210 protein-coding genes and 1 pseudogene (2 of these 211 running past the window's edge) are annotated in these 227,216 nt (G+C 71.9%); 132 read left to right on the top strand and 79 right to left on the bottom strand.

The annotated features are described in order from the left end of the window. Both ACQUQD_RS05440 and ACQUQD_RS05435 read left to right on the top strand, forming a co-directional pair. Positions 1-742 carry the end of a S8 family peptidase gene (locus ACQUQD_RS05440; RefSeq protein WP_428950785.1) on the top strand. It extends 2,600 nt beyond the left edge of the window, so 742 of the gene's 3,342 nt are visible here — the last part of the coding sequence; its start codon lies beyond the left edge, outside the window; it ends in the stop codon at positions 740-742. A 165-nt stretch (positions 743-907) separates the two neighbouring features. Then, positions 908-1,708, top strand: a complete 801-nt coding sequence (locus ACQUQD_RS05435) for an SDR family NAD(P)-dependent oxidoreductase (RefSeq protein ID WP_428950784.1) — start codon at positions 908-910, stop codon at positions 1,706-1,708. A gap of 37 nt (positions 1,709-1,745) precedes the next feature. Here the strand turns inward: ACQUQD_RS05435 and ACQUQD_RS05430 are convergent, their stop codons facing one another. Both ACQUQD_RS05430 and ACQUQD_RS05425 read right to left on the bottom strand, forming a co-directional pair. Next, a complete protein-coding gene (locus tag ACQUQD_RS05430) occupies positions 1,746-2,345 on the bottom strand; it encodes a TetR/AcrR family transcriptional regulator (protein ID WP_428950783.1) in 600 nt (199 codons plus the stop codon). 487 nt (positions 2,346-2,832) lie between these two features. Then, the gene (locus tag ACQUQD_RS05425; RefSeq protein WP_428950782.1) at positions 2,833-3,375 is read right to left on the bottom strand and encodes a hypothetical protein; all 543 of its coding nucleotides are present in this window, start codon (positions 3,373-3,375) and stop codon (positions 2,833-2,835) included. 223 nt (positions 3,376-3,598) lie between these two features. On the opposite strand from ACQUQD_RS05425, the gene ACQUQD_RS05420 reads away from it, so the two are divergent. Further along, positions 3,599-3,823, top strand: coding sequence for a hypothetical protein (locus tag ACQUQD_RS05420; protein ID WP_428950781.1), 225 nt, complete (start codon positions 3,599-3,601; stop codon positions 3,821-3,823). 383 nt (positions 3,824-4,206) lie between these two features. Here ACQUQD_RS05420 and ACQUQD_RS05415 read toward each other — a convergent pair whose 3' ends face one another. Continuing rightward, positions 4,207-5,103, bottom strand: a complete 897-nt coding sequence (locus ACQUQD_RS05415) for a ScbA/BarX family gamma-butyrolactone biosynthesis protein (RefSeq protein WP_428950780.1) — start codon at positions 5,101-5,103, stop codon at positions 4,207-4,209. A gap of 211 nt (positions 5,104-5,314) precedes the next feature. On the opposite strand from ACQUQD_RS05415, the gene ACQUQD_RS05410 reads away from it, so the two are divergent. Next, positions 5,315-5,941, top strand: a complete 627-nt coding sequence (locus tag ACQUQD_RS05410; RefSeq protein WP_428950779.1) for a ScbR family autoregulator-binding transcription factor — start codon at positions 5,315-5,317, stop codon at positions 5,939-5,941. Then, positions 5,938-6,921: an NAD-dependent epimerase/dehydratase family protein gene (locus ACQUQD_RS05405; RefSeq protein ID WP_428950778.1), complete on the top strand. Its 984-nt coding sequence runs from the start codon at positions 5,938-5,940 to the stop codon at positions 6,919-6,921. The genes ACQUQD_RS05410 and ACQUQD_RS05405 overlap by 4 nt, the downstream gene beginning before the upstream one ends. Here ACQUQD_RS05405 and ACQUQD_RS05400 read toward each other — a convergent pair. After that, the gene (locus tag ACQUQD_RS05400) at positions 6,894-7,520 is read right to left on the bottom strand and encodes a TetR family transcriptional regulator (protein ID WP_428950777.1); all 627 of its coding nucleotides are present in this window, start codon (positions 7,518-7,520) and stop codon (positions 6,894-6,896) included. The two genes, ACQUQD_RS05405 and ACQUQD_RS05400, sit on opposite strands and share 28 nt — an antisense overlap. A gap of 414 nt (positions 7,521-7,934) precedes the next feature. Between ACQUQD_RS05400 and ACQUQD_RS05395 the strand changes: the two genes are divergently transcribed. Further along, complete coding sequence (locus tag ACQUQD_RS05395; protein ID WP_428950776.1) at positions 7,935-9,134, top strand: IS701 family transposase; 1,200 nt, start codon at positions 7,935-7,937, stop codon at positions 9,132-9,134. Positions 9,135-9,453: 319 nt separating this feature from the next. Here the strand turns inward: ACQUQD_RS05395 and ACQUQD_RS05390 are convergent, their stop codons facing one another. Together ACQUQD_RS05390 and ACQUQD_RS05385 are read right to left on the bottom strand one after the other, a co-directional pair. Continuing rightward, positions 9,454-9,846: a PPOX class F420-dependent oxidoreductase gene (locus ACQUQD_RS05390; RefSeq protein ID WP_428950775.1), complete on the bottom strand. Its 393-nt coding sequence runs from the start codon at positions 9,844-9,846 to the stop codon at positions 9,454-9,456. Between the two features lie 173 nt (positions 9,847-10,019). Continuing rightward, positions 10,020-11,492, bottom strand: coding sequence for an FAD-dependent monooxygenase (locus ACQUQD_RS05385; protein WP_428950774.1), 1,473 nt, complete (start codon positions 11,490-11,492; stop codon positions 10,020-10,022). A gap of 257 nt (positions 11,493-11,749) precedes the next feature. Between ACQUQD_RS05385 and ACQUQD_RS05380 the strand changes: the two genes are divergently transcribed. Beyond that, positions 11,750-12,682: a UbiA family prenyltransferase gene (locus ACQUQD_RS05380; protein ID WP_428950773.1), complete on the top strand. Its 933-nt coding sequence runs from the start codon at positions 11,750-11,752 to the stop codon at positions 12,680-12,682. Positions 12,683-12,786: 104 nt separating this feature from the next. Here ACQUQD_RS05380 and ACQUQD_RS05375 read toward each other — a convergent pair whose 3' ends face one another. After that, positions 12,787-13,497 (bottom strand): response regulator transcription factor, encoded by a 711-nt coding sequence (locus tag ACQUQD_RS05375; RefSeq protein ID WP_428950772.1) that lies wholly within the window; start codon positions 13,495-13,497, stop codon positions 12,787-12,789. A 473-nt stretch (positions 13,498-13,970) separates the two neighbouring features. On the opposite strand from ACQUQD_RS05375, the gene ACQUQD_RS05370 reads away from it, so the two are divergent. The 23 genes from ACQUQD_RS05370 to ACQUQD_RS05260 all read left to right on the top strand — a co-directional run bounded on the left by ACQUQD_RS05370 (position 13,971) and on the right by ACQUQD_RS05260 (position 32,962). Beyond that, positions 13,971-15,179, top strand: a complete 1,209-nt coding sequence (locus ACQUQD_RS05370) for a serine hydrolase domain-containing protein (RefSeq protein WP_428950771.1) — start codon at positions 13,971-13,973, stop codon at positions 15,177-15,179. 18 nt (positions 15,180-15,197) lie between these two features. Continuing rightward, positions 15,198-15,635: an acyl-CoA thioesterase gene (locus tag ACQUQD_RS05365; RefSeq protein WP_428950770.1), complete on the top strand. Its 438-nt coding sequence runs from the start codon at positions 15,198-15,200 to the stop codon at positions 15,633-15,635. Positions 15,636-15,733: 98 nt separating this feature from the next. Further along, positions 15,734-17,113, top strand: coding sequence for an MFS transporter (locus tag ACQUQD_RS05360; protein ID WP_428950769.1), 1,380 nt, complete (start codon positions 15,734-15,736; stop codon positions 17,111-17,113). 51 nt (positions 17,114-17,164) lie between these two features. After that, positions 17,165-18,205: a 3-oxoacyl-[acyl-carrier-protein] synthase III C-terminal domain-containing protein gene (locus ACQUQD_RS05355; protein ID WP_428950768.1), complete on the top strand. Its 1,041-nt coding sequence runs from the start codon at positions 17,165-17,167 to the stop codon at positions 18,203-18,205. 100 nt (positions 18,206-18,305) lie between these two features. Continuing rightward, a complete protein-coding gene (locus ACQUQD_RS05350; RefSeq protein ID WP_428950767.1) occupies positions 18,306-18,587 on the top strand; it encodes an acyl carrier protein in 282 nt (93 codons plus the stop codon). Then, positions 18,584-19,846 (top strand): beta-ketoacyl-[acyl-carrier-protein] synthase family protein, encoded by a 1,263-nt coding sequence (locus ACQUQD_RS05345; RefSeq protein ID WP_428950766.1) that lies wholly within the window; start codon positions 18,584-18,586, stop codon positions 19,844-19,846. The genes ACQUQD_RS05350 and ACQUQD_RS05345 overlap by 4 nt, the downstream gene beginning before the upstream one ends. Then, positions 19,843-20,943, top strand: coding sequence for a beta-ketoacyl synthase N-terminal-like domain-containing protein (locus ACQUQD_RS05340; protein WP_428950765.1), 1,101 nt, complete (start codon positions 19,843-19,845; stop codon positions 20,941-20,943). The genes ACQUQD_RS05345 and ACQUQD_RS05340 overlap by 4 nt, the downstream gene beginning before the upstream one ends. Next, positions 20,940-21,893, top strand: a complete 954-nt coding sequence (locus tag ACQUQD_RS05335) for an AfsA-related hotdog domain-containing protein (RefSeq protein ID WP_428950764.1) — start codon at positions 20,940-20,942, stop codon at positions 21,891-21,893. Before ACQUQD_RS05340 ends, ACQUQD_RS05335 begins: the two co-directional genes overlap by 4 nt. After that, entirely contained in the window at positions 21,890-22,555 is a 666-nt protein-coding gene (locus ACQUQD_RS05330) for an HAD-IA family hydrolase (RefSeq protein ID WP_428950763.1), read from the top strand. Before ACQUQD_RS05335 ends, ACQUQD_RS05330 begins: the two co-directional genes overlap by 4 nt. Beyond that, positions 22,552-23,262 (top strand): SDR family NAD(P)-dependent oxidoreductase, encoded by a 711-nt coding sequence (locus tag ACQUQD_RS05325; RefSeq protein ID WP_428950762.1) that lies wholly within the window; start codon positions 22,552-22,554, stop codon positions 23,260-23,262. The genes ACQUQD_RS05330 and ACQUQD_RS05325 overlap by 4 nt, the downstream gene beginning before the upstream one ends. A gap of 1 nt (position 23,263) precedes the next feature. Beyond that, entirely contained in the window at positions 23,264-23,668 is a 405-nt protein-coding gene (locus ACQUQD_RS05320) for a 3-hydroxyacyl-ACP dehydratase FabZ family protein (RefSeq protein WP_428950761.1), read from the top strand. After that, on the top strand, positions 23,665-24,150 hold the full coding sequence (locus tag ACQUQD_RS05315; RefSeq protein WP_428950760.1) for a 3-hydroxyacyl-ACP dehydratase FabZ family protein: 486 nt from the start codon (positions 23,665-23,667) through the stop codon (positions 24,148-24,150). Before ACQUQD_RS05320 ends, ACQUQD_RS05315 begins: the two co-directional genes overlap by 4 nt. Before the next feature lies 1 nt (position 24,151). Beyond that, positions 24,152-25,156: an ACP S-malonyltransferase gene (locus ACQUQD_RS05310; protein WP_428950758.1), complete on the top strand. Its 1,005-nt coding sequence runs from the start codon at positions 24,152-24,154 to the stop codon at positions 25,154-25,156. A 20-nt stretch (positions 25,157-25,176) separates the two neighbouring features. Next, positions 25,177-26,721 (top strand): acyl-CoA carboxylase subunit beta, encoded by a 1,545-nt coding sequence (locus ACQUQD_RS05305; protein ID WP_428950757.1) that lies wholly within the window; start codon positions 25,177-25,179, stop codon positions 26,719-26,721. A 16-nt stretch (positions 26,722-26,737) separates the two neighbouring features. Beyond that, complete coding sequence (locus tag ACQUQD_RS05300; protein WP_428950756.1) at positions 26,738-26,971, top strand: acyl-CoA carboxylase epsilon subunit; 234 nt, start codon at positions 26,738-26,740, stop codon at positions 26,969-26,971. A gap of 262 nt (positions 26,972-27,233) precedes the next feature. Next, positions 27,234-29,006, top strand: a complete 1,773-nt coding sequence (locus tag ACQUQD_RS05295; RefSeq protein WP_428957459.1) for an acetyl/propionyl/methylcrotonyl-CoA carboxylase subunit alpha — start codon at positions 27,234-27,236, stop codon at positions 29,004-29,006. Next, positions 29,003-29,770, top strand: coding sequence for a 4'-phosphopantetheinyl transferase family protein (locus ACQUQD_RS05290; RefSeq protein ID WP_428950755.1), 768 nt, complete (start codon positions 29,003-29,005; stop codon positions 29,768-29,770). Before ACQUQD_RS05295 ends, ACQUQD_RS05290 begins: the two co-directional genes overlap by 4 nt. 22 nt (positions 29,771-29,792) lie before the next feature. Then, positions 29,793-30,308 carry an SRPBCC family protein gene (locus ACQUQD_RS05285; protein ID WP_428950754.1) on the top strand — a complete coding sequence of 172 codons (516 nt, stop codon included), beginning with the start codon at positions 29,793-29,795 and terminating at the stop codon, positions 30,306-30,308. A 40-nt stretch (positions 30,309-30,348) separates the two neighbouring features. Next, complete coding sequence (locus tag ACQUQD_RS05280; RefSeq protein ID WP_428950753.1) at positions 30,349-30,567, top strand: DUF5958 family protein; 219 nt, start codon at positions 30,349-30,351, stop codon at positions 30,565-30,567. A gap of 421 nt (positions 30,568-30,988) precedes the next feature. Continuing rightward, positions 30,989-31,411, top strand: a complete 423-nt coding sequence (panD, locus tag ACQUQD_RS05275; RefSeq protein ID WP_428950752.1) for an aspartate 1-decarboxylase — start codon at positions 30,989-30,991, stop codon at positions 31,409-31,411. A gap of 28 nt (positions 31,412-31,439) precedes the next feature. Then, complete coding sequence (locus ACQUQD_RS05270; RefSeq protein WP_428950751.1) at positions 31,440-31,793, top strand: GNAT family N-acetyltransferase; 354 nt, start codon at positions 31,440-31,442, stop codon at positions 31,791-31,793. A 31-nt stretch (positions 31,794-31,824) separates the two neighbouring features. Further along, positions 31,825-32,475: an aspartate/glutamate racemase family protein gene (locus ACQUQD_RS05265; protein ID WP_428950750.1), complete on the top strand. Its 651-nt coding sequence runs from the start codon at positions 31,825-31,827 to the stop codon at positions 32,473-32,475. A 43-nt stretch (positions 32,476-32,518) separates the two neighbouring features. Further along, positions 32,519-32,962 (top strand): nitroreductase family deazaflavin-dependent oxidoreductase, encoded by a 444-nt coding sequence (locus ACQUQD_RS05260; RefSeq protein WP_428950749.1) that lies wholly within the window; start codon positions 32,519-32,521, stop codon positions 32,960-32,962. 316 nt (positions 32,963-33,278) lie between these two features. Here ACQUQD_RS05260 and gndA read toward each other — a convergent pair whose 3' ends face one another. After that, positions 33,279-34,718 carry an NADP-dependent phosphogluconate dehydrogenase gene (gndA, locus tag ACQUQD_RS05255; protein WP_428950748.1) on the bottom strand — a complete coding sequence of 480 codons (1,440 nt, stop codon included), beginning with the start codon at positions 34,716-34,718 and terminating at the stop codon, positions 33,279-33,281. 121 nt (positions 34,719-34,839) lie between these two features. Here gndA and ACQUQD_RS05250 point away from each other — a divergent pair, with 121 nt between their 5' ends. Beyond that, positions 34,840-35,811 carry an acetylxylan esterase gene (locus ACQUQD_RS05250; RefSeq protein ID WP_428950747.1) on the top strand — a complete coding sequence of 324 codons (972 nt, stop codon included), beginning with the start codon at positions 34,840-34,842 and terminating at the stop codon, positions 35,809-35,811. Between the two features lie 100 nt (positions 35,812-35,911). Further along, complete coding sequence (locus ACQUQD_RS05245; RefSeq protein WP_428950746.1) at positions 35,912-37,084, top strand: transglycosylase family protein; 1,173 nt, start codon at positions 35,912-35,914, stop codon at positions 37,082-37,084. Here the strand turns inward: ACQUQD_RS05245 and ACQUQD_RS05240 are convergent. Next, positions 37,074-38,033 carry a DMT family transporter gene (locus ACQUQD_RS05240; RefSeq protein WP_428950745.1) on the bottom strand — a complete coding sequence of 320 codons (960 nt, stop codon included), beginning with the start codon at positions 38,031-38,033 and terminating at the stop codon, positions 37,074-37,076. The genes ACQUQD_RS05245 and ACQUQD_RS05240 overlap by 11 nt on opposite strands. A 285-nt stretch (positions 38,034-38,318) precedes the next feature. On the opposite strand from ACQUQD_RS05240, the gene glgA reads away from it, so the two are divergent. After that, positions 38,319-39,476: a glycogen synthase gene (gene glgA / locus ACQUQD_RS05235; protein ID WP_428957458.1), complete on the top strand. Its 1,158-nt coding sequence runs from the start codon at positions 38,319-38,321 to the stop codon at positions 39,474-39,476. 26 nt (positions 39,477-39,502) lie between these two features. After that, positions 39,503-40,720: a glucose-1-phosphate adenylyltransferase gene (gene glgC, locus ACQUQD_RS05230; protein ID WP_428950744.1), complete on the top strand. Its 1,218-nt coding sequence runs from the start codon at positions 39,503-39,505 to the stop codon at positions 40,718-40,720. A 64-nt stretch (positions 40,721-40,784) separates the two neighbouring features. On the opposite strand, the gene ACQUQD_RS05225 is transcribed toward glgC, so the two are convergent. Beyond that, positions 40,785-41,825: an Lrp/AsnC family transcriptional regulator gene (locus ACQUQD_RS05225; protein WP_428950743.1), complete on the bottom strand. Its 1,041-nt coding sequence runs from the start codon at positions 41,823-41,825 to the stop codon at positions 40,785-40,787. Positions 41,826-41,936: 111 nt separating this feature from the next. Between ACQUQD_RS05225 and ACQUQD_RS05220 the strand changes: the two genes are divergently transcribed. Beyond that, on the top strand, positions 41,937-43,139 hold the full coding sequence (locus tag ACQUQD_RS05220; protein WP_428950742.1) for a M20 metallopeptidase family protein: 1,203 nt from the start codon (positions 41,937-41,939) through the stop codon (positions 43,137-43,139). Beyond that, on the top strand, positions 43,136-44,596 hold the full coding sequence (locus ACQUQD_RS05215; protein WP_428950741.1) for an MFS transporter: 1,461 nt from the start codon (positions 43,136-43,138) through the stop codon (positions 44,594-44,596). The genes ACQUQD_RS05220 and ACQUQD_RS05215 overlap by 4 nt, the downstream gene beginning before the upstream one ends. On the opposite strand, the gene ACQUQD_RS05210 is transcribed toward ACQUQD_RS05215, so the two are convergent. From ACQUQD_RS05210 to ACQUQD_RS05190, 5 genes are all read right to left on the bottom strand, one after another. Beyond that, on the bottom strand, positions 44,526-45,542 hold the full coding sequence (locus ACQUQD_RS05210) for an ABC transporter permease (protein ID WP_428950740.1): 1,017 nt from the start codon (positions 45,540-45,542) through the stop codon (positions 44,526-44,528). The two genes, ACQUQD_RS05215 and ACQUQD_RS05210, sit on opposite strands and share 71 nt — an antisense overlap. 2 nt (positions 45,543-45,544) lie before the next feature. Further along, positions 45,545-46,507: an ABC transporter permease gene (locus tag ACQUQD_RS05205; protein ID WP_428950739.1), complete on the bottom strand. Its 963-nt coding sequence runs from the start codon at positions 46,505-46,507 to the stop codon at positions 45,545-45,547. Beyond that, positions 46,500-48,038 carry a sugar ABC transporter ATP-binding protein gene (locus tag ACQUQD_RS05200; RefSeq protein WP_428950738.1) on the bottom strand — a complete coding sequence of 513 codons (1,539 nt, stop codon included), beginning with the start codon at positions 48,036-48,038 and terminating at the stop codon, positions 46,500-46,502. Before ACQUQD_RS05200 ends, ACQUQD_RS05205 begins: the two co-directional genes overlap by 8 nt. Before the next feature lies 1 nt (position 48,039). Then, on the bottom strand, positions 48,040-49,140 hold the full coding sequence (locus ACQUQD_RS05195; protein ID WP_428950737.1) for an ABC transporter substrate-binding protein: 1,101 nt from the start codon (positions 49,138-49,140) through the stop codon (positions 48,040-48,042). 172 nt (positions 49,141-49,312) lie between these two features. Continuing rightward, complete coding sequence (locus tag ACQUQD_RS05190) at positions 49,313-50,326, bottom strand: LacI family DNA-binding transcriptional regulator (RefSeq protein WP_428957457.1); 1,014 nt, start codon at positions 50,324-50,326, stop codon at positions 49,313-49,315. Between the two features lie 195 nt (positions 50,327-50,521). On the opposite strand from ACQUQD_RS05190, the gene ACQUQD_RS05185 reads away from it, so the two are divergent. From ACQUQD_RS05185 to ACQUQD_RS05165, 5 genes are all read left to right on the top strand, one after another. Beyond that, positions 50,522-53,134 (top strand): PA14 domain-containing protein, encoded by a 2,613-nt coding sequence (locus ACQUQD_RS05185; RefSeq protein WP_428950736.1) that lies wholly within the window; start codon positions 50,522-50,524, stop codon positions 53,132-53,134. 103 nt (positions 53,135-53,237) lie between these two features. After that, the gene (locus tag ACQUQD_RS05180; protein WP_428950735.1) at positions 53,238-55,643 is read left to right on the top strand and encodes an RICIN domain-containing protein; all 2,406 of its coding nucleotides are present in this window, start codon (positions 53,238-53,240) and stop codon (positions 55,641-55,643) included. 62 nt (positions 55,644-55,705) lie between these two features. Next, entirely contained in the window at positions 55,706-58,051 is a 2,346-nt protein-coding gene (locus tag ACQUQD_RS05175; protein WP_428950734.1) for a GH92 family glycosyl hydrolase, read from the top strand. A 176-nt stretch (positions 58,052-58,227) separates the two neighbouring features. Then, positions 58,228-59,595, top strand: a complete 1,368-nt coding sequence (locus ACQUQD_RS05170; protein ID WP_428950733.1) for a wax ester/triacylglycerol synthase family O-acyltransferase — start codon at positions 58,228-58,230, stop codon at positions 59,593-59,595. Between the two features lie 105 nt (positions 59,596-59,700). Then, on the top strand, positions 59,701-61,206 hold the full coding sequence (locus ACQUQD_RS05165) for an SDR family NAD(P)-dependent oxidoreductase (RefSeq protein ID WP_428950732.1): 1,506 nt from the start codon (positions 59,701-59,703) through the stop codon (positions 61,204-61,206). On the opposite strand, the gene ACQUQD_RS05160 is transcribed toward ACQUQD_RS05165, so the two are convergent. Beyond that, complete coding sequence (locus ACQUQD_RS05160; RefSeq protein ID WP_428950731.1) at positions 61,185-62,018, bottom strand: SDR family oxidoreductase; 834 nt, start codon at positions 62,016-62,018, stop codon at positions 61,185-61,187. The two genes, ACQUQD_RS05165 and ACQUQD_RS05160, sit on opposite strands and share 22 nt — an antisense overlap. 107 nt (positions 62,019-62,125) lie before the next feature. Continuing rightward, positions 62,126-62,698: an HD domain-containing protein gene (locus ACQUQD_RS05155; protein ID WP_428950730.1), complete on the bottom strand. Its 573-nt coding sequence runs from the start codon at positions 62,696-62,698 to the stop codon at positions 62,126-62,128. 126 nt (positions 62,699-62,824) lie between these two features. Here ACQUQD_RS05155 and ACQUQD_RS05150 point away from each other — a divergent pair, with 126 nt between their 5' ends. The 7 genes from ACQUQD_RS05150 to ACQUQD_RS05120 all read left to right on the top strand — a co-directional run bounded on the left by ACQUQD_RS05150 (position 62,825) and on the right by ACQUQD_RS05120 (position 69,991). Continuing rightward, positions 62,825-63,226: a hypothetical protein gene (locus ACQUQD_RS05150; RefSeq protein ID WP_428950729.1), complete on the top strand. Its 402-nt coding sequence runs from the start codon at positions 62,825-62,827 to the stop codon at positions 63,224-63,226. Between the two features lie 70 nt (positions 63,227-63,296). Beyond that, the gene (locus ACQUQD_RS05145; RefSeq protein WP_428950728.1) at positions 63,297-64,031 is read left to right on the top strand and encodes a DsbA family protein; all 735 of its coding nucleotides are present in this window, start codon (positions 63,297-63,299) and stop codon (positions 64,029-64,031) included. Further along, complete coding sequence (locus tag ACQUQD_RS05140; RefSeq protein WP_428950727.1) at positions 64,028-64,927, top strand: cytochrome c biogenesis CcdA family protein; 900 nt, start codon at positions 64,028-64,030, stop codon at positions 64,925-64,927. The genes ACQUQD_RS05145 and ACQUQD_RS05140 overlap by 4 nt, the downstream gene beginning before the upstream one ends. Before the next feature lie 43 nt (positions 64,928-64,970). Next, on the top strand, positions 64,971-65,750 hold the full coding sequence (locus ACQUQD_RS05135) for a DUF4142 domain-containing protein (protein WP_428950726.1): 780 nt from the start codon (positions 64,971-64,973) through the stop codon (positions 65,748-65,750). A 398-nt stretch (positions 65,751-66,148) separates the two neighbouring features. Then, positions 66,149-66,322, top strand: a complete 174-nt coding sequence (locus ACQUQD_RS05130) for a hypothetical protein (RefSeq protein WP_255978286.1) — start codon at positions 66,149-66,151, stop codon at positions 66,320-66,322. A gap of 210 nt (positions 66,323-66,532) precedes the next feature. Next, entirely contained in the window at positions 66,533-68,416 is a 1,884-nt protein-coding gene (locus tag ACQUQD_RS05125; protein ID WP_428950725.1) for a family 20 glycosylhydrolase, read from the top strand. A 21-nt stretch (positions 68,417-68,437) separates the two neighbouring features. Beyond that, positions 68,438-69,991: an alpha-L-fucosidase gene (locus ACQUQD_RS05120; RefSeq protein ID WP_428950724.1), complete on the top strand. Its 1,554-nt coding sequence runs from the start codon at positions 68,438-68,440 to the stop codon at positions 69,989-69,991. Positions 69,992-70,037: 46 nt separating this feature from the next. Here the strand turns inward: ACQUQD_RS05120 and ACQUQD_RS05115 are convergent, their stop codons facing one another. Continuing rightward, on the bottom strand, positions 70,038-72,239 hold the full coding sequence (locus ACQUQD_RS05115) for a sulfatase-like hydrolase/transferase (protein WP_428950723.1): 2,202 nt from the start codon (positions 72,237-72,239) through the stop codon (positions 70,038-70,040). A 72-nt stretch (positions 72,240-72,311) separates the two neighbouring features. Between ACQUQD_RS05115 and ACQUQD_RS05110 the strand changes: the two genes are divergently transcribed. Continuing rightward, entirely contained in the window at positions 72,312-73,286 is a 975-nt protein-coding gene (locus tag ACQUQD_RS05110) for a formylglycine-generating enzyme family protein (RefSeq protein WP_428950722.1), read from the top strand. Between the two features lie 53 nt (positions 73,287-73,339). On the opposite strand, the gene ACQUQD_RS05105 is transcribed toward ACQUQD_RS05110, so the two are convergent. Further along, positions 73,340-74,989 (bottom strand): amidohydrolase, encoded by a 1,650-nt coding sequence (locus tag ACQUQD_RS05105; protein ID WP_428950721.1) that lies wholly within the window; start codon positions 74,987-74,989, stop codon positions 73,340-73,342. 31 nt (positions 74,990-75,020) lie between these two features. Further along, positions 75,021-76,502, bottom strand: a complete 1,482-nt coding sequence (locus tag ACQUQD_RS05100; RefSeq protein ID WP_428950720.1) for an APC family permease — start codon at positions 76,500-76,502, stop codon at positions 75,021-75,023. A gap of 140 nt (positions 76,503-76,642) precedes the next feature. Here ACQUQD_RS05100 and ACQUQD_RS05095 point away from each other — a divergent pair, with 140 nt between their 5' ends. Continuing rightward, a complete protein-coding gene (locus ACQUQD_RS05095; RefSeq protein ID WP_428950719.1) occupies positions 76,643-77,347 on the top strand; it encodes a TetR/AcrR family transcriptional regulator in 705 nt (234 codons plus the stop codon). Between the two features lie 101 nt (positions 77,348-77,448). On the opposite strand, the gene ACQUQD_RS05090 is transcribed toward ACQUQD_RS05095, so the two are convergent. Next, complete coding sequence (locus ACQUQD_RS05090) at positions 77,449-78,147, bottom strand: FadR/GntR family transcriptional regulator (RefSeq protein WP_428950718.1); 699 nt, start codon at positions 78,145-78,147, stop codon at positions 77,449-77,451. Positions 78,148-78,404: 257 nt separating this feature from the next. On the opposite strand from ACQUQD_RS05090, the gene ACQUQD_RS05085 reads away from it, so the two are divergent. The 8 genes from ACQUQD_RS05085 (at position 78,405) to ACQUQD_RS05050 (ending at position 86,448) form a co-directional block, all read left to right on the top strand. Then, positions 78,405-79,487 carry a sugar ABC transporter substrate-binding protein gene (locus ACQUQD_RS05085; protein ID WP_428950717.1) on the top strand — a complete coding sequence of 361 codons (1,083 nt, stop codon included), beginning with the start codon at positions 78,405-78,407 and terminating at the stop codon, positions 79,485-79,487. Then, positions 79,484-81,001 carry a sugar ABC transporter ATP-binding protein gene (locus ACQUQD_RS05080; RefSeq protein WP_428950716.1) on the top strand — a complete coding sequence of 506 codons (1,518 nt, stop codon included), beginning with the start codon at positions 79,484-79,486 and terminating at the stop codon, positions 80,999-81,001. The genes ACQUQD_RS05085 and ACQUQD_RS05080 overlap by 4 nt, the downstream gene beginning before the upstream one ends. A gap of 73 nt (positions 81,002-81,074) precedes the next feature. Beyond that, a complete protein-coding gene (locus ACQUQD_RS05075; protein WP_428950715.1) occupies positions 81,075-82,112 on the top strand; it encodes an ABC transporter permease in 1,038 nt (345 codons plus the stop codon). A gap of 32 nt (positions 82,113-82,144) precedes the next feature. Beyond that, positions 82,145-83,500 (top strand): L-fuconate dehydratase, encoded by a 1,356-nt coding sequence (locus ACQUQD_RS05070; RefSeq protein WP_428950714.1) that lies wholly within the window; start codon positions 82,145-82,147, stop codon positions 83,498-83,500. Next, a complete protein-coding gene (locus ACQUQD_RS05065; protein WP_428950713.1) occupies positions 83,497-84,270 on the top strand; it encodes an SDR family NAD(P)-dependent oxidoreductase in 774 nt (257 codons plus the stop codon). Before ACQUQD_RS05070 ends, ACQUQD_RS05065 begins: the two co-directional genes overlap by 4 nt. A gap of 5 nt (positions 84,271-84,275) precedes the next feature. Next, on the top strand, positions 84,276-85,271 hold the full coding sequence (locus ACQUQD_RS05060; protein ID WP_428950712.1) for an aldo/keto reductase: 996 nt from the start codon (positions 84,276-84,278) through the stop codon (positions 85,269-85,271). Further along, complete coding sequence (locus ACQUQD_RS05055) at positions 85,268-85,582, top strand: L-rhamnose mutarotase (RefSeq protein ID WP_428950711.1); 315 nt, start codon at positions 85,268-85,270, stop codon at positions 85,580-85,582. Before ACQUQD_RS05060 ends, ACQUQD_RS05055 begins: the two co-directional genes overlap by 4 nt. Continuing rightward, positions 85,579-86,448 carry an amidohydrolase family protein gene (locus ACQUQD_RS05050; RefSeq protein ID WP_428950710.1) on the top strand — a complete coding sequence of 290 codons (870 nt, stop codon included), beginning with the start codon at positions 85,579-85,581 and terminating at the stop codon, positions 86,446-86,448. Before ACQUQD_RS05055 ends, ACQUQD_RS05050 begins: the two co-directional genes overlap by 4 nt. Here the strand turns inward: ACQUQD_RS05050 and ACQUQD_RS05045 are convergent. Continuing rightward, positions 86,409-87,815 carry a lipase maturation factor family protein gene (locus tag ACQUQD_RS05045; RefSeq protein WP_428950709.1) on the bottom strand — a complete coding sequence of 469 codons (1,407 nt, stop codon included), beginning with the start codon at positions 87,813-87,815 and terminating at the stop codon, positions 86,409-86,411. The genes ACQUQD_RS05050 and ACQUQD_RS05045 overlap by 40 nt on opposite strands. 103 nt (positions 87,816-87,918) lie before the next feature. On the opposite strand from ACQUQD_RS05045, the gene ACQUQD_RS05040 reads away from it, so the two are divergent. Then, a complete protein-coding gene (locus tag ACQUQD_RS05040) occupies positions 87,919-89,175 on the top strand; it encodes a DUF6777 domain-containing protein (RefSeq protein ID WP_428950708.1) in 1,257 nt (418 codons plus the stop codon). 147 nt (positions 89,176-89,322) lie between these two features. Further along, positions 89,323-91,422 carry a SpoIIE family protein phosphatase gene (locus ACQUQD_RS05035; RefSeq protein ID WP_428950707.1) on the top strand — a complete coding sequence of 700 codons (2,100 nt, stop codon included), beginning with the start codon at positions 89,323-89,325 and terminating at the stop codon, positions 91,420-91,422. A 4-nt stretch (positions 91,423-91,426) separates the two neighbouring features. Here ACQUQD_RS05035 and ACQUQD_RS05030 read toward each other — a convergent pair whose 3' ends face one another. Beyond that, entirely contained in the window at positions 91,427-92,533 is a 1,107-nt protein-coding gene (locus ACQUQD_RS05030) for a ricin-type beta-trefoil lectin domain protein (RefSeq protein ID WP_428950706.1), read from the bottom strand. 137 nt (positions 92,534-92,670) lie between these two features. Between ACQUQD_RS05030 and ACQUQD_RS05025 the strand changes: the two genes are divergently transcribed. Then, positions 92,671-93,534: an Fpg/Nei family DNA glycosylase gene (locus ACQUQD_RS05025; protein ID WP_428950705.1), complete on the top strand. Its 864-nt coding sequence runs from the start codon at positions 92,671-92,673 to the stop codon at positions 93,532-93,534. A gap of 24 nt (positions 93,535-93,558) precedes the next feature. Here the strand turns inward: ACQUQD_RS05025 and ACQUQD_RS05020 are convergent, their stop codons facing one another. Then, on the bottom strand, positions 93,559-94,215 hold the full coding sequence (locus ACQUQD_RS05020) for a hypothetical protein (RefSeq protein WP_428950704.1): 657 nt from the start codon (positions 94,213-94,215) through the stop codon (positions 93,559-93,561). Positions 94,216-94,295: 80 nt separating this feature from the next. Here ACQUQD_RS05020 and ACQUQD_RS05015 point away from each other — a divergent pair, with 80 nt between their 5' ends. The 4 genes from ACQUQD_RS05015 (at position 94,296) to ACQUQD_RS05000 (ending at position 98,243) form a co-directional block, all read left to right on the top strand. Further along, complete coding sequence (locus tag ACQUQD_RS05015; RefSeq protein WP_428950703.1) at positions 94,296-95,045, top strand: LytR/AlgR family response regulator transcription factor; 750 nt, start codon at positions 94,296-94,298, stop codon at positions 95,043-95,045. A gap of 68 nt (positions 95,046-95,113) precedes the next feature. Beyond that, positions 95,114-95,458: a hypothetical protein gene (locus ACQUQD_RS05010; protein WP_428957456.1), complete on the top strand. Its 345-nt coding sequence runs from the start codon at positions 95,114-95,116 to the stop codon at positions 95,456-95,458. Further along, positions 95,455-97,053, top strand: a complete 1,599-nt coding sequence (locus tag ACQUQD_RS05005; RefSeq protein WP_428950702.1) for a cation acetate symporter — start codon at positions 95,455-95,457, stop codon at positions 97,051-97,053. The genes ACQUQD_RS05010 and ACQUQD_RS05005 overlap by 4 nt, the downstream gene beginning before the upstream one ends. Then, positions 97,050-98,243: a sensor histidine kinase gene (locus ACQUQD_RS05000; protein ID WP_428950701.1), complete on the top strand. Its 1,194-nt coding sequence runs from the start codon at positions 97,050-97,052 to the stop codon at positions 98,241-98,243. The genes ACQUQD_RS05005 and ACQUQD_RS05000 overlap by 4 nt, the downstream gene beginning before the upstream one ends. Positions 98,244-98,261: 18 nt before the next feature. On the opposite strand, the gene ACQUQD_RS04995 is transcribed toward ACQUQD_RS05000, so the two are convergent. Next, positions 98,262-98,765 carry a hypothetical protein gene (locus tag ACQUQD_RS04995; RefSeq protein ID WP_428950700.1) on the bottom strand — a complete coding sequence of 168 codons (504 nt, stop codon included), beginning with the start codon at positions 98,763-98,765 and terminating at the stop codon, positions 98,262-98,264. Between the two features lie 146 nt (positions 98,766-98,911). Continuing rightward, positions 98,912-99,448 carry a sigma-70 family RNA polymerase sigma factor gene (locus ACQUQD_RS04990; protein ID WP_428950699.1) on the bottom strand — a complete coding sequence of 179 codons (537 nt, stop codon included), beginning with the start codon at positions 99,446-99,448 and terminating at the stop codon, positions 98,912-98,914. A gap of 246 nt (positions 99,449-99,694) precedes the next feature. Between ACQUQD_RS04990 and ACQUQD_RS04985 the strand changes: the two genes are divergently transcribed. Beyond that, positions 99,695-100,882, top strand: a complete 1,188-nt coding sequence (locus tag ACQUQD_RS04985) for a CapA family protein (protein ID WP_428950698.1) — start codon at positions 99,695-99,697, stop codon at positions 100,880-100,882. Here the strand turns inward: ACQUQD_RS04985 and ACQUQD_RS04980 are convergent. Beyond that, complete coding sequence (locus ACQUQD_RS04980; RefSeq protein ID WP_428950697.1) at positions 100,869-103,829, bottom strand: glycoside hydrolase domain-containing protein; 2,961 nt, start codon at positions 103,827-103,829, stop codon at positions 100,869-100,871. The genes ACQUQD_RS04985 and ACQUQD_RS04980 overlap by 14 nt on opposite strands. A gap of 117 nt (positions 103,830-103,946) precedes the next feature. Here ACQUQD_RS04980 and ACQUQD_RS04975 point away from each other — a divergent pair, with 117 nt between their 5' ends. The 4 genes from ACQUQD_RS04975 (at position 103,947) to ACQUQD_RS04960 (ending at position 108,838) form a co-directional block, all read left to right on the top strand. Further along, the gene (locus tag ACQUQD_RS04975) at positions 103,947-105,080 is read left to right on the top strand and encodes an ROK family protein (protein ID WP_428950696.1); all 1,134 of its coding nucleotides are present in this window, start codon (positions 103,947-103,949) and stop codon (positions 105,078-105,080) included. A 274-nt stretch (positions 105,081-105,354) separates the two neighbouring features. Continuing rightward, a complete protein-coding gene (locus ACQUQD_RS04970; RefSeq protein ID WP_428957455.1) occupies positions 105,355-106,224 on the top strand; it encodes an ABC transporter permease in 870 nt (289 codons plus the stop codon). Further along, on the top strand, positions 106,221-107,141 hold the full coding sequence (locus tag ACQUQD_RS04965; protein ID WP_428950695.1) for a carbohydrate ABC transporter permease: 921 nt from the start codon (positions 106,221-106,223) through the stop codon (positions 107,139-107,141). Before ACQUQD_RS04970 ends, ACQUQD_RS04965 begins: the two co-directional genes overlap by 4 nt. A gap of 47 nt (positions 107,142-107,188) precedes the next feature. Beyond that, on the top strand, positions 107,189-108,838 hold the full coding sequence (locus ACQUQD_RS04960; RefSeq protein ID WP_428950694.1) for a hypothetical protein: 1,650 nt from the start codon (positions 107,189-107,191) through the stop codon (positions 108,836-108,838). Here ACQUQD_RS04960 and ACQUQD_RS04955 read toward each other — a convergent pair whose 3' ends face one another. Together ACQUQD_RS04955 and ACQUQD_RS04950 are read right to left on the bottom strand one after the other, a co-directional pair. Beyond that, on the bottom strand, positions 108,839-110,278 hold the full coding sequence (locus ACQUQD_RS04955) for an amino acid permease (RefSeq protein WP_428950693.1): 1,440 nt from the start codon (positions 110,276-110,278) through the stop codon (positions 108,839-108,841). Positions 110,279-110,377: 99 nt separating this feature from the next. Further along, positions 110,378-110,839 (bottom strand): universal stress protein, encoded by a 462-nt coding sequence (locus ACQUQD_RS04950; RefSeq protein WP_428950692.1) that lies wholly within the window; start codon positions 110,837-110,839, stop codon positions 110,378-110,380. Positions 110,840-110,963: 124 nt separating this feature from the next. Between ACQUQD_RS04950 and lysX the strand changes: the two genes are divergently transcribed. Continuing rightward, the gene (lysX, locus tag ACQUQD_RS04945; protein ID WP_428950691.1) at positions 110,964-114,233 is read left to right on the top strand and encodes a bifunctional lysylphosphatidylglycerol synthetase/lysine--tRNA ligase LysX; all 3,270 of its coding nucleotides are present in this window, start codon (positions 110,964-110,966) and stop codon (positions 114,231-114,233) included. A gap of 71 nt (positions 114,234-114,304) precedes the next feature. Then, complete coding sequence (locus ACQUQD_RS04940) at positions 114,305-115,156, top strand: polysaccharide deacetylase family protein (RefSeq protein WP_428950690.1); 852 nt, start codon at positions 114,305-114,307, stop codon at positions 115,154-115,156. Positions 115,157-115,203: 47 nt separating this feature from the next. Here ACQUQD_RS04940 and ACQUQD_RS04935 read toward each other — a convergent pair whose 3' ends face one another. Then, positions 115,204-115,863 (bottom strand): class F sortase, encoded by a 660-nt coding sequence (locus tag ACQUQD_RS04935; RefSeq protein ID WP_428950689.1) that lies wholly within the window; start codon positions 115,861-115,863, stop codon positions 115,204-115,206. A gap of 349 nt (positions 115,864-116,212) precedes the next feature. Here ACQUQD_RS04935 and ACQUQD_RS04930 point away from each other — a divergent pair, with 349 nt between their 5' ends. Further along, on the top strand, positions 116,213-116,707 hold the full coding sequence (locus tag ACQUQD_RS04930) for a hypothetical protein (protein ID WP_428950688.1): 495 nt from the start codon (positions 116,213-116,215) through the stop codon (positions 116,705-116,707). Positions 116,708-116,828: 121 nt separating this feature from the next. On the opposite strand, the gene ACQUQD_RS04925 is transcribed toward ACQUQD_RS04930, so the two are convergent. The 4 genes from ACQUQD_RS04925 to ACQUQD_RS04910 form a co-directional block, all read right to left on the bottom strand. Further along, complete coding sequence (locus ACQUQD_RS04925; protein WP_428950687.1) at positions 116,829-117,347, bottom strand: hypothetical protein; 519 nt, start codon at positions 117,345-117,347, stop codon at positions 116,829-116,831. A gap of 141 nt (positions 117,348-117,488) precedes the next feature. After that, a complete protein-coding gene (locus ACQUQD_RS04920; protein ID WP_428950686.1) occupies positions 117,489-117,743 on the bottom strand; it encodes a hypothetical protein in 255 nt (84 codons plus the stop codon). Between the two features lie 45 nt (positions 117,744-117,788). After that, entirely contained in the window at positions 117,789-118,550 is a 762-nt protein-coding gene (locus ACQUQD_RS04915) for a DUF4239 domain-containing protein (protein WP_428950685.1), read from the bottom strand. A gap of 18 nt (positions 118,551-118,568) precedes the next feature. Further along, the gene (locus tag ACQUQD_RS04910) at positions 118,569-119,111 is read right to left on the bottom strand and encodes a hypothetical protein (RefSeq protein WP_428950684.1); all 543 of its coding nucleotides are present in this window, start codon (positions 119,109-119,111) and stop codon (positions 118,569-118,571) included. Between the two features lie 226 nt (positions 119,112-119,337). Here ACQUQD_RS04910 and ACQUQD_RS04905 point away from each other — a divergent pair, with 226 nt between their 5' ends. The 4 genes from ACQUQD_RS04905 (at position 119,338) to ACQUQD_RS04890 (ending at position 124,268) form a co-directional block, all read left to right on the top strand. Then, the gene (locus tag ACQUQD_RS04905; RefSeq protein ID WP_428957454.1) at positions 119,338-120,294 is read left to right on the top strand and encodes an SCO0930 family lipoprotein; all 957 of its coding nucleotides are present in this window, start codon (positions 119,338-119,340) and stop codon (positions 120,292-120,294) included. A 296-nt stretch (positions 120,295-120,590) separates the two neighbouring features. Continuing rightward, the gene (locus tag ACQUQD_RS04900; RefSeq protein ID WP_428950683.1) at positions 120,591-121,406 is read left to right on the top strand and encodes an SAM-dependent methyltransferase; all 816 of its coding nucleotides are present in this window, start codon (positions 120,591-120,593) and stop codon (positions 121,404-121,406) included. Continuing rightward, on the top strand, positions 121,403-123,550 hold the full coding sequence (locus ACQUQD_RS04895; RefSeq protein ID WP_428950682.1) for a putative bifunctional diguanylate cyclase/phosphodiesterase: 2,148 nt from the start codon (positions 121,403-121,405) through the stop codon (positions 123,548-123,550). Before ACQUQD_RS04900 ends, ACQUQD_RS04895 begins: the two co-directional genes overlap by 4 nt. Positions 123,551-123,554: 4 nt before the next feature. Next, positions 123,555-124,268, top strand: a complete 714-nt coding sequence (locus ACQUQD_RS04890) for a VOC family protein (RefSeq protein ID WP_428950681.1) — start codon at positions 123,555-123,557, stop codon at positions 124,266-124,268. 150 nt (positions 124,269-124,418) lie between these two features. On the opposite strand, the gene ACQUQD_RS04885 is transcribed toward ACQUQD_RS04890, so the two are convergent. Beyond that, the gene (locus ACQUQD_RS04885) at positions 124,419-125,309 is read right to left on the bottom strand and encodes a LysR family transcriptional regulator (RefSeq protein WP_428950680.1); all 891 of its coding nucleotides are present in this window, start codon (positions 125,307-125,309) and stop codon (positions 124,419-124,421) included. A gap of 95 nt (positions 125,310-125,404) precedes the next feature. Between ACQUQD_RS04885 and ACQUQD_RS04880 the strand changes: the two genes are divergently transcribed. From ACQUQD_RS04880 to ACQUQD_RS04850, 7 genes are all read left to right on the top strand, one after another. Further along, the gene (locus ACQUQD_RS04880) at positions 125,405-126,112 is read left to right on the top strand and encodes a succinate dehydrogenase (protein ID WP_428950679.1); all 708 of its coding nucleotides are present in this window, start codon (positions 125,405-125,407) and stop codon (positions 126,110-126,112) included. Positions 126,113-126,115: 3 nt separating this feature from the next. Further along, positions 126,116-128,065, top strand: coding sequence for a fumarate reductase/succinate dehydrogenase flavoprotein subunit (locus ACQUQD_RS04875; protein ID WP_428950678.1), 1,950 nt, complete (start codon positions 126,116-126,118; stop codon positions 128,063-128,065). Further along, positions 128,062-128,811 carry a succinate dehydrogenase/fumarate reductase iron-sulfur subunit gene (locus ACQUQD_RS04870; protein ID WP_428950677.1) on the top strand — a complete coding sequence of 250 codons (750 nt, stop codon included), beginning with the start codon at positions 128,062-128,064 and terminating at the stop codon, positions 128,809-128,811. Before ACQUQD_RS04875 ends, ACQUQD_RS04870 begins: the two co-directional genes overlap by 4 nt. Positions 128,812-128,941: 130 nt before the next feature. Then, positions 128,942-129,967 (top strand): hypothetical protein, encoded by a 1,026-nt coding sequence (locus ACQUQD_RS04865; RefSeq protein WP_428950676.1) that lies wholly within the window; start codon positions 128,942-128,944, stop codon positions 129,965-129,967. Then, a complete protein-coding gene (locus tag ACQUQD_RS04860; protein WP_428950675.1) occupies positions 129,964-130,647 on the top strand; it encodes a hypothetical protein in 684 nt (227 codons plus the stop codon). Before ACQUQD_RS04865 ends, ACQUQD_RS04860 begins: the two co-directional genes overlap by 4 nt. Beyond that, positions 130,644-131,954, top strand: coding sequence for a nucleotidyl transferase AbiEii/AbiGii toxin family protein (locus ACQUQD_RS04855; protein ID WP_428950674.1), 1,311 nt, complete (start codon positions 130,644-130,646; stop codon positions 131,952-131,954). Before ACQUQD_RS04860 ends, ACQUQD_RS04855 begins: the two co-directional genes overlap by 4 nt. 75 nt (positions 131,955-132,029) lie before the next feature. Continuing rightward, entirely contained in the window at positions 132,030-133,550 is a 1,521-nt protein-coding gene (locus ACQUQD_RS04850) for an acyl-CoA synthetase (protein WP_428950673.1), read from the top strand. Here ACQUQD_RS04850 and ACQUQD_RS04845 read toward each other — a convergent pair. Beyond that, on the bottom strand, positions 133,527-135,908 hold the full coding sequence (locus ACQUQD_RS04845) for an ATP-binding cassette domain-containing protein (RefSeq protein WP_428950672.1): 2,382 nt from the start codon (positions 135,906-135,908) through the stop codon (positions 133,527-133,529). The genes ACQUQD_RS04850 and ACQUQD_RS04845 overlap by 24 nt on opposite strands. Before the next feature lie 169 nt (positions 135,909-136,077). Between ACQUQD_RS04845 and ACQUQD_RS04840 the strand changes: the two genes are divergently transcribed. Both ACQUQD_RS04840 and ACQUQD_RS04835 read left to right on the top strand, forming a co-directional pair. Continuing rightward, positions 136,078-137,277, top strand: coding sequence for an acyl-CoA dehydrogenase family protein (locus tag ACQUQD_RS04840; RefSeq protein WP_428950671.1), 1,200 nt, complete (start codon positions 136,078-136,080; stop codon positions 137,275-137,277). Between the two features lie 10 nt (positions 137,278-137,287). After that, a complete protein-coding gene (locus ACQUQD_RS04835; RefSeq protein WP_428950670.1) occupies positions 137,288-138,046 on the top strand; it encodes an SDR family NAD(P)-dependent oxidoreductase in 759 nt (252 codons plus the stop codon). Between the two features lie 31 nt (positions 138,047-138,077). On the opposite strand, the gene ACQUQD_RS04830 is transcribed toward ACQUQD_RS04835, so the two are convergent. Together ACQUQD_RS04830 and ACQUQD_RS04825 are read right to left on the bottom strand one after the other, a co-directional pair. Further along, positions 138,078-138,650, bottom strand: coding sequence for a TetR/AcrR family transcriptional regulator (locus ACQUQD_RS04830; RefSeq protein WP_428950669.1), 573 nt, complete (start codon positions 138,648-138,650; stop codon positions 138,078-138,080). A 73-nt stretch (positions 138,651-138,723) separates the two neighbouring features. Next, a complete protein-coding gene (locus tag ACQUQD_RS04825; RefSeq protein WP_428950668.1) occupies positions 138,724-139,785 on the bottom strand; it encodes an MsnO8 family LLM class oxidoreductase in 1,062 nt (353 codons plus the stop codon). An 11-nt stretch (positions 139,786-139,796) separates the two neighbouring features. Here ACQUQD_RS04825 and ACQUQD_RS04820 point away from each other — a divergent pair, with 11 nt between their 5' ends. Further along, complete coding sequence (locus ACQUQD_RS04820; RefSeq protein ID WP_428950667.1) at positions 139,797-140,285, top strand: LNS2 domain-containing protein; 489 nt, start codon at positions 139,797-139,799, stop codon at positions 140,283-140,285. Positions 140,286-140,298: 13 nt separating this feature from the next. Here ACQUQD_RS04820 and ACQUQD_RS04815 read toward each other — a convergent pair whose 3' ends face one another. Next, positions 140,299-140,514: a dodecin gene (locus tag ACQUQD_RS04815; RefSeq protein WP_428950666.1), complete on the bottom strand. Its 216-nt coding sequence runs from the start codon at positions 140,512-140,514 to the stop codon at positions 140,299-140,301. A gap of 189 nt (positions 140,515-140,703) precedes the next feature. Between ACQUQD_RS04815 and ACQUQD_RS04810 the strand changes: the two genes are divergently transcribed. Beyond that, positions 140,704-141,987, top strand: coding sequence for an extracellular solute-binding protein (locus ACQUQD_RS04810; protein WP_428950665.1), 1,284 nt, complete (start codon positions 140,704-140,706; stop codon positions 141,985-141,987). Between the two features lie 21 nt (positions 141,988-142,008). On the opposite strand, the gene egtD is transcribed toward ACQUQD_RS04810, so the two are convergent. From egtD to egtA, 4 genes are read right to left on the bottom strand one after another with little or no spacing between them, the layout of a single operon-like run. Beyond that, positions 142,009-142,998 (bottom strand): L-histidine N(alpha)-methyltransferase, encoded by a 990-nt coding sequence (egtD, locus tag ACQUQD_RS04805; RefSeq protein ID WP_428950664.1) that lies wholly within the window; start codon positions 142,996-142,998, stop codon positions 142,009-142,011. Then, positions 142,995-143,750 (bottom strand): ergothioneine biosynthesis protein EgtC, encoded by a 756-nt coding sequence (egtC, locus tag ACQUQD_RS04800; RefSeq protein WP_428950663.1) that lies wholly within the window; start codon positions 143,748-143,750, stop codon positions 142,995-142,997. The genes egtD and egtC overlap by 4 nt, the downstream gene beginning before the upstream one ends. Then, the gene (gene egtB, locus ACQUQD_RS04795) at positions 143,750-145,099 is read right to left on the bottom strand and encodes an ergothioneine biosynthesis protein EgtB (protein ID WP_428950662.1); all 1,350 of its coding nucleotides are present in this window, start codon (positions 145,097-145,099) and stop codon (positions 143,750-143,752) included. Before egtB ends, egtC begins: the two co-directional genes overlap by 1 nt. Beyond that, positions 145,096-146,382, bottom strand: coding sequence for an ergothioneine biosynthesis glutamate--cysteine ligase EgtA (gene egtA, locus ACQUQD_RS04790; RefSeq protein ID WP_428950661.1), 1,287 nt, complete (start codon positions 146,380-146,382; stop codon positions 145,096-145,098). Before egtA ends, egtB begins: the two co-directional genes overlap by 4 nt. A 245-nt stretch (positions 146,383-146,627) precedes the next feature. On the opposite strand from egtA, the gene ACQUQD_RS04785 reads away from it, so the two are divergent. Next, a complete protein-coding gene (locus ACQUQD_RS04785) occupies positions 146,628-147,458 on the top strand; it encodes a TIGR02452 family protein (protein WP_428950660.1) in 831 nt (276 codons plus the stop codon). On the opposite strand, the gene ACQUQD_RS04780 is transcribed toward ACQUQD_RS04785, so the two are convergent. After that, positions 147,443-147,898, bottom strand: a complete 456-nt coding sequence (locus ACQUQD_RS04780) for a type II toxin-antitoxin system PemK/MazF family toxin (protein WP_428950659.1) — start codon at positions 147,896-147,898, stop codon at positions 147,443-147,445. The genes ACQUQD_RS04785 and ACQUQD_RS04780 overlap by 16 nt on opposite strands. A gap of 71 nt (positions 147,899-147,969) precedes the next feature. On the opposite strand from ACQUQD_RS04780, the gene ACQUQD_RS04775 reads away from it, so the two are divergent. Continuing rightward, complete coding sequence (locus ACQUQD_RS04775; protein ID WP_428950658.1) at positions 147,970-149,028, top strand: glycosyl hydrolase family 18 protein; 1,059 nt, start codon at positions 147,970-147,972, stop codon at positions 149,026-149,028. A 126-nt stretch (positions 149,029-149,154) separates the two neighbouring features. After that, entirely contained in the window at positions 149,155-150,234 is a 1,080-nt protein-coding gene (locus ACQUQD_RS04770; protein ID WP_428950657.1) for a LacI family DNA-binding transcriptional regulator, read from the top strand. Between the two features lie 74 nt (positions 150,235-150,308). On the opposite strand, the gene trxA is transcribed toward ACQUQD_RS04770, so the two are convergent. After that, positions 150,309-150,707, bottom strand: a complete 399-nt coding sequence (gene trxA / locus ACQUQD_RS04765; RefSeq protein WP_428950656.1) for a thioredoxin — start codon at positions 150,705-150,707, stop codon at positions 150,309-150,311. 143 nt (positions 150,708-150,850) lie between these two features. Between trxA and ACQUQD_RS04760 the strand changes: the two genes are divergently transcribed. Further along, a complete protein-coding gene (locus ACQUQD_RS04760; RefSeq protein ID WP_428950655.1) occupies positions 150,851-152,278 on the top strand; it encodes a dihydrolipoyl dehydrogenase family protein in 1,428 nt (475 codons plus the stop codon). 110 nt (positions 152,279-152,388) lie between these two features. Next, positions 152,389-152,862: an SRPBCC family protein gene (locus ACQUQD_RS04755; RefSeq protein ID WP_428950654.1), complete on the top strand. Its 474-nt coding sequence runs from the start codon at positions 152,389-152,391 to the stop codon at positions 152,860-152,862. Here the strand turns inward: ACQUQD_RS04755 and ACQUQD_RS04750 are convergent. Then, a complete protein-coding gene (locus tag ACQUQD_RS04750; protein WP_428950653.1) occupies positions 152,859-153,536 on the bottom strand; it encodes an AIM24 family protein in 678 nt (225 codons plus the stop codon). The two genes, ACQUQD_RS04755 and ACQUQD_RS04750, sit on opposite strands and share 4 nt — an antisense overlap. 84 nt (positions 153,537-153,620) lie before the next feature. Beyond that, positions 153,621-154,391, bottom strand: a complete 771-nt coding sequence (locus ACQUQD_RS04745) for a DUF3472 domain-containing protein (RefSeq protein WP_428950652.1) — start codon at positions 154,389-154,391, stop codon at positions 153,621-153,623. Positions 154,392-154,578: 187 nt separating this feature from the next. Here ACQUQD_RS04745 and ACQUQD_RS04740 point away from each other — a divergent pair, with 187 nt between their 5' ends. Next, positions 154,579-155,163, top strand: a complete 585-nt coding sequence (locus tag ACQUQD_RS04740; protein ID WP_428950651.1) for a helix-turn-helix domain-containing protein — start codon at positions 154,579-154,581, stop codon at positions 155,161-155,163. After that, positions 155,160-156,377, top strand: coding sequence for an MFS transporter (locus tag ACQUQD_RS04735; RefSeq protein ID WP_428950650.1), 1,218 nt, complete (start codon positions 155,160-155,162; stop codon positions 156,375-156,377). Before ACQUQD_RS04740 ends, ACQUQD_RS04735 begins: the two co-directional genes overlap by 4 nt. Here ACQUQD_RS04735 and ACQUQD_RS04730 read toward each other — a convergent pair. The 3 genes from ACQUQD_RS04730 to ACQUQD_RS04720 all read right to left on the bottom strand — a co-directional run bounded on the left by ACQUQD_RS04730 (position 156,342) and on the right by ACQUQD_RS04720 (position 158,473). Further along, positions 156,342-157,523, bottom strand: coding sequence for a methyltransferase (locus ACQUQD_RS04730; protein WP_428957453.1), 1,182 nt, complete (start codon positions 157,521-157,523; stop codon positions 156,342-156,344). The two genes, ACQUQD_RS04735 and ACQUQD_RS04730, sit on opposite strands and share 36 nt — an antisense overlap. Before the next feature lie 119 nt (positions 157,524-157,642). Then, the gene (locus ACQUQD_RS04725; protein ID WP_428957452.1) at positions 157,643-157,933 is read right to left on the bottom strand and encodes a tetratricopeptide repeat protein; all 291 of its coding nucleotides are present in this window, start codon (positions 157,931-157,933) and stop codon (positions 157,643-157,645) included. A gap of 138 nt (positions 157,934-158,071) precedes the next feature. Then, on the bottom strand, positions 158,072-158,473 hold the full coding sequence (locus ACQUQD_RS04720) for a helix-turn-helix domain-containing protein (RefSeq protein WP_428950649.1): 402 nt from the start codon (positions 158,471-158,473) through the stop codon (positions 158,072-158,074). 193 nt (positions 158,474-158,666) lie between these two features. Between ACQUQD_RS04720 and ACQUQD_RS04715 the strand changes: the two genes are divergently transcribed. The 3 genes from ACQUQD_RS04715 (at position 158,667) to ACQUQD_RS04705 (ending at position 161,153) form a co-directional block, all read left to right on the top strand. After that, entirely contained in the window at positions 158,667-159,488 is an 822-nt protein-coding gene (locus ACQUQD_RS04715; RefSeq protein WP_428950648.1) for an N-formylglutamate amidohydrolase, read from the top strand. Next, positions 159,481-159,978, top strand: coding sequence for a flavoprotein (locus ACQUQD_RS04710; RefSeq protein ID WP_428950647.1), 498 nt, complete (start codon positions 159,481-159,483; stop codon positions 159,976-159,978). The genes ACQUQD_RS04715 and ACQUQD_RS04710 overlap by 8 nt, the downstream gene beginning before the upstream one ends. A 62-nt stretch (positions 159,979-160,040) precedes the next feature. Further along, entirely contained in the window at positions 160,041-161,153 is a 1,113-nt protein-coding gene (locus tag ACQUQD_RS04705) for an ADP-ribosylglycohydrolase family protein (protein WP_428950646.1), read from the top strand. Between the two features lie 40 nt (positions 161,154-161,193). Here the strand turns inward: ACQUQD_RS04705 and ACQUQD_RS04700 are convergent, their stop codons facing one another. The 3 genes from ACQUQD_RS04700 to ACQUQD_RS04690 form a co-directional block, all read right to left on the bottom strand. Further along, positions 161,194-162,357 carry an alpha-hydroxy-acid oxidizing protein gene (locus ACQUQD_RS04700; RefSeq protein ID WP_428950645.1) on the bottom strand — a complete coding sequence of 388 codons (1,164 nt, stop codon included), beginning with the start codon at positions 162,355-162,357 and terminating at the stop codon, positions 161,194-161,196. A gap of 97 nt (positions 162,358-162,454) precedes the next feature. Continuing rightward, positions 162,455-163,333: an alpha/beta hydrolase fold domain-containing protein gene (locus ACQUQD_RS04695; protein WP_428950644.1), complete on the bottom strand. Its 879-nt coding sequence runs from the start codon at positions 163,331-163,333 to the stop codon at positions 162,455-162,457. Further along, entirely contained in the window at positions 163,330-163,887 is a 558-nt protein-coding gene (locus ACQUQD_RS04690; protein WP_428950643.1) for a quercetin 2,3-dioxygenase, read from the bottom strand. Before ACQUQD_RS04690 ends, ACQUQD_RS04695 begins: the two co-directional genes overlap by 4 nt. 116 nt (positions 163,888-164,003) lie before the next feature. On the opposite strand from ACQUQD_RS04690, the gene ACQUQD_RS04685 reads away from it, so the two are divergent. Continuing rightward, positions 164,004-164,462, top strand: coding sequence for a MarR family winged helix-turn-helix transcriptional regulator (locus ACQUQD_RS04685; protein WP_428950642.1), 459 nt, complete (start codon positions 164,004-164,006; stop codon positions 164,460-164,462). Here ACQUQD_RS04685 and ACQUQD_RS04680 read toward each other — a convergent pair. Continuing rightward, complete coding sequence (locus tag ACQUQD_RS04680) at positions 164,440-165,720, bottom strand: phytase (RefSeq protein ID WP_428950641.1); 1,281 nt, start codon at positions 165,718-165,720, stop codon at positions 164,440-164,442. The genes ACQUQD_RS04685 and ACQUQD_RS04680 overlap by 23 nt on opposite strands. Before the next feature lie 208 nt (positions 165,721-165,928). Here ACQUQD_RS04680 and ACQUQD_RS04675 point away from each other — a divergent pair, with 208 nt between their 5' ends. The 6 genes from ACQUQD_RS04675 to ACQUQD_RS04650 all read left to right on the top strand — a co-directional run bounded on the left by ACQUQD_RS04675 (position 165,929) and on the right by ACQUQD_RS04650 (position 171,674). Continuing rightward, positions 165,929-166,582 (top strand): GntR family transcriptional regulator, encoded by a 654-nt coding sequence (locus ACQUQD_RS04675; protein ID WP_428950640.1) that lies wholly within the window; start codon positions 165,929-165,931, stop codon positions 166,580-166,582. Between the two features lie 44 nt (positions 166,583-166,626). After that, positions 166,627-167,379: a PIG-L deacetylase family protein gene (locus ACQUQD_RS04670; RefSeq protein ID WP_428950639.1), complete on the top strand. Its 753-nt coding sequence runs from the start codon at positions 166,627-166,629 to the stop codon at positions 167,377-167,379. After that, positions 167,379-168,083 (top strand): 4-carboxy-4-hydroxy-2-oxoadipate aldolase/oxaloacetate decarboxylase, encoded by a 705-nt coding sequence (locus ACQUQD_RS04665; RefSeq protein WP_428950638.1) that lies wholly within the window; start codon positions 167,379-167,381, stop codon positions 168,081-168,083. The genes ACQUQD_RS04670 and ACQUQD_RS04665 overlap by 1 nt, the downstream gene beginning before the upstream one ends. Beyond that, positions 168,080-169,186 carry a 4-oxalomesaconate tautomerase gene (locus ACQUQD_RS04660; RefSeq protein WP_428950637.1) on the top strand — a complete coding sequence of 369 codons (1,107 nt, stop codon included), beginning with the start codon at positions 168,080-168,082 and terminating at the stop codon, positions 169,184-169,186. Before ACQUQD_RS04665 ends, ACQUQD_RS04660 begins: the two co-directional genes overlap by 4 nt. Further along, complete coding sequence (locus tag ACQUQD_RS04655; RefSeq protein ID WP_428950636.1) at positions 169,183-170,151, top strand: VOC family protein; 969 nt, start codon at positions 169,183-169,185, stop codon at positions 170,149-170,151. Before ACQUQD_RS04660 ends, ACQUQD_RS04655 begins: the two co-directional genes overlap by 4 nt. 188 nt (positions 170,152-170,339) lie before the next feature. Further along, positions 170,340-171,674: an MFS transporter gene (locus ACQUQD_RS04650; RefSeq protein WP_428950635.1), complete on the top strand. Its 1,335-nt coding sequence runs from the start codon at positions 170,340-170,342 to the stop codon at positions 171,672-171,674. Between the two features lie 131 nt (positions 171,675-171,805). On the opposite strand, the gene ACQUQD_RS04645 is transcribed toward ACQUQD_RS04650, so the two are convergent. Next, a complete protein-coding gene (locus ACQUQD_RS04645; RefSeq protein ID WP_428950634.1) occupies positions 171,806-173,392 on the bottom strand; it encodes a DHA2 family efflux MFS transporter permease subunit in 1,587 nt (528 codons plus the stop codon). A 112-nt stretch (positions 173,393-173,504) separates the two neighbouring features. Further along, the gene (locus ACQUQD_RS04640; RefSeq protein WP_428950633.1) at positions 173,505-173,978 is read right to left on the bottom strand and encodes a MarR family winged helix-turn-helix transcriptional regulator; all 474 of its coding nucleotides are present in this window, start codon (positions 173,976-173,978) and stop codon (positions 173,505-173,507) included. A 323-nt stretch (positions 173,979-174,301) separates the two neighbouring features. Between ACQUQD_RS04640 and ACQUQD_RS04635 the strand changes: the two genes are divergently transcribed. Beyond that, the gene (locus tag ACQUQD_RS04635) at positions 174,302-176,506 is read left to right on the top strand and encodes an MMPL family transporter (protein WP_428950632.1); all 2,205 of its coding nucleotides are present in this window, start codon (positions 174,302-174,304) and stop codon (positions 176,504-176,506) included. Positions 176,507-176,782: 276 nt separating this feature from the next. Here ACQUQD_RS04635 and ACQUQD_RS04630 read toward each other — a convergent pair whose 3' ends face one another. Continuing rightward, positions 176,783-177,385, bottom strand: a complete 603-nt coding sequence (locus ACQUQD_RS04630; protein ID WP_428950631.1) for a TetR/AcrR family transcriptional regulator — start codon at positions 177,383-177,385, stop codon at positions 176,783-176,785. A gap of 75 nt (positions 177,386-177,460) precedes the next feature. Between ACQUQD_RS04630 and ACQUQD_RS04625 the strand changes: the two genes are divergently transcribed. Continuing rightward, positions 177,461-178,285 carry a class I SAM-dependent methyltransferase gene (locus ACQUQD_RS04625; RefSeq protein WP_428950630.1) on the top strand — a complete coding sequence of 275 codons (825 nt, stop codon included), beginning with the start codon at positions 177,461-177,463 and terminating at the stop codon, positions 178,283-178,285. A gap of 22 nt (positions 178,286-178,307) precedes the next feature. On the opposite strand, the gene ACQUQD_RS04620 is transcribed toward ACQUQD_RS04625, so the two are convergent. Continuing rightward, complete coding sequence (locus tag ACQUQD_RS04620) at positions 178,308-178,574, bottom strand: DUF3040 domain-containing protein (protein WP_428950629.1); 267 nt, start codon at positions 178,572-178,574, stop codon at positions 178,308-178,310. A gap of 210 nt (positions 178,575-178,784) precedes the next feature. Between ACQUQD_RS04620 and ACQUQD_RS04615 the strand changes: the two genes are divergently transcribed. Together ACQUQD_RS04615 and ACQUQD_RS04610 are read left to right on the top strand one after the other, a co-directional pair. Then, a complete protein-coding gene (locus tag ACQUQD_RS04615; protein ID WP_428950628.1) occupies positions 178,785-179,744 on the top strand; it encodes a histidine kinase in 960 nt (319 codons plus the stop codon). Continuing rightward, positions 179,741-180,397, top strand: a complete 657-nt coding sequence (locus tag ACQUQD_RS04610; protein ID WP_428950627.1) for a response regulator — start codon at positions 179,741-179,743, stop codon at positions 180,395-180,397. Before ACQUQD_RS04615 ends, ACQUQD_RS04610 begins: the two co-directional genes overlap by 4 nt. Positions 180,398-180,425: 28 nt before the next feature. Here the strand turns inward: ACQUQD_RS04610 and ACQUQD_RS04605 are convergent, their stop codons facing one another. The 5 genes from ACQUQD_RS04605 to ACQUQD_RS04585 form a co-directional block, all read right to left on the bottom strand. Then, positions 180,426-181,865 carry a family 43 glycosylhydrolase gene (locus ACQUQD_RS04605; RefSeq protein ID WP_428950626.1) on the bottom strand — a complete coding sequence of 480 codons (1,440 nt, stop codon included), beginning with the start codon at positions 181,863-181,865 and terminating at the stop codon, positions 180,426-180,428. A 100-nt stretch (positions 181,866-181,965) separates the two neighbouring features. Continuing rightward, positions 181,966-182,907 (bottom strand): carbohydrate ABC transporter permease, encoded by a 942-nt coding sequence (locus ACQUQD_RS04600; RefSeq protein WP_428950625.1) that lies wholly within the window; start codon positions 182,905-182,907, stop codon positions 181,966-181,968. 2 nt (positions 182,908-182,909) lie between these two features. Continuing rightward, positions 182,910-183,815, bottom strand: a complete 906-nt coding sequence (locus tag ACQUQD_RS04595) for a carbohydrate ABC transporter permease (protein WP_428950624.1) — start codon at positions 183,813-183,815, stop codon at positions 182,910-182,912. Positions 183,816-183,847: 32 nt separating this feature from the next. Continuing rightward, on the bottom strand, positions 183,848-185,191 hold the full coding sequence (locus ACQUQD_RS04590; protein ID WP_428950623.1) for an extracellular solute-binding protein: 1,344 nt from the start codon (positions 185,189-185,191) through the stop codon (positions 183,848-183,850). 70 nt (positions 185,192-185,261) lie between these two features. After that, entirely contained in the window at positions 185,262-187,088 is a 1,827-nt protein-coding gene (locus tag ACQUQD_RS04585; RefSeq protein WP_428950622.1) for a glycoside hydrolase family 2 protein, read from the bottom strand. Between the two features lie 158 nt (positions 187,089-187,246). On the opposite strand from ACQUQD_RS04585, the gene ACQUQD_RS04580 reads away from it, so the two are divergent. The 5 genes from ACQUQD_RS04580 to fxsT all read left to right on the top strand — a co-directional run bounded on the left by ACQUQD_RS04580 (position 187,247) and on the right by fxsT (position 196,844). Beyond that, the gene (locus tag ACQUQD_RS04580; protein ID WP_428950621.1) at positions 187,247-188,260 is read left to right on the top strand and encodes a LacI family DNA-binding transcriptional regulator; all 1,014 of its coding nucleotides are present in this window, start codon (positions 187,247-187,249) and stop codon (positions 188,258-188,260) included. Between the two features lie 172 nt (positions 188,261-188,432). Further along, on the top strand, positions 188,433-189,632 hold the full coding sequence (locus ACQUQD_RS04575; RefSeq protein WP_428950620.1) for a hypothetical protein: 1,200 nt from the start codon (positions 188,433-188,435) through the stop codon (positions 189,630-189,632). Between the two features lie 33 nt (positions 189,633-189,665). Beyond that, positions 189,666-191,270 carry an effector-associated domain 2-containing protein gene (locus tag ACQUQD_RS04570; RefSeq protein ID WP_428950619.1) on the top strand — a complete coding sequence of 535 codons (1,605 nt, stop codon included), beginning with the start codon at positions 189,666-189,668 and terminating at the stop codon, positions 191,268-191,270. After that, complete coding sequence (locus ACQUQD_RS04565) at positions 191,267-192,352, top strand: AAA family ATPase (RefSeq protein ID WP_428950618.1); 1,086 nt, start codon at positions 191,267-191,269, stop codon at positions 192,350-192,352. The genes ACQUQD_RS04570 and ACQUQD_RS04565 overlap by 4 nt, the downstream gene beginning before the upstream one ends. Positions 192,353-192,452: 100 nt before the next feature. Next, entirely contained in the window at positions 192,453-196,844 is a 4,392-nt protein-coding gene (gene fxsT / locus ACQUQD_RS04560) for an FxSxx-COOH system tetratricopeptide repeat protein (protein WP_428950617.1), read from the top strand. A gap of 18 nt (positions 196,845-196,862) precedes the next feature. Here the strand turns inward: fxsT and ACQUQD_RS04555 are convergent, their stop codons facing one another. From ACQUQD_RS04555 to ACQUQD_RS04545, 3 genes are all read right to left on the bottom strand, one after another. Beyond that, positions 196,863-198,689 carry an HEXXH motif domain-containing protein gene (locus ACQUQD_RS04555; RefSeq protein ID WP_428950616.1) on the bottom strand — a complete coding sequence of 609 codons (1,827 nt, stop codon included), beginning with the start codon at positions 198,687-198,689 and terminating at the stop codon, positions 196,863-196,865. A 41-nt stretch (positions 198,690-198,730) separates the two neighbouring features. Beyond that, positions 198,731-198,898 carry a hypothetical protein gene (locus tag ACQUQD_RS04550; RefSeq protein WP_356490695.1) on the bottom strand — a complete coding sequence of 56 codons (168 nt, stop codon included), beginning with the start codon at positions 198,896-198,898 and terminating at the stop codon, positions 198,731-198,733. 100 nt (positions 198,899-198,998) lie between these two features. Then, positions 198,999-200,111: an effector-associated domain 2-containing protein gene (locus ACQUQD_RS04545; protein ID WP_428950615.1), complete on the bottom strand. Its 1,113-nt coding sequence runs from the start codon at positions 200,109-200,111 to the stop codon at positions 198,999-199,001. 215 nt (positions 200,112-200,326) lie between these two features. Between ACQUQD_RS04545 and ACQUQD_RS04540 the strand changes: the two genes are divergently transcribed. After that, positions 200,327-200,878: a hypothetical protein gene (locus tag ACQUQD_RS04540; RefSeq protein ID WP_428950614.1), complete on the top strand. Its 552-nt coding sequence runs from the start codon at positions 200,327-200,329 to the stop codon at positions 200,876-200,878. Between the two features lie 61 nt (positions 200,879-200,939). Further along, positions 200,940-201,254 carry a hypothetical protein gene (locus ACQUQD_RS04535; RefSeq protein ID WP_428950613.1) on the top strand — a complete coding sequence of 105 codons (315 nt, stop codon included), beginning with the start codon at positions 200,940-200,942 and terminating at the stop codon, positions 201,252-201,254. On the opposite strand, the gene ACQUQD_RS04530 is transcribed toward ACQUQD_RS04535, so the two are convergent. From ACQUQD_RS04530 to ACQUQD_RS04520, 3 genes are all read right to left on the bottom strand, one after another. After that, on the bottom strand, positions 201,232-201,651 hold the full coding sequence (locus ACQUQD_RS04530; protein ID WP_428950612.1) for a VOC family protein: 420 nt from the start codon (positions 201,649-201,651) through the stop codon (positions 201,232-201,234). The genes ACQUQD_RS04535 and ACQUQD_RS04530 overlap by 23 nt on opposite strands. Before the next feature lie 10 nt (positions 201,652-201,661). Beyond that, the gene (locus tag ACQUQD_RS04525) at positions 201,662-202,090 is read right to left on the bottom strand and encodes a helix-turn-helix transcriptional regulator (RefSeq protein ID WP_428950611.1); all 429 of its coding nucleotides are present in this window, start codon (positions 202,088-202,090) and stop codon (positions 201,662-201,664) included. 73 nt (positions 202,091-202,163) lie between these two features. After that, positions 202,164-203,654, bottom strand: coding sequence for a carotenoid oxygenase family protein (locus ACQUQD_RS04520; RefSeq protein ID WP_428950610.1), 1,491 nt, complete (start codon positions 203,652-203,654; stop codon positions 202,164-202,166). A gap of 133 nt (positions 203,655-203,787) precedes the next feature. Between ACQUQD_RS04520 and ACQUQD_RS04515 the strand changes: the two genes are divergently transcribed. Then, positions 203,788-203,985: a hypothetical protein gene (locus ACQUQD_RS04515; RefSeq protein WP_428950609.1), complete on the top strand. Its 198-nt coding sequence runs from the start codon at positions 203,788-203,790 to the stop codon at positions 203,983-203,985. A 19-nt stretch (positions 203,986-204,004) separates the two neighbouring features. On the opposite strand, the gene ACQUQD_RS04510 is transcribed toward ACQUQD_RS04515, so the two are convergent. Continuing rightward, complete coding sequence (locus ACQUQD_RS04510) at positions 204,005-205,204, bottom strand: MalY/PatB family protein (protein WP_428950608.1); 1,200 nt, start codon at positions 205,202-205,204, stop codon at positions 204,005-204,007. Between the two features lie 3 nt (positions 205,205-205,207). Then, positions 205,208-206,803, bottom strand: a complete 1,596-nt coding sequence (malX, locus tag ACQUQD_RS04505) for a maltose/glucose-specific PTS transporter subunit IIBC (protein ID WP_428950607.1) — start codon at positions 206,801-206,803, stop codon at positions 205,208-205,210. 282 nt (positions 206,804-207,085) lie between these two features. Here malX and ACQUQD_RS04500 point away from each other — a divergent pair, with 282 nt between their 5' ends. After that, positions 207,086-207,490: a hypothetical protein gene (locus ACQUQD_RS04500; RefSeq protein ID WP_428950606.1), complete on the top strand. Its 405-nt coding sequence runs from the start codon at positions 207,086-207,088 to the stop codon at positions 207,488-207,490. Between the two features lie 11 nt (positions 207,491-207,501). On the opposite strand, the gene ACQUQD_RS04495 is transcribed toward ACQUQD_RS04500, so the two are convergent. Next, positions 207,502-208,230 carry a class I SAM-dependent methyltransferase gene (locus ACQUQD_RS04495; RefSeq protein ID WP_428950605.1) on the bottom strand — a complete coding sequence of 243 codons (729 nt, stop codon included), beginning with the start codon at positions 208,228-208,230 and terminating at the stop codon, positions 207,502-207,504. Between the two features lie 517 nt (positions 208,231-208,747). Between ACQUQD_RS04495 and ACQUQD_RS04490 the strand changes: the two genes are divergently transcribed. The 5 genes from ACQUQD_RS04490 to mgtA all read left to right on the top strand — a co-directional run bounded on the left by ACQUQD_RS04490 (position 208,748) and on the right by mgtA (position 214,012). Then, positions 208,748-209,266, top strand: coding sequence for a lytic polysaccharide monooxygenase auxiliary activity family 9 protein (locus ACQUQD_RS04490; RefSeq protein ID WP_428950604.1), 519 nt, complete (start codon positions 208,748-208,750; stop codon positions 209,264-209,266). A 105-nt stretch (positions 209,267-209,371) separates the two neighbouring features. Beyond that, positions 209,372-210,097: a chitinase gene (locus tag ACQUQD_RS04485; RefSeq protein WP_428950603.1), complete on the top strand. Its 726-nt coding sequence runs from the start codon at positions 209,372-209,374 to the stop codon at positions 210,095-210,097. Positions 210,098-210,240: 143 nt separating this feature from the next. After that, a complete protein-coding gene (locus tag ACQUQD_RS04480; protein WP_428957451.1) occupies positions 210,241-211,029 on the top strand; it encodes a GNAT family N-acetyltransferase in 789 nt (262 codons plus the stop codon). 41 nt (positions 211,030-211,070) lie between these two features. Further along, positions 211,071-211,448, top strand: a complete 378-nt coding sequence (locus ACQUQD_RS04475) for an ArsR/SmtB family transcription factor (protein ID WP_428950602.1) — start codon at positions 211,071-211,073, stop codon at positions 211,446-211,448. Positions 211,449-211,456: 8 nt separating this feature from the next. After that, positions 211,457-214,012, top strand: a complete 2,556-nt coding sequence (gene mgtA, locus ACQUQD_RS04470) for a magnesium-translocating P-type ATPase (RefSeq protein WP_428950601.1) — start codon at positions 211,457-211,459, stop codon at positions 214,010-214,012. Positions 214,013-214,042: 30 nt separating this feature from the next. Here the strand turns inward: mgtA and ACQUQD_RS04465 are convergent, their stop codons facing one another. From ACQUQD_RS04465 to tatA, 3 genes are all read right to left on the bottom strand, one after another. After that, positions 214,043-215,062 carry a CNNM domain-containing protein gene (locus ACQUQD_RS04465; protein ID WP_428950600.1) on the bottom strand — a complete coding sequence of 340 codons (1,020 nt, stop codon included), beginning with the start codon at positions 215,060-215,062 and terminating at the stop codon, positions 214,043-214,045. Next, positions 215,059-216,414, bottom strand: a complete 1,356-nt coding sequence (locus ACQUQD_RS04460; RefSeq protein WP_428950599.1) for a hemolysin family protein — start codon at positions 216,412-216,414, stop codon at positions 215,059-215,061. Before ACQUQD_RS04460 ends, ACQUQD_RS04465 begins: the two co-directional genes overlap by 4 nt. A 172-nt stretch (positions 216,415-216,586) precedes the next feature. After that, positions 216,587-216,799: a Sec-independent protein translocase subunit TatA gene (gene tatA / locus ACQUQD_RS04455; protein WP_428950598.1), complete on the bottom strand. Its 213-nt coding sequence runs from the start codon at positions 216,797-216,799 to the stop codon at positions 216,587-216,589. A gap of 144 nt (positions 216,800-216,943) precedes the next feature. Here tatA and ACQUQD_RS04450 point away from each other — a divergent pair, with 144 nt between their 5' ends. The 6 genes from ACQUQD_RS04450 (at position 216,944) to ACQUQD_RS04425 (ending at position 221,434) form a co-directional block, all read left to right on the top strand. Next, positions 216,944-218,476 carry an LCP family protein gene (locus tag ACQUQD_RS04450; RefSeq protein ID WP_428950597.1) on the top strand — a complete coding sequence of 511 codons (1,533 nt, stop codon included), beginning with the start codon at positions 216,944-216,946 and terminating at the stop codon, positions 218,474-218,476. Positions 218,477-218,837: 361 nt separating this feature from the next. After that, positions 218,838-219,497: a YceI family protein gene (locus ACQUQD_RS04445; protein ID WP_428950596.1), complete on the top strand. Its 660-nt coding sequence runs from the start codon at positions 218,838-218,840 to the stop codon at positions 219,495-219,497. A gap of 219 nt (positions 219,498-219,716) precedes the next feature. After that, positions 219,717-220,202: a fluoride efflux transporter CrcB gene (gene crcB / locus ACQUQD_RS04440; protein WP_428950595.1), complete on the top strand. Its 486-nt coding sequence runs from the start codon at positions 219,717-219,719 to the stop codon at positions 220,200-220,202. Then, positions 220,199-220,546: a DUF190 domain-containing protein gene (locus tag ACQUQD_RS04435; RefSeq protein WP_428950594.1), complete on the top strand. Its 348-nt coding sequence runs from the start codon at positions 220,199-220,201 to the stop codon at positions 220,544-220,546. Before crcB (ACQUQD_RS04440) ends, ACQUQD_RS04435 begins: the two co-directional genes overlap by 4 nt. After that, positions 220,543-220,917: a fluoride efflux transporter CrcB gene (gene crcB, locus ACQUQD_RS04430; RefSeq protein WP_428950593.1), complete on the top strand. Its 375-nt coding sequence runs from the start codon at positions 220,543-220,545 to the stop codon at positions 220,915-220,917. The genes ACQUQD_RS04435 and crcB (ACQUQD_RS04430) overlap by 4 nt, the downstream gene beginning before the upstream one ends. Positions 220,918-221,104: 187 nt before the next feature. Beyond that, a complete protein-coding gene (locus tag ACQUQD_RS04425) occupies positions 221,105-221,434 on the top strand; it encodes a DUF190 domain-containing protein (RefSeq protein ID WP_428950592.1) in 330 nt (109 codons plus the stop codon). 24 nt (positions 221,435-221,458) lie between these two features. Here the strand turns inward: ACQUQD_RS04425 and ACQUQD_RS04420 are convergent. Beyond that, positions 221,459-221,800 (bottom strand): annotated as a pseudogene (locus ACQUQD_RS04420) (helix-turn-helix domain-containing protein); the annotation flags it as partial. A gap of 344 nt (positions 221,801-222,144) precedes the next feature. Between ACQUQD_RS04420 and ACQUQD_RS04415 the strand changes: the two are divergent. Next, complete coding sequence (locus ACQUQD_RS04415) at positions 222,145-222,948, top strand: phytanoyl-CoA dioxygenase family protein (protein WP_428950591.1); 804 nt, start codon at positions 222,145-222,147, stop codon at positions 222,946-222,948. A 142-nt stretch (positions 222,949-223,090) separates the two neighbouring features. After that, on the top strand, positions 223,091-223,777 hold the full coding sequence (locus ACQUQD_RS04410; RefSeq protein WP_428950590.1) for a hypothetical protein: 687 nt from the start codon (positions 223,091-223,093) through the stop codon (positions 223,775-223,777). 22 nt (positions 223,778-223,799) lie between these two features. Here ACQUQD_RS04410 and ACQUQD_RS04405 read toward each other — a convergent pair whose 3' ends face one another. Continuing rightward, the gene (locus ACQUQD_RS04405) at positions 223,800-224,729 is read right to left on the bottom strand and encodes an alpha/beta hydrolase family protein (RefSeq protein WP_428950589.1); all 930 of its coding nucleotides are present in this window, start codon (positions 224,727-224,729) and stop codon (positions 223,800-223,802) included. Positions 224,730-224,855: 126 nt separating this feature from the next. Between ACQUQD_RS04405 and ACQUQD_RS04400 the strand changes: the two genes are divergently transcribed. Beyond that, positions 224,856-225,236: a MerR family transcriptional regulator gene (locus tag ACQUQD_RS04400; RefSeq protein ID WP_428950588.1), complete on the top strand. Its 381-nt coding sequence runs from the start codon at positions 224,856-224,858 to the stop codon at positions 225,234-225,236. A 21-nt stretch (positions 225,237-225,257) separates the two neighbouring features. Here the strand turns inward: ACQUQD_RS04400 and ccrA are convergent, their stop codons facing one another. Both ccrA and ACQUQD_RS04390 read right to left on the bottom strand, forming a co-directional pair. Then, a complete protein-coding gene (gene ccrA / locus ACQUQD_RS04395; protein WP_428950587.1) occupies positions 225,258-226,559 on the bottom strand; it encodes a crotonyl-CoA carboxylase/reductase in 1,302 nt (433 codons plus the stop codon). 34 nt (positions 226,560-226,593) lie between these two features. After that, positions 226,594-227,216: the 3' portion of an alpha/beta hydrolase gene (locus ACQUQD_RS04390; RefSeq protein WP_428950586.1), read on the bottom strand. The gene runs 400 nt beyond the window's last position; the window shows 623 of its 1,023 coding nt (coding positions 401-1,023); the start codon falls outside the window, past its right edge; the stop codon is at positions 226,594-226,596.

Genomic DNA, 227,216 nt, shown 5'->3' with positions numbered 1-227,216 from the left:
CGGCATGGAGCAGCTCGGCGCGCCGCTGCCCAATGGGTGGCAGCCGACGGAGTCGCGTTACGGCATCTCCTTCAGCACGTTCCGCGCGGGACACACCTACAAGGAGACCTTCAACACGGGCGTGTTCGGTCCGCTGATGGACGAGAGCGACAACATCGTCCGCAGCGGGAACACCCTGTACGCGTTCCTGCGCATGTTCGACGACGGCCAGGGCCACGACGGCTCCACCACGCTGGAGTCGGCACACACCAAGCTCACCCGCGACGGCGAGACGCTCGTCGACAAGGACGACGACATCGAGTACGCGTCGTTCGCGGTGCCCGCCGAGGACGGCACGTACACGCTGAGCACCACGGCGACCCGGAGCGAGGACATCGCGCTGGTCGGCACCCGGGTCGACGCGAGCTGGACCTTCCGTTCCAAGGACGGCGACAAGCTGATCCCCGCCTCCATGGTCCGCTTCCACCCGGAACTGGACCTCGGATCCACCGCCAAGGCCGGCAAGAAGCTGACGATGCCGGTCGAGGTGCAGGGCGCCGCCGCCGGTGACAACCTCAAGTCCCTCACCGTCGAGGCGTCGTACGACAACGGCGCCACCTGGCAGAAGCTGACGGTGAAGCACGGCAAGGCGTCGCTCAAGGCCCCCGCCAAGGGCAAGGGCGTCACGCTGCGCGCCGAGGTCGTCGACCAGCAGGACAACACGTCCACGGTGGCCGTCCACAACGCGTTCCGCGGCCGCTGACCCCTGTGACCCACCCGATGCGGCCGGACACCACCTGGTGTCCGGCCGCATCGTCGTGCCGGGCCCCTGCTGGTCCCCGCTCCGAAAACGTCTACAGGTGTAGACTTCTCCAGTGGCACACTTTCCCGGCCGTCATGGCAGGGGACCAGGGAGAAGGAAGCACGCATGAATCTCGATCTGGCCGGAAAACGCGCGCTCGTCACCGGTTCGAGCTCCGGGCTCGGTGAGGCCACCGCGAAGCTGCTGGCGGCGGAGGGCGCGGCGGTCGTCGTGCACGGCCGGGACAAGGACCGCGCGGAGAGGGTCGCGCGGGAGATCCGTGAGGCCGGCGGGACCGCCACCACGGCAGTGGGCGACCTGGCCGACGACGACGCCGCCGGCGACGTGGCCCGGGCGGCGACCTCGGACGGTCCCGTCGACATCCTCGTCAACAACGCAGGTTTCTACCGGCACTTGTCGTGGGCCGAGGCGAGTCCCGACGAATGGCGGGACACCTACAACGTCAACGTGGTCTCGGGCGTCCGGATGATCCAGCACCTGGTCCCGGCGATGCGGGAGCGCGGCTGGGGGCGGGTGATCACGATCGGCGGCGGTCTCGCCTCCCAGCCGGTGAACACGCACCCGCAGTACAACGCCACCCTGGCGGCCCGGCACAACCTCGCCGTGTCCCTGGCCCGCGAACTCAAGGGCACCGGCGTCACCTCCAACGTGGTGTCACCCGGAGCGATCCTGGTCGACGCCACCAGGGACCTCGTCACCGGGATCGGGCCCGCCCGCGGCTGGGGTCACACCTGGGAGGAGATCCGGCCCCACGCCGTCGAGGCCCTCATCCCGAACGACCAGGAACGGTTCGGCGAGCCGGACGAGATCGCGGCGGCCGTGGCGTACCTGTGCAGCACCTACGCCCAGTACGTCAGCGGAGCCACCCTCCGCGTGGACGGCGGGCTCATCCGGTCCGCGTTCTGAGCGGACGCGGACGTCACGCCCCCTGTTCGTCGGCGCCTCATGGGCCGGCGACGGGCGCGGAGTCCGCCTCGCGGGTGACCGGCCGGAGCATCTCCGCGAGGAGCCCCGCGAGGCGCTCGTCGTCGGCCGCCGCGAGCGCGCTCGTGCCGACGACACTGCGCAGCAGCCACGTGCCGGCGATCAGCGAGAGCCCGAGCTGAGCGCGGACCTCCGCGTCGGAACCGTCGAGCAGCCCGGCGAGCCGGGCCCCCACGTGGGTCTCGACGCCCTGCCGGACGATGTCCGCCGCCACCGGATCCGCTGCCGAGCGCAGCAACAGCAGGAACGGATCGAGCCGTTCGGCGTCGGGCGCCGTGCGCTCGGCGAGGCTGCGGGCGAGGGAGTCCGCCAGCCCGGGCAGCTCGTCGCCGACGACGGTCGGCGGGCCGAAGGCGCGGTCGACGGCCTCGGCGAACAGCCGCTCCTTCGAACCGAAGTAGCGGTTGATCATCATCGCCGTGACACCCGCCCGCTCGGCGATCTGCCGCACCCCGGCCCGGGCGTACCCGAGCTCGGTGAACTCGACGACCGCGGCGGCGAGGATGGCTTCACGTGTCGCGGCGCCATCGCGTCTGCGGGCGGGAGGTGCGGCACTCATGAGGACGAGCATACGGCGGGCCGGCGGCAGGGCATCGCGAGCCGCGGGGGATTCAAGAGCAAGATCTAGCGGTTCGGCGTAGCCGCAGGTCAGAGTCATTCCTGCCGGACTGAGGTCAGCAAGTGGTCAGCATGGGACCGCATCTCGTCCCTCGTTGCTGACTTTCGACTCGTGACAGGAGCCCGGCACATCGGGCTCCGTCTCCGCTCGGAAGGCTTGATTCATGGCTCGTCAGCTCAGTTTCGTGCAGCTGCTCCTCCTCGTTTGACAGCAGGTGGTGTTCAGCGTGTTCGAAATCACTACCTGGCACCACCACTTGGGTGTAGCTCTCTTGAGGGGAGTCATGCGGCCGGTGCGACTGCTTCGGTGGTGGTTCGCAAGGGTTATGTGCGTGGTTTTCCGCTGTTTCGGCGCTCTCCTCCGGAAGCCGTCTGGGAGGTCAAAGCTCCGGCGGGATTCGGTGTCCCCATCTGTTGCTCTGCCCTGGTCAGGGCACTCTGGTCGCCTGTGCGGTGGGCTTGAATCCGTGGTGCGCCTGTAGCACTCGCTCGGTCTGAAGCCGGGCCGCCTTTTCGGCACGTTCCGCTGTTACTGCCTTCTCCAGACCGGCCGCGAAGGTCAGGACAACCGTGTGGCCCACGCGGATCTTGTTGTAGATCTCGGCTGTTGGGTGCTCGCCGTTGAGCAGGTTGCGTGATGCGGCGCTCTCGTCGCCCAGTTTTGGCCTCTTCGCTTCGGCGGGCAGTGGCCTGTAGTCCGGCAGCTTGCTGTACAGGTGGTGGGCTGCGCTGGTGGTGCGGCAGGAGAAGACGAAGAAGCTGAACCGCAGCCATCTCGTGGTCCGTTGCGGCCCTCGCGTGAAGTTTGCGCTGCCGGTGACGAGCACATCCCTGCAGGGGTCCTTCCTCGTCCAGATCATGCAGGTGTATGGGTCCGTCTCCACCCGGGACCGTCCGATGTGCCTCCAGCCCGGCAGCGCTGCTGCATCCGGCAGGACGGCCTTCACATCCCGTTTCTGCAGGGTCGTCACGGGCTTGGCATGTGCTGGTGCGTTGTCCGGTGTCTCCTGAGGGCTGCAGCCGACAAGGAGCGCTCCGATCGCCGTGGCCATTGCCGCGGCCTGTCTCATGCCAGGTCTTCGGGCACTCGAACCCATGTATCCCACCCCTTGGTTGATGTTGCGAGATCACATTACGGCAGGGGCTGCCACCTTGATCGTTCGGCGATTCTCGTGCCCCCGTTATTTTGGGGCTGTGGAGTCTGTTGTGGTCATCCTGCTGGGGGCTGTGATCGCTGTGTTCGGGTGTGCGTTCATCAGGGATGTTCGCGGGGTGCGGAGCTGGTTCTATCAGGAGGGGGATGCAGCATCGTTCGCTGCTCTTGAGGAGCGGTACGGCGGGATGGCGAAGCTCGTGGGCGGCATCTTCGCAGGGGTGGGTCTCTCCATGATCGGTGTGGCTGTTTCCTGGCTGGTGTGACTCTCGGGAGAACGACGACGCCGACTGCATCCGCTCCGGCCACGTGGGTCGGCGCCGTCCGGACACGGGACTGCGCGCGGCCGGGGAGCTCGACTGGACCTGTGTATGTGTTGTAGATGGCTCCCACATGCGCGCGCAAGAAGAGGGAGCCGCGGCCCGACGCGATGCAGGAGGGCCTGGCCCGGGTGGTGTGCCTGCACCCAGGTCCGGTCAGTGTCTGTGCGAGCGCCACCAGCGGCGGATCCGGTCCGTGCCGGAGGTCGCTGCGTGGAATCCGTGACACCAGCGACCGACGCTGATGCATTCACACGTGACGAGTGCGAGGCCGTCACAGTGCGAGCCGCCGCTGCGCACCGGCGGTGAGCGGTCCGGCTGCCTGCGCGTCAGGGTGAGACGACGAGCGAGGTCACCGTCGCGGCGAAGGGCACGTGGTCGCCCTGGCGGGCCGTGATGCGCACCGTCTCGTACCCGGGCGCTGAGACAGGACCCTGCTCGGCCGTGATCCAGCACGGCGTGTCGAACTCGACGAAGTGCGTGAACCGGGCGTTCAGGCTCGTGAGGACAGTGGGCCGCGGGTGCATCGTGGCATGGGCAGCCTGTCGTGCCGCTTCCAGGAGGACCATGCCCGGAACATGGTCGACCGGGTGGTCGAACAGCACGGGGTGGGTCACGTCGACGCGCAACTGCCACTGCATCTCCGCTCGCCCGGGGGCCAGAACGACATCCTGCGGGTCGATTCGGCCGACCTGGTCGGGGGCGATCGGTGCTGGCAGCGGGACGGCCCGTGCCATCGCGTCGGGGGCGTCGTTGCCCGCGCCGCGCAGCCGCTGGTAGATGGCCGGAGCGTGGTTGGTGAACTGGGTCTCGGCGATGCCCAGGTGCTGGTCGCCGCGGGTGGCCGTGGCCGTCAGCGTCATGCGGCTGAGGCGTCCGGAGCGCATGACGACGTCGGTGCCGCTAAGGCGTAGTGAGCATGCGGCGGGCACGGGCTCGTGACGCAACGCATCAGGGAAGACGGCGCAGCGGTAGGTGTCCCATATCTGACGATGGTCCATGGGAGCCCCGTATCCTGCGTGACTGACCAGCGGTATGGCCTGACGGACGCTCTCGGAGAACAGCATCGGGTCGTGCAGGCCGTGGCCGGGTCTGTAGAAGCTGTGTGCTTGGGGCCACAGTGAGGTGGCGAGGAAGGCGTTCTCGCCATCCTGCTGCCAGCCGCGCAGCAAGGCTTCCGTCTCGGCGGTCTTGTGCACGTACTGGCGAGGGACCGTCGTGAGCATCGGGGACGGTGAACTGGTGGCACCCCTGAGCGGACCATGGGCGGGAGCGGGTTCAACAACGGCAGCAGGCATGGAACAGCCTCTCTGAGGATCCAAAAGTGACATGACCGGCTGGGTGGCCGCAGGTGGCAGGATGAGCCCGACAGCCTTAGGGCACTGGTCACGGGGCATAACCTAGAGAGCGCTCTGTTTCATTGTCGAGGGAGAACTGATGGCACGGCTACAGCAGGAGCGTGCGGTAAAGACGCGGGCGGCGCTCGTTCGAGCCGCCGCAGAAGAGTTTGACCTGCACGGATACGCCGGAACCAGCACGACCAAGATCGTGAAGAGGGCCGGTTCGACTATGGGAGCTCTTTACTTCCACTTTGAATCCAAAGAGGACCTGGCCCGGGCGGTCATGGCCGAGCAGGCGTCGGATTTGCCGGACTTGGGGCAAGTGGACGGGCTGCAGCACCTGATCGATCTCACGCTCGCTTTGGCGCATGAGCTGCAGCGCAACGTCCTGTTCCGAGCGGGTGTGCAGTTGGCCGTGGAGCAGGGAGCCTTCGGCCTGCGGGAAGACGCGGCGTACCAGCTGTGGATCGCCACCTTCCGAGACGAACTGATCGTGGCCCAAGCACTCGGAGAATTGCGTGAGGGCGTGGATCCGTCGTCGTTCGCCAGGGTCCTGGTCGGTGCGTACAGCGGAACCCAGCTGCTGTCCCAGATCAGCGAGGGGCGCAAGGATCTGCCGGAGCGCATCGCGGAGTTGTGGTCCTACTTCTTGCCGGCCGTCGCCGCCCCCGAGGTCACGGACAGCCTGAAGCTTCACGGGCGCGCGGCCGAGGTGACCAAGTGACGCCGTGGACCGTCGCACTGACCGGAGCCACCGGATTCATCGGCTCCGCCGTGCTGCAACGCCTGCTCGGCCGGCCGAGCCCGGTGGGCGGTCCGGTACAGGTCCGTGTGCTGATGCGCCGCACGGGCGTCGCCCTGCCCGGGGGCGGAGCGGTGCGGCAGATCCGCGGCGACCTCGCCGACGCCGCATCACTGACCGCACTTCTCGACGGAGCTGACGCCCTGGTCCACACGGCCTCGTACGTCGGCAAGGACGCCGAACGGTGCGAGGCGGTGAACCTGCGCGGGACTGCCGATGTGATGGCGGCGGCGCGGGCGAGTGCGCTCGAGCGGATCGTGCACCTGTCGACCGCAGCCGTCTACGGAGCGGGTCCCCACCGGGGCATCGACGTCGACGCCGTCGTTCCGCAGCCGGTCTCGGCCGCCAGCCGCACCCGACTGATGGGGGAGCGGTTCGCCCTGGACGCGGGCGCTCTTGTCCTGAGGCCGGGCCTGGTCATCGGAGAGGGAGACCGGTGGGTCGTGCCGGCATACGCCGAGCTGGCCGAGCGTGTCCTGCCCGAGTGGCTCGGTGGCACGGGGCTGCTGTCAGTCGTGGACGTCGGCGATCTGGCCCGACTGGTAGCCGCAGCTGCGACAGCTACCACCACGGCACGAGGAGTCCAACATGCAGCCCATCCGGAGCCGGTCTCTACCGGACAGCTCAGGAAGACACTCAGCGCGCATGGGCTCGTGGCTCCCGCCCGGGGCAGCGCGGACTGGGACGAGTGCCGAGCACTCGTCGCGCACTCACAAGGACGCTACGGAGAACGGCAGTTGGAACTGCTCTCCCTGGATCACTTCTACCTGAGCGAACGTATCTGGCAGTTGCTGGATACGGAACCCGGCCCTGGCCCTCTGGCCCGGCTCGACGAAGCGGCTGACTGGTACCGCCATGCGCTGGCGGAGAGGGGTCAGGGCGCCGGCGCAGGCTCGTCGTGAACCGAGCCGATGCCCCGCAGAGCCGTTTGCCACAGGTCGATGAGATGTTCCTGAGCGGTGCGTGACGGCAGGAGCGCTTCTTTGGACTGTGGCAGCAGACCTGCCTCCACCCCGGCCACCAGGCTGCCCACCAGCAGGGCGGCAGACTCGGGACACGTGCCGGGCCGCAGCTGATCGAGGACCTCGGCCTGGTACAGACGGGCGCGGACCAGCGGCAGCCAACTGTCGCGCCAGTCCAGGCGCAGCGACGGCCGTTCACGGGTCAGCCGGGCAGCCGCCCGCGCCGTGCCCTCGTCACTCAGCAACGAGGCAAGTGCGCCCGCGACAACGCCGACAGAGTCCAGCGGGGCCTGTGCCTGCAGGTCTGCCTTGCCCACCACGGTGCGCGTGGCCTCGATCCCGGCCGCACACACGGCCCGCGCCAGGGACACCTTGCTGGGGTAGTGGAACGTGAGGGCACCCATGGTGGCGCCCGCCGCTTTACAGACCTGGGACAGCGAGGTTCCGTCGTAGCCGTGCAGAGCGAATTCCGCCGCGGCGCTACGAATGAGCCGCGCGCGTGTCAGCGCCGCCCTCGCCTGTCCGGTCTGCCCCTTCATGCCCCTCTTCTTTCTTGTTCGTCGGTTTCGCGCTGGCTGAATACCAACGCAAGGTGGTGTGCTGCGGACGCAGCGGTCTTGGTGCGGCCCCACGGTGCGGACCGTGATGCGTCCATGCGTCGTCCCGATGCAGGTGTGGGGCCTCGCCCTCTCCGGTATCGAATCCCTAGGTCAGGGCCCTCGGGTACGTGCCGGTCCAGACGTTCACTCGATGCATCATGCGGGCGCCTGCGCGGTGGACGCTAGGTCAAGGTGCCTAAGGCGTAGTCGAGTTCCTGCCAGATTCAGCCTGGTCACGCGACGGCCGGCTCGTCGGCAACCTCTCAAGGTCGTCCCCTCCCGAAGAGCGACTGGACTAAAAAGAGAGAACTCTCTATGTTTCTTGCAGCGGATCGGATCGAGAAGGGTCGGGGGATGACTGTGCACAACACTGTCGGCATCCACAGCCACGGGCGTGTTCCGGCAAGGACAGACAGCGATGAACTCCTGTCGGAGTTCATCGACCGCCTCTTCGCGCACCTCCCGCGAGCAGACCAACGCAACCGCTCGCGCGAGTACGTGACAGGCCTGCTGACGACACCGGGCAAGAAATCGCTGCGCCGTATGGCGGCCGCTGTCTCCGACTCTCCCTATGCCTCCCAGGCCTTGCAGCAGTTCCTCAACGTCAGCCCCTGGGACTGGCAGCCGACACGGCGGGCACTCGCCGACTGGGCCACAAGGAACCGTCCGACTCTCACCTGGAGCCTGGGACTTGCCGTGCTTCCCAAGCGCGGCCACCACTCCGCCGGAGTCCACCGACGCTACATCCGCGACGTCGACCGCACCGTCAACTGCCAGCTCGGAGTGGGCCTTTTTCTGGGATCTGCCGACCACAGCCTCCCCGTCGACTGGCGCCTCGCGCTGCCGGGATCGTGGCAGACCGACGAGCCCCGGCGTGCAGCTGCCCGCATTCCCGACGACCAGACCACGCCTGCAGAGGGCGCCTGCGCCCTCGACCTGGTTCGCGCCCAGATCGCCGCCTCCGGACGACAGGACATCCCCGTCGTCGTCGACCTCACCGAGGTCCCGCACGACTCGTCGCTCCTGCCTGGCCTCGCCACCCTCGGCACAGGATTCGTCGCACAAGTCCCGGACCGCCTCGCAGCGAGCCTGCTGTCCAGGCAAAGCGGACCAGTAGCCGCAAGCGAGTTCTTGCGTGGCGGAACGGCTTCGCCCGGCTTCGCCTTCGGCGTTGTGCCCGGCACGGGCGGGCGGGCCCGCTCCCACGTGCGGACCTGCGCGGTCCGCCTGGCCGACGGCGTCCAGCGCGTTCCGCACCGGCCTTGCTCGCTACTCGTCGAGCAGCCAGTGAGCGGGCGCGGCGCGCGCTACTTCGTCACCGATCTCGGGCAGCAACGTCCCAGCGAGATCCTCCGTCTCGCGGACACCACACACCGCACGCAGGAAGCGGTGCGCAACATGCACCACCACTACGGGTTGCGGGATTTCGAAGGCCGTTCCTATCTCGGCTGGCACCACCACATGACCCTGGTGTCAGCCGCATACGCCTTCAGCCGACTCACCGGCCACGGGCCGGCCGCCGAGGCAGCTCCCGTGCTGCCCCAGGCAGCCTGAAGACGAGAACCGACGGGCCGACCGGCCGCCCTACGGGGAGATCACACGCCCTGACGACCGGCGATGACCAGCGACGAGTTCCGCCATTGCGGCCACTACCCTTCGGCGGAACCTCACAGCGCGCCCTGCCCCGACGACGCAGCGGGACGCTCACTGGCGCGAACGTCATCCCCCGCCATACGCGCGCGAGTCCAGAGCGGCCCCCGAAGGTGCAACTGCGGCGCGCTGCGCCGCAGCCCGGCGTTCAACTCCATGACGAAGAAGGACCAGGCGTCGGTCCGGGGCTTGGCATCCACGGGAGCGCTCCCTGTCTCCATGACTACTGAAAAGTGACATGGTGCGGAATGACCGCGACCATGACGCGTGTCGGGTCCTCTTCGCCGGCGGGCACGTCCATCTGCAGCCCGTAGTGTTCGGCGAGTTTGAAGAAGTCCAGCGCCAGGGGGTCGGGATCCACCTGGTCGACGATGCCGCGGACCTCAAGGTAGCGGTAGGGCTGATCCGGGTCGTTCACGGACAGCGAGACGTGCGGATTCGACTCCATGTTGCGGTACTTGAACCGACTGGTGGACGTGGTGAACCAGAGCCGTTCCCCGTCCCACTGGTACCAGACCGGGTTCACATGGGGGGTGTTGTCGGGCCTGATAGTCGCCAGATGCCCGAACAACGGGCGCTCCAGTAGGTCGACGTGGCTGTCGGGAATGAGTGACACGGGGAACTCCTTGCGAGAGGGATGGGGGGTGGATGTTCTGTGCGCGCACGGTGGCACTCGATCTCCTGCGGGCAGCCCATGCACAGCAGCGATCGATGAACGAACGGTGGCAGGAGAGCAGCGACGGAGGCCACCCGAGCAAAGGGGGGGCGACCGTCCGTGCACCGCTGTCGTCACGACCGTCCTGCCGTCTGATCGGAGCCAACCGCAGGACCGAACCAACGGGACAACGCATCGGGCAGAGCCGAGTCGGTGGGGGACGCCCAGGCCACATGACCGTCCGGGCGGACCAGGACGGAGTGGACCCCGTCCAGATCGGTGCCTGCGGGGCGTGCCGGAACGACGTCAACCCGGTCCGCCCAACCTGCCGCTCTGGTACGCAGCGAGGCGTCCTCGGTCAGATCGAGCAGCACCCCCCTGGCGCGATGCAGCAGTTGGTACATCCGCACATCGCCGTCAGAGGTCTTGAGGCTCACGTCCGGCATCCGCGCACCGGTCAGTGGATGGCCACCAGCGATCGGGTAGTGCACGTCGAGTGCGCTGACGATGCCGGTGAAGGCACGGTTCACTTCCGGGATGTTCAGCAGCGGGGTGAGGAGATCCCGCAGCGCGTCCACACCATGCCCGGGCCGGCTCAGGGCGACCTGCGCGTGCGTGTTGGCCAGGACCGCGGCACCGACCGGATGGCGCTCCGCGTGGTAGCTGTCGAGCAGCTCCTCAGACGCCTGCCCGCGCACCGCGGCCGCCAGCTTCCAGCCGAGGTTCACCGCGTCCTGCATACCGAGGTTGAGGCCCTGGCCCCCGGAAGGGTTGTGGATGTGTGCGGCATCACCGGCCAGGAAGATCCGGCCCACCCGGTACTGGTCGGCCTGCCGGGCCGCATCGCCGAACCGGGAGACCTCGCCCGCCGCACGCATCCCGTGATCGGCACCGCTGATCCGCCGGAACGTGTCCCGGAACACGTCGAACGTCACCGGCGCGTCCCGGTCCGCCACCGCGTCGAACTCGATGGTCATGGCCCGATAGCGGCCCGGCTCGAACTCAAGCACACCGGCCTGGCCCCCCGGGAACCTAGCCAGCAGCCGAGGCTGGGCCGGCGGATCGTCGAGCGTCACGTCGGCGATCATCGCCGTGAGGGTGGCAGGAGTTCCGGGGAAGTCCACACCGAGCAGCCGGCGCACTGTGCTGCGGCTGCCGTCGCAGCCGACCACGTATCCGGCCCGCAGGGAAGCACCGTCCGACAGCGTCACGTCCACGCCGTCCGAATCCTGGGCGAGATCCACGACCTCGGCGCCGAACCCGATCTGCACCCCGAGCTCGGTGGCTCGCTCCTCCAGCAGGCGCTCCGTCTCCGCCTGCGGGATGAGCAGCATGTACGGGTGCCGAGTGTCGAACGCGCTCAGCTCCAGCGGACGCAGACCGGCGAAGTGCGTCGTCGGCGCCCGTCGGCGGCCCTCCACGAACCGCTCGGCGATGCCGCGCTGGTCCAGCACCTCAAGGGTCCGCGCGTGCATGCCGAGCGCCTTCGAGTACGGAGCGCGCTCCGTCAGCCGGTCCAGAACCAGCACGTCCACGCCGGCCACCCGCAGTTCGCACGCCAGCAGCAGACCCACCGGACCGCTGCCTACGATCACCACGTCAGCCATGGCCCACCTCCCCAAACGATTCGATCCGAAGTCGTCAGGCGTGCCACGGAACAACCCGAGGACGCCGAGCAGCGCGGCCCGTCGACTACGGGCCGCAACCGCCTGGCCATCGTGACCGCTGTCCGGCAACGCACACGGCCTGCAACGACCAACTGCATCCAAGGGCGCAGAGACAAAGCCACGGCATCTGCACCCTTGGATGCAACTGAGGCTCTGGATATCGCGAATACTCCGTCGAAATGGCTACGTTGCGGGCCATGGCTCAGATCACCAACGCGACACTCGCCACGCAGGCGCCGATCCGCTTCTTCCCCAGGCATGCCCGACTTGCCGTCGTGGAGGCGCGCCCCACCGTCCAGGTGGTCTTCCTGCTGCGGTATGTGATCGGTGCCGCCTCGCCCGCCCACGCGCACGCCGTCAGCCTGCTGCGTCTGACCGCCGGAGGCCTGGCCTGGTGGCTGGCCGTGATCGCCGCCTATCTGGTCAACGGGGTCATGGACGTCAAGGAAGACCGCGCCAACGGCTCCGCCCGGCCCATCGCCACGGGCGCCCTGCCGGTGCGGACAGCCGCCGCACTGACCGCACTGGCCGCAGTGGGTTCGCTCGTGTCGGCAGCGTGGATACCAGGACTTGCTGTGTGGGTGGCGGCCTTCCTGCTGCTGGGTTGGCTCTACTCGGCGCCGCCGCTTCCGGCCAAGCGCTGGAGCACCGCCTGTGCCGTCGTGGTGTTCGGTCTCGGCTGGACGTCGTTCGCGGGCGGCGCGGCCACGACCGGAGACGGGCTGAGCCCCGCGGGGCTCGTCGCCGCCGGGGCGCTGAGCACCTGGATGGCCTTGGTGGGGTCGGTCGTCAAGGACCTGAGCGACGTCGACGGCGACGCCACGGGCGGACGCAAGACAGTGGCCGTCCGCCACGGCGCGGCATCGGCCCGCGCCCTCGGAGTGGCCGGCGCGCTCATCGTGGGGGTCTGCTCGGTCCTCGCATCGATCGCCTGGGCGCCCTCAACACTGATCGGCACCACCGTCCTAGCGGTCGGAGCCGTCTGCGTCGTCGTCCAGATTCTGCGCACCGCCCGGGTCGACCCCGCCGACAAGCACCGCCATCGCAGCGCCTACCGGGCCTTCATGCGCACCCAATACGTCGCGAACAGCGTGCTGTTGCTCTTCGCGCTGATCCGCGGATCCCTCTGATCCCCATGGCGAACCGGAAAAGAGTGGAGGGCCGACGCCAAGGCGTCGGCCCTCCATCGGGCATGTACCGCACGCGGCCCCTCAGGCCGAAGCGCCGGGCCGGGTCAGACCCGGCCGAACGCCTTGTTCACTGCGTCGATCCGAGAATCAGCCTGCAACTTCCCGTAGATATTGCTGAGATGACGCTTGACCGTCGCGGTCTCGATCCCGAGTTCACGGGCGATCTGACCGTTGGTCCGAGCCATCGAGACCCGCTCGAGGATCTCCCGCTCACGGCACGACAGACCGGCACAGGCCGCAGGCCGGGCCGGCGCGGCAGCTCCCGGCACACGCCCGTCCGCTTTCGCGGCGACCTCAGGCCGGGCCGGCACGAGCCGGTCAGCGGCGTCATAGGCCCGAGCCCCCGCATACAGACGGCTTCCCGTACTGCTCCGAAAAGCCGTGCTTGCCAAGAGCAGCGCGTCCGTCCGTCGTGCGGCGACCTCGTACTGGACAGCAGTACGCAGCGACGGCTGCATCGCGCTCCACAGAATGTCCACCGCGCGCACCGATTCCGCCATGGCGATCCCCTGCCCGGCGCGGTCGACCCCCACGAGCTGCGAGAAGGAACGGGCCTCAGTCGAATCCGACGACCCGCGCCCTGCCAGAGCCGAGGCGCACTCCTCCACGATCGACCGGGCCTGGTCGCGACATCTGGGCCAGGCCTCCTGGTGCATCGCCAGTGGACTGCGGACTGTGAGCAAGGCGTTGCGATACGTGCGAATGACATCGGGAATTGCGGTGTGCATGAACTGTGCCGCGGCCGGATAGTGCATGTTCCCCTCCTGGACGCCCTTTCTGTGAAGCAGGTGGCCGAGCCGATCTGCCTGCGCTCCGGAGCGGCGTCGGGCAACCGGGGCGACGAGACCCAAGCTAGCCACGAGCAAGGCTCCGGACAGCGCCTACCTGGCTAAATCAGAACGACCTTTTCGGAACGCGTCCGGAGTCCCGCCAGTGAGCGCGACTTTGGCAGGTACCTCTGGCCTGGCCGCCTATCCCCGGTGTAACAGAAGCCGCTGAACGTCGAGTTGGATGCACCCTAGGGTGCAGTTGCCCTCCTCAATCCTCGAGCCGCGATCGAATTCTCGTAATCTTCAGTCGTGTTGGGGAGCAGCCGGCGTTATTTCAGTGCCGACTGCCCCAAGAATTCCCGCCGATATCGCTGACCGCGATCGACCCTTCTTAGGGGCACCGTTCAGCCCGGCCGGAACAACCATCTCAGGGGCCTGTAGAAGGAGGAAGCAACAATATGGAGCTCAGGGTGGATCGCCTGGCCGGCCTGGGGGACTATTTCGGCCGCTTGACGGACGAAGGCAAGATCCCCGGCTGGTCCGCCATGGTGTCCCAGCACGGGGAGACCAAGTACGAGTCCTCCGGCGGAATGGCGAACATCGCCGCAGGCATCCCGATGCAGGCCGACAGCATCTTCCGCACCTGGTCGATGAGCAAGCCGATGACCTCGGTCGCCTTCATGACCCTCGTCGAAAAGGGCCTGGTCGGGCTGAACGACCCGGTGGCCGACCACCTCCCGGCCTTCGCCGGCCAGCGGGTCTACCGCGCCGGCCTGCCCGCATCCCCCATCACCGAGGGGCTGGTGGAGCCGATGCGGATGTGGCACCTGCTCACCCACACCTCCGGTCTCGGCTACGGCGCGCACCAGTCCCACGCGGTGGACACGCTCTACGTCAACCAGGGCCACACGGTGGAGCCGCCGGCCGGCACCGACCTCGCCGAAGCGGTCGAGACCTGGGCTTCCGTGCCGCTGCGCTTCCAGCCGGGTTCGGCGTGGAACTACGGCGTGAGCACCGACGTGCTCGGGCGCGTCATCGAGGTCATCTCGGGCAAGCGCCTCGACGTCTACATGCGGGAGGCTCTGTTCGAGCCGCTGGGCATGACGGACACCGCCTTCCTCGTCGATCCGAGCAAGAAGGACCGCTACGCGGAGATCTACAGCCCCACCGCCGACGGAGGCATCGAGCACAACGCGCCCGCGAGCGTCTACAACACGGAGGACCCGGTCTTCCTGTCGGGCGGCGGCGGCATCTACACCACCGTCGCGGACTACATGAAGTTCCTTGGCATGCTGGCGAACAACGGCAAGGTCAACTCCACGTCCGAGCAGTTCCTTTCGCCGCTGACGGTCGAGTCGATCCGCAGCAACCACCTGCCGGGGAACGTGCCTCTGGGCAACGGCTTCGGCAGCTGGGCCGTACCGGCGGTCAACGAGCTGATGCCCGCCTCCGGCTTCGGCCTCGGCTTCATGACGGTCACACAGCCGCAGGAGAGCCACATGCTGACCCGCAAGGGCGAGTACTTCTGGCTCTCCATGAGCAGCGCGAACTACTTCATCGACCCCTCGTCCGGCGTGAGCGCGCTCGTCTCCCCGCAGCTGTACCCCTCGCGCACCCTGCCGATCACCAACCGTCTGCGGCAGTTCGTCTACCAGGCGTTCTGCTGAGGCGGGACGACGGTAACCATGGACTCCACAGCGCTGATGGCGGACCCGTCCGCCGCCGAGCCGTCGTCCGTCGAGGTCTCGCTCCGGTGGGGTGACGTCGACTCCTACGGCCACGTCAACAACTGCGAGATCGTACGGATCATCGAAGAAGCCCGGATCAGGTGGCTCATGGCCAGCGGTGTCTTCGAGGGAGAGGCCGCCGTCGTCGCCTCACATGACATCGGATACCTGCGACCGCTCAGGTACTCGCTCGAACCGATCCGGGTCGAAGTGTGGACATCGAATGTCCGGCGATCCAGCTTCGAATTCAACTTCCGCCTCCTCGACGCCTCGAAAAAGGTCAGCGTCCGAGCAGTGAGCCGGATGGTCATGTTCGACCTCAGCTCCCAGGAGAGCTGCGTAATTGGCCCGGCGTTGCGCCGGCATCTCGAAGACTCCCGCCGGGACCGTCTCTAACCGGTCCTGCCGAACCGTCAGTTCCTAAAAGAAAGCTGAGGAATTCCATGGCGACTGCTGAGGCATCGTCCCCACCCCGCGCAGAACACCAATCCACCATGGGCACGCTGGGACTTGCCACGGTCCTCGTCGCAGCAGCACTCACCATGATTGACGCCTCCATCGTCAACGTGGCACTGCCGTCGATCCAGCAGACCTTCCACACCGGCACCTCGGTGGCGCAGTTCATCGTCAGCGGCTACGTCATCGCCTACGCGATCTTCCTGGTGCTCGGTGGCAAGCTCGGCGACCGCTACGGCCGCCGACGGATGCTCCAGATCGGCATCCTGGCGTTCACCGTCACCTCCCTGGCCTGCGGGCTCGCACCGAGCATGGGCTTCCTGATCGGGGCCCGCGTGCTGCAGGGCGCGGCAGCTGCCATCCTGCTGCCGCAGGGCCTGTCGACCATCCAGACCTCACTGGTGGAATCCGCCAAGGCCCGCGCCATCGGCCTGTACGGGGCGATCGGCGGCCTTTCCGCAGCGGCCGGGCAGCTGCTCGGTGGCGTGCTGGTCTGGGCCGACATCGCCGGTCTCGACTGGCGGCCGATCTTCCTGGTCAACGTCCCGCTGGGCATCCTGGCGATGATCGGGGCACAGGCCCAGGTCCCCGACACCAAGGGCGCGCCGGGCCAGACGATGGACATCGGCGGCACCGTGCTCCTGGGCCTCGGCATTCTGACGCTGCTGATCCCGCTCAGCGTCGGCCGCCAAGAGGGATGGCCGCTGTGGTGCTGGGCGCTCCTCGTGGTCGCCGTGGTCTGCGGGATCGCGCTGTGGCGCTACGGACGCCGACTCGAGGCGCGCGGGCGCATCCCGCTGATCCCGCCCTCGCTGGTTCGCCTGCGCGCGGTCAACCGCGGGCTGCTCATTCTCGGCGGAGGGTTCCTGGTCTTCAGCGGCTTCTCCCTCGCGGTGCCGCTCGCACTGCAGAACGGCAACGGCATGAGCGCGGTGGAGTCCGGTATCTCCGTGGCACCGCTGGCGGTCGGAGCGTTCCTCGGCTCCCTGCGCGCACCGAAGCTCATGGGCCGTATCGGCGTGCGCACCGTCCAGGCGGGCACCGCAGTCCAGGCTGTCGGTCTCATCCTCCTGATCGGCGCGACCCGCCTGTGGTGGCCCCACCTTCACTTCTACGACCTGCTCATCCCGATGTTCCTGATCGGAGTCGGCAACGGTCTGTTCATCCCGCCGGTCTTCCGAACGATCCTCTCCTCGCTCCCGCCGGATCAGGCCGGTGCGGGCAGCGGGATCATGTCGACCGCCCAGCAGACCGCGGTCGCGGCCGGCACGGCGATCCTCGGCCAGGTGTTCATCACCATCGCGGCCGACAGCGGCATGAACCTCGGGTTCGTGATCGTCACCGCTGTGTTCCTCGCCGTGGGCCTCCTCATCTGCCTCTTCGGCACCGCCGCACTGCAGCAGAAGAGCGACGCCTAAAGCGTCCCTGCGGGCCTCGGCCCCGGATCCCTCACCTACCCGGAGTGACACATGCTCATCGGTGACCTGTTCCTCAACGGCAACGCCGTGTCCTACCCGGCCAACCGAGTTCCGGTGGCCGAGGCGCTCGCCCAAGGCCTCGTCCGCGACTACGACGAGACCATCGGCAACCCGAGCGTTCCCGTCTTCGACGAAGAGGCCCCAGCCGCCGACATGGCCGTCGACGCGCTGCGCACCGCCCTCAAGTCCGCCGACACGAATGCCTCGGACGTCGACGTCCTGATCCACTGCGGATGGTGGCACCAGGGCTTCGACATCTGGAGCGCGGCGCACTACGTCGCCCACCAGACCGAGGCCCTCGGAGCCCTGCCGATGAATCTCTCGCAGGGCTGCAACGCGCCGATGGCGGCGCTGGAACTGCTCACCCGCTCCATGAAGGCCGACGCCTCGCTCAGGACCGGCGCCGTCACCACCGCCGACGCCATGCAGTTCCCGCAGATCGACCGCTGGAACCTCAACTACGGCTGTGTGCACGGCGATGCGGGGACCGCACTCCTGGTCTCCCGCAATGCCGCCGCGCACAACTCCTTCCGCATCGTGTCGCTCGCCAGCAAGGCCGCCCCGGAACTCGAGGTCATGAACCGCGCCGGGTACCGGCCGACCCCCGGCCCCGCCCTGCGCGACGGCGGAACGGTCGACCTCAAGGCGGCCAAGAAGGCCTATCTCACCGAGTACGGCATGGCCGGCTTCGGGGAGAGGTCCCGCGCCAGCCTCCTCGGGTGCGTGTCCCAGGCCCTGGCGGAGGCCGGACTCGACGGAAGCGAGGACCACATCCGCTCCGTGGCCGTGCCGCGGCTGAGCGGAAAGATCTTCGAGACCGTGTACCGCGGCCACCTCGCCCCCGTCTTCGGCGAGGACAAGCTCTCCTGGTCCGGGGACCTCACCGCCCACCTCGGTGTCGCCGACGTGGGCGCCAACATCGAGGACATGGCCCAGGACCGGGATCTGCGTCCCGGTGACATCTGCATCGTCGTCAATGCCGGCGGCGGCTACACCTGGTCGTGCCTGGTGCTGGAGTGCGTGTCCGCCTGACATCCCTCCCGCACATCACAGCAGCCGATCCCATGAGCGACCTGACCGATACATCCCAGTCAGCCAGCTCCATTCGAAAAACACTGAGAAGGAATACATCATGACTACTGCCGTAATCTCCGACGAGCTCATTCGCGAGACCACTCTCGACATCATCGTCGACGAGCTCGAACTCGACGTCGAGCCGGACGAGGTCGACGCGCAGGCCGACCTGATCGATTTCTACGGCGCCGACTCCCTCGGCCTGATCCAGGTCCTCGCCCGCGTGAACAAGCAGCTGTCGATCCGCGTGCCCCGCGAACTCGCCGTGGATCTGCGTACCGTCGACCTGCTCGTCCAGCAGATCATCGCGATACGTGACTCCAAGGACGGCGGCCAGTGAGCCCCGCACGCCGGGTCGTGGTGACCGGCCTGGGATGCGTCAGCAGCATCGGCACCGGAGCGGCGGAATTCACCGCGGGCATCAAAGCCGGCCTGAGCGGCGTGACACCCATCACCGCCTTCGACAGCAGCGACTTCCCCTCCCAACTCGCCGGTGAAGTAACGGACTTCGATCCGGCCGGCATCGTCAGCGTCATCCGCCCCAACGAGTGGGGGCGCACCGCCCACTTCGCAGCGGCCGCGGCCCGCCTCGCGGTCCAGGACGCAGGCATCGAACTCGACGAGGACACCCGCACCACCACGGGCGCCATCATCGGCACCACCAATGGCGAGGCCCCGTCCGTCGACACCTTCACCCAGCAATGGCTGACGGACGGGCCCGCCGCAGTCGACGCCGACGTGATCCGCAAGATCCCGGCCGGCAACATCGCGGCGGCCGTCTCGGTCGAACTCGGCCTGCACGGCGAGACACTGGTGATCCCGACCGCCTGCTCGGCGGCCAACTACGCCATCGGCAGCGCCGCAGACAAGATCGTCGCCGGTGAGGCCGACGTGATGGTCGCGGGCGGCGCCGACAGCGTCAACCGCTTCACCCACGCCGGATTCCAGAGCCTGGGCGCCGTCGCCGACGACGTGCCCCGGCCGTTCGACCAGGACCGCACCGGAATCGTCACCGCCGAGGGCGGCGCGGTGCTGATCCTCGAGGAGCTGGAGCACGCCCGAAGCCGCGGCGCTCACGTCTACGCCGAACTGCTCGGCTACGGACTCAGCTGCGACGCCCACCACATCGTGCACCCGGACGCCGAGTCCATCGCCGAGTGCATCCGCAAGGCCCACACCAACTCGGGCATCACGGCGGCCGACGTCGACTACATCTGTGCCCACGGCACGGGCACGCCGACGAACGACATCACCGAGATCACCGCCACCCGGCTGGTCTTCGGCGACGAGCACCCGCCCATCAGCTCCATCAAATCGATGCTCGGCCACACGATGGGCGCCGCCAGTGGCTTCGGCGCGATCGCCTGCTGCAAGGCGATCGAGGAATCCTTCCTGCCGCCCACCACCAACCTGCGCACGGTGGACCCGGCATTCGGCCACGGCATCGACGTCGTCGGCTCCGGCGCCAAGACCGCAGAGGTCAAGGTCGCGCAGAACCACGGCTTCGCGTTCGGCGGCAACAACGCCATCACGATCTTCGGCGCCTACGACGACCACGAGCCCGTCGGCGCGGGCCACACACAGGGGGGACAACGATGAGCTCCGTACAGCGACTGCAGATTTCATGGGCGTCCGTACTCAGCGCCGCCGGCGTCGGCCTCGACGCCCTGCGCACCGCCTTGCGCACACCGGCCACACCCGGCAGCGCACCGGCTCCCGACACGACCGGCACCGACACGGAGGCCTACGACGGCCTGCCCGGACAGGTCGCCGCCGTACCGGACTTCAAGATCACCGACTACGTACCCCGCAAGGGAACGAAGAACCTCGACCGCACCACCCGCCTCGGGCTGGCGGCCAGCACGCTCCTCAAGCGTGAACTGACCGAGCGGTCCGAAGTCAGCGAGCGGTCCTGGGAGTCCACCGGTATCGCCATGGGCACGGTCGTCGGAAGCCTCCGCAGCAGCGTCGAACTCGACGTCGACATCATCGAGGGCAAGGGGATCGACCTCGTCAACCCCGCCGTCTTCCCCAACGTCACGATGAACTGCTGCGCCAGCCAGATCGCCATCTGGCACCGGCTCCGCGGCCCCAACTCCACCCTGGCCAACGGCACCGTCAGCACACTGTCCGCGCTGCAGTACGGCGCGCGCCTCATTCGCTGCGGGCACGCGGAGCGGATGCTCGTCGGCGGAGTCGAGGAGCTGTCGCCTCACACCGCCTGGGGCACCCGCCTGACCAAGAGCGTCGACGAGTCCGTCACCATCGGTGAGGGAGCAGCGCTCCTCGCCCTCGAACCTGCCGGCCCCGACGCCCCGACCGCGCTGGCCACGCTGACCGCCTGCGAGGTGCTGTTCGCCCCGCAGCGCACCCACAGCGGATACACCGGCGCGCTGCGCCGCGCCATCGTCCGCGCCCAGAACGCCGCCAGGGACGCCGGTATCGAGATCAAGCTGGTCCTGCCCGGAACCGTCGGCACCTCGCTGGAGCAGAGCGAACACGTGGCTCTGGCATCGCTGGACGCCGAACGGGTCGACGTGCGCTCGGCGGTCGGCGAGTGCGGCGCCGCACTCGGTGCCATGCAGCTGACCGCCGCCCTCGCCCTGGGGGAGCCCGGCACCGGCGTACTGATCACCGGCATCGACGAATCCGGCGCGGTGGCTGCCGCGATCCTGACCGTCGAGGGGCGCACATGACCACCGATGCGACCCTCGCGGGCAGCCGCGTCCGCCGGGACCTGGTGCACCGCGCCAATGACCAGGAGATCCTCGTCTCGCCGCCCCGACAGGCAGCCGACGGCGGATACGTCAGCACGACGGTCACCACCGACCTCAGCCCCTACTACCGAGACCACCCGATCTCGCACTGGCTGGACATCCTCCTGCTGGTCGAGGCCTGCCGGCAGGCCGCGCTCAGCGCCGCCCACGAGTTCGAGGGCCTCTCCCACAACATCGCGTTCTTCTTCAACTCGATCGACGTGGAGCTCATCGACCCGGCAGCCCTCGCGTCCCTCACCGCAGAGGCGACGGTGCGCACCGACTTCGAGCAACTGCGGCTGCGCAGCGACGGAACACCGAAGCAGATCGAGTACGCGCAGACGGTCACCGACGCCACCGGCCGTCCCCTTGCCCGCACGACCATGGCGGTGCAAGGTGTGCCCAAGCCCCGATACCCGGAGCTTCGCGCCTACCAGCGAGACGGCACACCCGCGCCGACCACCGCTGCCCTGCGCTCCGACGCGGCGCGGGCCGGCCTGAGCACACCTCGCAGCGTGGCCCGGACTCTGGCCACCAACGTGGCCATCGGCGAAGCGCACGCCGAGGGAGATCTCCTGAGCGCGTTGCTGGCCCCGGACCTCTCCAACGCGAGCCTCTTCGACCACGATTACGACCACTTTCCTGCCATGGTCCTGATCGAGGCGGGACGCCAGCTGGCCATTGCCGGCACCTACCAGCCCGCCACACAGGCCGTCACCGCGGTACGCGCCACGTTCGAGCACTTCGCCGAACTCGACCGCGAGACAAGCGTCGTGGCACGGCGCGGATCCCACTGGACCGACGTGGAGTGCGTGCAGGACGGCCTGGCCGTCACCCGTCTGTCGTTCGCCGTGGGCCCCGTCGCACCGGGAGACGGGGACGTGTCATGAGCCACGCCGTGTGGACCGACTTCCGCGGCGTCATGACCCCGCCGCTGCAGGAAGGGCTCAGGACCTACTGCGAAGGCAAGTCCTTCACCCCTGCGCAACTCGGGACGTGTCTGCGCTCCATCGCGGACCGGCACAACAGCCCGGACGGGATGGCCGTGCTGGATTCGGGGATCCTCGACGAACGGCAGTGGACAGCGGCCCTCGAGACGGAGCTGGCTGCCCAGTACCTCATCGAGGCCGATCTGTCCGAACTGGGCGCCGAATGGTGGGCCGACCGCAGGGTCGACACACGATGGCTCACCGCGCTGCGCACGTGGCGCGAAGCCGGGGTCTTCGTCGGCCTGATCTCCAATCTGCCCGTGGACTGGAAGGCACCGTTCGCCGAGTTCGCCGACTGGGACGGGCTGTTCGACGCGGTCCTCCTCTCCTGCGACCTGGGCACCCGCAAGCCCGAGCCGCAGATGTTCGAACTGGCCGAATCGGTCTCCGGCCTGCCTGCCCCGTCCAACGTCCTCGTCGACGACCTGGAAGCCAACGTCGCCGGTGCCCGGCGGGCTGGCTGGCAAGGCGTCATCGGCGGAGGCGACTCCACGGCCTCCGCCATCGCACACATCGAATCGTTCGTGCGCGTGCGCGCACATCAGCAAGGAGCAGCACGATGACCAATCGCACCGCGTTCGTCACCGGAGCCAGCCGCGGCATCGGAGCGGCCATCGCCACCGAGCTGTACAAGCGCGGCTACCGCGTCGTGGGCACCGCCCGCACCACCAAGCCCGAACTGGACGGCGTCTCGTTCGTCGAATGCGACGTACGCGACCCGGAGTCGGTCAGCCAGGCCGTCGACCAGGCGCGAGACATCCTCGGCGAGATCGACATCGTTATCAACTGCGCCGGGGTCATGAACGACGGGCCGCTGCTCACCCAGTCGCACGACGCAGTCCAGGACGTCTTGGACACCAACCTCAGCGGCTCCATCAACGTGGCCCGCGAAACGGTGCCGGACATGCTCGCGAACAAGTGGGGACGCCTGGTGTTCGTCTCCTCCATCGTGGCGCTGTGGGGCTCGCCCGGACAGGTCAACTACGCGGCATCCAAGAGCGGCCTGATCGGCCTCGCCCGCTCTCTGTCCTGGGAGCTCGGACGGGCCGGCATCACGTCCAACGTGGTGCTGCCCGGCCTGATCGAGACCGACATGATCTCTGACCTCTCGACGAAGCGGCGCGACGAGATCGTCTCCCAGACGGCGCTGCGCCGAGTCGGCCAACCCGAAGAGGTGGCCGCACTCGTCGCCTTCCTGGTATCCGACGAGGCAGGGTTCGTCACCGGCTCCTCGATCCCGATCGGCGGCGGCGTCGGTATGGGCGTGTGACATGGCAGCCCACACGTATCCACTGGTCGACGCGGGCCGCCGACTGCCGCTGCCCGCGGTGGACGACATCCGGCCGACCCCCAACGGGTTCATCGGCCGCAAGAAAGTCGTCCCCGACGACCCGTACCTGTCCGGTCACTTCCCCGAACTGACCGTGTATCCCGGCGTCTTCCTCGTCGAGAGCCTGCAGCAGATGCTCGAACTGCACCTCGACGGCGCTCTGGGCGGGGTCGACCTGACAGAGCTGCGCTCTGTCCGCTTCAGCCGCCCGGCGCTGGCCGGCGACGTGGTCGAGCTGGACACCGACATCACCGGCGACCGCACCGACCTGCTCACCCACACCACCTGCAGCATCGACGGGCAGCGCTGCGCCCGCATCACGGCCAGATGGAGGTGCAGGACATGACGACCGCACCCGATCCGATCACCGCCTACCCCGATCCCGGGGACCTGCTGCCCTACGGCTACCCCGCGCTGCACATCGACCGGATCGTCGAGCACCGGCCGGGCACGCTCACGGCCGTGAAGGCCGTGACCTATCACGAGCTCGACCTGCACATCGGCCGCACCCGGCCGGCCGCCCTGCCCGCCAGCCTCACCCTGGAGTCCTTCCTGCAGGCCTGTGGACTCCTCCTCCTCGTGGAGTCCGCAGGCGACGAGAAGCAACTGCTGATCTTCGGCTCCGCACGCGGGGTGCGAGTCAAGGGAGCAGTGCACGCGGGTGAGCTCCTGGAGCACACCGTCACGCTGACGGACCGGGACGAGGAGACCGCCACGTTCAGTGGCGTGGCCCGCACCGGCGATGGCCGCGTCGTCCTCGAGGTGGACCGCGCCATCACCCTGCTGCGCCCGGCCGGCTCACTCGCCGACGCATCCGAGCGGAGCTGACATGCCCGCATGGCAGGAGAAGGAGAGTTACATGGGCTACCGCTACGTCGTCACCGCCCCCGGACAGGGAGTCCAGCGACCGGGAATGCTCCACCCCTGGCTGGAGGCCGTGCCCGGCGCTTGGGAACAGATCGACTCCTGGTCCCGCGCGGCCGGCTTCGACCTGCTGCGCGCCGGCGACGACGAGGCCCTCCTCGCCGACACGGCCTACGCCCAGCCGCTGATCGTCGCCGTGTCCGTGCTCGCCCACCAACTGCTGCGCAGCAGGCTTCCGGCGTTCCCCGACACGATCCTGTACGCCGGACACTCGGTCGGCGAACTGTCCGCGGCCGCGGGGGCCGGGCATCTCGGCGCGGCAGAGGCCGTCTCCCTGGCCAGAGTGCGGGGCGCGGTGATGTCACAGGCGTGCCGGGCCACGCCGACCGGCATGGCTGCGGTCATGCCGTCCAAGCGGGCAGGGGCCGGCGATGACGAACTCGTGGCAGCCGTGGAAGCCATGGGCGTCACCATCGCCAACTTCAACGGCAGTCACCAGTTCGTGGCCGCAGGCCCGGCGAACCTGATCGCAGCGCTGGCCGACGCACCTCCCACGGGCACCCGCGTGGCGCCCCTGAACGTCGCCGGAGCCTTCCACACCGAGGCCATGACGCCCGCGGTCGAGGCCTTCGACCGCGCCGTGAACGAGGCCGACTTCGTCCAACCCGCCTCCGACCTCCTCGGCAACGGCGACGGCGCCCTTGTCGCGAACTCCGACGAACTGCGCCGCCGGCTGATCACACAGCTCGTCTCACCGGTCCGCTGGGATCTGTGCGGGCACACGATCGCCCGTCTGGCCCCGGACGCACTTCACATCGAGCTGGCCCCGGCCGGACCGCTCACCCGGCTCCTTGCGCGAGCCAGGCCCGAAGCACGGGCCATCGCGCTGGCCGGCCCCGACGACATCGACCGCGTACTCGCCGAGGCCGATGCGGACCTTCACGCGCCCGAACCGGCGGGTGCCCGATGAGCACGACGGAGGAAGACCAAATGCACAGCGCCGTCGAGGAACTGATGGCTCTCAAGCAGGTCATCGCCGAAGGCGCGGATCCCCGCGCCACCGAACGCCAGCGCGCCAAAGGAAAGCTGACCGTCAGGGAACGGATCGACCTGCTGCTCGACGAGGGATCGTTCAACGAGATCGAGCCTCTGCGCCGGCACCGGGCAACCGGCTTCGGCCTGGAGGCCAAGAAGCCGCACACCGACGGTGTGGTCACCGGCTGGGGCACTGTGGACGGCCGCACTGTCTTTCTCTACGCGCACGACTTCCGGATCTTCGGCGGAGCACTGGGCGAAGCCCACGCCGAAAAGATCCACAAAACAATGGACATGGCCATCGCGGCCGGAGCCCCCCTGGTCTCCCTCAACGACGGCGCCGGCGCTCGTATCCAAGAAGGTGTCACAGCGCTCGCCGGCTACGGCGGAATCTTCCAGCGCAACACCCAGGCATCCGGCGTCATCCCGCAGATCAGCGTCATGCTCGGCCCCTGCGCCGGCGGCGCCGCCTACTCCCCGGCCCTGACCGACTTCGTCTTCATGGTCCGCGACACATCCCAGATGTTCATCACCGGACCGGATGTCGTGAAGGCCGTCACCGGCGAGGAGATCACCCAGAACGGTCTGGGCGGCGCCGACGTGCACGCCGAGACCTCGGGCGTCGCGCACTTCGCCTACGACGACGAGGAGACCTGCCTCGCCGAAGTGCGCTACCTCCTGTCGCTCCTGCCGCGAAACAACCGCGAGAACCCGCCGGCCCTCGACGCCGACGACCCCGCCGACCGGCGCTGCGACGACCTCCTCGACATCGTCCCCGCAGACGGCAACCGCCCCTACGACATGCGCGCCGTGCTCGAATCGGTCGTCGACGACGGCGACTGCCTGGAGATCCACGAGCGCTGGGCCACCAACGTGCTGGTCGCCCTCGCCCGACTCGACGGCCGGACCGTCGGCATCGTCGCCAACCAGCCCCGATCCCTCGCCGGCGTGCTCGACATCAACGCCTCCGAAAAGGCCGCCCGATTCGTCCAGATGTGCGATGCCTTCAACATTCCCATCGTGACGCTGCTCGACGTCCCCGGCTTCCTGCCCGGAGTCGACCAAGAGCACGGCGGCATCATCCGCCACGGCGCCAAACTGCTCTACGCCTACTGCAACGCCACCGTCCCGCGCATCCAGCTGATCCTGCGCAAGGCCTACGGCGGCGCCTACATCGTCATGGACTCCCGGTCCGTCGGCGCCGACCTGTCGTATGCCTGGCCCACCAACGAGATCGCCGTGATGGGCGCCGAAGGTGCCGCCAACGTCATCTTCCGCCGACAGATCGCCGCAGCCGACGACCCCGAGACCGAACGCACCCGCATGGTCAAGGAGTACAAGGCTGAACTGATGCACCCCTACTACGCGGCCGAGCGCGGCCTGGTCGACGACGTCATCGACCCCGCCGCCACCCGCGAGGTCCTCATCAAGTCCCTGGCGATGCTGCGCACCAAACACGCAGACCTGCCGTCCCGCAAACACGGCAACCCGCCCCAGTAGAAAGCGAAGCGACACCGTGACCACCGCAATCCCATCCGCTGCCGCGGCGGCCCCCCTGGTCCGCATCGAACGCGGCCACGCCACCGACATCGAGCTCGCCGCACTCACCGTGCTGCTCCTCACGCGGGCCGCCGCCGCGGAGACCACGGCCGACACGCCGTCGCACGCCCCCCAGGACACCCCTCGCTGGGACCGGCCGGAGCGACACGCCACCTACCGCTTCCCCGGCAGCTGGCGTCGAGGAATGTGACGTGGCCACCCACGACAGGACCGCGACCAGGACCAGTACGACGCGGACCGCCGACGAACCGTACCCCGCACCCCCGCTACTGGCCGGAGAGGAGGAACGGAGCGATGAGCTTCACATCTACCGAGGCATCGACTGAGGCCACCACCCCACCCGTACCGGAACCGACAAGCCGCGCGGTAACCGGCGAAGCGGCGAGCGCGCCGAGACCCCGCACGGACGGGACCGCGACGCGCAGCAAGGGAGAGAAAGCCGAATGAACGGCATGCGCAAGGTGCTCATCGCCAACCGTGGCGAAATCGCTGTCCGCGTGGCCCGGGCGTGCCGGGACGCCGGGATCGCGAGCGTTGCCGTCTACGCCGAACCGGACCGGGACGCTCTGCATGTCCGCGCGGCCGACGAGGCCTTCGCGCTGGGTGGTGACACCCCCGCGACCAGCTACCTGGACATCCAGAAGGTGCTGCAGGCGGCGAAGGACTCCGGCGCGGACGCGATCCACCCGGGCTACGGATTCCTGTCGGAGAACGCGGAGTTCGCCCAGGCGGTGCTGGACGCGGAGCTGATCTGGATCGGCCCGCCGCCGCACGCCATCCGGGACCTGGGCGACAAGGTCGCCGCCCGGCACATCGCGCAGCGCGCCGGTGCCCCGCTGGTCGCCGGCACCCCGGACCCGGTCTCGGGTGCGGACGAGGTGGTGGCGTTCGCCGAGGAGCACGGCCTGCCGATCGCGATCAAGGCCGCCTTCGGCGGCGGCGGCCGCGGCCTGAAGGTCGCCCGCACGCTCGAGGAGGTGCCGGAGCTGTACGACTCCGCGGTGCGCGAGGCGGTGGCCGCGTTCGGCCGCGGTGAGTGCTTCGTGGAGCGTTACCTGGACAAGCCGCGGCACGTGGAGACCCAGTGCCTGGCCGACAGCCACGGCAATGTGGTGGTCGTGTCCACCCGTGACTGCTCGCTGCAGCGCCGCCACCAGAAGCTGGTGGAGGAGGCGCCGGCCCCGTTCCTCTCGGACGCCCAGCTGGAGGAGCTGTACTCCTCCTCGAAGGCGATCCTGAAGGAGGCCGGCTATGTCGGCGCGGGCACCGTGGAGTTCCTGGTGGGCGCGGACGGCACGATCTCCTTCCTGGAGGTCAACACCCGTCTGCAGGTCGAGCACCCGGTGACCGAGGAGGTCGCGGGCATTGACCTGGTGCGCGAGATGTTCCGGATCGCCGACGGCGAGGAGCTCGGCTACGGCGACCCCGAACTGCGCGGTCACTCCTTCGAGTTCCGCATCAACGGTGAGGACCCGGGGCGCAACTTCCTGCCCGCGCCGGGCACCGTCACCAGGTTCGAGGGCCCGGCCGGCCCGGGTGTCCGCCTGGATGCGGGCGTCGAGTCCGGCTCGGTGATCGGCCCGGCCTGGGACTCGCTGCTGGCCAAGCTGATCGTGACCGGCCGCACCCGCAAGGAGGCCCTGCAGCGGGCCGCCCGCGCGCTGGCCGAGTTCGAGGTCGAGGGCATGGCCACCGCCATCCCGTTCCACCGCAAGGTCGTGGTCGACCCGGCGTTCGCGCCCGAACTGACCGGCTCGCAGGACCCGTTCACCATCTTCACCCGGTGGATCGAGACCGAGTTCGTCAACGACATCCCGCCGTTCGCCCCGGCGGGCGCGGACGCCGAGGACGAGGACGGCGACCGCGAGACGATCGTGGTCGAGGTCGGCGGCAAGCGCCTGGAGGTCTCCCTCCCGTCGTCGCTCGGCATGTCGCTGGCCCGCACCGGTCTGGCGGCCGGCGCGAAGCCGAAGCGGCGCGCGGCCAAGAAGTCCGGCCCGGCCGCCTCCGGTGACACCCTCGCCTCCCCGATGCAGGGCACCATCGTCAAGGTGGCCGTCGAGGAGGGCCAGGAGGCCAAGGAGGGCGACCTGATCGTCGTCCTGGAGGCCATGAAGATGGAACAGCCCCTCAACGCCCACAAGTCGGGCACCGTCAAGGGTCTGTCCGCCGAGATCGGCGCCTCCCTCACCTCGGGCGCCGCGATCTGCGAGATCAAGGAGTGAACAACGCGGCGGCCGACGCCCCCACTGCTGACGGCCGCGGACTGCTCGCCTCCCTGCTCCCCCCGCACGTGGCAGCCGTGGAATCGTTCGGCACCGGGCTGTGGGACTCGCCGGGTGCGCTGTTCCCGGAAGAAGCAAGGCTCATGGCAGCGGCCGGAGCCAAACGCCGGCAGGAGTTCACCGCTGTCCGGGAGTGCGCACGGCGCGCGCTGAGAAGCCTTGGCGAGCCACCGGTTCCCCTGCTCCCCGGGCCACGCGGGGCCCCCGAGTGGCCGCCGGGGATCGTCGGGGCCATGACCCACTGCAATGGATACCAGGCGGCCGCCGTCGCGCGAGTGGATCACGGACTGGTTTCAGTCGGCATAGATGCCGAACCCCACGCAGAACTTCCCCCTTACGTAAGAGAGCTGGTGGTCGGCAACCGTGAGGCGGAGCAGCTCAGAGAACTCGCGGGCCGCTGGCCGAGCGTGCACTGGGGACGTGTGCTGTTCTCCGCGAAAGAGACAGTCTTCAAGGCCTGGTATCCCCTCGCCCGCAGTGAACTCGACTTCCTGCAGGCTGAGGTGTCGCTGTGGCCCGATTCCGAGGATGGCCGCAAGGGTGGCTTCAGGGCGGATCTTCTTCGCTCCGGCCCGGTTGTCGAGATCAGCGGCAAGTGGGGCGTCACCTGCGCAACGATCGCAACTGCTGCGGCGATCGACACGATCACCGGAGACGGCCCCGCGCTCCCGGAACCCGCCCTGCCAACATCAACGCTGAACTGACAAACCCACGGAGGATGAACCCATGCGTCTCGCGGACGGCCCGCAGGTGGAGAGCACGATCGAGATCGCCGCTCCCGCCTGGAAAGTCTGGGACCTGGTGTCAGACATCGCCACATCTGTCCGGCACAGCCCTGAACTACAGGAGGTCCAGTGGCTCGATGGCGCCGACAAGCCCGCTGTAGGAGCCTGCTTCGTCGGACGCAACCGCAACGGCGGGCTCGGAGAGTGGCAGACGGTCAGCCGCATCGTCACGATTGAGCCCGAACGCACCTTCCAATGGGAAGTCGTCTACTACGACGCCCGCCACGACAACGGCGAACCTCTATCAGTCTGGACCTACCACATCGAACCGACCGAGGACGGCTCTGGCACCCGCTTGAAGCACGGCATGAAGCTTGGCGCGACGCCCGGCCCCCTCCACGCGGTGATCGAGCGCAATCCAGAGCGGGAGGAACAGATCCTCGACGGCCGCTTCGCCATGCTGCGGACGGCCATCGACGGAACGTTGGCCGGGGTACGAACCGAGGCGGAAGCGTAGCGCCAACGGGCGACGCTCTTCGCGCACTGGCGCTGTCGGCATGTCCGAGATGCTCAGCGAGACAACGGTTCTGATCACTTGCGGCCCGATCGACCAGCAACTGGGGAAGATCGCCGGCCTCACCTCTGCCGACGAACGCCGCAAGGCGTTCCGGCTACTGGTCGCGGTACTCGCGGCCGTGGACGAACGGCGCCGCAAGCTCTTCCGTGCCGGTGGATGCGGTCACTGGTGGCACACCCCGCCCGTCGCCGGCAGGTGATGACAGATCTCCCACCGCTGTTCTCGGCCTCTGGGCTCGATCCGCGGCAAGACGGGCTGAGGCCAGTGCTCACGCGCCCGTGTCGTCGGCGTCGGAGCCGATCATTGCGCTCGTGGGTCCAGGTCGTGCGGATGGCGTGCGTCTCGGTGAGTGCGCCGACCGGAAGGTCGGGAAGGCGTCGTGGGCTGGGGGGCTCGATGCTGATGCTGCGGGGGTGCTTGCGGTGCGGACAGGGGACGGGACGGGGTTGGGGCGCGGCTCCCGGTCAGGTGGTGAGTCGTCAGGAAAGTCGGCAATCGGTCAGCACCAGTCCGGAAAAACCTGAGGAATCCCTCCCGGACATGCGACTCGTTGTAGGCTGTGGTTACAGCCCTTGACCTGCAAAAACGCAGGCAGGGAGCCTCAGTCCGGGAGTAGCTCGATGCTGCGAACTATGTTCAAGTCCAAGATCCACCGTGCCACCGTCACCCAGGCCGACCTGCACTACGTCGGCTCGGTCACCATCGACGCGGACCTGCTCGACGCCGCCGACCTGCTGCCCGGCGAGCTCGTGCACATCGTCGACATCGACAACGGCGCCCGCCTGGAGACCTATGTCATCGAGGGCGAGCGCGGCTCCGGAGTCATCGGGATCAACGGGGCGGCCGCCCACCTCGTGCACCCGGGCGACCTGGTGATCATCATCAGCTACGCTCAGGTCGACGACGCCGAGGCGCGGTCCCTGCGGCCCAAGGTCGTGCACGTGGACCGGGACAACCGCATCGTGGCGCTCGGCGCGGACCCCTCCGAACCGGCCCCCGGCGGCGACACCCTGCGCAGCCCCCAGGCGGTCCCCGCGGGCTGACCCGGAGCCCTGCCACGCGAGGAGAGCCATGAGCGACATCGAGATCCAGGACGACCGCGAACAGGGCCTCCTCCTGGCCCGTGCGGGCGGCGCCGGCGGGGAGATCGTCGGCTACATCCAGTACTTCGTGCTGGAGGAGCCGGAGCGCGCCCTGGTGCCCGTGCACACCATCGTGGAGCCGGCGCACGAGGGGAAGGGCATCGCGGGCTCGCTGGCCCGCGAGCTGTACGCGACGGCCGCCCGCGAGACCCTGGCGGTCGCGCCGCTCTGCTCGTTCGTCGTCGAGTGGGCCGAGCGGCACCCCGGCGAGGCGCCCGCCGCCCCCGCCGGGCTGCTGGAGGCCGCCAAGGCGGCACTGGCCGCCGACCCGGGCAAGTGGTGACCGGAACGGACCGCTGCATAGGGTGCCGATCATGACGCTGGCACTCCTGCACACCTCACCGGTGCACGTCCCCACGTACGACGGACTGCGCGACGCGCACCACCCCGGACTCGCGCTGCGGCACCTCGTCCACGAGGACCTGCTGGCGCGGGCCCGGGCCGAGGGACCCGACGCCGTGGCCGACGACATCCGTGCGCTCCTGTCGGCGGCGGTGGCCGACGGCGCCGACGCCGTGGTGTGCACCTGCTCCACCATCAGCGGTGTCGCGGAGGCGCAGTCCGCCGCGGTCGGCGTGCCGGTGCTGCGCGGGGACCGCCCGATGGCGGCGCGCGCCGTCGCCGCGGGGGAGCGCGTCGTCGTCATCGCCACCGTGTCCAGCACCCTCGGCCCGAGCACCGCCCTGGTCGAGGAGGAGGCCGCGCGGGCCGGCCGCGCGGTCGAGGTGCGCGCGGTGCTGGTGCCGGGGGCCTGGGAACGGTTCGAGGCGGGTGACCGCGAGGGGTATCTCGACCTGGTCGCGGCGGCCGTCGACGCCGTCACCGACGCGGAAGCGATCGTCCTCGCGCAGCCCTCCCTCGCCGACGCCGCGAACCGGGCCCGCACGACGCTGCCGGTCCTTTCGAGTCCGCGTACCGGTCTGGAAGCCGGCGCCTCGGAATGCGCGGCCCCCGGAACGGCTTAGCTTGGGGGAGTTGCCGAGCAGGACCGAGCGAGGAGGAGTCACCATGGCGGAGCGCGACACGGACGTCGTCATCAGCCCCACCGGTTGGGTCGCGGACCAGGCCCGTACGTACGAGGAGTCCGGCGGCACCAAGGGCACCACCATCCAGGGCGTCCCCTGTCTGCTGCTCGACTACCAGGGCCGCCGTTCAGGTCAGTGGCGGCGCACCGTCCTGATCTACGGCCGGGACGGCGACGACTACCTGATCGTGGCCTCCAAGGGCGGCGCCGACGACCACCCGCTGTGGCTGCTCAACATTCAGGCCAATCCGGAGGTCCGGCTGCGGGTCGGCACCGAGCGGTTCGCCGCCCGGGCCGAGACGCTCCCGTCCGAGGAGAAGGCCCGGGTCTGGGACTCCCTGGTCGAGCTGTTCCCGCAGTACGCCGATTACCAGAAGAAGACCAGCCGGGACATCCCGGTGGTGCGCCTGACCCGCACGGACGGGTGACGTCCGGGCCGCAGGAGTGGACCCGGCGGGCGTGGGCACGCGACTGGGGAGAAGGTGGAAAGGACCCCTCCGAACCTCTGGAGGCACGACCATGACCCACCCGTTCCCCGACCCCGTCCCACCGAGCCCCACCCCGGTGCCGGGCCCCGGACCCGATGTCCCGGACCCGAACCCGACGCCGCAGCCCGACCCGTTCCCGGCACCGGGGCCCGGGCCCGGCCCCGTGCCGGCGCCTCCGCCGTCCCCGGTGCCGCCGGGCCCGACGCCGGACCCGGACCCGACGCCGCCGGAGCCCGAGCCGTCACCCGTGTGACGCCTAGGCGTCGACCTCCGAGCGGTCCCCGCCCCACAGCGTGTGGAACGAGCCCTCGCGGTCGACCCTGCGGTAGGTGTGCGCGCCGAAGAAGTCCCGCTGGCCCTGCGTGAGCGCGGCCGGCAGACGCGCGGCCCGCAGCGCGTCGTAGTACGCGAGCGCGGCGGCGAAGCCCGGTGTGGGCACGCCCTGGGTGGTCGCGGCGACCAGGACGGCACGCCAGTCGTCCTGGGCCGCCGCGATCTCGTCGGCGAAGCCCTTGTCGGACAGGAGCGAGACCAGGCCGGGCTCGGCCTCGTACGCGGCGGTGATCCGGTCCAGGAAGGCGGCCCGGATGATGCAGCCGCCGCGCCAGATGCGGGCCACCGCGCCGGAGTCGATGTCCCAGTCGTAGGTCTCGCTACCCGCGGCGATCTCGTGGAAGCCCTGCGTGTACGACACGATCTTCGACGCGTACAGCGCCTGCTCGACCCGGTCCGCGAAGGCCGCGGCCTCCGCCTCGCTCAGCGGCTTCGCCGTCGGGCCCGCCAACCCCTGGGAGGCGTCGCGCAGTTCCGCGTGCCCGGACAGCGAGCGGGCGAACACCGCCTCCGCGATGCCGGACACCGGCACGCCCAGGTCGAGCGCGATCTGCACCGTCCAGCGGCCGGTGCCCTTCTGCTCCGCCTGGTCCTGCACCACGTCGACGAACGGCTTTCCGGTGGCCTCGTCCACGTGGGACAGCACCTCCGCCGTGATCTCGATCAGGTAGGAGTCGAGGCGGCCCGTGTTCCACTTACGGAAGATGTCCGCGATCTGCGCGGGGGAGTACCCGGCGACATCGCGCAGCAACTGATAGGCCTCGCCGATGAGTTGCATGTCGGCGTACTCGATGCCGTTGTGCACCATCTTCACGAAGTGCCCGGCGCCGTCGGGGCCCACGTGCGTCACGCACGGGGCGCCGTCCTTCGCCTTCGCGGAGATCTTCTCCAGCATCGGGCCGAGCGACTCGTACGACTCCACGCTGCCGCCGGGCATGATGCTCGGTCCGTGCAGGGCGCCCTCCTCGCCGCCGGAGACACCGGTGCCGACGAAGTGGATGCCCTGCTCGCGCAGCTCCTTCTCACGGCGACGGGTGTCGGCGAAGTGCGCGTTGCCGCCGTCGACGATCATGTCGCCGGGCTCCAGGAGCGGCGCGAACTCCTTGATCACCGCGTCCGTCGGATCGCCCGCCTTCACCATGATCACGAGCCGTCGCGGCCGTTCGAGGGCGGCCACGAACTCCTCGGCGGTCTCGGTCGGCACGAAGATGCCCTCCTCGCCGAACTCCTCCACCAGCGCGTGCGTGCGCGACGCCGTGCGGTTGTGGAGGGCGACCGTGTAGCCGTTCCGCGCGAAGTTGCGGGCGAGGTTGCGCCCCATGACGGCGAGCCCGGTGACACCGATCTGAGCTGTACTGCTCATGCCTGTCGCTCCTGGATTGGGAAGTTGGAAGATCTTGTTCAGTTGGCGCGTGCCGAGGCGTAGCGTGGGCCTTCCCCCACGTGGAACCCCTCTCGAACTCTCTACGATGCTGGAGCCGTGCGTGCCTCATTTCGACCTGCCGCTCGACGAACTGCGTTCCTACAAGCCCGTGTTGACGGCACCCGACGACTTCGACGTCTTCTGGGAGAAGACCCTGGCCGAGGCCAGGGAGCACGACCTCGACGCGCGTTTCGAGCCGGTCGACGTCCCGCTCACCGCGGTCGACGTATTCGACGTTACGTACGCGGGCTTCGGCGGGCATCCTGTGAAGGGCTGGCTGATCCTCCCCGCGGGCACCACGGAGCCGATACCGGCCGTGGTCGAGTACATCGGCTACAGCGGCGGCCGGGGCCTGCCGCACACCCACCTCAGGTGGGCCGCCGCCGGGTTCGCGCACTTCGTGATGGACACCCGCGGCCAGGGCAGTGGCGGCACCGTCGGTGACACCCCGGACCCCGTCGGCAGCGGGCCGGCGGTCTCCGGCTTCATGACGCGCGGTATCCAGGACCCGCACGACTACTACTACCGGCGCGTCTACACGGACGGTGTGCGCGCCGTGGAGGCGGCCCGCTCGCACCCGCTCGTCGACGCCTCCCGCGTCGCCGTGACCGGCGGGAGCCAGGGCGGCGGCATCACGATCGCCGTGGCCGGTCTCGTACCGGACCTGAAGGCGGCCGCGCCGGACGTCCCGTTCCTGTGCCACTTCGGCCGCGCGACCACGCTCACCGAGCGTCACCCGTACCGCGAGATCGCGATCTACCTCAAGGCGCACATCGGCGAGGACGAGCGCGTCTTCCGTACGCTCTCGTACTTCGACGGCATGAACTTCGCGGCCCGTGCCACCGCGCCCGGCCTGTTCTCCGTGGCCCTGGAGGACCTGACCTGCCCGCCCTCGACGGTGTTCGCGGCGCACAACCACTGGGCGGGCGCCGAGCGCTCCATGGAGGTGTACGCCTTCAACGACCACGAGGGCGGCGGACCCTTCCAGCAGGCCGTCCAACTACGGTGGATTCCCGGCCACTTGAGGGACTGAAAGCAGTCAGGGTGACCCTCGGCACTCTTGTCATCACTGCGTGGGAGCGGCTAATTTGCCGCTCCTACGTGTGCCTGTACAGGTTTCAGAGGGGGCTTCCATGGCGTTACGCGGCCGGCACCGCCGGTACCAGCCGAGCCGGGTCAACCGGGCGTCGCTGACGGTCACCGTCGGTGGCGCGGGCATGGCGATCCCGCTCATCGGCGCGGGCACGGCGCAGGCCGCCGACGTGCACACCTGGAACAAGGTCGCCGCGTGCGAGTCCTCCGGGAACTGGAGCGTCAACACCGGCAACGGCTACTACGGCGGTCTGCAGTTCACCCGCTCCACCTGGGCCGCGTACGGCGGCACGGCCTACGCGCCGCGCGCCGACCTGGCCACCAAGGACCAGCAGGTCGCGGTCGCGGAGAAGGTCCTGAAGGGGCAGGGGCCGGGCGCCTGGCCGGTGTGCTCGCAGCGGGCCGGGCTCGGCCGTACGCCCGAGCGCCCCCCGGTCCGCACGGTCAAGGACGTCAGGCCCGAGGTGACCCCGCAGTCGACCGCCGGCCGCGGCGAGTCGTACACGGTGATCGGCGGCGACACGCTCTCCGGCATCGCGGACGCGCGCAAGGTGCCCGGGGGCTGGGAGCGGCTGTATTCGGCCAACCGCAAGACCATCGGCGCCGACCCGGACCTGATCATTCCCGGCCAGCGGCTCTCGATGCCCGGAGCGTCGACGAGGACGAGCGGGGCTACGAAGACGGCGGACGCCACGAAGACGGCCGGATCCAGGAAGACCACGACGCGGCAGCCCCAGAAATCACAGCCCAGGAAGACAGCACCGAAGAAGACCGAGGCCAAGAAGACCGCGACGACCAGGGCCGCCTCGCGCGGTGCCGTCGCGCCCGTCGACGCGCCCCTCGGCACCCCGTACCACGCGGCCGGCTCCTCCTGGTCGAAGGGCTACCACACGGGCGTGGACTTCGCGGTGGCCACCGGCACCTCCATCAAGGCGATCGCCGCCGGTCAGGTCGTCTCGGCCGGCTGGGGCGGATCGTACGGCTACGAAGTGGTGATCCGGCACGCCGACGGCAAGTACAGCCAGTACGGACACCTGTCGGCACTCTCCGTGAAGAGCGGGCAGCGGGTGGTGGAGGGCCAGCGGATCGCCCGCTCCGGGTCCACCGGCAACAGCACGGGCCCGCATCTGCACTTCGAGGTGCGGACGGGGCCCGGCTTCGGCAGCGACATCGACCCGCTCGCGTATCTGCGGGCCCACGGCGTCAGGATCTGACGTTCCCGACCGCCGGCTCGTCGGACGGCGGCTTCGGCTGCCGCGGCGGCATGGCCTCGAGACCGGCCGGACTGTCCGGGACCTGCGGCGTCGGGTGACCGGCGACCACGTGGGCGGCGCGGTCCCGGCCGATGCGCTCGGTCGTCAGCAGGATCAGGCCGCCCGCGGCCACGACACCGCAGCCCAGCGCCAGGACCGTGCCGATCGTGCCGTGCCGGAACGTCTCGCCGAACAGGGTGAGGCCGACGGCGGCCGCCACCACCGGGTTCACGACCGTCGCGGTGGCCAGCGGCGCAGCGAGGCCGGCGCCCCGGTAGGAGGCCTGCGACAGCAGCATGCCCGTGGTGGCCAGGGCCGCGATCGCCAGCAGGGTGGTGAGCTGCTCCAGGGGCCGGCCCGACCAGTCGACGGCCACCGACTTCGTGAACACCGACGCCATGCCGAACGCGCTGCCCGCCGCGATCGCGAGGAGCACCGCGCGCACCACCGGGTGCCGGTGCGCGGCGCGGGCCGACATCATCAGCACCAGCACGCCACCTGCTGTGATCAGACCGACCAGCAGGCGCTCCGCCCCGGTCAGCGAGTCCTCGGAGGCCGTGCCGGTCAGCGCCAGCAGGCCCGCGAGCCCGACCGTCGCCATGATCGCCCCGCGCCAGGCGGTGGCCCCGGCCCGGCGGCGCACCAGCAGCGCCGCCATCGGCAGCGCCAGCACGATCGTCAGGGCGCCCAGCGGCTGCACCAGGCTCAGCGGGCCGTAGGCGAGGGCCACGACGTGCAGCAGTGCGCCCAGGCCGTTCAGACACCCGGCACCCCACCACGCGGGCCTGCGCAGCGGGGCGTACGCCGAGTCCGGCGTCGTCTCGGCGACCCGCTCCTGCACGATCGCCCCGCCCGCGTAGGCGACCGCCGAGACGAGGGAGAGCAGCACGGACAGCGCCAGGGCACTCATCTGGTGCCCCCTGCGGTGCGGCGCGGCGCTCGATCGGTTCTCATACCCTCCACGATCTCTCTCCCGAGCGTTCTTGTCGTCCGACCTGAGCAGTCATTGGGTCCTACTGCCGATGGAGTACGCCGCCTCGTGAGTCATCCCCAGGGCGGGTGCACCGGGACCGCGGAGGGCCTCACACCGTTCGCACTCTTCCGCGCCGGGCCTCCATGGGTGACCATGAGACGCGAGGCGAGCACAACCGACCTGATCGAGTGGGACGACCGACGACGGGGGCCGTGCGTGCGAGTGGGACTGCTGACCCGGGAGTATCCGCCGGATGTCTACGGCGGCGCTGGAGTCCATGTCGAGTTCCTGGCAAGGGAGTTACGTCCGCTCGTCGACCTCGACGTGCACACCTGGGGCGAGGGCGCGGGCGAAGGCGTCCGCCGGCACCGCGCCTGGCCGGCGCTCGACGGGGCGAACGACGCGCTGCGCACCCTCTCCGTGGACCTGTCCATGGCCGCCGCCCTCGAAGGCCGCGACCTCGTCCACTCCCACACCTGGTACACGAACCTCGCGGGCCACCTCGCCGCCCTCCACCTCGGCGTTCCGCACGTGATGACCGCACACTCCCTGGAGCCGCTGCGCCCCTGGAAGGCCGAGCAGCTCGGTGGCGGTTACGCTCTGTCGGCCTGGGCGGAACGCACGGCGATCGAGGCGGCGGACGGCGTGATCGCGGTGTCCCGGGCGATGCGGGACGACATCCTCGCCTGCTACCCGGCGCTGGAGCCCAAGCGCGTGCGCGTCGTGCACAACGGCATCGACGTGTCCCTGTACCGCGCCGACCCCGGCACGGACGTGCTGCGCCGCTTCGGGATCGACCCGGAGCGCCCGTACGTGATCTTCGTCGGACGCATCACGCGGCAGAAGGGCGTGCCCCACCTGCTGCGTGCCGCCCGCGACCTCGCCAAGGGCGTGCAGCTGGTGCTCTGCGCCGGGGCGCCGGACACCCCGGAGATCGGGCGTGAATTCCGCGAACTGGTGGCGGAGTTGAAGGAGACCCGCGACGGGGTGTGCTGGATCCCGTCCATGCTGCCGCGCGCCGAGGTCGTCCAACTCCTCACGCACGCGACGGTGTTCGTCTGCCCCAGCGTGTACGAGCCGCTCGGCATCGTGAACCTGGAGGCGATGGCCTGCGGGACCGCGGTCGTCGCGTCCCGGGTCGGCGGCATCCCCGAGGTGGTGGCGCACGGCGAGAGCGGCCTGCTGGTCCCGTACGCGGAGGCGGACCCGGCGGCCTTCGAGGCCGGCCTCGCGCACGCGCTGAACGAGGTGGTCGGCGACCCCGGCGCGGCGCGCCGGATGGGCGAGGCCGGACGGGAGCGGGCCGCGGCGGAGTTCGGCTGGGACGCGGTCGCCCGGCGCACGGTCGACTTGTACAGGGAGATCCTCAACGGCGCCTGAGGCGCTGTGACGTGAAGGGGGCTGGCATGCGCGGTGGGCCTTCGGTGCTCGGGATCGTACTGGCGGGAGGAGAGGGAAAGCGGCTGATGCCGCTGACCGCGGACCGGGCGAAGCCCGCGGTGACGTTCGGCGGTACCTACCGCCTCGTCGACTTCGCCCTGTCGAACCTGGTGAACGGTGACATCCTGCGCATCTGCGTGCTCACGCAGTACAAGTCGCACTCCCTGGACCGGCACGTCACCACGACATGGCGGATGTCGAGCCTGCTCGGCAACTACGTCACGCCCGTCCCGGCGCAGCAGCGCCTCGGGCCCCGCTGGTACTCGGGCAGCGCCGACGCGATCCTGCAGTCCCTCAACCTCGTCCACGACGAACAGCCGGACTTCATCGCGGTGTTCGGCGCCGACCACGTGTACCGGATGGACCCGCGGCAGATGCTCGCGCAGCACATCGAGTCCGGCGCGGGCGTCACCGTCGCGGGCATCCGGGTGCCGCGCTCCCAGGCTCCGTCCTTCGGCGTCATCACGCCGGCCCGCGACGGCACGCGCATCGACGCGTTCCTGGAGAAGCCGTCGGACCCGCCGCCGCTGCCCGGGAGCCCGAACGAGGTCTTCGCCTCGATGGGCAACTACCTCTTCACGACGAAGACCCTCGTCGACGCGTTGCTGCAGGATGCCGAGGACGACAACTCGGTGCACGACATGGGGGGTTCGATCCTGCCGATGCTCACGGAGCGCGGAGTCGCCCAGGTCTACGACTTCGACAGCAACCACGTCCCCGGCGAGACCGAGCGCGACCACGGCTACTGGCGCGACGTCGGCACCCTCGACTCGTACTACGAGGCCCACATGGACCTCATCTCGGACGAACCGATGTTCAATCTGGACAACCGGCGCTGGCCGATCTACACGCACTCCGGCCAGCTGCCGCCCGCCAAGTTCTGCGCGGCCGGCATCGCGAGCGAGTCGATCGTCAGCCCGGGCTGCGTCATCCGCGGGCAGGTCACCGGTTCCGTCCTCTCGCCGGGCGTCACGATCGCCGACGGCGCGGTCGTCCAGGGCTCGGTGCTGCACGACAACGTGCGGATCGGCAGGGGAGCGGTGGTGCGCGGCGCCGTCCTCGACAAGAACGTGGAGGTCCCGGCCGGCGCGACGATCGGCGTCAACCCGGTCCGGGACGCGGAGCTCTACACCGTGTCGAAGGGCGGCGTGATCGCCCTGGGCAAGGGGCAGGCGGTGCGCTGAGCCGCGCGCACCACCCCGGCCCGGCCCTTCGGGTGCCGGCGCGACGGCGCCGCGCGGAACCCGCTCAGGCCGGGCCGACACCCCTGACGTCGATCGGCACCGCGCCGAGGCGGTAGCCGCGCTCGTCCAGCAGATGGCCGTTCAGCTTCATCGGCCACAGGGCCACCGCCCGGTCGACCACGGTCAGAGCGGGCACCCGCTCGGCGAGCCGCACCTCGAACCGCTGTGCGTCGTCGAGCGAGCGGACCCAGGCGATCACCTTGAGGTTGTGGCGGCCGATCACCCCCGCGCACAGCCGCACCTCCCGCGCCCCCGTGACCTGCTCGGCGACCGCCCGCAGATCGCCCGGCGCCGCCCGGCCCCACAGGATCAGCGACACCGGCCACTCGGACAGCGGCCTGGCCACCTCGCAGCGGGTCTGCGCCATGCCCGCGGCGAACAGCCGGTTCACCCGGCGGCGCACCGTGTCCGGACCCGCCCCGCACCGCTCGGCCAGGGCGCGGTGACCCGCCCGGCCGTCCACGGACAGTTCGGCCAGCAACGCGTGGTCGAGATCGGTCAGTTCGAAGACCGGGGCGTCCGCGCGGGCCGGGGCCGTCCCGGTGAGCCGGGCGAGCTGCGCGGAGTCGAGCGCGCGCAGCCGCCACCGGCTGCCCTCCGTGTAGACGGTGCTCGCCAGATGGGTGCGGGTGGCGACGATGCCCGCCAGCGAGCCGAGCCGGTGCGTCACCCAGTGGGTGAGCGCCGACAGGCGCGGCGCGAACACGGTCAGCAGCAGGTCGCGTCCGCCACTGACGTGCTCGACGGCCACGACGTGCGATTCCGCCACGAGCGCCCGGGCGACCTCGGACAGCCGCCCGTTCGCGCAGTCGACCTCGACGAACGCCAGACACCCCTGGCCGGACTCGGCGACGACCGGCGCCGGATGGCAGCTGACCCAGGCGGCCCCCGCCTCCGTCAGCCGGCTCCAGCGGCGGGCCACCGTCACCGGATCCACCCCGATCGCCGCGCCGATCCGGGCCCACCCGGCCCGCGGCGCGATCTGCAGGGCGTGCACGAGCGCCTGATCCAGGCCGTCGAGCACGCCGCCGAATTCCTGCGCCACCGCACCACTCCTGCGTTTTCCCTGCGATTCACGACCCGTTCATGCGGCAGGGCCGCACCCTGAACGCCATTCCCGTCGTCCCGCCGGACCGTACCAGGAGGCATCTCCCGCATGTCGATCACCGAACGCGCCGCGGAACTCCAGCCCGGACTCGTCGAGCTGCGCCGCGCCCTGCACCGTGCACCCGAGCTCGGCCTCGACCTGCCCCGCACCCAGGAGAAGATCCTCACCGCCCTCGACGGTCTGCCCCTGGAGGTGTCCCTCGGCAAGGACCTCAGCTCCGTCACGGCGGTCCTGCGCGGCGGCCGGCCCGGCGGCGCGGTCCTCCTGCGCGCCGACATGGACGCGCTGCCCGTCACCGAGAAGAGCGGAGTGTCCTACGCCTCCGAGGTGCCGGGTGCGATGCACGCCTGCGGCCACGACCTGCACACGGCCGGGCTCGTCGGCGCGGCCACCCTGCTCGCCGAGCGCCGTGCGGACCTCCACGGCGACGTCGTGTTCATGTTCCAGCCCGGCGAGGAGGGCCACAACGGCGCGGGCGCCATGATCGACGAGGGCGTCCTCGACGCCGCGGGCAAGCCGCTCGACGCCGCGTACGCCCTGCACGTCGCCGCGAACCAGTTGCCCGGCGGCTGGATCGCCTCCCGGCCCGGGACCGTCACCTCCGCCTCCGACGTGCTCACCGTCACCGTCCGCGGCCAGGGCGGCCACGGCTCCACCCCGCACAGTGCCAAGGACCCCGTCCCCGTCGCCTGCGAGATCGTCACCGCCATCCAGACCTGGGTGACCCGCCGCTTCGACATCTTCGACCCGGCCGTCGTCACCGTCGGCCAGTTCCACGCGGGCACCCAGCAGAACGTCATCCCGGAGACCGCCGAGTTCCGGGCCACCGTGCGCAGTTACTCCGAGGCCGCGCACGAGCGGCTCATCGAGGGGCTGCCCCGCCTGGTGCGCGGCATCGCCGCGGCGCACGGCGTCGACGCGGAGGTGACGTACGACGTGATGTACCCGGTCACCGTCAACGAGGCCGCCGAGACCGCCTTCGCCCTCGACACCGCCCGCGACCTGTTCGAGCCCGGCGCCGTCTGGGAGGCACCGAACCCGGCCAACGGCTCCGAGGACTTCGCGTTCGTCCTCCAGCGCGTGCCCGGCGCGATGCTGCTCGTCGGCGCCGCGCCCGACGGCGCCGACCTCGCGAACGCGCCGATGAACCACTCCCCGCAGGCCGTCTTCGACGACGCGGTGCTGCACCGCCAGGCCGCCCTGCTCACCGCCCTCGCCGAGCGGCGCCTGGCGCGGGGAGCCGCCGCATGAGCGGACCCGCCGCGCCGAAGGTCCGGGCCGTCGTCGGGCTGCTGATCGCCTTCGAGCTGGTCAGCGGCTTCCTCCAGGGCGCAGCCGTGCCCCTGGTCCCCGAGGTCCAGGACTGGCAGGGCATCAGCACCGGCCAGGCACAGTGGTTCACCACCGCTCAGTACCTGGCCGCCGCGATCAGCGTGCCCGCCCTCGGCCGCCTCGGCGATCTGTACGGACACCGGCGCATGATCCGCGCCGCGCTCGGGGCGATCGCGCTCGGCACGCTCCTCGTCGCCTGCGCCCCGAACCTCGCGGTGCTGCTCCTGGGCCGCGCCCTGATGGGCCCCCTCGCCGCACTGCTCCCGCTGGAGATCGGGCTCGTCCGGGACCGGCTCGACATCGACGGCGGACGCCGGGCCGTGGGACTGCTGGTCGGCGCCCTGACCCTGGGCACCGTGCTCGGACACGCGCTCGCCGGACCGCTGCTCGCCCTCCTCGGGGAACTGCGCCCGGCCCTCTTCGCGCTCGCCGCGCTCGCCGTCGGCTGCGTCGCCCTGTCGTTCACCGCGATCCCCGAGTCCCGCACCCGCGCCAGCGGCCGGATGGACTGGCCGGGCGCGGCCCTGCTGGCCCTCGCCCTCGTCACCCTGCTCGGCACGGTGTCGCGTGGCCCCGCCCGGGGCTGGACCTCGGCGCCCACGCTCGGCGGACTGCTGCTCGCCGGGCTCCTGCTGACCGTCTGGGCCAGGCTCCAACTCGCCCGCCCGGACGCCCTGGTGGACGTCCGCGCCCTGGCCCGCAGGAGAAGCGCGCCGTACTACGCGTCCGGATTCGTGCTCGGCGCCGTGATGCTGGGCGGCCAGACCGTCGCGGTCAGCTTCATGGCGGCCTCCCCGGGGGAGGAGGGGTACGGGTTCGGCCTCGCCGCATGGCAGATCAGCCTCTACGGCGTCATCCCGAACATCACGGCTTTCGCCGGGTCCGCCCTGTGCGCCGCCCTGGCCACCCGCATCGGCTACCGCCGGCTGCTCCTGGGAGCCTTCACGGCGCTCGCCGTCGGATACGCCGCGGTGATCGCGCTGCACTCGGGCCTGGCCCCGTTCGCCGCCGCCAACGCCCTGGTCGGCCTCGGCTGCGGCCTCGCGCTCGGCGGACTGCCGACCGTCATCGTGGAGGGCAGCGCCGCCGACCGCACGGCCAGCGCCACCGCCGTCTACAACAACCTCAAGACACTCGGCGGCAGCGTCGGCGGCGCCGCCTTCGCCGTCGCGCTCGGCTCCCTGGTGGTCGGCACGACGGACACCCCGACCCTGACCGCCTACCTGACGATCTGGGCCGGGGGAGGACTCGCCTGCGTCCTCGCCGTCGGACTCCAGCTCCTCGCCCACCGCGGGGAGCCGGGCCTCACAGCACCCGGCGCCGCCGTCCCAGCCACGTCTGCGCGATCACCACGACCGCCAGGAACGCCCCGCTGACCACCTGCTGGTACGCGGAGTCCAGCGAACCGATCTGGTTGATCACGTTCTGGATGACCTTGAGGAGGAGCACGCCCACCAGCGAACCGCTGATGAACCCGAAGCCACCCGTCAGCAGCGTGCCGCCGATGACGACCGCCGAGATCGCCTCCAGTTCCATGCCGGAGCCGAGGATCGTCACGCCCGACACCAGCCAGGCCGCGTTCAGCGCACCGGCCAGGCCCGCGCACAGACCGGACAGCGTGTAGACACCGATCTTCGTGCGGGCCACCGGCGCGCCCATCAGGGCCGCCGCGTCCTCGTTGCCGCCGACCGCGTACACGTACTGCCCGAAGCGGGTGCGCCGCAGCACCACCGCGCCGAGCACGAACAGCGCCAGCGTGATCCAGACCGGGATGCCGATGCCGAACAGCTTGTCCTGGCCTAGCGAGGCGAAGAACGTGGACTTGTCGACGAGATACGTCTTCGAGCCCTCGTCGGTGATCGCGAGCAGGATGCCGCGCGCGCCGAGCATCGCCGCCAGCGTCACGATGAAGGGGGCGAGCCGCGAGCGCGCGATCAGCAGCCCGTTGACCAGCCCGATCAGACCGCACACGGCCAGCGGCAGCAACAGCGCCACCACCGTCCCGTACTGCGACCCCCAGGCCGCGAGCACCCCGCCGAGCGCGAACAGCGAACCGACCGACAGGTCGATGCCGCCCGTCACGATCACGAACGTCATCCCGAGCGCCACGACCGCGAGGAACGCGGACGACAGCGCCATGTTCTCCAGGTTGTCGCCGGTCAGGAACGTGTCGAAGGAGAGGGACGCGGCGATCACCGCGATCACCAGCGTGACCAGCGCGCCGTGCTGCTGGGCGAGCGCGCTCAGCCGCTCGGCGCGTGTCGCGCCGAGGGGTTCCTCCTGCGCGGCCCCGGCCGGCTGTACCGCTTCGACGTCAGTCATCGTCATCGCTTCCCCCGTTCCCTGGCCGCGTAGACGGCGAGCACGATCACCACGGCCTGGGCGATCTGCGTCCACGACGGCGGCAGGTCGTGCTTGATGAGCGTGGCCGTCAGCAGCTGGATGAGGACGGCGCCCGCGACGGTGCCGCCGATGCGCACCCGGCCACCGGTGAGCGGGGTGCCGCCGACCACGACCGCGGTGATCGCGGAGAGTTCCATCAGATTGCCGAGCGAGGTCGGGTCGCTCGCGGTGAGCCGGGCGGTGGCCAGCACGCCCGCCGTCGCGGCCAGCGCCCCCGAGATCACATAGACGAGGATCAGGACCCGGCGCACCGGCAGTCCGGCGAGCTGCGCCGCCGGGCGACTGTCGCCGATCGCCAGGAGCTGGCGGCCGAACGTGGTGCGCCGCACCACGAAGGCGACGAGCAGCGCGAGGGCCGCCGCGATGAGCACCAGGTACGGGATGCCGAGCACGTCACCGGTGCCGAGCGCCCGCAGACCCGGGTCGCGGACGTCCTTGAGCTGGGGCAGCAGGACGAGCGCGAGCCCGCGGCCCGCGACCATCAGCGCCAGCGTGGCGACGATCGGCTGGACCCCGATGAACGCGATGAGGGCACCGTTCGCGACACCGATCAGGATCCCGCCGAAGAGCGCCGCGACCAGCGCGATCCACGCCCCGTAGCCGAGATAGAGGGAGATCAGGGAGGTGGCGAGCGCCATCACCGAGCCGACCGAGAGGTCGACGCCCTCGGTGCCGATGGCCAGGGCCATGCCGAGGGCCACGATGAGGACGGGCGCCACCTGCACGGCCTGGGTGCGGAAGTTCTCCGCGGACAGGAAGTGCGGGGTGAAGGCGATGTTCGCCAGCAGCAGGACGGCGACGCCCGCATAGACGCCGTAGTCCTGGAGCAGGCGCAGCAGCCGGTCCCGGTCGAGGCCGGCCCTGCCCAGTGACAGGTCAGTCAACGGACTTCCCCCCAGCGGGAGTTGCGGCGATGGCACGCATCAGTCGGTCCTCCGTGACCGCGTCACCGGTGAGCTCCGCGACCACGGCGCCGTCCTTGAGGACGACGACCCGGTCCGAGCCCTCGATCAGCTCCTCCATGTCGGAGGAGATCAGCAGGACGCCGAGGCCGTCGTCCGCCAACTCGTCGATCAGCTTCTGCACTTCGGCCTTCGCGCCGACGTCGATACCGCGCGTCGGCTCGTCCAGCAGCAGCACCTTCGGGTTCATCGCCAGCCAGCGCGCGAGCAGAACCTTCTGCTGGTTCCCGCCGGACAGTTCCCCGACCTTCTGGTGCGGTCCGGCGGACTTGATGCGCAGCCGCTGCACGAACGTGTCGACGATGCGGTCGATGCGCGCCTCGTCGACGAGACCGAAGCGGGACAGCCCCGGAAGCGCCGCGAGCGCGATGTTCTCCCGCACCGACAGGCCCGGCACGATCCCCTCCGCCTTGCGGTCCTCCGGCAGCAGGCTGATGCCGGCCCGGATCGCGGCGGGGGTGGATCCCGTACGCACCGGGACGCCGGCCACCATGACCCGGCCGCTGTCCGTGGGCAGTGCGCCGGCGATCGCCTTCGCGGTCTCGCTGCGCCCCGACCCGAGGAGCCCGCCGAGACCGACGACCTCGCCGGGACGTACGTCGAGCGAGACGTCGTGCAACTGGTGACGAGCCGTCAGGCCCTGTGCTCGCAGAACGGGTTCGGCTGCCGTGTCGTGCTCACCGGAGAACTTGGTGAGGCCCTCGTCCCGCACGTCGCCGATGTCGCGGCCCAGCATCAGCGACACCAGGCGCAGCCGGTCCAGGTCGGCCAGCTCGCCGGTGTGCACCACCTTGCCGTCACGCAGCACGGTGACCGCGTCGCACACCTCGTACAGCTCGTCGAGGCGGTGGCTGACGTAGACGACGGCGATGCCGCGCTCGCGCAGCATACGGATCACCCCGAAGAGCGTGCGCACCTCCCGCGGCTCCAGCGACGACGTCGGCTCGTCCATGATGACGACCTTCGCGTCGACCGAGACCGCGCGGGCCAGCGCCACCATCTGCTGGGCGCCGACGCCGAGTTCGCGCAGCGGGCGCTGCACGTCCACGCGCACGCCCAGATCGCGCAGGGCCGCGTCCGCCTCCCGGTGCATGCGCCGGAAGTCGATCAGACCCAGCTTCCCGCGCGGTTCGCGGCCCAGGAACAGATTGCGGGCCACGCTCATCAGGGGGACGAGGTTGACCTCCTGGTAGATGGTGGAGATCCCCGCGTGCTGTGCCTCCAGCGGCGTGCCGAAGGCGACCTCGCGGCCGTCGTACGAGAGCGTGCCGCCCTCGGCGTCCGCGGCCGGGTCGGGCTGGTACACACCGGTGAGAACCTTGATGAGCGTCGACTTGCCCGCCCCGTTCTCCCCGATGAGGGCGTGCACCTCCCCGGCGCGCGCGGTGAAGTCGACACCGTCGAGAGCGCGCACGCCGGGGAACGTCTTGCTGAGATTCTTTGCTGACAGCATGTCAGAACGCCTTGTTCAGATCCGTCTTGGCGTTGTCCTTGGTGTACGCGCTGTCCTTGATGACGATGTCCTGGCCGACCTTGTCGCCCTTGGTGAAGGAGTCCAGGGTCTGGAAGGCGAGCGGCCCGAAGCGCGGGTTGGACTCGATGACGCCGGAGATCCAGCCGTCGACGATGCCCTGCACCGCGTTGCGGGTGCCGTCGACCGTGACGATCTTGACGGCGCCGGCCTTCTTGCCCGCGCTCTTCAGCGCGTTGACGGCGCCGAGGCCCATCTCGTCGTTCTCGGCGTAGATACCGGTGATGTCGGGCTTGGACTGGATGAGCTGCTCGGTGACCTGCTGGCCCTTCTCGCGGGCGAACTCACCGGTCTGCTTGAAGACGACCTTCAGGTCGGGCGCCTTCGCCTTGATCTGGTCCTCGAAGCCCTTGGTGCGCTCGGTGGTCACGTTGTTGCCCGCCGCGCCGAGCAGGATCGCGATCGTGCCCTTGCCGCCGGTCGCCTCGATCATCTGGTCGGCGGCGCGCTTGCCCTGCTCGACGAAGTCCGAGCCGATGAACGACACGTAGTCCTTGCAGGCCGTCGCGTTGATCTTGCGGTCGACGGTGACGATCGGGATGTGCTTGGCGCCCGCGGCCCGCAGCACCGGCTCCCAGCCGTCGGAGTTGAGCGGCGCGATGACCAGCAGGTCCGCGCCCTTGGCGATGAGGTCCTGGACGTCGCTGATCTGCTTGGAGAACTGCGACTGGGCGTTGGCGGTGAGCAGCTTGATGCCGCGCTTCTGCGCCTCGGCCTTGATGGAGGCCGTCTCCGCGATGCGGAACGGGTTGGCCTCCTTCTCGGACTGCGAGAACCCGACGGTGGCGCCCTTCAGGTCGAGCTTCTTGCCCCCGTACGTGGAGACGTCACAGGTGTCGCCGGTACCGGGGGAGGCCACCTCCTGCCCGGCGTTCTCGTCCTTGGCGCTGGAACTCCCCTTGTCCGAGCTGGAGTTGTCGTCCTCGGACTTGGCGCATCCGGTGGCGAGCGCGAGGCTGGCGATGAGGCCGGCGGCGAGCAGGGCCCGGGAGGAAGTACGGCGAAGTCGTGCGGTCTGCGTCATGTGGTGGTCCCCAAAACGGCACGGCCCGGCGCGTGAACGCGCTGACGGGGTGGATGTGTTCGACCAGTCGGAACGGCGGTACAGGGGAGGTTTTTACATCGTTGGAAGAAGGCTGTAAAGGCCTCGCGCAGCGACTCGTGCTCGCGCGCCCGCTCCGGGCCGCCGCCGCGGATCAGCGGCGGCCGAGCGTGCTCTCACGCTCGATCAGCCGGTATTCCGCGGTCAGTTCACGTCCGGAGCGCTCCTCGGGGTGCTCGAGCCGGCTGAGCAGTGACTGCACCGCGAGCTGGGCGATCGCCTGTTTGTCCGGCGAGATCGTGGTCAGCGTGACCGCTCCGAAACGCCCCTCCGCGAGATCGTCGAAGCCGACCACCGCCACGTCCCACGGGACCCGCAGGCCCCGCTCGTGCAGCACCCGCATCGCACCGATCGCGACCAGGTCGTTATAGGCGAACACGGCGTCGGGGCGCACCCCCGAGTCCAGCATCCGCGCCATCGCCTCGGCGCCGTCGCCCCGGTCCCAGCCGCCGGTCGCCCCGACCTGGGTGTCCGGCGCGGGCAGCCCCGCGGCGGTCAACTCCGCGCGCCAGCCCGCCAGTCGCAGATGCGCTGGCTGATTCGCCGAGTCGGTGCGTTCGCCCAGGTAGGCGATCCGGGTGCGGCCCCGGCCGAGGAGATGGCGCACGGCGGTGCGGGCCGCGGCGACGTTGTCGATGGCGATGTGGTCGTAGGGCAGGTCGTACTCGCGCTCGCCGAGCAGCACCAGCGGCACGTCGTCGTCCCGGCCGCGCAGATCCTCCGCCTCCAGCTCCAGCGGGCTCAGGATCAGCCCGTCGATCACCCGGGCGCGGAAGCCCTGACTGACCAGGACCTCCTGCTCGCGATCGCCGCGGGTGTGATCCAGCAGCACCGTCACGTCGTGCTCGGCGGCGGCGTCGATCACGGCGCCCGCGAGCTCCGCGAAGTACGGGTTGCCGAGCTCCGGGACGGCGAGCGCGATGATCCCCGTACGCCCTTTGCGCAGGTGGCGGGCGGTCAAGTTGGGCCGGTAGCCCAGCTCGTCGATGGCCTCCTGGACCCGGGCACGCATCGCCGGAGTGACGTGCTGGTAGTTGTTCACGACATTCGAGACGGTCTTGATCGAGACGCCCGCGCGCTCCGCGACATCCTTGAGGCTCACCCGCACGGAATCTCCTTCGGCTCCGCGCACCCGCTCGCCGGGTGCGCTTGTCATGCCCCTGGACAGCGCGCCGGAATGCGTGCTGTCATGCCAACTGCCGTTCCTTCCAACGTTGTACAGACGAGTTGTACCGACTAGAGCGACGAGCCGCCACCCTTCCTCGACGTGTTCCACCGGACGCGTTCCAGCACAGGAGGATCCGTGCGCACCAGAACCCTCAGACGACATGGCCGCCAGCTGGCCCTGCTGCTCACCGCGGCACTCGGTCTCACCGCACTCACCGTGGCGCCGCACGCCACGGCCGCGGACGAACCGGTCGTGCCGCATGGGCTCAAGGGCGAGTACTACACCCAATCCGCCCCGGGAGCCTTCGACTTCGACGAGTTGAAGGCGACCGGATTCGACCCCCAGATCGACTTCGGCAGCCTGGAGTCCCGGCTGCAGTCGGCGACCGGCAGCGCCGACGACGCGAACGTCCGCTGGACCGGCAAACTGGTGCCGGAGAAGACCGGCCTGACAACGTTTTCCATCACCGGTGACAACGGCTTCCGGCTCTGGGTCGGCGGCGAGCCGGTGATCGACCACTGGGTCGACGACTGGGACAAGGAGCAGACGTCCCAGCCGGTCCAGCTGACCGCCGGCCAGGCGGTCGACATCAAGGTCGAGTACTTCGAGCACTTCGGCGGGTCCAATCTGCATCTGCGCTGGACCGAGCCGGGCGAGCAGAAGGAGGCCATCCCCTCCTCGGCGTTCCGGCTGCCCGACGACTGGGCGTACGACGGGGCGATCGGCACCACCGTCCTCGGCGACGGCCGCACCCTGAAGCTCGACTTCGCGCAGAAGCTCGGCTCCGTGCCCGGCGACGTGAACGACCACCTCTCGGCGGTCATCGGCGGCGCCAAGTGGCCGCTGAAGAGCATCAAGTCCGACCCGAAGGACCCGCGGGCGCTCCTGGTGGGCCTCAAGGAGCCGGTCGTCGGGAACAAGGACGGCGACGCACCCGGCCTCGCCGACGTGACGTACGACGGCAAGGGCGGTCTGACCGGCGGTGACGGGACGGCCGTCGGGGCCTTCTGGTCCAGCGGCCCGAACCACTCCACCTACCAGCTGAGCACCAAGTGGGGCGACGACGTCACCCCCGCCAACGCGCACCGCGAGTACCCGCGGCCGCAGCTCACCCGCTCCGACTGGCAGAACCTGAACGGCAGCTGGGAATTCGCCGCCGCCAAGGACGGCGATCCCGTCCCGACCGGCAAGAAGCTCGGCGAGAAGATCCTCGTGCCCTACCCGGTCGAGTCCCAGCTCTCCGGGATCGAGCGCCACGAGGACCGCATGTGGTACCGGCGCACCTTCACGGTCCCGGCGGACTGGAAGGTCGGCAGCGGCAAGCGCCTCCAGCTGAACTTCGGCGCCGTCGACTGGAAGTCCGAGGTCTACGTCAACGGCAAGAAGGTCGCGGACCACAAGGGCGGCTACGACAAGTTCAGCGCCGACATCACCGACGCGCTGAAGCCCGGCCGCACCCAGGAGCTGATCGTCGGCGTCTACGACCCGACCGACGCCGAGAACGGCGAGAACCCGCCGCTCGGCAAGCAGCGCCTCGACCCCAGCGGCATCTGGTACACCCCGTCGTCCGGCATCTGGCAGACGGTCTGGATGGAGCCGGTCGCCACGGACCACGTCGCGGACCTGAAGCTGACGCCGAACGTGAAGGACAGCCAACTGGCCCTCGAGACCACGGGAGTTCGCGACGGACTGCCGGTGACGGCCACGGCGTACGCCGGCAAGCGCAAGGTCGGCAGCGTCAGCGGCGTCTCCGGCAAGCCGCTCACCCTCAAGCTGGACAAGCCGCACCTGTGGACCCCGGACGACCCGTTCCTCTACGACCTCAAGGTGAGCGTCGGCAAGGACCGCGTCGGCAGCTACTTCGGGATGCGCTCCATCGCCGTGGAACAGGTGAACGGCACACCGCGCACCGTCCTCAACGGCAAGCCCACCTTCATGATGGCCACCCTCGACCAGGGCTTCTGGCCGGACGGCCTGCACACCGCGCCCAGCGACGAGGCGCTCGCGTACGACCTGAAGATGCACAAGCAGATGGGCTTCAACTCCGTCCGCAAGCACATCAAGGTCGAACCCGACCGCTGGTTCTACTGGGCCGACAAGCTGGGCCTGCTCGTCTGGCAGGACATGCCGGCGATGACGGCCGGGGTGAACCCGTCCACGGCCGCCCGCGCCGAGTTCGAGCGCGAGATGAAGATCATGATCGACCAGCACTACAACCACCCGTCGGTCATCATGTGGGTCACCCTCAACGAGGGCTGGGGCCAGTACGACGAGGGACGCCTCGCCGACCAGGCGAAGTCCTGGGACCCGACCCGCCTGATCAACGGCATGTCGGGCCTCAACCTCGGCAAGGACGGCGGCACCGGCGACATCATGGACGAGCACGGCTATCCGAGCCCGGCGCTGCCCCCGCACCCCGACGGGAAGAGAGCCCTGGTCGCGGGCGAGTACGGCGGCCTCGGCCTCGCCGTGCCCGGCCACGCCTGGTCGGTCCAGCAGTCCTACGTCGACGTCGACCCGGCGACGTACACGGACGACTACCTCACCAAGCTCGACGAGGTGCACAAGCTGGCCTGCCAGGGCGGCAACGGCGCCGTCTACACGCAGATCTCCGACGTGGAAGGTGAGCTGAACGGTCTGCTCACCTACGACCGCAGGGTCGTCAAGCCGGACGTGAAGCGCGTGCACGCGGCCCAGGAGGCGCTGATCCGCGACGCCTCCCAGGCCACCGTGGCGAACTGCTCCTGATCCACACGTCCTGAGGGGCGGGCCCCGCGACGGGCCCGCCCCTTTCTGCTGGCGCTCCACCTTTCTGCTGATGCTCCAACCACCCCTGCGAAGGAGCGAGTTGATGACAGTGACCCGACGTGGCGTGCTCCGGTCCGGAGCCGTCGTCGCGGCGGCCACCGCGTTCGGCGGCGGTACGGTCGCCGCCACGGCGTCGGCGGCGCAGTCCGCCGCAGTCACCCCCGACGCCTTCACCCGTCTGCCCGTCGGCAGCATCACCGCCCGCGGCTGGCTCGCCGGGCAGCTGCGGCTTCTGCTCGACGGACTGTGCGGCCGCTACGAGGAGAAGTCCCACTTCCTGGACATGGACACCTGCGGCTGGGTCCACCCGGAACTCGGCGGCTGGGAGGAACTCCCGTACTGGCTCAGAGGATTCGTGCCCCTGGCGATCGCCACGAAGGACGAGCACGCCCTCGCCACCTGCAAGCGCTGGATCGACGCCGTCCTCGCCACCCAGGAGGCCGACGGCTTCTTCGGCCCGCGGGCTCTGCGCACCTCGCTCAACGGCGGCCCCGACTTCTGGCCGTTCCTGCCGCTCCTCATGGCCCTGCGCACGTACGAGGAGTACACGCACGACGTACGCATCGTCCCCTTCCTGACCCGCTTCCTGACCTACATGGAGGCGCAGGGCAAGGGCGCCTTCGACTCCAGCTGGGTCTCCGTGCGCTGGGGCGACGGCATCGACACCGCGCGCTGGCTGTACGACCGCACCGGCGACGCGTTCCTGACCAGCCTCGTCGACAAGATGCACCGCTACGGCGCGGACTGGACCGGCGACCTGCCCACCCCGCACAACGTGAACATCGCCCAGGGCTTCCGCGAGCCCGCCCAGTACGCGCAGTGGGCGTCCGGCGGCGCCGCCGACCTGGTGCGCGCGACGTACCGTACCTACGACGACGTCCTGCGCGCATACGGCCAGTTCCCGGGCGGCGGCATCGCCGGCGACGAGAACTACCGGCCCGGCTTCGGCGACCCGCGCCAGGGCTTCGAGACCTGCGGCATCGTCGAGTTCATGGCCAGCCACGAGCTGCTCACCCGCATCACCGGCGACCCGGTCTGGGCCGACCGCTGCGAGGACCTCGCGTTCAACATGCTGCCCGCCGCGCTCGACCCGCAGGGCAAGGGCATCCACTACATCACCAGCGCCAACAGCGTGGACCTCGACAACTCCCGCAAGACGGACGGGCAGTTCCAGAACGGCTTCGCCATGCAGTCCTTCCAGCCGGGCGTCGACCAGTACCGCTGCTGCCCGCACAACTACGGCATGGGCTGGCCCTACTTCACCGAGGAACTGTGGCTCGGCACCCCGGACGGCGGGCTCGCCGCCGCGCTGTACGCCGCCAGCGAGGTGCGGGCCGAGGTGGGCGCCGACTCCGTCCCCGTGACCGTGCGGGAGGAGACGGACTACCCCTTCGACGAGACGGTCACGCTCACGGTGACCGCCGAGCGGCCGGTCGACTTCCCCCTGCGGCTGCGCATCCCCGGTTGGTGCGACAAGCCCCGCCTGGCCGTCAACGGCCGGACGGTGCAGGCCGGTTCAGGACCCGTGTTCACCGAGATCCGGCGCACCTGGCGCACCGGCGACCGCGTCACCCTGCGCCTGCCCCAGCGCACCACCCTGCGCACCTGGAGCGGCAATCACGACAGCGTCAGCGTCGACCACGGGCCGCTCACCTACTCCCTGAAGATCGCCGAGAAGTACGTGCGGACCGGGGGTGACGACACCTTCCCCGAGTACGACGTCCATGCCGCGTCCGCCTGGAACTACGGTCTGGTGCCCGGAAGTTCGCCGACTCTGCGCCGGACCGCGGGACCCCTGCCCGCCAACCCCTTCACCCTCGACGGCACCCCCGTCACCCTCGCGGCGCGGGCCCGCCGCATCCCCGAGTGGATCGCGGACGACGAGCAGGTCGTGGCGCCCCTTCAGCCCAGTCCCGCGCGCAGCCGGGCGGGCGTGGAGACGGTCACGCTCGTGCCCATGGGCGCGGCGCGGCTGCGCGTCACGTCGTTCCCCACGGCCGGCCCCGACGGTCACGCGTGGACACCCGAACCGCCCTACCGGCGCATCCAGAACAAGCACAGCGGCAAGGTCCTCGCCGTCGACTCCATGTCCACCGCCAACGACGCGCGGGTCGTGCAGTTCGACAACTCGGGGACCGGCGACCACGCCTGGCAGCTGATCGACGCGGGCGGTGGAAAGCTGCGCATCCGCAACGGACAGAGCGGTAAGTACCTCGTGGTGGAGGGTAGTTCCACCACGGACAGTGCCCGGGTCGTCCAGTACGAGGACAACGGGCGCGCGGACCTGCTGTGGACCCGCGTCGACCAGGGCGACGGCTGGTTCCTGCTGCGCAACGAGCACAGCGGCAAGGTGCTCGGCGTGGACGGGATGTCCACGGCGAACAGTGCCCAAGTGGTGCAGTTCGCCGACAACGGGACGGAGGACCACCTGTGGCGTCTGACGTCTTGACGGGCCATCGGCGCGCACGAAGAATGAGCGCGCTTACTGACAACGTTGTCGAAAGGCGCACGATGACAAGACGCACCCGCTTGCGACCGCGCACCCTGGGGGTGCTCGCGGCCGTCGCCCTGTTCGGCACGGGCCTCGCGGCGCCGTCCGCACAGGCCGCCCACGGCAGCGCCGACCGGCTGACCGATCTGGTCAATCCGTTCATCGGCACCGAGAACGAGGGCAACACCTATCCCGGTGCCGCCGTCCCGTTCGGCATGGTGCAGTTCTCGCCGGACACCGGCCACAACACCGGCTACGACTACTCCGAGAACCACATCCGCGGCTTCTCCACCGTCCATCTCTCCGGTGTGGGCTGCGGCTTGGGCGGCGACCTGCCGGTCCTGCCGACCACCGGCGACATCACCAGCACCGACTACGCGAAGTACGCGGCCGAGTTCAGCCACGACGACGAGACGGCGTCGCCCGGCTACTACAAGGTCGGCCTGAAGACCGGCATCGGCGCCGAGCTCAGCGCCACGAAGCGCACCGGTGTGCAGCGCTACACCTTCCCGGCCACCGACAAGGCCAACGTCCTCATCAATGCCGGGCAGTCGCTCCACAAGAGCCTGCACACGAAGGTCGAGATCCTCGACGACCACACCGTGCGCACCGCCATCACGGGCAGCGGTTTCTGCCAGGACACCAAGCCGTACACGGTCTACACGATCACCACGTTCGACCGGCCGTTCACCACGTCCGGCACGTGGAAGGGCGACGAGGTCAGCGCCGGCTCGAAGACCTCGGACGCCGACGCCGAGCGCAACGGCGCCTACGTCCGCTTCGACACCAGCAAGGACCGCACGGTCGAGGCGACCACCGCGATCTCGTACGTCGACGCCAAGGGCGCGGCCCTCAACCTCCGTGCGGAGGGCGGCCGTTCCTTCGACTCGGTGCACCGCGCCGCGCAGGCCGCGTGGGAGGACCGCCTCGACGACGTGCGCGCCCAGGGCGGCAGCGAGACGCTCCGGCGCACCTTCTACTCGTCGCTGTACCGCTCGTTCCTCGCACCGAACATCGGCAGCGACGTCGACGGCCGCTACACCGGCTGGGACCAGAAGACCCACCGGGCCAAGGGCTACACGTACTACCAGAACTGGTCCCTGTGGGACACCTACCGCACCCAGGCGCAGCTCCTGTCGCTGCTCGCCCCGCGCGAGTCGCGGGACATGGCGCTGTCGGTCATCCAGATCGACAAGGACAGCGGCTGGCTGCCCAAGTGGGGCTACGGCACGGTCGAGACGAACATCATGACCGGTGACCCGGTCACCCCGTTCCTCACCAACGCCTACCAGCAGGGCCTGCTGAAGGGACACGAGGAGGACGCGTACCGCGCGCTGAAGAAGAACGCCGACGGGGTGCCGCCGGCCGACTCCGCGCCGGTGGGCCGCGAGGCCAACAAGGAGTACCTCGCCGACGGCTTCGCGCCGTACATCAAGGACCGGGCGCACGTGAAGCCCGGTGACTCGGACTACGACCACGGGGCCTCGGCCACGCTGGAGTACGCCCTCTCCGACGCCATGCTCGGCCAGATGGCCAAGGAGCTCGGGCACAAGGACGACGCGAAGCGGTACACCGAGCGGGCGCAGAACTACCGCAAGATCTACGACGGTTCGACCGGCTTCTTCCGTGCGCGTGACGCGTCGGGCGCCTTCACCGGGCCGGCCGACCCCGCGCAGAGCGAAGGGTTCCACGAGGGCACGTCCTGGCAGTACCAGTGGCTCGTGCCGCAGGACCTGCCCGGCATGGTCGGCCTGATCGGCGGCACGGACGCGGCCAACAAGCGCCTCGACTCGTTCTTCGCGTACGACCAGCTGGTCGCCGACCCGGCGAAGACCGCCCGCGAGGTGTGGGTCAACGGGCCGTACGACTACTACAACGCGGACAAGTACAACCCGCAGAACGAGCCCGACCTGATCGCGCCGTACACGTACCTGTCGACCGGGCAGCCGTGGAAGACCACCGACGTGGTGCACGCCGCGCTGACCCTGTTCACCGACGCGCCGACCGGCATGACCGGCAACGACGACCTGGGCACCATGTCCGCCTGGAACGTCCTGTCGTCCATCGGCATCTTCCCGGTGCAGCCCGGCACCGACACGTGGGGCCTGTCGACGCCCGTCTTCGAGCGGGTCGACCTCACGCTCGACCGCCGGTACTACCCGACGGGGAAGCTGACCGTACGGGCGCAGGGGACGTCGGACGCCGACCGGTACATCCAGTCGGCCCGCGCGAACGGCGCCGACTACGGCAAGACGTATCTCACCACCGAGGACCTGCGCGGGCTGCGGGACCTGTCGTTCACGGTGGGCAGCGAGCCCTCGCGGTGGGGGACCGGCGCCGACGCGGCGCCGCCCGCTCTGCGGTGACGTGCCGGACGGTCACGTGACGCACTGAACAGTGCTCCCGTGTCACATGAGACCCGCCCCTCCCTGAGGGGCGGGTCTTAATCAGTTGTTAACTGAGCGTGCCGAGATCGTACTTGACCGTAATCGACTGGGGGCGATTGACTGCGGTTTCCCCGTCGTCGACGCGAGAGCACTCCATGAACTCCACGAGCTCGGACCTGCTCGCACCACTCGACCTTGCCTTCTGGAACATAGAGACCGCCGAACACCCGATGCACCTGGGCGCCCTGGGCGTCTTCGAGGCCGACGGGCCCGGTGCCGCCGGGCACGCGTACGAACTGCTGGCCGCGCGCGCCGCCGGGGTGCCGGGCCTGCGGATGCGCATAGCCGGGGTGCTGGTGCCCGTCGGCGGCGCCGCCCGCGTGCCCGTCACCGAGTTCGACCCGCTCGACCACGTGCGCCTCACGGAGCCGGTCGACGACTTCCACGCCGCGGCCGGGGCGCTCATGCAGCGGACCCTGGACCGGGCGCGGCCGCCGTGGGAGGCCCATGTGCTGCCCGCGGCGGACGGCACGTCGTTCGCCGTGCTGTTCAAGTTCCACCACGCCCTCGCCGACGGACTGCGCGCGCTGACGCTGGCCGCCGCCGTCATGGACCCCATGGACCTGCCGATCGCGCGGGCGCCCAAGGAAGAACCGGCGCGGCGTCGCGGGCTGTCGCTCCCGTTCCCGGGGATGCGCGAGATCACCCTCGGCGACCTCGACCCGCGGCGCTACCCGGACCATGTGCGCTCCGTGGTGAGCAGCGCCACCCAGGCCGTCGCCATCGGCGCGTCCGTGGCCCGGGCCACCTGGGGCGTACGCACCTCGCCCGCCCTGACCTCCCGGGCCAGCGGCACCCGCCGCACCGCGGGCGTCGTCCTCGACCTCGACGACGTGCACCGCATCCGCAAGACCGTGGGCGGCACCGTCAACGACGTCCTCATCGCGGTCGTCGCCGGGGCCGTCCGGCGCTGGCTCGACGAGCGCGGCGACGGCAGCGAGGGCGTCGAGCCGCGCGCGCTGATCCCCGTCTCGCGGCGCCGCCCGCGCACCGCCCACCCGCAGGGCAACCGGCTCTCCGGCTACCTCGTCCGGCTGCCGGTCGCGGAGCCCGACCCCCTGGAGCGGCTGCGCGTCGTACGGGCCGCCATGGACCGGCGCAAGGACCGCGGCCCGAACCGCGGCGCGGGCGCCGTCGCGCTGCTCGCCGACCACGTGCCGCCGCTGGGCCACCGCCTCGGCGGCTCCCTCGTCGGGCAGAACGCGCGGCTCCTGTTCGACCTGCTGGTCACCAGCGTGCCGCTGCCCAGCCTCGGCCTGCGGCTCGGCGGCTGCCCGCTCACCGAGGTCTTCCCGCTGGCTCCGCTCGCCCAGGGACAGTCCCTCGCCGTGGCCGTCTCCACGTACCGCGGGCGCGTCCACTACGGCCTGGTGGCCGACGCCCGGGCCGTTCCCGATCTTGACGTGCTGGCCCGCGCCGTCACCGAGGAGGTGCGCGCGCTGATCGCCGCCTGCGCCCCCTGAACCGGAACGAGTTTGGAGACAAGGGGCACCGCTCCGTAAAATTCCGCCTTCGAAAGCTCGCGCGGTTCGCGCGCGACGCGGCAGACCCTAGGAACGGCAGCGGCGATGACGGTGACAGACGACAACCAGGCCCCTCAGGCCTCCGCGGACACGGAGGTCGTGCACGGGCCCGGCATCGACCCGGAGCGCCTCGCCGTCTGCCTCGCCGTCCTGAAGGAGCTCGACCAGCTGGACGTCGACCACCCCGACGCGATCACGGTCCGGCGCGCCACCGCCGGCATCTACCGGACCGTGAAGCAGCGCCGCCGCCAGGACCGCCGCGCCGCCAAGACCGCCCACGACAAGGCGGTCACCGAGGCGACCGCGACCGGGTCCGCGCAGCGCATCGACGACGAGACCGAGGGCCTGCTGCCCTCGTCGCAGACCGACGAGGGCCGGATCGCCGGGATACTCCAGCGCCCGCGCTCCTGCTACACCTGCAAGGCCCGCTACGTCGAGGTCGACTACTTCTACCACCAGCTCTGTCCGGAGTGCGCCCTCGTGAACCGGGCCAAGCGCGAGGCCCGCGCCGACCTCACCGACAAGCGCGCCCTGCTCACCGGCGGCCGCGCCAAGATCGGCATGTACATCGCATTGCGGCTGCTGCGCGACGGCGCGCACACGACGATCACGACGCGCTTCCCCAAGGACGCCATCCGCCGCTTCAAGGCGATGGACGACTCGGCGGACTGGATGCACCGCCTGGAGGTCGTCGGCATCGACCTGCGCGACCCGGCGCAGGCCGTCGCCCTCGCCGAGCAGGTCGCCGCGGCCGGCCCGCTCGACATCCTGATCAACAACGCCACCCAGACGGTGCGCCGGCTGCCCTCCGCCTACGCCGCCCTGGTCGACGGCGAGGGCGCGCCGCTGCCCGCCGGGGAACTGCCCGCCCACTCCGTCATCGGCGCCTTCAACTCGGGAGCGGTGGACGGTATCGCCGCGCTGCCCATCGGCACCAGCGGCCTCGACGCGCAGAAGGTCGCCGACCTCGCGCTCGTCGCGGGCAACGCGAGCGTCGCCCGGCACCTCGACGGCACCGCCATCGACGCGGGCGGCCTCGTCCCCGACGTCGTCGACTCCAACACCTGGGTCCAGACCATCGACCAGATCTCCCCGGTGGAGCTGCTCGAGACCCAGCTGTGCAACTACACGTCGCCGTTCATCCTGATCAGCGCCCTGCGCCCGGCCATGGCGGACGCCGCGAAGAAGGCGGCGAGCGGCCGCGCGTACGTCGTGAACGTCTCCGCGATGGAGGGCGTCTTCGGCCGCGGCTACAAGGGAGCGGGCCACCCGAACACGAACGCCGCCAAGGCCGCGATGAACATGGTGACGCGGACCAGCGCCCAGGAGATGTTCCAGGCCGACGGCATCCTCATGACCTCCGTCGACACCGGCTGGATCACCGACGAGCGCCCGCACTACGACAAGCTGCGCCTGGCCGAGGAGGGCTTCCACGCCCCGCTCGACCTGATCGACGGCGCCGCCCGCGTGTACGACCCGGTCGTGCGCGGCGAGGCCGGCGAGGACGTGTACGGCGTCTTCCTGAAGGACTACGCGCCCGGGAAGTGGTGACGCAGCCGCCGCTGCACGGCGCCCGCGTCCCCCGTCGGTGAGGCGGCACGCACCCGCGTGCCGCCGTCCACCAGCAGGTCCGCACCGGTGACCCAGGACGCCTCGTCCGACACCAGCCAGCGCACCGCCCGGGCGATGTCGTCGGGCTCGCCGATGCGGCCGCTGGGCAGCCCGGCCGCCACCGCCTCCTCCGCCCGCTCCCACACGAATCGGGCCATCTCGGTGCGGACGAGGCCGGGGGAGACCGAGTTCACCCGCACCAACGGGCCCAGCTCGCCCGCGAGTTGAGCCGTCAGATGGAGCAGGGCCGCCTTGCTCGTGCCGTACGCCCCCACGTGCGGGCCCACATGGGCCGCGCCTTCCGTGCAGACGTTGACGACGGCGCCGCCGTGCTCACCCATCCACGCCCGCCAGGCGCACTGCACCAGGCGCAGCGGCGCCTCCACGTTCACCGTGAAGGCCGTGCGCCACGCGTCCGGGTCGGCGTCCATGAGGGGGCCGTAGGGCTGGTTCGTCGCGGCGTTGTTCACGACGACGTCGACCCGGCCGTAGGCCGCCATCGTCCGCTCGGTCACCTCCCACAGATGCGCCGGGTCGGCGACCGAACCCGCCACGCCCACCGCGTCCGCGCCCTGCGCCCGCAACGCCGCCACCGTCTCGTACACGCCCGCGTCGTCGCGCGCCGTCACGCACACCTTCGCCCCGGCGCGCGCCAGTTCCCCGGCGATCGCCCGGCCGATGCCGCGCGAGGCACCGGTCACGACGGCCGCCCGCCCGTCGAGGACGCGTGCTGCGGCGGGGTCCGGAGTCATGCGCGTACGGTCTCACGCCCCGCCGGTGCATGACGATGCGTCAACCGTGCGCTGTTCGTGGACGGTTCGTGCCTCCGGCGTGCAGGCGAGGGCCGAGGCCGCTGAGGTCAGCGACTGTGCGCGGCGGTGGGGCGGCTGCCCGCCGCGACCAGTTCGAGCACCGGACGCCAGTCCTCCAGCACCCCGGCGTCCAGGCCGACCACCTTGCCCGCGTCGTCCGCCTGCCGCAGCGTGACCGCATCCTCGGCCAGCGGGTCCGCCTCGAACGCGGCGACCTCGTCCGGCGTCATCGGGCCGCCCTGCGCGCCGAGGGTCAGCGCACTCTGCGCCGACAGGCCCCGGCCGGGTTCGACGGCCGTGAGATAGCGCTTGGCCGGCACGTGCAACCGCACCAGACGCGCCACCCGCGCACCGAGCAGGCCGCGCACCGCGTCCGCGGCCCGGTCCGCGTGCCCCGCGTCGTCGCCCGGGCACAGCAGATGCCCGAGATCGTGCACCAGCCCCGCGACCTGCAACTCCTTGTCGCTGGGACGCCCTCGCCGCAGCAGCGCCGCGGTCTGCAGCGCGTGATCGTGCAGATCGACGGGGTCGCCGCTGCGGTCGGGCGTGTCCCACGCGCCCCGGCAGGCGTGCAGCGCCGCCATCAACTCCTCGACGGTGCGCAGCTCGACACGTTCCATGGACGACTCCTCCCGAAGCTCCTGCGCTGCCTGTCCGGAAGGAGACCATGGGGACGGGACCGGCATCTGACGGACCGGTCAACGGGACGTTAACGCTCATTCCCCCGTGTAGTGCAGAATTGCCGCATGCTCCGCCCCGCCCGTCCCCTCCGCGCACGCTCCGCCGTGCCCGGAGCGCGGCTGATGCGGGGCGCCCTGCTGGTGGCGCTGCTGATCTCCGCTCTGGGGGTGCCACTCTGCGCCGCCACCGCGACCGCACCGGATCCGCGGGAGGACCTGCGTGCGAGCGCTCAGCTCGCACCCGGCACGCCCGGCTGCGACCCCGAGCAGCGGCACGCCCCTGACAGCGGGCAAGGGGTGCCCTCGCGCGGCACGTCCGCGCACGAACTCCTCGCGCCTCTTGCGCACGAGCACGGGCTCGCCACCACCACGACGTTCACCGGCGTCGTCCCGCCGACCCCGGCCGGCCGCGGCCCGCCGCCGCACGACCCGCCCTCGCCCGTCGAACTGTCCGTCCTGCGCGTGTAGATGACGCCCCGGGCCCCCGCGCCCGCGCGCCGTCATCCGCTTTTCCTTCCCACGCAAGGACGACTTCGTCATGCCCGACAAGCCCCGCAGCACCGCCCCTTCCAAGCGCCGCCCCCTCGCCATCGCCGCCGCCGTCGCGGTGGCCGCCGCGCTCCTCGGCACCGTCTCGTACACGGCGACCCGGCCGGAGCCCCGCACCGACACCGCCCGGCAGGAGAGCGCCGCCGGCCAGCAGCCGGACGACACCACCGCACAACTCCTGAAGCTCGCGCGGCGCGACGCGCGGGACCCGCTCGCGCAGGGCCGGGCCGACGCGCCCGTGGTGCTCATCGAGTACGCCGACTTCAAGTGCGGCTACTGCGGCAAGTTCGCCCGCGACACCGAACCCGGCCTGGTCGAGAAGTACGTCGAGGACGGCACCCTGCGCATCGAGTGGCGCAACTTCCCGATCTTCGGCGCCGAGTCGGAGGCCGCGGCGCGCGCCGCCTGGGCCGCCGGACAGCAGGGGCGCTTCTGGCAGTTCCACGCGGCGGCCTACGCCGACGGCGCCAAGGAGAAGGGCTTCGGCGCCGCACGTCTCGACGCCCTCGCCCGCGCGGCCGGCGTCGAGGACCTCGACCGGTTCCGCCGCGACCGCGACGCGAAGGCCGCGCACACGGCGGTCACGAAGGACCGCGACGAGGCGTACTCGCTGGGCGCCACCTCCACGCCCTCCTTCCTCGTCAACGGGCAGCCCATCGCGGGCGCCCAGCCCGCGGCGGCCTTCGCGCAGGCGATCGACACGGCGAAGGCGGCGGCGCGATGAGCGACATCGGCTACCTCGCGGCGTTCCTCGGCGGACTGCTCGCGCTGCTCAGCCCGTGCAGCGCGCTGCTCCTGCCCGCCTTCTTCGCCTACTCCGTCGACAGCCCCACCCGGCTCGTCGCCCGCACCGGCATCTTCTACCTCGGCCTCGCCACGACCCTGGTCCCGCTGGGCGCCGCGGGCTCGTACGCCGGGCGCTTCTTCTACGGTCACCGGGACCTGCTGGTCGCCGCCGGCGGCTGGCTGATCATCGCGCTCGGCGTGCTGCAGATCGCGGGCCGCGGCTTCGCCTCGCGCCGGATGACCGAACTGTCCGGCCGGATCCGCCCGACCAGCGCGTTGTCCGTCTACGCGCTGGGCGCCGTCTACGGCCTCGCCGGGTTCTGCGCGGGGCCGATCCTCGGCGGCGTCCTCACCGTCGCCGCGCTCGGCGGCCACCCGGTCTACGGCGGGGCCCTGCTCGCCGTCTACGCCCTCGGCATGGCCGTACCGCTGTTCCTGCTGGCGCTGCTGTGGGAACGGTTCGACCTGGGACGCCGGCGCTGGCTGCGCGGCCGGCCGCTGCGCATCGGCCGGTTCGAGGCGCACTCGACCTCGCTCGTCTCCGGTCTGTTCTTCCTCGCCCTCGGGGCGATGTTCCTGGTCTTCGACGGGACGACGGCGCTGCCGGGGCTGCTCGACGTCGACGACTCGTTCGCCGCGGAGCAGTGGGCACGCGGCGTCGGTGACCACGTGCCGGACGCGGCACTGCTCGTCGTGGCGGTCGGGATCGTCGGCGTGGTCCTCGTCGCGCGGGCCTGGCGCGGGCGGGTACGCACCGTGACGGAGCACGGCGATAGCAGCGAGGAGCTGAACACCGCACCCGCCACGGCCGTATCTTCCGGTACCACCAAGTAGCTCGCCGCACCGGCGAGTCGGCGTCGGTCTCCGGGAGGACTGCTTGCGTCGCGTCAACGGCACCACCCTCATCCTCGCTGCCCTGGTCGCCACGCTGGGCGCCCTGGCGTTCCCGATCTGGTCGTACGCCGACCGGTCGGGAACCGGCCAGGCCAACCTGAACGCGGGCACCGTGTCCACCCAGTGGGGTCCGCTGTCCGCGACGGACCGGGACTTCGTCGTCAAGGTCAGACTCGCCGGACTGTGGGAGATACCGGCGGGCCAGCAGGCCATGGAGCGCGCCCCGACCCAGGCGATCAGGAACGCGGGGGACCACCTCGTCGTCGGCCACACCGACCTGGACCAGCGGGTGCGCTCCGTGGCGGCGAAACTCGGGGTGGAACTCCCGAACCAGCCGACCGCCCAGCAACAGGGCTGGCTGAACGAGATGTCGGCGGCGAGCGGTGCGGACTATGAGCGGAAGTTCGCCAATCTGCTGCGGAACGCGCACGGCAAGGTGTTCGCGCTCGTCGCCCAGGTACGGCACACCACCCGTAATTCACTTGTGCGAGAGCTGGCCACTGACGCCAACCAGACGGTGCTCGACCACATCACCATGCTGGAGAACACCGGGGACGTGGACTTCGACGCCATCGCGAACGAGGCGGCGGGCAGCGCGAGCGCCAGTCCGACGGGCCCGCCCGCGCCGAACGGCCAGGTCCCGCCCGCTCCCGCGCCCGCCGGGCCCTCGGGATCGCCGGACGCCACGTCGCGTCCCTCCGCCGGGCCGGCCGACGAACCGGGGCGCAGCATCGACACGGACCGGCCCGCCCCGGCGTCGTGACGGAGCCCGGAAGGGGGCGACCGGAAGGAACCTGGCGAAGCCGGACGGAACCTGCTGAAGTACGCCCCGTGGACGGTAAACCGGTCGCGTCCCGGCGGGCCCGCGTGGCTGAATGAACACCCGGCGACCCCCACCGGGCGTACGGGTTTCAGCCCCATCGAGCGGACCCCCGCTCATTTGGTTACTCTGTAGCCGGACGGTTACCGCAAGTGGGTCCCACCCGTACCCATGGTGCCGTCCGGGAAGAGGCCGGTCACCACGGCCGATTCCACCAGCGACAACCGGCGCCACCGCGCCCGAACTGGCCCTCTGCTCAAGCCCGATCGGGCGTTCGGTGCCCTGCGCGACGCTGGGCCGGTCACGCCGGAGCGGGTTACCCGACACACAAGGAGTGCGCGGTGACACCAGAGAAGACGAATCGCGAACAGCGCCCTAAGGAACGTACGGAGCGGGCCGGCCGCAGGCCGGAGAAGCTCGGCAGTCTCGACGTCTGGGCCCGGTCGGCCCCGATCCGCCTCGCCGGGTACGAGGACGATCTCGCCGAACCGCACATCCTGCCCAGCGTCGACTGAGCCCCGCGCTCCGTCCCGTTCGTCCGCCCGCATCCCTCCACGGTGAGGGGTGTGGGCGCACGCGTGTCCGGATGCTCCGTCCCGGCCGGGACGATCCCGGGCGTCGTGCGGCAGGGCCGACAGGAGATCGGATCTGTGTCGGCGGATGTCCAAGCATCCGCCGGGTTTATCCATGGACTGTTCCGCTCCGTTCATGAATCATCCGATGTCATGTTGACCGAGCTCCGTACGAAGCCGCCCATGGGGCGGCGCAGATCGCGTCTCTTCGGCGGCGCCCTCGCCCTGCTGCTGACCGCCGTCCCGGTCTCCGCCGCCCACGCGGACCCGGCGCCCACCGCGCCCCGCACGGTCCCGGCGCTCACCGACTGGACCGCGGGGGAGGGAAGTTACACCTTCGGGGACCGGACCCGGCTGGTGGCCGCCGATGCCGCGTCCCGCCGCGTCGCCCGAACCCTCTCCGACGATCTGCGCGCCGCCGGCAAGGGGACCGTACCCGTCACCGCGGGCCCGGCCCGGACCGGCGACATCGTCGTCGACGTGGACGCCCACGACAAGCGACTGGGCGCCGAAGGCTACGAGTTGACCGCGGGCAAGCGCCTGGAGATCACCGGAGCCGCGGAGACCGGCGCCTTCTACGGCACCCGCACCCTCCTGCAACTCCTGCGCCAGAGCGACGAGATACCGGCCGGCCGCACCGTCGACGTGCCGCAGTACAAGGAGCGGGGCGTCGGCGTCTGCGCCTGCTACGTGCACATCTCCACCGACTGGCTGGAGAACCTCGTCCGCGACATGGCGTACCACAAGCTCAACCAGCTCCTCCTCGAACTCAAGGTGAAGAGCGACGCCCACCCCGAGGCCAACACCTGGGGCTACTACTCCAAGGACGAGATCCGCCGCCTCGTCGCACTCGGCGAGAAGTACCACGTCACCATCGTCCCGGAGATCAACTCCCCGGGCCACATGGACCCCTGGATCCAGGACCGGCCCGACCTCCAGCTCGTCGACGCCGACGGCAACGCCCAGCCGTCGCGCCTCGACATCACCGAGCCCGAGGCCCTCTCCTACTACAAGAGCCTCATCGACGAGTACGGCGAGGTGTTCCCCGCCAAGTGGTGGCACATGGGCGCCGACGAGTACATGCTCGGCTCCGACTTCGCCAAGTACCCGCACGTCCTGGAGTACGCGCGGGCCAAGTACGGCGCGAACGCGACACCGCAGGACGCGTTCATCGACTTCGTGAACCGCGTCGAGGCGTACGCCGCGAGCAAGGGCAAGCGGCTGCGTATCTGGAACGACGGACTGACCGGCGCCAACACCGTGCCCGTGAAGCCCGGCACCACCGTCGAGCACTGGCTGGACGTGAACGTGAAGCCGAGCCGGCTCATCGCGCAGGGCTACCCGGTGATGAACGCCGCCTACTCGCTCTACGTCATCCGCGGCGGCTTCCACACCGACACGAAGAAGCTGTACGACGAGCAGTGGGACCCGCGCAGCTTCGAGGGCGAGAAGCTCGCCTCACGCGACGGCGTCACCGGAGCCAAGATCAGCCTGTGGCCGGACAACGGGCGCGGCGAGACCGAGAACGAGGTCGCCACGGCCACGTCCCAGCCGCTCGACCACATCGCCCAGGTGACCTGGGGATCGCCCCACCCGGACGCCACCTACGCCGAGTTCACGGCCCGCGCCGACGCCGTCGGCCACGCCCCCGGACGGCGGGACCTGACCCGGGTGCCGCTCGCCGACGGCACGTACACCCTCGCCGACCGCGGCCACCGCACGCCCCGCGCCCCGGTGCGGCTGACCCGCACCGCCGACGGCTACGCCACGCTCACGAACGCGGACGGCGCCTGCCTGGAGACGCGCAGCGGCAAGCTCACCCTCAACGTGCCGCTGGAGCCCGGCTCCGCCGTCACCTGGGAGACGTGCGACGCGAAGAACACCCTCCAGCGCTGGCAGCTCACGTCGGGCCAGGGCGGCTTCCGGATCACGAACGCCATCACCCGGATGACGCTGGACGCGACCTCCGGCGGCCGCCTCGTGCAGTACCCGCCGGACCAGCGGACCCCCACGACCTGGACCCTGACCCGCGCCTGAGCCGAAGGGACCCACCCCCAGATGCCCCTGATCCGACGTCACTTCCTGGCCGCGGCGACGGCCACGGCGGCCGTCGCCGCCACCGGCCTGCCCGCCGCCGCGGCACCGGCCGCCCCCGCCGATCCGTCCTTCCGGATCCCCGTCAGCCCCGGCGACAGCGCCCGGCAACTCCTCGCGAAGGCCGCGCGCGTCCGCCCCACCCGGCGTCAACTCGCCTGGCAGGCACTGGAGAAGACCGCCTTCCTGCACTTCGGCGTCAACACCTTCACCGGCCTCGAATGGGGCATCGGCGACGAGGACCCGAACATCTTCCAGCCCACCGGGCTCGACACCGACCAGTGGGCGCGCGCCCTGCGCGACGGCGGCTTCAAGCTCGCCATCCTCACCGCCAAGCACCACGACGGCTTCGTGCTCTACCAGTCCCGCTACACCGAGCACAGTGTGGTGAGCAGCAGCTGGCGCGACGGCCGGGGCGACGTACTCCGCTCCTTCGCCGACTCGATGCGCAAGTACGGCATCAAGGTCGGCGTCTACATCTCGCCCGCCGACGAGAACCAGTACCTCGACGGCGTCTACGCCAACGGCAGCGCCCGCACCACCCGCACGATCCCCACCCTCGTCGACGGCGACGACCGCGCGGGCCGGGACCTGCCCGCGTACGAGCTCGACGCCACCGACTACGGCGCCCACATGCTCAACCAGCTCTACGAGGTCCTCACCGAGTACGGGCCCGTCGACGAGGTGTGGTTCGACGGCGCCCAGGGCCGCATCCCGCCCGACAAGGTCGAGACGTACGACTGGGACAGCTGGTACTCCCTGGTGCGCGCGCTCGCTCCGGACGCGTCGATCGCCGTGTCCGGACCGGACGTCCGCTGGGTCGGCAACGAGGACGGCATGGCGCGTGAGAACGAGTGGAGCGTCATCGCCGTCAAGGACAGCGGCAACGGCAAGTACGACCGTGTCCTGCCGTACGACTCCGCCGACGAGGGCAGCCGCGAGGCCCTGCTGAAGGCGCAGCCGGACGCGGCCGCGCTCCAGTGGTGGCCCGCCGAGTGCGATGTGTCGATCCGCCCGGGCTGGTTCTACCACGCCGATCAACAGCCCAAGTCCGTGGAGCAGTTGACGGACATCTGGTACCGCTCCGTGGGCCGGGGCGCTGTCCTCCTGCTCAACATCCCGCCGGACACGGACGGCCTGCTGCCCGCCGCCGACGTCGCCCGCCTCAAGGAGTTCCGGGAGCGCACCGACCGCGAGCTGCCGCGGGACCTCGCCCGAGACGCCCGCGTCCGCGACGACGGCGCGGGCACCCGCACGGTCGATCTGGGCCGGCCCCTGGCGGTCGACCGGATCAGGATCGCCGAGGACATCCGGCACGGGCAGCAGGTCGAGCACTTCGTGGTGGAGGCCTGGGTCGACGGGGCGTGGACGACCGCCGCCGAACTGGGCACCATCGGCGCGACCCGCATCCTGCCCCTGGCCGCTCCCGTCACGGCGCGACGCTGGCGCCTGCGGGTCACCCGGGCCCGATCGGCCGTCCGCATCAGGGAGTTCGGGCTGTACAAGTCCCAGGTATGAGGCGAGAGGGGCGGGGCTCCGGCAGGGGTCCCGCCCCACCCCCTCCCTAGACGCGCACGTACGCCGCCGCCCATGACGTGTGGTCGTACGAACTGTTGCCGTTCGCGTCCTCCACGACCAGACGCAGCAGCCGCACCCCGGAGACGTCCACGTCGACGGGGCGCGGGCCGCCCGCGGCCGTCAGCGGCCCGCTGTCGAAGAGCTCCGTCCCGTCGTCCCCGACGACACGCGCCCGCGTGCCGCCCTTGCCGCTCTGCCTCGCCGAGAAGTCGTCGATGCCGACGACCGCCGTGAACCGCCGTGCCGTGCCGCCCAGGTAGTACACGATCTCCGACGGGGCGTGCACGCCGAGGCCCTTGGCGTACGTCGTGCCGCCGAAGGCGATCGGTGTGCCGTCGCCCGCGGCCTGCTTGCCGTTGCTCGTGTCGCGCTCGACGGGACCCCAGCCGTTGCTCGCCGATACCCAGTCGAGGTCGCTGAGAAATGCGTCGGCGCGGGGCGGCGGGGGCGGTGTCGCCGTGGTGACGGTCCGGGTGAACCGCAGCTTCTTCCTGTCGTACGTCGCCGAGGCGGTGGCCCGCAGGGGGAGACGGGCGCCGGTCGCGACATCGGCGGGCGCCGTCACCTCCCACGTCGCCGTGAACGAGGCGCCGGGCGCCAGCCGGTCCGTGGCGCGCGGCCCGGTCGCCCGCGCCTGCCAGCCGTCCGGGACCGCGAGGCGCACCCGTGCGTCGGTCCAGACCCGCGTCGAGGCGTTGCCGAAGCCGACCGTCACCGTGAACCGCTCACCGGGCAGGGCGAGTTCGGGTCCCCGCACCGTCAGGCCGTACGCCTCCCGGTCGTAGGACGCGACCCACGACGAGCGCAGCAGCGCGGTCAGTTCGGCGACGGCCGCAGGGCGCGCGGCGGCCAGGTCGGTCGTCTCGCCCGGATCCGCCGCCAGGTCGTACAGCTCGGTCTGCCACTGCTCGTCCGGCACGGACCGGTCCCGGGCCGGGGCGAACCGGACCGCCTTGAGATCGCCCTTGCGGACCGCCTCGGCGAGTTTCAGGATGCGGCCTCCGTCGACGGCGTTGGCGCGCCTGGTCGAGCCGGGGTCATTGCGCGACCAGTACAGATGCGGGTGCGTGTCCGCCGTGCCGCCGTGCAGCAGCGCCGCCGCGGACAGACCGTCGATGTCGCGCGGCGCGGGCGCGGCGGCGAGCTCGGCGAAGGTGGGCAGCAGATCGATCAGCGGTGTCGGCCGGTCGGTCGTGCCCGGCGCCACCGTCCCCGGCTGCCAGGCGATGAGCGGGACCCGCACCCCGCCCTCGTACAGATTCCGCTTGTAGCCGCGCAGCGGGCCGTTCGCGTCGAACAGGTCCGGGTCGAAGCCGCCCTCCTCGTGCGGGCCGTTGTCGCTGGTGACGAGGACGAGCGTGTGCCGGTCGACGCCGAGGGCCCGCAGCCGGTCGACGACCCGGCCGACCAGGGTGTCGAGGCGGCTGACCTGGGCCGCGTGCCCCTTGTCCGCGGCCGGCCAGGTCCGGTCCGCGTAACTGCCCGTGTCGGGGATGTCGGACGGGGCGTGCGGGATGTTCGGCGTCAGATAGAGCAGGAACGGCTCGTCGGCGTGCGCGTCGAGGAAGTCGAGGGCGTGCCGCTCGATCAGGTCGATCGCGTACGCGCCCTTCTTGCCGTCCGCGTTCTCCGGAAGGTCGGTCCTCTCGCCGTTGTGCCACAGATGGGCCGGGAAGTACTCGTGGGCGTGGCCGTGCCCGATGTAGCCGAAGAACTCCTCGAAACCACGGGAGTTGGGGTGGCTCGGCTGGTCCGCCTCGTCCGGCCCGAAGCCCCACTTGCCGACGCACGCCGTGCGGTAGCCGCGGGCCCGCAGCACCTCCGCGAACGTGGTGTCGCCGTCGCCGATCGCCCCCTGCGGGCCGCTGAACGGGTTCTCCCGCACCGCCGCGTGCCCGCCGTGCAGGCCGGTCAGGAGCGAGCAGCGGGACGGCGCGCAGACGGCCGCGGCCGCGTACGCCTGCGTGAAGCGCAGCCCCCGCGCGGCCAGCTCGTCGAGCCTCGGGGTGGCGATCTGTCTCTGCCCGTACGCCCCCAGCTCTCCCTGGCCGAGATCGTCGGCGAGGATCACCACGATGTTCGGGACCCGGCCTAACGTGCGAGGATCGGCCGAGACGGGAGCGCCGGGGAGCGCGGCCAGCGAGAGAGCCGCGGCGGAACCGGCAAGGAAACGGCGGCGATCGGGCATGGGGCTCCTCACGCAGGGGGCGGATCGGGGACGGCGACCCCGATCATCCGTGCCCGCACAAGGAGAAGACCATTGACCGCGCATGACATTTCTGTGACAGCCGGCGGGGACGGGCCGGCCGTCCCCGCGTGCTGCGCCGCGCCTCGTGGCGCGGCCGCGCCCGAACCCGTGGCCGGGACCGTCACGCCGCGCCGCCCGGCCTCCGGGCGCGGCATGGTCGAGCTGCCCGGCGGCACGTTCCGGATGGGCAACGAGGACGAGCAGGCCAACCCCGGCGACGGCGAGGGACCGGTCCGGGAGGTCACCGTCTCCGCGTTCCGCATCGACGAACACGCGGTCACCAACGCCCAGTTCGCGACGTTCGTGAAGGAAACGGGATACGTGACCGCCGCCGAGCAGTTCGGCTGGTCGTACGTCTTCGCCGGCTTCCTCGCGCCGGAGCACGTCCGGGCCACGCAGGCCCCGGCCGGCACCCCGTGGTGGCGCGGCGTCGAAGGCGCCACCTGGCGCGCGCCCGAGGGCCCCGGCTCAGGCGTCGGCGACCGCGCCCGGCACCCCGTCGTCCACGTCAGCTGGGACGACGCGCACGCCTACGCGCAGTGGGCGGGCAAACGGCTGCCGACCGAGGCGGAGTGGGAGTACGCGGCCCGCGGCGGCCTCGACCAGGCGCGCTACCCGTGGGGCGACGAGCTGACCCCGCGCGGCCGCTGGCGCTGCAACATCTGGCAGGGCGAGTTCCCGGCGGTGAACACGGGCGAGGACGGCCACGTCGGCACCGCCCCGGTCGACGCGTACCGGCCGAACGCCTACGGCCTGCACAACGTCGTGGGCAATGTGTGGGAGTGGGTCGCCGACCGCTTCACGGCGACGCACGACGCGGCCCCCGCGGTGGATCCGCGGGGGCCGGACGAAGGCGGGAACCGGGTCATGCGGGGCGGCTCGTACATGTGCCACGACTCCTACTGCAACCGCTACCGGGTCGCCGCCCGCACGTCCAACACCCCGGACTCCAGCAGCGGCAACTGCGGATTCCGCTGCGCGTATTGAGCCCCTCCGGAGATCGAGGAGCGGGGCCCCGTGAGCCCGGCGACCGCGCCGGGTCAGATCCCGTACACGCGGCGGCCCCCGACAAAGGTCTGCGCCACGCGCGTGGCCCCGATCTCCTCGGGCGCCCCGGCGAACGGATCCCGGTCCAGCACGACGAGATCCGCGAGAAAGCCGGGGGCGATCGTCCCTGTCTCCGCGTCGAGGCCGTTCACGTACGCGCTGCCCGCCGTGTACGCGGTGAGCGCGTCCAGGAGCCCGACGCGCTGCCCGGGCAGGAAGACGGGCGTACCGGCCGGGGCATCCGGGGCGGTCCGGTTCACCGCGACGTGGATGCCCTGCAGCGGGTCGGGGCTGCTCACCGGCCAGTCGCTGCCGGCGGCGAGGGTCGCGCCGGAGCGCAGCAGCGCCCCGAACGGGTACTGGCGGTCCGCCCGCTCCGCCCCGAGGAAGGGGATCGTCAGCTCGTCCATCTGCGGCTCGTGCGCGGCCCACAGCGGCTGGATGTTCGCGGTGGCGCCGAGCGTCCGGAACCGCCCGATGTCGTCCGGGTGCACGACCTGGAGGTGCGCGAGATGCGGGCGCGTGTCCGACCAGCCGTTGGCCCGCCGCGCCGCCTCCACGGCGTCGAGGGCCTCGCGCACGGCCCGGTCGCCGAGCGCGTGGAAGTGCACCTGGAACCCGTGCGCGTCCAGCGCGGTGACGTACGTCTTGAGGTCCTCCGGCGGGACGAAACTGATCCCGCTGTTGTCCGTCCGGCAGCCGCACGCGTCGAGGTACGGGCCGAGCAGCGCCGCCGTGCCGTTCTCGGCGACCCCGTCCTGCATGATCTTCACGGTCGTCGAGCGCAGCCGGCCACGCGTGCCGGCCGCCCGCCGCGCGACGAGCTCCGGTATCTGCTCGGTGCCGCGCGCCCGGTCCCACCACAGCGCGCCGACCACGCGCGCGGTGAGCCGGCCGTCGTCCGCACACGCCAGATAGGCGTCCGTGGGGTCGGTGAGATTGGCGTGCGAGCCGAGCAGCGCGTCCTGCCAGGCCGTGATGCCGAGTGAGTGGAGCAGCTCCTGGGCGCGCAGCAGGCCGGCGATCCGCTCCTCCCGGGTCACCGGCGGCAGCAGCTCTCCGACCAGGTTCGCGGCACCCTCCTGGAGCATGCCGGTGGGCTCGCCGGCGCTGTCCCGCTCGATGCGGCCGTCGGCCGGGTCGGGCGTGCGGGCGTCGATCCCGGCACGGCGCAGGGCGGGGGAGTTGACCCACGCCCCGTGGTGGTCGCGGTTGACGAGATACACCGGCCGGTCCGGCACGAGGGCGTCCAGCTCGGCGGCGGTGGGCAGGCCGCCGGGGAAGGCCTCCATCGACCAGCCGCCGCCGGTGATCCACTCCAGGTCCGGACGGCTTCGGGCGTACGCGGTGATCAGCTCGCGGTAGGCGGCGAGCGTGGTCGCCCCGCTCAGATCGCACTGACCCAGCTCGAGCCCGCCGCCGACCGGATGCGCGTGCGCGTCCTGGAACCCGGGGATCAGCAGCTTCCCCGCCAGGTCGACGACCTCGGTCCGCGGGCCGATGAGCTCGCGCACCTCGTCGTGGCCGACGGCGACGACGCGCTCGCCACGGACGGCGACGGAGGTGGCGCGGGACCGGGCGGGGGAACCGGTGTGGACCGGTCCGCCGGTGAGGACCAGGTCTGCGGGTGCGGTGTCGGGCATGCGGGGCAACTCCTTGTGCGGTGAGGGGGGGTTACGGGACTTCGAGCGCGGTCGGCGGGACGGCGTCGGCGTCGGTGCCGCGCCGGGTCGTGAAGTAGGGGGAGCGGCGGCGGTACTTGGCGACGGCCGCCATGGCGAGCCCGGAGACGATGGTGGCCACGGGTACGGAGAGCATGAACCAGCCGTTGTCCGGGCTGAGTTCGAAGTGGTCGCTCATCGTGGCGTAGTCCCGGCCGAGGTAGATGCCGACGCCGAGCAGCACCAGCGCGCCGGCGCCGGGCGCGACGACCGAGCGCAGCGCCTGCGCGGGTGAGGTGCGCAGGGCCGAGCGGAACCGGACGGCGCAGGCCAGCGCCGTCAGTCCGTAGTACAGGGCCACCGTCAGGCCGATCGAGTTCACGGCCGCGAGGATCATCTCGTTCAGCTTCGGGATGGCGAGGGCGAGCAGCGCGACCACGGCCGCGACGGCCATGACGAGCACCGTGCCGATCGCGGGGGAGCCGTACCGCGGGCTGATCCGGGTCCACACGCGGCCCATCGTGCGGTCCCGGCCCATCGCGTACAGGCCGCGCGCCGTCGGGATGACGCTGGACTGCAGCGAGGCCACCGCCGAGAAGAGCAGGGCGAGCAGCGGCAGGCTGGCCACCGGCTCGTCGGCGAGTTTCGCGCCGAGGTAGGTGAGAGCCTGCGGGCCCTGCTCGATCAGTTCCGGCAGCGACATCTCCCGCTGGAAGGCCACGGACCCGTACAGGAACAGCGCGAGCATCGAGAACAGGGCGATGAAGCCGCCGCGGCCCACGTCCCGGACGTCCTTCGTCTCCTCGGTGACGCTGAACGCGGCGTCCCAGCCCCAGAAGAAGAACACCGCGAGCACCAGGCCCTGCGCGAACGCCGTGCCGTCGTGGATCGCGAAGGGGTTCAGCCACGACCACTGGAAGCTGTGCGACCCGGTGACCAGGGACCAGCCGCAGAACCCGAGCAGGACCGCGTACTCGAACACCAGCAGCCACGCCTGCAGCCGGGTCGCCTTGCGGACGCCGGTGACCGCGGTGACGGTGACGACGCCGAGGACCAGCAGGCCGACGACCGTGCTCAGGGCCGTCGAGTTCGGATCGAGGTCGAGGCCCAGCAGCGTGTGCAGATGGGCCTTGTTGGCGAACTGCAGGAAGACCGAGCCGGTCACCGCGCTGGTGTACGCCATGAAGATCACGGTGCCCACGAGCGTGACCCAGCCGGTGAGGAAGCCGAGCCAGGGGCCGAGCGAGGAGGCGACCCACACATAGCCGCTGCCCATGTTCGGCTCGTCGCGGTTGAGGCGGGCGTACGCCGTCGCGATGCCGAGGATCGGCAGGAAGGCGATGAGCAGGACGGCCGGCGCCTGGAGGCCCACCGTCGCGGCGAGGGATCCCATCCCGATGCCGATGCTCGTGGTGGCGGCCGTGCTCGACGCGGCGATCGCGACGCCGTCGACGACACCGAGGGAACGGCGCAGACCTGGAGGTTCGCTTCTCATGGGCAGACTCCTGTGACCTGAGAACAGGGGATGAACGGGAGGTGTGGCGAGGAGGCTGCGATCAAACCGGCCTTGTCAATGTTGCGTCAATGGTGTTGTCATAAAGGCGCGCGGACAGACCGGAGGAAAGGACGGGCCGCATGGCCGAGGGACGGATCCCGGCGGAGCGGCGGCGCCGCAAGCCGACCAAGTCGGGCGTGGTGCTGTCCGAGGACGTGATCGTCGACTGCGCGCTGCGCCTGGTCGGCCGGCACGGGCCCGACGCGCTGAGCGTGCGACGGCTCGGCGCGGCCCTGGGCTGCGACCCGAGCGCGCTGTACCGGTACTTCCACAACACGGACGATCTGCTGCTCGCACTGGCCGACCGGATCATCGGCGAGGCCCAGTCGGGCTTCGACCCGGACGGCATGCCGTGGGCCGAGGGGCTGCGCGAGATGGCCCTGCGCATCCACCGCTGCTACCGGGAGCACCCGAGGGTGGCGGCGATGGCGGCGTACCGGGTGACGCGCCGGCTCAACGAGTTCCGGGCCGTCGACACCGGCATCGGTCTGCTGCGGCGGGCGGGTTTCGACGACGCGACGGCGGTGCGGTACTACGCGGCCTTCGTGGATACGGTGCTGGGGCATGCGGCGCTGGATGCGGCGCACTTGGCTCTGCCGGTCGAGCGGAGGGAGGCGGATGATCTCGCGTGGGTCGGGGTGTATGCGGGGTTGTCCGCGCGGGAGTATCCGCAACTGGCCTCTGTGCGGGGGCACTTGCCGTTGATGGGCGGGAGCTCTTTCGATGCCGCGCTGGAGTTGTTGCTGGCGGCGTTGGTGGCCGCGGCGCCGGGAGAGGGTGGGTAGGGGTTCATCGCCGGGTGCGGGCCGGTGGGGCTTCTCGCGCGGTTCCCCGCGCCCCTGAGACGCGCACTGCGTGCGGCATCTCAGGGGCGCGGGGCCGGGGCTCAGTCCAGCTGGGCCCGCAGCCATTGTTCGACCTCACCGACGTGCGCCGCGGCAGCGGCCCGCGCCGCCTCCGGATCGTGGGCCACCAACGCCCGGTGGATACGGGAGTGCTCACGCCGGGTCCGCTCGAACGCCCCCTCCTCCTGGTAGCCGCGCCACACCCGGGCCCGGAACGTCCGTGAGGACAGGCCCTCCAGGATCGCCGCCATCGTGTCGTTCCCCGCGGCGGCCACGATGGCCCGGTGGAACGCCAGGTCGTGCGAGAGGATCTCCTCGGGGTCGTCGGTGGCCTCCATCGCCGCCAAGTGCTCCTCGACCTCGGCGAGTTGGGCGCGGGTGATACGGGCGGCGGCCAGCGCCGTCGCCGTCGACTCCAGGATGCGGCGCACCTCGAGCAACTCCACCAGACGTGGACCCCGCGACAGATCCGCGACGACTCCGAACGTCTCCAGCAGGTCCCCGGCCTCGAGCTGCGTGACGTAGATCCCCGAACCGTGCCGGGCCTCCAGGACCCCGAGGACGGTCAGCGCCCGGATCGCCTCGCGCATGGAGCTGCGCGAGATACCGAGCTGCGCCGCCAGGTCCCGCTCCGTGGGCAGGCGTTGCCCCGGCTCCAGCCGGCCGCCGCCGATCATCGCCTTGATCTGCTCGATCGCCCGCTCGGTGACGGTGCCCTTCTGGGGGGCGGTCTGCTCCACGATGACGTCCTCCCGAGTGCGGGTCCGCTCCGTGACGAGGCGCGGTGATGCGGCGCAGTCTAACCAGCCATGTGGTCCGACCACTACCGAGGTGGTCGGACCTTTTCGGGGTCTCGGAGGCGTAAAACCCGAGAAAACTTGGTTCCTAAGGGTGTCGTCGGGACGAAGTGGTCTGATAAATATCTCGGCGCGGCCGGTGCTGGGACGGCAGAACGCCGGTCGCGAGCCCATGACTTCCGGAGCCGAGGAGCGGTCCGATGACTGGCACCACGAAGCGCACCAAGAGTTCGAGAGCGGGAGCGCTGCGCCTGGCGGCCCTCCTGGGGTGCGCCGCCCTCACCCTCAGCGCGTGCGGCAGCACCAAGGACGACGCCGCCGGGGCCGGCGGCGCGGGAGGCGGCGACGGCACGGGCAAGGTCGGCGTCATCCTGCCCCTGCTGACCTCGCCGTTCTGGCAGTCCTACAACGACTACGTGCCGAAGATGGCGAAGTCCGAGAGCGTCGACGCGCTGAAGACGGTCAACTCCAACAGTGACCCCTCGCAGCAGATCACCGACATCAACAACCAGCTCAACCAGGGAGTGAAGGGCCTCGTCGTGGCGCCGCTGGACAGCGCCGCCATCGCCGCCGGACTCGACCAGGCCGAACGCAAGGGCGTCCCGGTCGTCGCCGTCGACGTGGCGCCCGAGAAGGGCAAGGTCGCCATGGTCGTCCGCGCCAACAACGTCGCGTACGGCGAGAAGGCGTGCGCGTACCTCGGCAAGCAGGTCAAGACCGGCAAGGTCGTGCAGATCATGGGCGATCTGGCGTCGGTCAACGGGCGCGAGCGGTCCAAGGCGTTCCGGGACTGCGTCAAGTCCGAGTACCCGAAGCTGAAGGTCCTGGAGATCCCCGCCAAGTGGGAGTCGGACACCGCCGCCTCCAAGCTGGACACCCTCCTCAACGCCAACCCCGACATCAAGGGCATCTACATGCAGGCGGGCGGCGTCTACCTCGCGCCGACCCTCCAGACCCTCAAGTCCAAGGGCATGCTGAAGACGGCGGGCAAGGCCGGGCACATCACGATCGTCTCCAACGACGGCATCCCGCAGGAGTTCGACGCCATCCGCAAGGGCCAGATCGACGCGACCGTCTCGCAGCCCGCCGACTCGTACGCCAAGTACGGCATGTACTACATCAAGGCGGCGATGCAGGGGAAGACGTTCGAGCCGGGTCCGACCGACCACGACTCGGAGATCGTCAAGCTGCCCAGCGGGATCCTCGAGGACCAGCTGCCCGCGCCGCTGGTCACCAAGGACAACGTCGACGACCCCAAGCTCTGGGGAAACACGGTCAAATGACAGCGACCACACCCCCGTTGGTGGAGGCCAGCGGCATCGCCAAGCGGTACGGGCCCACGGTCGCCCTCGCCGACGGACGGCTGACCGTGCGCGCGGGCGAGTCCCACGCGCTGGTCGGCCGCAACGGCGCGGGCAAGTCCACCCTCGTCACCGTCCTCACCGGGCTCCAGGCGCCGGACGCGGGCACTTTGCTCTTCGACGGCGAGCCGGCGCCGCCGCTCGGCGACCGGGAGGCCTGGCGGTCCAAGGTGGCCTGCGTCTACCAGAAGCCCACCGTCGTACCGGAGCTGACGGTCGCCGAGAACCTGTTCATCAACCGGCAGCCCGGATCCCGCCGCGGCTTCTTCAGCTGGAAGAAGCTGCACGCCGAGGCGGAGCGGCTCCTCGACACCTGGGACATCCGGGTCGACCCGGACGCGCGCACCGCCGACCTCAAGGTCGAGGACCGCCAAATGGTCGAGATCGCCCGGGCGTTGAGCGGCGGCGCCCGGTTCATCGTCCTCGACGAGCCGACCGCGCAACTCGACAACCGGGAGATCGAGCGGCTCTTCGCCCGCATGCGCTCGCTCCAGGACTCGGGCGTCACCTTCCTGTTCATCTCGCACCACCTCCAGGAGGTGTACGAGGTCTGCCAGACGGTCACCGTGCTGCGCGACGCCCGCTGGATCACCACGGCACCGGTCGCCGAACTGCCCCGCCCCGCACTGGTGGAGGCCATGGCCGGCGAGGTCATCGCCGAGCAGGCGGCGGCCGCGGCCGAGGCGGTCGTCGAGCAGGACGGCGTGGACGCCCCGGTCGTCCTGGAGGTGTCGGGGCTGACCTCGGACACCTACACCGACGTCGACCTCACCGTGCGGCGCGGCGAGGTCGTCGGGCTCGCCGGATCCAGCGGCAGCGGCAAGATCACCCTCGCCGAATCGCTGGCGGGCCTGCACACACCGACCGCCGGAACCGCTCGGCTCGACGGCGAACGGCTGCCGTTCGGCGACGTCTTCGCCGCGCTCGCCGCCGGAGTCGGCTGTGTGCCCCGCGACCGACACGACCAGGGCCTCGTCACCGGCATGTCCATCGGCGACAACGCCACGATGTCCGTCCTCGGCCGCCTGGGCCGCCACGGATTCGTCGGCACGGACCGCAAGAGGTCCTTCGCCCGCGACCTCATCGACCGCCTCGACATCCATGCCGAGGGCCCCGACCAGCCGGTCTGCGACCTCTCGGGCGGCAACGCGCAGAAAGTCGTCATGGCCCGGGCGCTCGCCTCCGACCCCCGTCTCCTCGTCCTCATCAACCCCACGGCCGGCGTCGACGTGAAGTCCAAGGAATCACTGCTGCGCCGCGTCGACAGCGCCCGCGACGACGGCACCGCGGTCCTCGTCGTCTCGGACGAGCTCGACGACCTCCGCCGCTGCGACCGGGTCCTGGTCCTCTTCCACGGGCGGATCGTCGCCGAGCACCCGGCGGGCTGGAACGACCACGACCTCATCGCCTCTATCGAAGGGGTGGACCGTGACTGACCTCCAGCCACGGGGGTCCGCCCCGAACCCCGCTCCCCGAACGCCGGAGGTGCCGGAGAAGAAGGAGTCCACCATGGCTGACACACAGGCCCCGTCGGCCCCGGCGACGAAGGCCCCGGCCCGCCCCGGAGGCACCGGAACCGCGAAGAGCGTCCTGCTGCGACGGGCCCGCGAACTCGCCCTCGTCCCCGCGCTGATCCTGCTGCTGATCCTCGGCGCGATCGTCAACGACTCCTTCCTCACCGAACGCAACCTGATCTCCATCCTCGGCGCCTCCGCCGCCCTCGCGATGGTCGTCCTCGCCGAGTCCCTCGTGCTCATCACCGGCAAGTTCGACCTGTCCCTCGAATCGGTCGTCGGCATCGCCCCCGCCGTGGGCGCCCTGCTGGTGCTGCCGGTCGCCCAGTCCGGCTGGGGCACCGAGTTCCCCGCCGTCCTCGCGCTGCTCGCGATCCTCGTCGTCGGCGGCGCCATCGGCGCCTTCAACGGCATCCTCGTCGTCAGGTTCAAGCTCAACGCCTTCATCGTCACGCTGGCGATGCTGATCGTGCTGCGCGGTCTGCTCGTCGGCGCCACCAAGGGCAAGACCCTGTTCGGCATGCCCGACTCGTTCTTCTCGCTGGCGACGACCACGTTCCTGCGTATCCCCCTGTCGGTGTGGCTCGCCGCCGTCTGCTTCGGCGTGGCCGGCGTCGTCCTCAAGTACCACCGCGTGGGCCGCGCCCTCTACGCGATCGGCGGCAACGCGGACGCCGCCCGCGCCGCCGGCATCCGCGTCGAGCGCGTCATGCTCGGCGTGTTCGTCGTCGCGGGAGTCCTCGCCTCGGTCGGCGGCATTATGCAGACCGGCTACGTCGGCGCCATCAGCGCCAACCAGGGCAACAACATGATCTTCACGGTGTTCGCCGCGGCGGTCATCGGCGGCATCAGCCTCGACGGCGGCAAGGGCACCATGTTCGGCGCGCTGACCGGTGTGCTGCTGCTCGGCGTCGTGCAGAACCTCCTCACCCTCGCCCAGGTGCCGTCCTTCTGGATCCAGGCCATCTACGGCGGAATCATCCTGCTCGCCCTGATGATCGCCCGCGTCACCACCGGCCGCGCCCAGGACTGACCGAAGCCCCACACCTGCCCGAAAGGCAACACGTGTCCGCAACCACCCCCCGTGTCACCGCGGTCGACACCTACGACATCCGCTTCCCGACCTCCCGGGAACTGGACGGCTCCGACGCCATGAACCCCGATCCCGACTACTCGGCCGCGTACGTCGTACTGCGCACGGACGCCGCGGACGGGCACGAGGGGCACGGCTTCACGTTCACCATCGGCCGCGGCAACGACGTCCAGGTCGCCGCGATCAGGGCGCTGAGCCACCACGTCGTCGGCCGGCCCCTCGACGAGCTGTGCGCCGACCCGGGCAGCCTCAACCGCGACCTGGTCGGCGACAGCCAGCTCCGCTGGCTGGGACCCGAGAAGGGCGTGATGCACATGGCGATCGGCGCCGTCGTCAACGCCGCCTGGGACCTCGCCGCCAAGCGGGCCGCCAAGCCGCTGTGGCGGCTGCTCGCCGAGGCGGAACCCGAATGGCTCGTCCGACAGATCGACTTCCGGTACATCGCGGACGCGCTCACCCCCGAAGAAGCCCTGGAACTGCTGCGAGCGGGGCGCGACGGCGCCGCCGAGCGCACCGCCCGCCTCCTGGAGCGCGGCTACCCCGGCTACACCACCTCGCCCGGCTGGCTCGGCTACTCCGACGAGAAGCTCACCCGTCTCGCCCGGCAGGCCGTCGCCGACGGCTTCACCCAGATCAAGCTCAAGGTCGGCGCCGACCTCGACGACGACATCCGCCGCTGCCGCACCGCCCGCGAGGTCATCGGCCCCGACGTCCGGATGGCGATCGACGCCAACCAGCGCTGGAACGTCGACGAGGCGATCCGGTGGACCCGGGCGCTCGCCGAGTTCGACCCGTACTGGGTCGAGGAGCCCACCAGCCCCGACGACATCCTGGGCCACGCCGCGATCCGCGAGGCGGTCGCCCCCGTCAAGGTCGCCACCGGCGAACACGTCCAGAACCGCATCGTCTTCAAGCAGCTGCTGCAGGCCGGTGCCATCGACATCCTCCAGATCGACGCCGCCCGGGTCGGCGGCGTCAACGAGAACCTCGCGATCCTGCTGCTCGCCGCCAAGTTCGGCGTCCCCGTCTGCCCGCACGCGGGCGGCGTCGGCCTGTGCGAACTCGTCCAGCACCTGTCGATGTTCGACTACGTCGCCCTGTCCGGCACCACCGAGGACCGCGTCATCGAGTACGTCGACCATCTGCACGACCACTTCCTCGACCCCGTCGTCATGGAGGAGGGTCACTACACGGCCCCGGCCGCACCCGGCTTCTCCGCCGCCATGCGGGCGGAGTCCATCGCCGAGTTCACCTACCCCGAAGGGGAGTTCTGGGTGAAGGACCTGGCCGAGCACGCACCGACGCACACGAACGGAGCCGCAGCATGACCGACAGCGCCAGCCTCCAGGACTTCGCCGGACTCAAGGCCCTCGTCACCGGCGGCGCCTCCGGCATCGGCCGCGCCACCGCCGACCTGCTCGTCGCGCGCGGCGCCGACGTCGCCGTCCTCGACCGCGACATCACGGCCGTGGACAAGCCCCTGCGCGGCCACGCCGCCGACGTCACCGACGACGAGACGGTCCGCGCCGCCGTGGCCGCGGCCGTCGCCGAGCTCGGCGGACTCGACATCCTGGTCAACAACGCGGGGATCGGCGCCCAGGGCACCGTCGCCGACAACGACGACGCCGAATGGCACCGCGTCCTCGACGTCAACGTCGTCGGGATGGTCCGCGTCGCCCGCGCCGCCCTGCCCGCCCTCCGGGAATCGCGGCACGCCGCGATCGTCAACACCTGCTCCATCGCCGCCACCGCGGGCCTCCCGCAGCGCGCCCTGTACGCCGCGTCCAAGGGCGCCGTGTACTCCCTCACCCTCGCCATGGCCGCCGACCACGTACGCGAGGGCATCCGCGTCAACTGCGTCAACCCCGGCACCGCGGACACCCCGTGGATCGGCCGGCTCCTCGACGCGGCCGACGACCCGGCCGCCGAACGCGCCGCCCTCGAAGCCCGCCAGCCCACCGGCCGGCTGGTCTCCGCCGACGAGGTCGCGGGCGCCGTCGCCTATCTGGCGAGTCCGCTGTCCGGCGCCACCACCGGCACCTCCCTCGCCGTCGACGGCGGCATGCAGGGCCTGCGCCTGCGGCCCGCGGGACAGTGACACCGATGCGCACCCGCACGCTGGGCCGCGCGGCAGTACCGGTCACCGAGCTCGGCTTCGGCGCCGCCGGCATCGGCAACCTGTACACCGAGGTCCGCGACGACGAGGCGTACGCCGCCGTCGACGCGGCCTGGGACGCCGGTGTCCGCTACTTCGACACCGCCCCGCACTACGGCATCGGCCTGTCCGAGCGACGCCTGGGCGCGTACCTGCGCACCCGGCCCTCGACCTCGTACACCCTGTCCACGAAGGTCGGCAGGCTCCTGGAGCCGTACGACGGCGGGGGAGACGACCTCAGGAACGGCTTCGCGGTGCCCGCCTCGCACCGCCGTGTCTGGGACTTCAGCGCGGCCGGGGTGCGGCGCTCCATCGAGGACAGCCTCGGCCGGCTCGGCGTCGACGCGATCGACGTGGTGTACCTGCACGACCCCGACGACCACGCGGAGCAGGCCTTCGGCGAGGCGTACCCGGAGCTGGAGCGGCTGCGCGGCGAAGGGCTCGTGTCGGCCATCGGCGCGGGCATGAACCAGGCAGGCATGCTGACCCGGTTCGTCCGCGACACCGATGTCGACGTCGTCCTGTGCGCCGGGCGCTACACCCTGCTCGACCAGCGGGCCCTGACCGGACTGCTCCCCGCGGCGGCGGCCCGCGGCGTCCGCGTCGTCATCGGCGGCGTCTTCAACTCCGGGCTGCTCGCCGACCCCAAGGAGGGCGCCACCTTCGACTACGCCCTCGCCCGGCCGGACGTCCTGGCGCGAGCAGGGGAGTTCAAGCAGCTGGCCGAGCGGCACGGCACCACCCTGCGCGCCGCCGCGCTCGCCTTCCCCTTCGGGCACCCGGCCGTCACCAGCGTCCTCGTCGGCACCCGCTCGGCAGCCGAAGTCGCCGACACCGCGGAGCAGTTCGCCGCCCCGGCGCCCGCGGAGTTCTGGGCCGAGGCCCGCTCCAGGAAGCTGCTCGCCGCAGACGTCCCCACCCCCGAACAGGAGCAGCACGCGTGAGAGTCGCCCTGCACACCAAGGTCCGCGCCGACCGCGTCGAGGAGTACGAGGCCGCACACCGCGAGGTCCCCGCCGAGCTGGTCGCCGCGATCCGCGCGGCCGGCGCCACACGGTGGACGATCTGGCGCAGCGGCACGGACCTGTTCCACCTCCTGGAGTGCGCGGACTATCCGCGGATGCTCGCGGAGCTGGAGCGGCTCCCGGTGAACATCGCCTGGCAGGCCCGCATGGACGAGCTCCTCGACGTCGCGCACGACTACTCGGCGGACGGCGCCGCGGCGGGCCTGCCCGTGGTCTGGGAACTGCCGTGACGGCGCCGGCGGGGATCATCGACGCCCACCACCACGTCTGGGACCTGTCCGTCCGGGACCAGGACTGGATCACCGGACCCGAACTCGCGCCCATCCGGCGGAACTTCACCCTCGACGACCTCGCCCCGGACGTGCGGGCGTCGGGCGTCGGGGCCACCGTCCTCGTGCAGACGGTCACCGTCGCGGAGGAGACCCCCGAGTTCCTCGCGCTCGCCGAGCGCAGCGACCTCGTCGCGGCCGTCGTCGGCTGGACCGATCTGACCCGCCCCGACGTGGCCGACACCCTCGCCGCGCTGGGCCGGCTCCCCGGCGGCCGCCACCTCGCGGGCATCCGGCACCAGGTGCAGGGCGAGCCCGACCCCGAATGGCTGCTCCGCCCCGACGTGAGCCGGGGCCTGGCCGCGGTCGCCGCGGCCGGTCTCGTCTACGACCTGGTGGTGCTCCCGCACCAGCTGCCCGCCTGCGTCAAGGCGGCCGCCGACCACCCCGAACTCCTCTTCGTCCTGGACCACTTGGGCAAGCCGCCGATCGCCGCCGGTGACCTCGAGCCGTGGCGCACCCACGTGCGCGCCCTCGCGGCGCTGCCCAACACGGTCTGCAAACTCTCCGGCCTGGTCACCGAGGCCGACCGGGCGACCTGGACCGTCGAGACGCTGCGCCCCTTCGCCGACACGGTCCTGGACGCCTTCGGCCCCGGGCGCGTGATGTTCGGCTCGGACTGGCCGGTGTGCACGCTCGCCGCGACCTACGGCAAAGTGGCCGACATCGCACGGGAGTTGGCGGGCGGTGCGGACGAGGACGTGTTCGCGGGGACCGCCCGGCGCGTCTACCTCAGCCGGGTGGGCGGCAGGAACTCCCGTACGTAGGTCCGCTCCCACCACGCGCCCGTCGCGCGCAGCTCGCGCCACGTCGTGTACCGGTAGCGGTACACGCGAGCCCGGATGTGCGCGGGCGGCGCGTCGGGGAACGGGCAGTGGCGCAGCAGCCGCAGCGTGTCCCGGTCGCCCTCCAGGAGCCGCTCGACGAGCCCGTTGAACCAGGGGCGGGCGTACGCCGGTGACAGCGCGGCGAACCACATCATCCAGTCGAGCCGCAGATGGTACGGCGCGAACTGGCGCGGCAGACGGCGCGGATCGCCCGGCTTGCCCTTGAACTCGTAGGCGCGCCAGTCGGATGCGGCCCGCGGCTGCGGGTCGGTGGTGCCCTCGATCACGATCTCCTGCCGGATCCGGCCGACGGTGCCGAACGCCCCGTACGTGTTGACCAGGTGCAGGGAGTCGTACGACCGGTTCATGGACTGGCGCCGGGACAGCAGATTGCGCACCGGGCGCAGGCTCAGGCCCGCCACCAGCGCGGTCAGGGCCAGGACGACGACCACGTACCCCATCGGGGCCGGCGGCAGGGCGGGCGGCGCGTGCAGCGGGGTCAGGTCGAGGGCGAGGACGGCGAGGAGCACCGTCAGCCAGTTCAGCCACGCGAAGTTGCCGGACAGGATCAGCCACAGCTGGGTGACGATCATCGACGCGGCCGCCACCGTGGCGACCGGCTGCGGGGCGAACAGCAGGAAGGGCACGACGAGTTGGGTGACATGGTTCGCCGCCGCCTCCACCCGGTGCAGCGGCCGCGGCAGATGGTGGAAGAACCAGCTCAGCGGGCCCGGCATCGGCTGGGTCTCGTGGTGGAAGTACAGGCAGGTCAGCTTCCGCCAGCACGCGTCGCCGCGCATCTTGATCAGGCCCGCCCCGAACTCCAGGCGGAACAGCACCCACCGCGCCAGGAACAGGACGAGGACCGGCGGCGCCACCTCGTCGTTGCCGAGGAACACCGCCAGGAAGCCGACCTCCAGGAGCAGTGACTCCCAGCCGAATCCGTACCAGGTCTGCCCGACGTTCACGATCGACAGGTACAGCGCCCAGGGCGCCAGCCACAGCAGCATCGCGCCCCACAGCGGCAGCAGCCCGTCGACGCCCGCGAGCAGCGCCGCGGCGAGCAGCGCCCCGGTCCACGCGCACCCCGCGAAGAACCGGTCCGAGTAGTGCAGCCGGAACAGCGTGGGTGCCCGCCGCCACGGCACCCGCGCCAGGAACCGCGGCACCGGCAGCATGCCGCGCTCCCCGATCAGCGCCCGGAACTGCAGCGCGGCCCCGGCGAACGCGACGAGGTACACCGCCGCCAGGCCGCGCTGGAACACCAGGCGGCTCAGCCAGTGGTCGCAGGTGCCGAACCAGTTCACGCCCTCAGTGTGGGCCCCCGCGCGGCACGGCCACGACTTGCGGGGCCGTGCGACCCGCTCCTGACAATGGGGACATATCGCTGATGCACAGGTGGGAGAACACGTGCGCGCACGGACCAGGACCAGAACGTACGTCACGGCTCTCGGGATATCCGCGGCCCTGCTGCTCGCCGGATGCTCCGGGAGCGGCGGCGGCAGCGCCGCCGACGGCAAGGGCGAGCTGTTCCTCCAGCCCGTCGCCGCACAGGGCCCCGATCCCTTCACCGACTCGACCGCCGCGTCCGACGAGAGCCCCCCGCCCGTCACCCGAACGCCGCAACCCTCACCGACCGGCAGCGCCTCCGCCACCTCGCAGGGGATGCACACCATCTCCGGCGCGACCCCCGGGCTGTACGGCGGCACCCACGCCGTGGGCAGCTGCGACGTCGAGCAGCAGGTCCGCTTCCTCACCGCCGACCAGGCCAAGGCCGGCGCGTTCGCCGAGGCCTCCGGCATCGCCCGGGCCGACGTCCCCGGCTTCCTGCGCGGCCTGACGCCCGTGGTGCTGCGCGCCGACACCCGGGTCACCAACCACGGCTACCGCGACGGCCGGGCCACCACGTTCCAGTCGGTGCTCCAGTCCGGCACCGCCGTCCTCGTCGACGAGCGCGGCATGCCGCGCGTCCGGTGCGCCTGCGGCAATCCGCTGAAGCCGCCCGTCGCCCTCAAGGGCTCGCCCGCCCACCAGGGCCAGGAGTGGAGCGGCTACCGGCCGACCCAGGTCGTCGTGGTGACCCCGGCCCCGAAGGTCATCGAGAACATCACCATCATCAACATCGTCAACAACACGTGGATCGAGCGGAAGATCGGTGACGACGGCGACCACGACCGCCCGGTCCCGCCGCCCACGCCGACACCGACACCCACGCCGACGACGCCGTCGCCCAACGACAGCTCCACGTCGCCCGCCCCCAGCGACTCCGACTCCGACTCGGCGACCCCCGACGAGGACGCCTCCAGCACGGACTGCCCGACCCCGACGGCCACCGACACCGGCAGCCCCACGGGCTCCCCGTCCCCCGTGCCGTCCGGCTGCCCCACCCCGACGCCGGTCACCCCGAGCACCCCGGACGAGCCCACGACGCCGGACGAGCCCACGGCCCCGGACAGCGGGACCGACTCCGACACCGCCGTGCCGCCGGACACCCCCTCCGAGGACCTGCCCTCCGAGGACATCCCGTCCGACGACACCGGCACGCCGGGCGAGGAGACCGGGCCCGACCTGGTGCCGGACAGCCCGGACGAGTCGGACGGCGGAGGCCTGATCCCGGACGCGACGGACGAGACGTCGCCGTTCCAGGAGAACTCCTTCGACAGCTGACCGGCAGCCGGCCGTGAGCTGCCGCGCGGGCGCCGCCGACACCTCGGCGGCGCCCGCTCCGGCACGTCACCGGCCCGCCGGCGCGGCCCCGCCGAACCGGCCCGCGCCCCGCATGCGGCCCCCTGGACCTGCGCATAGCGTGGCTTCATGGACGCGGGTAGCGAGGGCGGCGAGGAGCCCGGCTCTCCCCCCGAGGGGGAGAGCCCGGAGGACTCCCCGCGCGGTTTTCTCGAGGCCTACGGGCGCGGCCTGCGGATGGGCAGCTTCGACTGGGACCTCGACTCCGGCCTCATGCACATGGACGCCAACGCGCACGAGGTGTTCGACCTCCTCCCCGAGGAGTACGACGACCACCCCGAGACCCTCGCCCTGCGCGTCCCGCCCGGTGAGGGCGGCCGCCTCGACAACCTCGTGTCCCAGGCCCTCAAGAGCGGCGAGGAGAACTACGGCGTCTACTTCCGCATCCGCACCCGCGACGGAGCGATGCGCTGGACCCACACCCGCGGCTACATCCGCCGCGACGACAGCGGCCGCCCGCGCCGCATCGTCGGCATCGTGCGCGACGCCACCGACGAACTCAACGACGCCACCGTCCAGCACGAACGGGCGGCCCGCGAGGCCGTGCGGCGCCGCGAGACCAGCGTCGTGCAGAACACCACCGCCGCCCTCGCGCACGCCCGTACCGTCAACGAGGTCATCGACGTGCTGCGCGAGACGCACGGCGTGGAGCACCTCGGCGCGACCAGCTTCGTCATGGGCCTGGTCCGGGCCGGCCGGATCCACCTGGTCGCCGAGGGGCCCTCCGGCAGCTTCGTGCCCGGCACGCACGTCACCCGCATCGACGACCCGTACCCGATGAGCGAGGTCGTGCGCACCCTCACGCCCCGCTTCATCGAGTCGCCCGAGGACTTCGCCGCGTCCTACCCGGTGCTGTGGCCGCACATCACGCACCTCGGCATCCGCTCGGCCGCCTATCTGCCGCTCATCGCGCAGGCCCGGCCGATCGGCGTCGTCGGCCTGCTCTACCACGACCGCAAGGGATTCACGCAGTCCGAGCGCAACGTCCTCGTCGCCCTCGGCAGCAGCATCGCGCAGAGCCTCCAGCGCGCCATGTTCTACGAGCAGGAGAAGGACCTCGCCCAGGGCCTGCAGCAGGCGATGCTGCCGCGCACCATCCCGGCCGTGCCGGGCGCCGACATCGCCGTGCGGTACCGCTCCGCGTCGCTGGGCCGCGACATCGGCGGCGACTGGTACGACGTGATCCCGCTGCCCGGCGGCCGCGTCGGCGCCGTGATCGGCGACGTCCAGGGCCACGACACGCACGCCGCCGCCGTCATGGGGCAACTGCGCATCGTGCTGCGCGCGTACGCCGCCGAGGGCCACACCCCGGCCACCGTGATGGCCCGCGCCTCCGTCTTCCTCCACGAACTCGACACCGAACGCTTCGCGACCTGCCTGTACGCGGAGGCGGACCTGTCCACCGGCGTCGTCCAGGTCGTGCGCGCCGGGCACCTCGACCCGCTGCTCCGCCGGATCGACGGCACCTGCCGCCGGGTGCCCGTCGAAGGCGGTCTGCCGCTCGGCCTGTCCGCCGAGTTCGGGCGGCTCGAATACCCGGTCACCACCGTCGAACTGGACCCGGGCGAGACCCTGTTGCTGTGCACGGACGGCCTCGTCGAGCAGCCCGGCGCCGACCTCGACGACGGTCTGCACGCCCTCACCGCGCTGATCGGCTCGGGTCCCGCCGACCTCGACCGGCTCGCCGACCGGCTGTGCGCGTCCGTCGACGGGCGCGGCGACGACGACGTGGCGCTGCTGCTCCTGCGCCGCCGCGGCGCGGGCGCCCCGCAGAGCGGCGGCCGGCTGACCGAGCACGTACCGCCCGGCGACCCGGAGGCGCTCAGCGCCGCCCGGCACATGATCCGCGCCGCCGTGCGCGCGTGGGGCGCGGGCGAACGCGCCGACGAGATCGAGCTCGTCGCCGACGAACTCGTCACCAACGCCCTGCTGCACACCGAGGGCCCGGCCATCGTCACCCTGCGGGTGCTGACCGGGCCCGACCGGCGCCTGCGGGTCGACGTGGAGGACACCTCCAGCGCCCTGCCGCGCCGCCGTGAGGCCGGCGATTCCGGCGTCTCGGGGCGCGGCCTGCTCCTCGTCGACCGGCTCGCCGACGTATGGGGCGTGGAGGCGCGCGGCGGCGGCAAGTGCGTGTGGTGCGAGTTCGTGGTCCCCGCACGCCGGTAGGGGATCAGCCAGGCGTCGTCCAGCGCTGGCCGGCGCCGCCCGAGCACGTCCGGACGGCGAGCCGCGTGCCGTCGGCGCTCGCGCCGCCCTCCGTGTCCAGGCACCTGCCCTGGTTCACGAGGGTCTCGCCCGACCGCGTCCACTGCTGCGCGGCCGACCCGTCGCACGTCCGCAACTGCACCGAACTCCCGTCGACCGCGACGCACTTGAACAAGGACCGCACCGAACCGTCGTGCGCGAGCACGAAGTTCTGGTGGTTCCCGCCGCCGCACGACCACAGCTCCAGCGCCGTGCCGTCCGCGCTCGACCCGCCGGTCACGTCCGCGCACGCGCCGCCGGTCCCGGTGATCGCCCCGGACGCGGAGTTCCCGATCGCGTCCTCCTGCACGCTGCCGCCCGTCACCCGGGTCACCTTCGCGTACGCGGCGCAGGTGCTGCTCACCGAGGTGCCGCTGACGGAGGCGGTGGCACCCGGGCCCGTCGGCAGATCGAACCGGACCCGCGAGTAGGGCTCGTCCTCGCAGGTCGCCGCGTTGTTGTTCCAGTCGAAGTACTCGACCCAGTCCACCAGGCCGTCGGCGCTCACCCGGGCGCCCGTCCCGACCTGAAGACTCCCGAGCACGAACGACGTACCGGCGGTGGCGTCCGTGATCGTCGCCCGGTACCAGCCCGCGTCGGCGCCGGGCGCGATCCGGAACGTGTAGTGGTGCCCGGCCGCGAACTTCTGCTCGAAACGGCACGTGTAGCCGGAGCCGGTCTCGTCGAAGGTCTGGCAGTACGTCCCCGAGGAGCCCGGCCGCGCGGCCGTCGCGTCCCACAGGGAGAACAGGAACATGCCCGTGCCGGTGCGCCAGCGCTGCTGGCCGACGTAGCCGCCGACCCCGTTCGTGAAGCCGAACTGATGGGCCCAGTAGACGTTCCCACGCCCCGGGTCGGCCTCGACGGTGGTGCCGAACGTCACCTCGGACAGGTCCGAAGTGCCGCTCGGGAAGCGGTAGTTCGTGTACGTGCCGGGGGTCTGGCCCGCGGCCTGCGCGGGCGCGGCGGACAGCCCCAGACAGGCGGCGACGGCGACCACGGCCGCCGTACACAGGGATCTCCAGCGGAACACGGATGCCTCCAGGAGAGTGGGGGAGGATGGCATGTGCACGTCTAGCGAGGGTGTGTGTCGAGCGTGCGCCCACCCCGGCGCCCAGGGCATGGACTTCCGGAGCGGCCGCTTGGACTCTTCGATGGCACCCTGGACGTATGCCGGAACTGCCCGAGGTCGAAGCGCTGACGGACTTCCTCACCGACCACCTGGTCGGGCACGACATCATGCGCGTCCTGCCGGTCGCGATCAGCGTCCTGAAGACGTACGACCCGCCGCTCACGGCCCTGGAGGGCCGCACCGTGACGTCCGTGGCGCGGCACGGCAAGTTCCTCGACATCGCCACGGACGGGGGCCCGCACCTCGTCACCCATCTGGCCCGCGCGGGCTGGCTGCACTGGAAGGACCGGCTCCCCGACGGGCCGCCGAAGCCCGGCAAGGGACCCCTGGCGCTGCGCGTCGCGCTGGAGACCGGCGCGGGCTTCGACCTCACGGAGGCCGGCACGACGAAGAAGCTCGCCGTGTACGTCGTCCACGACCCCGCCGACGTACCGGGTGTCGCCCGGCTCGGCCCCGACCCGCTCGCCGACGACTTCGACGAACCGGCGTTCGCCAAGCTCCTCGACGGGGAGCGGCGGCAGATCAAGGGCGCCCTGCGCGACCAGTCGCTGATCGCCGGGGTGGGCAACGCCTACAGCGACGAGATCCTGCACGTGGCCCGCATGTCCCCGTTCAAGCTGGCGTCGAGCCTGACGCCCGACGACCTCCACACGCTCTACGCGGCGCTGCGCGACACGCTCACGGAGGCCGTCGAACGCTCGCGCGGGGTCGCCGCCGGGCGGCTGAAGGCCGAGAAGAAGAGCGGCCTGCGCGTCCACGGGCGGACCGGCGAGCCCTGCCCGGTGTGCGGCGACACGATCCGCGAGGTCAGCTTCAGCGACAGCTCCCTGCAGTACTGCCCGACGTGCCAGACGGGCGGCAAGCCGCTCGCGGACCGGCGGATGTCGCGGCTGCTCAAGTAGCGGGCCGCCGGTCCCGGTCCGCGGTCACCGGGGTACCGGAAGCGTCAGCAGCCGGTCGCCGCCGAGCGCCCGCACCTCGAACCGCCGGATCTCGTCGGGCCGGTCCGCGGCCCCGCCCTGCACCTCGACGCGGTCGCCCCGCACCGCCCAGCTCGCCACCGTCTGCTCACTCCCGTCCCGGCCCACCGCGACCAGCTCGCACACCCGCGGCCCGCCCGGATCGCGCACGTCGAGGCCCACCTGGGTGCCCCACCCGCGCTCATCGGCGGTGAGCGTCGCGGCCACTTCGGACGCCGGGTCCCGCCCGCGCAGCGTGAGCGCCGCCGCTTCGTGATCGCGCGCCCCGGCGATCAGGGCCGCGCCCTGTCCGGCCGCGCCGAGCAGCAGCACCACCGCGACGACCGCGCCCCACAGCCGGCGCCGGCCCGCGCGGTGCAGCGCCGCCAGCCGGTCGACGGCCCGCTCCACCACGGTCGGGGCGGGCCGCGCGAACAGGTCGACACAGCCCGGCGTCGCCCGCGCGTACAGACCCAACGCCACTACCGGGGGGCCGAGTTCGCTCACCCGCGCCGCACACATCGCGCACTCCAACAGGTGGTCCTCGAAGCGGAACCGTTCCGCCGCGTCCAGGACCCCCAGCGCATAGGCGCCGGCGTCGCGATGCCGTTCCAGGGACCTCATTGCGTTCCTCCCGCTCTCGCCCACCGGTACGCACCGGGCGCCCGATTCACTCAAGCGACCACCCGATTACACTCCGCCGCATGCTGCGCGTACTGGCCGTCGACGACGAGGAACCCGCCCTCGCCGAACTCCTCTACCTCCTGCGCTCCGACCCCCGCATCCGCAGCGCGGAGGGCGCCACGGACGCCACCGAGGCACTGCGCCGCATCGGCCGCGCGCTGGAGGACGGCCCGGGCGGCGACGGCGCGGTCGACGTGCTCTTCCTCGACATCCAGATGCCGGGCCTGACCGGGCTCGACGTGGCACGGCTCCTCGCCGGTTTCGCCCGCCCGCCCCTGGTCGTCTTCGTCACCGCCCACGAGGACTTCGCCGTGCAGGCCTTCGACCTGAAGGCCGTCGACTACCTGCTCAAACCGGTCCGCCGCGAACGCCTCGCCGAGGCCGTCCGCCGGGTCGCCGAACGCGCGGCCAGCGCCCCGCCCCCGGCCACCGTCGCCGACCGCATCCCCGTCGAACTCGGCGGCGTCACCCGCCTCGTGGCCGTCTCCGACATCACGTACGCGGAGGCGCAGGGCGACTACGCCCGGCTGCACACCGCCGACGGCGCCAGCCACCTCGTCCGCATCCCGCTGACCACCCTGGAGGAGCGCTGGCAGCCGCTCGGCTTCGTCCGCGTGCACCGCAGCCATCTGGTCTCCCTGCACCGCATCGACGAACTCCGCCTGGACGGCGGCGGCATGACCGTCCGCGTCGGCGCCGCCGAACTCGCGGTCAGCCGCCGGCACGCCAGCCGCGTACGGGAGCTGCTGATGCGCCGGGCCGGTGGCTGACCAGCCCCTTCCTCTGACGGGCCGGGCCTGCCTACACTCCGCCCGTGTCCGAACCACGGCGACAGGTGGTGACCGGCGAGCCGCGCACCGTGCACGGCGCGCCCGGTCTGCCCGGCCTGCGCACCCAGTGGGAGATCGACGAACAGACGACGCTCGGCGCCGCCTACGTCCGCTCCCTCATGCGCAGCCAACTGCGCGCGGCGGCCGCCGCGTTCGCGGTCCTCGCCCTGCCCGTCGCCGTCCTGCCGCTGTTCTTCGGAGCCCTGCGCAACACGGCCGTCCAATGGCTCGTCCTCGGCTTCGGCTGCTACCCCTTCCTCGTCCTCATCGCGTGGTGGTACGTGCGCCGCGCCGAGCGCAACGAACGCGACTTCGCCGACCTGGTCCGCGGCCGCGACACCGGGGCGCCGTGAACGAGGCGTACGCGATCCCGGCGGTGGCCGTCGTCGTCCTCGCCACCGTCCTCATCGGCGGCTTCGGCCTGCGCATCTCCCGCACCACGTCCGACTTCTACGTCGCCTCGCGCACCGTCGGCCCCCGCCTCAACGCGGCCGCGATCAGCGGTGAGTACCTGTCGGCGGCGTCCTTCCTCGGCATCGCGGGACTGCTCCTGATCCACGGCCCGGACATGCTCTGGTACCCGGTCGGGTACACGGCGGGCTACCTGGTCCTGCTGGTCTTCGTCGCGGCGCCGCTGCGCCGCTCGGGCGCGTACACGCTGCCCGACTTCGCCGAGGGCCGCCTGGAGTCCCGCCAGGTCCGCCGCGTCGTCAGCATGTTCGTCGTCGGCGCGGGCTGGCTCTATCTCGTGCCCCAGCTCCAGGGCGCGGGCATGACGCTGCAGATCCTCACCGGGGCGCCGCGCTGGTTCGGCGGCGCGCTGGTGGCCGCGGTCGTCGTGCTCGCGGTGGCGGCGGGCGGCATGCGCTCGATCACCTTCGTGCAGGCCTTCCAGTACTGGCTGAAGCTGACGGCCCTGCTGGTCCCGGCGTTCTTCCTGCTCCTGGCCTGGCGGGGCAGCGGCGGCCCGCCAGGCGACGTACCGGCGGCCGACCTGCCCTCGGCGGGCGTCGGCGCGGGCCGGCCCCTCGCCACCAGCCGCGCCGACCACCCGCTCTACGCCACGTACGGACTGATCGTCGCGACGTTCCTCGGCACGATGGGCCTGCCGCATGTCGTCGTCCGCTTCTACACGAGCCCGAACGGCCGCGCGGCCCGCCGTACGACCGTGGTGGTCCTCGCCCTGATCGGCGCCTTCTACCTGCTGCCGCCCCTCTACGGCTGGCTGGGCCGCCTCTACGCCCCCGAACTCACCGCCACCCATGACGCCGACGCCACCGTGCTGCTGCTGCCGGGCCGCGTCGTGGGCGGCGTGGCGGGGGACCTGCTCGGCGCCCTGGTGGCGGGCGGCGCGTTCGCCGCGTTCCTCTCGACGGCGTCCGGGCTGACGATGGCGGTGGCCGGGGTGGTCAGCCAGGACGTCCTGCCGACGCGCGGGGTGCGCCACTTCAGGCTCGGCGTCGTCCTGGCCATGGCGGTGCCCCTGGCCGGCGCGCTCCTGGTGGACGGCGTGCCGGTGGCGGACGCGGTGGGCATGGCCTTCGCGGTCTCGGCGTCCTCCTTCTGCCCGCTGCTCCTCCTCGGCATCTGGTGGCGCCGCCTCACCCCGCCCGGCGCCCTGGCCGGACTCTTCCTGGGCGGCGGCTCGGCCTTCGTCGCGGTGACGTCGACGGTCGCCGGCGTGGCCACCGACGGCTGGCTGCACACCCTGCTGGCCTGGCCGGCGGTCTGGTCGGTGCCCGTCGGCTTCCTGGCCATGATCCTGGTCTCCCTGGCGACCCCGGACGCGATCCCCGCCCACACGACGGCGACGATGACCCGCCTGCACCTGCCGGAGGCCCTCTGGTCGGGCGGCGTCCGAGGACGCGGAGAACGGCGCGAGCAGCCCGCGACGCCCCGCACGCGCCGGACCCCGTCGCCCCCCACGGCGAGAGGCGACCACGAGTGACCGGCACCGTCACGGCGACCCTCCTCGCGCTCTGCCCCGTCCTGCTCGCGGCCGGTTTCCTCGTCGGCAGGCGCACGGCCCACCCGGCGGGCCGCAGCGACGTGGGCACACCCGTGGAGCGCGCCACCTTCGAGACCCTGCACACCGCCTCGCTCGCCGCCCCGGCCCTGCGCGCCGGCCTCACCGAGGACACCGCCCGCAAGTCGGCCCGCCGCCTGCGCACGCTCCTCGGCACCGACGCCCTGGCCCTCACCAACCGTTCGACCGTGCTCGCCTGGGACGGCGCGGCCGAGCAGGCGCACGCCAAGTCCGTCATGGACGAGGTCACCCCGGTCCTGGCCGGCGGCCGTTCCGTCGCCTTCGACTGCGGCTGCGCCACCGTCGACTGCCCGCTGCGCTGGGCGGTGGCGGCGCCGGTGGTCGCCGACGGCCGCGTCCTCGGCGCGGTCGTCGCCTACGCGCCGCACGAGTCCGCGGTCCTCGCCCGCGCCACCGACGAGGTGGCCCGCTGGGTCTCCGTCCAGCTCGAACTCGCCGAACTCGACCGTTCCCGCACCCGGCTCATCGAGGCCGAGATCAAGGCGCTGCGCGCCCAGATCTCCCCCCACTTCATCTTCAACTCCCTCGCGGCGATCGCCTCGTTCGTCCGCACCGACCCCGAGCGGGCCCGCGAACTCCTCCTGGAATTCGCCGACTTCACCCGCTACTCTTTCCGCCGCCACGGCGACTTCACCACGCTCGCCGACGAACTGCACTCCATCGACCAGTACCTGGCACTGGTCCGCGCCCGCTTCGGTGAACGGCTGTCCGTCACCCTGCAGATCGCCCCGGAGGTGCTCCCGGTCACGCTGCCGTTCCTGTGCCTGCAACCCCTCGTCGAGAACGCGGTCAAGCACGGCCTGGAGGGCGCCGTCACCCGCAGTCGCATCACCATCGGGGCGACGGACGCGGGCGCCGAGGCCGAAGTGGTCATCGAGGACGACGGCCTGGGCATGGACCCCGAGGAACTCCGGGCGATCCTGCGGGGCGAGGGCGACCGCTCGACCGGCATCGGCCTGTCGAACGTCGACGAGCGCCTGCGCCAGGTCTTCGGCGACGCCTACGGCCTGGTCATCGAGACGGCCGTGGGCGCGGGCATGAAGATCACGGTGCGCATCCCGAAGTACCGGGCGGGCGTCTACGCGCCCTGAGCGGCCGTGCCGGAACGGTCAGAACAGATGGATCGCCAAATGGCCCAGGGGAAGGCCCAGTTGCCAGGCCGGTGTCCACACCTGCGGTCCGTCCTCCTCGTCGGGAACGGGCACCGCGTCCAGGTCCGGCGCGAGCAGCTCGGTCTCCTCCAGCCATCTCCACGCGGTGACGGCGAGCTCCAGGTCGGGCGACGGACTCCCGAGGCCGTGCGCCCGCTCCTCCCGCTCGGCGAAACACGCCCGCACCCACGCCTGCCACGGCTGGTCGTACGCCGTCAGCGACGACCACGTGTCCAGCTGCGACACCACCCGGATCCCGGACAGTTCGTCGCCCGAGTCGGACAGGAAGATGGTCAGGGCGAGCGCGTCACGTCCGGCCCGGAACTCGAAGGACGTGGGCGGCATCAGATCCCCGGTGCGCAGCAACTCGTCCGCGATGTACTCGGCGTACAACCACGCCATGGGAACGACGAGTTCACCGCCGTCGGTGCCCGAGGCACCGCCCTGGCTCTCGTACGACATCCTTTCCTGCCTTCCTCCGGTCCGTGCGCTTCGCCGGCCCCCGGGCCCCACCCGTCCAACTCGCCGGGGAGGACAGCGGATTACTCAACCGAGGAAACAGCACGCTGAGCAAGGCGCTTTGCCGATGCTTGACCCGGCCTCCCGTTTCATCGCAGGTCAGGCGCGTAGCCCGGAAGTACCCGTCGCAACGCCCGCAACGCATAGTACGCACGGGACTTGACGGTACCCGGGGGGATGCCGAGCGCTCCTGCGGCCTCCGCCACACTCGCGCCCTTGAAGTAGACCTCGAGGAGCACGGCCCGGTGCTCCGGGCTGAGCGTCGCCACCGCCTCCCGCACGTCGAGCGCGGCCGCGGACCGCTCGGCGTGGTCGGCGCACACCCGCGCGCTCTCCAGGACGGCGTCGCCCACCTCGGCGGGCCGGGCGAGCCGCGCCCGCCGGGCGTCGATGGCGAGGCGTCGGCCGACCGTGAACAGCCAGGGCCGCACCGACTCGTAGCGGGAGTCGAGTGCCTCCGGGTGCTGCCAGGCCCGGACGTACGTCTCCTGGACGAGGTCCTCCGCGCGTTGGCGGTCCCCGTCGCACAGCCGCAGCAGGAACGAGAACAGCGGCCCGCCGTGCTCCCGCTGGACCTGGGCGAGGTCCTCCTCCGGTGTCGTGGGTGTCGTGAGCGCCGTCGTCATGCGCGTATGGCAACGCAGGGCGCCGCGCCCGCCCAGGGGTCGCGCGCGGCTCTGCGGCAGGCGGTCGAAGCCGTCGACGAACGGTGCGGTGAACGGGCCGAGTGGAGCAGCGGCGTGCCGCCCGTTCAGGGGCGCGCCCGGTATGGGGCCTTGACTCGCCTTTGTCCTCGTACGTGGATGCGTAGGACGAAAATCCCCCCGAAAACGACCCCTGCGCGGGTCCACTCTGTCCAGGGAGCCTGGTCGATGACACGGAGCACACGCCGGACGCGGCGGACGGCGGTCCTCGTGGCCGCCTTGATCGGACTGGGCGCGGGCTGCTCCGCCCCGGCCGGCGAACCGGCCCGCACACCGGGTCCGCCCACCGCGACGGGGGCCACCGGCCGCCCCGCCCCGTCCGCGGCCCGCGGCTTCACCCTCGTCGCGTCCGGCGACGTCCTGCCGCACACCTCGATCATCGACAAGGCCCGAGCGGACGCGGGCGGCGACGGCTACGACTTCCGCCCCATGCTCGCCGGCGCGAGATCGGTCGTCGCCGGGGCGGACCTGGCGATCTGCCACATGGAGACGGTGTACGGCGCGAACGGCGACTACAGCGGCTACCCGGCGTTCAAGTCCCCGCCGCAGGTCGCCGCGGGCCTCAGGGCCACCGGATACGACTCCTGCTCCACGGCCTCGAACCACACCCTCGACGACGGCGCCGACGGCATCGCCCGCACCCTGGGCGCCCTCGACCGGGCCGGCGTGAAGCACGCGGGCTCCGGCCGCACGGCCGCCGAGGGGCGCGGCCCGGCCTGGCTGCGCGCGGGCGGCGCCAAGGTCGCCCAGCTCGCGTACACCTACGACACGAACGGCTACCCGCTGCCCCAGGGCCGCCCCTGGGCCGTCAACCTGATCGACCGTCAGCGGATCGTGGCCGACGCCCGCGCCGCCCGCAGGGCGGGGGCCGACGTGGTCGTCGTCTCGATGCACTGGGGGACGGAGTGGCAGGACGAGCCGGACGCCCGGCAGCTGAGCCTCGGCAGACAGCTCACCGCGTCCCGCACGAACGGCCGCCCCGACATCGACCTGATCCTCGGCACCCACGCGCACGTCCCGCAGGCGTACGAGAAGGTCAACGGCACCTGGATCATCTACGGCATGGGCGACCAGATCGCCGGCGAGATGTTCACCTACGACGGCGCGCAGGACGCCCGCGGCAACATGGGCACGATCGGCCGCTTCCGCTTCGCCCCGCCCGCCCGCGCGGGGGAGCGCTGGCGGGTGACGAAGGCCGAGTTCGTCCCCGAGTGGTTCGACCTCGGCCCCGACCGTGTCGTGAACCTGAACCGCGCCATCGACCAGGGCGCCGACGTCGAGGGCATCCGGGACCGGATCCGGAGCGTCGTCCTCAGCCGGGGCGCCGCGAAGGACGGCCTCGTCATGGGGAAGTAGGCGCTTCCAGCCGCAGCAGCAGGCCCCGTCCCGGTGCGACCCGGACGGGGCCTCCCGCCGGGTACGAGCTCGCCTCCTGGAAGCCCTCGACCGCGGGCGCGTGGGCCTCGACCGCCCTGCCGTCCAGGGTGATGCGGCACTCCACAGGCTCCGTCGCCCAGGACGCGAGCGCCACCGTCGTGCGCCCGTCGCCGCTCCGCCAGGTCGTCGCGAGCACGTCGTCGTGCCCGGTGCGCACCGCCGGGTCGCCCGCCCACCAGCCGGTCATCTCCGCCTGCGGCAGGCCGAGTTCGTCGAAGGCGCGCCACAGCGGGCGCACGTCGGTCATCGGGGCCCGCGCGGTCATCCCGAACACCAGCCCGCGCCACGGGTTCCCGCCGCCCTCCAGCATCTCGCCCATCAGGCCGAACGGGATGCCGGACACCTCCACGAGCCAGTACGCCGGATCGGTGCCCTCGTAGTCGAAGAGCTCGCCGAGCCACAGCCGGTCGACGTAGGGCAGAAGCTCCGCGTACAGATTGGCACTTGAGGCGAAGCCGTCCGGGGCGCGGTACTGGTTGCACGAGTGCAGGTCGACCAGCGGCGGGGTCTCGCCCGAGGCGCTGAGGGCCTTGCGGACCCGCTTCATCGTCACCCGGTCGTACGCGACGTCGTCGAGATACAGGCCGTCCGCGCCGATGTGCTCGCGCAACCGCCGGATGCCCGCCACGTAGAAGTTGTGCCAGCGGGACTCGCCGGTGGTGACCACGGCGACGTCGCGCACGTCCGGCGCGACCCAGCCCGGCACGTGCGTGTCACCCAGGTGCTCCTGGAGCCAGGCGTGGCCGCCGCCGGGGCCGGCCGCGAGCACCTCGTCGCCGAACGACGCGAGCACCGGCAACTCCGGTGTGTGCCGAGTCAGTTCGCGCACCGTGTCGTAGACCTTCACCCGGACGCCGAGCGCATGTGCCCGCTCGGTGTAGGCGCGCAGCCGGTCGGCGGCGAGCAGAGGGTCGTTGATGTACGGGTTCGGGGGAGTGGCGTGGTGCAGGTTGACGACGTTCGCGCCGTAGTCCGCGACCTCTTCCGGCGCGGCGTACGCGTGGAAGTACCGCTCGGTCAGCTGCCGCCCCGGATCGATGGGCTTGAACGGCGTGAGCAGCAGCCGCAGTTCGAAGCGCCGGCTCTCCCCGGCGCGCAGCCGCACGGGCCCGCTGTGCGCGGTCAGGGTGCGCACGCCGTGGGCCGTGCGCAGCCGCAGCCCGCCGAGCCCGTCGTCGCCCGCCCAGGAGCGGGGCGTGACGAGGGGCTTCTCCCGGTAGTAGTTGGTGTTGAGCGGGCGTTCGTAGTGCTCGTCGCGCAGGGAGAGCTGGAGCCCCGCGTGCGTCGTGCCGAGCCACAGCGCGTCCTGGTTGCGGGTCGGGGTGTCCCACGTCCAGTCGTACGTCTCCGGGCAGACGCGACCCGTCAGGCCGAGGCCCATCACGTACCGGGCGATGTCCTCGTGGACCGGCACCTCCAGGCGCACGTCGGGCAGCTCGACCTCGGCGGTGGCCTCGACCGTCGCACGGACGACGAGGAAGCCGTCCGCCTCCAACTCGCCCTCGGTGTGCAGCAGTACACCGTCCCCGTCGGCCCGCGTCGACCAGCTGACGCGGGCCGGACCCGGCTGCTCCACGGTGAGGGAGCCGGACTTCACGGCGCGTCCGAGATCCAGGCGGACCGGCGCGGCGAGCACCTCCCGCGCGGGGCCATCGGCCGCCGTCACCGCCGGGGTGAACGTGGAGACCAGCCGGTGCGGGAGGCCGTCCGGACCGAGGTGCACGGTGCGGCCCAGGATGTCCAGGCGGTGCCCGCCGTCCGGTGCCGCCCCGGCGCGGACCGGGGTGAAGGGCGGCACCGGCTCGTCGTCGTGCCCGGCCGTCGAGTCCAGCCACGCCAGCCGGGCCAGCCGGTGCGGCTCACCGGCGCCGCCGTCGGGCAGCAGCCGGTCGGTCACCGTCAGCCGGACCGGCAGCACCCGCTCGGCCCTGCCCTCGGCGCGGACCGCCACCTCGCCCTCGTACCGCCCGGGCCCGGTGTCCGCCGGGACGTCCGCGAGGAACCACAGGGCGCACACCCCGCCCGCGGCCACATCGACCCGCCGCTCGAAGGCGCGGCCCCGCGCGTCGATCCCGCCCAGGCTGAGGCAGCGGACCGCGAACGGCAGCCCTCGCACCGCCACCCGCACGTCGGCGAGGCCGGCGGCCCCGGCGTACACGCCGACCTGGAACGCGTAGGACTCGCCGCGGTCCGCCGTCCCCTCGAACGGGGCGAACGCGGCGCCGCGCGCCCACCGCGCGGGCACCTGCCCGTAACGGCCCAGCGGGTGCGCCCGGTCCTCGCCGAACAGCAGCAACTCGGCGTCGGGAAAGTCGAGTTCCAGTGCCCTGCGCTCCGCCGCCGTCGCCGCGAACCCCAGCGGGGCGAACGAGTCCACCGCGCTCGCCGCCTCGTAGCGCAGCGCCCGGGCCCGCGGCAGTCCGGCCCAGGACTGCGCCGGCCGGTCGAGGCCGTGCTCGTGCACCCACTGCGGGTCGGCGGTCCGTGTCGGTTGCCGGTAAGCGGCCTGCGGGTAGTAGGCGCGGCCCGTGTGCGCGTACGGCAGATAGTGCACCGCGTACGTCCCCGGGCCCTCGACGGGCTCGAACGCGATCCGGCCGACCTCGGCGGTCACCTTGACCGCGAGGGTGTTGCGCACCCGCCGGCCGGACGGCGCGCGCACGATCACATCGACGAGCGCCGGGTCCGGATCCTGGCGCCGCCACGGCACCTCCACCGCGCACACCGGGCCTGCCGCCTCGGCCCGTACGAGGATGCGGTGGTTGCCGTACACGTCGGCGTCCCAGTCGCCCACGCCGCACGTGAGCTCCGGATGGCCGTGCCCGGCGGCGAGGTCGAGATGCTGTCCCGCGAAGTGCTCACCCATGCGTGGTCCCCCAGGGGCGCGTTTATTAGGTAAGTTGCTCAATCACTCCGGGTCACCCTGGGGAGTCACCGATCATGCTGTCAAGGGGGACGCCTTGGATCGGGGAGAGCCGCAACCATGAAATCCACGCACCACGCCAAGAGTGGTGATCCTTCACTGCTGCGCCGCCTCAACGCGGCCGCGGCCCTGCGCGTGCTGCGCGAGCGCGCGGAGATCACCGTGCCCGAACTCGCCGCGCTCATCGGCGTGTCCCGGCCCACCGCGCAGGACCTGACGGCCCAACTCCTGCGCGAGGGCCGCCTGGTGGAGCTGGAACCGGGCATCGGAGGGGTCGGCAGACCGGCCCGCCGGTTCCGGTTCCGCGCCGAGGCCGGACATGTCATCGGCGTCGACATCGGCGCCCACAAAGTGCTCGCGCTCGCCGCCGACCTGCTCGGCCGCACCGTCGCCACGTACCGCGTGCCCGTCACACCCGAACTGTCCGCGCCCGAGCGCCTCGACGCGGTGCGCGCCGCCATCCGGGGCTGTCTCGCCGGACCCGACGCGGTGGGCGTGCGCCCGCTCGCCACCGGGGTCGGCACCAGCGGCATGGTCGACACCGCGGGCCGTGTCGTCACCGTCAGCGACTCCCTGCCCGGCTGGAGCGGCGTCGACCTCACGGCCGAACTCGCCGGCACGGCACCGGGCACCGTGATCGTGGGCAACGACATCCAGCTCGCCACCCTCGCCGAGGGCACGGCCGGGGTCGCCGCCGACGCCGACGACTTCCTGTACCTGTACGTCGGCAACCGGCTCGGCATCGGTCTGTGGCTGCACGGCGGGCTGCACCGCGGCCACCACGGCGCCGCCGGCGAGATGGTCGCCGGTGACGGCTGGACCACCCCCTACCGGCGGCTGCTCGACTGGTTCGCCGGGCACGGCGGAGAGGCGCGGCCCACCCGGGAGAACGCGGCCCGCGCGGTCGTCGCCGCCGCCGCGGCCGGCGACGGCGGAGCCGCGTACACGCTGCGCGCGTTCGCCCACGCCCTCGCCGAGAGCCTCGCCCGGCACGTCGCCGTGCTCGACCCGGGGTCGGTCGTCCTCGGCGGCGGCATCTCGCGCGCCGGAGCCCTGCTGAGCGAGCCGTTCGCCGAGCGACTCGCGGCCCTCAGCCCCTGCCCGCCGACGGTACGGACCTCCACGCTCGGCGAGGAATCGACCGCAATCGGGGCAGCCCGTCTCGCACTGGAACACATCGAGCACGCCGCGTAGAAAAGTCCAAGACCCGCCGACGAAGAGTCCAACTCTCCGGGGCCGGGAGGCGGTTGACGCGTCTTCCGGCCCCTTCCATGATGACTCTCCACTTCAGCAAGTTGCCTTCCAAATTGGCGATCCCGTCCCGTCGGTGGGAGAACGTGTGTCATCCCCTGCAACTGAGCGGCGCCCACGCGCCGCCTCGCCCCCCGTGGCCACGGCGCAGCCCGCCGCCGACCGCAAGGTCAGAAGCCGTCCACCGCTCGGGCGCCGGATCCGCAACAACTGGGTGATGCTCGCCCTGATGGCGCCCGGCCTGCTGTTCTTCGTGGTGTTCTTCTACGTCCCGATGCTCGGCAACATCGTGGCGTTCGAGGACTACCAGCCGTTCATCGGCTTCAAGGACAGCGCCCTGGTCGGCCTCGCCAACTTCCAGGAGCTCTTCGCCGACCCCGCCTTCTGGGAGTCGGTCCGCAACACGCTCGCCTTCGCCGCCCTCCAGCTGATCTTCTTCTTCCCGGCCCCGCTGGCCCTCGCGCTACTGATCAACAGCCTGGTCTCCAGCCGCGTGAAGAAGTTCGTGCAGAGCGTCGTCTACCTGCCGCACTTCATCTCCTGGGTCCTGGTGGTGGCCCTCTTCCAGCAGGTGCTCGGCGGCGCGGGCCTGATCTCCAACTTCCTGCGGGAACACGGGCTTTCGGCCCTCGACGTGATGACCGACCCCTCCACCTTCCCGATGCTGATCACCGCACAGGTGATCTGGAAGGACATCGGCTGGGGCATGATCATCTATCTCGCCGCGCTGGCGAGCGTCGACCAGAGCCTGTACGAGTCCGCCGCCGTCGACGGCGCCGGGCGCTGGCGCCGCATGTGGCACGTGACCCTGCCCGCGGTGCGCAGCGTCACGATCATGCTGCTCGTGCTGCGTCTCGGTGACGTGCTCTCGGTGGGCTTCGAGCAGTTCCTGCTCCAGCGCGACGCGGTCGGCGCCCGTGCCGCCGAGGTCCTCGACACGTACGTCTACTACCACGGCGTGGTCTACGGCGACTGGGGCGTCGGCGCAGCCGCCGGCCTCGTCAAGGGCGTCGTCGGCGCCCTGATGATCTGGGGCGCGAACCGGCTCGCCCACGCCTTCGGAGAGCAAGGGGTGTACTCCAAGTGACCTTCTCCCTGCCTCTGTTGAGGCCCCGGCCCGAGGACGTGCGACCCGCGTGGGAAGAGGAGCCGTCGCGGCTCGGCAAGGCGTCGAAGGCGGTCGTCCTCGCCGTGATCTGCGTCGTGATGATCCTGCCGTTCCTCACGGTCCTGTCGACCAGCCTCGCGTCGCGCAAGGAGATCACGGAGTCCGGCGGCTTCGTCCTCTTCCCGACGGACCCGAGCTTCGAGGCGTACACGACGATCCTCTCCGGCGGCCTGGTCACCCGCGCCGTCCTGGTGAGCATCGGCATCACCGTCGTCGGCACGACCCTCTCGCTCCTGACGACCATCGGCCTCGCCTACTCGCTCTCCAAGCGCGGCGTCCCCGGCAGCAAGCCGGTCCTGCTCCTGGTCCTGTTCACGCTGCTGTTCGCGCCCGGCATGATCCCCATGTACGTCCTCGTGAAGGAGCTCGGACTCCGCGACTCCTACTGGTCGTTGATCCTCCCGGGCCTCATCAACGCCTTCAACCTCGTGGTCATGCGGGCGTTCTTCATGAACATCCCCGAGGAGCTGTACCAGGCGGCCCGCATCGACGGCGCGGGCGACTGGCGGATCCTGACCCGCATCGTTCTCCCGCTGTCCAAGGGCGTCATCGCGGTCGTCGGCCTCTTCTACGCGGTCACGTACTGGAACGCCTTCTTCAACGCGATGCTCTACCTCGACGACTCCGGCAAGTGGCCCATCCAGGTCGTGCTGCGCAGCTACGTCGTGCAGGGCAAGTCGATCACCGGCGACCAGCTCGGCGTGAACCACATGGCGCCCGCCCAGTCCATCTCGATGGCCGTGGTGATGCTGGCGCTGCTGCCGATCCTGCTGCTCTTCCCCTTCCTGCAGAAGTACTTCAGCAAGGGTGTGCTGACCGGCGCCATCAAGGGCTGACCCGCCCCGCGCCGCCCACCTGCCCTCCCCATTCTTGGAGTTGACCCATGAGCACCGGTCTGTCCCGACGCCACTTCCTCGGTCTGAGCACCGCCGTCGCGGCGGGCGCCGCCGCCCCCTTCCTCACCGGCTGCGGCTCTTCCACGGCGGGCAAGGGCGAGGCGGCCTCCGCGAAGGTGAAGCTGCCGACGTACGTCCCCTTCACCAAGGTCAAGCCCGACCTGCCGCCCAACGCCAAAGGCCTGTCGGCCGGCTTCCTCTCGTACCCGAAGGAGCTCGTGCAGAGCGTCGCCAAGGTGCCCGGCGACGGCTCGGGGGTGTCGATGCTCACCGAGATATGGGTGCAGCCGCCCACGCCCAAGGGGTCCAACGCCCACTGGAAGCAGGTCAGTCAGAAGCTCGGCGTCGACCTGTCCGCCATCCTCGGCACGGACCCCGGCTACGAGGAGAAGTTCCCGGCGATCGTCGCGGGCGGTGATCTGCCCGACCTGATGTGGATCCCGCCGAACCAGGGTCTGCAGCACATCTCGCAGCTGCTGGAGTCGAAGATGGCCGACATCACGGAGTACGTCTCCGGCGACGCGGTCAAGGACTACCCGAACCTCGCCAACATGACTCCGGCCCACTGGAAGACGGCCGTCGTCAACGGCAAGATCTGGGGCGCCCCGAGCCCGTACCCCGCCCTCGGCCAGGTCTACGCCGGCAACCCGGACATCTGGGCGAAGGCCGACGGCTTCTCGGCGTCGAGCACCGAGGAGTTCATGGACAAGTGCAAGGAGGTCACGGGCGGCAACGTATGGGCGCTCGAACCGATCTACGTGAACGCCGTGAGCGTGCTGAGCCAGTGCTACGGAGCGCCCAACAAGTGGGGCCGCGCCAAGGACGGTTCGGTCACCTTCTGGATGGAGTCGGAAGGGTTCCTGGAGGCGCTGAACCTCGTCGTCAAGCTCAAGAAGGCGGGCGTCTTCTACCCCGGCGACCCGAAGATGGCGGACGCGTACCTGAAGCTCGCGCAGGGCCGCATCGGCGCGTGCGTCTACGCGAACCCGTTGGGCGCCCGCAAGGACACCCGCACCAACGACCCGAAGCTGGCCGCCGAGATCCTCGTCCCCTTCGACGCCGACGGGCACAAGGCCAACGCCCATCTGCACGCCTTCGGCACCATCGGCTACACCGCCATCAAGAAGGGCAGCGAGAAGCGCGTACGCATGCTCCTCGAAGTCCTCAACTACCTTGCGGCGCCGTACGGGACGAAGGAGCGGGAGTTCCTGGAGTTCGGCGTGGAGGGCACCGACTTCACGTACGACAAGGACGGCTATCCGCAGCGCACGAAGAAGGGCAAGCAGGAGGTCGAGGGCCTGTGGAGCGGTCTGACCACGGCCACCACCGCCCCCTATGTCCTCGCGCCCTCCAGCTTCCCCGGCACCCACGGCGTCCAGGACGTCCGCGACATCTACGGCGTCGAGCAGCAGCTCCTGAAGACCGCGGTCCCGAATGCCGCGGTCGGTCACTACTCGGACGCCTACACCGAGCACTACGGCCGCCTGTCGACCGAATCCGGCGACCTCGTCAACGACATCGTCGCCGGCCGCAAGAAGATCAGCGAGTGGAAGCCGTTCTGGCAGGAGTGGGGCCCCAAGGGACTCGACCAGATGAAGCAGGAGTTCCAGAAGTCCCTTGAGGCGAGCGGGGAATGACTAGTCGGTGGACGAGCGGGCGAGCTCGGACCTCTTGTAGGAGTACCCGAAGTAGATCCCGAGCCCGATGACGAACCACACGGCGAACCGCACCCACGTCTGCCACTGCAGGAACGTGATCAGCCAGATCGAGAAGACGACACCCACCGCGGGCACGACCGGCATCCCCGGCGTGCGGAAGGTGCGCGGCAGGTCCGGCTGCCGGTAGCGCAGCACGATCACCGCGACGCACACCACGACGAACGCCAACAGGATCCCGATATTGGTCAGTTCGGCCGCCTCGCCGATCGGCAGGAAACCGGCGATGGCGGCCGACGCGACCCCGACGATCCACGTCACGCGCGTCGGCACGTGCCGCGTCGGGTGCGTCTTCGCGAACCACTTCGGCAGCAGCCCGTCCCGGGACATGCTGAACCACACCCGGGTGACACCCAGCATGAACGTGAACATCACGGTCAGGATGCCGATGATGGCGCCCACCGCGATCACGTCCGCGAGCCCGCTCAGTCCGGCCGCCTTGAACGCGGTCGAGAAGCCGCTCTCCGGATCGATGTCCTTGTAGTTCTGCATACCGGTCAGGACCAGGCACGCGAGCACGTACAGCACCATCGAGATCGCGAGGGAGTAGAGGATCGCCTTCGGCATGTGACGCTGCGCGTCCTTCGACTCCTCCGCCGCCGTCGACATGGCGTCGTAGCCGAACACCGCGAAGAAGACGGTCGCCGCACCGGTGAACGCGCCGCTGACCCCGAACGGGAAGAACGGCGTGTAGTTGCCCGTGTTGATGTGGAAGAAGCCCACCCCGATGACGAGCAGCACCACGAGCACCTTGAGGACGACGACGATCGTCTCGAAGCGGGCCGCGTTCCTGATCCCGAGCGTCAGCAGGTACGCGATGAGCAGGCACAGCGCCGCGGCGAACAGGTCGACCTTGTGGCCGTCGCCGGTGCCGGGCGCGCCCAGCATCCAGTTCGGCAGGTCGATGCCCATCTCGCCGAGCAGGAAGCTGAAGTAGCCGGAGATGCCGATCGCGACGACCGCGACGATCGCCGTGTACTCCAGGAGCAGGTCCCAGCCGATGAACCAGCCGGCGAGCTCGCCGAGCACCGCGTAACCGTACGTATACGCCGATCCGGCCTTCGGGATGAGCCCGGCGAACTCGGCGTAGGAGAGGGCGGCCGCGGCGCTCGCCACACCCGCGATGAGGAAGGAGATCAGCACGGCGGGGCCGGCCGTACCGTTGGCGACGGTGCCCGCGAGGGTGAAGATGCCCGCCCCGATGATGCCGCCCACGCCGATCGCGGTGAGCTGCCCCAGGCCCAACGAGCGGGTGAGCTGGGACCGTTCGCCGCCCGCCCCGCCCTCGGTGTCCTCGATCTGTTCGATGGGTTTGCGGCGCAGCACGCCCTGTCCCATGCGCGGTCGTGGGGGAACGGCCATGAGCTCACCTCTTCGCAGACGTGACGGCTGACGGCCGATCATGATGCACCCGTGGCGACGGCGAGGGAAGACGACGCGCCTTGTGGGGCCGGGCGGTCGTTACGGAACGACGGTGACCGGCCAGCGCCCCGCCTTCACCAGGCGTACGGCCACCGAGCCGACGATGCGGTGCCCGGCCTGCTCGGACGCGCCGACCACGACGGCGTCGGCCGTGAGCTCGTCGGCGGCGGTGACCAGCCCGTTGAACGGGTCGCCGCGGAACGTGTGGAACTCCCAGCGCACGTCGTATATGTCCTTCACCCGCTCCGCCGCCTCGCGGATCTCCGCGATGAGGCCCTCGGCGATCTCGTCGGTCGTCTCCGCGACGGGCACGCCGAGCGCGGCGCCGGCCGCCATCACGGGCTGCACATAGACGACGGCGAGCAGGGCGCCCTGCCGCCTGGCCAGGCCTCCGGCATATGCCGCCGCCCGGAACGAGGAATCGGAGCCGTCGACTCCGACCACGATCACCTTGGGCCCGTCCGTACCGCGCTCGAACTGGTGTGGCTGCTGATCGGTCACGCGCAGAGGTTAGCGGAAACCCCCAGGTGAGGGGACCCGTGGGGCAGAACGGATCTCTCGGTTCCGAGATCTTCACACGTATCCCGACAGGCGGCCGCACCCGACCCTTCCTAGAGTCGGAACCATGACCTCAGCCGCGCCGGACACCGAGGCCGGGGCCGCGGGCCGCACCCGCGAGGGCCGCCTCGGCCGCGTCCCGGAGATCTTCGCGACGTTCTTCGGCACCCTCGGTCTCTTCTGCGCCCTGATCGCCCTGATCGCGCCGCTGCGCCACTTCCTGCGACCGGTCACCCGCTTCCTGGACACGCTCACGGTCCCGGTCAGCGCGAACCTCGCCTACGCCGCGTTCCTCTTCCTGCTCGCCGGAGCGACCGCGGCCCGCAAGAAGGTCGCCTGGTGGCTGGTCACCGTCTACTTCGGGCTGCTGCTCGCCGTCGACGTGCTGGGCGTCTGCCTCGGCCTGTTCGCCGATTCGCTCCCGTCGCTCATCGTGTGCGGCATCGCGTTCGTGGTGCTGCTGCGGGCGCGCCGGGAGTTCTCCGCGCAGTCGCGGCGCGGCTCGGTCCGGCGGGCCTTCGCCGTGCTGCTCGTCGGGCTCGCCGTGGCGATCCTCGTGGGCTGGGGCCTGGTCGCCCTGTTCCCGGGGACCCTGCCGGCCGGCCAGCGCCTGCTGTGGGCGGCCGACCGGGTCTGCGGCGGCCTGGTCTCGGGCGGCACCTTCGACGGAAGACCGCCCCGGCCCCTGTACTTCCTCCTCGGCCTGTTCGGCGCGCTCGCCCTGCTGAACGCCTGTGCCACCATGTTCCGCTCGCAGCGCATGGAAGCGGCCCTGCACGGCGACGAGGAACCCCGCATCCGCGCCCTCCTCGGCGCCTACGGGTCCCAGGACTCGCTCGGCTACTTCGCGACCCGCCGCGACAAGGCCGTGGTGTTCTCGCCCAGCGGCAAGGCGGCCGTCACCTACCGCGTGGAGGCCGGCGTCTGCCTGGGCAGCGGCGACCCGGTCGGCGACCGGGAGGCCTGGCCGCACGCCATCGGCGCCTGGCTCGACGTGGCCCGCCGGCACGGCTGGTCACCCGCCGTCATGGGCGCCTCCGAAGAGGGCGCCACCGCGTTCGCGCGGGCCGGGCTCGGCGCACTCCAACTGGGCGACGAGGCGATCCTGTACGTCGCCGACTTCGACCTGAACGGCCGCGACATGCGCGTCGCCCGCCAGGCCGTCGCCCGTGTCCGCCGCACCGGCGCCACCTGCCGGGTCCGCCGCCACGCCACCCTCACCGACGAGGAGATGGAGGCGATCGTCGACAAGGCCGACGCCTGGCGCGACACCGAGACCGAGCGCGGCTTCTCCATGGCGCTCGACCGGCTCGGCGACCCCCAGGACGGCGACTGCCTCCTCGTCGAGGCGCTCGACGACCAAGGACGCCTGCTCGCCCTGCTCTCCCTCGTGCCGTGGGGCAAGGACGGTGTCTCCCTCGACCTGATGCGCCGGGACCGCAGCGCGCCCAACGGCGTCATGGAGTTCATGATCGCCGAACTGTGCGAGGCGGCGGGCCGGTTCGGCATCCGCCGCATCTCCCTGAACTTCGCCGTGTTCCGCTCCGTCTTCGAGGAGGGCGCCCGCATCGGCGCGGGCCCGGTCCTGCGCCTGTGGCGCAGGCTGCTGCTGTTCTTCTCCCGCTGGTGGCAGCTGGAGGCCCTCTACCGGTCGAACGCCAAGTACCGCCCCGAGTGGTACCCGCGGTTCATCTGCTACGGCGAGACCGCCTCGCTCGCCCGCATCGGCCTGGCGTCCGGCATCGCCGAGGGCTTCGTCTCCGTACCCTCGCTGCGCAAGCTGTGGGGCAAGGGCCACCGCCCGGCCGGCGTCACCACGCCCGCCACCACGGCGGGCCTGCCGCCCATCGAGGCCCTCGACCTGCACACGGCGGACACGGCACCCGCGTCCCGGCTGCCCGACCAGATCCGGGTACGCCACCGCAAACTCGACCGGCTCCGCGCCGCCGGCATCGACCCGTACCCCGTGGGCGTCCCCGCCCGCACCCACACCCTCGCCGATGTCACCGAGGACCTGACGGGCCACGAGGTCACCGTCGCCGGGCGTCTCATGCTCGTCCGCGACTTCGGCGGGGTCGTCTTCGCGACCCTGCGGGACTGGTCGGGGGACCGCCAACTCGCCCTCACCCGCGACCGGTCGGGCCAGGAGCTCCTCGACGCCTTCACCACCGGCGCCGACATCGGCGACCACCTCACCGCGACCGGCGAGGTCGGCGCCAGCGACAGCGGCGAACTCACCGTCTTCGTCACCGACTGGCGGCTCACCGGCAAGTGCCTGCGCCCGCTGCCCGACAAGCGCCGCGGCCTCGCCGATCCCGAGGCCAAGGTCCGCCGCCGCTACCTCGACCTCGTCGCGAGCCCCGACGCCCGCGACGTCGTCCGCGCCCGCTCCACCGCCGTCCAGGCACTGCGCCAGGGCCTGCTGGAGCGCGGCTACCTGGAGGTCGAGACCCCGATGCTCCAGCAGATCCACGGCGGCGCCAACGCCCGGCCCTTCACCACCCACATCAACGCCTACGACCTCGACCTCTACCTGCGCATCGCCCCCGAGCTGTACCTGAAGCGGCTGTGCGTCGGCGGCCTGGAGAAGGTCTTCGAGATGGGCCGCACCTTCCGCAACGAAGGCGTCTCCTACAAGCACAATCCCGAGTTCACGATGCTGGAGGCCTACCAGGCGTTCGCCGACTACGACGTCATGCTCGATCTCACCCGCGAACTCATCCAGGGCGCCGCCACCGCCGCCTTCGGCTCGCCGGTCGCCCGCAAGGACGGCACCGAGTACGACATCTCGGGTCCCTGGCCGGTCAGGACCGTGTACGGGGCGATCTCCGAGGCGCTGGGGCAGGAGGTCGACGCCGACACGGAGCTCGACGCCCTGCGGCGCCTCTGCGACCGCGCCGACGTCCCCTACTCGCCGGACGACGGCCGCGGGGACGTCGTCCTGGAGATGTACGAGCGCCTCGTCGAGGAGAAGACACAACTGCCGACCTTCTACAAGGACTTCCCGACCGACGTCTCCCCCCTGACCCGGCAGCACCGCACGGACCCGCGCCTCGCCGAGCGCTGGGACCTCGTCGCCTTCGGCACCGAACTGGGCACCGCGTACAGCGAGTTGACCGACCCCGTCGAACAGCGCCGCCGGCTCACCGCCCAGTCGCTGCTCGCCGCCGGCGGGGACCCCGAGGCCATGGAACTCGACGAGGACTTCCTCGACGCCCTCGAATACGCGATGCCGCCCACCGGTGGCCTCGGCATCGGCGTCGACCGGCTCGTCATGTTCCTCACCGGCCGCACCATCCGCGAGACCCTGCCCTTCCCCCTGGTCCGCCGCCGCTGAACGGGTGCTTTCGCGCGTCCCATCCGGTGGTCGTGTGCGCGGCGACGCCGACACCGTGCGACGCATACATCATGAAAAAGCATCAGACCGCTCCAGGGCGACGGGCGTTCCTGCGCGGCTTCACGGCCGTCGGCGTGGCCGCCCTCACCGGCTGCGCCGCGACCGGCCGCCCGAGCACGCCGCCGAGTGCCTCGCCGAGCGCCGCGCCCGCCGCGGGACCGCCTGCCGCCCGCGCCCTCGAACCGTCGGCCTACCGGCTCAGCCCGATCGCCGGATACGGGCCGCAGCGCGCCGCGCCCGGCAGACTGAAGGTGCGTCACGAGCCCATCCTCAGCATGGACTTCGACCGCGGCGACCGCGCCATGGTGCTCAGCTTCGACGACGGACCCGACCCCCGCTACACGCCGGACATCCTGCGCACCCTGCGCAAGCACGATGTGCGCGCCATGTTCTTCGTGTGCGGCGAGATGGCCGTCGAGAACAAGGACCTGCTGCGCGAGATGGCCGACGACGGGCACGTCATCGGCAACCACACCTGGACCCACCCCCTGCTCACCAAGATGACGCGCTCGGGCATGCGCCCCGAGATCGAGCGCACCTGCGACGTCATCGACGACGCCGTCGGTGAACCGCCCGCCTGGTTCCGCGCCCCCTACGGAGCCTGGAACCGCGCGGCGTTCCGGCTCGGCGCCGACCTCGGCATGGAACCCCTCGCCTGGACGGTCGACACCCTCGACTGGAACACCCCGGGCACCGGCACCATCGTCTCCCGGGTCCTGGGCGGCGCGGCGCCGGGCGTCGTCGTCCTCAACCACGACGCCGGCGGCAACCGTTCGCAGAGTGTCGCCGCACTGCGCGAGTACCTGCCCAGGCTGCTCGACGACGGCTATCGCATCACGGTCCCGCGCCGCCGCGGCATCTGACGGAATTTTTCCCCCCCCACGGGCCGCCGCCCGCCCGGTCCGTGCGCTCAGCGCACGGACACCAGGCGGGCGAAAGCCACTACATTCCCGTCGTAGCCGTTCTGCTTCGAGAAACCGCCGCCGCACGTGATGACCCGCAACTCCGGCGAACCGGTGGAGCTGTAGACCTTCTTGCCCGGGAAATTCGACTTCTCGAAGACCTCGATCCCGTAGATCTGGAAGACGGCCGTCCTGCCGTCCTTGCGCCGGACCTCGACGTGATTGCCCTTCTTCAGGGAGCCCAGACCGTAGAAGACGGCCGGCCCCTGCATGTTGTCGACGTGGCCGACGACGACGGCCGTGCCCTTCTCGCCCGGCGAGACCGCGCCCGTGAACCAGCCCGCCAGATTCGGGTCCTCGGGCGGCGGCGCGTCCACCCAGCCGTCCGCGTCCAGACCGACCTGCGTGACCGGCGCGTCCACCCGGATCGCGGGGATCCGCACCCGGTCCACCAGCGAGAACGGCAGCGGCTCGGGCGCCTTCGACTTCGCCCACGCGGGGGTGCGGCTGTCCGCGGCGGCCGCCGAGGCGGGCTGCGGCGGACCGATGTCGAATTCCCCCGAACCATTGCGGATCAATGCGAGCCCGGTCAGCAGCACCAGCGCTATCACGCCCCACGGCGCACGCTTTCTCGGCTGCTCCTCGGCTGCGAACCTTGCGTCGGACATTCGCTCATCCCCTCTGGCCGCGGCGGCGAGACCGCGACGGTTGCGCGTACCGAAACGCTAAATCGGCCGCGCGCGGCCAGCGACGGGGCGAGGGCGAACGGGTGGTGGCGCACACGGCCGTCCAGGGGACCGGTGCGCCATCCGAGTTGCCGACGCCAAAAGATTTCTGACGGTCCGTGACCTGCGGCAATATCGGCTTGTACGGAATTCCTTCGGTGTGTCGGCTCACCAGGACGGCCGATTCCCGAAATGCGGCTCTGCGCACGGCATCTGAGGGTTCGTCTGGGAGGCGTTCTCGCCGAAAGTCCCGGGGACCGTTCCCCGGGGACGCCTTCCGCGGAGGATTTCCATGCGTAGCACCCGTGCCCTGGCGGTGTCCGCCGTCGCTGTCGCCGCCGTCGGTCTCGCCGCCCCTGCCGCGTCCGCCTGGACGGACCCGTCCAACGTCGCCGCCACCCCGAGCGTCATCCCGCGCGGCGGTCAGCTCACCATCACGGTCGACGGAACCAACTGCCAGAAGTCGGGGGCCACCGCTTCCTCGGACGCCTTCGGATCGGTGCCGCTCTCGAACGCCGGCGGCAGCACGGCCAGCGGTACCGCCACGGTCCACGAGAACGCCACCCCCGGCGCGCACGACATCACCGTCAGCTGCCCGGGCTCCCAGCCGCTGGCCAGACCGGCCGCCTTCACCGTCATCCACGGTGGTGTCCGCGGTGGTCTCGGCGGCGCGAGCGAGACCGGCGCGACCCGCACCGACATGGCGATCGGCGGGGCGCTCGTCACCGCCGCGCTGGTCGGCGGCGGCGTCTTCTGGATGCGCCGCCGTGCGGAGGGCAAGGCGTAACCGCACAGGACGGCGGGCGACAGCGGGCCCCGACCCCTTCGCGGGGCCCGCGGCGCACGTGAACGGGCCGGTGCCCCGAGGACCGAGCGGTCTTCGGGGCACCGGCCTGTGCGGACGTCCGTCAGGCGCCGCCGTCGCCGGTGCGGCGCCGCGCCAGGTGGTACGCGGTGCCCAGCGCGCCGGCGATCAGGGCCGCGCCGAGGCCGATCTCCTTGAGGTCGAAGCCGGCGATGCTGCCGCCGACCCCGGCCCTGACCCCGTGATAGACGGGTGGGGGATTGGGGACGACCGGATTGACCGGTCTGCCGCCCGCGATGGTGAGGTCGACGTTGCGTGTGGTGCCGCTGTCGCAGCGGAACTGCACGGAGTACATGGCACCCTGCTTGGCGTCCCAGTCGACGGTGGCGGACGCCGAACCGCGGTCCTTGCGGATCGTGACGGTGTCGAAGATCCCGGCGGACACCTTGGTGTCACCCGAGCAGCCGCTGGCGTTGAGCGTGACCTGACCGCCCGCCGCGATCGTCGTGGGCGAGACACTGACCTGGAACGGGTCGGACTCCTTCGCCACGGCGGTGGGCGCGGTGAGGGTCAGGGCGGTGAGCGAGAGCACGGTGGCGGAAACGGTGCGTATCGCGTGCATGATGGTTCCTCCGGGTCCACGAGGAGCAGCTGCGGACCGGTTCCGCTCGCTTGGGACAAGCACCTCGATGTCCGAAACGCTAGGGACACCCCCTTATGGGCGCGATCCGTGTCGTGCGAACGGGGCACGCGCTTGGGCCGGTCAGGGGATGTCGCGGCGCGCTGACGGCCCGTCGGGCCCGGTGGTGTGCCATACGTGCGGACCCGCTCCCCGCCACTCCACGAGGTGCGGGTCGTCGAGGGTCAGGTCCGCCGCGCCGATCCCGGCCCGCCGCAGCAGGGCCGCCAGATCCCCGTCGCCGTGGGCGAGGCCCACCGCCCGTCCGCGTACGGACACGTGCCGCCCGCCCTCGGGTGCGGGCGGGTGGACGACGATCGGGGCCTGCCATGGGGTCATGCCCTCAGAGTGCTCCGTGCGGGGCCCGTCCGCAGCCCGGCGGCGTCAGTGGGCCCCGGGGAAGAGCATCAGGAACGGTTCCGCGGTCGCCGCGACGCCGCGGCTGTAGGGGGCGTCGAAATCCCAGATCAGGAAGAGCAGGAAGGCGATCAGGGAGGAGAAGAGGCCGGCGAGGATCAGCTCGCGGGGCGTGCGCCGGATCTGCAGCGCGAAGATCATGCCGATGGTGACCAGTCCGCCGACGATCAGGCCGAACCAGACGACGCCCGGCATCGTGGCCCCGGTCGAGTCCGCACGGGCGTTGCGCGCGTCGTCCGCGGCCGTCACCTGGTCCAGGAGCGGCTGGTAGGCCTGGGCCTGGAAGTCGTTCTTCGGCTCGAAGTCCGTGACGTCGTGGCGGACCTTGTCGAGCAGCTGCGTGCCCTGGTCCGTCAGCTCGCCCTTCGTCCGCATCACGTGCCACTCCGTCGTCACGACATGGCTGACATACGTGTCGACATCCGCCCGGATCCGGTCCCGGACGTCGGCCGGGTAGACGCGGACGCGCTCGTGGACCTCGTGCAGCGCCTGCGCCTCGTTGCGCACGTGGTCCTGGGCCGCGCTGCGGGCCTCCCAGACGCCCGCGATGGCCAGACCGAGGACGATCGCGTAGACCACGCCGATCATCATCGTCATGTACTCGATGACGTCCGGGGTCTCCGACGGGTCGTCGTCGTCGCCGATCCGCCGCTGTTGCAGGACCTGGACGACGAGCACGACCGCACAGACGGCGACCATCGCGAGGGCGAGAACAAGCCATTCCGACATGGGTGACTCCACACAGGTTCAGCGGGGGCGCAGGGCGGCGACCGCGAGGACCGCGGGTGCGGTGATGAGCAGGGTGAGCGTGACCAGGGACGGTCCGCCGCTCGGCGGCGCGCGGTGCGCCGTGGGGCGGTAGGCGGGGTAGTGGACGGGCGTCGGCTCGGCCTTCGGGGACGCGGAGTGCGCCGGTGTCGGGCTCGGCGGCGGCGGCGGTGGTGGCGGCGGAGGAGGCGGAGAAGGCGGGGGCGGCGGCGGTGGGGGAGGCGGTGGTGGAGGAGGGGGAGGCGGTGGTGGTGGGGGAGGTGCGGGTTTCGGGGGCGGGGGCTTGGGGGCCGGCTTCTTCGGCGCGGGCGTGCGCGGCCCGGCGCTGCAGATGACGCCGTCGCCGGAGACGGCCACGGCGCCGCCCGTCGCGCCGCCGTCGATCGAGGCGTACGCGCAGTTGTCGGCCGGGGCGAGGGCGGGCGCCGCTGCCGCGGCGGGCGAGCCGCACAGCCAGGCGACGGTCATCGCCGCGAGGAATCGGGTGACCAGGGCGGACCTGGCCCGCTTGGTTCGGGGCACGACCGAGATCATGAGCAGCGCGCCGGAGCGGCACGCCGCCCGCGGACCGGATTGCCCCGAAGGAGGGGAGCGGGAGCACTCGGGGTTTGCGCCGCGTCCCGTAGCCCGTCCGAGGCAATAAATCTTGGACCGCGTTGAACGCACCCGATGTTCCCGCCCGTACCTAGGGCCATGTGCGAGCCCGGCCGGGTTTGCGCAACACCCAAGTAACATACGGGAGTTGACGATGAAGACCTCCTGGCGGAGCGCCTCGCTCGTAGCGACAGCTGCGGCCCTGCTGGCGCTGACGACGGCGTGCGGTCAGGACACCGGTGGCTCGTCCACGAACGGCCAGAACGTGGGCAACGCCGCCCCGGCGCAGGGCGGTTACGGATCCGACGGGGCCGACGGGTACGGCTCGTCCGGGAAGGACGACGCCGGCGCCGCGGCCAAGGCCGAGTCCGCCGGTCAGCTCGCCGTGTGGGACAGCAAGAAGCTCGGCAAGGTCGTCACGGACAGCGCCGGGCTCACGCTCTACCGCTTCGACAAGGACACGGCGCAGCCGCCCAAGTCGAACTGTGACGCGGCCTGCCTGAAGACATGGCCGGCCGTCCCCGCGAGCGGCGCCAAGTCCGCGCCCGGCGTCGACGCGTCGCTGATCGGCGAGGTGACGGCCGCCGACGGCACCAAGCAGCTGACCATCGACGGCTGGCCGATGTACCGCTACGCCATGGACAAGAACCCCGGGGACGCCAAGGGCCAGGGGGTGGGCGGCACCTGGTACGCGGCCGCGCCCGACGGCAAGAAGGCGAGCGCGGCCGCCGCCGCGCAGCCCGCCGACGTCAAGGGCCTGTCGACCCGCAAGGACCCGAAGCTCGGCGAGATCGTCGTCGACAAGAACGGCATGACCGTCTACCGCTTCCTGAAGGACTCGGCCTGGCCCATCAAGTCCAACTGCGTCGGCGCCTGCGCGAAGAAGTGGCCCGCCGTCGCGCCGGTCGCCAAGAACGACACCGAGAACATTCCCCTGAAGGGATACATGACCTTCGACCGGCCCGACGGCACCAAGCAGCAGACGCTGAACTGCTGGCCGGTCTACACGTTCTCCGGCGACAAGGAGCCCGGGGACACCAACGGGCAGGGCGTCGGCGGCACTTGGTACGCGGCCTCGCCCGACGGAAAGCCGGTGGGCGCTCCCAAGTAACAACCGCGGAGGTGCCGGTGCGCCCCGCGCGCGGCTCACAGTAGAGTCCTCGAAGGATTTGTCGAAAGACCGGTCCGTTCCTCCTCTGGCCAAGTGACGGCCATAGGACGGAACGGACCGGTTCTTTTCGGCTGGGAAAGAGATGGTTTCGGGGTGGTTTCGGATCCTCGCCAAATGGCACGTGCCGCAGGCAGTGACCGAGAACGGACGGTCAATTTCCGTTTTGACTCGCTCCTTTGGCGGCTGATCAGTAGCCTCAGCTCGAACACCGGCTCGCCTACGCCTTGGAGAGATTGATGGAGCGTCCTGCCTGGGCCCCGCAGGGCATCGACATCTCGGTGCCCAGTGTGTCCCGGATCTACGACTACTACCTGGGCGGTTCGCACAACTTCGAGGTCGACCGGGAAGCCGCCCGCAAGGCCATGGAGTTCCTGCCGGGCCTGCCCAAGATCATGCAGGCGAACCGGGCGTTCATGCGGCGGGCCGTGCGCCACGCCGTCGACGAGGGGCTGACCCAGTTCCTCGACATCGGCTCCGGCATCCCGACGTTCGGCAACGTCCACGAGGTGGCGCAGCAGGCGAGCCCCGGCGCGCGGGTGGCCTACGTCGACCACGACCCGGTCGCCGTCGCGCACAGCCGGGCCGTCCTCGACGGCAACCCGGACACCACCGTCGTCTCCGCCGACCTCCGCAAGCCGCAGGAGATCCTGCGCAGCCCGGAGATCGCGCAACTCCTGGACCTGGAGCGCCCGGTGGCGCTGCTCCTCGTCGCCGTCCTGCACTTCATCGAGGACTCCGACGATCCCTACGGGGCGGTGGCCGAACTCAGTGCGGCGCTCGCCCCCGGCAGCATGCTGATCGTGACGCACGCCTCCTACGAGGGCATGCCGATACCGACCGAGCAGGCCGGCGGTGCCGTCGACGTCTACCGCGACGACGTCCGCAATCCGCTGATCATGCGGACCCCCGAGCAGATCGGACGGTTCTTCCAGGGGTACGAGCTGGTCGACCCCGGCATCGTGCCGCTGCCGGTGTGGCGGCCGCAGACCGCGCCCGAGGACGAGGACCCGTTCACTTTCGCGGGCTATGTGGGAGTGGGGCGCAAGGCGTGAGCGGGGAGCCGGGCGGCCCGGAGGACAGACTGCGCAGGTTCGCCACGATCTGGAGCCGGGCCATCTTCCCGGTGACGGCCACATCCCTGACCCGGCCCGAGTTCGAGGAGAAACTCGTGCCGCTCGCCCGCCGGCTGCGCGACGCGCTGGCCGCACGGGCCCTGGACGCCGTACAGACGAAGGCCGTCGGGTCCGCCCTCGTCGACGTGCACTGCACCGACCCCGAGGCGCTCAGCCGCACCCTGGACGTGGTCGACGCCTATCTCGTCCTGTACTGCGGCGACGAGGCACAGACCCCGGAGCGCGAGGACGACCTGCGGGCCCGCTGCGCCCGTATCCAGCACTCCGTCGCCGCCGGCTTCGCGGCGGCCCTGCGGGAGCGCACCCTCGCCGAGCAGGAGGCCATCTCGATGGCCGCGCTCAACGCCCGCAGCGCCGTCGCCGAGGCGCTGCACGCGAGCGAGGCCCGGTTCCGCGCGGTGTTCCACGGCGCCGCGATCGGCATCAGCATCGCCGATCTGGACGGCACGGTGCTGGAGGTCAACGACGCGCTGGTGCGGATGTTCGGCGGCGGTGAGAACGTGCTGCGCGGCCGCAAGGTCATGGAGTGGACCCATCCCGACGACGCGCCGCAGGTCTGGCACCTCTACAACGAACTGGTGCGCGGCGACCGCGAGCACTACCGGGTCGAGAAGGCGTTCTACCGGCCCGACGGCACGGCCCTGTGGACGAACCTGACGGTGTCGCTGCTGCGCGACGCGGACGGCGTACCGCAGTACCAGCTCGCCCTGGTGGAGGACACGACCGAGCGCCGCCTGCTCAACCTCCGGCTCCGGTACGAGGCCACGCACGACGCCCTGACCGGGCTCCCCAACCGCACCCTGTTCTTCGAGCGCCTGGAGAAGGTGCTCGGCGCGGGCGAGAACATGCGGTTCGGGCTGTGCTACCTGGACCTCGACGGCTTCAAGACCATCAACGACAGCCTCGGCCACGCCGTCGGCGACCGGCTTCTCGTCGAGGTCGCCGACCGCCTCCAGGCCTGCGCCACCGCGCCCGGCGAGATGGTCGCGCGGCTCGGCGGCGACGAGTTCGTGGCCCTGACCACCGGCAAGGACACCGAGGCCGAGGTCGACGACCTCGCCGGCCGCATCATGGGAGCGCTTGCCACGCCCATCCGCATCGACGGCCGCGAGCTCACCGTGCGCGGCTCCATCGGCATCGTCGAGGGCCCGGTCGGCGACCGCAGCCCCGCCGAGGTCCTGCGCAGCGCCGACATCACGATGTACCGGGCCAAGTCCGCGGGGGGCAACCGGTTCGAGCTGGCCGACCCCGAGGCCGACGCCCGCGCCATCACCCGGCACGGGCTGACGACGGCGCTGCCCGCGGCCCTGGACCGCGGCGAGTTCTTCATCGAGTACCAGCCGCTGGTCCACCTCGGCGACGGCAGCGTGCGCGGCGCCGAGGCCCTGGTGCGCTGGCGGCACCCGCAGCACGGCGTGCTCGGGCCCGACCGCTTCATCCCGCTCGCCGAGCACACCGGCCTCATCGTGCCGCTCGGCCGGTGGGTCCTGGAGGAGTCGGTCCGGCAGGCCCGCGTCTGGCAGGACCGGCACGCGGAGGCGGGCCCGCTGCGCATCAACGTGAACCTGTCGCCGATGCAGCTCACCCACCCCGGCCTGGTCTCCGACACCGTCGACATCCTCGAGCGATCCGGCCTCGAACCGGGCGCGCTGTGCCTGGAGGTGACCGAGTCGGCGCTGATCGGCGCCGACGACGACCTGCTCAAGCCGCTCAGGCGCCTCTCGGAGATGGGCGTCGACATAGCGCTCGACGACTTCGGGACGGGTTACTCGAACCTCGCGAACCTGCGCCGCCTGCCGGTGAACGTGCTCAAGCTGGACCGGTCCTTCACCCAGGGCATGCAGCAGTTCCCCGCGGACCCGGTCGACCTGAAGATCGTCGAGGGCATCGTGTCGCTCGCCCACAGCCTGGACCTCGCGGTCACGGTCGAGGGCGTCGAGACGGGCGCGCAGGCCGAGCAGCTGCGCGAGCTCGGCTGCGACACGGCGCAGGGCTGGTACTACGCCCGCCCGGGCCCGCCGGACCGGCTGCACGAGCTGGCGCTCGCGGACGCGACGGGGTGAGCGCGTGAGCCCCGCCGGGATCCGCTGGGCGTACGCCTTCATCGACCGGCCTTACGAGCACTTCGGCGCGGCCTGCGACTTCTGGGCCCGGGCCACCGGGTCGGTGCTGTCCGCACCGCGCGGCGAGCGGGACGAGTTCGCCACGCTGCTGCCGTCCGGCGCGGACCCGTGCGTCAAGGTGCAGGGGGTCGCCGAGGGGCCAGGCGGCGCGCACGTCGATCTGGCGGTCGAGGACGTACCGGGGCAGGCGGGGCGGGCCCGCGAGCTGGGGGCCACCGGGGTCTTCGCCGCACCGGGTCTGGAGGTGCTGCGCTCTCCCGCCGGGCATCTGTTCTGCCTCGTGTCATGGGAGGGGGAGCGGGTCGTACCGTCGCCGACGGCCCCCTCGAACAGGCTCGACCAGGTGTGCCTCGACACGGCGCCGGGCGCGTACGACGCGGAGGTCGCGTTCTGGGCCGAGCTCACCGGGTGGCCCGAACTCCCGTGCACCGGTGCGGAGTTCCGCAGGCTGGAAGCGTCGCCGGTGCGGCTGCTCTTCCAGCGCCTCGACACGGACGCGCCGCCGTCGGCCCATGTGGATCTGGCCTGCGGGGATCGCTCCGCGGTGCGGGTGCTGCATGAGTCGCTGGGGGCGGAGTTCGTGCGGGACGGGCGGGCGTGGACGGTGATGCGGGATCCCGCCGGGGGTCTTTACTGTGTGACGGACCGCGCGCCGTAGGGGCGCGGGGAACTGCGCGACCGGCCACGACGAAACCCGCACCCGGCGACCGGACGAGACCACCCGAGCTGGATTCCGCCCGCGAGGGCCCCGCACTCGGCGACCGGGCGCAACGCCGAACCGGATACCGCCCGCGAGGGCCCCGCACCGTCACCCGTCCCGCCCCACCAACATCCGCTGAAGCTCCCGCGCAGCCCGCGGCGGGGCCACGTCGGAGCGGTGTGCCAGCGCGATGGTCCGATGCAGACCGGGCCGTGCCAGAGGGGTGACCCGGAGATCCGCCCCGGCCCGCGTCGCCACCATCCGCGGCACCACCGCGACCCCGAGCCCTGCCCGCACGAACCCCAGCACCGCGTCCATCTCCCCGCCCTCCACCGCGAAATCCGGCTCGAACCCCTCCGCCCGGCACGCCGCGACGGTCAGCTCCCGCAGGTCGTACCCGTGCCGGAACATCACCAGGCGTTCGCCCTCCAGGTCGCCGACGCGGACGGACGCGCGTCCCCGGCCGGGCGGGGACGCGCCGGGCGACGACACCACCACCAGCTCCTCCCGCAGGAGCTCCACCGTCGTCAGCGCGGGCGCCGGCGCCGGCAGCGGCAGGACGACGAGGGCCAGGTCCAGCGCGCCACGCGCGAGCTCCCGTACGAGGTCGTGGGAGCCGCTCTCCTCGATGAGCAGCTGGATGCCGGGGTACCGGTCGTGGAACGCGCGCAGCACGTCCGGCAGCAGGCCCGTGCACAGCGACGGTGTCGCCCCGAGCCGCACCCGCCCGCGCTTGAGCTGGGCGAGCTCCTGCACCTCGTGCCGCGCCGTGTCCGCGTCGGCGAGGATCCGCCGGGCCAGCGGCAGGAGCGCCTCGCCCGCGTCGGTCAGCGTGATGTTGCCCCGGGCCCGCTGGAACAGATCCACCCCCAGCTCCCGCTCCAGCGCCCGGATCTGCTGGGACAGCGACGGCTGGGCGACATGCACCAGCTCGGCCGCGCGCGTGAAGTGCCGGGTCTCCGCGACCGCGACGAAGTACGAGAGCTGTTGGAACTGCATGAGGCCCAGGATAGGCGTTGATAGAGAGTGCCTATGGAAATGAGCCGGACCATGTCTTGGACCGATCGGGCCCTTCGGCCCTACCGTCTGGTGACATGGCTCTGGCAACGCGGACGGACCGACGACCGTCCATGACGCGCACGATCTGGGACAGCTCCCTCGGCAAGAAGACCGTGATGGCTGTCAGCGGACTCGTGATGCTGCTCTACCTGGTCGCGCACATGATCGGGAACCTCAAGATCTTCTTCGGTCCGGAGGAGATCAACCACTACGCCCGCTGGCTGCGCACCATGGGCGGCCCGGTCCTCCACCACGAGTGGGGCCTGTGGATCGCGCGGGTCGTGCTCGTCGTCGCCGTCGTGGCCCACGCGACGTCCGCGTACCAGCTCAGCCGCCGCGACATCAAGGCGCGCCCCAGCAAGTACGTGCACAAGAAGCCGCGTGCCAGTTACGCCACGCGCACGATGCGCTGGGGCGGCATCATCCTCGGCCTGTTCATCGTCTGGCACATCCTCGACCTGACCACGGGCACCGTGCACCCGGGCGGCTACGAGCACCTGCACCCGTACCAGAACATCATCGACACCTTCTCGACCTGGTACGGCAACGTCATCTACATCGTCGCGATGCTCGCCCTGGGCCTCCACGTCCAGCACGGGTTCTGGAGCGCCGCCCAGACCCTCGGCGTCGGCAACCGCACCCGCGACCGCGTCCTGAAGACCGTCGGCAACGCCCTCGCCGCACTGCTCACGCTCGGCTTCATCGCCGTGCCCGTGGGCGTCATGACCGGATTGGTGAGCTGAACCATGACCACGTACGCGGACTACTCCACCGGCGAACCGGTCGTCGACACCAAGGCGCCGGCCGGGCCCGTCAACGAGCGCTGGGACACGCGCCGCTTCGAGGCGAAGCTGGTCAACCCGGCCAACCGGCGCAAGCACACCGTCATCGTCGTCGGCACCGGCCTCGCGGGCGGCAGCGCGGGGGCCACGCTCGCCGAACAGGGCTACCACGTCGTCCAGTTCTGCTACCAGGACTCGCCGCGCCGCGCCCACTCGATCGCCGCGCAGGGCGGCATCAACGCGGCCAAGAACTACCGCAACGACGGCGACTCGGTGCACCGCCTCTTCTACGACACCGTCAAGGGCGGCGACTTCCGCGCCCGCGAGTCGAACGTGCACCGCCTCGCCCAGATCTCCGTCGAGATCATCGACCAGTGCGTCGCCCAGGGCGTGCCGTTCGCGCGGGAGTACGGCGGTCTTCTCGACACCCGGTCCTTCGGCGGCGTGCAGGTGTCCCGTACGTTCTACGCCCGCGGGCAGACGGGCCAGCAGCTGCTGCTCGGCGCCTACCAGGCACTCAGCCGCCAGGTCGCGGCCGGGAACATCGAGTTGCATCCGCGTACCGAGATGCTCGACCTCGTCATCGTCGACGGCAAGGCACGCGGCATCGTCGCCCGCGACCTGATCACCGGGAAGATCGACACGTACTTCGCGGACGCCGTCGTCCTCGCCTCCGGCGGCTACGGCAACGTCTTCTACCTGTCGACGAACGCCATGAACAGCAACGCCACGGCGATCTGGCGGGCACACCGGCGCGGTGCCTACTTCGCCAACCCCTGCTTCACGCAGATCCACCCCACCTGCATCCCGCGCACCGGCGACCACCAGTCGAAGCTCACGCTGATGAGCGAGTCGCTGCGCAACGACGGTCGCATCTGGGTGCCCAAGGCGAAGGGCGACACCCGCCCGGCCAACGAGATCCCCGAGGACGAGCGCGACTACTACCTGGAGCGCATCTACCCGTCCTTCGGCAACCTCGTGCCCCGCGACATCGCCTCGCGCGCCGCGAAGAACGTGTGCGACGAGGGCAGGGGCGTCGGCCCCGGCGGACAGGGCGTCTACCTCGACTTCGCCGACGCCATCGAGCGCATGGGACGCAAGGCCGTCGAGGCCAAGTACGGCAACCTCTTCGACATGTACCAGCGGATCACCGACGAGGATCCGTACCGGGTGCCCATGCGGATCTACCCGGCCGTGCACTACACGATGGGCGGCCTGTGGGTCGACTACGACCTGCAGACCAGCATCCCCGGCCTGTTCGCGATCGGCGAGGCCAACTTCTCCGACCACGGCGCCAACCGGCTCGGCGCCTCCGCCCTGATGCAGGGCCTGGCGGACGGCTACTTCGTCCTCCCGGCCACCATCAACGACTACCTGGCGAAGCACCCCCACAAGGACGAGGTGAACGCCGCGCACCCCGCGACCGTCGAGGCCGTGCGCGAGACCGAGGACCGGCTCGCGCGGCTGCTCGCCGTCGACGGGGACCGCACCCCGGACTCCTTCCACCGTGAACTCGGCGAACTCATGTGGGAGTTCTGCGGCATGGCCCGCACCGAGGACGGTCTGCGCAAGGCCCTCGACCGGATCCCGCAGATCCGCGAGGAGTTCTGGCGCCGCATCAAGGTGCCCGGCGTCGGCGAGGAGTTCAACCAGTCCCTGGAGAAGGCGAACCGCATCGTCGACTACCTGGAGCTGGCCGAGCTGATGTGCCTCGACGCGCTGGCCCGCGCCGAGTCCTGCGGCGGCCACTTCCGCGAGGAGTCGCAGACGCCCGACGGCGAGGCCGCCCGCAGGGACGAGGAGTTCTCCTACGCGGCCGCCTGGGAGTTCACCGGCACCGGCGAGGCACCCACCCTGCACAAGGAAGACCTGGTCTTCGAGTACGTCCACCCCACTCAGCGGAGCTACGCATGAAGCTCACCCTGCGCGTCTGGCGCCAGAAGAACGCCGACGCCGAAGGCGCCATGTCCACGTACGAGGTGGACGGGATCTCGCAGGACATGTCGTTCCTGGAGATGCTCGACACCCTCAACGAGGAACTCATCGTCAAGGGCGACGACCCCGTCGCCTTCGACCACGACTGCCGCGAGGGCATCTGCGGCGCGTGCTCGCTCGTCATCAACGGCGACGCGCACGGCCCGGAGCGCACCACCACCTGCCAGTTGCACATGCGGTCCTTCAAGGACGGCGACACGATCGACATCGAGCCGTGGCGGGCCTCCGCGTTCCCCGTCATCAAGGACCTGGTCGTCGACCGGACGGCCTTCGACCGCATCATCCAGTCCGGCGGCTACATCACGGCGCCGACCGGAGCGGCCCCGGAGGCGCACAGCACGCCCGTGCCCAAGCCCGACGCCGACTTCGCGTTCGAGCACGCCGAGTGCATCGGCTGCGGCGCGTGCGTGGCGGCGTGTCCGAACGGCGCGGCGATGCTCTTCACCTCCGCGAAGATCAACCATTTGAACGTGCTGCCGCAGGGCGCCCCCGAGCGCGAGACCCGCGTCCTCGACATGGTGGCGCAGATGGACGAGGAGGGCTTCGGCGGCTGCACGCTCACCGGCGAGTGCGCGACGGCCTGCCCCAAGGGCATCCCGCTGTTCTCCATCACGAGCATGAACAAGGAGTGGCTGCGGGCGAACCGCAAGGTCAGCCGCGGCTGAGCCACCCATGACGTCCCGCGAACAGCGCGGGGTGGGCGGGACCGGGAGTGGTGCTCTCCCGGTCCCGTCATCGTGTCCGGCCCGGAGCACGCGCGGCGGCGTTGTCAGTGGCCGGGGGTAATCTGCGCGCATGATCATGAACCGCAAGGGGAGGGAGCGGTTTCTCGACGCCGTCACGGGCTTCGAGACCGCTGTGCGCGAGCAGGACGGTGCCCGCTCGGAGCAGGAGTTCCAGAAAATACACCGGCACTTCGGGGACGCGAAGCAGGCGGAGATCGACGCGGGCGCGCCCCGCCTCGCCGCGCTGCTGACGCAACTCCCCGCGGGCCCGCGGGGGATGGTCGCCGTCACCGTCGGCGCCTGCGTCGAGCGCGGCGCCGACGCCGGCCGGTGCGCGCCCGCCCTGCTCGACGGGCTCGCCGACGCGGTGCGCGGCGCCGGGGAGTTCTGCGCGCGCTGGACGGAGACCGGGGGAGGCGACCTGCCCGACCCGGAGACCGACGCCCCGGACGACGCCGTGCTGGAGCGCGTGGGCCCTGAGCCGGCGATGGCCTGGTGGACGCTCCCGCAGTGGGAGATGGCCGCGGTCGCGATGCTCAACCACCCGGCGGTGCGCACCGGACTCGACCCCGCTGTCCGCACCGGCCTGCTCACCTCGCTGCGGGCCGTGCAGGAGGCGTCGGGCCACGACTTCAAGTGCCTGACCTACGCCCTCCTCGTCCTGGACGACGCACCCCTGGTGGTGCTGCACCGGGAAAGCGGCGCCGGTTTCGCGCTGCGGATGACCGGCATCGGGGACAACTTCCAGCTCCACACACTGCTCGCCGACGTCCTTGCCGGAGGCGGCCATGTCGCGGCGCGCGTCCCGTCCGCGCAGGAGGCCGCGGTGTGCCGGGACGCGCCGGGCCAGGTGCCCACCACCGGCTCCTTCAACCTGGCGGCCCCGGACGGCGGTTGGATATGGAACGAGGGCACCCCCAGCGACATCCCCGTCGTCGACGGCGCCCGCCTCCTCGTCCTCGACCCGCCGCCCTACGAGCGCGGCTGGCCTGCCGGGCGGTTCTTCCCCGGCATGACCGGCGACCTCACCCTGGAGCGGGTCCTCGGGGCGGACGAGACCGCCCGTTGGTTCACTCATGTACAGCCGGCCACATGAGCGCCGAACTCGCTGCATTCGAAGGTGAGTTGGAGACGCACCTCACCGTCGAACCCGCCGCGGACCCGGCCGCGCGGCGCCTCGCGGAGTGGGCCGCCGCCCGTGGCCTCGGCGTCACGCACATCGTGCTCGCCCGCGGCCGGCACCGCTCCCAGCCGATGGTGACGCTGCGCGGCCGGAGCCGGGCCGACACGTGGATCCACGGCCCGGTCGCCCGGACCGCCGCCGCTCTCGCGCGGGACGACTTCGTCGTCGTACGCGCCAAGACGGAGGCGGCGCCGTGGGCGGCGGGCGTACCGCAGAGCGACGCGGCCGCCCGGCTCGCCGCGCCGCACCTGCACTTCGAGCACCACGTGAAGCTGCTCCTCGCCGAGGGCGTCGACCCGGGCTCCCTCGCCGCGCGCGCCACGGACCACGGCGCGCACGTGTCGTGGAACGCCCGCCGGACCCGCCCCGACGGCCGCCAGGAACGCTTCGTGACCCAGCGCTGTCACGGCGTGGGCCGCGCCACCGCGCAGCGCCGGCTCGACGCGCTGGTTGCGGATCTCGCGGCCGCCCCCGGCACCCGGGTGCTGGAGGTCGAGCGCGAGTACGTCCTGCACGACACCCGCCTCGACCTCGACGCGGGCTGGCTCGACCCCCTGTCCTCGTCGCCCCGCCCGGAAGGAGCGCTCACATGACCGGATCGACGAACGCCCCCGACGACCCGGTGTGGCGGCGCGCCCTGTACCGGGGCGAGGAGCTCCCGCACACCCCGCCGGACGAGGAGATGCGGCGGGGGCTCGCGCTGCCCCGCACCCTGCTGCCCGCGCCGGAGGGGCTGAGCCAGCCGCCCGTCTTCGACCCGGCCCTCCTGCAGTACCCGTACGCCTTCCGCGCGGGCGACCCCCGGTTCGACGACGAGGCGACGGCCCGGGCCTGGTTCCGGGCCCGGCGCACCGCCCTCGACCTGGTGCTGGCGGCCGTCGCGGACAGCGCCCTGGGCGCGCGGCTCGTGCTGCGCGGCAGCGTGCTGATGGCGACGTGGTGCGGCGCCGCCGCCCGCGAGCCGGGCGACCTCGACTTCCTCGCGCCGGCCGGCTGGGCGTTCGAGGGACCCGAGGCGCAGGCCCTGTTCCCGCAGATCGCGCAGGCGGCCGAGGCCACCGCCGCGGCCTGGCCGCACGCGCAGGTGCGGATCGACGCGGCCGGCGCGGTCACCGAGGACATCTGGACGTACGACCGCGTCCCCGGCCGGCGCCTGCTCCTGCCGTGGACGGCGCCTGGCACGGCCGGCGGCACGGTGCAGATCGACGTCGTCCACGACGAACCGCTCGCCGCCCCGGCCGTCCCCACGCCGCTGCGCCCGCTGGGTGACGGACCCGCCCGTACCGTCGGTGCCGTCACGCCCGAGCTGTCGCTGGCGTGGAAGATCATGTGGCTGATCGGCGACATCCACCCGCAGGGCAAGGACCTGTACGACGCCGTGCTCCTCGCCGATCTGGCGCCGCTCCGGTACGACGTGCTGCGCGGCGCCTTCGTTCTGGCCGGTGACGAGCTGCTGCGGCCCGGCGGACGCTGGTGGCTGGAGGAGATGCGGGCCTGCGCCGACATCGGCTGGGAGCACTTCCAGAGCGAGCATCCCCACGTGACGGGCACCGCGGCGCAGTACCTGGAACGCCTGTCCGCGGCGCTGGAACCCCTCGTCGCCCGCGCCGAGCGGGACGCGGAGGCGCCCTCGTACGAGCGCTGGGCGCGCTGGGTGGGCCCGCTCGTGGACCACGTCAGGGCCACCGCGCCGGACGTGCCCGCCTCCGCCGTGGGGCGCCTGGCCTCGGCGGGACGCCCCGGGGCACAGGCGGCTGTCGTCGTGGTGCGCGAAGTGCTGGGCCGCGCGCGGGTGACCGTCGACGAGGCGCTCGCCCTGGTGCTCGCCGGCGACGAGCGCTGGCACAGGTGGCGCGAGAGCCCCGACTCCTGGCACATGGTCCTGGACGAGCTGAGGTGAGAGGTGTGCGGGGCGTGCCGACAACTCCCCGCACACCTCTGACGCCTCGTCACCTACTGCGGGTAACGTCGACCCATGTATCCGGGAGCGTACGACCGAGCCAGGCCGGCCGTCGTCACGGCCGACGGCGGCATCACCCTCACTTACGGCGAGTTGGAGGAGAACTCGCTGCGTCTCGCCGACCATCTGCACGCGGCGGGGCTGCGCAGAGGCGACCATCTGGCCCTGCTGTCCGACAACGATCCGCGGGTCATGGAGGTGTACTGGGCCGCGCTGCGCTCGGGCCTCTATCTCACCGCCGTCAACCACCATCTCACCGCCGAGGAAGCCGCCTACATCGTGCGGGACTGCGGGGCGGCCGCGCTGATCGTCGCCGATGCCGCACTCGCTGAACTCGGCGCGTCGGTCGCCGCGTTGGTGCCCGAGGTGACGCACCGGCTCGGCTTCGACGACGGGACGTACGACGCGGCGCTGGCGGCCGCGTCGGCCGAGCCGCCCGCCGTCCAGCCGCGCGGTACCGACATGCTCTACTCGTCCGGTACGACGGGCCGCCCCAAGGGCATCGAACCCACCCTGCCCGACGGCGACATCCGGACCGACCCCTCGATGTACCAGCTGCTCTTCCAGCCCATGTACGGCTTCGACGAGAACACCGTCTATCTGTGCCCGGCCCCGCTGTACCACGCGGCGCCCCTGCGGTTCTGCGGCACGGTCATCGCGACGGGCGGCACGGTCGTCCTCATGAAGTCCTTCGACGCGCACGGCGCGCTGGAGGCGATCGAGCGGCACAGGGTCACGCACAGCCAGTGGGTGCCGACCATGTTCGTGCGCATGCTGAAGCTCCCGGACGCCGTGCGCGAGCGCAGTGACACGTCGTCGATGAAGGTCGCGATCCACGCGGCCGCGCCCTGCCCCGTCGAGGTGAAGCGGCGGATGATGGACTGGTGGGGGCCCGTCCTGTACGAGTACTACGCGGCGACCGAGGGCAACGGGATCACCTTCATCGGGCCGGAGGAGTGGCTGCGCAAGCCGGGCTCGGTGGGACGTGGCGGGATCCTCGGCGAGCTGCGGGTCTGTGACGGGGCGGGGAAGGTGCTGCCGCCGGGGGAGACGGGCGTCGTCTACTTCGAGCGGGAGGAGCTGCCCTTCCGGTACCACGGGGACGAGGGCCGCACCCGCGAGGCCCAGCACCCCGATCACCCGCACTGGACCACCACCGGCGACATCGGCCACGTCGACGAGGACGGCTATCTCTTCCTCACCGACCGCAAGGCCTTCACGATCATCTCCGGTGGCGTCAACATCTACCCGCAGGAGATCGAGGACTGCCTCGTCCTGCATCCCGCCGTCGCCGACGTGGCCGTCATCGGGGTGCCGGACGAGGAGATGGGGGAGTGCGTCCGCGCGGTGGTGCAGGCCGCCGAAGGAAGCGTCCCCGGACGGCAGCTGGGGAGCGAACTGATGGCGTACGTGCGGGCACGGATGGCGCACTACAAGGTGCCGCGGGAGGTGCAGTTCGTGGGCGCGCTCCCGCGTACGCCGACGGGCAAACTGGCCAAGGGCCGGCTGCGCTCACCCGCCGAGCGCCCGCGCTAGATAGGGGGCCGTGCGACTGCCGGCGGCGGTCGCGACATCCCGGGGCGGGCCGGTCGCGACGACGTGCCCGCCCGCGTCCCCGCCGCCGGGCCCCATGTCGACGACCCAGTCCGCGCCGGCGACCACGGCCATGTCGTGCTCGACGACCACGACCGAGTGGCCCGCGTCGACCAGTCCGTCCAGCTGCCGCAGGAGCACCTCCACATCGGCCGGATGCAGCCCGGTCGTCGGCTCGTCGAGCAGATACAGCGTGTGGCCGCGGCGCACCCGCTGCAACTCGCCCGCCAGCTTGATCCGTTGGGCCTCGCCACCGGACAGCTCGGTCGCGGGCTGGCCGAGACGGAGATAGCCGAGCCCCACGTCGAGCAGCGTGCGCAGGCTGCGCAGCACGGGCTCGGCCGCGTCGTCGTCCGCCGCGGTGAAGAACGCGGCCGCGGCCTCCACGGTCAGATCGAGCACCTCGGCGATGTTCCGCCCCCGGTACGTCACTTGGAGGGTCTCGGGGTTGTAGCGCGCGCCCGCACAGTCCGGGCACGGCGCGTACGTGCTCGGCAGGAAGAGCAGCTCGACGCTGACGAAACCCTCGCCCTGGCAGGTCTCGCAGCGCCCGCCCGACACGTTGAAGGAGAAGCGGCCGACGCCGTAACCACGCTCCCGCGCCTCGTCCGTGCCCGCGAAGAGCTTGCGTACGACGTCGAACAGTCCGGTGTACGTGGCCAGGTTGGAGCGGGGCGTACGGCCGATCGGCTTCTGGTCGACGACCACGAGCCGTCCGACACCCTCCAGGTCCTGGGTGATCGCGCCGATCAGGGTCGACTTGCCGGACCCGGACACCCCGGTGACGGCGGTGAACGCACCCAGCGGAACCTCCACCGTCACGTCCCGCAGGTTGTGCCGGGTCACCGGACCGACCTTCAACCACCCCTTGGGCGATCGGACTCGGCGCTCGGCCGGCGGCTCCTCGGCGAACAGGAAGCGGGCCGTCGCCGACTCCCCGACCGCGCGCAGGTCCGCCACCGGACCGCTGTGCAGTACCCGCCCGCCGTGCTCCCCGGCCAGCGGTCCCACATCGACCAGCCAGTCCGCGTGCCGCATCACGTCGAGGTGGTGCTCGACGACGAACACCGAGTTGCCGGCCTCCTTGAGCCGGTCCAGGACGGTGAGCAGGGACTCGGTGTCGGCGGGATGGAGTCCGGCGGACGGCTCGTCGAGCACGTACACGACACCGAACAGTCCGGACCTCAACTGCGTGGCCAGACGCAGCCGTTGCAGCTCGCCCGAGGAGAGGGTCGGCGTCGGACGGTCGAGTCCCAGGTAGCCGAGGCCGAGTTCGGTGACCGTCGCGATGCGGGCCCGCAGGTCGTCCGTGAGGACCCGAGCCGTCTGTGAGGCGTCCCCGGACGCGGCGTCGGCGAGGATCCCGGCCAGCTCCGCCAGCGGCAGCCGCGCCAGCTCGGCGATCGTCCGGCCCGCGAAGGTCACCGCGAGCGCTTCCGCCCGCAGCCGGGCGCCGCCGCACACCGGGCACGGGGTGCTCTCCAGGAACTTCTCCGCCTTCGCGCGCAGTGTCTGGCTCTTGGAGTCGGCGAACGTCTTCAGCACGTACCGGTTCGCGCTCATGTACGTGCCCTGGTAGGGGCGCTGGATGCGGTCCGCGTCCCGTACGGGGTGCACCGTGACCACCGGCTGCTCGTCGGTGAACAGGATCCAGTCGCGGTCCGCCTGCGCCAGCTCCCGCCACGGACGCCCCACGTCGTGGCCGAGCGTGTCGAGGATGTCCCGCAGGTTCTTGCCCTGCCAGGCGCCCGGCCACGCGGCGATCGCGCCCTCGCGGATCGACAGCGACGGATCGGGGACGAGGAGTTCCTCGGTGGTGCGGTGCACCCGGCCGAGGCCGTGGCACCGCGGGCACGCGCCGGCCGCGGTGTTCGGCGAGAAGGCGTCCGAGTCGAGCCGCGGTGCCCCCGCCGGGTAGCTGCCCGCGCGCGAGAACAGCATCCGCAGGGAGTTCGAGAGCGTGGTGACCGTGCCGACCGAGGAACGGGACGTCGGCACCGAGCGGCTCTGCTGCAGCGACACCGCCGGCGGCAGACCGCTGATCCCGCCGACCTCCGGCGCGCCCACCTGGTGGATCAGGCGCCGCGCGTACGGAGCGACCGACTCGAAGTAGCGGCGCTGCGCCTCCGCGTAGATCGTGCCGAACGCGAGCGAGGACTTGCCCGAGCCGGACACCCCCGTGAACACCGCCAGCACATCCCGCGGAATGTCCACGTCCACGCCCTTGAGGTTGTGCTCACGGGCGCCGCGGACCCGGACGAAGCCGTCGTGGCGCGGGTCGGGCGAGGACGGGTGGGGCATGGGTGCGGCTCTCCGGGTCGGCGGCGGTCACGGTCCGGCCACACGCGGGCCGGAGGGCAAATCACACGATTCTAGGCCGCGGCCCACGGTGTCCGCGCGCGCTGGCGTGGAGTACCAGAAATGATACTGTCGTGCCGTTCTCCGTACTCTTTGAGATGAGCGAGGGACCTTGCCCGCTGATCGTGCGCTGCCCTGTCCCGATGCCGTCGAGCTCATCGGCCGCATCCGGGACGTCGCCCAGAACTCGCTCGTGCCGTGCGCCGCCGAGGCGGAGGCCGCCGGAGCCTTCCCCCGCGAGGCCTTCAGGACCCTGGGCCGCATGGGCCTGCTGGGCCTTCCCTACGGGCCGGAGCACGGGGGCGGCGGCCAGACCTACGAGGTGTACCTGCAGGCACTCGAAGAAGTGGCGACCGCCTGGGCCACCGTCGGCGTGGGCGTCTCGGTCCACGCCATGTCCTGCTTCCCCCTCGCCGTCTTCGGCACGCGGGAGCAGCGCCGCAGGTGGCTGCCGGACATGCTCGGCGGCGAACTCCTCGGCGCGTACTGCCTGTCGGAACCCGAGGCCGGCTCCGACCCCTCGGCGATGCGCACCCGGGCCGTCCTCGACGGCGACCACTACGTGCTCGACGGCGTGAAGGCCTGGACGACGCACGGCGGACACGCGGACTTCTACACGGTGATGGCCCGCACCTCCGACCACCGCTCGCGCGGCATCTCCTGCTTCCTCGTCCCCGCCGACACCCCCGGCCTGGCCGCGGATCCGCCCGAGCGCAAGATGGGCCTCACCGGCTCGGCCACGGCCACCATGCGCTTCGAGGGGGTGCGCATCCCCGTCGAGCGACGCATCGGCGGCGAGGGGCAGGGACTGCAGATCGCCCTCGCCGCGCTCGACTGCGGCCGCATGGGCATCGCCGCGGTCGCCACCGGACTCGCCCAGGCCGCCCTCGACGAGACGGTCCGCTACGCGTGCGACCACGAATCCTCCGGCGAGCCGCTCATCGCCCAGCAGGGCCCCGCCTTCGCGCTGGCCGACATGGCCGCCTCGGTCGCCGTCGCCCGGGCCACCACCCTCGCCGCCGCCCGCCGCAAGGACCGGGATCTGCCTTTCGGGCAGGAGGCGTCCATCGCCAAGCTCGTCGCCACCAACCACGCCATGAAAGTCACCGGCGACGCGGTCGACCTCTTGGGCGACGACGGCTACTCCCGGCACCATGCCGTGGAGCGCTACATGCGCGAGGCCAAGGTCATGCAGATCTTCGAAGGCACCAACCAGATCCAGCGCCTGGTCATCAGCCGCGCGCTCGGCAGGGGCGGGTCGGGCTCGCTGACCGCGCCTGCCGCCCCGCCCACCCGGACCGCCCACGCTTGAGGAGCACCTGATGCGCATCGACCGAACCGCCGCGATCGTCACCGGCGGGGCCTCCGGGCTCGGCGCCGCGACCGCCGAGGCGCTGGCCGCACAAGGGGCGACGGTCTACGCCCTCGACCTCCCGGACAGCATCGAGCAGGCCCCCGCACGCGACGGCGTCCACTACGTCCCCACCGACGTCACCGTGCCCGAGCAGGTGCGGGCGGCCGTCACCGCCGCGACCTCCTCGGGCGTGCCGCTGCGCACCGTCGTCAACTGCGCCGGCATCGGTCCGTCGATGCGGATCGTCGGCAAGCGCGGAGTCCACGACCTCGACCTGTACGCGAAGGTCGTCCAGGTCAACCTGGTCGGCACGTTCAACGTCCTGGCGCTCGCCTCGGAGGCCGTCGCCGCACAGGACGCCGACGAGCAGGGGCAGCGCGGCGTCATCGTGAACACCGCGTCCATCGCCGCGTACGAGGGGCAGATCGGCCAGGCCGCGTACGCGTCGTCCAAGGGCGGAGTGGTCGGCCTGACCCTGCCGGCCGCGCGGGACCTCGCTCAGTACGGGATCCGCGTCTGCACCATCGCCCCGGGCATCGTCGAGACGCCCATGCTGGCCACGGTGTCCGAGGAGTTCCGCTCCGAGCTCGCCGCCGGCGTGCCCTTCCCGCACCGGCTCGCCGGACCCGAGGAGTACGCCCGGCTGGTGCTGGCGATCGTCGACCACGACTACCTGAACGGGGAGACCATCCGCATGGACGGAGCGCTCCGGATGGCGCCCCGCTGACCCGGGCGGGCCGGGCGGGCCGGGCGCCGGGTCAGGACGCGACGGCGTGCACGATCAGCGACGCGAGTTCGGCGTAGGCGTCCGAGTCGCTCAGCCCGGTGCGCGTGGTGACCTCGCCCCGCTGGATCGACTGCATGGTGGCGGCGGCGACCTCTCCCACGAAGGCCGCGTGCACCTCGCGGAAGGCGCCCGCGGTGACCCCCTCCGTGATCAGCTGCCGGATCCGGTCGGCGGCGTGCCGGGTGTTGGCCTCGTAGACCTCGCGGGTGGCGTCGAAGTCGGCCATGTCGTCGAGGAACTGCCGCGACAGCGGCCGCAGTTGCTCGGCGACGGCCGTGAGGTACACGACCACCCGCTCCGCCGGTGCCGAGGTGTCGGCGACCTGCTTCTCGACCGCGGCCGTCGCGTTCTTGAAGTAGTGCTTCACCACCTCGCGCACCAGGCCCTGCTTGCTCCGCGCGAGCTGGTACAGCGTCGTCTTCGAGCAGCGCAGCCGCTCGGCCAGGTCGTCGAGGGTGAAGGAGGCGAACCCCTCCGCGACGAGCAGCGCCACCAGCCGCTCCAGAAGGTCCGTCTGGCGGGCGGTGCGTCGGGCGGCTGGCATGACCACAGACTATCCGCCCGACGGGCGCCCGCGATCACGACAGGTCCCGCAGGGAGCCGGGCTCAGGCCTGGCTCAGGCCGGACTCAGGCGTGCCACCCGGGCCAGCCGCCGGTACGACTCCAGCAGATCCTCGCGGTCGTACGTACTGGTCGTGACCAGCACCTCCTGCGCGCCGCTCTCCTTGATCACCCCCTCCAGGGCGTCCGTGACCTGCTGCTCCGTGCCCACGATGTGGCCGCGCAGCCCGGACTCGTACAGCTCGCGCTCCTTCGGGGTCATCTCCAGGGCCGCGACGCGCTCGGCGGGCGGCAGCGGCGGGAAGGTGCCGTGGGTGCGCGCGTGCGCCATCGACCAGGCCTCCGGCATCAGCAGCCGGCGGGCCTCCGGCTCGCTGCCGGCCACGGCGACCGTCCCGGAGATCACGACGTACGGCTCCTCGGCCCAGGCCGACGGGCGGAACTCGGCGCGGTAGCGCTCGATGCCGCGCAGCATCTTCTCCCGGCCACGGAGATCGCCGATCACCATCGGCAGGCCCGCGCGGGCGGCGATCGACGCGCCCTCGCCCATCGCCAGCACGAACGGCGACACGGGCAGCCCCTCGCTCGGCCGGGCGTGGACCCGGGTCGACGACGTGCCCGTGAAGAACGCGAGCAGCTCGTCCAGCTGCCCGGCGAAGTCGTCCGCGTCGGCCGCGTCCTTGTCGCGGCCCAGCGCCCTGCGGACGCCGTCCGTGAACCCGACGGACCGGCCGAGCCCCATGTCGGTCCGGCCGGGGAACAGGGACTCCAGGACACCGAACTGCTCGGCCACGACCAGGGGTTGGTGGTTGGGCAGCATCACGCCGCCGGTGCCGACCCGCAGGGTGCGGGTCGCCGCCGCGACGGCCGCCGCGAGAACGGTCGGGGCGGACCCCGCGACGCCGGGCACACCGTGGTGCTCGGCGACCCAGAGCCTGTGATAGCCGAGGCGCTCCAGATCCTGTGCGAGCGAGACGGTGTCCCGCAGCGCCTCCGCGGCGGTGTGCCCCTCGCGGGTGCGGGAGCGGTCCAGGACGGAGAAACGGGTCGTTTCGATCACGGTGGTCACGTCCGTTTCAACACGGTGGCTCCGCGGGGATTCCCGGACGCGCCCCATAAGGTGCCGTCATGACCCGGGATGCAAGGCCGCTGGCCGTTTTCGACCTGGACGGGACGCTCGCCGACACCGCGCACCGGCAGCGGTTCCTGGAGGGCAGACCGCGGGACTGGGACGCGTTCTTCGCCGCCGCGCCGGACGATCCGCCGCTCGCGGAGGGGATCGCGCTGGCGCGCAAGAGCGCCGAGGAGTGCCAGGTGGTGTACCTGACCGGGCGGCCCGAGCGCTGCCGCGCCGACACCGAGGAGTGGCTCGCCGCGCAGGGCCTGCCGGAGGGGCCGCTGCACATGCGGCGGGACACCGACCGCAGGCCCGCCCGGCGCACGAAGCTGGACGTGCTGCGCCGGCTGGCCCGCGGCCGTACGGTCCGGATGCTCGTCGACGACGACGAGCTGGTGTGCGACGAGGCGGAGCGCGCCGGATTCACCGTCGTACGGGCCCGCTGGGCGAGCCCCTCCGCGGCGCTGAAGGACGCCCAGGAGCGCGACGGGCGGACCTGAGCGCCGGGTCCCGTCAGTTGTCGTCGTCCAGGCGGAAGCCCACCTTGAGGCCCACCTGGTAGTGCTCGACCTCCCCGTCGACGATCTGGCCGCGGACCTGCGTGACCTCGAACCAGTCGAGGTTGCGCAGGGTCTGTGAGGCGCGCTTGATCCCGTTGCGGATCGCCTGGTCGACGCCTTCGTGGGAGGTGCCGACGATCTCGGTGACGCGATACGTGTGGTTCGACATGATTCCACCGTGCCCCAGGGAGCCGTGGACCGCGAGGGGGCGGAGGGGTGCACCTGTTCGACTTACTTCCGGGTAACTCTTGACCCTTCCGATTGGTACATACCAAAATCCAGCCACACCCGTACGAGCCGAGTGCTCTTCCCCCACGTCGGGCGATCCTCCCTGTCCGCAGGCAGAAAGTGACCCCCCGTGAGATCCCGCCGTGCCGTGCTGTCCCTCGGTTCCCTCGTCGTCGTGACCGGCACGCTGATCAGCGCGTGCGGTGCCCTGCCCGGCGGCGAACAGGAAGGACGGCGCGCGGTCACCGTGTGGCTGATGCGCAACAGCGCGTCGGACGCGTTCCTCAAGCGCTTCACCAAGGACTTCGAGGCCGAGCACGCCGACATCCGCCTGGACATCCGGATCCAGGACTGGACCGGGATCGGCGAGAAGGTCACCGGGGCCCTCAAGAGCGCCCACAGCGACGACACACCCGACGTGATCGAGGTCGGCAACACCCAGGTCCCGCAGTACGTCGACGAGGGCGGCCTGATCGACCTGTCGCTGGAGTCCGCGCGCGACCTCGGCATGGAGGACTGGCTGCCCGGCCTCGCCGAGCCCGGCATCGACAAGTCGCGGCAGTACGGCATCCCCTGGTACGCGGCCAACCGCGTCGTCATCTACAACACCGACCTCTTCGAGCAGGCCGGCGTCGAGGATCCGCCCCGCACCCGCGCCGAGTGGCTCGACATCACGCGGCGCCTCGACACCGGCGGCCGTCAGGGCATCTACCTCGCCGGACAGGACTGGTACACGCTGTCCGGGTTCATCTGGGACGAGGGCGGCGACCTGGCCCGCGAGTCGTCGAGCACCTGGACCGGCACCCTGGACTCGCCGGCCGCGCTGCGCGCCATGGACTTCTACCAGCAGCTCCAGGCGCTGGGCGACGGCCCGAAGGACGCCGACGAGGAACACCCCTCCCAGGCCGACCGGTTCGCCAAGGGCGACGTCGGCCAGATCATCTCGGTACCCGGCGCGGCCCAGCAGATCCTCAAGAAGAACCCGTCCCTGAAGGGGAAGCTGGGCTACTTCCCGATCCCCGGCAAGACGGCGGCCCGGGCCGGCTCCGTCTTCACCGGTGGCTCGGACCTCGTCGTCGCGGGCAACACCGACGACCGGGACGGCGCGGTCGCCGTGGTGAAGGCCCTGGCCGGGGCGAAGTGGAACACGGAGCTGGCCAGGACCATGAACTACGTCCCCAACAAGACGACCCTGGCCGACGCCGTGACCGACGAGCCGGGTGTCGCCGCGATGGCCGTCGGCGCCGCCCACGGCAAGGCGACCCCCGCGTCGCCGCTCTGGGCCACCGTGGAGGCCGCCGACAACCCCATCAAGGCCTACATGTCCCGGGTCCTGTCCGGCGCGGACCCGGCCACCGAGGCGAAGAAGGCGTCCCGCGAGATCACCCGCCGCCTGGACGAGAGCGGCGAGTAGCCCACCGGGCCCCGCCCCCGCTCAGGTGCGGGCGGGGCGCTGCGCGGCAGTGCTCAGCGACAGGGCGAACCGTCCGGCCTGGTCCGTCCACCACCCCGTCAACTCCAGCCCTGCCGAACCGAGTTCGTCCCGCACCCCTTCCTTGCGGAACTTCGCCGACACCTCCGTCCGCAGCTCCTCGCCCGCCGCGAAGTCGACCGCGAGGTCCAGCGCCCGGATCTTCACGGTCTGGGCCGACGCGGCGCGCAGCCGCATCTCGATCCACTCCCGCTCCGCGTCCCACAGCGCCACGTGGTCGAACGCCCCGAGGTCGAAATCGGCGCCGAGCTCGCGGTTCACCACGGCCAGCACGTTCTTGTCGAACGCGGCGGTGACCCCCGCAGCGTCGTCGTACGCGGCGACCAGCGTCGCCTCGTCCTTGACCAGGTCGGTCCCCAGCAGGAAGAAGTCCCCGGGCGACAGCATGCCGCGCACCGCCGCGAGGAACTCGGCCCTTTCGGCGGGCAGCAGATTGCCGATCGTGCCGCCGAGGAAGGCCACCAGGCGCGGACCCGGCGTGGCGGGCAGCGCGAGCGGGCGCGTGAAGTCGGCGATCAGGGCGTGGATGCCGAGCGAAGGACGCTCGGCGAGCAGCGACGTCGCGGCGCCCCGCAGCGCGCTCTCGCTCACGTCCACGGGCACGTACGCCATCAGCCGCGGGAAGGCGTCCAACAGGTGGCGGGTCTTGTCGGACGAGCCCGAGCCCAGCTCCACCAGGGTCCGGGCGCCCGTCGCCGCCGCGATCTCCGCGGCACGGGCCACGAGGATCTCCCGCTCGGCGCGGGTCGGGTAGTACTCGGGCAGCGTGGTGATCTCGTCGAACAGCTCGCTGCCGCGCGCGTCGTAGAACCACTTGGGCGGCAGCGACTTCGGGGTACCCGTCAGGCCGCGCAGGACATCGGACCGCAGCGCGGCCCCGGTGACGTCCTCGGCCAGGGTGCGGGTCAGCTGGAAGGCAGGGGAGGGGCTCACGCGGACGGCTCCTTGAGCGGGGTCAGCAGGACGTCGGTACGGCTTGCCGCGAGCAGGGTGCGGTCGGGCACCTCGACCCAGTGCGGATCGTCGTCGTACGGCTCGGAGGCGACGACGGTGCGGCGGCCGGGCTCGGCGAGATACCAGAGGGTGTCGCCCCACGCGGTCGCGGTGATCGTCTCGCCGTCGGTGAGAAGGAAGTTGAGACGCGCGCCGGGCGCCACCTCGGCGACCTCGGTGACCGTGTCCGCCAGTGCCTGCGCCTCGTCGTCGCCCGAGCGCAGCCGGTACAGCACCAGCGCCCACAGGAAAGCGGCGTCGCAGCGGGCCTCCAGGGACAGCAGGTCGATCGCGGGCAGCGTGGGCACCAGGGCCGTCAGCGAGCGCGGCCAGCCGGGCACCGCGCCGTTGTGGCTGAACAGCCACGGCCCGGAGGCGTACGGCGCGGCCGCGGCCTCCCCGTCGGCCCCTGCGAGGGTCGCGTCGCGGACGGCCGCGAGCAGCGCGCCCGAGCGGACCACCCGGGCCAGGTCCGCGTACGACGGGTCGCCCCAGAGGGGTACGGCGCGGCGGTACCGCGCGGGCACCGGATCCCCGTCCGCGTACCAGCCGACCCCGAAACCATCGGCGTTGACGGTGCCGTGCCGCTGTCTGCGCGGCTCCCACGACTGGCGGAACAGGCTGTGCGGAGGCGCGTCCAGTACCTCGCCGAGCGGCACCGGCGGCCCCAGATAGGCCAGGTGACGGCACATCAGGAGGCCTCCCGCGGGTGGGCGTCGCGGGCCGTGCGGAAGCCCGCGAAGATCTGCCGGCGGACCGGGTAGTCCCAGTTGCGGAACGTGCCCCGGCACGCCACCGCGTCCACCGCGAACGAGCCGCCGCGCAGCACCTTGTGGTCGGGGCCGAAGAACACCTCCGAGTACTCCCGGTACGGGTAGGCGACGAAGCCGGGGTAGGGCAGGAAGTCGCTCGCCGTCCACTCCCACACGTCCCCGATCAACTGCCGCACGCCCAGCGGGGATTCGCCCAGCGGGTAGCTGCCCGCGGCCGCCGGGCGCAGATGGCGCTGGCCCAGGTTCGCGTGCTCCGGCGTCGGGTCGGCGTCACCCCACGGGTAGCGCGTCGAGCGGCCCGACGCCGGGTCGAAGCGGGCCGCCTTCTCCCACTCGGCCTCGGTCGGCAGGCGCCGCCCGGCCCACCGGGCGTACGCGTCGGCCTCGTACCAGCTCACGTGCAGCACCGGTTCGTCGGGCGGGACCACCTCCGTGACCCCGAACCGGCGGCGCAGCCACTGGCCCGCCTCCCGCCGCCAGAACAGCGGAGCCTCGAAACCGCCGCCCTGGACCATGTCCCAGCCCGCGGGCTCCCACCAGCGGGCCTCGCGGTAGCCGCCGTCGGCGATGAACTCCATGTACGCGGAGTTCGTCACCGGTGTCGTGTCGATGTGGAAGGGCGGGACGAGCCGGGCGTGCGCGGGCCGTTCGTTGTCCAGCGCCCACGGCTCGGCCGTCGTGCCCATCGTGAACGGGCCGCCGGGCACCAGGGCTTCGGCCGGGCCGCGGAACGGGCCCTCCAGCGGATCGGGATCCGGCGCGGTGAGCGCCGCGCCGCCCGACCGGAGCTGATGAGTGATCAGCATCGTCTCGTCGTGCTGCTGTTCGTGCTGGGCGATCATGCCGAAGGCGAAGCCGGAGCGGGTCAGCCGCGCTGAGCCGTCCGCCTCGAACGACGCCGTGTCCAGGACGTCGAGCGCTCTGCCGCGCACCTCGGCCGCGTACCCGCGTGCCTCCTGCGGCGCGAGCAGCGGCAGCCGGGGCCGCTCGGCACGCGGATGCTCGAACGCGTCGTACAGCGGGTCGATCTCGGGCCGCATCGCCTCCCGGCCCGCGACGGCTCGCAGCAGCCACTGCTCCTCCTGGTTGCCGATGTGCGCGAGGTCCCAGACCAGCGGTGACATCAACGGCGAGTGCTGCGCGGTGAGTTCGGGTTCCTCCACGCAGCTCGTCAGCAGGGTCGTGCGGCGGCGTGCCGCCAGCAGGGCGTCCGTCGCGCGTCGGCGCAGCGCCTCCGGATCCGTGGTGACGTTCTCCTCAGCGGTCATGAGCGGACGGTCCTCCCCTGTGCGGGTTCGGGAAGCAGGTCGAGCACGTCGTCGGCGGGACAGCGGCCGCGCACGACGTGGCGGTGCGTGAAGTCCGCGACCGCCTGCCGCACGTCGGGGCCCGCGCCGAGCCTGGGCAGCGCGTCCAGCGCCGTCGTGAAGCAGGCCGTCGCCGCCTCGCGCAGTTCCGGGTCGGCGAGGCCGAGCCGGGCGGCGTCCCGCCACAGCGGGTTGTGCGGCGCGGGCAGCGAACCGGTCCGCTCCGCAAGGGGCTTGACGGCCCGGTACGCCGTCTCGGCCGCCTCCGGATCGTCGAACAGGGCGGTCGTCACGGCGAGCGGCACGAGCCACCCGTCGTCGCCCGGCTGCGCGTCGATCATGCGCAGTTCGAGGTGGCCGCGCGGCCGTACCGGCGGGAACAGGGTGGTCAGGTGATAGTCGAGATCCGCGCGGGTCGGCGGCCGTGGCGCACCACCGCGGATCCAGTCCCGGAAGGACAGCCCGTCGGGGACGTGCCAGGGGCCGCTGTCCGCGCGGACGCACATCACCGGCGCGTCGAGGACGTGCCGGGCCCAGGCGGCGCGCGGCTCGCCGTCCAGCGGAGGCGCCCCCGACCGGCCCACGTCGATGCGCTCCCACAGCAGTTGCCGTGTGGAGCGCCAGCCCGTCGGACGGCCGGACAGCATCGGCGAGTTGGCGAAGGCGGCGACCAGGACGGGCCCGAGCAGATGGGCCAGCCGCCAGCGCCGGCCGTGGCCGAGCGGACCCGGCTCCTCGTGGCCCGCGTCCAGGCACACCTGCACGGAGGCGGAGGAGCACATCATGGACCGCCCGGCGGGACCGGCGCGGTCCAGGGACGTCTCCAGGGCGTCGTAGCGGGGTTCGTGCAGAACGCGTCGCGGGGGCCGCCACGGATCGGTGCCGTGGCCGGACAGGACGAGTCCGTGGCCGCGGAGCGCGGCGCGGACGGCGGTCAGATCGGCCTGCATGGCCGAGACGCACTCCGTCAGCGAGGCGGCGGGGAACGAACTGAGCTCCAGCTGTCCGCCGGGTTCCACGGTGAGCGCCGAGCGCAGCGGCAGGGCGCGCAGTGCGACGTAGGCCGCATCGAGTCGTGCGGGGGGCAACGGGAGCCGCGGGCGGTGCGGCTCGTGGACGATCCACTCCAGTTCCACACCCACGGTGCGGGGTGGGCCCGTCTTGAAGCAGATGCCCCGTACCAGGGCCTCCACCTCGGCTTCGGTGACGAGGTCACCGAGCGTCGTACAGTCTCCCTCGGTCATGCCGGGATCCTCCTGATCCTCACGCATCCCATGGTCCCCGCTGGGGGCCATGCCGTCGATTCGGCCCGGGTCGGGCCGTTTCGGACAACGCCGGTCCCACCCAAGACGGTCCCGGCGGTTCGCACAAGAGTGCCCCGGGGTGTCTTTGCCGGGTTCCCGGCACGTGCTCGGCAGGACGAAAAACTGTTGCCCCGGACGTCACCGGTCACTCACGATCTGTTCATGGCAACGACGGGGGACCGGGCGTGAGCGCCCGGCTGCGCGAGATCGCGCAGAGCACGGAGAAGATCGTCGCGGCGGGCCGGTACGCGACGGGGGACGGCCGCACGGTCACGATCGGCGACGCGGTGGCGCGGGCCCGGGCGGGCACGCGGATGTACGGGCCCGAGCCGGTCGCGGTGCCCGACGCGCCCGGCGCCACGACCGGCGTCGAGGTCACGGGGGAGAGCAGCCTGGCGGCCGCCCGGCGCATGGTGGGCGAGCGTCCAGGGCCGGTCGCCGTGCTGAACTTCGCGTCCGCACGCAACCCGGGCGGGGGCTATCTGAACGGGGCGCAGGCGCAGGAGGAGGCCGTCTGCCGCTCCTCCGCGCTGTACACGTGCCTGATCGAGGTCCCGGAGTTCTACGCCCACCACCGCGCCGACCGCGACGTCTTCTACAGCGACCGGGTCATCCACGCGCCCGGCGTACCGGTGTTCCGGGACGACCGCGGCGCCCTGCTCGACGAGCCGTACCAGGTCGGCTTCCTGACCTCGCCCGCGCCGAACGCCGGGGTGATCGCGCGGCACACCCCGGAGCGGGTCGCCGACATACCGGGCGCGCTCGCGTCCCGCGCCGAGCGCGTCCTGGAGGTCGCCGCCGCACAGGGCTACCGGCGCCTCGTGCTCGGCGCATGGGGCTGCGGCGTGTTCCGCAACGATCCGGCGCAGGTGGCCGAGGCGTTCCGCGCCCTGCTCGACGGCCGCTTCGCCGGCTGTTTCGAGCAGGTCGTCTTCGCCGTCCTCGACCGCACCCGGGGCGAGACGACCCGCGCGGCGTTCGCCCGCGTCCTGTCCGGACGTCAGCTCCAGCCGTAGAGCTCCCGCAGCCGCAGCACCACCAGATTGAAGCGCCCCCGGTCCAGGGCGCACGCCTCACGCCGCATGCCGCGCTCGTGCAGCCGCAGTACCCGGTCCACGTCCACCCACGAATCGCGGCCGTCGCGGTCCCAGGGACCCGAGCCGATCGCCACCCACTCGCGGTCGTGGTCGTGCCGCTTGCTCGACAACTGCACGGCCAGCAGCGTCCCCGCGTCCTCCCGCGCGACGACGAGCACCGGCCGGTCCTTGCCGCGCCCGTCGTTCTCCTCGAAGGGCACCCACGTCCAGACGATCTCGCCCGGATCGGGATCGCCGTCGTGCGCGGGCGCGTACTCGGTGCGCACCCGTCCCACCTGGCGCGGCTCGGCCTCCACCGTGGCCGTCGCGCCGCTGCGGCCGGGGTGGTCATACGCGTGGTCATCCGTAAAGGCAGTCACGCGGGTCACGTTAGAGCCTGGACGGCCCAATCCGCGCGGCGGGTGCACCGGATGACGCCCAGGCTCGGGACATGGCCCGACGAATACACCGAAGCGCCCTGTCCGCGCTCGCCGTTCTGCTCACGCTGACCGCCGTCCCCACCGCCACCGCGACCACCCCGGCCCGCTCCGCGCCGCCGCCCCCGCGCACCGTCTCGGCCTGGCTGCCCTACTGGAACCAGGAAGCCGCCTACCGCGACGCCCTCGAGCACGCCGCGCAGATCCGCACGATCAGCCCGTTCTGGTACGAGACCAAGTCCGCGACCCGCGTCGACGGTCACCCCGGAGCGGGGGAACGCCGCATCGTCGACGGGCTGCACGCCCGGGGCATCCAGGTCGTCCCGACCGTCATGGAGCAGATGAAGCCCGGCGCCCTCGGCGCCGTCATGACCAGCCCCGCCCGACGCGCGGAACACGTCGACGCCCTGCTCGCCGTCGTCCGCAGCCGCGCCTACGACGGGCTCGACCTCGACTACGAGACCATCGCGCCGACGCCCGACGCCAAGTACCCGGCGGTGCGCGACGGTTACGCCGCCTTCGTCACCGACCTCTGCGCGCGGCTGCACGCCCTGGACAAACAGTGCTTCGTCACCGTCACCCCCAAGACCCGGACCACGGGCCGCGTGTGGGACTACCGGAAGCTGGGCGCCGTCGCCGACCGGCTGCGCATCATGGCGTACAACATGCACCACGCCGAAGGCGCGCCGGGACCCATCTCGACACCGCAGTGGTACGACGAGATCCTGGCCCGCGCGACCGCCGAAGTCCCGCGCGTCAAACTGGAGATGGGCCTGCCGGCGTACGGCTGGGACTGGGCGGTCGGCGACAAGGCCCGGGCGAAGCACGTGACCTCGCAGGACGCCGAGGCGCTGCGCCGCAAGGTCAAGGCCCCCTACGCCCTCGACCCGGACTCCCGCACTCCGCACTTCACGTACAAGGACGGGAAGACGCGCCGCACCGTCTGGTACCAGGACGCCCGCGGCACCGCCACCCATCTGCCCGCGCTGCGCAAGTACGGCGTGCCGCACACCGTCCTGTGGGCCCTCGGGTTCGAGGACCCGGCGCTGTGGCGGACCCTGGCCACCGGATAGACCCCGGATCCCCGGCGGCGGACCGGCACCCGAACCGGCACCCGAACCGGCGCCGGTCCGCCGCCGGTTGCGTTCCGGACGGCCTCCTGCGGGCCCTCGGCACGCCCGCAGCCGCCGTCTGGAAGGATGCCGTACGTCATGGTGCAGATACCGAAGCAGCAGCCCGCCCAGCCCTCCGGAGCCCCCGAGGCCGCCTCCGCCGAGCCCACTGGGTCCGCCGGGCCCGCCCGGGGCGCCGTACCGACGAGCGCGGACGTCGCGCGCCTGGCCGGAGTCTCGCGCGCCACGGTCAGCTACGTCCTGAACAACACCAGCGCGGTCCGCATCAGCGAACCCACCCGGCGCCGCGTCCACGAGGCCGCCAAGGAACTCGGCTACGTCCCGCACGCCGCCGCCCGCAGCCTGCGCGCCGGACACACCCGCATCGTCCTGATGCCGACCCCCGAAGTGCCCGTCGGCCCGCTCTACAGCGGCTTCCTCAACGAGCTGCAGTGGGCCCTCAGCCGCCTCGACTACACCGTCGTGCAGTACGGCAGCGTCGGCCTCGCAGGCGACGACGCGGCCCGCGCCTGGGCCGAGCTGCGCCCGGTAGCCGTCCTCGCCCCGGTCGGCATGGGACCCGACGGCATCAATGTCCTCAAGCGCTCCGGCGCCCGGGCCGTCATCACCCTGGGCCCCGACCCCGTCGAGGGCGCACACGCCCTGCTCATGGACCACCGCGAGGTCGGACGCGCCGCGGGCGAGCACCTCCTGGCGCGCGGCCACCGCCGCCTCGGTGTCGTCATGCCCCGCGAGGAGGGCCTCGACGCCTTCGCCCTGCCCCGCCTCGCGGGCGTGCGGGAGACCGGCGCGGAGGTCGTGCCGCTGCCTCTCGCCTACACCGAGGACGACGCGTCCCGCGTCGCCGGGCAGATCCGGGAGCTCGGCCTGGGAGCCGTGTTCGCGTACAACGACGAGTACGCGATGCTGCTGATGCGCGCCCTCCAGGACGCGGGCGTCGCCATTCCCGACGCGGTGGCCGTCATCGGCGCCGACGACCTGATGCTGGGCCGCCTGCTGCGTCCCCGCCTCAGCACGGTCCGGATCGACCTGCCCTCGGGCGAGGAGCTCGCCGGGCTCGTCGACCGGCTGGTGCGCGACCCGGCGGCGGAACCCGAGGTACGGGACGTGATGGGCGCGAGCGCGGTACCCCGCGCATCGACCTGAGGCACCCCGGACACCCCGGGAACACGAAGAGGCGGCCGCCGTGGGCGACCGCCTCTTCCCGCAGTGTCCGGGGCTCAGCCCTCGTCGGACTGCTGGGCCTGAGCCTGCGCCTGCTGCTCGGCGACCGACTTGCGGACCTCGTCCATGTCCAGCTTGCGGGCCTGGCCGATCACGTCGTCGAGCGCCTCCTGCGGCAGCGCGCCGGGCTGCGCGAACACGGCCACCTGATCACGGACGATCATCAGCGTCGGAATCGACTGGATGCCGAACGCGGCGGCCAGCTCCGGCTGCGCCTCGGTGTCGACCTTGCCGAAGACCAGGTCCTGATTGGCCTCGGCGGCCTTCTCGTAGACGGGGGCGAACTGCTTGCAGGGCCCGCACCAGGACGCCCAGAAGTCGATCAGCACGAATTCGTTCTCCGTGACCGTCTGATCGAAGTTCTCCTTGGTCAGCTCCACGGTGGTGCTGCTCATGGTGTTTTCCCTCTTCCTGCTTCCTGGGTTCGGGGCGAAGCCGTAGGGGGCAAAGCCGCTGTGCACAACGGTCCGCGGGGCGGACGTATTCCGCGCTCGTACCCATGTGGCTCACGGGCACACCTACGACCACACTGGGGCCTATGAAGGAAGCCATGGAGTACGACGTCGTAGTGGTGGGAGCGGGACCGGTCGGCGAGAACGTCGCGGACCGGGCACGGGCGGGCGGGCTCAGCGCCGCGATCGTGGAGAGCGAGCTCGTAGGGGGCGAGTGTTCGTACTGGGCGTGCATGCCCAGCAAGGCGCTGCTGCGGCCCGTCATCGCCCGCGCCGACGCCCGCCGCGTGCCGGGCCTGCGCCAGTCCGTGCAGGGTCCGCTGGACGCCGCCGCCGTGCTCGCCCACCGCGACGACTACACCTCCCACTGGAAGGACGACGGACAGGTCGGCTGGATCGAGTCCATCGGCACCGACCTCTATCGCGGCCACGGCCGCCTCGACGGACCCCGCCGCGTCACGGTCACCGCCGACGACGGCACCGTCACCACCCTCACCGCCCGGCACGCCGTGGCCGTCTGCACCGGTACCCGCGCGGCCCTGCCGGACCTGCCCGGCCTCGCCGGGGCCAAGCCCTGGACCAGCCGTGAGGCCACCAGCTCCGACCATGTGCCCGGCCGCCTGGTCGTGGTCGGCGGGGGAGTCGTGGCGACGGAGATGGCCACCGCCTGGCAGGCGCTCGGCTCGCAGGTCACCGTGCTCGTACGCGGTGACGGGCTGCTCAACCGGATGGAACCGTTCGCCGGGGAACTGGTCGCGGACGCGCTGCGCGAGGCCGGCGCCGACGTGCGCACGGGCGTGTCGGTGACGGCCGTCGAGCGCGAGGGCGCCACCGTCACGGTCACCCTCGGCGACGGCTCGACCCTGGAGGCCGACGAGATCCTCTTCGCCACGGGCCGCGCCCCGCGCACCGAGGACATCGGCCTGGAGACGGTGGGCCTGAAGCCCGGGTCGTGGCTGAGCGTCGACGAGACCCTGCGCGTCGAGGGCAGCGACTGGCTCTACGCGGTCGGCGACGCCAACCACCGCGCCCTCCTCACCCACCAGGGCAAGTACCAGGCCCGTATCGCGGGCGCCGCGATCACGGCGCGGGCCGCCGGTGTCCCGATCCTGGAGACGGACCGCTGGGGCGCCCATGCGGCCACCGCCGACCGGTCCGCGGTCCCGCAGGTCGTCTTCACCGACCCGGAGGCGGCGAGCGCGGGCCTGACGCTGGCCGAGGCGGAGGCCGCGGGCCACCGGGTGCGCGCCGTCGACTACGACATGGCGAACGTCGCCGGATCCGGTCTCTACGCCGACGGCTACACCGGCCGCGCCCGGATGATCGTCGACCTCGACCGGGAGATCCTCCTCGGCGTCACCTTCGTCGGCCCGGGCGTCGGCGAACTCATCCACTCGGCGACGATCGCGATCGCCGGCGAGGTCCCGATCGACCGGCTGTGGCACGCGGTGCCCGCGTACCCCACGGTCAGCGAGGTGTGGCTGCGGCTGCTGGAGACGTACCGGGACCAGTAGGCCCGGCCGGCGCGTCGCGGGCCACCGCCCCGTCCGGACCCACCGAAGTGTCCGAACGGGGCGGGCGGGGCGAAGCTGAAGGTCACTGCCTCCCGAGGAGCGTGATCGACGTGGCCCGCAACCGCCGTCTCATCCTCAGTCCGCCGTCCGCGGTCTGGGCGCTGCTGTCCGACGGCTACCGCTTCGGTGAGTGGGTGACGGGCACCCAGCAGGTCCTGACCGCGGACCCGGACTGGCCCGCGGTCGGCGCCGCGCTCAAGGTGCGGGTCGGGCTCGGCCCGCTGACTCTCGACGACACCAGCGTCGTCCGGATCTGCGAACCGGAGCGCCGCCTGGAACTGGAGGCGAAGGCGGACCCCTTCGGCGCGGCCCGCATCGCCATGAACCTGCTGCCCTGGGGTGAGCACACGCTCTTCGTCCTCGACTGGCACCCGCTGCGGGGCCCCGGGACCCGGATGCACGGGCTCCCGGTGGACTACCTGGTCAGGGTCCGCAACGGCATGATGCTGACGAAACTGGCCCGGATCGCGGTACGGGAGCGCGAGCGGGCCGGTCACGTGACGGCAGGCCCGGACCGCGGCTAGTGCTGCTGCGGCTTCTGCGGCGTCGCCTCGCTGGGGCGGACGACCACGAAGCCGTCGCCCTCCAGCATCAGCTGGACCGCCTCGCCGGAGCCGCCGCGGATCATCGAGCCGATGGACTGCGAACGGTGCAGCGAGGTACGGAGGCTGGTGGTCCAGCCGACCACCGCGTCGGTGTCCACGTACACCGGCTGCTGCGGGGAGACCGGCAGCACCAGCGGATTGCCCTCGCAGACCAGGCCCAGCTTGCCGTGCCCGGTGAAGACGCTGTTGAACAGGCCGCCGCCGGAGATGCCCGCGCCCTTCACGGTCTTGATCTCGTAGGACAGCGAGGCGTCGAAGCACAGCACGTTGCGGCCGTTGACCGTGAACGTGTCGCCGGGCTCGATGTCGACGACGAAGACGTTCTGCGCCTCCTGCGCGAACCACGCCTCGCCCTGGCCGTGCACCTTCATCAGGGCCAGGCCCTCGCCGGTCACGGCCCGCTTCAGCATGCCGCCGACGCCCTGGCCCTTCCGTTCGAACTGCAGATTCCCCCGGTAGGCGATCATCGCCCCCTGCCGCGCCAGCATCTCGCCGTTGACCACGTAGCGGATCGACTTGGCGTTCTGGACGGTCATGCCCGGCGCGACAGCGGGCTGCACCATGTACTCGTTCGCGAAAAGATCACCCTTCATGCGGGCATCGTCGCCCGGAGGGATCCGTTCCGACAAGCATGAAAGCCGAACGGCCCGCGGGCGAGGAGGCGGTCGGCTCTCCGGTCACTCGCCGCTGTACTGGTCGCCGGTGACGGTCACTTGGCGTCCGGCCGCCGTGTCCGTCGACGTACTGCTCAGGCAGCTGCCCGACGCCGGGTCGGTGACCGTGGGCAGCCCGCCCGTGGAGGTGACGCCGCCCTCGGTGCCGGTCGGCTTCCCGTACGTCACCGTGACGCGCTGCCCGCAACCCGCCGTCTGGTACGGCTCGACGAACCCGGAGTCCGACGCCTTGAAGCGGCCCGACGCCACCGGGAGCCGGAAGCTGCCGATGTGGGCGACCGCGGCGCCGGTCGCGGTGTTCACGACGTCGCCGGTCATCAGCTGCGTGGTGCCGTCGTCGCTCGCGCGCTGCAGCACGATGCTGTACATCGTGCCCTTGGTGTAGTCGAAGCGGACCGCGCAGCTGACGCCCGCGCCGCCGTCCGCGCCGTACTGGCAGTTGCTGTCGGTGGTGGTGGCGTCGGCGTTGAACGAGCTGAAGACCGCCTGGAGTTGGGACTTGCCGTTGCTGCCGACGGGCTTGGGCTGGAAGCCGGCGTAGGGGCGGGTGCCGCTCTCCAGGGTCGTGTAGTACGCGAAGTAGATGCCGGACGCGTCGGGCGCCGCCTCGAACGACATCGGCAAGGTCAGTTTCGTGACCGGGGTCGGCGCCCCGGTCGACCAGCGGACGGTGGGGGTGGAGGCCCAGCTCTGGCCGCTCGCGCCCAGGGTGAGCAGTGCGGTGGCGCCGAGGGTGGTGAGGACGCGACGGGTGCGTGTGGAGGGAAGTCTCATGAGCGGCAGGATGTAAGCGTTTGCTGTCAACTCGCAAGAGGGGGCGACGAGTTACTGCTTTTTACTATGGCTGGGAGGGTGGGAGGCGTAGTAATCGCTTGCGCCGCACCGGATGAATGGCTGCATCGCGAAGAAGTGTTCGCGAAGAACTCTTCCGGAAGGAGTCTTCTGCTTCTAGGGTCGGCGCATGGCAGACCTGCCCGATTCCCCGCGCCCCGCGCCGCACGGCGACATCACCCTCGACACCGCCGCCCTGCGCGTCCTCGCGCACCCCATGAGGCTCGCGCTGCTGAACCGGCTGCGACAGCAAGGGCCCTCCACCGCGCGGCAGTTGGCTCAGCACTTCGACCTGGATTCCGGGGCCGCCAGCTACCACCTGCGGCGGCTCGCCGCGGGCGGGCTCATCGAGGAGGACGCCGAGCGGGGCAACCGGCGCGACCGCTGGTGGCGGGCCCTGCACCGCGGCTCGCAGCACGACCCCGCCGAGCGCGGCGGAACCGAAGGGCGCGCGTACTCGCAGGCCGTGGCCCTCGCCGCCGCCGAGACGCTGCGCCGGGCCGCCGCGCAGCTGCCCGGCATGCCCGACGAGTGGTTCGGGGTCTCGGCCTTCACCGATCTCACCGTCCACGTCACACCTGAGGAACTCGCAGCGCTGAAGCAGGAGTTGTACGCCGTCGTGGCACGGTACCGGGACAAGGAGCCCGCGCCGGGCGCGGCCGCGGCCACCGTGCAGTTCCAGGCGTTCCCGGCGGACCGGGCCCTGGAGCCGTGACCGCCACGACGCATGCCCCCGCCGCCCACCGCGACGCGAACGTGCTGCGCTGGCTCGGCGCCTACACCACGTCCGTCACCGGGGACGTCGTCTACTTCACCGCCCTGACCTGGGCCGCCGCCGAAGCCGCGGGACCGGCGCGGGCCGGGTTCGTACTCGCCGCGGGAGCCGTGCCGCGGGCCGTCCTGATGCTGTTCGGCGGCGTCCTGGCCGACCGGCTGGGCCCGCGCCGGGTACTCATCGGCAGTGATCTCGTACGGTGCCTGACGATCCTGGCCGCCGCCGCGCTGACGTACGCCCGCGGACCCGAACTCCCCGTGCTGTGCGCGCTCGCGGTCTGCTTCGGCGTCGCCGACGCGCTGTTCCTGCCCGCCGTGGGCGCGCTGCCGACACGCCTGACCGTGCCGGGGCAGCTCACGCAGGTGCAGGGCATGCGCTCCCTCGCGGTGCGCTTCGCCAACACCGCCGGGCCGTTCGCCGCCGCGGCGGCGCTGACCGCGGGCGGCGCGGCGGGCGCGTTCACCGGGGTCGGCGCCCTGTTCGGCCTCTCGCTCGCCCTGCTGCTCGTCCTGCGGGCGCCGGGCGGCACGGTACGGGCCGAGACCTCCGGGTGGAGCCAACTGCGCGACGGGCTGAGGTACTTGAGAGGGCGGAGGCGCCTCCTGCGCCTCGTCGCGGTCATCGGGCTCGGCGAGATGTGCTTCAGCGGCCCGGTCGGCACCGCCCTCGTCCTGCTGACCGGGGAGCGCGGCTGGAGCCCCGGCACGCTGTCCCTGCTCCTCGGCGTGTTCAGCGTCGCGGGCGCCGTCGTGGGCGTCGCGCTCACCGCCCTGCCCCGCGTCCCGGCGCCCGGCGCCGTGCTCGCCGGCTGCCTGCTCGCCACGGCCGCCCTGGTCACCGCGCTCGGTCTGGCCCGACCGGGACCGGCCGTCGCCGTGGCGCTGTGCGCGCTGCTCGGCGCCGCGAGCGGCATCCCGATGATCCTCGGGCACGCGCTGCTCCAGCAGTGGACCGCACCCGGCTACGTCGGCCGGGTCACCTCCGTCACCTCGCTGTGCACGCTCGGCCTCAGCCCGTTCCTGTTCCCGCTCGCCGGGCTCGTCACCGCGGCCTGGGGCGCCGGGGTGTTCCTGGCGGGGTGCGGCGCGGTGAGCCTGCTGGCCGCCGCGCTCGCCGCCTCACCGGCGCTGACCGCCCCGCCCCCGGCCCGGTGACCGGTCCTGCTTGACGGCCTTCAGGACCACGAACTTCGGGTCACTGGCGACGAGTTCACTGTTGCCGAAGAGACGGCGCAGCTTCAGGTGGTAGCCGAGGTGCCGGTTGCCGACGACCCACAGCTCGCCGCCCGGCCGCAGCGCGGCCCGCGCCTGCGTGAACATGCGCCAGGCCGTGGCGTCCGTCGTCGCCTGGTGCGTGTGGAAGGGCGGATTGTTGAGGACCAGGTCGACGCTCGCGGCGGGCACCTGCGCCAGGCCGTCCCCGACCCGGAAGACGGCCTTGCCGGGCCGGTCGCCGCAGCTCTCCGCGTACGTCGCCTCGGCCGAGGCCACCGCCTGGTGCGACTCGTCGGTGAACAGGACCTCCGCGTCCGGGGCCGTCAGCGCGGCGGTCGTCCCGACGACGCCGTTGCCGCATCCCAGGTCGACGATCCGCGCGGCGCCCGTGGCCCGCGGCAGATGCTGCAGGAAGAACCGGGTGCCGATGTCCAGGTGCTCGGCGCAGAACACCCCCGCGTGATTGACGACCGTGCGCCCCGCCGACGGGCCGATGCCGTCGGGCAGCCGATAGCGGTGCGGCCACGGGTTCCGGCCGGGGGACAGCGACAGGTCCGGCGTGCTGAAGACCAGCCGCGCCTTCTTCTCGGCGAGCGACGTGCGGGTCGGACCGATGATCCGCTCGAACAGGTTCAGCGTCGAGGTGTGGATCTCCTTCACCATGCCGGTGCCGACGACAACGGTGTCCGCGTGCAGCGCGGGCCGCAGCCGGTGCAGCTGGTCCTCCAGCAGGGCGAGGCTCTTCGGCACCCGGACCAGGAGCACGTCGACGCGGTCCGGCGGGGTGTCGCGCGTGGTGAGCAGCCGGGCCCCGGACCGCCCGGCCCGCGTCAGGTTCTCCTCCGTCGCCCGCTGTCCGAGGTACGAGTCCGAGATCAGCGTCGGCGCGCAGCCGTCGGCCCCGGTCAGTGCCGTGCCGAGGGCGCCCCAGCGGTCGCCCACCACCACGACCGCGCCGGACAGGTCGGTGCCGCTGCCGGCGAGGTGCTGGAGCAGATACGTGTCGGCGGCGTCCCAGGCGCGCAGCTGGTCGCGGGGGTCCGCCGGGAAACGGGTGAGGTCCACGTCTCCCCACGGTGTGGTCAGACGGTGGGCCGGGGCGGGCTGATCAGTGCGGTTCATCGTCCGCCCAGGCTAGCCGAGCTCCTGCTCACAGCGGTGCGGCCGGGCTCGCGCACCGGCCGCACCGTCCGCCCTGGAGTGGCTCAGGCCTCCGGGAAATCCCCCGAGAGGGCCGCCGCCATCCGCAGATGCGGCGCCGCCTCTGCGTCCCGGCCCTGGCGCTCCAGCGTCCGCCCGAGCATCAGCCGGGCGTAGTGCTCGACCGGGTCGCGCTCGACGATGATGCGCAACTGGTCCTCGGCGCGCCGCAGTTGAGCCGAGTGGTAGTAGGAGCGGGCGAGCAGCAGACGCGGACCGACCTGCTCCGGGACCTCCTCGACGAGACCGTCCAGGATCCCGGCGGCGGTCGTGAACTCCTTCGCGTCGAAGAACATCCGCGCCCGCTCCCAGCGCTCCGCGGCCGTCCCGTGCGTGTAGTACTTCTGCTCCACGGTCACCTCCTCTTCGACGCGATCAACGGAGGGGGCGCATGGCATATTCCCCAGGCCTTTCTGTGCAGGTCACCCGACCGATCAGCCCAGGTCGGCCCGGAGCGCCGCCTCCAGTTCGAAACGGGCGTCCGGGTCGTCGAGTGCCGGGCCGAACAGGCGCTGGAGGTGATGCAGCCGGCGGCGGGCCGTCCGCGGATGGATCGCCAGCCGCTCGGCCAGCTCGGGCGCGCTGCCGTGCGGGCTCTGCAGGTGTGCGAGCAGGGTGTGGGCGAGCCGGTCGCGCTGTTTCGGGGTGAGCGCGGCCAGCGGTGCCAGCCTGCGGGCGGCCATGAGCCGCACCAGCGCGGGGTCCGCGAGCAGCAGCCGGGCGAGCCGCAGCGGACCGTCGCCCGGCCCGTGGGCGCGCAGGGTGCGGGCCCACCGCAAGGAGTCGGCGGCCCTGGCGCAGCGGCACCTCGGGCCCCGCGATCCCGGCCCGCTCATGCAGCAGGCGCTGAATGCGCGGGTCCCGCAGTAGCGCGGTCGGGTCGGGCACGAGAAGGCAGGGCGCGGACCCGTCCAGGTCGACGAGCACACCGGGCGGTACCCGGTACCGGTGCCCTGCCGGGCCCGTCTCGGGGTGACCTCAGGGCGCCTTCCGGACCGACCGGGCACCGGGCCGGGAGAGAGTGGAGGCATGGACACCACGGACAGATCCGCACCCGGCGCGGGACCCGCGCACCGGCTGGTCCCCGGCGACCCGGCCTCCCCGGTCCTTCTCCACGTGCCCCACGGCTCCCGCACGGTCCCGCCCGACGTCCGGGCCGGCCTGCTGCTCGACGACGCCGCCCTGGAGCGGGAACTGGACCTCATCACCGACGCCCGCACCCAGGACATCGCCGAGCACGCCGCCCGGTCCGCGGCCGTGACCCCGTGGCGCTTCGTCAACGAGCGCTCCCGGCTCGTCGTCGACCCCGAGCGGTTCCCCGACGAGCGGGAGGAGATGCGCGCGGCCGGCATGGGCGCCGTGTACACCCGCACCACGCAGCGCGCGCCGCTGCGCCCCGAACCGCCCGCCGACGAGAGCGCCCTGCTCACCACGTACTTCCACCCGTACGCGGAGGCGATGACCCGGGCCGTCGAGGAGCGTCTGGCGGCGACCGGCCGGGCCGTCGTCATCGACGTCCACTCGTACCCGAGCCGCGCCCTGCCCTACGAACTGCACGGCACGGACCCCCGCCCGCCCGTCTGCCTCGGCACCGATCCCTTCCACACCCCCGACGCGCTGCTGGCCCTGGCCCGCGAGGCGTTCGCCCCGCTCGGCGCGATCGGTCTGAACACCCCCTTCGCCGGGACGTACGTCCCCCTGCGGCACTACGGCACGGACGCCCGGGTCAGCGCCCTCATGCTGGAACTGCGCCGCGACGTCTACCTGGACGAACCGGTCACTGCGCACGACGGCCTGACGAAGGCCGCGGCGTGTCTCGCCGAGCTGATCGAGGCGGTGGACCGTGTCTGAGCCGTTCCTCTACGTCGTCGTGTGCGCGGCCCGGATCGCCGACGGCGTCGGGCGGCTGATCGACGACGCGCAGGCCGCGGGCTGGGACGTCGGGGTGATCGCGACACCCACGGCGCTCGGCGGCTTCTTCGACCGCGCCGCCGTCGAGGAGCGGACGGGCCGCCCGGTGCGCTCCGCGTGGCGCACGCCCACGACGCCCCGCCCGTTCCCGCCGGCGGACGCGATCGTCGTCGCGCCCGCCACGTTCAACACGGTCAACAAGTGGGCGGCGGGCATCGCCGACACCCTCGCCGTGGCCACCCTCTGCGAGGCTTACGGGGCGCGTGTACCCGTCGTCGCCGTGCCCTGCGTGAACGAACAACTCGCCCTGCACCCCGCCTACCAGGACAGTGTCCGGCGGCTGCGCGGGATGGGCGTACGGTTCGCCGCGGGCGAGTTCCGCTGGGAGACGGCGACGGAGCTGCTCGCGCAGGTCAGAGCGGGCAGCTGACAGGTGCCCGGCACCACTGGAATCGATACCTGGATCCGTACACCACAGAGAGGCGCACCACCTTGTCCCATGACAAAGAGCACCAGAGGCGTCTCTTCGCCCGGCAGTCCCGCGTACGGGGAATGATGCTCGGCCTGGCTCTGGGGGACACGGTGGGAGGCGCCCGGGGCACGTTGCCGGCCGCGGGAACGCTACGAGCCGGCGTCAGCACACAGCTGGCCTGCTTCACCGCCGAGGGCGTCATCCGCGCCCAAGTACGCGGAAACCACAAGGGGATCTGCTATCCGCCGGGCGTGATCCTGCACGCCTACTGCCGGTGGGCCCACCTGCAGGGCATTGAGCCGGAGAAGATGCGGCGCCGCTGGAACGCGTCAGGCACCACGACGTGGCCGGACGGCTGGCTCGCGGGCGTGCCCGTACTGGCCGAGCGGCGCGGCAGCGCACCGGCGACGGTGACGGCCCTGTCGCGGATCGAGGAGGGCCAGGACAGGATGGCCACCGCGAGCCGGGGCTGCCACGCGCTGACCCGCAGCCTCCCCGCCGCGGCCGCCGGCCCCGGAGGAATCTCCCGGGCCGGCGCGCTGGCCGCGCTCACCCACGGCGATTCGGCCGCACAGGCCGCCACCGTTCACGCGACCGTGCTGGCACACCACTGTCTGAGCCATCCCGCCGCTGAGAGCATTGCGTCCTCCCGGACCGGAGCGTCCGTCCGGGAGGCGCTGCATGCAGGCGTCACCGCGCTGCCGTCCGTGGGAGAGCCCCTCACCGGCGAGGAGCACCGCCGACTGACCGCAGCGTTCCGGCAAGCGGTCGACGAGCCGGTGGACGCGGGACGCCTCGCACGGCTCGCACCGGACGCCACCGCCCCCTCGGCCCTGCTCGGCGGCCTCTACACAGCGGCCGCGTTCCCCGAGCCCGCCGCCTTCCGGACCGCGCTGGAGTTCGCGGCGGGCGCCCCGGACGGTGACTCGGTCGCCTGCGTCACCGGCGCGCTCCTCGGCGCCGTCCACGGAGCCGAGGCGCTCCCGGTCGACCTGGCCGGCCGCCACGAACTGGCCTGGGTCCTGGACACCTTGGCCCGCGACCTGGTCCTCGAATTCGACGACTCACCCAGCGGCAGCGAGTACATCCAGGGGTGGGACCCGTACTGGTGGCACCGCTATCCCGGCTGGTGACGATCAGGGCAGCGTGGAGCCGGTCCACTCCGTCGCCGGCTCAGGACCCCCGCACGACGGCGAGCGTCTGCGGCGTCAGGTCCGCGAGCGTCGGATAGCCGTCCACCGCCATGATCAGATCGGCCTCGGCGAGCAGCGTGCGCAGGACGTGGACCAGGCCGTCCTCGCCGCCGGCCGCGAGCCCGTAGGCGTACGGGCGTCCGACACCGACCGACGTCGCGCCCAGGGCCAGTGCCTTGACGATGTCGGCGCCCGAGCGGATCCCGGAGTCGAAGAGGACCGGCAGGCCGTCCGCGGCCTCGACGACGCCGGGCAGCGCGTCGAGCGCGGGCAGACCGCCGTTGGCCTGTCGGCCGCCGTGGTTGGAGCAGTAGATGCCGTCGACGCCGCCGTCGCGCGCCCGGCGCACGTCCTCCGGGTGGCAGATGCCCTTGAGGATCAGCGGCAGATCGGTGAGCGACCGCAGCCACGGCAGGTCGTCCCAGGTGAGCGGGTTGCCGAAGAGGCCGACCCAGGACCCGACGACGGCCTGCAGGTCGTCGGACGGCGTCAGCTCCTTGAAGCGCGGGTCCGAGGTGTAGTTGGCCAGGCAATGACCGCGCAGCTGCGGGAAGTTCGAGGTCGACAGGTCGCGCGGGCGCCAGCCGGTCACCCAGGTGTCGAGGGTGACGACGATGCCCTTGTACCCCGCGGCCTCGGCCCGCTTGACGAGGCTCTCGGCGAGCGCCCGGTCGGTCGGCGTGTACAGCTGGAAGAAGCCCGGGGTGTCGCCGAACTCCGCGGCCACGTCCTCCATCGGGTCCACCGACAGGGTCGAGGCCACCATCGGCACACCCGTCCGCGCCGCCGCCCGGGCCGTCGCCAGATCCCCGTGCCCGTCCTGCGCGCACAGCCCGATCACGCCGACCGGCGCCATGAACAGCGGCGAGGGCAGCCGCAGTCCGAACAGGTCGACGGACAGGTCCCGCTGGGCCGCGCCGACCATCATGCGCGGCACGAGCCCGTACCGCTCGAACGCCCGCACATTCGCCCGCTGGGTGTGCTCGTCGCCCGCGCCGCCCGCCACGTACGACCACACGGACGGCGACAGTGCGGCCCGCGCCCGCTCCTCCAAGGCGCCGAACTCCATCGGGAGGGAGGGCACGACACCGCGCAGTCCGTCGAGGTAGATCTCGTACTGGTAGTCGCCGAACTGCGGGCTCATCGCACACCTCGTCATCGAAGTCCTGAAGTTGACGCCGGATCCGGGAAACGGACCGGCGCACCCCAATCTGCCAGCACTTTCGCGCCCGGCAAAGAGGTCAGCCGACCTTGAGGGCGAACTCCAGGGAGGTCGTGAAGATCTGCTCCACCCCGTCCTCGTCCAGGCCGGTCCAGCCGTGATTCGCCCCGGGCACCGTCCGCAGTTCGACCGGCGCTCCCGCCGCCCGCAGTGCCGCCGCCAGATCCTGACCGTGCGACACCGGAACCATCACGTCGTCCTCACCGTGCAGGACGAGGAAGGGCGGCGCGTCCGCGTGCGCCTGCCGCACCGGGCTGGCGGCGACGGCCAGTTCGGGGACGGCCGCCGGCGCCGCTCCGAGCAGCAGGGCCTCCATGGTGTCCGGAGCGGCGGGGTCGAACGGTGGCCGCGCGGTCGTCAGGTCCGCGGGCCCGTACCAGACGACCGCGCCCGCGAGCGGCGGATCGGTGTGGGTCAGGGCCAGGAGCGAAGCCAGATGGCCGCCCGCGGACTCGCCCCACACCACGGTGCGCCGCGGATCGACACCGAGCTCGTCCGCGCGGATCCCGAGCCATCGCAGCGCGGTGCGCAGATCCTCCAGCGGCGCCGGGAAGTTCGCCTCCCCACTGAGCCGGTAGTCGACGCAGGCGACGGCGAGCCCCGCCGCCGCGATCCGCTCGAACGGGCCGGGCTCCCAGGGCCGGGTGCGCGCACCCATGTCGTCGCGGCGTCCGCGCCGCCAGGCCCCGCCGTGGGCGAACAGCACCACAGGAACGGGCGATGCGGCTTCGGGGCCGGGCAGCCACAGGTCCAGCTCCAGCGGCCGGCCGCCGTCCACGAGCCCGTAGGGAACGCCCCGCAGCACGCGGATCCCGCCCGCGCGCCCGGCGGCCGGGGGCAGGGGCGCGGCGTCCGGGTGCGGGGCGGCGATCAGTCCCAGCAGCTCGGCCGGCGTCATGAGGTCCTCCAGTGCTGGTCGGGCAGGAACTGGACATCGTACTTCCGGGGCACGGTGGCGAACTTCTGCGGCTCGGGCACGAACGGCGTGCGCGGCAGGCCGTGTTCCTCGGCCGGGGTGCCCAGCGTCTCGAAGAACCGCTCGAAGGTGCCGCCGGGCCCGGCTGCGACACCGACGATCTGGGTGTGGTGGCGCTCCATGCGGTAGGCGTGCGGGCAGTTCTTCGGGACGAAGCCGAAGTCCCCGGGCGTGAGCAGGCGTTCGGTCTGCTCGCCCTCGGTGTCCTCGACGAACAGACGGACCGCGCCGTGCGTCACGTAGAAGACCTCGTAGGTGTCGGCGTGCAGATGCGCCGGGATGATGTCGCCCTTGGGGCCCTCGCAGGTGAAGAAGTTGAAGGTGTTCTCGGTCTGCTCGCCGCCCGCGTAGACCGTGATCAGGTCCCCGAACAGGTGGGCCCGGTCGCCCTCGCCCTTCTCGATGACGTACGGCTTTCCGGGCGCGGGCGGGATGCGGGAGGCGCTCCGGTAGCGCGTCGCGTACTCGATGGTCATGACTGCTCACCCTCACTGTGTCAGGCCGCCTGACGGTTTATGTCAGGTACCCTGACATGTGACGCGGCCGGCGGGCAAGGGCCCGGACCCGGGCCGTGCGTGAGCGCGAGGATGCGATGACCGGGACCCGACGTGATCTGCCGCAGCTCCTGGGCGAGGCCCGGCGCTGGTTCGAGGAAGGGCTGCTCGCCGCGCTGGCCGCCGACGGGGTGGCGGCGGTGACGCCGCCGCAGATACAGCTGTTCGCCGCGCTCGACGAGGACGGCACCACCGTGGCGGAGCTCGCCCGGCGCACGGGTGTGACCCGGCAGACCGTGCACCAGTCCGTGCACACCCTGGTCGCCGCCGGGCTCCTGGAACAGGTGCCGGACCCCTCGTCGGTCCGGCAGCGGCTGATCGTCCGTACGGCCGACGGGCGGCGCGCCCACGAGCGGGCGCGCCGCGCCGTCGACGGACTGGAGCGGCGGCTCGCCGACCGCATCGGCGCGGAGGCGGTGGCCGCGCTGCGGTCCGCGCTGGAGGCGCCGTGGGGCGAGCCGCCCGCCGGTCCGGTCAGTCGTCCACCGCGGCGGTGACCTCGGCCAGGTCCACGAACTTGAAGTCGGTGGAGGGGCGTTCGGGGTCGCCGGGCGCGTCGTGCCCGTCCTGCACGACCAGGAGGCCGTGCGGGTAGCGGCGGCCCAGCGGGGCGTTCAGCGCGGCCGCGCCGTCGCACTCCTCGGAACCGTCGAGCGCCGCGGAGGCCGGGACGACCCGGAAGCCGCCCTCGTACTCGTTGCCGTCGGACACCTCGCGGTCGTACGCCGCGAAGGTGTCGTCGCCCTGGCTGGACGCGAGCAACAGACCCTCGCCGTCCTTCCGCGCGACCAGGGTCAGGCCCTCGACGTCCGCGGTGAGGTGGCTGCCGCCGAAGCCGGGGTCGGCGCCCGCGACGCACTCTTCGGTCGCCTCGTCGTAGGTGCCGGGCACCCCGTACGCGCGCACCTTGTCGACCAGCTTCGGCGCGCCCGTGAGATCGGCGCGCAGCCGCCAGATCCCGACATCCTCCTGGCCCGCGTACAGCGTGCCGTTCGCCGGGTCCACCACCATCCCCTCGACCTGCGGGAGTTCACCGGGCTCGGCGCACGGTGACCACGTCCTGCCGTCCGGCAGGCGGAAGGCGGCGGGCAGGTCGAGGGTGCGGACCGTGCGGTAGCCGACGGTGCCGTCCCGGTGGCCGGTCAGCTCCAGGAGGGCGAGCCGGGTGCGCTCCCGGCGGCTGACGAGGGCGTAGGAGCGGCCCGTCGACCGGTCGGTCCAGGTCGCCAGGCCGTACGCGGTGCGCTGTTCGTCGATCTCCTCCTGGGATCCGGAGAAGACCGCGGGAGCGTCCGGGTCGGTGACGTCCGTGAGGGGTCCGCCGGGGCGGTCGCGGTCGATGCGGTAGACGCGGAGCCGGTCGCTGCCGCGGTCCGTGGTGACCGCGAGGTCGGACAGGCGCGGGCTGTGCACCAGGTCGACATTGTTGAACCGGCCGGGCGCGTGGTCCGGGCCCGGCGCGGCGGGCGCCGGTACCGACTGCACCTCGCGCGCGTCCAGGTCGTACACGCGCAGGCCGCCCTGTTTGGCGGTGGCGATGACGAGGCTGCGGTCCGGATCGGCGGCGTCGCGCCAGATCGCCGGGTCGTCGGCGTCAGCGTTCCCGCCCGCCTCGTCGTCGTGCAGGGCGGCCGTCTCGGCGCGCGGTGTCACGGCGGGCGGCGGGGCGGCGGCGCGGACCGGCGCCGTGACTGTCACGGCGAGCGCGGCGACGGCCGTGGCGAGGACGGCCAGGGGCGTCCGGAGGGTGACCACGGAAGGGCTCCTTCATGTCGGGGACATGGCGAACGCATCCTGTGATCTTGGCGTGAGGGGGAGGGGAGGCGGGGATGGCCCGGGCGCGTACGGCGGGTGAACTCGGGGGCGAGGAGCGGTCGCGGCGACACGGAAAACGCAAACAAAATCGTTGACAATCTTGTTGGCCTAGATTTAGCGTCGACAGGCACTCACTCAGGGAGGGCAGATGCCGAAGGAAGCCCGTCCAGGCTCCGGAGAGCAGGCCAAGCAGTACGCGCTGGAGCGGTTGCGGCAGGCGATTCTGCGCGGCGAGATGGCACCGGCCCAGCGGCTGGTGGAGAACGAACTCGCCGAGCAGTACGACGTCACCCGCGCGAGCATCAGGGCGGCGCTGCTCGACCTCGCCGCCGAGGGGCTGGTCGAGCGGATCCGCAATCGCGGGTCACGAGTGCGCGTGGTCACGGTCGAGGAGGCCGTGGAGATCACGGAGTGCCGGATGGTGCTCGAAGGGCTGTGCGCGGCCAAGGCGGCGAAGGACGCCACCGACGCCCAGCTCGACGAGCTGACCGACCTGGGCAAGGCCATGTCCAAGGCGGTCGCCGACGGCGATCCGATCTCCTACTCCGAGCTCAACCATGACCTGCACGCCCGCATCCGGGACATCTCCGGCCAGCACACGGCCGTCGGGCTCCTGGAGCGGCTCAACGCCCAACTGGTGCGTCACCGCTTCCAGTTGGCGCTGCGCCCGGGCCGTCCGCAGCAGTCCCTGAGCGAGCACCTGGCCGTGATCGAGGCGATCCGGGCCAGGGATCCACAGGCGGCCGAGACGGCCGTCCGCGCCCACCTCCGCAGCGTGATCGACGCCTTGCGCGCCGGCTGACGCCGCCCCGGGCGGGCGCACACCTGTCAGCAAGGAGATGCAGCATGACCAACGGCAACGCGCCCGCCGCCCCGCCCCGATCGACACTGGTGATCACCGCCCACGCAGGGGACTTCGTGTGGCGGGCCGGTGGCGCCATCGCCCTGGCCGCGGCCCGGGGCGAGAAGGTCACCCTCGCGTGCCTCACGTTCGGCGAGCGCGGCGAGTCCGCGAAGGCCTGGCGCGAGGGCCGGGGGCTCGACGAGATCAAGGCGATACGCCGTGACGAGGCCGAGCGCGCCGCCGCCGAACTCGGCGCCGAGGTCCGCTTCTTCGACGCCGGCGACTACCCGCTCGTGGCCACCGCCGAGCTGACCGACCGGCTCGTCTCCGTCTACCGCGAGACCCAGCCCGACGTCGTCCTCACGCATCCCGCCGAGGACCCGTACAACGGCGACCACCCGGCCGCCCACCGCATGGCCCTGGAGGCCCGCGTCCTCGCGCAGGCCATCGGCTACCCCGGCGACGGCGAGATCATCGGGGCCCCGCCCGTCTTCTGCTTCGAGCCGCACCAGCCCGAGATGAGCGGCTTCAGGCCCGAGGTCCTGCTCGACATCACCGAGGTCTGGGACACCAAGCGCAAGGCCATGGAGTGCCTCGGCGCCCAGCAGCACCTGTGGGAGTACTACACCGACCTCGCCGTGCGCCGCGGCGTGCAGCTCAAGCGGAACGCGGGCCCGAACCTGGGCCTGGCGCACAGGACCATGGCCGAGGCCTACATGCGCCCCTACCCGCAGATCGCGAAGGAGCTCGCCTGATGCCCGGCGTCATCGTCACGAACCCGCCGAAGGCCGGCCCGGAGGAGGTCGAGGCGCTCGCCGGGTTCGGCGTCGCCACCGTGCACGAGGCGATGGGCCGCACCGGACTGCTCGGCCACCGTCTGCGCCCCAACCAGCAGGACACGCGCGTCGCCGGCACCGCGGTCACCGTCCTGTCCTGGCCCGGCGACAACCTCATGATCCACGCGGCCGTCGAGCAGTGCGGCGAGGGCGACATCCTCGTCGTCACCACCACCTCCCCGTCCACGGACGGCATGTTCGGCGAACTGTTCGCCACCGCCCTCCAGCGGCGCGGAGTGCGCGGCATCGTCACGAACGCCGGTATCCGCGACACCGCGGAGCTGCGCGCCATGGGCTTCTCCGCCTGGTCGGCCGCCGTGTCCGCGCAGGGCACATTGAAGGCGACGGGCGGCAGCGTCAACGTCCCCGTCGTGATCGGGGGCCAGGTGATCCGCCCCGGTGACGTGATCGTCGCCGACGACGACGGCGTCGTGGTCGTGCCCCGCGAGCGCGCCGCGCAGGCCGCCGAGAAGTCCCGGGCCCGCGAGGACAAGGAGGCCGCCACCCGCGCCGCCTTCCTGGAGGGTCAACTCGGCCTGGACCGCTACGGGTTGCGCACGACGCTGGAGGACCTCGGGGTCGAGTACCGGACGTACGAGCAGCACACCGGAGCCAGGGCGTGACCGGGCCCGCGGGGGTGCGCTGCCTGCTGATGCGCGGCGGCACCTCCAAGGGCGCGTACTTCCTGGCCGAGGACCTGCCCGCCGAACCGGCGGCCCGCGACGACCTGCTCCTGCGGATCATGGGAAGCCCCGACCCGCGCCAGATCGACGGGCTCGGCGGGGCGCACCCCCTGACGAGCAAGGTCGCGGTCGTCTCGCCCTCCGGCGCCCCCGAGGCCGACGTCGACTACCTCTTCCTCCAAGTAGGCCTCGAAACAGCGGAGGTGTCGGACCGTCAGAACTGCGGCAACCTCCTGGCCGGAGTCGGCCCGTTCGCGGTCGAGCGCGGTCTGGTTCCGCCCGGACGGGATGAGACCGCCGTCCGCATCCGCATGGTCAACACCGGGGACCTCGCCACGGCGACCTTCCCGACCCCGGGCGGCCGCGTCGCGTACACGGGTGACGCGGAGATCTCCGGCGTACCCGGCACCGCCGCGGCGGTCGTCGTCGATTTCCCGCCCGGAAACGGCCCGTTGCTGCCCACCGGGCACGTCCGCGACACCGTCTCCGGGACCGAGGTGACCTGCGTCGACAACGGGATGCCGACGGTCCTCGTCCCCGCCGAGTCCCTGAAGGTCACCGGTGACGAGGACCCGGCGGATCTGGAGGCGAACGAGGAGTTGGCGCTCCGCCTGCGTGACATCAGGCTGGCAGCGGGGGAGTTGATGGGACTCGGCGACGTCTCGGCGACCACCGTCCCCAAGCTGACACTCCTCGCCCCGCCGCGCCACGGCGGCGCCGTCACCACCCGCACCTTCATCCCCGTACGCTGCCACACCTCGATCGGGGTCCTGGGCGCCGCGAGCGTGGCCGCGGGGCTGCGGATCGAAGGCAGCGTGGGGGCCGGCCTCGCGGCGCCGCCCGCCGACGGCGACCGGCTGCGCATCGAGCACCCCACCGGATTCACCGACATCGACAGCAGCCTCACCACCGGCCCGGACGGCCTGCCCCGCGCCCGCCGCACCGCCGTGGTCCGCACCGCCCGCAAGATCTTCGACGGCACCGTCTTCCCCCGGCCCGCCGCGACTCCTCTGCCCGCACGATCCTCAGGAGGTCAAGGATGACTCCGCCCCTCGGCGACATCGCCCACGTCGGCCACGCCCAGCTGTTCACCCCGGACCTGGACGCCAGCGTCGCCTTCTTCACCGACTTCCTCGGTCTCACCGTCAACGGCCGCGACGGCGACACCGTCTACTTGCGGACCTTCGACGACTACGAGCACCACAGCCTCGTCCTCACCGCGCGCGAGCAGCCCGGCCTCGGCCGGCTCGCCCTGCGCACCTCCAGCGAGGAGGCGCTCCAGCGCCGTGTGAAGGCGGTCGAGGAAGCAGGCGGCAGCGGCCACTGGGCCGAGGACGAGCCCGGCCTCGGCAAGCTCTATGTCACCACCGACCCGGACGGCCACGAACACGCCCTCTACTGGGAGAGCGAGCACTACCAGGCCCCCGACGCGCTCAAGCCGGCCCTCAAGAACCAGCCGCAGGCCAAGCCCGACCGGGGCGTCGGCGTCCGCCGCCTGGACCACATCAACTTCCTCGCCGCCGACGTCCTGGCCAACGCCGAGTTCCAGCAGAACGTGCTGGGCGCCCGGCCGACCGAGCAGATCCGGCTCGACACCGGCCGGGTCGCCGCCCGCTGGCTGACCTTCACGGACAAGTCGTACGACGTCGTCTACACCGAGGACTGGACCGGCAGCGAGGGCCGGCTGCACCACATCGCCTTCGCGACCGACACCCGCGAGGACATCCTGCGCGCCGCCGACCTCGCCATCGACACCGGCGTCTTCATCGAGACGGGACCGCACAAGCACGCCATCCAGCAGACGTTCTTCCTCTACGTCTACGAACCCGGCGGCAACCGCATCGAGCTCTGCAACCCCCTCACCCGCCTCGTCCTCGCCCCCGACTGGCCGCTCGTCACCTGGACCGAGGCGGAGCGCGCGAAGGGCCAGGCCTGGGGCCTGAAGACGATCCGGTCGTTCCACACCCACGGCACACCTCCCGTCGCGACGCCGCCCGCAGAGGCCTGAGCGAGCCACCGGCCCCGGGGACCGCCACCCACCCCGGGGCCGAATTGTTTCTTAGATTGTCAACAAAAGTGTTGACGACGGAGTCGGGACTTCTTAACGTGCCGCTCACGCCCCCCGCTCCGGCCGCCGCACGGCCGTCCCCATCCCACCGCTCCAGGGACCCTCCTCCCGGACGAGAGGAAACAACGATGTCCTCCTCTGTGACCCCGCCGACCGCGCGCCGCGGCGCCAGAATGGCCAAGCTGGTCTTCGCCCTGTGCTGGCTCGCCGTCCTCTTCGACGGCCTCGACATGTTCATCTACGGCTCCGTGCTGCCGCACATGCTCGACACGAAGGCGCTCGGCCTCGACCCGGACCAGGCCGGCGACCTCGGCAGCTACGCCACCTTTGGCATGCTGATAGGCGCCCTCACCGCGGGCACCGTCTCCGACCGCATCGGCCGCAAGAAGATGATGGTCGGCTGCGTCACCCTCTTCTCGCTGGCCTCGGGCCTGTGCGCGATCGCCCCGAACGTCACCACGTTCGGCCTCGGCCGCACCCTCGCCGGCATCGGCCTCGGCGGCCTGCTGCCCACCGCGATCACGATGGTCTCCGACTACGCCCCCCGCGGCCGCGGCGCGCTGATCGTCGGCGGCCTGATGACCGCGCACCACGCGGGCGGCATCCTCTCCGCGTACGTGGCCACCTGGGTCGTCGAACCGCTCGGCTGGCGGGCCGCGTTCTGGTTCTGCGTCGTCCCGCTGCTGTTCGTGCCGGTGATGGCCAAGGTGCTGCCGGAGTCCCTCAGCTTCCTCGTCGCCAAGGGCCGCACCGACGAGGCGCAGCGGCTGTCCGCCGCGTACGACGTGGAACTGCCCGCGGTGAAGACGCGGCGACCGGACGGAGCGGGCCGCTGGGACGCGCTCGTCGACCTGTTCCGCGCGAACCAGTGGGTCCAGACCCTGCTGTACTGGCTGGCCTCCTTCGGCGGCCTGCTCCTCGTCTACGGTGTCGCGACCTGGCTGCCCACCCTGATGCGCGCGGAGGGCTACGACCTCGGCTCCTCGCTGCAGTTCGTGGTCGTCTTCAACCTCGGCGGCATCGTCGGCATGCTGGTCGCGGGCCGCGCCGCCGACCGCTTCGGCGCCCCGCGCATCTCCGCGATCTGGTTCCTGTGCACGGCGATCAGCGTCTACCTGCTGAGCATCCACATGGCACTCGCGCTCACCTTCGTGATGGTCTTCCTCGCGGGTGTCTTCCTGAACAGCGCCCAGACCATGATCTACGCGACGGTCTCGATCCGCTCCGCCCCCGAGAGCCGGGCCACCGCGGTCGGCTGGACCTCCGGCATGGGCCGCTTCGGCGCCGTCTTCGGCCCCTGGCTCGGCGGCCAGCTGCTCGCCTCCGGCAACGGCGACCGGGGCTTCACGGCCTTCGCCCTCACCGGCGTCTTCTCGATGGTCTTCATCGGGATCGCGTCCCTGCGGAAGGGGCAGCAGGCCGCGCAGCGGAGCACGGACCAGCCGGTGCCGGCCGTGCACTGAGCCGAACGTCCGCGCCTCTGCGGCCACTTGAGCGCGTCCGCGGACCCGCACCGGGTGCGCGGACCGCGGACCCGAGGGCGGAGGGGGCCGGGCGCCTGCGCGCAGTAAGGGCAGGCGCCCGGCTCGTCCGCTCAGTGCCGGGCGCCCCGCCCCCGCAGCACCGTGGCCGAGACGACCGCGCCGAGGACGCACAGCACACCGGTCACGAGGACAGCGGTGTGCACCCCGTTCATGAAGGCCGCGTGGCTGCCGTCGGTGACCGCCGCCCGCAGCTGCGCGGGCATCGCGTCGGAGACCGGGGCCGCGCCCATGGCCACGGCGTCCTTCGCCTCGGCGAGACCGTCGGCGGCCCGCTCCGCAACACCGGCCGACCGGAGCTCGGCGCCCAGCGTCGCGCCGACCCGGCCGCTGATCAGCGACATCAGCACGGACGTGCCGAGCGCGCCGCCCACCTGCAGCGCGGTGGCCTGCAGCCCGCCGGCCACCCCGCCGTCCTCGACCGGCGCGCTGCCCACGATCGCGGCGGACGACGCGGACATCACCATGCCGACGCCCAGACCGAGCAGGATGAACGGCGGCCACATCGCCGCGTATCCGGAGTCCGCGCCCCAGCCGAGCATCAGGAACGATGCGGCGCCCTGCAGCACCATGCCCAGCGGCATCGTCAGACGCGGCCCGAACCGGTCGGTGAGCGCCGCCCCCAGCGGCGACGCGACGACGGACGCGAGGCTCAGCGGCAGCGTGCGGACACCGGCCTCGACGGGCGAGAACCCGCGCACGTTCTGCAGGTACAGCATCACGAAGAAGATCCCGCCGAGCAGCACGAAGAAGTTCAGCGCGGTGACCACGGTGCCGACGGTCAGCGCCGGGCTGCGGAACAGCCGCATCGGCAGCAGCGGGTGCGCGACGCGCGACTCGTACACGCCGAACAGGACGAGCATCACCACGCCCGCGGCGATCGCGCCGAGGGTGCCGGCCGAACTCCAGCCCCACGTCTCGCCCTTGACCACGCCGAACACCACGACCAGCATCCCGAGCGCGAGCAGCACGACACCCGGGACGTCGAACTTCTGGCCGGCCGCCGCGGTGTTCCTGCTCTGCGGCAGGACGAGAACGCTGACGATCAGGGCGAGGACGCCGACCGGCGCGTTGAGGTAGAAGACGGACTCCCAGCTGACGTGCTCGACGAGCAGGCCGCCCACGATGGGCCCGAGCGCGGTCGACACCGAGGACACCATGGCCCAGATGCCGACGGCCATGCCGAACTTCCGCGGCGGGAACACCGCGCGCAGCAGCCCGAGCGTGTTCGGCATCAGCAGGGCGCCGAAGAAGCCCTGCGCGGCGCGGAACGCGATGACGAGCTCGACGGAACCGGCCAGCCCGATGGCCACCGAGGCCAGCGTGAATCCGGCGACGCCGATCAGGTAGAAGGTCCGCCGCCCGAACCGGTCGCCGAGCTTGCCGCCGAGGATCAGTGCGGCGGCGAGCGCGAGCAGATAGGAGTTCGTCACCCACTGCAGATCCGCGGTGGAGGCGTCGAGGGAGCGGCCGATCTCCGGATTCGCGAGCGACACGACGGACCCGTCGAGCCCGACCATGAACAGGCCGAAGGCGACGGCGATCAGCGTCAGCCAGGGGTTGGCGCGTCGCCCCGCGGGCGCCGCGCCCGGCGGGGCCGGCACCCGGGCAGGGGAGGGGGCAACAGAGGAGGAGGGCATACGACTGCCTTGTCTTGTCTCGTACGACAGGGGAACGTGTCCGGGCGGGCACGGAGAAGCCCTGCTCCCGGCGGGCGGGGGCAGGGCGTGGGCGCGGCGGACCGGCGGGGCGTCAGCCCGCGGTCGGCCGCAGCAGGGAGTCCAGCGCGTTGAGCGCGCCCAGGGCGGAGCCGAGCGCGTCCAGCTCACCGCCCGTCAGATGCCGCAGTGCCTCGGCGAGATGACGCCGGGCGATCCCCTCGGCCTCGGCGATGCGCTCACGGGCCACCGCGGTGGTGTGCAGATGAGCCACGCGCCGGTCCGCGGGATCGCAGCGCCGGTCGAGGAGGCCGGAGCGGGTGAGGTGCGAGACGAGGGCGCTCACATTGTTCGGCTGCATCAGCAGCTCGTGCGCCGCCTCGCGCACCGTGATGCCGTCCCGGTCCGCCACCAGACGGAGCAGGGCGATCTGCGCCTCGGGCAGCCGGTCGTGCGGGAAGTCCGTCAGGATCCGGCGGTCCAGGGTCCGGTGCAGCGTCGGCAGGGACGCCGCGAGCGCGGATGCGACGCGCTCGACGTCCTTGCGGGCGGCACGGGAGGAGGACATGACGATCAAGATAGCTATGACGAGATAGGTATGTCAACATACCTATTCGTCGTCCACGCGCCCCACCCGGCGTCCTGGACCCGTGGCCGCACCGGCGACTGCTCCCGGGGGCCTACACGTATCGCACACGGCTCCTCCCCGGGTATGACACGGGCCGCCCGCTCCTACCGCGGACGCGGGTCCGGAGTCCGGCTCAGAGGCTGACCTGCGGGCCCGCGCGGGCAGTGACGATAGAGGAACGATCCTGCCGACCCTCTGACGTGCGACGACGCACCGTCGGGCGGTCGCACCTGCCCACGATCCCGACGGGAGCCCCTTTCGCCGTGGCTACGTTCCTCTACAAACTCGGGCGGCTGTCCTTCAGGCGCCGCCGCTATGTGGCCCTGTTGTGGGTGCTGCTGCTCGGCGGGATCGGCTTCGCGTCGTCGGCCGCGCCGGCCCCGCCCGCCGACTCGTTCTCCATGCCGGGCACCGAGTCCCAGAAGGCCTTCGACCTCCTCGACCAGAAGTTCCCGGCGGCCAACTCCGAGGGTGCGACCGCCCGCGTCGTCGTCCGCGCCCCCGAGGGCGAGAAGCTGACCGACCCCGCGGCCAAGGCCGACGTGCGGAAGCTGGTGACGCAGCTCGGCGAGGGGCCGCAGGTCGCCTCGGTCGCCGACCCGTACAAGGCGAACGCCGTCAGCAAGGACGGCTCCACCGCCTACGCCTCCGTCACGTACAAGGTCGCCGGCACCGAGCTGACCGACAAGGCGCACGAGGCACTGACCAAGTCCATCGACGCCGCGCGTGCCGACGGCTTCACCGTCGAGGCGGGCGGCGACGCGGTCGAGGCCGACCAGGAGATGGGCGGCAGCGCCGAGCTGATCGGCATCGCCATCTCCGCGGTCGTCCTGATCCTCACCTTCGGTTCGATGGTCGCCGCGGGCATGCCGCTGCTGACCGCGATCATCGGCGTCGGCATCGGCGTCTCCGGCATCGCCGCGCTCGGCAGTGTCCTGAACCTGTCCGGCACCACGTCCACGCTCGCCTCGATGATCGGCCTCGCCGTCGGTATCGACTACGCGCTGTTCATCGTCTCCCGCTACCGAGCCGAGCTGGCCGAGGGCCGCGAGGGCGAGGAGGCCGCCGGACGCGCGGTCGGCACCGCCGGATCCGCGGTCGTCTTCGCGGGCCTGACCGTCGTCGTCGCCCTCAGCGGCCTCGCGGTCGTCAACATCCCGATGCTCACCAAGATGGGCCTGGCCGCCGCGGCGACCGTCGCCATCGCCGTCCTCATCGCGCTCACCATGATCCCGGCGCTGCTCGGCTTCGCGGGCAAGAAGGTGCTGCGCCGCAAGGACCGCAAGCAGGCGGGCCCGATCGCCGGCTCCGGCAAGCCCAACCTCGGCACCCGCTGGGCCCGCTTCGTGCTGCGCCGCCCGCTCGGCGTCCTGCTCGTCGGTGTCCTCGGCCTCGGTGCGATCGCCGTCCCGGCCACCAGCCTCGAACTGGGCCTGCCCGACGACGGTTCGTCGGCGCCGGACAGCACCCAGCGCAAGGCGTACGACATGCTGTCCGAGTCCTTCGGCGCGGGCTTCAACGGCACGCTGATGGTGACCGTCGACGGCAAGGGCGCGGCCGGCACCGCGAAGCAGGTCGGCGCCGACCTCGCCAAGGTCGACGGCGTCGTGGCGGTCACCCCCGCCCAGGTCAACCCGGCCGGCGACACCGCCATCATCACGGTCGTCCCGAAGACGGGACCGAGCGACCACAAGACCGAGGAACTGGTCAAGGAGATCCGCTCGGACGCCACGTCCTGGGCGGCGGACAACGACGCGGAGATCCTGGTCACCGGCGCGACGGCCATGACGATCGACTTCTCGCAGACCCTCGACGACGCGCTCGTCCCGTACCTGCTCCTGGTGGTCGGTCTCGCCTTCCTCCTGCTGATGCTGGTCTTCCGCTCGGTCCTCGTCCCGCTCAAGGCCGCGCTCGGCTTCCTGCTCTCGGTGGCAGCGGCGCTCGGCGCCGTGGTCGCCGTCTTCCAGTGGGGCTGGCTCGCGGACGTCTTCGGGGTCGAACAGCCCGGCCCGATCATGTCGATGATGCCGATCTTCATGATCGGTGTGGTCTTCGGTCTCGCCATGGACTACGAGGTGTTCCTCGTGACGCGGATGCGCGAGGCCTACGTCCACGGGGCGCGGCCCGGGGAGGCCATCGTGACCGGCTTCCGGCACGGCGGCCGGGTCGTCGGCGCCGCCGCGATCATCATGATCAGTGTCTTCTCCGGCTTCATCATGGAGAACAACAGCATGATCAAGATGATGGGCTTCGGCCTGGCGATCGCCGTCCTCTTCGACGCGTTCGTGGTCCGGATGGCGATCGTGCCCGCGGTCATGGCGCTGCTCGGCAAGTCGGCCTGGTGGCTGCCCCGTTGGCTCGACAAGGCGCTGCCGAACGTCGACGTCGAGGGCGAGAAGCTGCAGCAGAGCCTGTCCGGTCCCCGGCCCGTCGAGGACGACCGCGAACTGGAGCCCGCACGCGGCTGAGTCCCCTCGATCCGTGGGGCGCGCGGGCCCGTTCCGGTCACCGGGGCGGGCCCGCCGCCGTGTTCATCGCCTCCCCGTGAAGGCGGCGGCCACGGGGAACACACCCGCACAGTGCCGTGGCCACCGCCGGGACGCGCACGCGCAGTCGGTCGGCCGGGGCGCATCCACGGACCCCAACGGCCCGGCCCGCTCAGCGGTGACGGCCGGCCGGACCCTCCCCCTCAAACGGTTGTCCGGTCGATCGGATGTGCCCAGGCGCGCTCGGCCGGACGGGCCTCAGCCGGAGTCCGCCGAGGTGAGTGCCCCGGCCACGACCGACACGACGACCTTGCGGACCGCCTCCGGCTCCGGCGGGCCGTCGTCCCGGCCCGCGAAGAGCAGATGCCCCGTGCCGATGAGGGTGAGGGCCAGGGTGTCGACATCGGCGTCGGTCGCGATCCGGCCCGACTCCCGCTCCGCGCCGAGGTATTCGACGATCATGGCCGTGGCCTGGGTGAGCACGGGCACGCCGCGCTGCCCGGCGGCGCGCAGCCGGGCGCGCAGCCCGTCCCTGAACGTGATGAGACCCACCATCGCCACGGCGACCGGGCCGAACAGGTCGGCGAGGGCCGCGGTGAGGTGATCGACGACGGTGCCGGTGCCGGCGGACGCCCGCAGAGCGCGGGCCCGGGCGTCGGTCCGGGCGACGCGGTCCAGGACGAGTTCCGCCAGGAAGGCGTCGAAATCGGCGAAGTGCCGGTGCAGCACGCCCTTGGCGCACCCCGCCTCGACGGTGACAGCCCGGCTGGTCAGCGCGCTCGCGCCGTCCCGCAGGAGTACACGCTCCGCGGCGTCGAACAGCTGGGCGCGCACATCGTGAATGGCCACACCGGTGGGCACCTGCGTCGCTCCTCGAGGTCGTGGGGGAGTGGTGCAACCGTAGATGAGTGGGCAGGTGCCCATTAGAGTGGGCGCATGCCCACTCACCGTTCCGTCCCCGCCCCCGAGTCGTCCGAGGCGCCGCACCGGGCACGTGACATGGCCGAGTCCTTCGGCGCGGACCCCGAGCGCTACGACCGGATCCGCCCGCGCTATCCCGACGCCCTGATCGAGCACGTCGTCGGCGGCGCCCCGGGCCCCGACCTCCTCGACGTGGGCACCGGCACCGGCATCGCCGCCCGCCAGTTCCAGGCGGCCGGCTGCACGGTCCTCGGTGTCGACACCGACGCGCGCATGGCCGCCTTCGCCCGCACCCGCGGACTGAGCGTGGACGTGGCCCCGTTCGAGACCTGGGACGCCGCCGGGCGCACCTTCGACGCGGTCGTCGCCGCACAGACCTGGCACTGGATCGACCCCGTCGCGGGTCCCGCCAAGGCGGCCCGGGTGCTGCGCCCCGGCGGCCGCCTCGCGCTCTTCTGGAACGTCTTCCGGCCCACGTCCGAGATCGCGGAGGCGCTCGGCGCGGCGTACCGCCGGGCCCTGCCCGACGCGCCCCGCGACCCCTGGACGCGGCCCGCCCTCGACGCGTACGGGACCGTTTTCGCCAGGACGGCCGAGAGCCTGCGCGTCACGGGCGACTTCGAGGAGCCGGATGACCAGCGTTTCGAGTGGGAGCGTGCCTACACCCGCGACGCGTGGCTGGAGATGCTGCGCACCACCGGCGAGACCGGCCGGCACACCCCACGGCAGACCGAGGAGCTCATCGCCCGGACCGGCGCGGCTCTCGACGCCCTCGGCGGCACGTTCACCATGCCGTACACCGCGGTCCTGATCACCGCCACGCGGACCGGAGCCGACTGACCGGTCCGGCCGCCGCCCGGGTTCAGCGGCTGCGACCGCTCGGCCGCTCGAACCAGTGGCAGGCGGCGCCCGCGGCGACCAGCGCGGTGGCGATGAGCAGGCCGTGGCCGACGACGATGCCGACCCCGAGAAGGACCAACGCCAGGATCAGGACGGCCCAGGTACCGCGCCGGTCGTACTCGCGAGGGCGCCGCGGCCTGCCCCGGCTCAGGCCGTCGGCGAACCGGGGATCCTGTTCCTCCAGACGCGTCGCGATGGCCGAGAGCGTGTTGTCGTGGCTGTCCCGCATCTGCGCACCTCCGTGTCGGGTGGTGCCCCCACCGTCGCGTGCGGCGCGCGCCGTGACCATGGGGTGCGACCCCCAGATACGGGGGAGCGCACCCTGCATGCGGGCGGCACGCCCGTGAATGGGTGCTGACCCCGATGGACACCGTGGCCGCTGACCAGGGAGCCTGGACGGAGGCCAGCCGTACCGTCCCACCCGGGAGGCCGCACGTCCGTGTCCCTGTTCTGGCGGATCTTCCTGCTCAACGCCACCGTCCTGCTGGCGGCGGTGGCGCTCCTGCTGCTCGGCCCCGTCACCGTCTCCACCCCCGTCCTGCTGACCGAGACGCTGATCCTGGCGGTCGGTCTGGTGGTGATGCTGACGGCCAACGCGGCGCTGCTGCGCATCGGCCTGTCCCCGTTGCAGCGGCTGACCCGGGCGATGACGACGACCGATCTGCTGCGCCCCGGCGAGCGGCCCGCCACGTCCGGGCACGGTGACGTGGCCGCCCTCATCGAGACGTACAACGCGATGCTCGACCGCCTGGAGGCCGAGCGGGCGGCCAGCACCGCACGGGCCCTGTCGGCGCAGGAGGCCGAACGGCGCCGCGTCGCCCAGGAACTGCACGACGAGGTCGGCCAGACCCTGACCGCCGTCCTGCTCGAACTCAAGGGAGCCGCCGACCAGGCGGGCCCGCCGCTCCGGGACGACCTGCACCGCATCCAGGAGACGACCCGCGCGGGCCTGGACGAGATCCGGCGCATCGCCCGCCGGCTGCGGCCCGGGGTCCTGGAGGAGCTGGGCCTCGTCAGCGCGCTGCGGTCCCTGGCCAACGAGTACACCGACTGGGCCGACACCGTGGTCGACAGCCGGCTGGCGCCGCATCTGCCGTCGCTCGGGGACGAGGCCGAACTCGTCGTCTACCGGGTGGCCCAGGAAGGACTGACCAACGTCGTGCGCCATGCCGGCGCCTCCCGGGCCGACCTCGTCGTGAGCGCCGCCGACGACCGGGTCACGCTCCTCATCCGTGACAACGGGCGCGGCATCGGCAGCCGGGCCGAGGGCGCCGGCATCCGCGGCATGCGCGAACGCGCCCTGCTGGTCGGCGCCGACCTAACCGTCGCCCCCGCCGAGGGCGGCGGCACCCTCGTACGCCTCGACGTTCCGGTCACGGCCCCGGGGCGCGGTCGGTGAGCGCCCGCGAGATCCGCATCCTGCTGGCGGACGACCACGCGCTGGTGCGCCGGGGCGTGCGGCTCATCCTGGACCGCGAACCCGATCTCACCGTCGTCGCCGAGGCGGGCGACGGGGCCGAGGCCCTCGACCTCGCGCGGACCGAACAGCCCGATCTGGCGGTCCTGGACATCGCGATGCCCCGGCTCACCGGACTCCAGGCCGCCCGCGAACTGGCCCGCCGCCAGCCCGACCTGCGCATCCTGATCCTGACGATGTACGACAACGAGCAGTTCTTCTTCGAGGCGCTCAAGGCCGGGGCCTGCGGCTACGTCCTCAAATCGGTGGCCGACCGCGATCTGGTCGAGGCCTGCAGGGCGGCCGCCCGCGACGAACCCTTCGTGTACCCGGGAGCGCTGAAGGCGCTGATCCGGGACCATCTGGAGCGGGTCCGCCGCGGTGAGGGGCTGCCCTCGCGCCCCATCACGGAGCGCGAGGAGGAGATCCTCAAGCTGGTCGCCGAAGGGCACACCTCGCAGCAGATCGCCGAGCTCCTCTTCATCAGCGTCAAGACGGTGGAGCGCCACCGTGCCAACCTGCTGCAGAAGTTGGGCCTGAAGGACCGTCTGGAGCTCACGCGCTACGCGATCCGCGTCGGCCTGATCGAGCCGTGACGGCGGGTCTCCCCGCCGCCCCGGGCCGTCAGTGCGTGTACACCTCCGCCCGGTCCACGCTCACGAAGGAGGCCCCGGACGACGCGCTCCGCTCACCCGTCACCCGGACCCGCAGCGTGTGCTCGCCCGCCGCCAGGCGCGGGCTGAGGTACTGCAGCGTCTCGCCGGTGCGGATCGCGCCGTAGAAGTCGACCCGCTGCTCGGGGCCGCCGTCCACACTGATCGCCGCGATGCCGTTGCCCGTGTCGCGGACGGACAGCAGCGCGATCCGGGTGCCCGTGAAGCTGAACGTCGCGGTGTTGCCCGCCTGGTCGCTCCAGTGGTCGTCGCTCCAGAAGCACTGCGCGGCGCAGCCCGTGCCGGAGTTCCAGGTGCCGGTGTACGCGACCGTGCCGTCGCCGCTGGAGCGCCCGTCGTCGTTGATCCAGTAGTTGCCCGATCCGGGGTCGCCGGAGGGCAGGTCCTGGGTGGCGCCCATGGCGAGCGGGGTGCCGAGGTTCGGGCTGCCGTCCGCGTTCCAGGTGATCTTCTGGGCGCGGGTCGTGCGGTTCGTGTACGTGTTCACCGACGTGGTCTTGGCGTGGTAGACGAGCCAGTCCTCCGTGCCGTCGGGGGACTTGAAGAAGGCGTGGTGCCCGGGCCCGAACACCCCGCGGTCGTCGGCGCGGGAGAACACCGGCCCCGCGTGCCGGCTCCAGTTGCCCGGGACGAGCGGATCGGCGGTGTCGGGCAGCGACATCATCCAGACCTGGTAGTCGGGCTTGCCGGTGTCGCAGGTCGAATACGTCATCCAGGTACGGCCGTTGCGGTTCAGGAACTCGGGCCCCTCGCGGACCTCGGGGCAGCCCCCTGCCGCGTCGATCGCGACGGCGTCGCCCGAGACCGTGTACGGGTTCGACATCGGCGCGATGTTCAGGCCGTTGTGCTGGTACGGGTTGATGCCGCTGTAGGCGAGATAGAGCTTCCCGTTGTGCTGGAGGATCCCGGGGTCGATGGCGAAGTCGTTCGCGTGGTTGGGCGGGGTGAGCTTCGCCTTGAAGTGGTAGGGCCCGGCCGGGTCGTCGCGCTCCGACTCCAGCACGAACAGCCGGTGGTGGTCGTCCGTGCCGTCGTCCGCGGTGTAGTAGAGGTACCAGCGGTCGCCGAAACGGTAGAACTCCGGCGCCCAGATGTGCTGGTTGCGCGAGGCGTCGGTGTCCGTCCAGACCGTGACCGGGTCGGCGTCGAGCAGCGTGCCCAGGGACGGCGAGCGCCACATCTTGATGCTGTCGCCCTGGGTCGTGGTGAGGTGGTAGGCCCCGTTGGCGTACGCCAGGAACGGATCGGGGCCCGTGTTCAGCGGATTGCGGAAGGTGCCCGCGGCTGCGGCGGACGCCTGTCCGGCCGCGGCGGCCTGCGGCGCGCAGACCAGGCCGACGAGCAGGGTCAGGAGTGCGGCGACCAGAGCGGTACGGGGCCGGGCGCGCATGAGCGGCTCCTTACATCGATGTAAGTTCCACGGCTTCAGGACGGTAGGGAAGGGACAGGGGGCTGTCAACGGGGCGGGTGGGCCGGCGAGCCGACACCGCTCACTGGCCGCCGAGGCCGGTGGTCGCCACGGACTTCACGATGTGCCGCTGGAAGAAGACGAACACGATCACGAGCGGCAGCGCGGCGAGCACGGCCGAGGCCATCGTCTGCGCGTACTGGATGCCGTAGGCGTCCTTCACCGACGTGATCCCGACGGGCAGGGTCATCAGCGACGGGTCGGACGTGGACACGAACGGCCACAGGAAGTTGTTCCACGCGCCGATGAACACGAAGATCGCCACGGCGGCGAGCATCGGCCGCGACAGCGGCAGCAGCACCGACCAGAAGATCCGCCAGTGCCCCGCGCCGTCGATCCGGGCCGCCTCCTCCAGTTCCTTCGGCAGCGAGTCGAAGTGCTTCTTCAGGATGAACACCATCACCGGCGCCACCGTCTGCGGCAGGATCACCGCCGCGTACGTGTCCAGCAGGTGCAGGGTCAGCATCTGCTGGAACCACGGCACGATCAGGATCTGCGGCGGTACCAGCACGGCCGCGACCGTCACGGCGAACAGCCAGCGGCGGCCGGCGAACAGGGTGCGCGAGAAGGCGTATCCGGCCATCGCGGAGACCAGCACCGTGATCACGGTGACGGCGGCCGAGATGACTAGGCTGTTGAGCATCCACAAGGGCAGATCGCCGCGCTCCCAGACCGTCCTGAACCCGTCGAGCGTGAAGCCGTGCTTCGGCCACACCCAGTTCAGCGGGTCGCTCGCGTCCTGCTCGGACTTGAACGCGGTCAGCACGGCCCACGCCATCGGCAGCAGCCAGACCAGGGCGGCGACCGCGAGCACGGTCAGGGCGAGCACCCGGGCCGTGCGGCTCGCCCCGAGCGTCAGGTTCGTCTGCGACCGGGCGGGACGCCGAGGTGCTCTCAACGGACGTACGGAGGTGGTCACGTGGCGAGCGGACTCGGCGCGGACGGGGGTCTCGGTGGAGGTCATGGTCACTTCTCCCGGCGGCGGAGTGCGAAGAACTGGGCGGCGGAGGCGAGGACGACGAGAGCGAAGAAGATGTAGCTGATCGCCGAGGCGTAACCGAGCCGGTAGCCGGTGAAGCCGACGTCGTAGACGTACTCGACCACGGGGCGCGTCGAGCTGTTCGGGCCGCCCTTGGTGAGCAGGTACACCTGGTCGAAGACCTTCAGGGACGCCAGGATCTGCAGCACGGTGATCACCGTCGTGATGCGGCTGAGCTGGGGCAGCGTGATCGACCACAGGCGCCGCCACGCCCCGGCGCCGTCGATCGCCGCGGCCTCGTACAAGTGGTCCGGGATCGACTGCAGGGCGGCCAGGTACAGCAGGAAGTTGAAGCCGACCGTCCACCACAGGGTCGTGAGGGCGATCGCCCACATGGCGACCGACTCGTCACTGAGCCACGCGAACCCGCTGAGACCGACCTTGTCGAGCAGGTGGTTGTAGAGGCCGAGGTCGGGCTGGTACAGCCAGATCCACAGGAGGCCGACGACACCGACCGGCAGCAGATACGGCGCGAAGAACGCCAGCCGCCACACCCACTGTCCGGGCAGCCCGGTGTGCACGAGCAGCGCCATACCGAGCGCCACCACGACCAGCGGGACCGTCGAGATCAGGGTGAACAGGACCGTGTGCCACAAGGACCGCCACATCTCCGCGTCCTGGAAGGCCTCGGTGAAGTTGCCGAGGCCGATGAACGACGGGGCGTGCGCCGACAGGGCCCGGTCCGTCAGGCTCATCCACAGCCCCTGGCCCATCGGCCAGATCATGAACACGGCGAACAGGACGAGGAAGGGCAGTGCGAACAGCAGGCCGGGGGAGAACAGCCGCCGCACCGACAGGGCCCCTGGCCGGGGCGAGGCGTGGGGAGAGGACATCGTTGTGCCTCCTGCGAGGTGGTCGCGGCCGGTCAGGCCGGGCTGGGCTTGGCGAGGAAGGTGTTGAGGCGCCGCACCATCGCGCGCGCCGCACGGTCCGGGGAGAGACCGTCCAGCAGGGCCTGCTGCAGGACCTGCGACATGGAGTTCTGGAAATCGGAGCCCGCGCCCGCGAACCACACCGCCGGGTCCAGGACGACGTGGTCCTGGGCCGCCTTGTAGTGCGCCTGCGGCAGCAGGCCGGCGTACTCCTTCGTACGGGTCACGGGCCCGTACGCGGGGATGTGACCGGCGGTCGCCCAGATCTGACCGGCCTTGAGGATCGCGGCGACCGCCCGGTGCGTGCGGCGGCGGTGCTCCGCGTCGGGGCTCTCGTGGTGGGGGAGCACGAACGAGTGCGAGTCGGCGTACACGGCCGGGGTGCCGAAGACCGTCGGCATCGGCGCCGCGCCCACGTTCTTGTCCGCGGCCCGGAACGTGCCGAGCTCCCACTCGCCCGAAAGGATCATCGCGGTCTGCTTGTTCGTGAACGACGCCAGTCCCGCCGGGTAGTCCAGGCGCTTCGGGTTCACCCGGCCGTCGATCAGCTTGGCCATGAACGCGATGACCTCGGCCATCCGGTCGATGTCCACCTCGGCCGGACCGCCGGTAGGCAGCTTGAACGCGCCGCCGGTCTGCCGGTACAGGCCGTAGAACAGCCGCCAGCCCTGCGCAGTGTCCGTGACGTAGCCGAAGGAGATGCCCTGCTGCCCGGAGGCCCTGGCCAGCTCCTTGCCGGCCGCGAGGAACTTGTCGGGCGACGAGAACGCGTCCGCGTCGAGCGTGCCGTCCTTCGTCAGCAGTCCGGCCTTCTTCACCGGCTCCGGGTGGAAGAACACGATGAAGGGGTGCGTGTCGAGGGGGATCGCGTAGGTCTGCCCCTCGTACTGCGTACGTGACCACACCGCGTCGGTGAAGTCACTCCGCCGCACGCCGTACTCGGCCAGCAGGCCGAGGTCCCACGGGTCGACGAGGCCGGTGGGCGCGTAGCCCGCCAGGCGCGACATGTGCGACACGGCGACGTCCGGACCGCGCCCGCCCGCCGAGGCCATGGCGAGCTTCGTGTAGTACGGGGTGCCCCACTCCAGGACGGTGCGCTCGATACGCGTGCCCGGCATGTCGGGTCGCGCCGCGCGCACCATGTCGTTGAGCAGGCCGCCGTCGGCCCCGCTGAACAGGTCCCACAGACGGACGGTCGAATCGTCGGCCGCCAGCGCGCTGCCGCAGCCGCTGAGCGCCCCGGCGCCGAGGGCCGTGGCCCCGGCGGCGAGCGCGGCGGTCAGCGCGCGTCGTCTGGTGAGTGCGGGGCGACCGACGGGTGCGGGTGTGCCGGTCATCTGGCTCCTTCCCCGGGTGGCGACGCTGCCACCCGGTCATACATCGATGTAAATCGCGGGCGTGAGTGAGCTAGTTCGAGCCTTCGAAGGCCGCGGGGCGCAGCTGGGCGGCGCGCAGCAGGGCGGTGTCGACCTTCTCGCCGCGGTCGAACCGGTAGACGCCGTTGCGCTCCTGGAAGACGTCCGTGAGCTGGGTGTAGCAGTAGCCGAACATCTCCGGGTCGTCGAGCAGCACGCCCGTCAGACCGGTGAAGCGGTCCACGAACTCCTCGGCGCTGCGCGGCCGTTCGCCGTACCCCCAGGACGCGTCCACCTCGTTGCCCGCCGCCTCGGCGGCCGCCTGCGCGTCCCACCAGATGCCGCCGAACTCGCTGCAGAAGTAGGGCTGGCCGCGGTACGGCTCGGACCAGGGGCGCCCGTCGGGGCCCGCGTTGACGTACGGCTTGTCCTGCGCGAGCCCCTGCATCGTCTTCGCGAACGCGGCCGGGTCCTGCTCGTAGCAGTGCGAGTCGTAGACATCGGTCTCCGGGACCCGGTGCGCGTACCCGGAGGCGTCGATGACGGGGCGGGTGCCGTCGGCCTGCTTGGTGGCCAGGAACATCGCCCGCGTCACGTCGTCGAGCTGGGTGATGCGGTCGTGCAGGTGCTGGTACGTCTCGTTGAGCGGGCACCAGCCGATGACCGAGGGGTGCGAGTAGTCGCGCGCGACGGCCTCCAGCCACTGCGCGACGTACGACGCGTCGGGGCGCTGGTTGTCGTCGCGGACGCCGACCTCGCAGCCCCAGTCGCCGAACTCGCCCCACACCAGGTAGCCGAGCCGGTCCGCGTGGTACAGGTACCGCTCCTCGAAGACCTTCTGGTGCAGCCGGGCCCCGTTGAATCCGGCGGCCAGACCGAGCTCGATGTCGCGGACCAGAGCGGCGTCGCTCGGCGCGGTCATCAGGCCGTCCGGGTAGTACCCCTGGTCGAGCACGAGCCGCTGGAAGACGGGCTCACCGTTCAGGAGCAGCCGCCTGCCGTCGACGGAGACCGAGCGCAGGCCCGCGTACGAGCGGACCCGGTCCACGAGCCCGCCCTGCGCGTCCACGACCTCGAAGGTCAGGTCGTACAGGTGCGGGTCCTGCGGCGACCAGACGCGCAGCCGGTCCGCGGGCACCGGCAGGGCGAGGCGGGGCGTCAGGTCGAGGTCGGCGCGGGCCTCGGCGGTGACGACGGTGCCCATCTCGTCGGCCAGGGTCGCCCGGACCCGGTGACCCGGCGCGTTCCCGGTCAGCGGCAGCTCCAGGAAGAACGAGCCCGAGGCCAGGTCCGGGGTGACGCGCGGGCGCTTGAGGGCGACGGCGCGGGGCACCGGCTCCAGCCACACGGTCTGCCAGATGCCGGTCGTGCGGGTGTAGTGGCAGTGCGTGTTGGCGTACCAGGTGGCCTGCTTGCCGCGGGCCTGCGGTCCGTGCCGGCTGTCGCGGGCCCGCACCACGAGCGTCAACTCCCGCCCGGGTACGGCCACGTCGCCCAGGTCGGCGGTGAACGGGGTGAAGCCGCCGCGGTGCCGGGCGACCTCGACGCCGTCCGCCCACACCGTCGTGTCGTGGTCCACGGCCCCGAAGTGCAGCAGCACCCGGGCGTCGGTCCAGTCGGCGGGCACCGTCACGGTCCGCCGGTACCAGACGGCCTCCAGGAAGTCGGTCTCGCCGATCCCGGACAGCTCCGACTCCGGACAGAACGGCACGGTGATCCGGTCGCTCAACTCGCGCTCGCGCAGGCCGCGCTCGAGTCCCGTGTCGGCCCGGTCGATCTCGAACTGCCACTCGCCGTTGAGATTGAGCCAGGCCTCACGGACGAACTGCGGCCGCGGGTACTCGGGCCGCGGCACGGCCGGGAAATGCGGAACGGGCATGGTGCTCCTTGCTCGTGAGTGCGGTGCCACGTGGTGCGGGGTCATGGCACCATGACGATTACAACGATGTAAATATCCGGGACGGCCGAGGAACCGGCCCGAGACCGATTCGTGATGGTCGGTACGATCACGGACGGCAGACGGAAGGAAAGAACAGCGTGGCGGCCAGACCCAGGATCAAGGACGTGGCGGAGTACGCGGGCGTCTCGCCCAAGACCGTCTCCAACGTGATCAACAACTTCGAGCACGTGTCGGACCGGACCCGTGAAGTCGTGCGCGAGGCCATCGACGCCCTCGGCTACCGGGTCAACATCGCCGGCCGTCAGCTGCGCCAGGGGCGCACCGGCATGATCACCCTGGCCGTGCCCGAGCTCGACGTCGCGTACTTCTCCGAACTGGCCCGGCACGTCATGGCCGAGGCCGACCGGCGCGGACAGACCGTGCTGCTGCACCAGACCGGCGGTGTCCGCGAGCGCGAACTCGCCGCGCTGCACGGCTTCGACGCCCAGTTCACCGACGGAGTCATCCTCAGCCCGCTCGCCCTGCACCCTCGCGATCTCGCCACCCGGGACCGCGGGCTCCCGGTCGTCCTGCTCGGTGAGCGCCCCGCCGAGGGCAGCACCGACCACGTCGCCATCGACAACGTACGGGCCGCGCGCGAGGCCACCGAGCATCTGCTGGCCCGCGGGCGGCGCCGGATCGCCGTGGTCGGCGGTACGGTGCGCGGCCGCCAGGGCACCGACCGGCTGCGCACCGACGGCTACCGCGAGGCGCTGAAGACGGCCGGGGTCCCCTTCGACGGCGACCTGGTGGTCCCGGTGGACGCCTACCACTGGAAGGACGGCGCGCGGGCCGCCGCCGCCCTCATGGACTCGGCGTCCTGCCCCGACGCCCTGCTCTGCCTCAACGACCACCTCGCCCTGGGCGCGCTGCGCGCCCTGCACGAGCGGGGTCGGAGCGTGCCCGGAGACCTGGACGTGGTCGGCTTCGACGACATCGAGGCCTCCCGCTTCAGCGTGCCGAGCCTGACCACGGTCTCCCCGGACAAGAAGGAGATCGCCCGCGCCGCCGTGGCGCTCCTGCTGGACCGGATCGAGGAGCCCGCGGCCGGTCCGTTGCAGGATCATGTGGTGGGTCACGAGCTGAAATTGCGCGAGAGCAGCGGGAGTTGACGCCCTGACGGCGAACCGTCTACGGCATTTGCGGGAGTCCGATACCACTTCGTTCTCGGAAACCCCTCGTCACACCTTGCGCAGCTCTTCGACGCGCCGGGTGCGACCGTTAGGATGAATCACTGAGGCATCCTCAAATGCCGTGGTACACGGGGGAGTTCGTGGAGGACGAGTGACGAGCGTGCTGTTCATCCACGGCACCGGGGTGCGCGCGCCGGGTTACGCGGAGGCGTTGCGGGCGGTGCGCGCGGGGCTCGCCGAGGTGCGGGCCGACGTGACGGTGGCGGAGTGCGACTGGGGTTCCGCGCTGGGCTCCTACCTGCGGGCCGACGGCGCATCCATCCCCGGCTACGTGCCGGACAAGCCGGTCGAGGGGCCGCTCCCGCAGGACGAGGAGCGCGCCCGCTGGGCCCTGCTGTACGTCGATCCGGACGCGGAGCTGAATCTGTTCGCCCTGGCCGGGCAGCAGGCGGCGGCGCCCTTTCGGCCCGGCGCGCTGCCCGCCGGACGACAGCTGTGGGCCTGGACGGAGGAGCTCGCGGCAGCGCCCGCCGTCCGGGACGCGTGGCGGGCGGCGGACCTCGGCGCGCGACCGGACGGCGACGTGGCGGCGCTGCTGACGTCGGAGACCTTCCGGCGGGCCTGCGACGCGGCGGACGGCGCGGGCGCGGCCGGCCTGGCCCGGCTGACCGGGAGATCGCTGGCCGCACGCGCCCTCGCCGGTCATCCGGGCGGCCCGGGAGCGGTGCCGCCCGCCGGACGGGACGCCATGGTCGCCGCCGTCGTCGATCAACTCGGCGGCGAGGAGCGGGGGTTGGCGGACGGCCTGGGCAGGGCCCTGGGCGCCTCCGCGCGGCTGCTCGAGCGGGCGGGCGGATCACGGTTCGTCGTCGGCCGGCGCAGCCGGATCAGCGAGCGCTCCCTCGGCTTCGCCGGGGACATCCTCAGCTATCTCGTACGGGGCGAGGCCGTGCGCGCGTACGTCGCGGACCTGGCGCGCCGCCTCCCGCCCCCGGTCGTCCTCCTCGGGCACAGCCTGGGCGGCATCGTCGCCTTCGACCTGCTCGCCGGGGAACCGGGCACGGCGCCCGACGTGGCCCAGCTGGTGACGGTCGGTTCCCAGGCGCCGGTGCTCTACGAGCTGGACGCACTGCCCTCGCGCCCCTACGGCACCGGACTGCCCGCCGCCTTCCCGCGCTGGCTCAACATCTACGACCGGCGCGACCTGCTGTCGTTCGTCGGCGCCGAGGTCTTCGGGCAGCGCGTACGCGACGTCGAGGTGGACAACGGGCAGCCGGTGTCGGCCGCCCACAGCGCGTACTGGACCAATCGGCACCTGTACGAGGTGCTGGCGCAGGAACTTCCCGGGTGACGCCGGATGTTACGCAGTGCGAGGGGGACGCACGTGCCGCAGGGCGCAGACGGACGGCAGGCGAGACAGCGGACCCTGCGGGAGATGGTCGAGGCGCTCGGCGCGTCCACCCCGCTCGCGGACGAACGGGGGCGGCTGCAGTGGGCGCGTGAACTGGGCGACGAGTTCCCGGACCTGGACCTGGAGGGATTCCACACGGCACGGCAGGCCTTCGCGGAGGCGGTCCGGCACTGCAGCCGCCTGGAGGACGGACTCGAACAGCTCGTCATCACCACGGAGTTCCTGGCTCCGGCCGTGGCCGGCCGGCTGCGGCCGCTGCTCGACGAATGGCACGCCATCGACCTCTACCGGGGCCGCGACTGGTCGGCCCTGCGCGAGGGCCTCGACCTCGCCCTGCCCGAGCTGCCCGCACTGGTCGCCGCCGCCACCGAGGACCGGATCCGCCTGCCCCGTCACTGCCGCTCGGCCTGGCACGCCTTCGTGCACCTGGCCTGCCACAACGCGCCGGTCGGCGGTCTCGAACCGAGCATGGCCCTCTTGGAGCACCTGATGCTGCGCACCGAGGCCGCGCACCTGGTGGGCGAGATCCGGTCCTGGAACGACCACTTCGCGGGAGAGTGGGGCAAACGCGAGGGGCCGCGGGGGCTGCGCGCGCTGCGCGAGAAGCTGTCCGGGCGGCCGGATCCGGCCGGACGCAGGGCCGTGACCGACGCGGGGCACGGCTCGGCGGCGCCGGACGACGGGTTCGCGGAGCCGCATGTCCCGGTCATCCGGCTGTTCATCAAGGTCGCCCCGGACCTGCGTCCCTCGGATGCGCAAGCGGCGCGCGAGGGGCGGCCGGAAGCGTACTACCGGATCTCGTCGCGGGTCCGGTACGCCGAGTCCGTGCGACTGCACCGGGAGGACTGCGACCCCGAGGAGCCCGTGCCACGCAGCAGACTCCCGTACGCCGTCGCGGACCTTCTGTCCGCGACGGCCGAGCTGTGGCAGGCTCGGGACGAGAACGTGGTCCTGGAATTCTTCCTGCCGGCGGAGTTGCTCACGGAACCCGTCGAATGGTGGGACAGGAATCCCCGACTGGGGCATTCCAACCCGCTGTTGAGCAAGTACCCGTGGGTGTACGTGCACAGCCTCGAACGGATGCAGCGGCGCGATCTGCACCACGCCTGGCGCAGGCGCTGGACGCGCTGGAAGAGCGACCCGGGTGGCGGACGCGCCCACTGGTGCGACCCGGAGGGTCGCCCCGACACCGAGCATCTCGCCCTGCTGGATGCGCGGATCGGCAAGGAGGAAGGGGTGGTCTGCATGGTGCTCAGCGACACTCCACGGGCGGGCGACGGCACGGGGTCGCACGAACTGCGGCTCGGCCTGGATCTCGGCGTGCCGGTGATGATCTTCCACCGGGCGGCGGACGATCCGGAGGCCTTCCACGGTCTGGTGAAGGAACTGTTGGCCGGGGAGGGTCTGGCCAACCTGCCCGCCACTGCACGACAGTGGAGGAGCGATGCGGCAGCGGGCACGGCGGAGGTACGCGACAAGGCGTTGATCCAACAACTGGGCGTGGTCTGGGACGATCCGCAGCAGCTCCTCGACGGTGATGCGTGCGCTCCCGCCGCCTTCGTAGGGGGGACCGAGTGAACGCGCACGAGGCCAACGGGCTGCCCTACCGCGGCAGCGGCAGGCCGCGCCCCCAGGAACCGTACGACGAGCGGAGCTGGCCCGAGGGCCCGCGCTGGCGGAGCTTCGCCGGGGGACCGGTCCAGCCCCAGCCGCCCGACGAGGACGAGGCCGACCGCAGGCTCGGCCCCGCCGACGCGCCGCGCAGGCCCCCGCGGGACGAGACCCGCCTGGTGAACGCGGCGATCCTGCTGCGCCGGCCACTTCTGGTCACGGGCCGCCCAGGTGTGGGCAAATCCGCTCTCGCCTTCCGCATCGCCCGCGAGCTGAGCCTCGGCCGGGTCCTCCAGTGGCCCGTCACCAGCCGCACCACGCTGGCCTCCGGCCTGTTCGAGTACGACGTGATCGGCCGCGCCCAGGCCGGGCAGGCCTGGTATCTGGCCCAGCAGCAGCACGCCGCGGACACGGAAGCGGCGACGGAAGGCGAACTCCCCACGGACGTAGGCCAGTTCGTGCAGTTGGGGCCGCTCGGAACCGCGCTCCTGCCGCACCGCATTCCGAGGGTCCTGCTCATCGACGAGATCGACAAGTGCGACGTCGACCTCCCGCACGATCTGCTGTCGCTGTTCGAGGACGGCCGCTACGCCGTGCCTCCACTCGTTCGTGTGAGCAAGAAACAGCCCGAGGTCACCGTGCACACCGCCGATCCGGGCGGAGTCGCTCGGATCACGGACGGAATCGTTCGGGCACGCGCATTTCCCATCGTGATCATGACCTCCAACGGTGAACAGGAGTTCCCGGAGGCCTTCTTGCGCCGGTGTCTGCGTTTGGACATGCCGGACCCCGATGCGGAAGGGTTGGGCGAACTGCTCTCCGCCCACTTTTCCGACCGACTCGGTGACATGCACGGCAAGTTGATCCAGGACTTCACGTCCCGCAGCGAGCGCACCGACGGTCTGGCCGCCGACATGCTGCTGAACGCGGCGCATCTGGCGACGTCGGGCGCCTACACGTACGCGGACGGCGACGATGCGGAGTGGCAGGCGGTCCTGCGGGCCATCTGGCACTCGCTGAAGGCCGACGGGACAGGGCTCAGTGACTGAACGCCCGCCCGCTTCCGAGGGCAGGGGACCGGATGCGCACGGCCCGCGTCCGTCCTCCGGCCGCCCACGCCTGCCCGTGGGGGACCTGCACTGGTGGGAAGTGGCGGACGCGCTCTGGATCGCCGAGCAGCACCCCGAACTCCTGGGCGTGGACAGGGAATCCGCGCCCCCGCCCACGGCGGCCCCGAAGCCACCGCCGCAGCTCCGGCCGCAGCCGCAGCCTGCCCCGGACGCCACCGCCCCCGTACACCAGGACGAGCACGACGCCGACGCGGGCGCCGACGTGCCCCACACGCCGTTACGAGCCCCGGAGGCGGCCGCCGAGGGCCGTGCGGCCCCGCCTCCCGCCCCGGCCGAGGAGGGCGCGGACGGCGTACCGCGGCAGGGCGCGGGGCGCCGGCGTACGGGTCGCGCGCGCCGCAGGACCGGGCCCTCGGCCAGGAACCTCGGCCGCGCCCTGCGGCCCTTCCGGCAGATCCGCCGCACCTCGCCGGTCGAGGAGGTCGACGAGGAGCGCACCGGCGAACAGTTCGCCGAAGCCCCCTGGCTGCCGCCCGCCCTGCGGTCGGCGCCCGAGGCGCGCTGGGACGTGGTCCTCGTCGTCGACAGCGCGCCCCACATGGCGATCTGGCGGGCCACCGCCGACCGCCTGGCCGGAGTGCTGCGCCGCTACGGCGGCTTCCGCGACATCGTGCTGCGCCGCCTGGACACCGACTCCACCGGCGGCGTGGTGCTGCGCGGACCCGGCCGGCGCGGCGCCACCCACCCCGTGCGCAGCCTCGTCGACCAGTCCGGGCGCCGGATCGTGCTCGTCCTCACCGACGGCGTCGCGGCCGCCTGGCGCAGCGGCGCCGTGCACACCGCGCTCGCCCTCTGGGGCCGGCACCAGCCGCTCGCCGTGCTGAGCACGCTGCCGCAGCGTCTGTGGCACCGCACCGGGCTGCGCCCCGAGCGGGTCAGGCTGCACCTGTCCGGACGCGGGGCCGCCGGCGAGGCCGTCGACTGGGCGCCGACCCGGCCGCACGGCACCGACGACTGGGTGGCGCCGCTGCGCCGGGCCCACGCGCTGGCCGTGCCCGTCCTCGAGGTCTCCGGTGAATGGCTGTCGCCCTGGGCCCGGTTCGTGACCGGCGAGCAGCCGCGCTGGACGGAGGTCGCCGCCCTCATGGTGACGCCCGACGCGCCGCACGAGCCCGCCGTCGAGCAGGAGCCGGCGCGCCAGGACGTCTCCGCGGCCGAACAGGTCGCCCGCTTCCGCGTCTGGGCCTCGCCGGAAGCGTTCGAACTCGCGGTGCGGCTCGCCGCGGTCCAGCTCGACCTGCCGGTCATCGCCGCGGTGCAGCGCGCGATGATGCCCGAGTCGGCGCCGGTCCATCTGGCGGAACTCCTGATGAGCGGTCTGGTCGAGGTGCTGCCGGGGGACGACAGCGCGTACGTGTTCCGCCCGGGCGTGCGCGAGGAACTCTTGGCGGCCGGAACCAAGCGCACCACCTTGCAGGCCTCCCGCAGGGCCGCGGAGGTGCTCGCCTCCCGCAGCGGCGCGGCCCGGGAACTGCTGGCGCACTACGAGGGCCGTGAGCAGCCGCCCGAACCGGAAGTGACGGCGGAGAACGCGCGCTTCCGGGCCGTCGAGCACGCGGTGCTCAGCGTGCTCGCCGGTGAACACCTGCCCAGGGCCAGGCGGCTCGGCCGGCTGATCGCGGCCCACACGGAAACAGCACAGCCGACGGACGCTGGGGAGCGTGGCGGAGTGATATCGGACGAATCACCACGAGGCACAATGAAGCACCCGAACTCGCAAGATGGCCCGAGTCGCACCGATTCCACGTATCCCTCGCAGTCCCCGACCGCCGGGCCCGCAGGCAGGGGATCGGGTGCGCCCGGCCCGCTCCAAGGAGGCACGCCAGTGACCACGGTCGTCCCCGGGACCGCCGCCCCCGCCACCGATGGCCGGGAGGATCCGGCCGGCCCCGCACCGCACCCCTTGCGTGCGGCAGGCCCCGCGATCCTCGGCAACATGCCGCCGCGCAACCTCGTCTTCACCGGTCGCGACGACCTCCTGGACCGCCTGGAGGCCGACCTCGGCGAAGGCCCGACCGCCGTGCTGCCCCATGCCCTGCACGGCATGGGCGGTGTCGGGAAGTCGCAGCTCGCCCTGGAGTACGTGTACCGCAACGCCGCCCGCTACGACGTGGTCTGGTGGATCCCCGCGGAGCGTCCCACGCAGATCGCCCAGGCACTGGTGGAACTCGCGCTCCGGCTCGACCTGCCGGTGACCGGTGAGGCGAACACGGCCGTGCCCGCGGTTCTGGAGGCCCTGCGCACGGGACGCCCCTACGCCAACTGGCTCCTGGTCTTCGACAACGCGGAGAGTCCCGAGTCGGTGCAGAGCTACTTCCCCCTCACCACGGGCGGCGGCTCCTCCGGTTCCATTCTCGTGACGTCGCGCAACCCGCAGTGGAACACCCTGGCGCACCCCCTTGAGGTCGACGTGTTCAAGCGCGAGGAGAGCATCCAGCTGCTCCAGCGGCGCAACCCGGACCTGCCCCACGACGAGGCGGACCAACTCGCCTCCGTCCTCGGTGACTTGCCGCTGGCCGTGGAGCAGGCGTCCGCCTGGCGCGCGGAGACGGGCATGCCCGCGGAGGAGTATCTGCGGCTGTTCGCGGAGAAGCGGGCGGAACTGATGGCGGTCTCCCCGCCGACCCAGTACGAGCAGACGGTGGCGACCGCCTGGAACGTGTCCCTCGACCACCTGGAGGGCAAGAACTCCGCCGCGCTGCAACTCCTCCAGGTCTGCTCGTACTTCGCCCCCGAACCGATCGCCCGCTCGCTCTTCTCCGGAGCGCCCGTCGAGCCGATCGCCCCCGACCTGGACCGTGCGCTGACCGACCCGCTGCGGCTGGGCCGCGCCATCCGCGAGATCAACCGCTACTCCCTCGCGAAGATCGACCACCGCACCAACTCGATCCAGATGCACCGTCTGGTCCAGGCCGTGCTCAACGCCCGCATGTCGCAGGAACAGCGCGACCGGCTGCAGCACGGCGCCCACCTGCTGCTCGCCGCGGCCACCCCGCGCGACCCGCAGGACCCCTCGCACTGGGGCCGCTTCGGCGAGCTCTATCCGCACGTCGTGGTCTCCGACGCGATGAGCTCACCTTCCCGGCACGTCCGCCAGATGGTGCACGCCGTCGCCGAGTACCTCTACTACTGGGGTGACCACGAGGGGTCGCGGGAGTTCTCCCAGCGGGCGTACGACATCTGGTCCGAGCTGCACGGCGAGGACGACCGCCAGACGCTGATGCTCGGCCGCCACCTGCGCTACGTGCTGTGGGCCCTCGGCCGCTACCACGACGCCGCCGCCCTCAGCACCCGCATGCTCGCGGTCCTCGAGGAGCGGCCGGGCTCCGACGTGGACGACGAGTTCCTGCGCGTGCGCGGCCTGGCCGCGTCCGACAGCCGGGCCGGCGGCGACTTCAAGGCGGCCCGCGACATCAACCAGGAGGTCTACCAGCGGGCGGTGCGCGCCTACGGCGACGACGACCCCGAGACCTTGATGCACGCCCACAACCTGGGCGTCAGCCTGCGGGTGAACGGCGACTTCAGGGCGGCGCTGGAGCTCGACCGGCAGACCTGGCAGCGCCGGGCCCAGATGTTCGGCGAGGACTCGCTGAGCAGCATGCTCACCGAGTCCAGCATCGCGCTCGACCGGCGTGAGCTGGGCGAGTACGTCGACGCCGTGCAGCTCTTCGAAGGCATCACCGAGCGCTACCAGCTGCAGATCGGCGCCAACCACCCCAACACCCTGCGCAACGTGGCCCGCCTCGGTGTCTCCCTGCGCAAGGCGGGCCGGCACGCGGAGGCGGCCGAGCTCACCCGGCGGGCCCGCAAGGAACTCCTCAGCCGTTACGGGCCGGAACACCCCGACTCCCTGGTCGCCTCGCTCAACCTCTCCGTCGACCTGCGCCAGTCGGGCGAGCTCAGCGACTCGATGCGGCTGGGCGAACAGACCCGCGACCAGTTCGCCCGCGTCTTCGGGCCCGACCACCCGCACACCCTGGAAGCCGAGATGGATCTCGCCATCACCTACCGGCTGCTCAACAAGGTGGACGAGGCCCGCAGGCTCAACGAGTCCGCGCTGGAACGCTGCTCGGCCCTGCTCGGCGAGGGCCACCCCGACACCCTGGTGTGCCGGATCAACCTCGCCAGCGACCTGTTCGCCCAGGGGGAGGTGGCCGCCGCCCTCGCCCTCGACGAGACGACCCTGCGCGCCGCGAAGGAGACGCTCGGCGAGGACCACCCGACGGTCCTGGTGCTGACCAGCAACCTGTCCCAGGACCTCAGGGCGCTGGGCCGGCGCGCGGAGTCCGAGGAGCTGCGCCGCATCGCCGTCGAGGGGATCGCCCGGGTCCTCGGCGAACAGCACCCCGCCCACGCCGACGCCGTGGCCTCCCGCAGGGCCAACTGCGACATCGATCCCATGCCGATCTGACGGGCCCGCCCGGTCCCGTCAGGCCGGCGCGAGTCCGTCGAGCCAGGTGACGAACGCGACGGGGCCGGGGGCCGCCCCGCCCCGGCGGCCCAGTGCGCGGTGCACCGCGCACGCCAACTCCGGCTGTCTGCGGGCGACATGGCCCGGAGCGTCCGGCCCCCGTGCGCGCAGGGCCAGCAGGAGATCGGCCCATGACGACGTCCGGCCCGTGCTGTCCTCCAGCAGGGCGGTGACCGCGGCGCGCACCGCGCCCGCCTCGTCCCCCTGGACGTGGAGGGCGTGGGCCGGGCGCGCGTCGTGCGGCAGTTCGGGCTCGGCGTGCCCGGTCAGCCGGAGGCGGTACAGCGCCGCGACGACGTCGAGACGCGGCACCTCGGGGCTCGGCCGCAGCCGGGCGGCACCCGTAGGGCCGGGCGTCAGCGGGGCGGGCCAGGCATCGGCCAGCGCGGTCACCGTCGCCGGGTCCGCCGTCATGTGGTGCAGCCGCCAGCTCATCGTGTGATGGTCGGCGGCATCGCGTGCCATGGCGTCCACGGCGCCGAACCGCTCGGGGTGCTCCCACTGCGTCACGGCCTCGCCCAGCGTCCGCACCAGTCTGCGGCCGAGCGCCGTGAGCCCCTTGTGCGTCTCCAACTCGCCCAGCACCCGCAGCAGCTGACGCCGCCACAGGGCGTACTCGAAGCGGGCCGTGGTCCTTGTCTGCGGGGCGAGCAGGGCGCGGCCGCGCCAGAACCGGGTCACCGCGGTGAACGCGTAGACGCCCTGGAGCAGTCCGCGCAGCGGGCGTGGTTCGTCGCGCCACGGTGTGTAGAACAGGGTGTCGTCGTCGGGCTCGTACAGCTGGTAGAGGTGCATCAGCACACTGAGCTTGGTGTGCTGGATCTCGTGCGCGAGGACCGCCGCGAGCTGCTCCGCGTCCGCGGGCCGGGCGGAGGCCAGGCGCCCCGCGCCGTCCCCCGACGTGGCGCTGGTCAGCCGCTCGCCGCCGGTCCGGGCCAGTGGCTCCACGCTGTGCAGCAGCACCGAGACGTCCGCGGCGGACTGGGCGTCCGCCTCCGCGAGCAGGGGAGTCGCCTCCCGCAGCAGGGCGGTCCAGCGGTCCGCCTCGTCGGCGGGCAGCCGCCCCGGGGGCCGGCCCTGCGGGGTCGGCACGATCCGGTGCAGGCCCTGGTCGTCGAGGAGTACGGAGCGCCTCTCGCCCAGCGCCGTGAGCCGGACCCTGCGGGCCGGCTCCCAGTCCGGCCCCGGAGCCGTGTACGGGGCGGGCGCCCGGACCGTGTGCTCCCCGATCTCGACACTGACCTCCCGCGCGGAGCCCGTGACGCGGGCCCGGCCCCAGGGGGCGCCGCCGGGCACGACGGCGCGTCCGACGCCGGGCAGCCACACCGTGCCGTGCCGCGAGGGCACGGTCAGCGTGAAGTCGGCACCCGTGCGCAGCGCCGCGGCGGCCGCCAGGGCGTGGAAGTGCCCGGTCTCCACCCACAGCGGTACCGGTGTCGCGGCGGGAGCCGCCGTGCCGCGCAGCGTGCGCAGGGTCCCGGCGAGCCACAGTCCGGTCTCGGGCGCCATCAGCAGCTCCTCGACCGCGGCGTGCCCGCGCCGGTCCGCTTCGACGAGCAGCTGCCACGGCTCGTCCGCCGGGTCCAACGGGCCCACGGACCAGGGGTGCTCACGCAACAGGTCCAGGAAGAGGTCGATCAGGAGGAGGCGGTGGCTGCGCTCGGCCCGCCACAGGCTGCGCAGCACGCGTGTGCTGCCGCCGCCTCCGGCCAGGTCGTCGAAGTCCGCCTCGGAGAACCCGTGCCGCCGCAGCGCGCCGGTCGAAGGGGTGGGCTCAGCGGACATCGTCCGGCCCCGGCCCCCTGCCCGCCGCGCCGCGAGGGCGCTCAACTCTTGTCGTCGCCACCGAAGTTGACGTCGGGATCGTCGAGCTTGCGCAGCAGTCTCCGTTTGCCCTGCGCCCGCTCGGCTCCGGTATGCGCGCGTAGCTGCTCAAGCGTCCATCCCCCGAGGTCTACAAGCTCCGACTCGACAGCGCTGTCGGCGTGATCCATGGTGCCGTTGCCCTCCCAGCATCTGGGCCGCCGATGCCGCCGACGCCGACCCCTTGTGCTCCATCATGTCCCCTGCACTCATGCTCGGGAACCCCGCGTCTCAGTCATCCTTTTCGGTCAACTCCCGTGCTCTGGCCGAGAATTCGGTGTACGCCAGCGTTCCCGGGTCCACCATTTCCAAGGCGTCGCACAACTCGTCGAGACCGTCGGGAAACTCCAGACAGGTGTCGACGAGGTCCAGCAGCGCGGGTCTGGTGATCGCCGACTGCGGCACACTGGCGGCGATCTCCGGCGGCAGCTGCCGGATGACCCGGGCGCGCGCGTCGGGCTCCCGCATCGCCGGGACCCGCTCCAGCGCGAGGACCAGCTCACGGCGCCGGGCGCGCGCCGGACGTGCCGGGCCGGCCGGTGCCGGGGCCGGCCGCCGCCACTGCTCGCTCTGCCCCTGTGGCCCACAGTGCCAGAAGTACGTGGGCGTCTGCGCCGCCGTGCCCTGGGCGGCGACCCGCTCGCGCACCTGGTCGGCGAGGGCCCGGGGGTCCGCGGGCCAGGAGCCCGCCCCGCCTCCCTCGTCCCACAGGTCGTGCACGGCGGCGGTGAAGACGCCGGGTCCGCCGGTGCGGCTGCCGCGCGCCGACTGGCCCGGGGCGCACGCGAACAGGGCGTGCTGGCCCGGGCGTTCGCGCAGCGGCCGCACCGGGACGGGATCGGGCGCCAGCGCGCCGTCGAGCCGCGCCGGATCGGCGAACAGCTGACAGGCGTCGAGCAGCCACAGCTGATGCGGGAAGGACGGCACCAGGTCCGAGCGCCACGCGGCGAGCGCCGCGTCCAGGTCCAGGCTGCGGATGTCCCGCTCGGTGGCGTCGGCGTACAACAGTCGGCGATGCCCGTCGGCGGCCACCAGCCCGTGCCCGGACCACGCCAGGAAGAAGAAGTCACCGCTGCGCGAGGGGAGTTCGCGGAAGAGCGCCTGATGCACGGCCTCCCGCCCGGCCCGCCTGAAGCCCAGCCCGGCCTCCGCGGCGAGGTGCTCGTTGTGCGGCGCGGGGGACAGGAGCAGGGTGATCCGCTCCGGTGGCAGCCCCGCGGCGAGCAGCCTGCGGGCGTGGCCGACGGCGTCGCGCACGGGCCCGTCCAGGTCCCAGCCCGGCCCGCCGTCGTAGCGCTCCACTCCCACGATGACGGCGTGCGTCGACGCTATCCGGTCCGGCATGGGGGGTTACTCCCCGGGAAACGGCGGGGCGAATCGTGCGGAGCGGGGCGTCCGCCGCCGGCCGCCTCCGGTGCGGAGTTTGCGATGTGTACGCATACATACCGTTACATGACGTATGGGGCCCCTTGACATGAAATGCGTACGTTCGTAGGTGTCGCCGCGAACCACCGGGGCGGCCGCCCTCACACCCGACAGCGATCCTGAAGGTGCCCCTCATGCCCCTGACCTCGCGTGCCCTGCGCACCGGCATCGTCACCACCACAGCCGCGGCGGCGATCGCCCTCGGTACCGCCTCCGGAGCCCTGGCCGCCGTGCCGCACGGTGCGGGCGTCACCGCGGAGTCCGGTGCGCCCACCGCGGCGAAGCGCACCTATGTGAGGACCGTCGCTCTCGCGGTCAAGGGGGACAGCGCGAAGGTCTATCGCCTGGGGAAGCACGCGTACCAGGCCGAGATCACCGACCACGGCAAGAAGATCGCCGACCTCGTCGCCCTCGGCAAGGCGGCCGCGGCCGATGTGCACGGTCTGCGCGTCACGCTGTCCCCGGACGGTGGGCTCACGAGCCGCCGCGGCACCCACACCGCGGTCCCGGCGCACACACCGAGACCCGCCGCCCGGACTCCGGGGAGGACGGCGCAGTCCACCCCGGCCCCGGACAGTTCCGCGCAGCCGGACGACCAGGACTTCGACGACGGCGGCATCGTCGGCCTCGCCCGTCTGCCCCGCACCCTCGACCCCGGCCCGATGTCCTCGGGCCGGGTGGCCTGAACCGGGCCGTCGGCCGAGGACACCCGCCCGTTCCGCACGCCACGAAAGGCCCACTCGTCCCATGACCGCGAGCCGCGCCCGTCCGCGCGCCCTCCTCATCGTCCTCGGCGCCCTGGCCGCCACCGCGATGCCGACCGTGGCCGCCTTCGCCGACCCGCCGCGGGTGCCGGCCACGGAGTCGCACAGCACGCCTCGCGAGGAGATCCAGCCCGCGGCCCACATCGTCGCCGAGGTGGCCCGCAAGACCGCTCACCGCTCGACGGGCCGGCCGCTCGGCCTCGTCCCGGACCTCGCCGGACCGCGGATCGGGCTCAAGGCGCCCCAGCACACCGGACCCGACGGGCCCGCGGCGGTCACTCCCCGAGCGGCTGGGTGAAGCGCAGCAGATTGCCCGCCGGATCACGGAACGCGCAGTCGCGCACGCCGTAGAACTGGTCCATCGGCTCCTGCACCACATCGGCGCCGGCCTCGCTGACCCGCTTGAACGTGGCGTCGCAGTCCTCCGTCGCGAAGAGCACGCCGCGCAGCAGCCCCTTGGCCAGCAGCTCCGCCATCACCCGTCGGTCGTCCTCGGACGCGTTCGGATCCGCCAGGGGCGGCTCCAGAACGACGCTCACGTCCGGCTGCGACGGCGAGCCGACGGTCACCCAGCGCATCCCCTCGTACCCGACGTCGTTGCGCACCTCCAGGCCCAGGACGTCGCGGTAGAAGGCGATCGCCCGGTCGGGGTCGTCGACGGCGATGAAGCACGTGGAAAGCTTGATGTCGTCCATGCGGCTCAGCCTACGACCGGGCGGCGGGCCCCGCTTGTCCGTTCCTGACGGGCCGCGTGTGGATCTTCACGATGCAGGCCGGGATCGCGACGGCGTCGTCGTGGGCGCGGGCCCGGTACGCGCTCGGCGTCTCCCCGACCAGCTCGGTGAACCGCGAGCTGAACGAGCCCAGCGACGTACACCCCACGGCGAAGCAGACCTCGGTCACCGTCAGGTCGCCGCGGCGCAGCAGCGCCTTGGCCCGCTCGATGCGACGCGTCATCAGGTAGCTGTACGGCGTCTCGCCGTACGCGGTCCGGAAGCTCCGGGAGAAGTGTCCCGGCGACATGAGGGCGTCGCGGGCCAGCGCCGTCACGTCGAGGGGCTCGGCGTAGTCACGGTCCATCCGGTCACGTGCCCGCCGCAGCCGGACGAGGTCGTCGAGCTCCTGCCGTTTCACCCCACGAGTTTCCCACAGGGGCGCGCGGCCGGGCCGGTCCACTGTCCCGCCGCGGCACCCCCGGCCCCCTCGGCTAGGCGTCCGCCACCCAGCTCCCGTGGAAGCCCAGCGGTACCCGGCCGGGCAGGTGGACGCGGGCCAGCGGGTGGCCTGTGAAGTCCTGCGCGGCGAGGACCACCAGGTCCGTCGCGCCGCGGTCGGGGTCGTGGACGTAGGACAGGATGTAGCCGTCGTCCTCGTCCCGGCCGCCGCGGCGCGGTACGAACACCGGCTCGCTCGCCGCCGCGCCCCGGGAGAAGCGGTGCACCTGCCGGCTGCCGCGCAACAGGTCGTGTTTCACCAGGCAGTTGGAGAACTTCTCGTCCGGCGGCACTCCGTCGACCGTTTCGTAGGCGCGCCACATCTCGGCCGCGCTCGCGGTGTATCCGTAGCGGTGACGACGGGAGACCAGGGATTCGTTGACGCGGGGGAACTCCTGGGGCAGGTCGTCCAGGCGGGTGCCGGTGACGCGTCCCGAGCGCAGGTCGACGACCCAGCGTTCGAGCGTCGGCGTGCCGGTGCTGGAGGGGCCGCCGTTGCCCCGGCCGGCCGCGTAGAACGGCGCGGGCATGGCGGTGTACTCGACGACCACGGTGTCGCCCTGGTCGTAGGCGTTGAGGGTGTGCGAGTAGAACACCGGGTCGATCTGGAACCAGCGGGTCGCGCCCCCGGTCCGTGGCATCACGCCGACCCGCATCGGATGGCGCTCGTTCCAGAGGTACGGCACGAGCGCGCCCGCCTCGGCCGCGGCGGCGTCGAACGTGAGGGGCACGTCGACAATCACCACGTACTTCCCGGTGAGCGCGAAGTCGTGCATCATCGGCGCGTCCGCCACCGGGATCCGATGGGTCGCGGCCACCCGTCCGGTCCGGTCGATCATGATGTGCCGCACGTGGTCCCACGTCGCGTAGTACGCCACCGCGTGCAACTCGTCGGCCGTCGCGTCGTACTTGGTGTGCGCGGTGAACGCCCCGGTGAGCGTGGACCGGAAGTCGTAGGGGCGCACCGTGGCCAGCTCGCCGTCCAGTTCGTAGGGCAGCGGGCCGCTCTCCTGCAGCGCCAGGATCCGGCCCTTGTACGGGATCACGTGGGTGTTGCACGCGAAGTCGTCCGGCGGCGCCTGGCCCGGGTAGCGCTCGCCCAGCTTCTTCGCCACCTGCGCGGAGCGCACCCACCGGTTGCGGTACCACTCGGCGCGCCCGCCCCGCAGCCGCACACCGTGCACCATGCCGTCGCCCAGCATCCAGTGGTGTGCCCGCGGATCCTCCAGGCCGAGGGCGTTGGGGCCGGTGCGCAGATAGCGGCCGTCGAGGTCGCGGGGCAGGCGGCCGGTCACCTTCAGGCCGAAGGCCGTCAGCTCCTCGGTGACCGGGGCGAAGGCGCCCTCCAGGAACGGGAGCGAACCCGTCCCGCCCGTCGCGGGCCGCGCGGCGGCGCCGGTGCCGGCCCCGAAGCCGCCGACCACACTGCCCGCCGCCGCGAGCGCCGCACCCTTCAGGACCCTGCGTCGCGTAGCACCGCTCATCGTCTCTCTCCTCTGTCCGTCGTCGGCTACGAGACGAAATCCTGCTCCGGCGACGGGAGTTGGACAGGAGGCCTGGGGCCCGGATCAGGGGTGGTGCCGGCACCACCCCGGCAGCCGGAGCGACGCCGTTCGTGTGGCAGAGTGCGGGGACGATCGACGTACGGTCTACGAGCACGGCGACGGCTACCTCGTGATCGCCGAGGGGATGACCCAGACGTTCGAGTACGAGTTCACGCTCGCCCGCGTCGTGCACGACAGCCGCCCCGACATGCCGGTGGCGCCACCGCAGCCGGTGACGCCACCGCCTCCCGCCGCCCCGCCGTACCAGTGAGCCGGCGGGGCGGCGGGCCTCAGCCGAGGGCGCGCAGCGCCGCGACCACGGCGTCGATCCCCCGCGCCGCCTTGGCCCGTGGGCAGCCGACGTTGAGGCGCAGGAAGCCGGGCGCCCCGTACGAGGTCCCGGGCATCACGGCCACCTTCTGGGTGTCGACGAGCTCGCGCTGCAGCGCCTCGTCGTCGATGCCCAGGGGGCGCACGTCGATCCAGGCGAGGTAACCGGCCTGCGGAGGCGTCCAGCCGAGGTCCGGGAACGCCGCGTCGAGCCGCTCGGCGACGTGCTCCAGATTGCCGCGGAGGTAGCCGCCCAGCGCGTCGAGCCAGGCGCCGCCCTTCCGGTACGCAGCGATGTGCCCGACGAGCGACAGCACCGACGGCGACGACAGGCCGTCCGCCTCCTTGAGGTGGCGCAGATACCCGTCGCGGGCCGCGGGATCGCCGATGATGCCGTAACTTCCGGTCAGCGCGGGGATGTTGAACGACTTCGACGCCGACGTGACCATCGCCCAGCGCGCCCCGGGAGCGCCGTGCAGGGCCCAGGGGCGGTGGACGTGCGGCGGGTGCGCGAGGTCGGAGTGGATCTCGTCGCTGATCACCGCCACGTCGTACCGGGCGCACAGGCGGGCCATCCGGTCCAGCTCGTCCCGCGTCCAGACATGGCCGGTCGGATTGTGCGGCGAGCACAGCAGGAGAATCGCCGTGTCGGGCCGCGCGAGCAACCGCTCCAGGGTGTCCCAGTCGCCCAACGGGCATTCCAGCAATTGGCGTTCGTGCGCGGCGATCGTCTTGGGGAACGCGTCGTACATCGGCGTGTGGACCACGACCCCGTCACCGGGCCGCGACCACAGCTGCAGGAGCCGGCCGATCTGGTAGACGACGGACGGGCCGTAGACGATCGTGTCGGGGTCGACCGTGGTGCGGTGCCGGGTGCCGCACCAGTCGACGACCGCGGAGAGGAAGTCGGCCTGGCGCCACCGGGAGTAGCCGAGCACCCCGTGGTCGAGGCGGCCGCGCAGCGCCGAGAGCACCTCGGGCGCCGTCTCGAAGTCCATGTCGGAGATGGTGAACGGCAGCAGGTCCGGGACGCCGAAGCGGTCCTCGACGTAGTCCCACTGTGTGCACCAGGTGCCGTGCCGGTCGACGGGCGTGTCGAAGTCGTAGCCGGAGCCTTCGACGCCGTCGGCGGGGGAGTCGGCGGGGGAGGGGAGTGGCACGGCTCAGCCCACCGGGACCATCGTGGCGATCGCGTCCTTCACCGACTGCACCTGCGGGCCGATGATGACCTGGACGTTGTGGGCGTCGAGCTTGATGACGCCGACCGCCCCGAGCTTCTTCAGGCGCTGTTCGTCGACGCGTTCGGCGTCCGCGACGGTCATCCGCAGGCGGGTGATGCAGTTGTCGAGGGACTGGATGTTGTCGGCGCCGCCGATTGCGTCGAGGATCGCCACCGCGTCGTACTTGCCCGCGACCAGCTCGCGCGGCGCGCCGTCGGTGTCTTCCTGCCCGGCGGATTCCGCTTCTTCGGCCGGCTCGTCCCGGCCGGGCGTCTTCAGGTCGAAGCGGACGATGGCCCAGCGGAACAGGAAGTAGTAGGCGGCGAACCAGACGGCGGCGATCACCGGGACCAGGTACCACTTCGTGGTCGAGCCCTGGAGGACGCCGAAGACGAGCCAGTCGATGACGTTGCCGTCCGTGTTGCCGATGAACACGCCGAGCACGGCGGCGGTCAGGAAGCCCAGGCCGACGAGGACCGCGTGGATGAGGTACAGCCACGGCGCGATGAACAGGAACAGGAACTCGAGCGGCTCGGTGATGCCGCCGACGACGCAGGCGACGACACCGGACACCAGGAGCGCCTTGATCTCGGGGCGCATCTTCTTGTTCGCGCAGTGGTACATCGCCAGCGCCGCGCCCGGCAGTCCGCCGAGGTAGGCCGCCATCTTGCCCTGGGACAGGAAGTGGGTGGCATCGGTGACCGAACCGGTCGGCGCCTGCGAGCAGTTGAGCTGCGCGTAGAAGAGGTTCAGCGCGCCGGAGACGTGGTCGCCGCACACGGTGCCGGAGCCGCCGACATCGGTGAAGCGGAACATCGCGACGAGGATGTGGTGCAGGCCGATCGGGCGCAGCAGGACCTCGCCCATGCCGAAGAAGAACGGGCCGAAGACACCGGTGTGACCGATCGCCCGGCCCAGATCCGTGATCCAGCCGTTGAACGTCGGCCACACCAGGGGGATCAGCAGGCCGAGCACGCTGAGGGTGAGCGCCGAGACGATCGGCACGAACCGCAGACCCCCGAAGAAGGCGAGCGCGTCCGGCATCCGCTGGGTACGAAAGCGCCGGTGGAGGACGCTGACAACGATGCCAACGGCTACCGCGCCGAGCAGTCCCGTATCGATGGACTGGATGCCGATGACGTCCGCGATGCCGTAGTGCGCGATCGCCTTCTCGTCCTCGAAGTCGACGCCCTTGGCGGTGAGGAAGAAGTTCACCGCCAGGTTCATCGCGGCGAAGCCGACGAAGCCGGAGAACGCGGCGACGCCCTTGTCCTCGCGGGCCAGGCCCAGCGGGATGGCTATCGCGAACATGACGGGCAGGAACTTGAAGGCGACCAGCCCGGTGTTGGCCATCCACGTGAAGACCAGATGGAAGCCCTCGCCCTGGAGGAAGGTCAGATTGTCGGTGACGGCGTCGCTGGAGAGCGACGAACCGATGCCCAGCATGATGCCGCAGAACGCGAGCAGCGCCACCGGGAGCATGAACGTCTTGCCGAGCCCCTGGAGGAATTCCCAGAGTGCGGCCTTGGTCTTCTGCATGTGGGGGGTCTTTCGTGCCTGAGCGGAAGGCGTGCGGGACGGATGAGATCACAGCAGGTGGGGAGCTGTCCATGAGTGCGCGGGACCGCGAGGACCGCCGCGTGGGCCCAGCAGCGCCCGACGGCGGTGTGCGCCGTCCTGTGCCTCAACCTCCGCCCTGGGCGCCGCCCGGCCTCTCTCTGCGCGTGCTGTGCGCCCCCACGCGGGGGTTCGTCCGGCGCCGGACCCGGTGATAACGCTGGAGACACGGGCTCAGCGGACGGGGGGACGAAAGGAATCGGCATGGCACCTGTCGCAGTTCTTGAAGCGGGACGACTGTCCGCCATAGCGAAGATCCTCGACCGGGCGGGCGGTCACCTCAGCGCCGCGGCCCACGACGACGCGGAGATGTCCGGCATCCAGTCGCTCCTCGCCCTCTCGCGCAGCGCGTCGTACGACGTGACCTGCGCGGTACGGCATGCGGGCACCGGCGATCTCGGCCTGGCCCACGCTCACCTGGAGGCGGCCCGGAGCGCGCCCGACCAGCTCGCGGCCGTGGCCGCCGGCATGCCCTCCCCGCTGCCGGCCGGAGTGCGCACCGCGCTGCAACTCCTGCGCGGCATCACGGGGTTCTTCAGCGCGGAGACGGAGGACGCGTTCGTCCGCGCCCTGCGCATCGACGTCGCCGGGGGCCGGACCGCCGGCTGACGGCGCGCGGCTCACCGCGCGCGGCGCACGACCAGCGTCTCCGCGTCGCACGCGACGTCCTCCAGACCCGCACGCCGCCACTCCTCGCGCAGCACGGGCAGAGGCAGCGGGTACAGGGGAAACGTGTCGCGGTGCTCGCGGATCACCCGGCCGTCCCGTTCCACGGTGTAGGTGAAGGACACACTGATCAGCCGCTCCTCGGCGCGCGTCGTCATGGTGGCGCCGAACACGTCCTCCCCGACGCGCACACGAGGCAGTCGCTCCACCTGCTCCCGGAGGGGCGGCTCCGTCGGCGGCGTGTCGAGGACGGCATGGCCTCCGGGGGCGAGTGCGCGGCCCAAACCCCGCCACAGCGCGTGGCGTTGGCCCGGCGGGATCGTCGGCACGACGTTGTTGCACACGACCAGATCCGCGCGCGGCGACAGTGCGCAGGCGTCGAGCGTCCACGGGTGCACGGTGACGCGCGCCCGCTGGTCCGCGCGCAGGCCGGCCAGCCGCGTCATCAGCAGGGCGCGCATCGGCGCCGCCGGTTCGACCGCGTGCACCGTCGCGGACGTCGACTCCAGCGCGAGCACGGTCAGCAGGCCGCTGCCCGCCCCCGCGTCGACCACGACCTCGGCCCGCTCCAGACGGGCGCCGTACAGCCGTGCGGCCCGCCGCCGGTCCTGGTCGGCCTGCAGGATGTCGTAGAACTCCGCGGTGTCGGAGTAGTCGTCGCCCGTGGTCCGTTCCCTGGTCACGTCGGCACTGTGCCCCGCGGGACGGCGTCGGACGCGATGTCGGCCCGATCGGCGCAATGCCCGGCCGGTGCCTGTCGTCCGGTGCCCGTGAGCACCCGGCTTCCGCGTCCGGTCCGTCACGCGCCCGGACTTTCCGTCGAAGAAGCCGCCGTGGCGGACCGGGACCGCCGTCGTCCCCGACCGTCCCCGCCCCCGGCGCCGCGCCGACGGCGTGCACATCGCCCTCATGCCCCGGCGGAGCGCCTGCCATGCCTCGGCGCGTCCGATCCGCGGCCCCTGTGACGCCCGGGTCCCCGGTGCGGTGGGTTTCCCCGCGACTGCCTTGACAGGGTCACGACCGCTTGTATGGTCTAGTCCAAGCAGCAACGGCCGTTCCGCTTACGGGAGTTCGCCCTGCGTTCATGGGCGGGCCTTCCCGTGTCCCTTCGCGCCTCTTGGCCCCACCCACGAGAGGCCGACCTGACCGCGCGCCCCCACGTTTCGCGCGTTCAGGAAGACCTGAAGTGAAGGAGTACGCATGAACGCCAGAAGGAAGACGGCCGCGCTCATCGGCGCGGCGCTGGCCCCGGTCATCGCCGTCAGCCTGCCCGCCGGACCGGCGAGCGCGCACGGCTACATCAACACCCCGCCCAGCCGTCAGGCGCAGTGTGCCGCGGGCACCGTGTCCTGCGGTGACATCACGTACGAACCGCAGAGCGTCGAGGGCCCCAAGGGTCTGACCAGCTGCAGCGGCGGGAACAGCCGGTTCGCCGAGCTCGACGACGACTCCAAGGGCTGGGTCGCCACGCCCGTCCAGAAGTCCACCACCTTCGAATGGAAGCTGACGGCCCAGCACGCCACCAGCACCTGGCAGTACTTCGTCGGTGGCCAGTCGATCGCCGAATTCAATGACAACGGTGCCAAGCCCGGCGCCACCGTCACGCACCAGGTCGATTTCGGTTCGCTGACGGGCCGTCAGAAGGTGTTGGCCGTCTGGAACATCGCCGACACGACGAACGCGTTCTACGCCTGCATCGACGTGAACGTCGGCGGCTGACGGACGCTCCGAACGGCGGCGCCGCGAGCCATCCCCACGGCGCGCATGCGCGTCATGGCTCGCGGCGCCGTACCCCCCACTCTTCCGTCCGATTGGAGCGCCCCCATGCGCCGTCGCCTCCTCGCGCTGCTGACCGCCGGCGCGTCAGCAGCCACCCTCGGAGTGTTCGCCCTGGCCGGCACCGCGTCCGCCGAAAAGGCCGACGCCCAGGCCGACTTCATCGTCAGCCAGGCACAGTTCGACCAGATGTTCCCGAGCCGGAACTCCTTCTACACGTACGACGGGCTGACCGCCGCGCTCAGCGCGTACCCGGAGTTCACCGGCACGGGCAGCGACACCGTACGCAAGCAGGAAGCCGCCGCCTTCCTAGCGAACGTGAGCCACGAGACCGGCGGGCTCGTCTACGTCGTCGAGCAGAACACCGCCAACTACCCGCACTACTGCGACACGTCGCAGTCGTACGGCTGCCCGGCGGGCAACGACAAGTACTACGGCCGCGGCCCGATCCAGCTCAGCTGGAACTTCAACTACAAGTCCGCCGGCGATGCCCTCGGCATCGATCTGCTCAACAACCCCGATCTCGTGCAGAACGACTCGGCGGTCTCCTGGAAGACCGGCCTGTGGTACTGGAACACCCAGACCGGCCCCGGCACCATGACCCCGCACAACGCGATGGTCAACGGCTCCGGATTCGGCGAGACGATCCGCAGCATCAACGGCAGCATCGAATGCAACGGCGGCAACCCCTCGCAGGTCCAGAGCCGCATCGACAACTACAAGAAGTTCTCGCAGATCCTCGGCGTCGACCCCGGCGCCAACCTGAGCTGCTGACCTGCCCGTCGCCGGACCCCTACGGCCGGCTCACGGACTCGTCCCCGGTCCGTGGGCCCGCTGTCCGGCGGGGTGTGATCTGATCGACCACCATGAGCGCGCCGTACGACCCCGCACCTGACGTGACCGACCTGACGGCCAGGATGGAGCGGAACCTGGCCGAGCACGCCTGCCACCTGCACCGCCGCCTCGACGGTGCGTCGGTCGCCGCGACCGACGATCTCCTGATCGCCGACAGCGGCCTCGACGACGACACCTTCAACATCGTCGCCGCGGCCCGCTTCACCCCCGACGACGCGCCCGCCCGGATCACCGTGACGACCACGGCCCTGGCCGCCACGGGCCGCCCCTTCTCCTGGTGGGTGGGCCCCTCCTCGACACCGCCGGATCTCTCGGCCCGGCTGACGACCGCCGGTCTGCCCGTGACCGAGCACGAGACGGCCATGTGGGCCGAGCTGACCGACGCCCTGCCGCAGCCCTGCGCCGACGACCTGGACATCCACCCGGTGACCACGCCGGAACAGCTCGCCGACTACGCCGCCGTCCTCGCCGCGAACTGGCACCCGCCCGCCGCGACCGTCCGGCACTTCTTCGAACGGACCGCCCCGCACGCCCTCGCCGCCGACGGTCCGGCCCGCTATCTGGTCGGTTACGTCGCGGGCCGCCCGGTCTGCTCGGCCGAGGTCTTCCTGCACGCGGGCGTCGCCGGGATCTACAACATCAGCACCCTGGCAGCCCACCGCCGCCGCGGCTACGGCGGCGCCGTCACCCTCGCCGCCCTGCACACGGCCCGCCGGCACGGCCACCGCCTCGCCGTGCTGCAGGCCTCCGAGGACGGCGAGCCCGTCTACCGCCGGCTCGGCTTCCGGGCAGCGGGCCGCTTCACCGAACACGCCGTCCTTCCCGGAAAGCCGCTGCCCGCAGGCGTCTAAACTGGGGCGTCGGTCTGCGCGGAAAGGACAGGAGAGAGACAGTGGCGGCAGGTTCTCCAGGGTCGGCCGAGGCCGGGTTCAGCGATCCGTCCGCCGAGGTGCTCGACCAGGCGGCCGAGGCCTTCGGGCTGCTCGCCGCCCCCACCCGACTGCACATGATGTGGGCGCTGGCCGAGGGCGAGTGCGATGTCACCGGGCTCGCCGAGCGGGTCGGCGGCGCGCTGCCCGCCGTGAGCCAGCACCTGTCCAAGCTCAAGCTCGCCGGCCTCGTGCGCTCGCGCCGCGAAGGCCGCCGCCAGGTGTACTACGTCGACGACCCGGACGTGGTGACGGTGGTCCGGCTGATGGTCGGCCAGCTCACCGAGCGGGCCGAGCAGTCCGCCGCGCCGGTCCGCCGGCTGCGCGGCGCCGGAGCCTGAGCGGCGCGGTGTCCGCCCACGACCCCGCTCCCGCCCGTGCGGCCGCGGCCCCCGCGGTGGGCCCGGCCCCCGGCGACCTGTCCGCGCTGCAGGTGCTGCGTGCCCTGGACGGCTCGCCGCGCGGACTGACGGAGTCGGAGGCGGAGGACCGGCTCGCCCGCCACGGGGCGAACATCCTTCCCGGACACCGCCCGGTGTCCCGGCCGAAGCGGCTGTGGCACAGCCTGCGCGACCCGTTCACCGCCGTGCTGTTCTGCCTCGGCCTGGTCTCGGCCGTGGTCGCCGCGTGGGGCACCGCCTGCGTGATCCTCGCGCTCGTCGCCGTCAGCTGTGTACTGCGCGCGCAGGGCGAGCACCGCGCCGACCGCTCCATGGACCGGCTGCGCGGACTCGTCGCCACCACCACGAGCGTCCAGCGCCGCACGGCACCCGACGCCGCCCCGCGCGTGCGGGAGATCCCCGTCGACGACCTGGTGCCCGGCGACGTCGTCCGCCTCGCCCCCGGCGACCTGGTGCCCGCCGACCTGCGTCTGCTCAAGGCCCGCGGCCTGACCGTGCACCAGGCCGCCCTGACCGGCGAGTCCGCGCCGGTGCCCAAACAGCCGGTGGACCTGCCCGGCGCGGGCGACAGCGCGCACCTGCTCTTCCAGGGCAGCAGCATCGCCTCCGGCGGCGGTACCGGCCTCGTGGTCGCGACCGGCGCCGACACCCGCTTCGCCACGGTGCGCACGGCCGGCCGGCGCGCCCGCACCAGCGCCTTCGACCGCTCGGTGCACGGCATCTCCTGGGTGCTGATCCGCTTCATGCTCCTCACCCCGCCGCTGGTCCTGATGGCGAACGCCGCGCTGCGCGGCCGGGGCCTGGAGACCCTGCCGTTCGCCGTGGCCGTCGCGGTCGGCCTGACCCCGGAGATGCTGCCGGTCATCGTCACCACCTGTCTGGCGCGCGGCGCGTCCCTGCTCGCCCGCACCCACGGGGTGATCGTCCGGCGGCTGCCCGCCCTGCACGACCTCGGCGCCGTCGACGTCCTGTGCGTCGACAAGACCGGCACCCTCACCCAGGACCGCCCGGCCGTCGACCCCGACCGCACCGACGCGGAGGCCCTGCACTGGGCCGGTGTCTCGGCGTGGTGGACGCTGCAGACCGCCGAACCGGCGGACCCCGACCCGCTCGACGAAGCGCTGCTGGCGGCCACCGGCCCCGAGGACTGGGAGGCGTACGACGGCGTCGACGCGCTCCCCTTCGACCCGGTCCGCCGCCTCGCCACCGCGGTCGTCCGGGAACCCGGCGCGCTGGGCACCCACACCCTCGCCGTGAAGGGCGCCGCGCAGGACGTCCTGGACCGCTGCGCACTCGACGCCGACGAGCGCGCCGAGCTGCGGAAGCAGGCCGCGGAGCGCGCGGCCGACGGGGTCCGCCTGCTGGCCGTCGCCACCGCGCGGCGCACCGCCCGCACCCGCGCCTACACCCCGGCCGACGAACGCGGACTGACCTTCCGCGGCTTCGTCGCCTTCCGCGACGCCCCCGCCGACACCGCGCACGACGCCGTCCGCGCTCTCGCCGCGCGGGGCGTCGCCGTCAAGGTCCTCACCGGCGACGACCCGGCCACCGCCGCACGCGTCTGCCGCGACCTGGACATCGACCCGGGCGAGGTGAGCACCGGGGAGCGGCTGAAGGACCTCACCGAGGGACAGCTCGGCGAGCTGTCCGCCCGGACCACGGTGTTCGCCCGCTGCACCCCCGAGGACAAGGCCCGGGTCGTCGCCGCGCTGCGTGCCCACGGACGCACCACCGGCTACCTGGGCGACGGCGTCAACGACCTGCCCGCGCTGCGCGCCGCCGACGTCGGGATCTGCCCGCGCGACGGGGTCGACGTGGCCCGCGAGAGCGCGGACGTCGTCCTGGCGGAGAAGGACCTCACGGCCATCGAGCACGCCGTCGTCGCCGGCCGGCACAGCAGCGCCAACATCGCCTCGTATCTGCGCATCACGCTCTCCTCCAACCTCGGCAACGTGATCGCGATGCTCGTGGCCGCGCTCCTGCTCCCCTTCCTGCCGATGCTCCCGGCGCAGGTCCTCGTGCAGAACCTGTGCTTCGACGGGGCGCAGCTCGCCCTGGCCCACGACCGGCCCGACCCGGCGGCCCTGCGCCGCCCCACGGTGCTGCGTCCGCGCTCCTTCCTCCGCTTCATCACCGGGTTCGGCGCGCTCGGCGCCCTCGCGGACCTCGCCACCTTCGGCGTGCTCGCCCTGTGCCTGCCGGGCACGCTCGGCGCTCGCGACGAGGCGGCCTTCCACGGCGGCTGGTTCACCGAGAACCTGCTGACCCAGGCCCTGGTCATGCTCCTGCTGCGCACCGGCCGCCGCGCGGCCGAGGGCCGCACCCCGGGGCCCGTGCGCTGGGCGGCCACCGGGCTCGCGGTCATCGGCATCCTGCTCCCGCTGACCCCCGTCGGCCCCCTGCTCGGCATGGCGGGCCTGCCCGTCGTCTACTACCTGCTGCTCGCCGCGGTCCTCGCGCTCTACGCGGCCGCGCTGCACCGGGCGAGCACGCGGAGCCGCTGACGGGGGCGGGGACCGTCCCCCGCCGTCGGGTCAGGCCGCCCGCGGATGCGTGAGCCGGGCCAGCAGGTCGTCCAGGGTGACCAGGCCCGTCAGCCGTCCCGTTCCGTCGCGGACGACGGCCAGCGAGGCGCGGGCCCGGCGCAGCCGGTCGATGGCGTCGCCCACCGTGTCGGTGGCCGACAGCTCCGGTACGGGCCGGGCGAGCTCGCGGGCCGTGGCCGCACGGTCGCGGGCCCGGGCGATCAGCGCGTCGCGGGCATGGACCGAACCGACGACGCGCGTGCCGTCGAGGACCAGCAGGCGGCTGCGGTCGGCCGCGGCGGACCGGGCCAGCACGTCCTCGACGCCGGCCCCGGCCGGCACCGAGGAGATCCGCTCCGCCGGGACCTGGAGGTCCCCGACGGGGGCCTGCGGTTCGGTGAGCGAGCTCGTGATCAGCTCGGAGTCGTCCGCGCTGATCAGGCCGAGCCGCTCCGACTCGGCGACCAGGCGCGTGAGCTGCTCGCGGTCGTGCACGGCCGTCAGTTCGTCGCGCGGGGTGACCCGGCACCACCGCACCAGCGCGTTGCTGATCCTGTTCAGCAACCAGATGAGGGGGCGGACGACCTTCACCACCGCGCGGAACGCGGGGGAGAGCAGCATCGCCGAGCGCTCCGGGTGCGCGATGGCCCAGGACTTGGGGGCCATCTCGCCGACGACCATGTGCAGGAAGACGACGACGACCATGGCGACGGCGAACGAGACGCCGTAGCTGAGACCGCTCGGCAGCCCCCAGTCCCGCAGCAGCGGGTCGAGCGCGTGGGACACGGCCGGTTTGGAGATGGAGCCGAGCCCCAAGGTGCAGATGGTGATGCCGAGCTGGGCCCCGGCGAGCATCAGGGACAGCTCCCGCATCCCGGCCAGCGCCGCATGAGCGCCGCGCTGCCCCTGGGCGACGGCCTTCTCCATCCGGTGCCGCTTGGCGGCGACCAGCGCGAACTCGGCGGCGACGAAGAACCCGCTGCCGATCAGCAGCAGCACGGTCACGAACAGCGCCATCGGAAAGCTCATCGCCGGCTCCCTTCCTCGTCGGCGGATCCGGCGGCCGCGGTCTCGGCGGACCGGCGCTCGATGCGGACGCGCTCGGCGACGTGCCGTTCCAGGGCCCGTACGTCGATGAGCGCGCGGGTACCGTCCGGCAGATCGACCGTGAGGCGGTCGCCGATCGCCGGGAAGCGGCCGAGGCGGTCGACGATCAGCCCGGCGAGGGTGTCGTAGTCCTCGCCCCTGGGCAGCTCGATGCCGGTGGCCTCCTCGATCTCGTCGAGACGGCGGCCCGCGTCGACGATCCAGCCGGCGCCGTCGGCCACGGCGAGGCGGGTGACGGTGTCGGTCTCGTCGGCGATGTCACCGACCAGTTCCTCGGCGATGTCCTCGTACGTGACGACGCCGGCGACGCCGCCGTGCTCGTCCAGGACGACGGCGAACTCGTCGCCGCGCTCCCGCATCCGGTCCACCGCGTCGGGCAGGGCCAGCGTGTCCGGCAGCAGCAGCGGGCGGCGGGCCAGTCCGCCCGCGGTGCTGGTCGCGTAGGCATGCAGCGGCAGGCGGGTCAGCTCGCGCACCCCGACGACTCCGGTGATGTCGTCCGGGTGGTCGCCCAGCACCGGGTAGGACGAGTGACCGTGCCGGGCGATCAGCCCGACGGTCTCGTCGGCGGAGGCGTCCTTGCGCACGAAGACGGCGTCGGCGCGCGGCACCATCACCTCGTCGAGCGTGCGCTCGTTGAACTCCAGGGCGTGGTCGAGGAGCAGCGCCGTGTCCCCGGGCAGCTCGCCCTGCTGGTGGGACTCGCCGATGAGATGGCTGAGCTCCTCCAGGGTGGCGCCGTGGTGCAGCTCCTCGACGGGCTCGATGCCGATCCTGCGCAGCAGCCTGTTCGCCGCGCTGTCGAAGAGGCGGACGACAGGGCCGACCACCTTGAGATAGGCGAGGGTCGAGCCGGCCAGTGCCTTCGCCAGCCGCTCGGGCACGGCCAGCGCGAGGTTCTTCGGGGCCAGCTCGCCCAGCACCATCTGCACGACCGTGGCCAGCACGAAGGCGAGGATCACGGACATGCCGGTGACGGCGGCGTCCGGGACGCCCACGCCGGACAGGGCGGGCCGCAGCAGCGCGGACACGGACGGCTCGGCGAGGAAGCCGACGACCAGGCCGGTGACCGTGATGCCGAGCTGTGCGCCCGAGAGCATGAACGACAGCCGCTCCAGCACCTTCAGGGCGCGGGCGGCCTTCTTGTCGCCCGCTTCGGCCTCCCGGGCGAGCGCGATCCGGTCGGCGGCGACGTAGGCGAACTCCTGCGCGACGAAATAGCCGGTCCCCGCCGTGAGGACGAGGACGGCGACCAGGCCGAGTGCGGCACTCATCGAACACCACCCCGCCGCGTGCCGCGGTCATGCCTCGTAGGGCGGGGTGGTCGGGGACTGTGCCCCGGAGGGTCCGTCGGTCTGGCGGACAACGCAGGTGCTCCTCGGGTAGTGCTGTCTGACGACAACGATTCTGGTCGCGCCCCGGTTCCCCGGCCATTCGTGCGCGGAGTCAGCTGCCCTCGGCCCGGGGCAGCGTGGCCTCGCTGCTCGCGCTGTCCTTGGCGGCGTTCTCCTCCTTCATCGCCTGCGTCTCGCTCTTGAGGATGCGCAGCGACTTGCCCAGGGAGCGGGCGGTGTCCGGGAGCTTCTTCGAGCCGAACACCAGGATGATGACCAGCCCCAGGATGAGCAGGTGCCAGGGTTCGAGAGCGTTGCGGAACATGGTGGGGACTCCTTGCCGTGATCGTGCCGACGGGTGCGGCGTGCGTACCGCATCCTCAGTTTTACTTGCTACATTGCGCAACCGTACAACCCTGGGGCGGCGTCGCACGTCACCTCTCGCAGGACGCACAGGATGAGGGCATCGATGACGCAGATCCCCGAGGCGCCACCCGAGCGCACCCGCCGCAGGGCCCAGGGGGCACGCGGCGACACGGGGCGCCGTGGCGCGCGGGCCCGGCGCCGGCGGCGCGGCAGGCTGCGGTTCGGCCTCGTCACGGGGCTGGCGTTCCTCGTCCTGGTCACGGCCGGCGCGGGCTGGCTGTATCTGCGGCTGAGCGGGAACATCGACACGTTCTCGTCGGACGGCGTCTCCAAGAACAGGCCCGACGCCGAAGCGTCAAAGGGTGAGAACGTCCTGGTCATCGGCACGGACGCGCGTACCGGCGGCAACAGCGAACTCGGCGGCGGCGACAAGGACGACATCGGCCGCTCCGACACCGCGTTCCTGCTCCACGTCTACGCGGACCACGAGCACGCCGTCGGGGTCTCCATACCCCGCGACACCCTCGTCACGATCCCGCCGTGCAAGCTCCCCGACGGGTCGTGGAGCACGACGCGGACCGGCGAGATGTTCAACTCCGCCTACTCCACGGGGCAGACGGCCGAGGGCAATCCGGCCTGCACACAGAACACCGTGGAGGAACTGACCGGGCTGCGCGTCGACCACACCATCGTCGTGGACTTCAAGGGCTTCTCCCAACTCACCGACGTGGTCGGCGGAGTGAAGGTCTGCCTCCCGCAGGACGTCTACCAGAACGACCTCAACCCCCACCGCACCACGCGGGGCAAGCGCCTCTTCGCCAAGGGCGAGCAGACGGTCTCCGGGCAGCGGGCCCTCGACTACGTCCGCATCCGGCACGGCATCGGCGACGGCTCCGACATCGGCCGCATCAAGCGCCAGCAGGCGTTCGTCTCCAGCCTCATCAAGAAGATCAAGGACGACGGGTTCACCCCCACCAAACTGCTGCCGCTCGCCGACGCCGCCACCAAGTCCATGACGGTCGACCCCGGCCTCGGCTCGGCCGACAAGCTGCTGACGTTCGCTATGGGGCTGAAGAACGTGGACCTGCACAACACCAAGTTCGTCACCATCCCCTGGAAGTACGACGGCGACCGCGTCGCCGTCGTCCAGCCCGACGCCGACGCGCTGTGGGCCGCGCTGAAGGACGACCGCACTCTCGACGGCAAGGACGCGGGCGCCAAGAACGGCGCGCGGGCGTCCGCCTCCCCGTCCGCCACCGGGGACGTGTCCGGCGCGGGCATCTCCGTCGCCGTCTACAACGGCACCACGACCATGGGCCTGGCCTCCACCGCCGCCAGGGCGCTGACCGGACACGACTTCACCGTCACCGGCACCGGCAACGCCACCACGCAGGACCACGACTCCACCACGATCGAGTACGGGGCCGGGCACAAGGCCGACGCCGAGGCGGTCGCCCGGCTCTTCCCCGACGCCGCGCTGCGGGCCACCGGCACGGCGGGCGTCGCCGTCGTGCTGGGAGCGGACTACACGGGCGCCGCCTCCGCCTCGCCGGCCCCCACGTCCGTGCCGTCCAGCGTGGCCGACGACGCGCGTTCGGCCGACGAGGACATCTGTTCGAACCTGTCCTACGGGTGAGCGGGCGCCGCGACGGGGCTCACACGACGCCCTGTCGACTTCACGCTGCTGCCTCAGGTGCCGGCCGCGGGCGCGCCAACAGGACGCAGCGCGTACCGCTGTAGACGGTCGGCATGCCGTCGCGGAGCCGGACCGAGCGCTGATCCGGCCGGCTGAGGGAGCCCCGAGGCCGGCCCGAACCCCCCGCCCGTGACCGTACGTGACGCCCTGTCAGCCGACAGTGCATCCATCTTCGTGTCGATCCTGTGCTTCTTTGCAGGCAGCCGCATGGAACCCGGACGAGGCCTCCCATCTCGCTCCGGGACGGTCGTCGCACCCGTGATAACACGGAGTGATCAGCTTCGAAGGGGAAGACGACATCATGGGTATCTTCAACCGTCGCCAGACCGCGACGCTCGAGCCGGCGCCGGCGGTCGGCCCCGGTACGCCCTTCCCGGCGTCTGCGGACAGCGGTGTCGCGCTCGACCCGGCGCTGCGCGCGCTGACCGGGCAGTGGACCATCGACCGTCCGCACAGCCGGATCGGCTTCTCCGTGCGGCACGCGATGGTGACGACGGTGCGCGGCGCCTTCAGCGACTACGACAGCACGCTGTACTTCGACGGCGCCCGGCCCTCGCAGTCGCGGGCCGAGCTCGTCATCCGGGTCGCCAGCGTCGACACCGGCGTCGAGCAGCGGGACGCGCACCTCATCGGCAAGGACTTCTTCGACGCGGACCGCCACCCGGAGATGGTGTTCCGCAGCACCGCCACGGTCCACGAGGGCGGGGAGACCTTCCGCATGGCGGGGGAGCTGACCATCCGCGGTGTCACCCGGCCCGTCGAGCTGCAACTCGACTACCTCGGCTCGGTCCTCGACCCCTTCGGCTACGAGCGCGCGGGCTTCGACGGCACCACCACCATCGACCGCACCGAGTGGGGCCTGGTCTACAACCAGCGCCTGGAGGCGGGCGGCACCATGGTGAGCGAGAAGGTCCGGCTCCAGTTCGACATCTCCGCGATCCGGTCCACGCCCCTGGCGTAGCGCCCCGGCCGGTCGAGGAGACGCGACCGGGCGTGCGGCGGCCTCGACACGGGCGTTAGGCTGCTGCCCTGCAGTCGCCTGCACGGATTCTCCGCGGGCCACTGCGCGGCGGTGGGGCTCGCCGCACCCGAACCGCGGCATCGGTGCCGCCGACAGTCCCTACTTGCGAAGGAGCGCGCCCGCATGCCCGGGCGCCCGGCGAGTAGGAGATGCGCATTCATGACGGCCCCCGAAACTGGAGTGATGGACGAAGCCACGGACGCGGACGTCGGTCCGCGCGCGCCCGCGCGGCGGGCACGGCCGTGGCGGGAGCAGGCGCCGATCGTGGCGGTGGTCGCCGCCGGCGGTGCGATCGGGGCCTCGGGGCGCTACGCCGCGTCGCTCATGTGGCCGGTCGCGGACGGCGGTTTTCCGTGGACGACCCTGTGGGTCAACGCCGTCGGCTGCGCCGTGATCGGCGTGTTCATGGTGCTGATCACCGACGTGTGGGCGGCGCACCGGCTGGTCCGGCCGTTCTTCGGGACCGGAGTCCTCGGCGGTTTCACCACGTTCTCGACGTACGCCGTGGACATCCACCAGCTCGTCGAGACAGGCGAGGTCCGCACGGGCCTCGCCTATCTCGCGGCGACGGTCGTCGCGGCGCTCGCGGCGGTGTGGTGCGCCGCGAGCGCGACGCGCCGCGTGGTGACCTGGAGGCAGCGATGACGAGGCCGGCCGGTCGCGCCCTGCGCGTGACGATCTTCATCGGCGAGAACGACACCTGGCACCACAAGCCCCTGTACGCGGAGATCGTGCACCGGGCCCGCGCCGCGGGCCTGGCCGGCGCCTCCGTGTTCCGCGGCATCGAAGGGTTCGGCGCGTCCTCGCTCATCCACACGAGCCGGCTGCTGTCGCTCAGCGAGGACCTGCCGGTGGCCGTCGTGATCGTCGACACCGAGGAGCTGGTGCGCGGCTTCCTGCCGCAGCTGGACGAGCTGGTGGACGAGGGGCTCGTGATCCTCGACGACTGCGAGGTCATCCGGTACGTGGGGCGGGAGAAGGACCGGTGAACTGGCTGTTCGTGATCTGTGGCGCGATGGTCGGGGCGCCGCTGCGGTATCTCACCGACCGTGCCGTGCAGCGGCGGCACGACACCGTCTTCCCCTGGGGCACCTTCACCGTGAACGTCGTGGGCAGCCTGGTGCTCGGGCTGCTGACCGGCGCGGTGACGGCCGGGGCGGCGTCGTCGCAGGTGCAGCTGCTGGTCGGGACGGGGCTGTGCGGGGCGCTGACGACGTACTCGACGTTCTCGTACGAGACCCTGCGCCTGGCCGAGGGCGGGGCCCGCTTCCTCGCCGCGGCCAACGTCGTGGCCAGCGTGGTCGCCGGACTCGGCGCCACCTTCGTCGGGTTCGCCCTCGCCGAGGCACTGTGGACATGACCGGGGTGACCACGGCGCGCGTGTGACCTGTGGGGCGGCGCCCCGACGGCTCGCCGCGCCGGGCCCGGCCGAGGCGTGTCGCCGCCCTCAAGCCGCTGTCGTGCCACGGGTGTTCGGAAGCCCCGGAGGGCAGTACGTTCCCAGGTACCGCGCACCGGGTTGCGCGGCAGCAAGGGGGTGTCCGCCGATGTCGCACACCACGAGGACCGCCCGTCTCACCATTCATCTGGACGGCGCCACGCTCTGGCGTCACCGTCCCGCGTACATCGAACTGGTCCAACGCGCCCATCAGACAGGCCTCGCCGGGGCGAGCGTCTTCCACGGCGTCGCGGGCTTCGCGTTCGGGCCCGAGGTCCGCCGGCTGCGGCCCTGCATGCTCGTCCTCGTCGACGGCGAGGACCGGCTGCGGCTGTTCCTGCTGACCGCGCAGGACGTCCTGGAGGCCGCCCGCGCGGTCGCCGTCCTCGATCACGTCCAGGTGCACGAAGGGGCGGAGGAGGCGGCGGACGCGGGGTGAGCACGAGGTGGCCGGGGGCGCCGGTCAGCCGTTGCGCACACCCTCGTCACCGCGCTCCTGCGCCGATGACCGCCGGTACACCGAGGGCGGCACCCCGTACCGCTCCCGGAAGGCGCGGCTGAAGTGGAAGGGGCTCGTGAAGCCCGAGGCGCGTGCGACCTGCGCGATGTCCAGATCCGTTGCGTCCAGGAGCCGTTGCGCATGCGTGAGGCGGGCGGCACGAACCGCCCGCATCGGCGTGTGGCCGGTCTGCTCGGCGTACAGATGCGCGAACCGTGAGGGGGACAGGGCGACGTGGTCCGCGAGGGAGCGGACCGTGTGCGGAGCGCCCGGAGCCGCGGCGATGATCGCGTCGGCCTGCCGGACTCACCTCTCCGCGCCCCGCGGCGGTCCACATCAGCAGCCAGTTGGCGGCGCCCGCCGTGCGTGTCACCGCATAGCCGGCGGGCTCGTCGAACCGGGCGGCGATGAGGGACCGCGCGGGCGGTGAGGGAGTGTCGGCGGCAGTTTCCGGCATGTGCGTGATCGTGCCCGTCATTCGCTGTCCGCCGCTCCGGCCGTAGTTTCGGATCGGTCCGCCGCCGAGCCCTTCGCGCGTCCGCGGCAGTCCAGCACAGGGGCGGCGCAGGACTCAAGACCGACTCAAGCCCGGACTCAAGTGCAGTACTGAAGAGGTTGCCCGTGTGCGCGATCCGAGAGAGGAAGGCTCAGTGCAGAACCCCGCGTCCGACACGTTCCAGGAGCAGTTCCGTACCCGTGGCTACGCGATCGCCCCGGGCCTCTTCGACCCCGCCGAGACAGGTGAACTGACCGACGAGTTCATGCGGTTGCAGGCCGCGGGTCCCGTGCCCGGCCACTTCGAACCCGAGCCGCAGCCGGCCGAGGGCCCTCTCGATCCCCTGCGGACGTATCCCCGGGTGATGCACCCGCACCGCTTCAACGCGATGGCGCGGCGCCGGCTTCTCGACCCCCGGCTCGGGGCCGTCCTCACCGGGCTGTTCGGCGAGGAACCGCTCGCCGCGCAGAGCATGTTCTACTTCAAGCCGCCGGGCGCCCGCGGCCAGGCCCTGCACCAGGACAACTTCTACCTCCGGGTCGAACCGGGGACCTGCATCGCGGCCTGGGTCGCCCTCGACCGCATCGACCGGGAGAACGGCGGTCTCGAAGTCGTCCCGGGCACCCATCTGCTGGACCTCTTCTGCCCGGAGGAGGCCGACCCCGGCCTGTCGTTCGCCCGCGAGTACGTGCCACCGCCGCCGGGACTCGCCCCGGTCCCCGTGGACATGGCCCCCGGCGACGTCCTGTTCTTCAACGGCACCCTGGTCCACGGCTCCGGCCCGAACCGCACGGCGGACCGCTTCCGGCGCTCGTTCATCTGCCACTACGTGGGCCGCTCCACGCAGCGCATCGCCCGCCACTACGACCTGTTGACGATGGACGGGCGCGCGGTGCGGGCGGAGGAGAGCACGGGCGGCGGGCCGTGCGGCGGCGCGTTCGTGAGCGCGCCGCACTGACGCGGGCCGGGCGCGGGCGCAGCGCTCGGGGCGGTGTCACAGCCGGCTCACACGTTTTGCATAATGCGAAGACCGCGCCGGGTGGCGCTCAGGCCCACCTCGCCGCCTCGGTGCGATCCGGTGAGCTCGATGGGGGTGTGGCGTGCGCGGGGAACGCGACCGGCCCGCTCCGGGGCTCGCGGCCCACTTGAGGACGGTGCTGTGGGGGCCCGCCGAGTTCGTCGGTCTGCCCGGCCGGAGCCTGCTGACGGAAGGGCTGTTCGCGGGCGGCGCCGCGGGCCTGGCGGTGGTCGGCGCGGGCTTCGCCGGCATGTGGGTCGGGCCGTCCGCCCTGCGCAGCGGGGAACTGGGACTCGTGGCGGTCGCGGCGCTCACCCTCTATCTGCTGGTGCTGCGGGCCGGACGCGTCCTCATCGGCCTGGTCGTCCTCCTCGGGGCGTGTCTGGCCCTGTACGCACCGCGGGTCGCCACCGACGTCGTCCTGGCGGAGCGCGGCCTCGAGCAGTACGTGCGCGTGACCGCGGTGGAGGACGACGGCGCCCGGGGCGACGCCCGCGGCGACCATTTCTGTGTCGTCGCCGGTGACGCGCTCCCCCTCCCGGCCGGCACCAGGATCCGGCGGGGCTGCGGGAGTTCGACACGGCCGGGCGACGTGCTTCCCGTGCTCTACGACCCGCGCGGCCGGGCCGCGACACGCGGTGTGGCGAGCCGGGGCGAGGTCCGCGCGGAGAAGCTGCGGCTCGCGGGCCTCGCGGCGGCGTTCGTGGGGGGGAGCACGCTCGCGGTGGTGCGCTCGTTCCGGCTGACCGGTGCGCGGCACGGACCGTGAGCAGCGGAGCGTCGCCGGGCGGTCACCTGGATTCGAGCCGGCCCAGCGGATGGGCGTTCTCCGCGAGGACCTTGCGCGCCGCCGTCCAAGCGGTGCTGTCGACGCCGAGTGCGTGGCGGAGGTAGGCCCAGGTGACCTGCTGGACGAGGGAGACCCGTGCGGGGTTCTCGTCGGTGGTCTCCTTGGCCTCGTGGCCCGCGATGCCGCCGAGGGAGTGCTCCGCCCCGAAGAGCGTGAGCAGGCTCTTGCCGCCGGGGCCGAGGACGTAGGGATCGGCCATCCACTCCGGTCCGCGCACGCTCAGCGGGGAGTCGTCGCGGTCGCCCACGACGACCAGGGCCGGTGTGGTCATGTGCGCGAAATCCGGGTTCATGAAGGGGAAGTGCTCGGCCGCGAACGGCGTCAGGTCGGGGCCGCCCCGGCCGGCCGTGGCGAGCAGCACACCCGCCGAGACACGTGGATCGGACAGATCCTCTGCGCGGCCCGTCACCGGGTCGAGGACGCGCAGCCCCAGCAGATTGCCCGCGGTCTGGCCGCCGAAGGAGTGCCCGGCGGCGGCGATACGGCTCGGGTCGAGGCGGCCGGTGAGACCGGGGACGGCTGCCGCCAGCGTGTCGAGGTGGTCGAGGACGTGCTTCAGGTCCTCGACCCGGAACCGCCAGATCCGTGGCGTGCGGGGGTCGTCCTGGGGAAGACCCACGGTCCTGGAGTCGAGGTGCGTGGGCTGGATCACGACGAACCCGTGGGCGGCCCAGTAGTCGGCCAGCGGACCGTAGCCCTCCAGCGACGAGCCGAAGCCGTGCGCGAACAGGACGACGGGCAGATCGCGGCCGGTCACGGGCGCGGACACGCGTACCCGAAGATCCGTGCCGCGCTCCGGAGTGGGCAGCACGACCGGCTTCACGGAGACGACGGGGACGGCGGCGGGGACAGGGATGTCATACGGGGGCATGGAAGGCTCTGCTCTCTGACGGGGGAGCGGACCGCTGGTCGCGGTGCGGCCCGCACGTCGTACGCTAGAACCTGACGTCGACGTCAGAGGCAAGGTGTGTGGCCCGGCTCACGAAGGAGGAACCCGATGCGTATCGGCGAGCTCGCCGCCCGGACCGGGGTCAGCGTCCGGGCCCTGCGCTACTACGAGGAGCAGCACCTGCTCACCGCGGACCGCAGCACCAGCGGCCAGCGGCACTACCCGGAGAGCGCCGTCGACCGCATCGAGCTGATCCAGCAGCTCTACGCCGCCGGCCTGTCGAGCAGAACGATCGTCGACCTGCTGCCCTGCGTCGTCGACGGTGACGCCACTCCGGAGCTCATCGAGCGGCTCGCCGTGGAACGCGACCGCATCGACCGTCAGGTCGCCGATCTGGCCACCACCCGCGACAGGCTCGACACCGTCATCACCGGTGCCACGAAGAACCTCCGCACGGGCCGGCCGTGCCGGGACAGGCCCACCGGGTGACACCCCGGCCCCGCATGACCCTCACCCCATGAGCGCCCGCCGGGTGTCGGGGTCGGACACGCCGAGGCCCGTGCGCGGCGCAAGGGCCAGCACGCCCACCTTTCCCGTGTGCCGGCCCCGCTGGACCAGGCGCGCGGCCTCCCCGGTCTCCTCCAGCGGATACGTCGCCGACAGCGCGGGGCGCAGCCGGCCGATCTCCAACAGGCGCTGCATGGCGGCCAGTTCGGCGAGGTTCACGCCGTGGCTGCCGATGACGCGCTTGAGCCGCATCCACAGGTAGCGGTTGTCGAACTCGTGCTGGTAGCCGGTCGTGGAGCCGCATGTCACCACGGTCCCGCCGCGCCCCACCACGTACACGGACACGCCGAACGTGGCCCGTCCCACGTGCTCGAACACGATGTGCGGGTCCGCGCCGACGGCCGCCCTGATCAGTTGGCCGAGCCGGCGCCCCGGCACGGCCGGATCCGCGGGCACCCCGCCGTCCAGACCGATCTCGCGCCGGTCGATGACGGCGTGGCACCCGAACTCCCGCGCCGCGCGCGCCTTCTCCTCGCTGCCGACGACGCCGACCGCGATCCCGCCGCCGCTGCGCACCAGTTGCGCCGCGTACGCGCCGAGGCCGCCCGCCGCCCCCCAGATCAGCACGACGTCCCCCTGCTTCATCCGGGCGCCCCGGTCGCTGACGAGCATCCGGTACGCGGTGCCCGCGCACAGGGGGTTGCTCGCCGCCTCCTCCCATGTCAAGTGAGCCGGTTTGGGCAGGAGTTGGCTGGCGCGGGCGACGCAGTAGTGGGCGAGGCCGCCGAAGTTCGTCTCGAACCCCCAGGCCAGCTGGGAGGGGCCCATCATGCCGTCCGCGTGCGTCGCCGGGTCCTCGTCGTCGACGTACACGGGGGAGACCACGACCCGGTCCCCGATCCGCCAGCGCCGGACGCCCGAGCCCGCGCGCACGACGACGCCCGCCGCGTCCGAGCCGATGACGTGCTGCGGGGCGTCGTGCCGTGCCGCCCAGCCGCCGTCGCCGCCGAACTTCCGCAGGAAGGAGAAGGTCGGGACCGGCTCGAACATCGCCGACCATACGGTGTTGTGGTTGATGCCGCTCGCGAGGACCGCCACGAGGACCTCGTCCGGCGCGAGTTCGGGCATCGGCACCGCGCCGACATGGATCGACTTGCGGACGTCCTTGTCGTCCACGCCGCTGAAGGTGTCCTGGTCCTCGGCGCGCAGGTGGGCCGCCAGGTAGTGCTGCGGGACGGGCAGTTCGGCGAGGGTGGCGGCCGGGGCGTCGGCCACCACGGCCGCGGCGAGGGGGTCGGTTTCCATGGCGTTCCTTTCGGGCTTGAGGGGCGGGCGGAGGTCAGTTCGTGGGGAGTCCGAGTCCTGCGGCGAGCGTCGGCCAGGAGGCCTTGAACTCTCCCTGCCAGGACGACCAGGCGTGCGATCCGCCGTGGTACAGGTGCGTCTGTGCGGGCACGCCGAGGGCGGCGAGCCGGTCGGTGAACTTCCGCGCCTGCCCCCACAACGTGCCCTCCAGGACGGCGCCTTGGAGATTGCCGAAGTCGGTGCTGGGGATGCCGCTGCCCTGCGAGACGTACAGGCGGGTGCCCTTGAGGTGCTCGGCGAGGGCGTACGGGTTGTGGGCGGTCCAGTTCGCGCGCTGCAGGACGGGGCCGCCCCACAAGGAGCCGGGCAGCTCGAGTTCCCGCGCGACGATCGCGTTGACGACGGTGACCATGCCCACCGCTGTCGTGTCGAGGACCCCGCTGTACGACGCCGCGGCGGCGAAGGCGCCGGGCCTGCGCGCGGCGAACGCGAGGGCGCCGTAGCCGCCCGTGGACACTCCCGCGACGGCGCGCCGCTGCCCCGCGTGGAACTCCTCGCGCAGCAGCCGCATCACCTCGTCCACCTGGAACGTCTCGTAGTCGGGTGTGCGGCGGCCGAAGTTCCACCAGTCCGTGGGGATCCCGGTGGCGCCCGACG

This window comes from Streptomyces sp. cg35, assembly GCF_050410835.1.
GTDB lineage: Bacteria > Actinomycetota > Actinomycetes > Streptomycetales > Streptomycetaceae > Streptomyces.
Note: the sequence above shows the minus strand (reverse complement) of the source record. Positions and strands in the feature narration are given on the sequence as shown.

Coding starts and splice junctions, on each gene's coding strand:
- ACQUQD_RS04540 (WP_428950614.1), top strand. CDS start 200,327: ATGCCCCTGACCTCGCGTGCCCTGCGCACCGGCATCGTCACCACCACA.
- ACQUQD_RS04905 (WP_428957454.1), top strand. CDS start 119,338: ATGAAGACCTCCTGGCGGAGCGCCTCGCTCGTAGCGACAGCTGCGGCC.
- ACQUQD_RS05175 (WP_428950734.1), top strand. CDS start 55,706: ATGACAAGACGCACCCGCTTGCGACCGCGCACCCTGGGGGTGCTCGCG.
- ACQUQD_RS04400 (WP_428950588.1), top strand. CDS start 224,856: ATGCGTATCGGCGAGCTCGCCGCCCGGACCGGGGTCAGCGTCCGGGCC.
- ACQUQD_RS04690 (WP_428950643.1), bottom strand. CDS start 163,887: ATGACCATCGAGTACGCGACGCGCTACCGGAGCGCCTCCCGCATCCCG.
- ACQUQD_RS04445 (WP_428950596.1), top strand. CDS start 218,838: ATGGGTATCTTCAACCGTCGCCAGACCGCGACGCTCGAGCCGGCGCCG.
- ACQUQD_RS04555 (WP_428950616.1), bottom strand. CDS start 198,689: ATGTCCGCTGAGCCCACCCCTTCGACCGGCGCGCTGCGGCGGCACGGG.
- ACQUQD_RS04855 (WP_428950674.1), top strand. CDS start 130,644: ATGACCGGATCGACGAACGCCCCCGACGACCCGGTGTGGCGGCGCGCC.
- ACQUQD_RS04915 (WP_428950685.1), bottom strand. CDS start 118,550: ATGTCGGAATGGCTTGTTCTCGCCCTCGCGATGGTCGCCGTCTGTGCG.
- ACQUQD_RS04640 (WP_428950633.1), bottom strand. CDS start 173,978: ATGTCCTCCTCCCGTGCCGCCCGCAAGGACGTCGAGCGCGTCGCATCC.
- ACQUQD_RS05020 (WP_428950704.1), bottom strand. CDS start 94,215: ATGAGGTCCCTGGAACGGCATCGCGACGCCGGCGCCTATGCGCTGGGG.
- ACQUQD_RS04830 (WP_428950669.1), bottom strand. CDS start 138,650: ATGCCAGCCGCCCGACGCACCGCCCGCCAGACGGACCTTCTGGAGCGG.
- ACQUQD_RS05415 (WP_428950780.1), bottom strand. CDS start 5,103: ATGCTCACGACGGTCCCTCGCCAGTACGTGCACAAGACCGCCGAGACG.
- ACQUQD_RS04835 (WP_428950670.1), top strand. CDS start 137,288: ATGCGCATCGACCGAACCGCCGCGATCGTCACCGGCGGGGCCTCCGGG.
- ACQUQD_RS04930 (WP_428950688.1), top strand. CDS start 116,213: ATGCGTAGCACCCGTGCCCTGGCGGTGTCCGCCGTCGCTGTCGCCGCC.
- ACQUQD_RS05220 (WP_428950742.1), top strand. CDS start 41,937: ATGTCGATCACCGAACGCGCCGCGGAACTCCAGCCCGGACTCGTCGAG.
- ACQUQD_RS05095 (WP_428950719.1), top strand. CDS start 76,643: ATGGCCGAGGGACGGATCCCGGCGGAGCGGCGGCGCCGCAAGCCGACC.
- ACQUQD_RS05350 (WP_428950767.1), top strand. CDS start 18,306: ATGACTACTGCCGTAATCTCCGACGAGCTCATTCGCGAGACCACTCTC.
- ACQUQD_RS04485 (WP_428950603.1), top strand. CDS start 209,372: ATGCGCCGTCGCCTCCTCGCGCTGCTGACCGCCGGCGCGTCAGCAGCC.
- ACQUQD_RS05285 (WP_428950754.1), top strand. CDS start 29,793: ATGCGTCTCGCGGACGGCCCGCAGGTGGAGAGCACGATCGAGATCGCC.
- ACQUQD_RS04760 (WP_428950655.1), top strand. CDS start 150,851: ATGAAGGAAGCCATGGAGTACGACGTCGTAGTGGTGGGAGCGGGACCG.
- ACQUQD_RS05060 (WP_428950712.1), top strand. CDS start 84,276: ATGCGCACCCGCACGCTGGGCCGCGCGGCAGTACCGGTCACCGAGCTC.
- ACQUQD_RS05305 (WP_428950757.1), top strand. CDS start 25,177: ATGCACAGCGCCGTCGAGGAACTGATGGCTCTCAAGCAGGTCATCGCC.
- ACQUQD_RS05310 (WP_428950758.1), top strand. CDS start 24,152: ATGCCCGCATGGCAGGAGAAGGAGAGTTACATGGGCTACCGCTACGTC.
- ACQUQD_RS04995 (WP_428950700.1), bottom strand. CDS start 98,765: ATGTCGTACGAGAGCCAGGGCGGTGCCTCGGGCACCGACGGCGGTGAA.
- ACQUQD_RS04955 (WP_428950693.1), bottom strand. CDS start 110,278: ATGGCCGTTCCCCCACGACCGCGCATGGGACAGGGCGTGCTGCGCCGC.
- ACQUQD_RS04870 (WP_428950677.1), top strand. CDS start 128,062: ATGAAGCTCACCCTGCGCGTCTGGCGCCAGAAGAACGCCGACGCCGAA.
- ACQUQD_RS05370 (WP_428950771.1), top strand. CDS start 13,971: ATGGAGCTCAGGGTGGATCGCCTGGCCGGCCTGGGGGACTATTTCGGC.
- ACQUQD_RS05400 (WP_428950777.1), bottom strand. CDS start 7,520: ATGAAGGGGCAGACCGGACAGGCGAGGGCGGCGCTGACACGCGCGCGG.
- ACQUQD_RS04645 (WP_428950634.1), bottom strand. CDS start 173,392: ATGCCCTCCTCCTCTGTTGCCCCCTCCCCTGCCCGGGTGCCGGCCCCG.
- ACQUQD_RS04925 (WP_428950687.1), bottom strand. CDS start 117,347: ATGCACGCGATACGCACCGTTTCCGCCACCGTGCTCTCGCTCACCGCC.
- ACQUQD_RS05195 (WP_428950737.1), bottom strand. CDS start 49,140: ATGACGCAGACCGCACGACTTCGCCGTACTTCCTCCCGGGCCCTGCTC.
- ACQUQD_RS04975 (WP_428950696.1), top strand. CDS start 103,947: ATGAAATCCACGCACCACGCCAAGAGTGGTGATCCTTCACTGCTGCGC.
- ACQUQD_RS04745 (WP_428950652.1), bottom strand. CDS start 154,391: ATGAGACTTCCCTCCACACGCACCCGTCGCGTCCTCACCACCCTCGGC.
- ACQUQD_RS05215 (WP_428950741.1), top strand. CDS start 43,136: ATGAGCGGACCCGCCGCGCCGAAGGTCCGGGCCGTCGTCGGGCTGCTG.
- ACQUQD_RS04820 (WP_428950667.1), top strand. CDS start 139,797: ATGACCCGGGATGCAAGGCCGCTGGCCGTTTTCGACCTGGACGGGACG.
- ACQUQD_RS04435 (WP_428950594.1), top strand. CDS start 220,199: ATGACGAGGCCGGCCGGTCGCGCCCTGCGCGTGACGATCTTCATCGGC.
- ACQUQD_RS04740 (WP_428950651.1), top strand. CDS start 154,579: ATGGCAGACCTGCCCGATTCCCCGCGCCCCGCGCCGCACGGCGACATC.
- ACQUQD_RS04675 (WP_428950640.1), top strand. CDS start 165,929: ATGCCGAAGGAAGCCCGTCCAGGCTCCGGAGAGCAGGCCAAGCAGTAC.
- ACQUQD_RS04815 (WP_428950666.1), bottom strand. CDS start 140,514: ATGTCGAACCACACGTATCGCGTCACCGAGATCGTCGGCACCTCCCAC.
- ACQUQD_RS05155 (WP_428950730.1), bottom strand. CDS start 62,698: ATGGAACGTGTCGAGCTGCGCACCGTCGAGGAGTTGATGGCGGCGCTG.
- ACQUQD_RS05430 (WP_428950783.1), bottom strand. CDS start 2,345: ATGAGTGCCGCACCTCCCGCCCGCAGACGCGATGGCGCCGCGACACGT.
- ACQUQD_RS05025 (WP_428950705.1), top strand. CDS start 92,671: ATGCCGGAACTGCCCGAGGTCGAAGCGCTGACGGACTTCCTCACCGAC.
- ACQUQD_RS05150 (WP_428950729.1), top strand. CDS start 62,825: ATGCTCCGCCCCGCCCGTCCCCTCCGCGCACGCTCCGCCGTGCCCGGA.
- ACQUQD_RS05410 (WP_428950779.1), top strand. CDS start 5,315: ATGGCACGGCTACAGCAGGAGCGTGCGGTAAAGACGCGGGCGGCGCTC.
- trxA (WP_428950656.1), bottom strand. CDS start 150,707: ATGAGCAGCACCACCGTGGAGCTGACCAAGGAGAACTTCGATCAGACG.
- ACQUQD_RS04960 (WP_428950694.1), top strand. CDS start 107,189: ATGAGCACCGGTCTGTCCCGACGCCACTTCCTCGGTCTGAGCACCGCC.
- ACQUQD_RS04920 (WP_428950686.1), bottom strand. CDS start 117,743: ATGACCCCATGGCAGGCCCCGATCGTCGTCCACCCGCCCGCACCCGAG.
- ACQUQD_RS04985 (WP_428950698.1), top strand. CDS start 99,695: ATGACACGGAGCACACGCCGGACGCGGCGGACGGCGGTCCTCGTGGCC.
- ACQUQD_RS04885 (WP_428950680.1), bottom strand. CDS start 125,309: ATGCAGTTCCAACAGCTCTCGTACTTCGTCGCGGTCGCGGAGACCCGG.
- ACQUQD_RS05165 (WP_428950732.1), top strand. CDS start 59,701: ATGACGGTGACAGACGACAACCAGGCCCCTCAGGCCTCCGCGGACACG.
- ACQUQD_RS05200 (WP_428950738.1), bottom strand. CDS start 48,038: ATGCTGTCAGCAAAGAATCTCAGCAAGACGTTCCCCGGCGTGCGCGCT.
- ACQUQD_RS04535 (WP_428950613.1), top strand. CDS start 200,940: ATGACCGCGAGCCGCGCCCGTCCGCGCGCCCTCCTCATCGTCCTCGGC.
- ACQUQD_RS04465 (WP_428950600.1), bottom strand. CDS start 215,062: ATGAGCTTTCCGATGGCGCTGTTCGTGACCGTGCTGCTGCTGATCGGC.
- ACQUQD_RS04480 (WP_428957451.1), top strand. CDS start 210,241: ATGGAGCGGAACCTGGCCGAGCACGCCTGCCACCTGCACCGCCGCCTC.
- ACQUQD_RS04935 (WP_428950689.1), bottom strand. CDS start 115,863: ATGTCCGACGCAAGGTTCGCAGCCGAGGAGCAGCCGAGAAAGCGTGCG.
- ACQUQD_RS04685 (WP_428950642.1), top strand. CDS start 164,004: ATGACCGGGACCCGACGTGATCTGCCGCAGCTCCTGGGCGAGGCCCGG.
- ACQUQD_RS05315 (WP_428950760.1), top strand. CDS start 23,665: ATGACGACCGCACCCGATCCGATCACCGCCTACCCCGATCCCGGGGAC.
- ACQUQD_RS05210 (WP_428950740.1), bottom strand. CDS start 45,542: ATGACTGACGTCGAAGCGGTACAGCCGGCCGGGGCCGCGCAGGAGGAA.
- ACQUQD_RS05125 (WP_428950725.1), top strand. CDS start 66,533: ATGTTGACCGAGCTCCGTACGAAGCCGCCCATGGGGCGGCGCAGATCG.
- ACQUQD_RS05100 (WP_428950720.1), bottom strand. CDS start 76,502: ATGAGAAGCGAACCTCCAGGTCTGCGCCGTTCCCTCGGTGTCGTCGAC.
- panD (WP_428950752.1), top strand. CDS start 30,989: ATGCTGCGAACTATGTTCAAGTCCAAGATCCACCGTGCCACCGTCACC.
- ACQUQD_RS04900 (WP_428950683.1), top strand. CDS start 120,591: ATGGAGCGTCCTGCCTGGGCCCCGCAGGGCATCGACATCTCGGTGCCC.
- ACQUQD_RS05270 (WP_428950751.1), top strand. CDS start 31,440: ATGAGCGACATCGAGATCCAGGACGACCGCGAACAGGGCCTCCTCCTG.
- ACQUQD_RS04940 (WP_428950690.1), top strand. CDS start 114,305: ATGAAAAAGCATCAGACCGCTCCAGGGCGACGGGCGTTCCTGCGCGGC.
- ACQUQD_RS04590 (WP_428950623.1), bottom strand. CDS start 185,191: ATGACCGGCACACCCGCACCCGTCGGTCGCCCCGCACTCACCAGACGA.
- ACQUQD_RS04625 (WP_428950630.1), top strand. CDS start 177,461: ATGCCCACTCACCGTTCCGTCCCCGCCCCCGAGTCGTCCGAGGCGCCG.
- ACQUQD_RS04980 (WP_428950697.1), bottom strand. CDS start 103,829: ATGGGTGAGCACTTCGCGGGACAGCATCTCGACCTCGCCGCCGGGCAC.
- ACQUQD_RS04605 (WP_428950626.1), bottom strand. CDS start 181,865: ATGCGCGCCCGGCCCCGTACCGCTCTGGTCGCCGCACTCCTGACCCTG.
- ACQUQD_RS04845 (WP_428950672.1), bottom strand. CDS start 135,908: ATGCCCCACCCGTCCTCGCCCGACCCGCGCCACGACGGCTTCGTCCGG.
- ACQUQD_RS04990 (WP_428950699.1), bottom strand. CDS start 99,448: ATGACGACGGCGCTCACGACACCCACGACACCGGAGGAGGACCTCGCC.
- ACQUQD_RS05140 (WP_428950727.1), top strand. CDS start 64,028: ATGAGCGACATCGGCTACCTCGCGGCGTTCCTCGGCGGACTGCTCGCG.
- ACQUQD_RS05160 (WP_428950731.1), bottom strand. CDS start 62,018: ATGACTCCGGACCCCGCCGCAGCACGCGTCCTCGACGGGCGGGCGGCC.
- ACQUQD_RS04665 (WP_428950638.1), top strand. CDS start 167,379: ATGCCCGGCGTCATCGTCACGAACCCGCCGAAGGCCGGCCCGGAGGAG.
- ACQUQD_RS05380 (WP_428950773.1), top strand. CDS start 11,750: ATGGCTCAGATCACCAACGCGACACTCGCCACGCAGGCGCCGATCCGC.
- ACQUQD_RS04770 (WP_428950657.1), top strand. CDS start 149,155: ATGCCGTACGTCATGGTGCAGATACCGAAGCAGCAGCCCGCCCAGCCC.
- ACQUQD_RS04750 (WP_428950653.1), bottom strand. CDS start 153,536: ATGAAGGGTGATCTTTTCGCGAACGAGTACATGGTGCAGCCCGCTGTC.
- ACQUQD_RS05260 (WP_428950749.1), top strand. CDS start 32,519: ATGGCGGAGCGCGACACGGACGTCGTCATCAGCCCCACCGGTTGGGTC.
- ACQUQD_RS05385 (WP_428950774.1), bottom strand. CDS start 11,492: ATGGCTGACGTGGTGATCGTAGGCAGCGGTCCGGTGGGTCTGCTGCTG.
- ACQUQD_RS04655 (WP_428950636.1), top strand. CDS start 169,183: ATGACTCCGCCCCTCGGCGACATCGCCCACGTCGGCCACGCCCAGCTG.
- ACQUQD_RS04520 (WP_428950610.1), bottom strand. CDS start 203,654: ATGAGCGGTGCTACGCGACGCAGGGTCCTGAAGGGTGCGGCGCTCGCG.
- ACQUQD_RS04585 (WP_428950622.1), bottom strand. CDS start 187,088: ATGCCCGTTCCGCATTTCCCGGCCGTGCCGCGGCCCGAGTACCCGCGG.
- ACQUQD_RS05105 (WP_428950721.1), bottom strand. CDS start 74,989: ATGCCCGACACCGCACCCGCAGACCTGGTCCTCACCGGCGGACCGGTC.
- ACQUQD_RS04775 (WP_428950658.1), top strand. CDS start 147,970: ATGGCCCGACGAATACACCGAAGCGCCCTGTCCGCGCTCGCCGTTCTG.
- ACQUQD_RS05085 (WP_428950717.1), top strand. CDS start 78,405: ATGACTGGCACCACGAAGCGCACCAAGAGTTCGAGAGCGGGAGCGCTG.
- ACQUQD_RS04695 (WP_428950644.1), bottom strand. CDS start 163,333: ATGACGCCGGCCGAGCTGCTGGGACTGATCGCCGCCCCGCACCCGGAC.
- ACQUQD_RS05115 (WP_428950723.1), bottom strand. CDS start 72,239: ATGCCCGATCGCCGCCGTTTCCTTGCCGGTTCCGCCGCGGCTCTCTCG.
- ACQUQD_RS05145 (WP_428950728.1), top strand. CDS start 63,297: ATGCCCGACAAGCCCCGCAGCACCGCCCCTTCCAAGCGCCGCCCCCTC.
- ACQUQD_RS05245 (WP_428950746.1), top strand. CDS start 35,912: ATGGCGTTACGCGGCCGGCACCGCCGGTACCAGCCGAGCCGGGTCAAC.
- ACQUQD_RS05280 (WP_428950753.1), top strand. CDS start 30,349: ATGTCCGAGATGCTCAGCGAGACAACGGTTCTGATCACTTGCGGCCCG.
- ACQUQD_RS05035 (WP_428950707.1), top strand. CDS start 89,323: ATGGACGCGGGTAGCGAGGGCGGCGAGGAGCCCGGCTCTCCCCCCGAG.
- ACQUQD_RS04725 (WP_428957452.1), bottom strand. CDS start 157,933: ATGTTCTTCGACGCGAAGGAGTTCACGACCGCCGCCGGGATCCTGGAC.
- gndA (WP_428950748.1), bottom strand. CDS start 34,718: ATGAGCAGTACAGCTCAGATCGGTGTCACCGGGCTCGCCGTCATGGGG.
- ACQUQD_RS04405 (WP_428950589.1), bottom strand. CDS start 224,729: ATGCCCCCGTATGACATCCCTGTCCCCGCCGCCGTCCCCGTCGTCTCC.
- ACQUQD_RS04700 (WP_428950645.1), bottom strand. CDS start 162,357: ATGAGCCCGCAGTTCGGCGACTACCAGTACGAGATCTACCTCGACGGA.
- ACQUQD_RS04425 (WP_428950592.1), top strand. CDS start 221,105: ATGTCGCACACCACGAGGACCGCCCGTCTCACCATTCATCTGGACGGC.
- ACQUQD_RS04500 (WP_428950606.1), top strand. CDS start 207,086: ATGGCACCTGTCGCAGTTCTTGAAGCGGGACGACTGTCCGCCATAGCG.
- ACQUQD_RS04865 (WP_428950676.1), top strand. CDS start 128,942: ATGATCATGAACCGCAAGGGGAGGGAGCGGTTTCTCGACGCCGTCACG.
- ACQUQD_RS05075 (WP_428950715.1), top strand. CDS start 81,075: ATGGCTGACACACAGGCCCCGTCGGCCCCGGCGACGAAGGCCCCGGCC.
- ACQUQD_RS05120 (WP_428950724.1), top strand. CDS start 68,438: ATGCCCCTGATCCGACGTCACTTCCTGGCCGCGGCGACGGCCACGGCG.
- ACQUQD_RS04670 (WP_428950639.1), top strand. CDS start 166,627: ATGACCAACGGCAACGCGCCCGCCGCCCCGCCCCGATCGACACTGGTG.
- ACQUQD_RS04550 (WP_356490695.1), bottom strand. CDS start 198,898: ATGGATCACGCCGACAGCGCTGTCGAGTCGGAGCTTGTAGACCTCGGG.
- ACQUQD_RS05375 (WP_428950772.1), bottom strand. CDS start 13,497: ATGCACTATCCGGCCGCGGCACAGTTCATGCACACCGCAATTCCCGAT.
- ACQUQD_RS05320 (WP_428950761.1), top strand. CDS start 23,264: ATGGCAGCCCACACGTATCCACTGGTCGACGCGGGCCGCCGACTGCCG.
- egtC (WP_428950663.1), bottom strand. CDS start 143,750: ATGTGCCGTCACCTGGCCTATCTGGGGCCGCCGGTGCCGCTCGGCGAG.
- ccrA (WP_428950587.1), bottom strand. CDS start 226,559: ATGGAAACCGACCCCCTCGCCGCGGCCGTGGTGGCCGACGCCCCGGCC.
- ACQUQD_RS05295 (WP_428957459.1), top strand. CDS start 27,234: ATGCGCAAGGTGCTCATCGCCAACCGTGGCGAAATCGCTGTCCGCGTG.
- malX (WP_428950607.1), bottom strand. CDS start 206,803: ATGCAGAAGACCAAGGCCGCACTCTGGGAATTCCTCCAGGGGCTCGGC.
- ACQUQD_RS05335 (WP_428950764.1), top strand. CDS start 20,940: ATGACCACCGATGCGACCCTCGCGGGCAGCCGCGTCCGCCGGGACCTG.
- ACQUQD_RS05180 (WP_428950735.1), top strand. CDS start 53,238: ATGACAGTGACCCGACGTGGCGTGCTCCGGTCCGGAGCCGTCGTCGCG.
- ACQUQD_RS05170 (WP_428950733.1), top strand. CDS start 58,228: ATGAACTCCACGAGCTCGGACCTGCTCGCACCACTCGACCTTGCCTTC.
- egtB (WP_428950662.1), bottom strand. CDS start 145,099: ATGACCGCTGAGGAGAACGTCACCACGGATCCGGAGGCGCTGCGCCGA.
- ACQUQD_RS04860 (WP_428950675.1), top strand. CDS start 129,964: ATGAGCGCCGAACTCGCTGCATTCGAAGGTGAGTTGGAGACGCACCTC.
- ACQUQD_RS05065 (WP_428950713.1), top strand. CDS start 83,497: ATGACCGACAGCGCCAGCCTCCAGGACTTCGCCGGACTCAAGGCCCTC.
- lysX (WP_428950691.1), top strand. CDS start 110,964: ATGACCTCAGCCGCGCCGGACACCGAGGCCGGGGCCGCGGGCCGCACC.
- ACQUQD_RS04720 (WP_428950649.1), bottom strand. CDS start 158,473: ATGAGCGGGCCGGGATCGCGGGGCCCGAGGTGCCGCTGCGCCAGGGCC.
- crcB (WP_428950595.1), top strand. CDS start 219,717: ATGACGGCCCCCGAAACTGGAGTGATGGACGAAGCCACGGACGCGGAC.
- ACQUQD_RS05355 (WP_428950768.1), top strand. CDS start 17,165: ATGCTCATCGGTGACCTGTTCCTCAACGGCAACGCCGTGTCCTACCCG.
- ACQUQD_RS04530 (WP_428950612.1), bottom strand. CDS start 201,651: ATGGACGACATCAAGCTTTCCACGTGCTTCATCGCCGTCGACGACCCC.
- ACQUQD_RS04600 (WP_428950625.1), bottom strand. CDS start 182,907: ATGACCTCCACCGAGACCCCCGTCCGCGCCGAGTCCGCTCGCCACGTG.
- ACQUQD_RS04545 (WP_428950615.1), bottom strand. CDS start 200,111: ATGCCGGACCGGATAGCGTCGACGCACGCCGTCATCGTGGGAGTGGAG.
- ACQUQD_RS05435 (WP_428950784.1), top strand. CDS start 908: ATGAATCTCGATCTGGCCGGAAAACGCGCGCTCGTCACCGGTTCGAGC.
- ACQUQD_RS04595 (WP_428950624.1), bottom strand. CDS start 183,815: ATGTCCTCTCCCCACGCCTCGCCCCGGCCAGGGGCCCTGTCGGTGCGG.
- ACQUQD_RS04460 (WP_428950599.1), bottom strand. CDS start 216,414: ATGAGTGCCGCACTCGGCCTGGTCGCCGTCCTCGTCCTCACGGCGGGG.
- ACQUQD_RS05360 (WP_428950769.1), top strand. CDS start 15,734: ATGGGCACGCTGGGACTTGCCACGGTCCTCGTCGCAGCAGCACTCACC.
- ACQUQD_RS05325 (WP_428950762.1), top strand. CDS start 22,552: ATGACCAATCGCACCGCGTTCGTCACCGGAGCCAGCCGCGGCATCGGA.
- ACQUQD_RS05365 (WP_428950770.1), top strand. CDS start 15,198: ATGGACTCCACAGCGCTGATGGCGGACCCGTCCGCCGCCGAGCCGTCG.
- ACQUQD_RS05340 (WP_428950765.1), top strand. CDS start 19,843: ATGAGCTCCGTACAGCGACTGCAGATTTCATGGGCGTCCGTACTCAGC.
- ACQUQD_RS05330 (WP_428950763.1), top strand. CDS start 21,890: ATGAGCCACGCCGTGTGGACCGACTTCCGCGGCGTCATGACCCCGCCG.
- ACQUQD_RS05395 (WP_428950776.1), top strand. CDS start 7,935: ATGACTGTGCACAACACTGTCGGCATCCACAGCCACGGGCGTGTTCCG.
- ACQUQD_RS05265 (WP_428950750.1), top strand. CDS start 31,825: ATGACGCTGGCACTCCTGCACACCTCACCGGTGCACGTCCCCACGTAC.
- ACQUQD_RS04970 (WP_428957455.1), top strand. CDS start 105,355: ATGCTCGCCCTGATGGCGCCCGGCCTGCTGTTCTTCGTGGTGTTCTTC.
- ACQUQD_RS04620 (WP_428950629.1), bottom strand. CDS start 178,574: ATGCGGGACAGCCACGACAACACGCTCTCGGCCATCGCGACGCGTCTG.
- ACQUQD_RS05240 (WP_428950745.1), bottom strand. CDS start 38,033: ATGAGTGCCCTGGCGCTGTCCGTGCTGCTCTCCCTCGTCTCGGCGGTC.
- ACQUQD_RS04490 (WP_428950604.1), top strand. CDS start 208,748: ATGAACGCCAGAAGGAAGACGGCCGCGCTCATCGGCGCGGCGCTGGCC.
- ACQUQD_RS04650 (WP_428950635.1), top strand. CDS start 170,340: ATGTCCTCCTCTGTGACCCCGCCGACCGCGCGCCGCGGCGCCAGAATG.
- ACQUQD_RS04825 (WP_428950668.1), bottom strand. CDS start 139,785: ATGGGGCGCGTCCGGGAATCCCCGCGGAGCCACCGTGTTGAAACGGAC.
- ACQUQD_RS04880 (WP_428950679.1), top strand. CDS start 125,405: ATGGCTCTGGCAACGCGGACGGACCGACGACCGTCCATGACGCGCACG.
- ACQUQD_RS04450 (WP_428950597.1), top strand. CDS start 216,944: ATGACGCAGATCCCCGAGGCGCCACCCGAGCGCACCCGCCGCAGGGCC.
- ACQUQD_RS04850 (WP_428950673.1), top strand. CDS start 132,030: ATGTATCCGGGAGCGTACGACCGAGCCAGGCCGGCCGTCGTCACGGCC.
- ACQUQD_RS04875 (WP_428950678.1), top strand. CDS start 126,116: ATGACCACGTACGCGGACTACTCCACCGGCGAACCGGTCGTCGACACC.
- ACQUQD_RS05015 (WP_428950703.1), top strand. CDS start 94,296: ATGCTGCGCGTACTGGCCGTCGACGACGAGGAACCCGCCCTCGCCGAA.
- glgC (WP_428950744.1), top strand. CDS start 39,503: ATGCGCGGTGGGCCTTCGGTGCTCGGGATCGTACTGGCGGGAGGAGAG.
- ACQUQD_RS04715 (WP_428950648.1), top strand. CDS start 158,667: ATGGACACCACGGACAGATCCGCACCCGGCGCGGGACCCGCGCACCGG.
- ACQUQD_RS05080 (WP_428950716.1), top strand. CDS start 79,484: ATGACAGCGACCACACCCCCGTTGGTGGAGGCCAGCGGCATCGCCAAG.
- tatA (WP_428950598.1), bottom strand. CDS start 216,799: ATGTTCCGCAACGCTCTCGAACCCTGGCACCTGCTCATCCTGGGGCTG.
- egtA (WP_428950661.1), bottom strand. CDS start 146,382: ATGACCGAGGGAGACTGTACGACGCTCGGTGACCTCGTCACCGAAGCC.